Raw genomic sequence first — 221,444 nt, 5'->3', positions numbered from 1 at the left:
GGGCGTGTGCTCCGGGTGGACCGCGGTCAGTGCGACGTGATCACCGCCGACGGCGTCCTGCGGGCCGACACCGCTTTCGTCACCCCGCACGACCCCCTGCGCGTCGTGTGCACCGGCGACTGGGTCGCCGTCGAACCCGCGGGCAACCCCCGCTACGTACGGACGTGTCTGCCACGCCGTACCGCCTTCGTGCGCTCCACCTCCTCCAAGCGGTCCGAGGGGCAGATCCTCGCGGCCAACGTCGACCACGCGATCGTCGCCGTGTCGCTCGCCGTCGACCTCGACCTCGGCCGTATCGAACGCTTCCTCGCGCTCGCCTGGGAATCCGGGGCGCAGCCGGTCGTCGTCCTGACCAAGGCCGACTTGGTGCCGGACGCGGCGACGCTCGCGCATCTCGTCCAGGACGTGGAGACGACGGCGCCGGGCGTGCCGGTGCTCGCGGTCAGCGCGGTCGACGGGGACGGGCTCGAGGTCCTCGCGGCGGTCGTCTCCGGTGGTACGTCCGTACTGCTCGGGCAGTCCGGCGCGGGCAAGTCGACGCTCGCGAACGCGCTGCTCGGCGAGGACGCGATGGACGTGCAGGCCACGCGGGACGTGGACGGCAAGGGCCGGCACACCACCACCACGCGCAATCTGCTTCTGCTCCCGGCCGGCGGTGTGCTGATCGACACCCCGGGGCTCAGGGGTGTGGGCCTCTGGGACGCCGAGACCGGGGTCGGGCAGGTGTTCTCCGAGATCGAGGAGCTCGCCGAACGCTGCCGCTTCCACGACTGCGCCCACGAGTCCGAGCCCGGCTGCGCGGTGCTGGCCGCCATCGACTCCGGGGAACTGCCCGTGCGACGGCTGGAGAGCTACCGCAAGCTCCTGCGGGAGAACCAGCGGATCGTGGCCAAGACCGACGCGCGGTTGCGTGCGGAGATCCGCAAGGACTGGAAACGGAAGGGGGCGCAGGGCCGCGCGGCGATGGAGGCGAAGCGGGGGCGCTGGATGTAGACCGATGTCACGTCCGATTTCCGCCAGCAGCTGCGCTCCCCACGGCGGAGACTGGACAGCGTGATGGACGAAGACAGCAGGTACGAGGCCGTGCGCAGCAGGGACGGGCGATTCGACGGGGCGTTCTTCTTCGCCGTCGAGACGACCGGCATCTACTGCCGGCCGAGCTGTCCCGCCGTGACGCCCAAACGGCACAACGTGCGGTTCTTCGCGACGGCCGCCGCCGCGCAGGGCTCGGGATTCCGGGCCTGCCGGCGGTGCCGGCCGGACGCGGTGCCGGGCTCGGCCGACTGGAACGCGCGGGCCGACGTCGTGGGGCGGGCCATGCGGCTGATCGGCGACGGCGTCGTCGACCGGGAAGGCGTCGCCGGCCTCGCCGCGCGGCTCGGCTACAGCGCCCGGCAGGTGCAGCGCCAGCTCACCGCCGAGCTCGGCGCCGGCCCCGTCGCACTGGCCCGGGCCCAGCGGGCGCACACCGCCCGGGTGCTGCTCCAGACCACCGGCCTGCCCATCACCCGGATCGCGTTCGCGGCCGGGTTCGCCAGCGTGCGCCAGTTCAACGACACGATCCGGGCCGTGTACGCGTCGACCCCGAGCGAACTGCGCGCCGCTGCGCCCAGGCGCCGTCCGGCCCGGCGGGCGGACACCCCGAGCGCCGGGATTCCGCTACGGCTCGCCCACCGGGGCCCGTACCACGCCGGTGCCGTCTTCGACCTGCTGGCCCGCGAGGCGGTGCCCGGCATCGAGGAGGTGAGCGGGGCGCCCGGCGGCCGCACCTACCGCCGTACGCTCCGCCTGCCCTACGGCACGGGAATCGCCGCGGTCGACGAGCGGCCGGTCAGCTCCGGCTCGGCCCGCCACCGGGGCGGCTGGCTCGACGCGCGGCTGCACCTCACCGACCTGCGCGACCTCACCACCGCCGTGCAGCGGCTGCGGCGGCTGTTCGACCTCGACGCCGATCCGTACGCCGTCGACGAGCGGCTCGGCGCCGACCCACGGCTCGCCCCGCTGGTCGCCGCGCGGCCCGGACTGCGTTCGCCGGGCGCCGCCGACCCGGCGGAGCTGGCGATCCGCGCGCTGGTGGGACCGGCGGCGGAGCAGCTCGTACGGCGGTACGGCAAGACCCTCGACGCCCCGTGCGGCACCCTCACCCATGTCTTCCCCGAACCGGCCGTCCTCGCGGAGGCCGAGCCCGGCGGCACCCTGGGCGCGCTCACCGCCGCCCTCGCCGACGGCGCCGTCCGGCTCGACCCGGGCGCCGACCGGGACGACGCACAGGCGGCACTGCTCGCCGTGCCCGGCCTGGACGGCGCCACCGTCGCCGCCATCCGCACCCGCGCCCTGGGCGACCCCGACGTGGCGCCGCCCGACACGGACGTTCCCGACAACTGCCGCCCCTGGCGCTCGTACGCCGTACAACACCTGTGCACAGCAGGGGAGTTGGAGTACCGATGACCACCCCGACCCACTGGACCACCGTCGCCGGCCCGCTCGGCGAGCTGCTCCTCACCGCCGACCCGAGCGGCACACTGACGTCCCTGTCCGTGCCCGGCCAGAAGGGCGGCCGCACCGTTCAGGACGGCTGGCTGCACGACCCCGGGCTGTTTCGCGAGGCCGAGGAACAGCTCGCCGCGTACTTCGCCGGCGAGCTCAAGGAGTTCCGCCTGCCGTCGCGTACCGAGGGCACGGCGTTCCGGCAGCGGGTGTGGGCCGCCCTGGACTCACTGCCGTACGGCGCCACCACCACGTACGGCGAGATCGCGGCCCGGATCGGCGCCCCCAGGGCCGCCGTACGGGCCGTCGGCGGCGCGATCGGCGCCAACCCGTTGCTGATCCTCCGCCCCTGCCACCGAGTGATCGGCGCCGACGGCGCACTGACCGGCTACGCGGGCGGCCTCGACCGGAAGGTGCAGCTGCTCACGCTGGAGGGCGTGCTCTGACCCAGGGACCCGGTGGGGGCCGGTCAGGCCCAGATCACCACGCCCAGCCATGCGCCCATGATCAGCAGGCAGGTGAACAGCTCCGCCAGCACACTGGAGCCGCCCGAGCGCATCGCCGTGCGCAGGGCCGCGCGCGCCTCGCCGTGCCGGCCCAGGCGGAGCCGTTCGCAGACGTAGATGCCGGCCATGAAGCCGGGGATCGCCCCGACCACGGGGACGAGGAAGAAACCGAGAAACGCCCCGACTCCGGCGTACACAGCCATCCGTGGGGTGGCGCCGCTCGCCCGCAGCCGACGGGGCGGCAGCACCCAGCGCACCACCTGCGACAGCAGCAGCGCGACGGTGGCGCCGACGAGCATGAACCAGGCGACCGGCCGCGGATCCAGCAACGCCCACCACATGACCGCGGCCCACACCAGCCACGACCCGGGCACGCCGGGCACCAGCACTCCGCACAGGCCGAGCAGCATGACCAGTCCGGCCAGCAGGAGCTCCCACACTCCCATCTGCCCAGCGTGCCGGAGCCCGCCCGAACTCGCAGGTCCCCGGACAGGACCTTTACCGGTCCCGCGCCACCCAGCCCCGCTCGTACGCATGCCAGCCCAGCTGCAGCCGGGTCGTCACCCCGGTCAGCTCCATCAGCCGCTTCACCCGGCGCTGCACGGTCCGCAGGCCCAGGTCGAGCTGCTTCGCGACGCTCGCGTCGGTCAGCCCGGCGAGCAGCAGCGACAGGATCTCCAGATCGGTGCCGTCGGGACCGTCCGGGCCCTCCACGGTGACGCCGGAGTCGCCCATCCGCAGCGGCAGCGCGTCCCGCCACACCGACTCGAACAGCCCGGACAGCAGCTCCAGCAGCCCGCTGGCGTGCACCACCAGCGCGGCCGGTTCCACGACCGGCGAGGTGAGCGGCACCAGCGCGAGCGCCCGGTCGGCGACCACCAGCTTCGTCGGCACCTGGTCCACCACCCGCACCTGCTCGTCCCGGCCGAGCGCCGCGCCCAACTCGGTGAGTCCGTGCGGCTGGTCGAGTACCGAGCGCTCGACCACGACCCGGTAGCGCACCCCCCGGCCGGCCGCCTGCTCCTCGGCGTGGTTCTCCATCCCGGTCACGGCCACCGGGTTGCCGGTGACCAGCGCGCACACCTCGTCACTCGCACCGAGCTGCAACTGCAGGAACCGCTGCGTGACCGCGGCCGCGCCGATCACCACCTCGACCAGGTCGTGCACGGCCGGCTCGGCCGCCGCCGCCCGGTACTCCTCGGCGAGCAGGGCGGCGGCCAGTTCCGCCTTCTCCAGTTCGTGCCGCTGCTGGGCGAGCAGCGCCCCGAGCGCCACCCCCGGCGGGGCCGCCACCCAGCGTCCGGGCCGCCCGGAGGACTGAGCCGCCAGCCCGTGCCGCTCCAGCCGGCGCAGCGCCCGCTCGGTGTCGTACTCGCCGAGCGTCAGCCGCCGGGCGAGATCGGGTACGTCGGCGGCGCCCACGGCCACCAGTGCCCGGTACGCCCCCTCGTGCGTCTCGTCCAGCCCTATCGCCGCCAGCATCAGCCGTCGTCCCTCCCCGGACACCAGACCCCGCGGTGCGGGCCGTGGCGGAAACCGGCCACGGCGCAAAACCGCCTGGGCACATCATCGCCGTACCTCCCGCAACTCTGCCAAGGTGGGGCCACCGGCGCAGGCGGGGGGCCGGGTCTCCCGACGTCGCCGGGCGGCTCTCCTGTGGGGGGTGGAGCCGCCCGGCGACGTCTCTCGCGTGTCCGTTCGACAGCTCACCCGACACGTGGTTCGGTGCGGAGTGTCGCGCCGCATTTTCCGGATGCCCCGTTTTCATACGGCCCGTGCGGTGGACAATTGGGGGCATGAGCCAGCAGGGGGGAAGGCCCACCGGTCACTCCGACGACTGGTGGGGGCAGCTGTACGACGACTCCACCGAGGACACGGGCCCCACACGCACACCGGACTCGCTGGACGACCGCTTCGCCTCCGCGGCCGGAGCGGTGGGCGACACCGACGGCAACCGCACCCACCACCCGGACACCCGCGTCCCGGAACCGAGGGACGGCTCGGGCGTACGCCGTGCCCCCTCGCAGCCGCCGACCGCCGCACCGCCGGGTCCGGACACCTTCCCGTCCCCGCCCCAGGGCCCCACCGCCGCGGCGACCGGGAGCGGTACCTCGGCAGACCCCCGTCCACGACCACCGCCGCACCCGCACCCCGCGAACCCTCCGGCACGCCCCCGGACAGCCCCCGCAGCCGACCGCCCCGCCCGGCACGTCACCCCGGCCCTGCATCACGTCGGCTCCGGCCCACCCACCTACGAGGCCGAGCCCACCGCCCTCCCTCCCGCCGATCCCGACGACCTCGGCGACCTGGTGGCCGACACCGTGCTGGACGGCGCCCGGTACGGGGCCTGCACCCTGCGCGCGGCCTCGGTGCGGGGGGACTCCGCGCGCTACCGGGGCGAACCACGCCGCGACTCGCTGCTCACCGCGCGCTTCGGCAGCGGCGACGAGGCGCTGGTGCTGGTGGCGATGGCGACCGGCGCGCGGGCCACGGCCGGGGCACACCGCGCGGCCGCCGAGCTGTGCCGGTGGATCGGCCGGGCGGTCGGCCGCAGCCACCCGCGGCTCACCGAGGACATCCGGGCCGGCCGGCGCGGCGACCTGAAGTCCGGACTGCACCGGCTGACCGACCGCAGCCTCGGCAGACTCCGGGCCGGTGCCGCCGAACAGGGCCTGAAGCCCGACGAGTACGCCGCCACCCTGCGCTGTCTGCTCCTGCCCGCCGACCCCGAGTGCCGTACCCGCGTCTTCTTCGGCGTCGGCGCGGGCGGACTGTTCCGGCTGCGTGACGGTGCCTGGCAGGACATGGAACCCAAGGTCACCGAGGTGACCGGCGAGCCCGTCGTGGGCTTCGGATCGCTGCCGTCCGAGACACCGGAGGGCGACCGGCTCACCATGGACCTCGGCATCCCGACACCGCCGACCCGTACGACCCGCCCCCGAGCCACCCCGCGAACCCTTCCGCTTCCGCGCCTCCGTCGCCCGGCCGGGCGACACGCTCCTGATGTGCACCGGCGGCCTCGCCGACCCGCTGCGCGGCGAGCCGGAGCTGCCCGCCCATCTCACCCAGCGGTGGTCCCACCCGGAGCCGCCGGGCCTCGCCGCCTTCCTCGCCGACACCCAGGTGAGAGTCAAGGGCTACGCCGACGACCGTACGGCGGCGGCCGTCTGGGAGGCGCCTTAGGGCCGCTTCAGGAGGCTGTCCGGCGGCGTCACGGCGTACGAAATCGGCCAGTCTCCCCGAACACCCGGTCGTTGACGATTGCGCATGACTGGCCCGTTGTCGACGGGGCATGGATCTCCGTGAACGTGTTCGAGCAGGAGGGGAACCGACATCGGCACGCGGGCGGGGGACATGGAGAGGCAGGCACGAGGGGGCGCCGCCAAGGAGCGGGCACAGGCGCCCCAACTGAGGCGCAGACTCGGCCGGGCGGACCTGCGGGCGGTCCCACAGGCCCGCAGGGAACTGCGTGAGCTGTTGCGACACTGGGGAGGGCCCGGCAGGTCCGAGACGGCGGAGCTGCTCACCAGCGAGCTCGTCACCAACGCGATCGTCCACACCGACCACGACGCGGTCCTGACGGCCACCGTCGGACCCGGTGGACTGCGGGTGGAGGTACGGGACTTCGTGGCCCGCCGGCCCCGGCTGTGCGCACCGAAGGCCGACGAGGGGACGCACGGAAGGGGCCTGGTGCTGGTGCAGTCCCTCGCGGACGCGTGGGGCGTACGGCCGCACGCGGTGGGCAAGTCGGTGTGGTTCGAGCTCGACGCGGAGGCCGCATGACGAACGGGACGGGGGCGCGGCCACATCGCGTGCGCCGCGCCCCCGTCCCGACGCCCCGGGGCGCGTTCTAGCCGAACTGCTGCTCGAGGTCCTTGAGCTTGCGCTCCAGGGAGTCCAGGCGTGGCAGGGCCATGGTGTCGTCCTCCGCGGTGAGGTCCACGGTGACTGGCTCAGAACCGCTGCGCACGGGCTGGAGCGAGGGCCGTGCGCGCACGGGCAGTTGCTCCGGCGCCGATATGGCAGGCTCCGCGGAGAGCCGCTCGGCGCCCTGCTCCACGGCGGGCAGTTCCACCTGCCGGCCACCGCCGCGGCCGACGAAACCCCGGCCGTGGCCCCGGCTGATCGCCTTGAGCCGGGCCCGCTCCAGCCGCTGCTGCTCGCGCCGCCGCAGCCGGGCCTCCTCCTTCTGCCGCCTGTCCTCGCGCACCTCGTCGACCGCCTCGTCGAGGGTGCGCACGCCTTCCAGAAGCATCAGCGACCAGGCCCTGTACGTCTCGCGGGGCGCCCGCAGCCAGCGGACCACCCGGATCTGCGGCAGCGGACGCGGGACCAGTCCCTGTTCGCGCAGGGCGGCCCGGCGGGTCTGCTTCAGCGCCCGGTCGAAGAGCACGGCGGCCGACAGGGACATGCCGGCGAAGAAGTGCGGGGCACCCGCGTGGCCGGCGCCCCGGGGCGCGTGCACCCAGTTGAACCAGGCCGCGGCGCCCGCGAACGTCCATACGAGTATCCGGGAGCCGAGCGCCGCGTCACCGTGGCTGGCCTCGCGCACCGCGAGCACGGAGCAGAACATCGCCGCGCCGTCCAGGCCGAACGGCACCAGATACTCCCAGCCGCCGGTCAGGCCGAGGTTCTGCTGGCCGAAGCCGACGAGGCCGTGGAAGGACAGGGCCGCAGCGACCGCGGCGCAGCAGAACAGCAGCACATAGGAGGCCGTGCCGTAGATGGCCTCCTTGCGCCTGCGGCGCTCTTCGGCACGCTCCCACGAGTCGTCCGCGCTCGTGTCCTTCCCCGCGGCCGTCCTGCCGCGCCGGAGCACCGCCACCGCCGCCAGCATGCCCAGGAGCAGCACGGCGCCCGGGAGCAGCCAGTTCAGCGATATGTCGGTCAATCTCATCTGGGGGTCCCTTGCATTGGGATAGGGCGTAACGCCCGCCATGGTGGCCCAGACCCGCCGGTCCTCAGGGGGTTTCGGGGCAAGCGGCCGCCAACGAAGTGCAAGGGGATGCCTGCGGCGGCGTTCAGCTCGAACTGCCGCTTGAGATATGGGAGTTGAGTTCGATTAGAGAGTTGTGGGCGCGGCGTCAGCCGGCCGCGGCCGCCGCCAGTCTGACGACCCGTTCCGCGTCGCAGGTGCGCGGGCAGGTGGTGCACGTGTCCTCGGGGCGGAGGGTGTAGAACATGCAGCAGCTCGCCCGGTCCCGGGTGGGCAGCGACTCGCCGTTCGGCCCGGTCAGCTCGCGGAACGCCGCCGAACCGACGTACGGCTTGGTGGCGCCCGGCAGCAGCAGCTCCAGCTCGCGCTTCGCCCGCTCCCGCTCGCCGAGGAGATCGGCGACGTACCAGAGCCCCTCCACGATCTCGTCGGTCGCGGTGGCCCACAGCGCGCGTCCGCGTCGCCGCATGCGCGGGCCGAAGGCGGCGAGGACCGGTCCGAAGTGCTCGGCGACCGCCGCCCGCAGCTCGGCTCGCAGCGCCTCCTCGTCGGCGACCACGGTGGCGCCGGGCAGGGCGGCGGCCGGGTCGCCGGGCAGACAGGCGAAGCCGTCCGGGCGGACCGCCAGGCGGCCCATGGAGAGGCCGGGGACGGTCCGGTTGTACGAGACATGCGTCACGGGAAAGCGGGGGACGCGTCGGTGCAGGAACCATGGCACGGTGATCAGCAGGCAGACCGGCCAGGCGTACCGGTGCAGGCCGAAACTTGCGACCACATCCGGGCGGGCCTGCTGTCCGTAGTCCCTCCGTACCTGTGCGTCGTCCCAGGCCAGAAAGGTGTCGAGGCCGGTCCCGCCTGCTGCGAGCGAGGCGGCGGTGATCCATCCGGCACCGCTCGGGAGGGGATCACCGGTGGCCGGCTCCGTGATGGCGAGCCCGGGGAGGACCTCGGTCAGACGGGCGTACGCGTCCGCGATGGCCGAACGGGACACAGGCATACGGGATCACCGATTCCCAGTGGGTTGAAGGTAAGCCTTACCTTACCGAACCCCAGTCCGGGTTTGAACCGGTGGCTTCTGCGCCTAAGGTGCTTGACGGACGAGTAACAAGCCGCCGTAATGACCCAAGTACCCGAAACAAGTACGGAAACGTCCGGAGGAGGACCCGTGAAGCAGGACACGCAGGGCTTCGCCGAGACGGGCGTTCCGGAGTTTCCGGCCCCGGCGGTGCGAGTGCCGTCGCAGCCCCGGGCTGCGGACGTCGACCGGGAACGGGCCGACTCGGCCGGTGCGGTGCGCGGTGAACACACGCACAGTGAGCAGCCCGTCCCGCGGCCCTTCGCCGAGCGGGCCCGGCCCGTGGTCCAGCGGGCCTCCGTGCGCGGGCAGATCCTCGACGCCCTGCGGACCGCGCTGGTGACGGCGGAGCTGCGGCCCGGCGAGGTGTACTCGGCGCCGGCGCTCGGCGAACGGTTCGGGGTGTCCGCGACACCCGTCCGGGAGGCGATGCAGCAGCTCGCCCTGGAGGGCGCCGTCGAGGTCGTGCCCAACCGCGGCTTCCGGGTGGTCCAGCGGGACGCCCGGGAACTGGCCGAACTGGCCGAGGTCCGGGGGCTGATCGAGGTTCCCGTCATCCTGCGGCTGGCGCGTACGGTTCCCGCGGAACGCTGGGCGGAGCTCAGGCCGTCGGCCGAGGCGACGGTCCGCGCGGCGTCGTCCGGCTGCCGGGCGACGTACGCGGAGGCCGACCGGGCCTTTCACCGGGCCGTGCTGTCGCTCGCGGGGAACGAGCAGTTGGTGCGCATCGCCGACGACCTGCACCGCCGGACGCAGTGGCCGCCGGCGGGAGCCGCGGCCTCCTCCGGCCGTTCGGACCTGATCGCCGATGCGGCCGAGCACGCGGCCGTGCTGGACGCCCTGATCGCACGGGACCTGGATGCCGTACGGGCACTGGTGCGGGTGCACTTCGCCGGTACGCGGTGAGAGCGCGGCGGCACCGGACCGCGCGGCCCACCCACGTCCGGCGCCCCGCCTCCGTCTACGCCGTCGCCGCCGGCGGCGCCAACCGGGGCTCCAGCCACGTCGGTACGCCGCCGAGCAGCCGGAACAGCCGACGGGCCTCCTCCCGCAGCCGGGACGCCTCCGGCTCCGTCTCCGCGTCGGCCAGGGACACCAGCGCCGGTGCCGTACCGACCAGGTAGCCCAACTCCTCCCGGATCCGCAGGGACTCGGCGAAGCCGTTCCGGGCCTCGGCCAACTCCCCGTCCCGCAGGGCGAGTCCGGCAAGGTGCCGCCAGGTGAAGGAGAGCAGCAACGTGTCGGCATGCGCCGCCGCCCCCGCATGCGCCCGCCGGTACGCCGCCCGCGCGGCCTGCGGCGCGTGCGCCAGGTTCTCGGCGAGCAGCCCGCGCCGGAAGTCCAGCAGCGCCCGCCCCGCGGCCCCCGGAGGGATCAGCGCCGCCGCCCGCCCCAGCGCGGCCCGCGCCTCGTCGGCCCGGTCCCGCACCCCGTGCAGCGTGGCCGCGTAGGCAAGTTGCCCGCGTTCACAAGCGGCCGCCCCCCGCTCCTCGTCGGTGTGGGCCAGCGCCTCCGCCGTCCGCAGCGCGTCCTCGGCGTCCTCCCAGCCCTGCTCGGTGTACAGGCATCGTTCGACCAGCAGCGCGGCCCGCTGGAGCGCTGCGGCCGGGGTGGTCGGCGGCAGCAGGGCCGCCGCGTCGGCCCAGCACGCCCGCGAGCGCAACCGCCATACCGCGGTCTGGAGGGGATCGTCGTCTGAGGTCGTTCCGGTACCAGACATGGCGGTATGCGCCACGTTGCCCTCCCCGAGCACGCCATTGAGCTGTTGAGTGGTGGCCGCATTTCAGCACCAATTCAGCTGCCCGGCCAAGGGGGCGGGTGAAGGATTTCACAAACTCGTGGGCTCTTCGGGCCCTTCGGGTTTCAGCTCATCCGCAACGCCAGGAAGAAATCCAGCTTGTCCTCCAGGCGGGACAGGTCGCGGCTCGTCAACTGCTCGATTCGTCCGACCCGGTAGCGCAGTGTGTTGACGTGCAGGTGCAGGCGGGACGCGCAGCGCGTCCAGGAGCCGTCGCACTCCAGGAACGCCTCCAAGGTCGGGATCAGTTCGGCGCGGTGCCGGCGGTCGTAGTCACGCAGCGGGTCCAGGAGACGGGCGGTGAAGGCGCGGCGTACGTCGTCGGGGACGAAGGGGAGCAGCAGGACGTGCGAGGCCAGCTCGTGGTGGCCGGCCGCGCAGACCCGGCCGGGGCGGGCCGCCGCCACCCGGCGGGCGTGCCGGGCTTCTTCCAGTGCCCCGTGCAGGCCCTCGGCCGAGTGGACCGCCGCGCTGACGCCGAGCGTGACCCGGCCGTCGTCGTCCAGGCCCGCCGACAGGGGGTCACGTACGGAGGCCAGGAGCGCGTCCGCCAGGATGCCGGTCTCGGAGCCGTCGTGCTCCGTCGACACCGCCGGGAGGGGGACGAGTGCGATCGCCTCGTCGCCCGTGTGCGCCACGGCTATGCGGTCGGACGGCTCGGGGCCGGTGGCGAGCGGGTCGACCAGGATCTCCTCCAGGAGGGACTGAGCCACCGGACCGGCCTCGATCCCGCCCACCCGTCGCCCGCCACCATCCTCAGCCGAGGGTCCTGCGGGCCCGCTGCCTGCTTCGTCCCACTCGACCCGTGCGACGACCACCTGCCAGTGCGGGGCGGTGCCGAGGCCGGGCAGCAGGACCGGGGCGGCGACGCGCAGACGGGCGGCGATCTCGGCGGGTGCGGCGCCCGTCTGGACCAGTTCCAGCACCTCCTGGGCCAGCCGTCGCCGTACCGTGCGGGCCGCGTCCCGGCGGTCCCGTTCGACCGCGATCAGCTGGGTGACGCCGTGCAGCAGGTCGAGCCGCTCCTCCGCCCAGTCACCGGCGTCCGCCTCCACGGCGAGCAGCCAGTCGGAGAGCACCGTCTCGCGCACGTCCCGGGAGTCCTGCGGGGAACGGCCGCTGCTGCGGATGGGGAAGAGGGAGTACGTCGTACTGCCGAGGATCATCCGGTGCGGGCCGCGGCGGCCGGTGCGGGCGGCCGCCAGGTGCTCGGCCGCCAGCTTCGCGCACGCCTCCGCGGGCAGCCCGGGCCCTCCGGCCTTCGGGCCGGCGATCAGCCGTCCCGTCGGCGACAGCACCCAGGCACGCAGGTCCAGGTCCGAGCCGAGCAGGTCCAGGACCACGTCCGGGCCGCCACCCGCCGGGCCCGAGGTCATCATCCGCCGGTGCCGGTCCACCACGGCCGCCAGGTCCCCGGCACGCTCGCCGGAGACCTGCCGTACGACGTGCTCGGTGATCGTCGCGAAGGCCACCGACTCGTGCACGGCGAAGAGGGGGAGCCGGTGCCGGGCGCAGGCCTGGACGAGGTCCTCGGGCACATCGCCCAGCTCGGCCTCACCGGCCGCGAGGGCGGCCACGCCGGCCTGCACCAGGATCCGTACGAAAGGCTCCGAGTCGGTGGCCCCCCGGCGCCAGGCCAGACCCGTCAGCACCAGCTCACCACCGGAGAGGTAACGGCTGGGGTCCCGCAGGTCGGTGGTCATCACGCCCCGCACGGTGCGGTCCAGCTCGTCCTCGCCGCCGAGCAGCTTGAGGCCCAGCGCGTCGGTGTCCAGCAGTGCGCGCAGCCGCATTTCTCGTCGCCGCCGTTCTTTGTCTCGAAAACTACGATGGATCTTGACGGGTCCGCCGGTGAGAGGCCCGTTCGGTGGGCGGTTGAGCGGTGCTCGCCGTCTCCCGTGCTGTGTCCCTGGTCACGTGACTGTTCCTGCACGTTTCCACAGGAAAACCAGGAGGTTACTGATGACCTCCATTCATACGAATCTACAAGATGACCGCCTTGGCCAGCCAACTCCTTCATGGTTTCGGTGACTGACCCTGCCGGAGCACGGCGCTGTGTACTGACGTCGATCCGCGTTAAGAGCACATGAACGAGCCGGGCCCGCCGCACACGGATTGGCTCAATCTGTACGACTCACGAGACGAAGAAGAGAGCCGGTCATGGACTTCCTTCGCCCCGCCAGCTGGGAGGAGGCGCTCGCCGCGAAGGCCGAGCACCCCACCGCTGTGCCGATTGCGGGCGGCACCGATGTGATGGTCGAGATCAACTTCGACCATCGCCGGCCCGAGTACCTCATGGACCTCAACCGCATCGGCGACCTCTCCGAGTGGGAGGTCGGCGAGGACTCCGTGCGCCTGGGTGCCTCCGTCCCGTACTCCCAGATCATGGAGAGCCTGCGCGCCGAGCTGCCGGGCCTCGCCCTCGCCTCGCACACGGTCGCCTCCCCGCAGATCCGCAACCGCGGTGGCGTCGGCGGCAACCTCGGCACCGCCTCCCCGGCCGGCGACGCCCACCCCGCCCTCCTCGCGGCCGGCGCCGAGGTCGAGGCCGAGTCGGTGCGCGGCACCCGCCTGATCCCCATCGACGAGTTCTACCAGGGCGTCAAGCGGAACGCCCTGGCGCCCGACGAGCTGATCCGCGCCGTGCACATCAAGAAGGCCGACGGGCCGCAGCAGTTCTCGAAGGTGGGCACGCGCAACGCGATGGTCATCGCCGTGTGCGCCTTCGGGCTCGCGCTGCATCCGCAGACACGGACCGTCCGTACGGGGATCGGATCGGCCGCCCCGACGCCCATCCGGGCCAGGGCCGCCGAGGAGTTCCTGAACGCGGCGCTCGAAGAGGGCGGCTTCTGGGACAACGGAAAGATCATCACCCCGTCGGTCGCCAGGCAGTTCGCGGACCTGTGTTCCGCCGCCTGCAACCCGATCGACGACGTCCGGGGCACCGCGAGCTACCGCCGGCACGCGGTGGGCGTGATGGCCCGCCGGACGCTCACCTGGACCTGGGAGTCGTACCGCGGCACCGCCGCACGCACAGAGGGAGTCGCGTGATGCGCGTCAGTTTCACGGTCAACGGCCGCCCGCAGGAAGCCGACGACGTGTGGGAGGGCGAGTCCCTGCTGTACGTGCTGCGTGAGCGGCTCGGACTGCCGGGTTCGAAGAACGCCTGCGAGCAGGGCGAGTGCGGGTCGTGCACGGTCCGGCTGGACGGCGTGCCGGTGTGTTCGTGTCTGGTCGCCGCCGGTCAGGTGGAGGGCCGGGAGGTCGTCACCGTCGAGGGGCTCGCGGACTACGCCAAGCAGCGGTCCTGCGGCGACTCCTGTGGGACCTCGCTCGACGAGGCCAAGGGATGGCAGGCCGAGGGCACCGACTCGCAGACCGGCGAGGGCACCGAACTCTCCCCGATCCAGCAGGCGTTCATCGACGCCGGCGCCGTCCAGTGCGGCTTCTGCACCCCGGGCCTGCTGGTCGCCGCCGACGAGATGCTGGAGCGCAACCCGAACCCGACCGACGCGGACATCCGCGAGGCGCTCTCGGGCAACCTGTGCCGCTGCACCGGCTACGAGAAGATCATGGACGCGGTCCGCCTGGCGGCCGCCCGGCAGGGAGAGGCGGTCTGACGATGCCGACCAACGGCGCACCCACAAAGATCACCCAGGGCTCCCGGACCAAGGGCGGCATCGGCGAGTCCACGCTCCGCCCGGACGGCACCCTCAAGGTCACCGGCGAGTTCGCGTACTCGTCCGACATGTGGCACGAGGACATGCTCTGGGGCCAGATCCTGCGCTCCACCGTCGCCCACGCCGAGATCGTCTCCATCGACACGAGCGAGGCCCTCGCGACGCCGGGCGTCTACGCCGTCATGACGTACGACGACCTGCCGACCGAGGTGAAGAACTACGGCCTGGAGATCCAGGACACCCCGGTGCTCGCCCACGGCAAGGTACGGCACCACGGCGAGCCGGTCGCGATCGTCGCCGCCGACCACCCGGAGACCGCCCGCCGCGCCGCCGCCAAGATCAAGGTCGACTACCGCGAACTGCCCGTCATCACCGACGAGGCCTCCGCGACCGCGCCGGACGCGATCCTCGTCCACGAGAACCGCGACGACCACCACATCGGCCACGTCCCGCACCCGAACATCGTGCACCGCCAGCCGATCGTCCGAGGGGACGTCGGGGCGGCCCGGGAGCGCGCCGACGTCATCGTCGAGGGCGAGTACACCTTCGGCATGCAGGACCAGGCCTTCCTCGGCCCCGAGTCCGGCCTCGCGGTCCCCGACGAGGACGGCGGCGTCCACCTCTACATCGCCACCCAGTGGCTGCACTCCGACCTGCGCCAGATCGCGCCCGTGCTCGGCCTGCCCGAGAGCAAGGTGCGTATGACGCTGGCCGGCGTCGGCGGTGCGTTCGGCGGACGCGAGGACCTGTCGATGCAGATCCACGCCTGTCTGCTCGCCCTGCGCACCGGCAAGCCCGTCAAGATCGTCTACAACCGCTTCGAGTCCTTCTTCGGGCACGTCCACCGCCACCCGGCGAAGCTCCACTACGAGCACGGGGCGACGAAGGACGGCAAGCTCACCCATGTGAAGTGCCGCATCGTGCTCGACGGCGGTGCGTACGCCTCCGCCTCCCCGGCGGTCGTCGGCAACGCCGCCTCCCTCGGCATCGGGCCGTACGTCGTCGACGACGTCGAGATCGAGGCCCTCGCCCTCTACACCAACAACCCGCCGTGCGGGGCGATGCGCGGCTTCGGCGCGGTCCAGGCGTGCTTCGCCTACGAGGCGCAGATGGACAAGGTGGCCGGGCAACTCGGCCTGGACCCGGTGGAGTTCCGGCGGCTCAACGCCATGGAGCAGGGCACGATCATGCCGACCGGGCAGCCGGTCGACTCCCCGGCCCCCGTCGCCGAACTCCTGCGCCGCGTCAAGGCGATGCCGATGCCGCCGGAGCGCGAGTGGGAGAGCTCCGAGGGCGTGGACGTACGGCAGCTGCCCGGCGGTCTGTCCAACACCACGCACGGTGAAGGCGTCGTACGCGGCGTCGGCTACGCGGTCGGCATCAAGAACGTCGGCTTCTCCGAGGGCTTCGACGACTACTCCACCGCCAGGGTGCGCATGGAGGTGGTGGGCGGAGAGCCCGTCGCCACCGTGCACACGGCGATGGCGGAGGTCGGCCAGGGCGGCGTCACCGTCCACGCGCAGATCGCCCGCACCGAGCTGGGCGTCACCCAGGTGACCATCCACCCGGCGGACACGCAGGTGGGCAGCGCCGGTTCGACGTCGGCCTCGCGGCAGACGTACGTCACGGGTGGCGCGGTGAAGAACGCCTGCGAGCTCGTCCGCGAGAAGGTCCTGGACCTCGGCCGCCGCAAGTTCGGTCCGTACCACCCGGCCTGGGCGACGGCGGAGCTGTTGCTCGAGGGCGGCAAGGTCGTCACCGACGGCGGCGAGGTACTGGCCGGCCTGGTGGACGTCCTCGAGGACGAGGCCGTGGAGGTCGAGGAGGAGTGGCGGCACCGGCCGACCGAGGCCTTCGACCTGCGCACCGGCCAGGGCAACGGCCACGTCCAGTACTCCTTCGCCGCGCACCGCGCCGTCGTCGAGGTCGACACCGAGCTCGGCCTGGTCAAGGTGATCGAGCTGGCCTGCGCCCAGGACGTCGGCAAGGCACTCAACCCGCTGTCCGTCATCGGCCAGATCCAGGGCGGTACGACCCAGGGCCTGGGCGTGGCGGTGATGGAGGAGATCGTCGTCGACCCGAAGACCGCGAAGGTGAAGAACCCCTCCTTCACGGACTACCTGATCCCCACCATCCTCGACACCCCGACCATCCCGGTCGACGTCCTCGAACTCGCCGACGACCACGCCCCGTACGGTCTGCGAGGCGTCGGCGAGGCCCCCACCTTGTCCTCGACTCCGGCGGTCCTCGCGGCGATCCGCAAGGCGACCGGCCTGGAGCTGAACAGGACGCCGGTACGCCCGGAGCACCTGACGGGAACGTGACCCCTCCGGGGGTTCAGCAGGTGAATTCTTCTGGGGGACTCCGTCCCCCAGACCCCCATGTTCGTCTCGGGCCGTCCCCCGGGTCGTGAATATCCCAACCCCCTTTGAAACTTGGGAGACGGCACCATGGCCCAGCAGTCACTCGAGCCCAGGACCACCGCCGAAGATGCGGGCGAAGGAACCCGCACCGCGGCCGGCAGGTCCTGGCTCGACCGGTACTTTCACATATCCCACCGAGGATCCACGCTCGCGCGCGAAGTCCGCGGCGGCATCACCACCTTCATGGCGATGGCGTACATCCTCCTCCTCAACCCCCTGATCCTGTCCGGCAAGGACGCCGCCGGGGACACGCTCGCCCAGCAGGCCCTGATCACCGCGACCGCGTTCGCGGCGGCCCTCACCACGCTGCTGATGGGCCTCTTCGGCAAGGTCCCTCTCGCACTCGCCGCCGGCCTCTCCGTCTCCGGTGTCCTCGCCTCCCAGGTCGCCCCCCAGATGACCTGGCCGCAGGCGATGGGCATGTGCGTGATGTACGGCGTGGTCATCATGCTGCTGGTCGTCACCGGCCTACGCGAGATGATCATGAATGCGATCCCGCTGCCGCTGAAGCACGCGATCACCATGGGCATCGGTCTCTTCGTCGCCCTGATCGGCTTCTACAAGGCCGGTTTCGTGCACCAGGGCGAGGCGACCCCGGTCACCCTCGGCCCGGCCGGTGAACTTGCCGGCTGGCCGGTCCTGCTCTTCGCCGTGACCCTGCTCGCGATCTTCATGCTCCAGGCGCGCGGCATCCCCGGCGCGATCCTGATCGGCATCGTCGGCGGCACCCTGCTCGCCGTACTCCTCAACACACTGGACGTCATCGATCCCGGGCAGTGGGCGAGCGGTGCCCCCGAACTGCACGGCAGCGCGGTCTCGATGCCGGACTTCTCGATCTTCGGCAACGTCGAGTTCGGCGGCTGGGGCGAGGTCGGCGCGATGACCGTCGGCATGATCGTGTTCACGCTCGTGCTGGCCGGTTTCTTCGACGCCATGGCGACGATCATCGGCGTCGGCACCGAGGCCAGGCTGGCGGACGCGCAGGGCCGGATGCCGGGTCTGTCGAAGGCGCTGTTCATCGACGGTGCGGGCGGCGCGATCGGCGGTGTCTCGGGCGCCTCGGGTCAGACGGTGTTCGTGGAGTCGGCGACCGGTGTCGGCGAGGGCGCCCGTACGGGCCTGTCGTCCGTGGTGACCGGTCTGTTCTTCGCGGCCTGCCTGTTCTTCACCCCGCTGACGGCGATCGTGCCGGGTGAGGTCGCGGCCGCCGCCCTGGTGGTGATCGGCGCCATGATGATGATGAACGCCCGGCATGTGGACTGGTCCGACCGCGCCACCGCGGTCCCGGTCTTCCTGACCGTCGTGATCATGCCGTTCACGTACTCGATCACCGCGGGTGTCGCCGCCGGTGTCATCTCGTACGTCGCCATCAAGGTCGCCCAGGGCAAGGCGCGCGAGATCGGCGCCTTCATGTGGGCGCTGACCGTGATCTTCGTCGTCTACTTCGCCCTCAACCCGATCGAGAGCTGGCTGGGCGTCCACTAGCCGCTCATCCAAGTGCCCTCCACACACCCGCCGTTAAGGAGACCGAGAGATGCTGGACATCGCCGAAGAGCTGCACCGGTGGGTCGAGCAGGGACGCGACTTCGCGGTGGCCACCGTGGTGGCCGTCGCCGGCAGCGCCCCGCGCCAGCCAGGCGCCGCCCTCGCGGTGGACGCCGACGGCACGGCGATCGGTTCGGTCTCCGGCGGGTGTGTGGAGGGCGCGGTCTACGAGCTGTGCGGGCAGGCGCTGCAGGACGGTGAGCCGGTCCTGGAGCGCTTCGGCTACAGCGACGAGGACGCCTTCGCCGTCGGGCTGACCTGCGGCGGCATCATCGACATCCTGGTCACACCGGTACGGGCGGACGATCCCGTCCGGTCGGTGTTCGCCTCCGCACTGTCCGCCGCCGCGCGAGGGGAGGCGGCGGCGGTGGCGCGGATCGTGGCCGGCCCGGCGGAGCTGACGGGCCGTGCGCTGCTGGTCCGCCCCGACGGCTCGTACGACGGCGGCTTCGGCGCCCACCCGGAACTGGACCGCACGGTCGCGGCCGAGGCGGGCGCCTTCCTGGAGGCCGGCCGCACCGGCACCCTGGAGATCGGAGAGCGGGGCTCTCGCTGTGGAGCACCGCTCACGGTTCTGGTCGAGTCGTCGGTCCCCGCCCCCCGGATGATCGTCTTCGGGGCGATCGACTTCGCGTCGGCACTGGTCCGCGTCGGCAAGTTCCTCGGCTACCACGTCACGGTGTGTGACGCCCGCCCCGTCTTCGCGACCCGCACCCGCTTCCCCGAGGCCGACGAGATCGTCGTCGAGTGGCCCCACACGTACCTGGAGCGCACCGACGTGGACGCCCGCACGGTCCTGTGCGTCCTCACCCACGACGCCAAGTTCGACGTACCCCTGCTCAAGCTCGCACTGCGCCTGCCGGTCGCGTACATCGGCGCGATGGGCTCCCGCCGCACCCATCTGGACCGCACCGCACGCCTGCGCGAAGTCGGCGTCACCGAGCCGGAGTTGGCGCGTCTGCGCTCACCCATCGGCCTCGACCTGGGCGCCCGTACACCGGAGGAGACGGCCCTGTCCATCGCGTCGGAGATCGTCGCCGACCGGCGCGGCGGCAGCGGGATGTCACTGACCGGCGCGCACACCCCGATCCACCACGAGATGCCGGCGGCGTCGGCGGGGCGGATCGAGTCGGTGGCCTGAGCGGCCGTCCGGCCGACGCCCTGACCGGCCGTCGGACACCGTCACGGCCGCCGCAGCAGCCGGTTCACCGCCCGGCCGAACACCGCACGTGCCGCCCGCTCCAGGACCGGGTCGAACATGCCGGGCAGGAGGCGGAGCCGGAGTTCCTCCCGCCAGAGCACGCGCGTACGGCCGCCGGGGCCCGGACGGACCTCGATCTCCGCCCAGCCCCGCACGACCCGGCCGCGTTTCTCCAGACGGCACAGGCCGGGGGTGTCGTCGGCCGGCGGCTGCCAGACGGTGACCTCCATCCGGTCGGCGAAGGCGAACGGGCCGATGCCGGAGCGGGCGACGAGGACCGTGCCCTCGTGTGTCGGTGGGGGCGTCGTCACGGTGACGCGGGTCATCGGGACCACCTCGCCGTGGCGGGGCCAGTCGGTGAGCCGGTGCCACGCTTCGGGCAGGGGGAGAGGTGCTGTGCGTTCGAGGAGGAAGGTGGCCACGGGAAGATCCTAGGCAGACCGACCCGGGAACCTTTCCGACGCTTCGGCGCAGGTGATTGACGAGCTGTGGCTCACGAACGGGCCGTCGGCGGTGAAGGCGAGCTCCGCGAACCGTTCGCCCATGCGGAGATGGGTGGCGGCGTCCGGGTGGAGTTCGTCCGGCAGGGGGAGTTCGGCGTGGTCGGCCTCGCCGTAGAGTGCGCGCCCGTCGAGGTGGTGCAGGTTCGGGTCGTCGGCCGCTCGCTGCTCCACGATCCGGGCCAGCTCGTCCCGGATGACACCCAGCGTGAGTTTCCCGCTCGCGCGCTCCGCCGGGTCGCCCGCGGCCCGGAACCGCAGTCGCCCGGCGCTGAGGGCGGTGAAGTCCGGGACACTGGGGCCGGGCGTGTCCTCGTGGATGGGGCACAGGATGGGCGAGACGACCAGCAGCGGCGTGCTGGGGTGGCCTTCGCGGACGGTGTCGAGGAAGCCGTGGACGGCCGGGGTGAAGGCACGCAGGCGCATCAGGTCGGTGTTGACCAGGTTGATGCCGATCTTGATGCTGATCAGGTCGGCGGGGGTGTCCCGCAGGGTGCGCGCGGTGAACGGGTCGAGCAGGGCGCTGCCGCCGAGACCGAGGTTGATCAGCTCCACGCCGGCGAGTGCGGCGGCGCGGGCCGGCCAGGTGGCGGTGGGGCTTGCAGCGTCGGAGCCGTGGCTGATCGAACTGCCGTGGTGCAGCCACACCTTGCGGCCACGGGCCGGTACCGGCTCGACGGGTGCGTCGGTGCGCAGGGCGACGAGTTCGGTGGTCTCGTTGTGCGGCAGCCAGATCTCGACGTCCTTCATCCCGTCGGGCAGGCCGGTGAAGCGGAGGGTGCCGGGCGGGCCGGGCCGGCTCCTGGTGGTTGCCGGTGGTCATGTCGATGGTCAGGGTGTTGCCGCCGGTCACGCTGCCCTGGCCGGCCAGACGGCCGTCGACGAGCAGGTCGTAGATGCCGTCCGGGCGTGGCGGGGCGCCCGCGTAGACCCGTTTGGTGGGCAGTGTGTCCAGTTCGACGGCGGTGGCCTCGGTGCGCAGGGCCAGCCGTACGCCGGAGGGCTGGGACTCCGCCATGGCGAGCTGTCCGTCGGCGCACTGGGCGCGGGCCCGGGCGGGCAGCCGGTGCGGCAGCACACCGTGCGCGGTGTGTTCCAGTTCGAGGGCACCGCGCAGGAGGTCCGCGGTGATGGGCGTGGTGATCCAGGTGGGGTGGGGGTGCATGGCCTCGGCCTGTTGATGGAGAGGGGCGCTCGGATCGAGGGTCTTCTGCTCGGATCGAGGTTTTCGGGAGGTTCCGGGTCAGGGCGTGGGCGGCCAGTTGCGCAGAAGGGCGTCGAGGGCGTCCAGGATTCGTGTCCAGGACTCCTGCGCGTCGGGGGCGCTGTGACTGAATCCGCCTGCCGTCTCCAGGCTGACGTAGCCGTGGAAGACGCTGCCCAGCAGCCGGACCGCATGGGTCTGGTCCGGCTCCGCCAGGTCGTAGCCGCGCAGGATCGCCCGCGTCATCTGTGCGTGTCTGACGCCGGCGCCGGCCGCGGCCGTCTCGGGGTCGAGCCTGAGTTGCGCCGCGGCATAGCGCCCGGGGTGCTCCCGGGCGTAGTCGCGGTAGACGTCGGCGAAGGCGATCAGTGCGTCCTTGCCGGCCCGCCCGGCGAGGGCGTCGGCGGCCCGGTCGGCGAGTTCCTCCAGGGCGAGCAGGGCGATCCTGGTCCTGAGGTCCTGGGAGTTCTTCAGATGCGAGTACAGACTCGCGACCTTGACATCGAACCGTCGGGCCAGCGCCGAGACGGTCACCTGGTCGAAGCCGACCTCGTCGGCCAGTTCCGCCCCGGCCAGGGCCAGGCGTTCCGGGGTCAGTCCTACACGTGCCATAGCCTTCCCATCATTCGACAGGCTTGATTATGCAACTGCCTAATACTTTTAGGCAAGCTGCTCTGCCGGTTCGCGGCAGGGCGCCACATCCGGTCCGTAACTCTGGGTAATGCTTTAGGTGACGTACAGTTGAGCCCTGGACGGGGCGACCGGAGGGGGGATGACGTGCCGTTGGAGTCGGTGCGGTTCGCGATCCTGGGGCCGGTCCGCGTCTGGCGTGCGGGGCAGGAGCTGAGCCTCGGGCGCCCTCAGGAACGGGCTCTGCTGGCCCTGCTGCTGGTTCGGGCAGGTCAGCCCGCCGCCATCCACGACATCGTCACCGCACTGTGGGGTCCGAACCCACCGCGCAGCGCGGTCAATGTGGTCCGCCGCCATGTCGGAACGCTGCGCCGCCTGCTGGAGCCGGGGCTACCGACCCGCTCGGAGGGCCGCTGGCTGCACCGGGACGCCGGCGGCTACCGACTCGTCACCGACAGCGACTCACTGGACCTCCTCCACTTCCGCAGGCTGCGCGAAGAGGCCCGGCAGGCCGCCGCGGACGGGGCGTACCCAGGGGCCGTGGAGCTCCTGACGGAGGCACTGGCCCTCTGGCAGGGACCGGTCGCCTCCGGAATCCCCCCGGAGACCCGTGCGCACCTGGCGCTCGACGCACTGGAACACGAGTACCTCACGGCCGTGCGGGAGGCCGCCGACGCCGCCCTGCACGCCGGTGTGCCGGACGCGGTCCTGCCCGTACTGCGCAGTGCCGCGGCCGGCCACCCGCTGGACGAACCCCTGCTGGCCAGGCTGATCCTCGTCCTGGCCGGCACCGGTCTGCGGCCGGAGGCACTGAGCACCTACCAGACCGTCAGGGCACGGCTCGCGGACGAGCTGGGGATCGACCCCGGTCCGGAACTGAGCGACGCCCACCGGGCGGTCCTGGCCGGCCCACCCGCCCCGGCCGCCGGGGCCGGGCCTCGCCCCGCCACACGGACGGCCGCCCATCCCGTCCCCGTACAACTGCCGCACGAACTGCCGGTCTTCACCGGTCGGCGGGCCGAGCTGGATCAGGCGCTCGCGCTGTTCGCCGACGATGCGCGGACGGCCGGGACGGTGGTGATCGGTGCGATCGGCGGGATGGCGGGCGTCGGCAAGACCACGCTCGCCGTGCATCTCGCCCACCGGATCGCCGACCGGTTTCCCGACGGTCAGCTCTACGTCAACCTGCGGGGCTTCGACCCCTCCGGGGCGATCATGGAACCGAGCGAGGCGGTACGCGGCTTCCTGGACGCCCTGGGCGTGCCGCCCGAACGCATTCCCCGCCACGTGGACGCACAGAGCGCGCTCTACCGCAGCGTGCTGGCCGGACGCCGGGTCCTCGTCCTGCTGGACAACGCGCGCGACACCGACCAGGTACGGCCGCTGCTGCCCGGCACCCCCGGCTGTCTCACCATCGTCACCAGCCGCAACGAACTGTCCGGCCTGGTGGCCGCGCACGCGGCCCATCGGCTGACCCTGCGTCCGTTCGACGCCGACCAGGCACGGGCCTTCCTCGTCCGCCGGCTGGGATCCGAACGCGTCACGGCCGAGCCCGGGGCGGTGGACGAGATCACCCGGCTGTGCGCCGGACTGCCGCTCGCGCTGGCCTGCGTCGCCGCGCGCGCCGCCGCCCACCCGCACTTCCCGCTGTCCGCCGTCGCCGCCGAACTGCGCGAGGCCCACGGCAGCCTCGACGCCTTCGCCAGAACCGACACCTCCGCGGACGTCGGCACGGTGTTCTCCTGGTCCTCCCGTGTCCTGACGCCGGAAGCCGCCCGGCTCTTCCGGCTGCTCGCCCTGCACCCCGGCCCGGACTTCACGGCACCGGCCGCGGCCGCCCTGGCCGGCCTTCCGGTACGGCGGGCACGGCTGCTGCTGGCCGAGCTCTCCGGTGCCCACCTCATCAGCGAGCACGCCCCCGGCCGCCACACCTTCCACGACCTGCTGCGCGCCCACGCCGCCGAACTCGTGCACGCCGAGCACCCGGAGGCCGAGCGCCGCACGGCCGCGCACCGCCTCTACCAGCACTACGCGCACACCGCCCACGCCGCCGGTGCGCTGCTCGCGCCGAACGGGGATCCCGTGCCCCGGCCGACCCCGGCAGACGTGCAGGACGTACCCCCCGAGCCGCTCGCCGACGACCATCACGCCCTGGCCTGGCTCACCGCCGAACACCCCGTGCTGCTCGCCGTCCTCGACGCGGCCGCCGGCTCCGGTCACGACCGGCTCGCCTGCCTGCTGGCCTGGTCGCTCGAGCCGTACTTCGACCGGCGCGGCCACTGGCACGACGGGCTGGCCGCGCAGCGCACCGCGCTCGACGCCGCCCTCCGGCCGGCCGACCGTGCCCTGGAGACCCGGGGGATGCGCGGACTGGCCCGGGCCGAGGGCCGACTGGGCCTGCACGAGCTGTGCCGCCCCCGCCTCGACCGTGCCCTGGCCATGGCCACCGAACTGGGCGACGCCGTCGGCCGCGCGCACACCCACCGCAGCCTGGGCTGGGAGAGCGAGCAGCAGGGCGATCTCGCCGGTGCCCTCCGGCACAACCAGCTGGCCCTGGACCTCTTCCGGGCCACCGGCCACCAGGCCGCGGAAGCCGGTGTCCTCAACTCCGTCGGCTGGTACCACTCCCAGCTCGGAGAGCACCGTGAGGCGCTGCGCCACTGCTTCCGGGCCCTGACCCTCCTGCAGGAACTGGGCGACCGCTACGGACAGGCCGCCACCTGGGACAGCATCGCCTACGCCTACCACCACCTGGGCCGCCACCCGCAGGCCCTCCTCGGCTACCGCAACGCGCTCGCGCTCTACCGGGAACTCGGGGTGCCGTACATGGAGGCCGAGACGCTCAGTCACATGGGCGACACCCATCTCGCGACCGGCAACCTCCCGGGCGCCCGCGCCTGCTGGCAGCAGGCCCGCGACCTCTTCACCGCCCTCGGACACTCCGGCGCCGACCGGGTCGCTGCCCGGCTGGCCGGGCAGCAGGGCCACGAGCAGGAGGAACATGTCGGCCCTGCGTGACGGCGGGCGCTTCTACGCTGTGCGGGGGCGCGGCCGGTCCGGCGTCCGACGGTGCGCGGCGGCAAGACGGAGCTCAGAACGATGATGCGGTTCGAGGTGCTGGGGCCCCTACGGGTGTGGCAGGGGGAGCGGGAGCTGGATCTCGGGTATCCCCAACAGCGCGCTCTGCTCGGTCTGTTGCTGGTGCAGGTCGGCCGTCCGGTGCAGTTGAGCGAGATCGTCGACGCGCTGTGGGCGGGCAGGCCGCCGGCCACCGCGCGGAACGTGGTGCGCCGTTACGCCGGTTCGCTGCGGCGGCTGCTCGAACCGGGACTGCCGCCGCGGGCGCCCGGACGACGCCTGCTGCGCCGCACCGGCGGCTATGTGCTGGAGGCGGAGACCGAGGAGGTCGATCTGCTGCGGTTCCGCGACCTCACCAGGCGGGGCAAGCGGGCCGCCGTCACCGGACGGCCCGAGGTGGCGGTGCGGCACTTCGCCGACGCGCTGAGCCTGTGGCAGGGGCGGGTGGCGATGGGCGTGCCCGCGGCCACGCGCGAGCACGCGCCGTTCGCCGACGTGGAGCGCGAGCTGGCGCACACCACGCAGATGGCGGCCGACGCGGCACTGCTGTGCGGCCGCACGGAGCGCGTTCTGGCCAGCCTCCGCCAGGCCGTCGAACTCGACCCGCTCAACGAGTCGTTGCACGCCAGGCTGGTCCTGTCGCTGGCGGCATGCGGACTGCAGGCGGAGGCACTGGCGGCGTACGACGACGTCCGCCGCCGGCTGGACAAGGAACTCGGCGTCTCTCCCGGTCCCGAGCTCGGCGCGGCCCACACCCGGGTGCTCCGTCAGCAGGTACGGCCGCTCGACCGGCCGACGCGGACGGCAGGCCCAGTGCCCGGCACGGCGCGGCCGGACCCCGTCGAGCCGTACGCCCGGCCCGCTCAATTGCCGCCCGACCTCACCGTGTTCGCCGGCCGACGAGCCGAACTCGCCGCCCTCACCGACGTTGCGGCGACCTCCGCCGGAGCACCCGCGACAATCCTGATCACCGGAATGGCAGGCATCGGCAAGACCACGCTGGCGGTGCACTGGGCCCACCAGATCGCCGAGCGGTTCCCGGACGGCCAACTCCACATCGAGCTGCGCGGCTTCGACCCCGCCCGGCCGGCGCTGCACCCCCCGCAGGCGCTGCGCATGATGCTCGGAGCGCTGGGCGTGCCCCCGGACCGCGTCCCGGAGGAGGACTGCGTGGACGCGCTCGGCGGCCTGTACCGCAGTGTGCTGGCGGACCGGCGGATCCTCATCGTCCTCGACGACGCCGCCGACGCCGAACAGATACGCCCGCTGCTGCCCGCCTCGCCGGGCTGCCTGGCCGTGGTCACCAGCCGTAACGCACTCGCCGGCCTGATCGCCTCCGGCGCCCACCCCCTGCGCCTGGAACCGCCGTCCCCGGCGGACGCCCGCTGCACGCTGGGCCTGCGGATCGGACCCGCCCGCCTGGCCGCCGAGCCCGAGGCGGCCGACGAGATCGTCGCCCGGTGCGGCCGCCTGCCCCTGGCGCTGGCCGTGGTCGCCGCACGCGCCGCCGGCCGCCCGGACTTCCCGCTGTCCGCCATCGCCGCCGAACTCCGTGCCTCCCACGGCAGCCTCGACGCCTTCTCCGCCGTCGACGGCGCCACCGACCTCAGGGCCGCCTTCCTGTGCTCCTACCGGCTGCTGCCGCCCGAGAGCGCCCAGCTGTTCCGGCTGCTGTCGCTGCACCCCGGCCCCGACATCGCCCCGGCCGCCGCCGCCACCCTGGCCGGCCTTCCCGCCCGCCGGGCCCGGCTGGTCCTCGGCGAACTCGCCGACGCCCACCTCGTCACCGAGCATCTGCCCGGCCGCTACGCCCTGCACGACCTGGTGCGCGACTTCGCCGCCGAACTCACCGAGGCGTACGACGACGCCGGTCGCGCGCCGAACCCGGGGCAAGTCCGGAAGAGTCCGCCGAAAGAGGCCGTGTCACTTCCTTGTCACTTCTTTTGCACACCGGCCGACCTACGCTCCGAACCGAGCGGATGACGGCCTGACCAGGGGCGCCGGGCAACCCGGCCCGCGACGCCGTCACTGCTTCACGCACAGACGGTTTCGGCTGGCCTCGGAGGCGACGGCGGATGATGTCCCATACCAGCACCATCGAGGCTCGGGACGAGGAGACGGGCGCGCCACGGCGGACGCCGCTGCGGCAGGACAGGCAGGCCAGGCAGGACATGATGTGCCGGATGCCCGGGGGCCTCGACATCGTCGTCACCGACGCGTCGGCCACGGACCTGCCCAGGGAGAAGCGACCGCACCCGTCGCCCGGCCCGGCAGGCGACGATCCCCGCCCGGCCCGGCGGCCGCTCCGGCTGACCGCCCGGGCCGGCGGCGAGTATCTCTTCGTGGGCATTCGCGGCGGCCACGGCACACCCACCCCGCAGGAACCTGTGGACGTCTCCCTCAGCCCGGGAGACATCTGCTTCTACGACCTCCACCACCCGACGACGCTGGACTTCCCGGAGCGGTTCCGCACCAAGGTGTTCCTCGTGTCGCGCGAATCGCTCGGGCTGGAGGAGTCCGACGTACACCGGCTCACGAGCACGCCGGTGGCCCGCACCTCCCGCCTGGGCGCCCTGCTGTCGCCGTTCCTGTCCGACCTCGCCGACACCGCCGCCGCGTCCCGCCCTCCGGTCGGCGAGATGCTCGCCCGGAACGCCGTGAACCTCCTGGCCGTCCTCGCCGTGGAGCAGCTGGGCGGGGACGGGCCGGGCACACCCGACGCCCCGTCACCGCTGATGACGCGGATCCGGGAGTACGTGGAGCTGCATCTGGCGGACCCCGATCTGGCACCGGAGACGATCGCCGGCGCCCACTACATATCCGTCCGGTACCTGCACAAGCTGTTCAAGGACGAGGGCACGACGGTCGGCCGGTGGATCCAGCGCCGCCGACTCGAGGAGTGCCGACGTGAACTCATGCTGCACACCCGGGGACACCGGACCATCGCGGCGATCGCCAACCGCTGGGGCTTCCTGAGCGCCGCGCACTTCAGCAGGGTCTTCCGCGCCGCCTACGGCATGTCTCCCAGCGAGTGGCGGGACACAGCAGGCCGGGCCGCGCGGGCCGACCGGCGCTGATCCGCCGGGCCGGGTACGACGGAGCCGTCACGGCCGAGCGGATCGACCGTGACGGACGGGACATCGCGGACCGGTGCGCCCCGCAACCGGCGGCGCCCGCGCCTCAGGACGGAGGCCGGGTCCAGGCGGGACCGGAGGCCGAGAGGCGGTAGGCGATCACCGAGGTGACCGCGATCAGCAGCAGCGTCAGACCCAGCGCGAGGACCAGATGGTCGTGCACCACGAGCAGGCCGCCGACCAGCGCCCCGAGGAACATGGCCAGCACGGACACGATCCGGCGCCCGGGCCGGGGTGCCGCGCCGCCGGCCGGGTGGGAGTCCGCGGCCAGCCCCGTCAGGGTCAGCGTCAGGACGGTGGTGGTGAGGTCCGGGACGCCCAGGCGCCGGGCGACCGCGTTCTGCAGGCCCATGGCGATGCCCAGAAACACGATCAGGGTGTACTGGACGCCGGTACCGACCCTGCCGTCCGTCACCGCGGCGACGACCAGGGTCACGGCGACCAGCACCGTCTGGAGGGCCGTGGCCGCCCCCAGCAGGTGGCCGCGGTGGGCGGCGAACCGCGTGCCCAGCCGTCCGCCCGCGAGCGCGCCGAGCAGGAACGCCACGAGCGAGACGACGGAGGCGGGTGCGGACAGACCGTCGGCGCCCGCCAGAGCGAAGCCCAGGAAGACCACATTGCCGGTCATGTTGGCCACGAAGACGTGCCCGAGGGCCAGGTAGCTCACCGCGTCGACCACGCCGGTCACCACGGTCAGGGCCAGCATCAGCGGAGGCAGCGGTCCGTGCCGGTCGCCCGCGCGCGGCACGATCGTGCGGAAGGCGTCAGTCAGCAGCGCGCGCATACCGGTTCCCTTCCAGTGCGGCGGCCGGACGGTGCAGCACCGCGCGGGTGAGCAGGCCGCTCAGCGGTCCTACCAGGATCGCGGCCACCGCGAGCCACACCGGCCAGGGCATCAGGCCGAGCGCGTCGTCCATGGACCAGCGGCCCGGCCCGGTCAGGGCCAGAGCGGCGCAGACGACGACGAGGACCAGGGGGTACTCGTAACCGTCGTTCTGCACCCACAGCCCCTTGGGCCACTTGACGGTGCCGGCGACCGTCATCACGCCCATCGCGGCCATCGCCGCCAGGGGTGTCAGCAGCCCGGCCGTCAGAAACAGGCCGGCGCCGATCTGACTGCCGCCCGCGGCGATCGCGGTCAGCAGGCCGCCGCGGAATCCGTCGCGGCGGAACTCCTCGGTCCCGCCCGCCAGTCCGTTGCCTCCAAGGAGGTGACTCACCTTCTGCACGCCGTGACCGGCGATGAGCAGCCCCACCACCAGCCGGAGGACCAGCAGTCCAGCATCCATCGTGTTCCTGCCTGTTCCTGACGTTCCGTCGTGTGCCGTGCGTCAGCCGGCGGCGTGGGCGCCGATGACGGCCTGGGCGTAGACGATGCCGAGGCCGTACGCCCCGCCGTGCTCCTTCACCACGTCGGTGACGGGCCCGTAAGTCTCCGTACGGGCCCAGTCCCGCTGGAGCTCCAGCAGCACCTGCACCCACGTCACCGGTATCGCACCGCCCTGGATCATGCGCTGCACGGCGTGCTCGTGGGCCTGCGGGCTGACACCGCCGGACGCGTCGGTGACCACGTACACCTCGTAGCCCTGGGCGATCGCGGACAGCGTGGGCAGGACGACGCAGACCTCGGTCCACAGGCCGGCGATGACGAGCTTCTTGCGCCCGGTCGCCTTGACGGCCTCGACGAAGGCGACGTCCTCCCAGGCGTTCATGGTGGAACGGTCGATGATCTTCTGGTCGGGGAAGACCGCGGCCAGCTGGGGCATGATCGGGCCGGAGAAGGACTCGGCGGCCACGGTGCTCAGCACGACCGGGACGTCGAACGTCCTGGCGGCCTTGGCCAGGCCCACGGTGGAGTTGATGATCGCGGAGCGGTCGCCGCTGCCGGTGCCGAAGAACATCTGCGGCTGGTGGTCCACGAACAGCACCGCGCAGTTGTCGGGGGTCAGCAGGTCGGGGCTGGGAGCCGCGGTGACCTCGGCGATGTCGACCATGAGAAGTGAGCCTTTCGGTGTGAGTGCCGGTGCGGACGGCTGCCCGCGCCGCGTTGAAGAACCGTCCGGTGGACGGAGCTCGGGGTGGTGTCCCGGCCGGGGCGGCCCAAGTGCCCGGCCCCTGCCGGGAGTTCGCAGGAGTCAGAGAACGAAGCAGGGATCCGTCGGCGGGACGGCGGTCTCGGGGGTGAGGCCGCGCCGGGCGCGCCACTGACGGTGCCGCTCCGACTCGGCGATCGCCTCGCCGAGCAGTTCGGCCTGGCGGGCGCCGGTCGTCCCCGTCCCGGGGGTGGCCTGGTAGCCGCCGAAGTGGGCCACGGGGCTCCACTCGGGGCTGACGGGAGGCAGTTCCTCGTCGAGGCCCTCGTACTCGGCGGCGGCGTACACGATCCGCCCGCCGGTGACCGTCAGCAGGGACTCGATGTGCGCGATGTCCGGCTCCGCGACCGTGAAGTAGTCGTCCGACAGGACCGCCAGGTCGGCGTAGCAGCCGGGGCGCAGGACGCCCTTGACGTCCTCCTCGCCGGTCAGCGCGGCGCCCGCGCGGGTGAACATCGCCAGTGCGGTCTGCCGGTCGACGCGGTTCTCCGGCGGACGCAGGGCGAGATCGCCGGCGGTGCGGCCGCTGACCAGCCAGTGCAGGGCCACCCACGGGTTGTACGTGGAGACCCGGGTGGCGTCCGTGCCGCCGCCGACGGTCAGTCCGCGCTCCAGCATGGCCCGGATCGGCGGGGCGTCCGCGGCGGCGCCGGGTCCGTAGCGGCGCAGGAACGCCTCGCCCTGGAAGGACAGCCGGTTCTGCACGGACATCGCCCCGCCGAGCGCGGCGATACGGTCGAGGCTGTCCGCGGACACGGTTTCCGCGTGGTCGAAGAGCCAGCGGTTTCCGGCCGGGAAAAGCCCTTCCGCGGCGAGCTTCTCGAAGACCGCGAGATCGCGGCGAATGGTCTCGTCATACGTGGCGTGCAGCCGGAATCCCCAGCCGTTCTCCATGAGGAGGCGTACCGCCTTCTCGAACTCCGCCTCGTAGTCGGGGGTGAGTTCCGGACGGGGCTGCGTGAAGTTCTCGAAATCCGCTGCCGCCCAGGTGAGGTTCTCGCCCGCGCCGTTGAGGCGCAGCCATGCGTCCCCGTCCTCGGGGCGGGCCATTTCGATCCAGCGGGCGAGGTCGTCGATCTCCTGGCCGGGCGTCTGCGGGAAAAGGTGATAGGCGATACGCAGCGACAACTCGCCGGCCTCGGCCAGTTCGATGACGGTGCTGTAGTTGTCGGGGAAGTTCTGGAATCCGCCGGCGGCGTCGATGGCCGAGGTCAGTCCGAACCGGTTGAGTTCGCGCAGGAAATGCCGGGTCGAGGTCTTCCGGTGCTCGCCGTCCAGCACCGGCGCCTTGGCCAGCGTCGAGTACAGGATGAGCGCGCTGGGCGCGGCCAGCAGCATGCCCGTCGGCTCCCCGTCCCGGCCGCGCACGATCTGGCCGCCCTTGGGATCGGGGGTGTCCTTCGTGAATCCGGCCGCCTTGAGCGCCGCCCGGTTGAGCACGGCCGACTGGTACAGGTGCAGGACGAACACGGGCGTGTCCGGGGCTGCGGCGTTCAGTTCGGCGACGGTCGGCAGCCGCCGTTCGGTGAACTGCTCGGCCGACCAGCCGCCCACCACCCGCACCCACTGGCCCTTCGGGGTCCGGGCCGCCTGCTCACGCAGCATCGCCAGGCCCTGCCGCAGCGTGGGAACGCCGTCCCAGCGCAGTTCCAGTACGTAGTTCAGGCCGCCCCGGATCACATGCAGGTGGGCGTCGTTGAGGCCGGGCACCATCCGGCGGCCGAGTGCGTCGACCACCTTCGTGGCCGGGCCGATGTGCGGGGCCATGTCCTTGTCGTCCCCGACGACCGTGATGACGCCGGCGCGCACGGCGAGCGCCTCGGCCTGCGGGCGGTGCGGGTCACCGGTGTGGATCTTCGCGTTGCGGACCACGAGTTCCGCGGCATCGTCGACGGCTCGGGGAACCAGCCCGCCGACGGGTATGGGTGACACCTTTCGCAACTCCCTTGGGAATGTAAGAACTTGGGGACGTAGGAATTCGGTTTCCCACCGGCACTCAGCCTGCCCCGGAAAAAGGGACTTCTGTGTCCTGTCCGTGCACTCGATTCGTCCTCAGAGCGCACAGGCCGTCCCCCTCAAGTCCCCCTCACCGCCGTTACCCGGACCGGCGGAAGGATTTCCGTGCGTTGTGGGACCAGCCGTGGTGCGCTGGCGGACAATTCCCCACCGCCCGGCGGATTTAGCGTGGCGAGCGGCGGCACCGGGGTGCTCTGCGCACGGCCCGGGGTCGTTTCCCGCCGGAAAGCCCGGCGTAGCGCACGAGACACCAGGAGACACACACATGTCCGATGCCGTCGAGCCGGTCCAGCCGGTACTGGAACCCGCGGCAGCCGCCTTCGCGGAGGCCACAGCCAACCCCCCGTACCTGTTCGACCTGCCCCCGGCGGAGGGGCGCAAGGCCGTCGACGAGGTGCAGTCCGGCCCGATCGAGAAGCCGGAGACCGACGAGGAGTGGATCACCGTCGAGGGCGGTCCGACGGGCAGCGTCCGGGCCCGCATCGTCAAGCCCGCCGGCGCCGCGGACACCCTGCCGGTGATCCTCTACATCCACGGCGCGGGCTGGGTGTTCGGCAACGCCCACACCCATGACCGCCTGGTCCGGGAACTCGCCGTCGGCGCCGACGCCGCCGTGGTCTTCCCCGAATACGACCTCTCTCCCGAGGCCCGCTACCCCGTCGCCATCGAGCAGAACTACGCCGTCGCCCAGTGGGTCGTCCGGCAGGGTGCGAGCAAGGGGCTCGACGGCTCCCGGCTGGCCGTCGCCGGCGACTCCGTGGGCGGCAACATGACCGCCGCGCTGACCCTGATGGCCAAGGAGCGCGGTGACGTCCCGCTGGTGCAGCAGGTGCTGTTCTACCCGGTCACGGACGCCGCCTTCGACACCGGTTCGTACCACCAGTTCGCAGAAGGCTACTTCCTGCGCCGCGACGGCATGCAGTGGTTCTGGGACCAGTACACGACCGACGAGAGCGAGCGCGCCCAGATCACCGCGTCGCCGCTGCGCGCCACCACCGACCAGCTCACGGGCCTGCCCCCGGCCCTGGTCATCACCGGCGAGGCGGACGTGCTGCGGGACGAGGGCGAGGCGTACGCGAACAAGCTGCGCGAGGCCGGCGTCCCGGTCACCGCGGTGCGCTTCCAGGGCATCATCCACGACTTCGTGATGCTCAACGCCCTGCGCGGGACCCACGCCGCCGAAGCCGCCATCACCATGGCCGTCACCACCCTGCGCGCCGCGCTGCACACGGCCTGAAGCCGGCCGTTCCGAGCATCCGAGGAGACACAGACATGAGCACGTCCACACCCACGGTGGTCCTCGTCCACGGCGCGTTCGCCGACGCGGCGAGCTGGACCGGGGTCATCGAGGAACTGCAGAAGGAGGGCGTTCCCGTGGTGGCTCCGCCCAACCCGCTGCGGGGCCTGGCGTCCGACGCCGCCTATATCGCCTCCGTCGCCGCCCAGATCGACGGGCCCGTCGTCCTGGTCGGCCACTCCTACGGCGGTGCGCTGATCACCGTGGCCGGTGTCACGGAGAACGTCGTCGGGCTGGTCTACGTCGCGGCCTACGTCCTGGAGGAGGACGAGAGCCTCGGCGAGCTGCAGGGCCGGTTCCCCGACTCACCGCTGGTCAGCAACCTCAAGCAGGCCACGTACCCCGTCGAGGGCGCGGACCCGGCCGTCGAGGTCACCATCACCCCCGAGGCGTTCCCCGGCATCTTCGCGGCCGACGTCCCCGAGGCGGTCACCAAGGTGCTCGCGGTGGCGCAGCGTCCGCTCGCCGCCTCGGCCTTCACCGAGACGGCGGCTGCGGCGGCGTGGAAGACCAAGCCGTCCTGGGCGGTCGTGGCCGGTGCCGACCAGGCCATCGACGCCGAGGTCCAGCGCTTCGGCGCGAAGCGGGCCGGGGCCACCGTCGTCGAGATCGAGGGCGCCTCGCACGCCGTCGCGGTCTCCCAGCCGAAGAAGACCGCCGACGTGATCCTCGACGCGGTGCGCGCGACGAGCTGACCGCGCGCCACCCCTGGCCGTGCGGACGCGATCGCCGATCACGTCCGCACGGCCACCGACGTACGACGAATCCCCGAACCGCAGGAGGCGGACCCATGACCACCAGCTCCCCGCACGTGAGCAGCCAGCCGTGGCTGCATCAGAAGGGCGAGATCATCCAGGAGTTCGGAACCGTCAAGCAGTTCCCGCTCGGCCTGTCCTACGAGACACGCATGTACTCCTGCCAGCGGCTGAACAAGGTCCTGGCGGACACGCAGATCCTCTACGGCCTGTACAAGAAGCACCACTGGCTGATGCGCGGGGCGACCTTCTACCAACTGCACCTGGTGCTGGACAAGCACGCGGGGGAACAGCTCGCCCTCGTCGACGCCCTCGCCGAGCGGGTCCAGACCCTCGGCGGTGTCGCGGTGGGAGATCCCCGGCACGTCGCGGAGATCACGTCGATTCCGCGCCCGCCGGACGGCGTGGAGGAGGTGCCCGCCATGCTGTCCCGGCTGCTGGAGGCCCACGAGACGATCCTCGCGGACGTCCATGACGCGGCGTCCCGCACCGGCGAGCTGGGCGACGACGGCACCAACGACCTGCTGGTCTCCCAGGTGATCCGGACCGGCGAACTGCAGGCGTGGTTCCTGGCCGAGCACCTGGTCGACACACCCCTGGTCCGTGCCTGACCGGCCGCCCCTCCTCCCTTGAGGAGCCCCTAGGAACGGAGCTCCGGGGGCTCCTTGTCGGTGCCGAGGTCTGCTTCGATGTCGTAGCCCACGGGGCCGTGCCCCGCCGTGGGCAGCGCGATGTCGGCGCCGAGATCGAAAGCGGCGCTCCCGGCGGCCTCGGCGAGGGCCTCCTCCTCGCGGCGCCTTACGGCCTGCTCGTGGTGCTCGGTGATCCGCTCGACGATGCCGCGGGCGCCGTGATGGTGGTGGGGCTGCTCGGATTCGCTCATGGCGCCATTCTTCGACTTAGTCAGTACATGTCACAACAAAGGTCGTATGAACGGAGGATGACGGCAGGTCCCCCGGAGAGGGCATCCATGTGCCGCACGACCGCGCATGGAGTGCGATGTTGTGATCGACTCGATGTGACGTCCCCGTGCCCGAGCGAGTGACGTGACGTCGAGGAGGCAGAGATGACGGTGAGCCGGCTCGGCCTGGTCGTGCACGGTGGGCGTGCGGAGGCCGTGGAGGCGGCCCGGGCGGTCCGGGCGTGGTGCGAGGAGCACGCCGTACGGTGCACGGACATCGATGTCTGGGACGAGGGACGGCGGCGCAGTGCCCAGGAGGAGGTCGAAGCCGCGGGCGATCCCGACCTCATCGTCACCCTGGGCGGCGACGGCACTTTTCTGCGCGGCGCCCGGCTGGCCGCCGAGCACGACGCCCTGGTCCTCGGGGTCGACCTGGGCAGGGTCGGTTTCCTGACGGAGGTCTCCGCCGCCACGGTGCGCTCGGCGCTGGACGCGGTGCGGGAAGACCGGTTCCAGATCGACAGCCGTATGCTGCTCACCCTGCGCGCCTCCTGCCGTCTGCAAGTGCCGGCGAGCATGGAGGCCCTGATGCAGTACGGCCGCGGGCCGCTCCTGCCGTCTCCGCAGGTGCTCCCCGACTGCCAGGTCGACGCCGAGTGGGGCATCCCCCTGAACGTCACCGCGCTCAACGACGTCGTACTGGAGAAGCTCTCCAGGGACCGCCAGGTGTCGGTCGGTGTCTACGTCTCCGGTCGGCTCCTGGCGTCCTACTCCGCCGACGCCCTGCTGGTCGCCACGCCCACGGGCTCGACCGCCTACAGCTTCGCCGCCGGCGGACCCGTCGTCTCGCCCCGGGCGGACGCCCTGGTCTTCACACCGGTCGCCCCGCACATGGCGTTCAACCGCTCGGTCGTCACGGCCCCCGACGAGCCGATCGGCCTGCGCGTGCTCGAACGGTCGGGACAGGCCGCGGTCAGCATCGACGGTCAGGTGCGGGGGGTACTCAACCCTGGGGACTGGATCGGCGTGTACGCCGCCCCGCACCGACTGCGGGCCGTCCGGCTGGGGCGGATGGACTTCTACGGCCGGCTGCGCGAGCGGATGAGGCTGACCGACGCCCCTGCCGCGGTCGCCGACGGAACCCCCGCCCCGCTGTGGTCGGTGACGACGCCTCCACCGGGAGATCTGGCCCATCTGACGCTGCTCACGGCCCCGGGGGAACAGCCCCCCACGGGCTGACGTACGCGTTCTCCGTAAGAACGCCATGACCGGTGTGTGTCACGGGTGTTGACGCCACGCCCGGAGTGAAGCCATCCTCGCCGAGGCGAAATCCCGCATGGCGTTCGCTATTTCGAACGTCGGCGGCGTCGCGTATCACCATGGCGCCACACAGCAAGGAGAGTGACGGCGGCCTCGTTGTCGAACCGGTTCGAAAGAGGGCGGCAGCGAGCGGCGTCGAACCGGTTCGACAGACCACGTATCGACTCACAGGAGCTGCAACCGATGGTGCAATCGAGAGCAAGACGGGCGCGCCCGGGCCCACGCGCGCTGGTCGTCACCGCACTGGGCGCCGGCCTGCTGGCCACGGGCCTGACGGTGCCGGCCGCGACCGCCGCCGAACTGCCGGCGCCGAAGCTGCACTACACCTTCGACGCCGACGACCTGAGCTCGGGGAAGGTCACCGACAGCTCCGGCAACGGGCTCGACGGCTCTCTCGTCAACGGCTCCACCGCCGCCCTGGTCGGCGGCGCGGACGGCGGCTCGGCGCTGGACCTGCCCGGCGGGGCGCCCACCTCCGACGGCGCGTACGTCCGTCTGCCCCGCGAAGCGGTCGGCTCCGCAACCGACCTGACGGTCTCCGCGCGCGTGAAGTGGAGCGGCGACAAGTCGTCCTGGCAGCGGATCTTCGACCTGGGCACCGACACCACCAAGTACCTCTTCACCACCCCCTACAGCGGAAACGGGGTGCTGCGCACCGCCGCGACCACCGGCGGAGGGAACGCGGAGGCACAGGTCAACGGCTACGCGATGCTTCCCGCGAACGAGTGGCGGACCGTCACCGTCACCCTCGACAGCTCCGCCCGCCGGCTCACCACCTACCTCGACGGCGTGCCGGTCTCCTCCGCCGAGACCGGCATCAAGGCCCGGGATCTGCTGGCCAGTTCGGCCACGGCCGCCGGCTACATCGGCAAGTCGTTCTGGCCGGATCCGCTGCTCAAGGGCGCGGTCGACGACTTCACCGTGTGGCATTCGGCGCTCAGCTCAGAACAGGTGGCCGACATGGCCGGGAACGTTCCCACCCTCCAGCAGCTCTCGCGGACGTCCTTCGAGGCCCGCACCACGACCGGAACCGCCCCGTCCCTCCCCGCCGCCGTCCGCTCCTCCTTCTCCGACGGCTACGACCGCGACACTCCGATCACCTGGGACGCCGTACCGCCCGAGAAATATGCCCGGACGGGCACGTTCACCGTGGCGGGAACAGCGGCCGGGCGTGCCGTGCAGGCGACGGTCACCGTGGTCCGCGAGGGGCAGCTCAACGTCGACCTCGGCTCGGACACCGGCAAGTTCCACGGCGGCGCCTCCGGCACCCTGTACGGCGTGTACGGGCCGGACGTCCCCACCAACAACCTCATCGAGGGCATGGGCCTGCGCACGGTCTCCACCAAGGCGCAGGACGGCCCGCAGCACCCCGGTGCCGACGCGCTGGAGGTGGTCAAGCCGCTGGCCGACTCCACCAACGGTGACGTGTACATCTACATGACGGACATCCACCGCGGCTTCCCGTACCAGTGGCCGGGCGACACTCCCGAGGAGAAGCTCAAGCTCTACCGGGAGAAGATCGACAAGCAGGTCGACCAGGTCCTGAAGCTGCCGAAGGAGTACCAGGACAACATCGTCTTCGTGCCGTTCAACGAGCCCGAGGGCAACATGTTCGGCACCGGCGAGTGGAGCTACAACAAGGTCAGCTGGCTCAACGACCCGGACGACTACTTCGCCGCCTGGGACGACTTCTACCAGCTCATCAAGAGCAAGATGCCCGAGGCCCGCATCGCCGGCCCCAACACCAGCATCCTCTACGACCAGGTCAAGGGCTTCCTCATCCACACCCTGGCCGCCGGCACCCTCCCGGACGTCATCACCTGGCACGAGCTGAGCCACCCGGAGGCGGTGCGCGAGAGCGTCGCCACGTACCGGGCGTGGGAGAAGGACCTGTTCAAGGGCACCGACCGTGAGGGCACCCAACTCCCCGTCAATATCAACGAGTACGCCTTCAACTACCACACCTCGGTCCCCGGCCAGATGATCCAGTGGGTGTCCGCGATCGAGGAGTCCAAGGTGGACGCCGACATCGCGTACTGGAACATCGACGGCAACCTCTCCGACTCCGCGGTGCAGTCGGGCCGCGGCAACGGCCAGTGGTGGCTGCTGAATTCGTACGCCTCGATGAGCGGGCACACGGTGAAGGTGACCCCGCCGTTCCCCGGCGAGAACTACACCATGCAGGGCGTCGCCACGCTCGACGAGAAGAAGAAGCAGTCACGGCTGATCTTCGGCGGCTCCACCGGCAAGGGTCACATCACCTTCGACAACGTCCCGAAGAACCTTTTCGGGGACCGCGTGCACGCCTGGATGAGGGAGATCGAGTGGAGCGGGCAGGTCGGCGACAACTCCGGCCCGAAGCTGCTCTCGGAGCAGAACCTGAAGGTCGGTGACGACGGCAAGGTCGTCGTCGACTTCGGTGACGGCGCGCTGCCGAAGCTGAAGGAGTCCTCGGCGTACGAGATCGTCCTCAGCCCGGCCGGAAAGGCGGCGGGCACGCAGTCCCCGCCCGTGCGGTGGCAGGGCTCGTACGAGGCGGAGGATGCCGCCCACACCGGGGCCGGCTACTCGAAGAACGGTCCGGAGGGCTCGCCCCGCGACGTGTCGAAGTTCTACACCTCCGGCGGCTACGACGTGGGCGGCCTGCGCACCGGCTCGGACGTCGAGCTCGACTTCACCGTGGACGTGCCCGAGGACGGCACGTACGACCTGAGCGTCTTCGCCAACTCCCTCAACACCTTCGACAAGGTGAAGGAGCAGGGCCCGGCCAACGTCTTCCTGAGTGTGGACGGCAAGGCGGACAGCGAGCAGGAGTTGTACCTGCCGCTCGGCTACAAGTGGGTGGTGTGGGACCACACCGACACCAAGGTGAAGCTCACCAAGGGCAAGCACACCCTCACGCTCGCCGCGAAGAGCCTCGACGGCAAGCGTGCCACCAAGGGTGACGCCATCGTCGACCGCCTGACCCTCTCCCTGCCGGAGGCGTCGGCCGGCACCCAGGTGTACGAAGGTGAACTGGCCTGGCTGGGCGGCGGGGCGCGCCCCGTCTACGACCTGCCGAAGCCGGCGACCACCGGATCGGGCGCGGCTCGGCTCGCGAAGGGCCAGACCGCCACGTTCTGGGTCTACTCGCCCGCCGACCGCGAGGCCACCCTCAAGGTCGACGCCCTCGCCGGCTCGGGCGCCCGGCTCTCCGTCAACGGCCACGACGTCCTGCGCCTGGCCAAGGGCAGGAGCAGCGCGGCGGTCTCCCTCTCGGGCGGCGTCAACAAGGTGACCATGACCGGAGGTTCGTCCACCACCCTCGTCGACCGCCTCACGGTCACACCGACCGAGGGCGCGCTGCCGGAGCGCACGTACGAAGCTCAGGACGCCGAGCTCGCAGGCTCGGCCAAGCTCAGCCCGCTCTCCCTGGCCACCGACGGCACGGCCGTCACCGGCATCGGCGGCGCCCCCGGCAACGGCAACACCGCGACGTTCCACGTCACGGCCGACCGGGCCGGCCTGTACGCGCTGCGCATCCGCTACTCCAACCCGGAGCAGTCGGAGGCCACGCACTACAACCCCGACCCCCTCGTCCGGCACGCGGACATCACGGTGGGCGGTGGCAAGCCGCAGCGTGTGACGTTCCCGCACTCGTTCCACGAGAACAACTTCTGGGAACTCACCGTCCCCGTCCGCCTGGAGAAGGGTGACAACGCCATCACCTTCAGGTCCGAGGAACTGCCCAACTTCGACGGCGAGACGTACGCGTCGGACACGTTCCCGGGCGTCCTGCTGCGCTCGAAGTACGCGCCCCTGATCGACAGGATCACGGTCGCCAGGTTCTCGGCCCCACGGCCGTGAGGTTGAACGGCCCCACGGCCGTGAGGTGAACGCCCTCACGGCCGTGAAGTGAAAGGACAAGGGAGTCAGAGTGGTCACGATCGGCGACATCGCGCGCGCCGCCGGGGTTTCCCGCAGCACCGCCTCGTACGCACTGTCGGGCAAGCGGTCCATCTCCGCGGAAGTGCGGCAGCGGGTGGCGGACGCGGCGCGGGAGCTGGGCTACACCCCCAACGCCGGCGCCCGCGCCCTCGCCACCGCGGAGACGATGGTCCTCGGCCTGCTCGCCCAGTTCCACGAGGACGAGTTCGCCCCGGCCATGCTCCAGTACATGCTGGGCGTCTCCGACACCGCGCGCGAGCTGGGGTACGACACCCTGCTCGTCACGGAGACCGACGGCGCCCGCGCGTTGCGCCGGATCACCAGCTCCCGGATGGTCGACGGCGTCGTCCTGCTGAACGTCGCGCAGGACGACGCCCGGCTCCCGCTCCTCAGGTCGGCGCCCCAGCCAGGGGCGCTGGTCGGGCTGCCGGGGGACTGCTCCGGCGTGGACGTCTTCGACCTCGACTTCGAGGCGGCCGGCCGGCTGATGGTCGACCACATGCACCAGCTGCGGCACCGCGAGCTGATCCTGGTCTCCCAGCCCGAGCACGTCGTCGAGCGCGGCGGCGCCTATGTGTGGCGGCTGCAGAACGCGGTGGTGCAGCAGGCGCGGGCCCGCGGCATCGAACTCCACGCGGTCTTCGGCGAGTCGCGGCAGCCGGAGGTCGGACGGACGCTGCACGCGCTGCTGGACGCCCACCCGGCCGCGACCGGCCTGCTGCTCAACAACGAGGCGGCCGCCGCGGCGCTGCCGTCCGTCCTGCACGCCCGCGGTCTTCAGACACCACGGGACCTGTCGGTCATCGGCCGCTACTCCGACGAGTTCGCCCGCACCTTCTCGCTGCCCTTCACCTCCATCGAGAGCGCACCCGACCTCCTCGGGGAGATGGCCGTACGACAGCTCGTGCGCCGGATCGTCACCCCGCAGGCCAGGGACGAGCCGCACGTTCTGCGGCTCCTCACGCCCGAGTTCGTCGACCGCGGGAGCACCGGCGTGCCCTGCGCACCACCCAGCACCTCATGAGTTCAAGGAGAAAGACAGTGAGAGACCTCCCGAAGCCCTTCCGTGCCGCGGGCGTGCTCGGCGCCGCCCTCGTCCTCATGACCGGCGCGGTCGCCTGCTCGTCGAACACCGGCAGCGGCGGCGGCGACCAGGCCGACGACACCTACACCTGGTGGGACCCGTACCCGCAGCACAACAAGTCGTCCGACTGGGCCAAGCGGGTCACGAAGTGCGGTGACGAGGCGGGCGTCACCATCAAGCGCACCGCCTACGACACCACGGCGCTGACCAACCAGGCCCTGCTCGCCGCCCAGGAGGGCACGTCGCCCGACATCATCCTGCTGGACAACCCCGCCGTCTCGACGCTCGCCGACACCGGCATGCTGACCACGATGGAGGAGTTCGGTCTCGACACCTCCGAGATCGACGAGAACCTGCTCGCGGCCGGTGTGGCGGACGGCAAGGAGTACGGCATCCCCATCGGCGCCAACACGCTTGCCATCTACTACAACAAGACCGTCCTGGACGACGCCGGCGTCGACCCCGGCTCGGTCAAGGACTGGGCGTCGCTCACCGCCGCCCTGAAGAAGGTGAAGGACGCCGGGCACAAGGGCATCACGTTCGCCGGCATCGGCACCGAGGAGGGCTCCTTCCAGTTCCTGCCGTGGTTCTGGGGCGCCGGGGCGGACCTGCGCGACCTCGACTCGGCCGAGGCCGCCGAGGCCCTCGACCTGTGGACCGGCTGGCTGAAGAACGGCTACGCACCCAACTCCGTGATCAACAACTCCCAGAACACGACCTGGGAGGAGTTCCTGACCGGCGACTTCGCCTTCGGTGTGAACGGCACCTGGCAGGTCAACAGCGCCGCGGAGGCCGACTTCCCGACCGGCGTGATCCAGATACCCGGCAAGGACGGCGGGGTGGCACCGACCCCGACCGGCGGCGAGTTCCTCACGACTCCCGTGCAGGACGACACGGGCCGGTACGAGGCCACCAAGAAGATCGTGGAGTGCATGACCACGCCGGAGGGCATGGTGGAGACGGCCACGACCTTCGCGTACTACATCCCGCCGACGAAGGCCGGACAGGACAAGCTCCTCGCCGACCAGGCCGAACTCGAGCCGTGGGTCGAGGCCGTACGCACCGCCAAGGGACGCACCAGCGACGACCTCGGGACCGACTACCCGAAGATCTCCGAGCCCCTGTGGACCGCCGTGCAGCAGGCCCTCAGCGGAAGCAAGAGCACCAAGGACGCGCTCGGCGAAGCACAGGCGACCGCCGAGGACGAGGTCGGCTGACCGCCGCCCGAGGAGCCGTTTCATGAACATGTCCACGAAGTCCGCCCCGCAGGCCCGGGAGGCCGGCGGGGCGGCCGGCGAGCCACCCTCCGCCCCGCGCCCGCGGATCCGCGTGCGCGGACGCTCCACCCAGTGGGCCGCGTTCGCGTTCCTGGCCCCGCTCGTCGCCTACCTGCTGGCCTTCTACGCCTACCCGCTCTACCGGAACATCGACCTCAGCCTGCACGACTACACCGTCAGGTCGTTCGTGCAGGGCGGCGCCGAGTTCACCGGTCTGGCCAACTACCGCGACATCATGGGATCCGAGGCGTTCGGCCCCGCGCTGCGGAACACCCTTGTCTTCACGCTCGTCTCGATCGTCGCGCAGTACGCCATCGGCCTCGCGCTCGCCGTGTTCTTCCGCGACAACTTCCGCCTGTCCGGGGTGCTGCGCGGTATGTTCCTCGTCCCCTGGCTGCTGCCGCTGATCGTCTCCGGCTCCACCTGGTCGTGGATGATGAACAGCGACAACGGGATCGTCAACGCGGCCCTCGAGGCGTTCGGCATCGGTCAGATCAACTGGCTCACCGACCCGGGCTGGGCGCTGACCTCCGTGATCATCGCGAACATCTGGCTCGGTATCCCGTTCAACCTCGTCATCCTCTACTCGGGCCTGCAGAACATCCCGCGCGAGCTGTACGAGGCGGCGGCGCTGGACGGGGCGAACGCCTGGCAGCAGTTCTGGCGGGTGACCTTCCCGCTGCTCCGCCCCGTCTCGGCGATCACCCTGCTGCTCGGTCTGGTCTACACGCTCAAGGTCGTCGACGTGATCTGGATCATGACCACCGGCGGGCCGGGCAGCACCTCCACCACGCTGGCCGTGTGGTCCTACCGGGAGGCCTTCGGCACCGGGCTGCCCGACTTCTCGCCCGCGGCCACGATCGGCAACCTGCTCATCCTCATCGCCCTGGCCTTCGGCTTCCTCTACCTCCACCTCCAGCGTCGACAGGAGCGGTCATGACAGCGCCGACGCCCTCGGTCACGCCCCGGCACCCCCGGCGCAGGCCCTGGTGGAAGACGGCCCTGGGGGTCTTCCTCACCGCGGTCATGCTCTTCCCGGTCTACTGGATCTTCAACGTGTCCCTGACCAGGACCGAGGACATGCGGTCCGACCCGCCGCACTGGTTCCCGTGGGACCCGACGCTCGAGGGCTACGCGAACGTCGTACGCGACCAGTTGCCGGCCCTGACCACCAGCCTCGGCATCGGCCTCGGCTGTGTGCTGCTCACCCTGGCGATCTCCGCGCCCGCCGCGTTCTCGCTGGCCAAGCTGCGCCCACGGGGCGCGGGCACGGTCAACTTCCTGCTGCTGGTCGCGCAGATGGTCCCCAGCGTGGTCATGGCGGTGGGCTTCTACGCCATCTATGTGCGGCTCGGCTGGCTCAACTCGGTCTGGGGCCTGATCATCGCCGACTCCACGATCGCCGTGCCCTTCGGCGTCATGGTGCTGACGGCGTTCATGTCCGGCATCCCCGGCGAGCTGATGCAGGCCGCGAAGATCGACGGGGCGAACACCTGGCGGATCTTCCGTTCCGTGATCCTGCCGCTCAGCCGCAACGCCGTGCTGACGGTGTCGCTGTTCGCGTTCCTGTGGGCGTGGTCGGACTTCATCTTCGCCTCCACGCTCGACCGCAACGGCGACGCGATCCCGATCACCCTCGGGATCTACGCCTACATCGGCAACAACACCACCGAGTGGAACTCGATCATGGCGACCGCCGCTGTCGCCTCCGTCCCCGCGGCCGTCCTGCTGGTCGTCGCCCAGCGCTTCGTCGCCGGCGGCGTCACCGCGGGCGCCGTCAAGGACTGACCGTGGGGAAACCGACTGTGAGGAACAAGAGTTCATGGTGAGCTTCCGACCGTCCCCGACCGCCCTCGAGGTACGGCACCGCCACGAGGTCCTGACCATCGAGGCCTGGGGCGCCGACAGTGTCCGCGTCCGCGCGGCGCAGCACCGGATCCCGGCCGAGAGCCACGGCGCCCTGGACAACCAGCCCCCGCCGTGCGACCTCCCGCAGATCACCGCCGAGAAGGACCGGGCCACGTTCGTCCACGGCGACCTCACCGTGCAGGTGGACTTCGACCGGCGAGCCGCCTACCCCGAGCCGCTGCTGACCTTCACGCGCACGAGCACGGGAGACGAGCTGCTGGCCGAGAGCCGCGAGCACTTCTGGCTGCCGGGGGCCCGGGTCTTCACCGGAAACCAGTGGGGCACCCACGAGGTGCACCAGCAGTTCGCCGCGTACGACGGCGAGCGGTTGTACGGCATGGGGCAGCGCACCCACGGCCGGCTCGACCTCAAAGGGCTCGCCCTGGACCTCGTCCAGCGCAATGGCGAGGTGAGCATTCCGTTCGTGCTGTCGAACCGGGGCTACGGGCTGCTGTGGAACCTCCCGGCCGTCGGCCGCGCCGAGTTCGCGCAGAACGCCACGCGCTGGCAGGCCGGCCAGGCACGCGAGATCGACTACTGGTTCACCGCCGCCCCGACACCCGCCGCCATCCTCGCCCGCTACGCCGACGCGACCGGGCACACACCCGAACTACCCGAGTGGGCCAGCGGTTTCTGGCAGTCCAAGCTGCGCTACCGCGACCAGGACGAGCTCCTCGCCGTCGCCCGCGAGCACCGGCGCCGAGGCCTGCCGCTGTCCGTCATCGTCGCCGACTACTTCCACTGGCCGGCCATGGGCGACCACCGCTTCGACCAGAGCGAGTGGCCCGACCCCAAGGCGATGGTCGACGAGCTGGCCGACCTGGGCGTCGAGCTCATGGTGTCGATCTGGCCGACGGTCTCGCCGCTGTCGGAGCACTTCGCGGACTACCGCGACGGCGGTCTCCTGGTCGGCACCCACCAGGGCGTCGAGTTCCACCAGACCATCCAGGACAAAGGCATGGCCACGCCGATGCCGGTGGCGTTCTACGACCCCACCAACCCCCGGACCCGGCAGTTCGTATGGGACCTGGTCCGCCGCAACTACCGCGACCTGGGCGTCCGCGTGTTCTGGCTGGACGCCTGCGAACCCGAGCTGAACCCGGCGCACCCCGGACACCTGTCCCTGTACGCCGGGCCCGGCGCCGAGGTCGCCGGCATCTACCCGCGGGACAACGCCCGTCTGTTCGCCGAGGGCATGGCGGCGGACGGGGAGCCGACGGTGCTGCTGTGCCGCTCGGTCTGGGCGGGCGCGCAGAAGTACGGGGCGGCGCTCTGGTCGGGCGACATCCCCGCCACCTGGCAGTCCCTGCGGCAGCAGATACGGGCCGGGCTGAGCACCGCCGTGTCCGGCATCCCGTGGTGGACCACCGACATCGGCGGCTTCCACGGCGGCGACGCGCGCGATGCGGCCTACCGGGAACTGATGATCCGCTGGTTCCAGTTCGGCGTGTTCTGCCCGCTGTTCCGGCTGCACGGCGACCGCGAGCCGCGCAACCCCACCTCCTTCGCGCAGACCGGCGGCCCCAACGAGGTGTGGTCGTACGGAGAAGAGGCGTACGACATCATCTCGGCCCTGCTGCATCTGCGGGAGCGGCTGCGCCCGTACATCCACGAGCAGATGCGCACGGCCGCGCGTACCGGACTGCCGCCGATGCGGCCGCTGTTCGTGGACCATCCGGAGGATCCGCACGCCTGGGCGGTGGACGACGCGTTCCTGTTCGGCCCGGACCTCCTCGTCGCGCCGGTGACACAGCCCGGGCAACGGTCGCGGGAGGTGTACCTCCCGGCCGGCACCCGTTGGGTCTGTGCCGGGAGCGGCGAGGTCCACGAGGGCGGCCGCACCGTGACGGCGCCCGCGCCCATCGACCACATCCCCGTCTTCACCCGCGAGGGTGCGGACCTCCCACTGACCGCATGAGGAGAACCACCAACGTGACCGTGCAGGAGAGCACGACCGGCGCCGATCCGAAGGGCGGCCGCCCGGTACTCCCCTCCCGGGGCCGGCAGCGACCGCTCGGCATGGGCGAGACGACGCTCACCGGCGGATTCTGGGCGACGCTGCAGCAGACCAACGCCACGGCGAGCCTCGAGCACTGCGAGCAGTGGATGGAACGCCTGGGCTGGCTCGCCAACTTCGACCGGGTCGCCGACGGCACGACAGGACCCGACCGGGCCGGCTGGTCCTTCGCCGACTCCGAGGTCTACAAGCTCATCGAGGCCCTGGCGTGGGAGTACGGCCGTTCCGGCGATCAGGTCCACGACGACGCCGTGCGCCGGCTCACCGCACGCATCGCCCGCGCCCAGGACGCCGACGGCTACCTCAACACCTGCTTCGGGCACGCCGGCCGGCAGCCCCGCTACAGCGATCTGGAGTTCGGCCACGAGCTGTACTGCACGGGGCACCTGCTGCAGGCCGCCGTCGCCCGGCTCCGCACGACCGGCGCCGACGAACTCGTGGCCGTCGCCCGCCGGGCCGCCGACCACGTCTGCGACACCTTCGGCCCCGACGGGCTGCAGGGCATCTGCGGCCATCCCGAGATCGAGGTCGGACTGGCCGAGCTGGGGCGCGCGCTGGGCGAGAGCCGCTACGTCGAGCAGGCACGGCTGTTCCTGGACCGCCGCGGGCACGGCGCCCTGAAGGACATCCCGCTCGGCCGCGCCTACTTCCAGGACGACGTGCCGATCCGCGAGGCCGACACCTGGCGCGGCCACGCCGTGCGCGCGCTGTACCTGTCGGCCGCGGCCGTCGACGTCGCCGTGGAGCAGGACGACCAGGAGCTCCTCGCCGCCATCGAGCGCCAGTGGGCGAACGCGGTGGCGCGGCGGACCCATCTGACCGGCGGCATGGGATCCCGGCACCAGGACGAGGGGTTCGGCGAGGACTGGGAGCTGCCCCCGGACCGCGCCTACTGCGAGACCTGCGCCGGCGTGGCCTCGGTCATGGTGTCGTGGCGGCTGTACCTCGCCACCGGAGACGTCCGGTACGCCGACCTCGTCGAGCGCACCTTCTTCAACATCATCGCCACCTCGCCGCGTTCGGACGGGCGGGCGTTCTTCTACGCCAACCCGCTCCAACAGCGGGTGGCCGGCGAGACCTCCGACGACGACGCCGTGAGCCCCCGCGCCGAGGGCGGTTCCCGCGCCGCCTGGTTCGACGTGTCGTGCTGCCCCACCAACGTCGCCCGCACGCTGGCCACCTGGCACACCTACCTCGCCACGGCGGGGCGGCACGAACTGACGCTGCTGCAGTACGCCGGCGCCCGGATCGAGGCCGAGCTGGGGGACGGGCGGACCGCGTCGCTCGAGGTCGAGACGGACTACCCGCGGGACGGCCTCGTGACCGTGCGGGTGGTGCGGGCGCCCGAGGGGCCGGTGACCCTCCGGCTGCGCGTGCCCGCCTGGGCCCGGGGGGCCGAACTCGACGAGGGCGGGCGCCGGCGCTCCGTCTCCACGGGCCTGGCCGTCGTGGACCGGGAACTCACCACCGGGGAGGAGATCCGCCTCCACCTCCCGATGACCCCGCGCTTCACCTGGCCGGACCACCGCATCGACGCCCTCCGCGGCTGCGTCGCCGTCGAACGCGGCCCGCTCGTGTACTGCGCGGAATCCGTCGACCTCCCGGCCGGCACCGAGCGCGACGATCTGACAGTGGACACCGGCGCAGCGCCCCTGTACCACGAGGGCCGCGTCACGGTCAGGGCCGCCACGAACCACCGGAACGATCCCGAGCCGGCCTGGCCGTACGGGACACCGGCCGACGTAGGCGGAACGGGCAGTACCGCATCCATGGACCTCGCCCTCGTCCCGTACCACCGGTGGGCCGAGCGGGGACCGACGGGCATGCGCATCTGGCTGCCCGTCGCCCGCCCGTCCTGAACCACCGGCATTCCGGCCGGCAGGCGGCGCGCCGCAACGGCCCCACCTGCCGGTCCGGTCGTCAGTGGTGGGCGTGGGCGTGGACGACGGCGTGGCCCTTGCCGCGGCCGATCATCCACTTGTTGACCGGCGTGGTGATCACGAAGGCGACCGCGAACCCGCCCAGCAGGGCCGACCAGAACAGTCCGTCGGACAGGTGGGCGTCCATCGCGCCCGGGGTGAGGGCGATGATGGCGTTGTCGACGAACTCCATCACGGCGATCGAGACGGTGTCGGCGGCCAGCGCGATCTTGATCGCGCTCCGGAGGTTCAGGCCGGCCCGGAGTACCGCGAACAGCGTGAACGAGTAACCGAAGAGGAACGCCAGCGCGATCGCCAGGACCATGGTGGGCACGTTGCCCCACAGCAGCGCCGTGCCGATGACCATGCCGAGGATCTCACCGATGGCGCAGCCGGTCAGGCAGTGCAGCGTCGCCTTCACCGCCATGCTCCAGGACGCTCCCGCGTGCCCTGCGTGGTGCGAGCTGTGGTCCATGACCCTCATCCCGTTCCCGTCCAGCGTGAACCGTCTCCTGAGCTCCACACCTCCTCAACGTATACCCCCCAGGGGTATTCCTTCAAGCGGCTACGTGTGCGGGGCCCGGGGGTTGCGACTACGTTGGTGGCTGCTTGACCAGGTCAAGGAGGGGTGGTCATGCCCCTGGGGCCGCATGCCTACGAGTTCTGCGGTGCCGTCCTCTTCGCGGGCCGGCGACACCGTGCCTTCACCCGCCTCGCCGAGCTCAGCGGAGCCGAGGCCGGAGACCGCGTTCTGGACGTGGGGTGCGGCACCGGCTGCCTCACGCGGCACATGGCCGCCCGGGTCGGGCCCGAAGGTGCGGTGACCGGGGTGGATCCGGCACCGCCCGTACTCGCCTACGCCCGACGCAAGAGCCACAACGGCCGGGATCGCCGTAGTGCCCCCTGCGTCTATCAGGAGGGCATCGCCGAGGCCCTCGATCTGCCCGACGCGTCCTTCGACACCGTCGTCACCAGCCTGATGCTGCACCACCTGCCGGGGGAGCTTCGGCCGGTGGCGCTGCGCGAGATGCTGCGGGTGCTGCGGCCGGGCGGTCGGCTGCTGGTCGTCGAGTTCCGGCCGCCGAAAGGCCGCCTCGGCTGCCGTCCGGTGCACCCCACGGGTGGGCACGCCATGGCGGACCTCCGCGTCGACCTGCTGGCCGGACTCGTCGCCGACACGGGCTTCGAGGTGCGGGGGAGCGGTGAGGTCCGGCCCTGGCTCGGTTATGTGCAGGCTGTGCGGCCCGGGGGTGGGGAGTCCGGCCATTGAGGGTAGGTGGGGGGAGGACGCGTACACCCACTCGGTGAGGACGGGTGCCATGAGTGGAATTCCGCGCTGGGTCGTGCAGGCCGTCGGTGTGCTCGCGGCCCTGGCCATCCTGTTCTGGCTGGGGACCGAGGTGGTCAGGAACTTCTGAGCGAAGGCCGGCCTGTGGTCGCTCAGGGGCGGCTGGTCAGGTAGCCGCCCATGGAGGTGAAGTACTCCGTCGCGCCCAGCTCCCGGCCGTCCTCGGTCCGTACGCGCGTGATGGCCAGGCCGTGGTTGCGGCCGGTGCGCGCGTCGGCCCCGGCGACGATCACCACGCCGTCGCCCTCGCGATAGAAGATCCGGCCGGGCGTACCGCCGTAGCGGCCCTGGGACACCACGGCGGCCAGGATCTCGAGTCGCTTGCCCTTGTGGAAGGTGAAGGCGCTGGGGTACGGCTCGGACTGGGCGCGGACGAGGCGCTCGAGGTCCTCCGCCGGCCAGGTCCAGTCGATGCGGATGTCCTCGGCGGACCGCTTGTGGAAGAAGCTCGCCCGGGACCGGTCCTGCTTGGTGAACTCCGTCTGCCCGGCGGCGATGAGGTCGAGCGCGCCGATCGTGACCGGGGCGATCAGGTCGACGGTCTTGTGGAAGAGGTCCGTGGCGGTGTCCGTCGGTCCGACCGGCACCGCCTCCTGCCGGACGATGTCGCCGGCGTCGAGTTCGTCGTTCATCATGTGCGCCGTGACGCCCACTTCGGGCTCGCCGTTGATCAGTGCCCAGATCAGCGGGGAGAAGCCGGCGTACTTCGGCAGCAGCGAGTCGTGCACGTTCAGCGTGCCGTGGCGCGGCAGGTCGAAGATGCGCGGGGGGATCCATGTCCGCCAGTTGTTCGCCACGATGATGTCCGGGTCGGCCTCCTTGAGACGCTCGAACAGCTCGTCGTCGTCAGGGCGGTTGCGGATCAGCACCGGGACGCCGTGCTCCTCGGCGAGGTCGGCGACGGAGTCGCTCCAGATCTTCTCGTACGCGTGCTCGCTCTTGGGGTGCGTCACGACCAGTACCACGTCGTGTTCGGAGTCCAGGAGGGCTTGCAGGGTGCGGTGCCCCCAGGTCTGGTAACCGAACATGACGACCCGCATGGGTTCCTCCTCAGGACAGGGGCTGACCGGGGACAAGTGAAGCAAGGCTTACCTTAGTTTGCAACGGCTGTGTATAAAGCCCCAGTTGACGGGTGTCGATGTTCCGGCTGTCCGGTTTGCCCTATCGACAGCTTCACAGGATTAGCTTAGGCTCACCTAAGTTCGCGGGCCGCTCCGTCGGCGTGCCCACCTTTCGACTTCCCCACGCTCGACAGGCGACTGCCCCGCACGATGGGAGTGACATGTCACAGGTTCTTCCTGCTGACGCACCACTGGTCCACGACCTCATTGGCATCGGCTTCGGGCCGTCCAATGTGGCCATGGCGATCGCACTCAGCGAGCACAACGCACGCGTCGGCCGGCACGAGGCGATCACCGCTCACTTCTTCGAGCAGCAGCCGCGCTTCGGCTGGCACCGCGGCATGCTGATCGACGACGCGACCATGCAGGTGTCCTTTCTCAAGGACCTGGTGACGCTCCGGAACCCGGCCTCCCAGTTCAGCTTCCTCTGCTACCTGAAGAGCAGGGGACGGCTGATCGACTTCATCAACCACAAGAACCTCTTCCCGCTGCGGGTGGAGTTCCACGACTACTTCGAGTGGGCCGCGGCCCAGGTCGACGACATGGTCTCCTACGGTCACGAGGTCGTCGGCGTTGCGCCCGTCGTCCGTGACGGGGCCGTGGAGTACCTGGAAGTGACGGTCCGTTCGGGGGAGGGACTCGTGGTCCACCGGGCCCGCAACCTCGTCATCGGCACCGGGCTGCGTCCCCTCATGCCGGAGGGCGTGGAGCGCGGCGAGCGCGTCTGGCACAACTCCGAACTGCTGGCGAAGGTCGATGCGTTGGAGGACACCTCGCCCTCCCGGTTCATCGTCGTGGGCGCCGGGCAGAGCGCCGCCGAGAACGTCGCCTATCTGCACCGCCGCTTCCCCCGGGCCGAGGTCTGCGCGGTCTTCTCCCGCTACGGCTACAGCCCCGCCGACGACAGCAGCTTCGCCAACCGGATCTTCGACCCCGCGGCGGTCGACGAGTACTTCGCCGCACCCGAGAACGTCAAGCGCCGCCTGATGGACTACCACGGCAACACCAACTACTCCGTGGTGGACATCGATCTGATCGACGACCTGTACCGGCAGATGTACCAGGAGAAGGTCCTCGGCACCGAGCGGCTGCGCTTCCTCAACGTCTCCCGGCTCACCGACGTCAAGGAGACGCAGGGCCTGGTCCGTGCCACCGTGAAGTCCCTCGTCACCGGCGAGGAGACGCTCCTCGACGCGGACGTCGTGGTCTTCGCCACCGGCTACAGCCCGGCCGACCCCCTCGGCCTCCTCGGCGAGGTCGCGGACCGCTGCCTCCGTGACGACGAGGGCCGGGTCCGCGTCGAGCGTGACTACCGCATCGCGACGGACCCCGGCCTGCGCTGCGGCATCTATCTGCAGGGCGGCACGGAGCACACGCACGGCATCACGTCGTCCCTGTTGTCCAACACCGCGATCAGGGTCGGTGAGATCCTGGACTCGCTCCTCGACCGGGGTCTCAAGTCCGCCTCGGACGAGGCCCGGGCGGTTGCCGACGGAACCGGCGGCACGGCCCGTTAGTCCGCCCACAGGTTCGCCCCCACACCGCCACGCCCCGCCGGGTGGCATCGCACCCGGCAGGCGCGGCAGCCCTGTGCAACCCCGTGAAACCAAAGGGATAACGTACGTCGACATGGGCACGACTGCAGTGGAGCGCCCCGCGTCCAAGGCCACAACAGAGGCCCGTCGGCGGCGGGTTGTGGGTTTGGGCACGCTGGTGGTGATCCTCGTGGTCGCGGGGGCGGTGTCGTTGGCCGTCGGTGCGCGCGCGTTGAGTCCTGCCGAGGTGTGGCACGGGTTGTTCGCGGCGCCGGACCCCGACCAGCGGCTCACCGAGATCAGGCTCATCGTGCAGACCGTGCGGGTCCCCCGGACGGTGCTCGCGATCGTGGCGGGCATCGCCCTCGGGGTCGGCGGGGCGTTGATCCAGGGGTACACGCGCAACCCGATCGCCGACACCGGCCTGCTCGGGGTGAACTCCGGTGCCTCGTTCGCCGTGGTCTCGGTGATCGCCGTGTTCGGGTTCGACAACCCGTTCCAGTACGTCTGGTTCGCCTTCCTGGGGGCGGCAGTTGCCGGTGTCGTCGTGTTCGGGCTTGCGAGCATCGGCCGGGGCGCCGGCAATCCGTTGACGCTCGCACTGGCCGGGCAAGGGGTCACGGTGTTTCTCGCGGCGATGACCACGGCGGTCGCGCTGTCGGACAAGGAGTCGCTGAACGCGCTGCGGTTCTGGAACGCGGGCTCCGTGGCCGGTGTCGGATTCGACGTCATCTGGCCGGTGACCGCGTTCATCGCGGTCGGCCTGGTGCTGGCCCTGACCACGCTGCCCGCCATCAACCTGCTCAACCTGGGCGACGACGTGGCACGGGGGCTGGGCGTGAACATCACGCTGAGCCGGACCATCGGCATCGCCGCCATCACCCTCCTTGCGGGCGCGGCGACGGCGGCGTGCGGCCCCATCGCGTTCCTCGGACTCATGGTGGCCCACGTGGCCCGGTATCTCACCGGGCCGGACTATCGCTGGCTGGTGCCGTACGCGGGTCTGCTCGGCGCCGTCGTCCTGCTGGTCTGCGACATCGTGGGCCGCCTGGTGGTGCGGCCGGGCGAGTTGGACGCGGGTGTCCTCGTCGCTCTCCTCGGCGCCCCGTTCTTCGCGGGTCTGGTGTGGCGCGGAAAGTTCAAGAACGCATGAACGGGACAGAGTTGAAGCCATCGGTGGCGCCGGGCGTGCGGCTCGGTCACGTGTCGTTCGTCTGGCGGCCCTGGATCGTCCTCGTCACGCTGCTGCTGGCGGGGGCGAGTTTCCTGGTGTTCTGCCTGTCCATCGGCATCGGGGACTTCCCCATCAGTCTGCCCCGGGTGATCGCCACGATCACCGGCGGGGGCGAACAGGTCGACGAGTTCGTGATTATGGACCTGCGGATGCCGCGTGCCCTGGCCGGGCTCGTCGTGGGGATCGCGCTGGGCGTGTCCGGGGCGATCACCCAGTCCGTCGCGCGTAACCCGCTGGCCAGCCCGGACATCCTGGGGATCACCAGCGGCGCCGGCGCGGTCGCGGTGTTCGGGGTGACGGTGTCGGGCGGGGCCGCCGCGGCGGTCGTCGACTCCGTGGGCCTGTCCGCGGCGGCGCTCGCCGGCGGTCTGGGCACGGGGCTGCTGGTGTACTTCCTGGCGTGGCGGCGCGGGATCGACGGCTTCCGGCTCATCCTCATCGGCATCTCGGTGAGTGCCGTGATGCAGGCGATCACCACCTGGCTGCTGGTGACGGCCGACATCAGGGACGTGGCCCGGGCCCAGGCGTGGCTGGTCGGCTCGCTGGACGACCGGTCGTGGGGCGAGGTCCGGATCGCGCTCTGGTGCACACTCGTCCTCCTGATCGTCGTGGCGTGTGTCGCGTTCCAGTTCAAGCCGCTGCACTTCGGCGACGAGGTCGCCGCGGGCCTGGGCGTCCGCTACTCGATGGTGCGGGCGATCCTGCTGCTGTGCGCGGTCCTGCTGGCCGGTGTGGCGGTGAGCGCGGCGGGCCCGGTCCCGTTCGTCGCGCTGGTGGCGCCGCAGGTGGCGATGCGTCTGGCGAGGTGCCCCACACCGCCGATGGTGGCCTCCGGCATGGTCGGAGCGCTGCTGCTGATCGGCTCGGACCTGGTCGCGCGCACGGCACTGCCGATCACTCTCCCGGTCGGCGTGGTCACCGCCGCGATCGGCGGCCCCTTCCTCGTCTATCTGCTCGTACGGGCGAACCGCAGATAGCTGATACAAAGTTAGGCAAGCCTGAATAAGGGGGCCTTGTGGTCGCTCAGTCCATCACCAAGACCGAGTCCGGGGTCGAGGACGCCGCACGGCTGGCAGCCAGGGGTGTCACGGTCGGGTACGGCGCCCGGACCGTCATCGACGAACTCGACGTGGCGATCCCGCCAGGGGTGATCACCACGATCATCGGCCCCAACGGCTGCGGCAAGTCGACCCTGTTGCGGACCCTGTCGCGGCTGCTCAAGCCGGCCAAGGGGACGGTCGTGCTGGACGGCGATGACATCGGCAGGCTCAGGACCAGGGACGTGGCGAAGAAGCTCGGCCTGCTGCCCCAGGCACCGGTCGCGCCCGAGGGGCTGACGGTGTCCGACCTGGTCGCCAGGGGCCGCCATCCGCACCAGAGCTGGCTGCGGCAGTGGTCGTCGGACGACGCCGCCGTCGTGGAGCGCGCGCTGGCCATGACCGGGGTGTCCGACCTGGCCGACCGCCCGGTCGACTCACTGTCCGGCGGGCAGCGCCAGCGCGTCTGGATCTCGATGACCCTGGCCCAGGGCACCGACCTGCTCCTGCTGGACGAGCCGACCACCTACCTGGACCTGGCGCACGCGATCGACGTGCTCGACCTGGTGGACGACCTGCACGAGTCGGGGTGCACCGTGGTCATGGTGCTGCACGACCTCAATCTGGCCACCCGCTACAGCGACAACCTCATCGTGATGAGGGAGGGGTCGATCCTGGCGCAGGGGCACCCCCGTGACGTGATCACCGCCGAGTTGCTGCACGAGGCGTTCGGACTGCGCGCCAAGGTGATCGACGACCCGGTGGGCGACCGGCCGCTGATCGTGCCGATCGGCCGTACCCACGTCCAACTCGACTGAAGCGCTCCGAAGTTACATAAGTTAGGCTAGGCTAACCTCACTCGCTCACGGTACGGTTTGCCTGCCCTCAGGCGGGGCGTAGTGGACAGCGCGACAGCAAGGGGATTCCGGATGCTCCTCACAAGAACGACGCGTACGAAGCCGTTGCGGCGGTTGGCGGCCGTACTGTCCGCCGCGACTCTCGGCGTCGGCCTTCTCGCGGGATGCGGTTCCGACTCGTCCGACTCGGCGGACAACGCCGGCGACAACACCTCGACCGCCGCCGGCGCATTCCCGGTCACCGTGGAGCACGCGTTCGGATCCACGAAGGTCGCCAAGGCTCCCGAGCGGGTGGTCACCGTCGGTTACACGGACGACCAGAGCGTCCTGGCATTCGGCATCAAGCCGGTCGGCATGACCGACCAGTACCCGAACCCGGCGGGCCAGAGCCCCGACATCAACACCCAGTGGCCCTGGGTGAAGGACAAGTGGGGCGACACCAAGCCCGAGGTCATCATGAAGAACGGTGACTCCGGCCCCAACTACGAGAAGATCGCCGCCCTGCGCCCGGACCTGATCATCGCGGTCTACTCCGAGATCGACCAGGCCGCCTACGACAAGCTCTCCAAGATCGCCCCGACGGTGGGTCGTACCAAGGCCGAGAAGGAGCCCTTCAGCGCGCCCTGGCAGGACAACGCGCTCCACATCGCCAAGGCACTCGGCAAGGCCGAGGAGGGCGAGAAGATGGTCGCGGACATCCAGGGGCAGCTCGACGAGGCCAAGAAGGCGCACCCCGAGTTCGCGGACCAGACCGCCGTCGCGCTGTCCTGGTACGAGGACTCGGTGGCGCCGTTCACCTCCACCGACGTGCGCGGCCGGCTGGTGTCGGGCATCGGCTTCAAATACCAGACCGAGATCGACAAGGTCGCGGACGGCAGCTTCTACACCAAGCTCTCACCCGAGCGCATCGACCTGGTCGACGTCGACCGCATCTTCGTCATCAACGACAAGGCGGACACGGACGCGCTGAAGAAGTTCGAGCTGTTCGCCAACCTCGACGCGGTGAAGAACGGCAAGGTGTCGTACCTGCTGGACAGTGAGGGCCCGGCGGTCGGCGCGGCCATCTCCCAGGGCACCATGCTCTCCATGCCGTACGCGATCGACGAACTCGTCAAGTCGGTCGAGTAGGTGTGAGCACCACCGTCACACGCGTCGCCCCGGCGACCCTGCGCACGGCGACCGGACGCGAGGCCACCCGATGGGCCGCGGCACACTGCCGCGAAGTGCCCTGGCTGACGGTCGCCACCGTGCTCACCACGGTGGCCGGGGCGGCGCTCCAGGTGCTCCCGGTGCTCCTGCTCGGCCGAGTGGTCGACGGGGTGGTCGAGGGCGCATCGCAGTCGGTCCTGGTCACGATCGGGGCCCTGATGGCGGCCGCCGCGCTGCTCGGCGCGGCGGCCACCGCGGTGTCGACGTACCTGATCGGGCGGCTGGGCGCGGATCTGCTCGCGCGGCTGCGTGAAGGCGCCGTCCGGGCGGTGCTGGGGATGCCGAGCGCACGGATCGAGCAGGTCGGCCGCGGAGACGTGCTCTCCCGGGTCGGTGACGATGTGGCCGTCATCTCCAAGGGCATCCGCACGGCCGTTCCCACGGTGTTCTCGGCGGGAGTGCTGGTTGCCATCGCCACGGTCGGCATGTTCGGACTGGACTGGCGGCTCGGCCTGGCGGGCGCCGCCGCGCTGCCCGCGTACGCGCTGGCCCTGCGCTGGTATCTCCCCCGGTCCGCCCCGCTCTACCGGAAGCAGCGGCTGGCCCAGGCCGACCGTGCGCAGGCGTTGATCAGCGGTCTGGACGGGATCGACACGGTCCGGGCGTACCGCCTCGAGGAGGCCTTCCGCGAGAAGGTCACGGCTGAGTCGTGGCGGGTGCGCAACCTCGGTATCGAGGTGTTCCGGTTCTTCGGCCGGTTCGTCGGCAGGGAGAACCGCGCCGAGTTCATCGGGCTGGTCCTCATCCTCGTGGTGGGGTACGCCCTGTTGGAGGCCGATGCCGCCAGCCTGGGCGAGGTGTCGGCGGCCCCGCTGCTGTTCCACCGGCTGTTCACCCCGCTGGGCCTCATCATGTTCACCTTCGACGAGGCGCAGAAGTCGGGCGCGAGCCTGACCCGGCTGGTCGGGGTCCTGGGGGAGGACGCGGAGGACCGGCTGGTGGGCGACGCGTCCGTCGCGTCGGCGCACGCAGGGCCGTTCCCGGTGACGGTGGAGGGGCTGACGTTCCGTTACCCCGGCACCGACGAGCCGGTCCTGAAGGACGTCGACCTGACGATCCCGGCCGGTGGTTCGCTCGCCCTGGTGGGGGCGACGGGCGCGGGCAAGACGACCCTGGCCGCGCTGATCGCGGGCATCGGAACCCCGCAGGCCGGATCGGTGCGTGTCGGGTCGACCGACCTCGCCGGTCTGGACGAGGCCGGGGCGCGGGCCTTGGTGAGCATCCTGACGCAGGAGACGCATGTGTTCTCCGGTCCGCTCGCCGACGACCTGCGGCTGGCCGCGCCGGAAGCGACCGACGCCGAGCTGATGGGTGCGCTGCGCACGGTCGGCGCCGACGAGTGGGTCGACGCGCTGCCCGAGGGGCTGAACACCCTGGTCGGCGAGGGCGGTGAGCGCCTGGACGTCACCAAGGTCGCCCAGATCGCCCTGGCCAGGCTGGTGTTGGGTCGTTCGCCGGTGGTGGTGCTCGACGAGTCGACGGCGGAGGCGGGCAGCGAGGGCGCCGCCGAGCTGGAGCGGGCCGTGCTGGCCGCGTGCCAGGGCCGGACCACGTTGTTCGTGGCGCACCGGCTGACCCAGGCGATGGCGGCGGACCGGATCGCCGTGCTGGACGCGGGGCGCGTCGTGGAGCAGGGAACGCACGAGGAGTTGGTGGCTCTGGGCGGCCGGTATGCGCGACTGTGGCGGGCCTGGCGAGAAGGCAGTTAGGTAACCCTAATTCAGGTGAGAGCTTACTTTCATTCCTTGGAAGGGATGCTGAGGCTTCGATGATGGAACCGAGCACTCGTCTCGTACGGCTTACTCCCGCGCGCCTGGCCGACGTACGCCGGCGGACCGGCGACTTCTCCGACCGGACCATCACCGAAGCATGCGCCGTCGGGCTGTCGTACTGGGCGACGGGCCGGAGTCCCGACGGCATCGACCTCACCCCCGGCACGCTGTTCGCCGACGTCCTCGCGTGGGTCGACAACGGCGGTGCCGGGCTCGGCGGTTGGGAGGTCGGCGCTAACGGCCGGAGCATCACCGTCCCGGAAGGTGTGGTGGCTGCCGAGGCGCAGCTCGCGCTGGACGACCTTTCCGACTTCCCGGACCGGCCCATCGGCACCATCGGCCCGTCCGGGGTGGCGGCGAGGCTCGAGGCCCTGGCCGAGTGGAACGACACCCGGGCCGACCGGGTCCGCCCGACCATTGTGGAGATGTTCCGCGAGCAGGCGCGGACCAGGCCGGACGCCGTCGCCGTCGTCGACGAGCACCGGACACTGACCTATCGTCAGGCGGCCGAACTCTCCAGCCAGTTGGCCCACCATCTGCTCGAACGCGGGCTCACCGCCGAACAGGTCGTCGGTATCTCACTGAGCCGCTCCGCCGACATGGTGATCGGGCTGCTCGCCGTGCTCCAGGCGGGGTGCGCGTTCGTGCCGCTCGATCCGCAGTGGCCCGCCGCGCGCCGAGCCGTCGTCATCGAGGACGCCCGGGTCGTGGTGCAGCTCAACGCCTCGGGCGAGCACGACCCGGCTGAACCGGAAGCCGTGGCCGTCGACCTGGGCGACTGGCGGTTCGGCTCCTACCCGACCGAGGGGACCGAGGCCACCGTCCTCGGCGACGCCCTGGCCTACGTGATCTTCACATCCGGTTCGACCGGGCGGCCCAAGGGCGCGATGATCCGGCACGAGGCGATCAGCGAGCGCCTGCTGTGGCAGGTGGGCGAGATCCTGGGCTTCGGTCACCACGACGCGTCGCTGTTCAAGGCGCCGCTGTCCTTCGACATCTCCATCAACGAGATCTTCCTGCCGCTGGTGTCCGGCGCCCGGCTGGTGGTCCTGCGGCCCGGCGGCGAACGCGACCCGCACCACCTGCTCAGCGTGATCGCCGAACAGCGCGTCACCTTCACGTACCTGGTGTCGTCCATGCTGGACGTGCTGCTGGAGATCGCGGGCGACTCCGGACGGCTGGGCAGCCTGCGGCACGTGTGGTGCGGCGGCGAGGTGCTGACCCCCGAGCTGTACGAGCGGTTCCGCACCAAGCTCGACATCCCCATGTACCACGGCTACGGCCCGGCCGAGACGACGATCGGCGTCTCGCACGTCATCTACCGGGGGGCGGCGGAACGCCTGTCGACATCGATCGGCAAGGCCAATCCCAACACCCAGCTGTACGTGCTCGACGACGAGCTGCGCCCGGTCCCCGTCGGGGTCGGCGGCGAGCTGTACGTGGGCGGCTTCCTCCTGGGGCGGGGGTACGTGGGTGCGCCCGGCCTGACGGCGTCCCGCTTCGTCGCGAACCCCTTCGCGAACGACGGTTCCCGGCTGTACCGGACCGGTGACCTCGCCCGGTTCGATCCGGACGGGTCGCTGGACTTCCTCGGCCGGGCCGACAACCAGATCAAGATCCGCGGTATGCGGCTGGAGATCGAGGACGTCGAGGTCGGTCTCGCGGAGCACCCCGGGGTACGCCACACCTGCGTCGTCGCGAAGAAGAACGCGGCCGGGGGCACCTACCTCGTGGGATACGTGATCCCGGCCGCAGGCAGCGAGGACCTGCGGGCGGACGAGGTCAGGACGTGGGCCGCCGAGCACATGGTCGAGTACATGGTGCCCGCCCACATCGTCGTGATGACGGAGTTCCCGCTCACCGCGAACGGCAAGCTCGACCGGAACGCGCTGCCCGAGCCTGCCGTCGGGACGGGCTCGCTCGTCCGGCCCACCACCGAGAACGAGCGCGCGGTGTGCGCGGCGGTCGCGTCCGTGCTGCGGCTCGAAGAGGTCGGCGTCGACCAGGACTTCTTCCAGCTCGGCGGAGACAGCATTCTGGCGATCTCGCTGCTGAGCGCGCTGCGCGACGCCGGCCTCTACGTCACGGCACGGCAGGTCTTCGCCCACAGCACCGTGGGGGCGCTGGCGGCGGTGGCGAGCCGTGAGGACGTCTCCACCGTGGACCACGGCGATGTTGCGACCGGTTCCGTCGTGGGCTCGCCCATCGTGCAGTGGCTCGGCGAGACCACGGACGCGATCGACGGCTTCGTGCAGTCGGTGGTGCTGAACACCCCGGCGGACCTGACCACCGACGCGCTCGACGCGATTCTCGCCGCCGTGGTCCGGCGGCACGACATGCTGCGCGCCACGCTGGTGCGCGGTGACCACTGGAGCTTCGACATCCCGGAGGCGGACCAGGCCGTCGCGGGGTGGCAGGAGAGCGACGGCCCGGTCGAGGAGTGCGTCGCGCTCGCCACCGAAGGGCTGGACCCGGCGGGCGGCGTGATGCTGCGGGCCGTATGGCGCCGTGAGGCACGGCAGCTGGTCCTGGCCGCCCATCACGTGGTGATCGACGGTGTGTCCTGGCGGGTCCTGATGGAGGACCTGGCCACGGCATGGCGGCAGTTCGCCTCAGGCGCGCCGATCGAGCTGCCCCTGGTGGGCACGTCGTTCCGGCGCTGGACGCAGCTGCTGGAACGTGCGGCGTTCGACGCGGACAGCGCCTACTACTGGCGTCCCCTGCCGGGAGCGGACGGGCCGGTGGGCAGGCGCGCGCTGTCCGAAGCCGACACCGTCGCGCGGGAGCGGCTGCGGACCGTCTCGGTCGGTCCCGAGGTCACGGCCGCGCTGCTGGGTGAGATCCCCGCGAAGTTCCACGCGGGCGTCAACGACGTCCTGCTCACCGCGCTCGCCGTCACCCTCGCCCGATGGCGCCGTGACCTCGGGCAGGACCAGACGTTCGCGCACATCGAACTCGAGGGCCACGGCCGCGAAGGACGGTTCGTGGCGGGCACCGCCGGCTTCGAGCCGGAACTGTCGCGGACCGTGGGCTGGTTCACCACCTTGTTCCCGGTGACCGTGGACCCCGGCGCAGCGGCCGACTTCACGGCTCCCGAGTATCTGGCCGCCGCGCTCAAGGCGGTCAAGGAGGACCTCGCCCGAGTTCCGGACAACGGCGTCTCCTACGGTGCCCTGCGGTACCTGACCCACACCGAGTTCGACGCGCCCGCACCGCAGGTGCTGTTCAACTACCTCGGCCGCTTCGATGCGGGCGCCTCCGGGGACTGGCAACTTGCGGGTACCACAGGTCAGTTGGGCGAGAAGCGCGACCCGAGGATGCGCCTGCCGCGTCCCCTGGAGTTCAACGCGATCGCCGAACCCGCGGCGAGTGGCGAGTACGAGCTGGTCACCACCATCTCCTGGCCCGACGGGATGTTCACCGACGAGGACATCGCGACCCTCGGCGAGTACTTCCGGGTGGCTCTGGCCGGGCTTGCCGCGCTCGACCAAGGCGGCCACTCTCCCAGCGACTTCGGCCTGGTGCCGCTCACTCAGGCCGATGTCGACGCCCTGGACGGCCCCCGGCTTCGGGACATCCTGCCGCTGACCCCGCTGCAGGAGGGCCTGTACTTCCACTCCGTCTTCGACGACGACTCGGCGGGCGCCTACGTCGAGCAGCAACTGCTGACGCTGGACGGAGAGGTGGACCCCGACCGGCTCGCGGCGGCGGCCACCCGGTTGCTCACGCTGTACCCGAACCTGGCCGCGCGGTTCGTGGCCCTCGCCGACGGCCGTGTGGTCTCCGTACTGGAGAACGGTGTGGAGGCGCCGTTCACCACGCTGGACCGCCCCGGCATCACCGACGACGAGATACGCGACTACGCCGAGCGGGACCGCCGCGCCGGGTTCGACCTGGCCACCGGCCCGCTGATGCGGTACACGCTCCTTCGCGCAGGCTCCGGCCGGAACGTCCTGGTGCAGACCGTGCACCACATCATCGCCGACGGCTGGTCGGTGCCACCGATGCTCCACGCGCTGCTGGCCGAGTACCACGCGCCGGGGAGCATCTACCCCGTCGGCGGCTTCCCCGACTACGTACGCTGGCTGGCCGGCCGCGACGAGGACGAGAGCGCCCGGGTGTGGCGCGAGCAACTCGCTGACCTGCCGGGCCCTTCGCTGGTCGCCGAGGGACACACCCCGTCCGACCGGTTCGCCGACACCGCCGTGGAGCCGGCGGACGACATCGACGCGGCCGCCCGGTCGGCCGGCGTGCCGCTGAGCGTGGCCGTGCACAGCGCCTGGGCGGTGACGCTGGGCGGCATCCTGCACAGCAGGGACGTGGTGTTCGGCTCCACGGTGTCCGGGCGCGACGCGGAGGTGCCCGGTATCGAGGACATGGTGGGTCTGTTCATCAACACGATCCCCGTACGAGCTCGTTGGACCGGTACGACCACTTCCAGTGACCTGCTTGCCTCGGTACGGGAGCACCAGAGCGCGGTACTGTCGCACCAGCATGTCTCGCTGGCCAGGATCGGCCGCCAGGCCGGCGCCGGTGGCCCCCTGTTCGACACCCTGGTGGTGTTTGACGTCGCGACCGATGTGGACGGTCTGCGGGGGTCCGGCGATGAGCTGGTCATCACCGACATCGTGAACGAGGGCGCTCCGCACTACCCGTTGACGCTGGTGGTGGAGCGGGCGGTCGACGGTCGTCCGCGCTTCAACCTGATCTACGACGGTGAGCTGTTGGGGGAGACAAGCGTCCGGGAGATCCTGCGTACGTTCACCTCGACCCTCACCGGCCTGCTCACCCGGCCGGACGTCCAGGTCGACGACCTGGGGCCCGGGAACGCCGGGCGACCCGCGCGGATCCTCCCGACGACCTTGGGCGGACTGTTCGACGCCGCCGCGCACCGCGACCCGGCCGCCACCGCCGTCACACAGTGCGGTCTCGACGGCGGGACCCGGTCCCTGACCTACGGCGAACTGGCAGACGCGAAGAAGGAGTTGGCCTCGGCCCTGCGCGCGGCCGGTGTCGGGCCCGGCAAGCGGGTCGCCGTCGCCGTCCCGCGCTCCGTCGAGCAGGTGGTCGCCCTGGTCGCGATCGTCAGCGCGGGCGGCGCGTACGTGCCGCTGGACCTGGCCTACCCGGACGAACGGCTGGAGTACATCCTCGCCGACGCCGCTCCGCAGGTCGTTCTGGTGGAGCGTGAGCAGCGGGACCGCTTCACGGAACTGCTGGCCCGGGCGGGCGTGTCGGCCCGCGTGCTCGTGCAGGGAGACGAACTGCCGGTGGGGGACACCACCGAGCCCGAGGTCAGCTGGCACGACCCCGCGTACGTGATCTACACGTCCGGATCGACCGGCCGGCCCAAGGGTGTCGTCGTCCCGCACTCCAGCGTGGTGACGCTGCTCGCGAACACCCGGTCCGACATGGACTTCGGCCCGCACGACGTGTGGGTCCAGTTCCACTCCTTCTCCTTCGACTTCGCGGTCTGGGAGCTGTGGGGCGCGCTGGCGTACGGCGGTGAGCTGCTGGTGCCGGAGTACGGGCTGACCCGTTCCCCGGTCGACTTCCACCGGCTGGTCCGCGAGCGCTCAGTGACCGTGCTCAACCAGACCCCGTCGGCGTTCTACCAGTTCATCGAGGCCGACCGGCATGCCGGTGAGCCGGTCACCGCACTGCGCCGGATCATCTTCGGCGGCGAGGCGCTGGATCTGGGGCGGCTGCGCGGCTGGGTCGAGCGGTACGGCACCGGTTCGCCCGAGCTGGTCAACATGTACGGCATCACCGAGACCACCGTCCATGTCACCCACCGGGTGCTGACCGACGAGGACTTCGCCTCCGGCGACGACGTCAGCCCGATCGGCGGTCCGATACCCGGCCTGGTCACCTACCTGCTCGACGACCGGCTCCGGCCGGTGCCGCCGGGCCGGGTGGGCGCCATCTACGTCGCCGGCGACCAGGTGTCGCTCGGCTACCTGGGCAGGCCCGGGCTCACCGCGGGACGGTTCGTGGCGAACCCGTTCGCGGGCGACGGCTCCCGCATGTACCACACGGGCGACCTCGCCCGCCGCACGCTCGACGGCGAGCTGGAGTTCGTCGGCCGTGCCGACGACCAGGTGCAGCTCAAGGGATTCCGCATCGAGCTCGGCGAGGTGGAGTCCGCGATCAGGGAACTCGACGGCGTGGTCGATGTGGCCGTCACCGTGGCGGACAGCGGCGACCACCTGGTCGCGCACGTCGTGGGCCGGGTGCCCCGTGACGTCACCGAGCAGCTGTCCACGAAGCTGCCCGTGCACATGGTGCCGGGCCGGGTGCTGCCGGTCGACGCGCTGCCGCTGACGGTCAACGGCAAGCTGGACCGGAAGGCCCTGGCCGAGCGCGCAGCCGCGCCCCAAAGGGGCGCGGGGCTGTATCGATATGCGGCTCCGCCGGGGGACGCGACAAGCCACGACGCACCCGCAGGCGAAGACGCTGCTGTCGTGGCACTTCCTTCCGCGCTCGCCACACTCGTCGACATCTTCGGCGAAACGTTGCCCGGCAACGATGTGGCCCCCGACACCGACTTCTTCCGCGCCGGAGGCGACAGCATCCTCGCCATCACCGTGATCAACCGGGCCAGGGCGCTCGGCCTGCCGATCGCGCCCCGGGACGTGTTCCTGCTCAGGACGCCGCGTGCGCTCGCCGAGCACCTGGGGACCCTCGGGACGAGCACACCGCCCGCGGCCCCTGCCCGCCGCGAGGACGGCCCGCTGACGCCGACGCCGATCATCCTGCGCCAGCGCGAACTGGGCGGATCACTCGCCCGGTTCGCCCAGGCCAGGACGCTGGTGGCGCCCGAGGGCGCCGGGCTCGCCGACGCCGAGCGTGCCGCGAACGCCGTCGTGGCCGCACACCCGGCCCTCCGGCTGCGGCTGCGCGTCGAGCACGGGGTGTGGGCACTGCGCACCGAACCCGCCCGCCAGGTCACCGTCGTACGACCGGACACGACCGATGCCACCACGGCGGCGAACGAAGCCGCCGGACGGCTCGACCCCGAGTCCGGGGACGTCATCGCGTTCTCATGGCTGGAGGCGAGCCGGACCCTGGTCGTCACGGTGCACCACCTCGCCGTCGACTCGGTGTCCTGGCTGATCCTGCTGGACGACCTGGCCACTGCCCTGCGCGGAGAGACCCTGGCGCCGCCGACCACGTCGTACGCCGAGTACGCCGAAGCACTGACGCTCCGGTCCGCCCACGCCGTCGACGACCTCGGGCACTGGGTCACCACGCTCCAGGCACCCACGCTGCTGCCCACGGTCGAGCGGCTGCGGGAGACCACGGTCGTGCTCGCGCCCGAAGTGAGCCACCGCGTGACGCGTACCGCGCCCGCCGCACTCGGCGTCGGTCTCACCGAGTTGCTGTGCGGTGCGCTGCGCACCGCGCTGACCCACATCCAGCCGTCGCCCACCGATCTCGCGATCGAGCTGGAGCGGCACGGCCGGGTCCCGGTCCTCGAACACCACGACTACACCCGCACGGTCGGCTGGTTCACCTCCATCGCGCCCGTACGGCTCACCGCGCACACCGACCCCGTCGCCGCGGCGCGCGAGGTCACCGAACGCCAGCCGGACGAGCGCGCGCACGTCGCCTACGGCCGGCTCAGGTACCTCAACCCACAGACGGCCCCCCTGCTGAACGCCCGCCCGCAGGTGCTGTTCAACTACCTCGGCCGGGGCAGCGAGTCCCAGGCCCTGCACATCACCGGCGGCGACCAGGGCAGCCCGTACGCCGTCGAGGTCAACGCGTGGCTCGACGAGGCCACCGGCAGCCTGCACGCGGCCTTCACCCTCGCCGAGGGCATCCCCGACGAGCTCACCGAACACTGGCGGAGCGCACTGGAACGCATCGCGGACGCCTCCGCGACAGCCGAGCGCACCGCACCGGTCACCCCGCTCCAACGCGGCCTGTACTTCCAGGCCCAGATGGCCGGCACGGCCGGACCCTACGTCGCACAGAGCTGGTTCACCTTCGACCGGCGCCTGGACACCGACGCGCTGGCCGAGGCGATGGCGTACGTGATCGCGCGGCACCCGGTCGTGGGCGCCGGCTTCACGACCGACGACGACGGAAATCCGGTCCAGATCCTCAGCGCGGGGCGGCAAGTCGCCGCCCGTACCGTCGAGTTGGCGACGGACGCGGAAGTCGAAGCCCTGCGCGTCCGGGACCGCGACACGGGATTCGACCCCGGTGAGCCGCCGCTGATCCGGCTGACCGTGGTGCGGCTGCCCGACGACCGCGACGGTCTGCTGCTGAGCTACCACCTGCTGCTGTGGGACGGCTGGTCCCGCGAGATCGTGCTGCGGGACCTGTTCGACGCCTATCAGGCCGTCGTAGCGGGCGAGCCGTGGGACACGACCCCGGCCACGCCGGGCTTCGAGGACCACGCCCGGGCGCTCGACGCCAAGGACCCCGCCGTAGCGGAACGCTTCTGGGCGGATCACCTGGCCGGCCTCCCCGGCCCGACGCTGCTCGCCGGACCGGCGCCGTCCCTCTCGGACGACCTGCCGCGCGCACTCGTGCACACGCTGTCCGCCGAACAGTCGGACCTGCTGCGGGAAGCGGCCAGGGCGCACGGCGTCACGCTGAACTCGGTGCTGACCGGCGCGTTCGGCCTCCTCCTCGGCGCCCGCACGGGCCGCAGTGACGCCGTGTTCGGCGTGACCGTCTCGGGCCGGGAGGGCGAAGGCCTGGACGGCATCGTCGGTGTGCTGCTCAACACCGTGCCGATGTGGACGCGGGCCCGGCCGGACGACACGGTCCGCGCGTACCTGTCGGCCGTGCAGGCGGCCAGGGTCGAGGCGATGGAGCACGAGCACCTCGGCCTCGGCGAGATCCAGCGGGCCAGTGGGCACGACACCCTGTTCGACAACCTGTTCGTGCTCCAGAACTTCCTGGACATGGACGCGTTCGCCGAGATGAACGCCCGGCACGGCATCACCTCGGTGAAGGCCGATGACTCCACGCACTACCCGTTCACGTGGGTCGTCACGCCCGGCGACCGGCTCACGGTCAAGCTGGAGTACCGCGACGAGGACACCGAGAACGCCCGTCGTCTCCTCGACGACTATCTGCGCGTCCTCGAGGACCTGGCCCGGTCGACCGGACCGGTCGGCGCGCTGCCGGGTCTGGGGCCGGAGCCTGAACCCGCCGAACGCACGGACGTCGGCACGGACACCGTCGTTGACCGGTTCGACCAGGCGGCGGACCGTGATCCGGAGCGGGTGGCGCTCGTCGCGCACGGCTCGACCATGACCTTCGCCCAACTCCGGGACCGCAGCCGCGCGGTGGCGGGTGTGCTCGCCGGGCGCGGTATCGGCCCCGAGAGGACCGTGGGTCTCGCGATCCCGCGTTCCCTCGACTCGATCGTGGCGCTGTTCGCCGTGCTGCGCGTCGGCGCCGCGTACGTACCGCTGGAGCTGGACCACCCGGACGAGCGGATCGCCGCGATCGTCGCGGACGCCCGCCCGGACGTGATCCTCACCGTGAGCGCCGTGTCGCCCCGGCTGACCCCGCTGACCGGCGACCTGATCGAGCTGGACCGCCCCCTGCCCGCCGCCGAGCCGTATCTGACGTTCGCGCCGGACGACCCGGGCCGACTGCGGCACCCCGCGTACACGATCTACACCTCCGGCTCGACCGGGAAGCCCAAGGGCGTGGTGACCGAGTACGCCGGGCTCACCAACATGCTGATCAACCACCAGCGCCGGATATTCGAGCCGGTGCTGGCGGAGCACGGCCACCGGGTCTTCCGGATCGCGCACACTGTGTCGTTCGCGTTCGACATGTCGTGGGAGGAGTTGCTGTGGCTCGCCGACGGTCATGAAGTGCACATCTGTGACGAGGAGTTGCGCCGTGACGCGCCCCGGTTGGTCGAGTACTGCCTCGAGCACGGCATCGACGTCATCAACGTGACCCCGACCTACGCGCAGCAGCTGGTGGCCGAGGGGCTGCTCGACAATCCGGCACGACGGCCGGCGCTGGTGCTGCTGGGCGGCGAGGCCGTCACCCCGACGCTGTGGCAGCGGCTCGCGGAGACCGAGGGGACGGTCGGCTACAACCTGTACGGACCCACCGAGTACACCATCAACACCCTCGGCGTCGGCACCTTCGAGTGCCAGGACCCGGTGGTGGGAGTCGCGATCGACAACACGGACGTGTACGTGCTGGACCCATGGCTGCGGCCGCTGCCGGACGGCGTTCCCGGCGAGCTGTACGTGTCCGGCATCGGCATCGCGCGCGGCTATCTCGGGCAGCCCGCCCAGACCGCGCACCGCTTCGTCGCCTGCCCGTTCGGCGAACCCGGCGAGCGCATGTACCGCACCGGGGACCTGGTGGTCCGCCGGTCCGACGGGAACCTGATGTACCTGGGCCGCACCGACCAGCAGGTCAAGATCCGGGGGCACCGGGTCGAACTCGGCGAGGTCGAGGCCGTGTTCGCGGCGCACCCCGCGGTGCGGTTCGTCGCCGCGGTCGCCCAGCCCGACCCGCAGGTCGACGGCGCGTACCGGCTGGCCGCCTATCTCGTCCTCGACGGCTCCGACCTGGCGGCGATCGCCGCCGAGGTGGGCGCCGGGCTGCCGGACTTCCTGCGCCCGACGCACTACGCCCAGGTCGACAGCATCCCGCTGACGGTGAACGGGAAGGCTGACACCAAGGCGCTGCCGGAGGCCAAGCCGCTCGGCGCGCTGACCACGGCGGGGGAGCGCGGCCCGGAAACCGAGACCGAGACCACGGTCTGCGAGTTCTTCGCCGAGGCACTGGACCTGGACGACGACGAGGTGAGCGCGGTGAGCGACTTCGTGTCCCTCGGAGGTCACTCCATGCTGGCGGTGCGGCTGATCGGGCTGCTCCGCCGGGAGTACGGTCCTGTGATCACGATCCGCGATCTGTTCACCCTGCGCACCCCGGAAGCGATTGCCCGCCACCTCGATGACCACTCCTGACACGCAGCGGCCCCGCCCGGGGTCCGACATCCTCCGGACCGCACTGCGCCGCAACATCGGCGCCATGGCCTGGGGCACCCTCCTCATGGGCCTGTACCAGGCGGGGGAGACCGCCTTCCCCATCGCACTCGGCCTGATCGTCGAGCACACGATGCGGGACCGGAGCCTCGGCGCGCTCGGCCTGTCGATCGGCGCGCTGGCCGTGATCATCACGACGGTGTCGCTGTCGTGGCGGTTCGGGATGCGCATCCTGCAGAAGGCCAACACGACCGAGGCGCACCGCTGGCGGGTGAAGGTCGCGGCCTGCGGCCTTCAACCGGTGGCCAGGGACGTCGACCTGAAGTCCGGCGAGGTGCTGACCATCGCCACCGAGGACGCCGACCAGACCGCCGACATCATCGAGGTGGTGCCGCTGCTGATCAGCTCGCTGGTCGCGGTGCTGGTCGCGGCGGTCGCGCTGGGCCTGGCCGACATCCGGCTCGGTCTGCTGGTGATCGTGGGAACCGTCGCGATCCTGTCGATCCTGAGCGTGCTGTCCCAGCGGATCGGCTCCAGTACCCAGGAACAGCAGGCCCGGGTGGCGCGGGCGGGCGCGAAGGTCGCCGACCTGATCACCGGCCTGCGCCCGCTGCACGGCTTCGGCGGCAACCACGCGGCGTTCCGGTCCTACCGGAAGGTCAGTACGGAGGCGAAGCTCCAGGCGATCACCGTCGCCAAGGTGAACGGCGCGTACGCGGGCACCGCGCTGGCCCTCAACGCGGTCCTCGCCGCCGCCGTGACCCTGACGGCCGGCTGGCTGGCGTTCAACGGCCGGATCAACATCGGGGAACTCGTCATGGCCGTGGGGCTGGCGCAGTTCATCATGGAACCGCTCAAGCTGTTCTCCGAGATGCCCAAGTACGTGATGATCGCGCGCGCTTCCGCCGAGCGGATGGCGCTGGTGCTGACCGCGCCGCCGGTCACGACCCCAGGGCCTCAGCGCCCGGCCACGGGCGGAGACCTCGAGATCGACTGCGTCCGCTACGGGACCCTGCGGAATCTGAAGTTCCAGGTGACCGCCGGCGAGTTCGTGGCGATCGCCCCCTACCAGCCGCGCGCGGCGGCCGACCTCGCGTCCGTCCTGGCTGTGAACGTCCCGCCCGACGCGTACGAGGGAGTGGTGCGGGTCAGCGGGCAGGAGCTCGCGGACCTGTCGATCGAGGCGGTCCGCGCACACATGCTGGTGAACCCCTACGACGGGGAGATCTTCGCGGGCACCCTCCGCACGAACATCGACCCCTCGGGCACCAGCCGAACGGTCCCCGAGGCCGTCGAGGCGTCCATGCTGACCGACGTCGTCGCCCTGCACCGCGAAGGGCTCGACTACGCCGTCCGCGACCGCGGCGCGAACCTCTCCGGGGGACAGCGCCAACGGCTGTCCCTGGCCCGCGCTTTGGCCGCCGACACCGAGGTCCTCGTCCTCCACGACCCGACGACAGCCGTCGACGCGGTCACCGAACAGCTCATCGCGCGCAACGTCGCAAAGCTGCGCCGCGGCCGCACCACCATCGTGATCACCAGCAGCCCGGCCCTCCTGGACGCCGCGGACCGGGTCCTCGTCCTGGACGACGGCGTCATCACGGCAGAGGACACGCATAGGAACCTCCTCGCCAAGGACGAGGCCTACTGCCTGGCGGTGGCGCGGTGACGCGCCCCGAAAGGGGCGCGGGGCTGTATCAATATGCGGCTCCGCCGCGATGGGGGTCCCCCCCGCTCGAGCGAAGCCGAGAGTGGGGGAGCGACCAGCCCCCACCGGCCTGCAGGTCTATTCACCGCCCTGCCCGCGGAGCGCCCAGCGCCCATGCGACATCCCTGAGCAGCGCGTGCCGCCAGCCCGCACGGTCGTGGTCCGATGCCGACCGCGAGACCCGAACAGTCGCACCGGCCTGCTCGGCCAGGGTCTCCACCAGCTCGCAGTGCGGCAGCATCCCCCTCTCGTGTTCCCCCACGTCGAACGCGATCCGCAGCCCGGACAGGTCGGGGCGCTCCCGCAGCCGCGCGGCGATGGCGCCGCCGACCGGGCCACCCAAGGGATCCGCCAGATCCATGGAATCAGGTGTCCACCAGAACGAGCCGGACTGGCAGGCGACGCGAGACACCAACTCCGGGTACTCCAGCGCCGCGTACATCGCGCTCAGCCCGCCGAGGCTCTGCCCGGCGACCACCAGCCGGTCCCGGTCGGCGGGTACGCCGCTCTCCGCCACCAACGGCAGCAGTTCGTCCCGGACCGCCTCCCACAGCTCGGGCCTGCACGCGAACTCGGCCGCCCTGTCCTTGGCCGGAAGGAAGACGAGGGTGACCGGGGGCAGCTCGCCACTGGCGACGGCCGAGTCGAACGCGGTCATGGCCGGGTGCAGGTACAGCCAGTCGTCCCCGTCGAGCAGCAGGACCACCGGTCCACCGCCGCCCGCCGGATGGACGCGGACGGTACGCCGCCCGCCGAGCCGTTCGCTGCTCCAGCGGAGCCGGGTACGCGGCAGGGGAAGGACGTCGGCCGCGCCGACGACGGGCCAGTGCGGCTGGGCCGGGGCGTCCGGGGTCGCGGCGATGGACCGGTCACCGCCCGCACCGACCGGGTTGAACGGGTCGGCGTACGCCTCGTCGCCCACGAGGAACTGGTAGGTCACCCACAGCCGCGCAGGCATGCGCACCTCGGCGTACCAGCAGTCCGTGTCGCCCCATCGGCGCAGGGGGGCCGGCTCCGACCAGCTCTCGAAGCCGATGCTCGCCGCTTTGGACCCGCGCCGCAGGAACAGGGTCACCCAACCGTCGCCGTCGGGTATCGACGCCGGTGTCCTCGCAGTCGCCCAGAACTCGTCGGTGCCGGGTGCGCCGGACAGTCCGAACGCGACGAAGGCGTCTTCCCCCACCAACCTCATGAACGTCTCCTTGTGGAGCGGAAACCGAGAAGGCTAAGCTCATTTTTGATTAGGCGAGCCTAACCTAATTCTCCAGGAGGCCACCGCACATGAGCACCAACCCCTTCGACGACGCCGACGGCCGTTTCCTCGTCCTCGTGAACGACGAGGGCCAGCACTCGCTCTGGCCGTCCTTCGCGGACGTACCCGGGGGGTGGACGATCGCCTTCGAGGAGAACACCCGGGACGCCTGCCTGGAGTTCGTCGAGGCCAACTGGACGGACCTGCGCCCCCGTTCGCTCGCTGAGTCCATGGACGCCTGACGCCCGATGCTCAGCACCAGATTGACGAACGCCCGCTTCCTCACCATGGACCCCGGCCACCCTGTCGCCCACGACCTGGGCATCTGGCGGGGCCGGATCGTCGGCCTGGACGAGGCCGTGACCTCCCTGCCCGCCCGCGAGGTGGTCGACCTGCAGGGCGCCACCGTGCTGCCCGGGTTCATCGACGCCCATGTCCACCTGGCCTGGACCGGGTTCAAGCAGAACACCCCGAGCATCGCGGGGTGCACGCGGATCGACGACGTGCTCGCCGTCGTGGAGGAGGCCGTCATCCGGAAGGGCTCGCCCGGCACCTGGGTGAGCATCGCCGGCTACGACCAGCGGGCCCTGGGCCGTCATCTGACCGCCGCCGAACTGGACAAGGTCAGCCACGGGCACAAGGTGTTCATGCTGCACGACTCCGGGCACGGCTGCGTCGTCAACTCCGCCGTACTCGACCTGCTCCCCGCCGGCATCCCGCACGAGAACGGCTTCCTCGCCGAGGGTGCCATGGGCGCCGCCCGCGCACTGCGCCTGCCCCACTCCCAGGAGGAACTGGCCGAGGCGATCGGGCGCGCCGCCCGGACCTGCCTGGCCGAGGGCGTCACGGCCTGCGCCGAGGCCGGAATCGGCGGCACCCTCCTGGGCCACAGCCCGGTCGAGCTGGGCGCCTACCAACTCGCCTGCGAGAAGAGCTTGTTGCCGCTGCGTGTGCAGCTCATGGTGTCTGCCGACCGGCTGCACCCGGTCGCCGCCCACGAAGCCGACGGGATTCCCCGGGCCCTCGACCTCGGCCTGCGCACCGGCTTCGGCAACGACCGGCTCTCCGTGGGCGCGCTGAAGATCTTCACCGACGGCGGCATGATGGCCCGGACCGCCGCGCTCAGCAGCCCGTACGAAGGGCTGGACCACACGGGCCAGTTGCAGGACGACCCGGACGTGCTCGCGGACACGATCGTGGACGGCCACCTCGCCGGGTGGCAGCTCGCCGTCCACGCGATCGGCGACCACGCGGCCGACGTCGCCCTGGACGCCCTGGAGCGGGCCCAGCGCCTCCGGCCGCGCCCCGGCGCCCGGCACCGCATCGAGCACGCCGGCCTGATCCGCCCCGACCAGCTCCCGCGCTTCGCGCAGCTCGGCATCAGTGCGGTCGTCCAGCCCAACTTTCTGCGCTACTTCGGCGACGACTACGCGGCGATCATGGGCGAGGAGCGGGCCCCGTGGCTCTATCGCGGCAGGGCGTTCCTGGACCACGGCATCACGCTGGTGGGCAGCTCCGACCGCCCCGTCACGGACGGATCCCCGCTGCGGGCCATCCAGTTCATGGTCGAGCGCGCCTCCGAGTCCGGCCAGGTGATCGGCCCGGACGAGGGCATCACCGTCGACGAGGCCCTGCGCGCCTACACGGTCGCCGGCGCCTTCGCCTGCCACTGGGAGGACAACCTCGGAAGCCTCACCCCGGGCAAGTTCGCCGACCTGGTCGTACTCGGCGACGACCCCCGGCGCGTCGACACGTCCCGCATCGGAGACATCGAGGTGGTGGCGACGTACGTCGACGGCCGTGAAACCGACAGGTCGGTGTCATGAGCAGGAAGGCGGCGGTTGTGGAGAGCTACGCGCACCTCTGGGAGGAACAGGGGTTACGGCGTCGCTGGGTCGTCTGGAACACGGCCGGCGAGACCCTGGTCTTCGACCGGGAGACCAACTGCCCCGTGGACATCGGCGACGAGTCGGTCCTGCACGAGGTTCTGCGCAGGATGCGCGCAGCGGGCGTACCCGAGACCGACGACTATCCGGGCCGCCCGTGCGCGGAGGGGTGACCGGGCCGCATACGCTCCTCGCGCCGACGTTCTCCGTGCGCGTCGCCCGTGCGGAGGACGCTGCCGCACTCGCCGACCTGTCCCGGCCCTTCGTTCGCTCGGGGGCGCTGCGGGAGCGGCCCGTATCGCTCTACGCCACCCATGCGGCCGACTTCCTCGTGACGGAGACCCCCGCAGGCACCCTCGAAGGCTGCGTGGGCCTGCGCGTGCACCCGGCCGGCCCGGGGGAGGGCCGCAGGGCCGCGGGCGTCGTGTACAACTTCTGCGTAGCCGGGCAGAGGCAGGGAAGCGGAGTGGGGGCCGGGCTCCTGCACGCCGTGCTGGCCAGGGCGCGCGCCCTGTCGCTCGGTGGCCTGTTCACGGCGACGACCGGCAGTGGCGGCCTGTTCCTCCGGTGCGGCTTCACGCCCACGACTGCGCGCCTGGCGCCTCAGTCCTGGGCAGAGTCCCTGGACCCACGGCGCAATGCGCGGATCCTCAGAAGGATCCTGTGACCGGGCTGCTGTCGGGAACTACGGTGGTGCCGGGCCCGTCCTCGTCGAGGACGCCTCGCAGTACCGCGTGCGGCACGCGGCCGTCGAGTACGTGCGCCCTGCGCACGCCGCCGCGGACGGCCCGCAGGCAGCCCTCCATCTTCGGCCACGAGCGGTGCCTGGACCTTCTCACCGGCTATGGCGGTCAGGTCGAACTCCTTGAACTTGTCCACGTCGGCGCCGGAGCAGTTGCCGATGTCGACCACGGTGGTGGCCATGTCCGCCGTCGGGACCGAGATGACGCACTCACCGGTTTCGACGAGGGCCTGGTAGCTGTGGTCCCAGGGGCCGATGGTGCACGCAATCAGCGGTGGGGCGTGGCGCACCATCATGTTGAACCCGTTGGTCATCACGTTGGGGATGCCGCGGTGCTGGGTGGTGACCAGGATGACGGGGCCGGGTTCGATCAGACGGTGAACCTGGTCCAGGGGGTGGGGCTGAAGGTCCTTCACGGTGATCATGTCTGCTCCTGGCGCCGTGCGATCTGCGCGCCGGCATCCCGGCCGGCGCATTGCTTGTCGCATCGAGTGTCGGCAGATGGGCGCACCGCGATGAAGGCTGCGTTGTTCCTAGGTGCGGCAGGACCGGCCTCCACCAGGGCTCACGTGCTCATTCGTCGACGGCGACGTCGGCCACGGGCACGGCCGTCCGGGCGTCCTTCGGCTGGGTGGCCATGGCCCTCAGCGTCTCGAAGGCGGCTGCCGTCGGGCTGGCCGGCTCGGCTTGATAGACCACCAGTTGCTGGTGCGGAGCCCCGTTGACGGTGAACGCCGCGAAATTGATGTGCAGGTCTCCGACCTGTGGGTGCTTGAGATGCTTGCCCTCTTGGGACTTGCTCTTGACGTCGTGCAGCTGCCAGATTTCGGCGAACTCCTCGCTCTGGGCGGACAGTTCCGCTACGACTTCGGCGATGCGGGCCGATTCGGGGTCGTGTCCGTAGGCGGCCCTGATTTCGGCGACGCAGGAATGCGCGGCTCGCTCCCATTCCTGGTAGAACTCACGCCCGGCGGGGTCGACGAACACCATGCGGGCGAGGTTGTCGAACTTCTCGAACCCGCTGTGGAGGGTCGTGGCGAGGGAGTTGGCCGCCATGATGTCGAGGGCCGGGCCGACGACGAAGGCCGGAGTGTGCTCCCATCCGTCCATCAGCTGCAACAACTGCTGGCTCACGTCCGTCTCGCCCCAGTCGCGCGGGCGTTGTGACGCGGTGAGGCAGAGGCGGTTGAGATGGTCGGTGGCCTCCGCGTCCAGTTTCAGCGCCTGCGCCACGGCGTCGAGGACCTGTGGCGAGGGGCTGTTCTCGCGCCCCTGTTCCAGCCTGATGTAGTAGTCGGAACTGACTCCGGCGAGCAGCGCCACTTCCTCTCTGCGTAGCCCGGGAACCCTGCGTCGCCCGTGTTCGGGCAGACCGACGTCGTGTGGCTTCAGGGCTTCTCGGCGGGCTCGGAGGAAATCACCCAAAGGTGTCCCATTGCTCATGCGGCAAGAGTAGATGCATTTCAGCCGATGAGAACTATCGGCCGCACACCATGGCACCACGTAGTACGGCATTCACGAAGGGTAGTCATCCGCCTTGTTTGACGGGCTTCTCCGGTCCCTGGGGTCGCTGCGGAGACTGGGCTGTCGGCAAGAGGGCATCTGAGGGGCGCCGACGACTCGAACATCACGCTCGCGAGGCGCCCATCATGATGTGCCACGGCTCGTCACGTGCTTTCCCTCGGGGGACCCGCATTCCTGGGTGTAATGCACCCACCGTCGGCAGAACCGTGCCCGGCGTTTTCCGCCTACCTTGGCAGCATGGACAACGACACGCACCCTGACCCGGTTGGAGGGCTGGGCCAGTTCCTCCGCTCCCGCAGGGAACGCCTCGGACCTGCCGCGGCAGGACTGTCCGCCGCGAGTCGGCGAAAGGTGCCCGGCCTGCGGCGCGACGAGGTCGCGACACTCTCAGGTGTCAGCCTCAGCTACTACAGCCGACTCGAACAAGGCCGTGAACTCAGCCCCTCACCCCGGGTGCTGGAGGCCCTTGCCCGGGCGCTGCAACTCGGGGACGAGGACAAGGGGGAGCTCTTCCGGCTGGCCCGGCCGACAGCCCGCCGCACGAAGTCCCCCTCCCGGGTCGAGCGGGTCCGCCCGCACCTGCGGCAACTGATCGAGAGCTGGACCAGGACGCCGGCCTTCATCATCGGGCACGCCCAGGACCTCCTGGCCACCAACGCGTTGGCCGACGCTCTCTACCGTGACTTCGCGCAGCACGACAACGTGCTGCGCATGCTCTTCCTGGACCCCGCGGCGAAGTCTTTCCACCGGAATCCGGAGCGAGCCCGGCATCGTGCGGTCGCCGACCTTCAGCAGACCGCAGCCAGTACCCCGGAGGATCCCCGCATCCTGGAGCTCGTCGGCGAACTGTCGGTGCGCAGCGGCGAGTTCCGCTCCCTGTGGGCACGTGAGTACACCCAAGTCCCGCCCTACGACGTCAAGCAGGTGTACCACTCCGTCGTCGGAGACCTGGAACTGCGGCACGAGGCCCTCAACATCCGCAGCGTCCCAGGGCAGCAGCTCATCATCCTGCAGGCCGAGCCGGGCTCCCCCTCCGCCGACGGACTGGCCCTGCTGGGCTCCCTGAGCGCACCCGAAGTACCTCACCAGTAAAATCCCGCACACGGCGCCTGAACCAGGAGACCGCCAGGAAATTGTCTCCGCCGGGACGCGCATGTGCCCGGCGGGGCTGGCGTGTTTCACACCCTTGGGGTGTTTTGCGTATTCCTATCGGTGACATCGGGAATTCCGACAGGGAAATCAATGGAAAGACACACCTCGCTCGATGCCGACGGATCGAAAACCAGCCGTCCCGCGTTTTCCGCGTGCTTGGATGCGGCAGCCTCGATCGCTTCCCGGCCCTTCCGTGAACGCGCTGGTGCGAGGGCATCAGCGGCACGCGCATCGCGTGCGATGATCCCCGGTTTCTCCCTGCGGTTGATCGAGAGGGGCAGTCGGCTGCGCTCCGCGGGCCTCTGCTTTCAGGGACGCCTTTGCCGCAGCAGGCTGCCTGCGGACTCCAGTCAAGGCTCCTGGCAGGCGCACCCCATGGCCGAAGGGGCCGGTGGTGCCGCGACCGAGGACCCTGGGCTCGTTGGAGCCGCTGCTCAGCCTTCGGTGCTTCGCCCGGACGTACGCCTCGTCTTCCTGGGTGTGGAACTCCCAGGAAAAGCGCAGCCTTCATAGCCCCGTAGCCGACGGGCACACTCGAACACGTCAACAGGAAATCCCCGAAAAGGGGAAGCGACGAAAGAGGTTTTCCCCATGGCTACGTGGTTCGTCACCGGCGCCTCCCGCGGAATAGGTGCGGAAATCGCCCGCGCCGCTCTGGCAGGCGGAAACAATGTCGTGGTCGCCGTACGGAACCCGGAGCGTGTGCCGGACGATCTGAAGAACTCGGACAAGGTCTTCGCGGTCGCCCTGGACGTCACGGACAACGACAGCATCCCGAAGGCGGTCGAGGCCGCCGTGGAGCGGTTCGGCGGCATCGACGTGCTGGTGAACAACGCCGGCCGCGGCCTGCTCGGCGCGCTGGAGGAGATCACCGACGCGGAGGCCCGGTCGCTGTTCGACCTCAACGTGTTCGGCCTGATCAATGTGACCCGCGCCGTGCTGCCCGTCATGCGCAAACAGGGCTCGGGCCGGCTGGTGCACATCGGTTCCCGCTCCGGTTTCGAGGGCGAGCCCGGTGTCAGCCTGTACTGCGCGTCGAAGTTCGCCGTCGCGGGCATCAGCGAGGCGCTCTCCGTCGAGATGGCCCCGTTCGGGATCCAGTCGATGGTCGTCGAGCCGGGTGTGTTCCGCACCGACTTCCTCGACGGCAGCTCCCTGTCGGTCGCCGTGGACCGCATCGCCGACTACGACGACACCCCCGCGCACGTGACGCTGGACTGGATCGACCGGGCCAACCACGCCCAGCTCGGCGACCCCGTCAAGGGCGCTGCGCTCATCGTCGAGGTCGCCTCCACCGAGAAGCTGCCCACCCACCTCTACCTCGGGCGCGACACCCTGGAGCGGTTGGACGTCAAGTACCGGCAGGTGCAGGACGACCTCGCCCCGTGGCGCGAGAAGTCCGCCGCCACCGCCCACGACGACGCCGCCTGACACACCGCCGGGCCCTCGCCTTCGGTGCCCGCGGCCCTCTCCAGCAGCCCGGCCGGGCAGAACGATCTGGCCGGCCGGGCGCCTCACCACCCCGGCTCTCCCCACCTCCGGGCCTTCCGATCAAAGAGATTGAGGTTTTGTGATGTCTGCTGCTCTGCTCACCGGCACTCCCCTGGACGGCCGTGTCGCCGTCGTCTCCGGCGCCTCCAGCGGCATGGGCGCCGTCACCGCTCAGCGCCTCGCCGAACTCGGCGCCACCGTGGTCGTACTGGCCCGGCGCAAGGAGCGCCTCGACAGCCTGGTCAAGGACATCGAGGCCGCCGGCGGCACCGCGCTCGCCCTGGCCGTCGACGTCACCGACCGCGACGCCGTCCAGAGCGCCGCCGACCAGGTCGCCGCCCGCTTCGGCAAGGCCGACCTCGTGTTCAACAACGCGGGCGTCCAGCTCATCTCCGGCATCGAGGAACTCAAGGTCGACGACTGGCAGCGCCAGATCGACCTCAACATCAGCGGCCTGATGAACGTCATCGCCGCGTTCCTCCCCCACCTGACGGACTCCGCCGCCCAGGGCAGGCCCGCCGACCTGATCAACACCTCCTCCATCGCGGCCACCCGCATCCTGGCGAAGTTCTCCATCTACTCCGGCACCAAGGCATACATCAGTCACCTCACCCGGCTGCTCCGTGTCGAACTCGGCCCGAAGATGGTCCGCGTGGCCACCATCGAGCCCGGCATGGTCGACACCGAACTCCCCGACCACGTCACCGACCCCGACGCCTCGAAGCTGATGGCCGACCTCATCCACGACATCGACGTCCTTCAGAGCGCGGACATCGCGGAAACCGTCGCCTTCATGGCCGCCGTCCCGCGCCACGTCAACCTCACCGAAATCACCATCCTGCCCACCGCCCAGGTCGTCTGAAGTCCGTCCCGTCATGGCGGGGGAGGAACAGCGTCACGCTGTTCCTCCCCCGCCATGACGCGTTGGCTCAAGACGGGAGACTGGACAGCTGCCGGTACTCTCCGAGGCTCAGCGGTCCGGCACAGGTGTGGTCACGGCTGTCTGCCAGGCGCGCGCGAGGGCCGGGCAGAGACGGGGAAGGGTGTCCGAGAAGCATGCCGGCCAGCCCAGGGATCGAGACGCTGTCGCGCCTCCTCACGTCGTCCTGCCCGATACCTGGCAGGCGGGCCCTGCCGGATTCTCCAGCCGGAAAGCAACCCGTGCGGGCGCAAGGGGCCACGCCGGGTCCGTGTGCCGGGAAGGGACGGGGTGCACGGGGTGCGAGCAGGGGTTATGCGGCGCGGTGGTGGCGTAGCGCGGGCAGGGCCAGCAGGACGCCCAGGACGAGCGCGGCGGCGACGACACGGAGGATGCCGCCGAAGCCCAGGCCGGTCAGGGCGCCGGTGAGCTGCGGGCCCAGGCTGGCGCCGATGAACATGCTGCATCCGTAGAGGGCGACGGCCGCACCGCGAGCGTGCGGGGCGGCGGCGTTGATGGTCTCGACGACGGCGGGCGCCGCTGCGGCGACGGCTGCCACGAACAGCAGGAGGACGATGGCCAGTGGCACGGCGTGAGGGCCGAGGGAGGAGCCGCCCGCGACGGTGAGGGCGGCCAGTGCGAAGGCGAGGACCGTGCGCAGGGGTGCGGCCAGGCGCTGGAGCACGGGGGCGAGCACGGGGACGGCGACCAGAGCGGGCAGCGCGCCGGCCCGGAGCGCGAGGATCGCGGAGGAGTTCCCGGCGATGCCGGCCGGTCCGGCGATGGCCACCGCCGTATAGACGGCGACGAAGGCGGACATCAGGGCCACGGTCGACAGGTACAGGGCGACCAGGCGCGGCCGGCGCAGCAGCCGTGGCATCGCCGCGAACGCCTGCCCCAGCCCGCCCCCGGTGCCCTGGCGCAGGGTGGGCCGCAGCACACGGCGCACCGGTATCAGGCTGAGGGCCATCAGGGCGGCACTGATCCAGAAGACCGCGCGCCAGCCGAGCCCGGCCTCGACGGCCTGGGCGCCGATCTGCAGGAGCACGGCGGCGGCGAACATGCCGCTGGTGATGCAGGTCAGGGCGGTACCGCGGCGCTGTGGCGCGATGTGGCGGACGGCGTAGGAGAGCGCGGCGGGCGCGAAGCTCGCGGTGGCGAGTCCCTGCACGCTGCGCAGGGCGATGGCGGTGGGAAGGTCGGGAGCGGCGCTGACCGCCAGGGTGGCTGCCGTGGCGGCCACGAGCCCGGCGGTGATCACGGCACGCGATCCGTAGCGGTCGGAGAGGGGACCGGCGAGGAGGAATCCGGCGGCGTAGGCGAAGCCGAACGCCGTCGCGGTCCAGGTGACCTGCTCCGGTGTGGTGCCGAGGGCGGTGGCCATGGGGTGCAGCAGGGCCAGGACGGTGTACATCTGGCCGACCATCAGGACGCCGAGTGCGGTGAGCAGGGCGATGGCCGGCGCGGCGGGGGCCCAGGAAGCCGGCTGGCCCTCAGTGCTGGGCGCGGTCGCTGTGAGCCGGGGGGAAGTGGCGAGCGGGGCGGGACATGGGAACTCCAGAAGGGGGGCGTCTGGTTGCCGCCCCGTGTATGTGCGCGCGGCCCGATCGGCCGAGGGGCGCCACCGGGATGCGGTGGGTGCCCCCGGCCGTGGAGGGACGGCCGGGGGACGAGGGTGGGAACCGGTCAGGCGACCGGGGTGTTCAGCACGTACGCGCGCGAGGCGTGCACCTCGCTGCGCAGGGCGGCCAAGTCGACGTCGAGAACCTGTCCGTCCCACTTGCGGGGTTCGCCGTTGATGAGGACGGCGCTGATGTTGCGGGCGTCGGAGCCCAGCACGATCGTGCCGATCGGGTCGTTGAGCGGCATGTTGTTGAGGTCCTCGGCCTGGATGACCAGCAGGTCGGCCTTCTTGCCCGGGGTGAGTGAGCCGGTGACGCCGGCCAGGCCGTTGGTGCGGGCGCCCTGGAGGGTGGCGAAGTCGAGGACGTCGTGGGTGGTGATGCGGGACGGCTGCTGGTCGGTTCCGTGGACGGCGTTGACCGCGCGCATTCGCTGGATGGCGTGCAGGGCCCGCATCTGCGTGAACATGTCGCTGGCCAGGGCGACTTCGACGTCGATGCTCAGTCCGGGGCGGATGCCGACGGCGAGCGCCTCGTCGACGGCGGGGATCGCGCTCTCCAGGCCGATCTGCGCGTCGGAGGTGGGGGCGAGGGCCACGGTGGTGCCGGTCTCTCCCATCGCCTTCCACGCGTCGGAGGTCAGTCCGGTGGAGTGGATGAGGGTGACGTCGGGGCTGAGGATGCCGTCCTTGGCCCAGCGAAGGACCGCCTCGGAGCCGGACGTGCCGAACACGGCGTCCACACTCACTCCGATGCCCAAGTCTGCGGCGACGCGGGCGAGTTCGGGGCCGTAGGCGAGCGCGGGTCCGGCGATCTCGTCGGTGGCCAGGGTCGCCAGGCGCAGGGTCAGCAGTTGGTCGTCGCTGCTGAAGTACTGGCTCTTGATACGGGTCAGGTCGCCGGGCCACTGCCGGTCCCACTCGCCGAAGTGCGGGCCCATGGAAGCGTGCACGCCACGGATGCCGGTGTCGACGAGGGCCTTGATCGCGGCGTCGGAGTGCTCGCGGGTGCGGGAGTTGTGGGAGAAGTCGAGCATGGTCGTGATGCCGCTGTCGATCGCGGTCAGCGCGGCCAGTCTGGTGCCGGTGTACATGTCCTCGGGCCGGTAGACCGTGGCGTAGCCGGCCAGGGTGGCCATGACATAGCCGCCGAGGTCGTCGACATCCGGCATGATCCGGCGCAGCTGGGCCTCCCAGGCGTGCCGGTGGGTGTCGACGAAGCCGGGGGTGAGGACCGTGCCGGTGGCGTCGACGACCACGGCGTCGCCCGCGTCCAGCTCACGGCCGACCGCGCTGATCGTGTCGCCCTCGACGAGGACGTCGCCGCGCTCGATGATCCCGAGGCCGGGGTCCATGGTGACGACGGTCGCGCCGGTGAAGAGGATGCGCCGCCGGCCGGCGGCAAGACGCCGGAGCTGTTCGAGCACGGCGGGGCTGGTGGTGTCGTTGACGTTCATGAGAGGTCTTCTTTCCGTACGCCGGAGAGGGAGGTGGTGGGCTGCCGGGGGGCCGAGGCTGCTCGAACACCAGCCTCGGCCGCGGCCGCTACGGCAACCAGGTCGCCGTTTCCCCAGGTGTGGCACACCCAGGGTCGGGACAGCCGTCGTGCTGGTCGGTGTGTGGGTCAGCCGAGCTTCATGACGTAGCCGGCGTGGTGGAGTTCGTCGCCGGTGAATGCGCCGTAGGCCCAGAAGCCGAGGTCGTCGAGGTAGTCGATGCGGTCGCCGTCGATCCAGTAGCGGCCTTGGTAGGCGTGGGGGCGTCCGCCGCGGGTCTCGTCGTAGCGGCCGTCGGCGGTGAGCTCCTGGTGGAGGAAGTTCTTGACGTCGATCCAGACGCCGACGCGGGGGCTGCCGGTGAGGTCGGGGGAGGCGGGTATGCCGGCCTGGGGGGCGGTGGCCCGGCCGGGGGCGTCGGCGCCGGCCCACAGTACGGGGCGGCCGGCCGCGATCAGGGCGCGGATCTGCTGGGGCCGGGAGAAGAGGGTGGCCAGGGCGGCGGGCACGTCGGTGGCGTCCTCGTCGGGGACGACGAGGAAGTCGGTGCTGTTGCCGGGGGTGAGGGTGGCGACGTATTCGGAGCGGTGTCCGCGGCCGCCGGTCAGTGCGGCGGTGTCGACGACGGCGGGGGCGATGGTCATGCCGGTGCAGTCGACGACGATGGCGTTGTCGTCGCCGGCCGCGGTGATGATGGCGGGGCCGACCCCTACGACCAGGGAGCCGACGAACAGGAGGTCGGCGCCGGTCATGGTCCCGATCAGCGGGTCCATCGTCAGGATGCGGGCGTTGGTGAACAGGACGGGACGTCCCTCGCCGTTCGAGAGGATCTCGTCGAGGGCCTCGGGGTTCCAGCTCACGGTGCCGGTGTCGGTGATGCTCATTGCATGCTCCTCAGTGGAGTCGCCTCATCGGTGTCCCTACTTGAGCGTCGTGAGTGCCGGTGCGGGTCCGAGGCGAGAGTTCGGCAGCTACAGCGGCTGCCTGACCACCAGGTTCGTCGCGCGGTGGAATCGGAACCAGGCCGCCGTTGTCCCAGGTGTCCGGCACCCACGATCCGTCCCGCCGCGTACGACGAAGGAGCCATGGGAAGGTCCCGGACGGCCCGCGCCGCCGGCGCACCGCACGAAGGGCTTCGTCGCTCGCGATGCTGGGTGCACGGCACCCAGGAAGCCCTCACCTGGGGAGACGGCGGCCTGGTCACCACCGGCCGCCGGGACGATCGTAGAGCCATGACCAGCAACGACACGCCCCGCGACCCGCACCCCTACGTTGGCATGTGGGTGACCGCGGACGGCTTCATCCGCCAGGAACTGCTGCCCGACGGCCGCTACGACGAGGCCCGCGGCAACCGCCGCAGCGCCTACACCGGCAGCTACACCGTCACCGGCGACCACATCGACTACGTCGACGACACCGGCTTCACCGCCACCGGCGACGTCCGCGACGGCGTTCTCTTCCACGAGCACCTGACGGCATCTACGGCATCGGCGGCGGCTCTCTCCTCGGCCCTGTCCTCGTCGGGCGCGGCCTGCCCGTCGCGCGCGTCGCCCCGGCCGCGCTCGCCGCCACGTTCACCACCTACCTCGTCGGCGCTGCTGCCTACGCGCTGCTCTCCCTCGTGAGCACCGGAGACGTCGCCCCCGACTGGTGGCCCGGGCCCGCCTGCGGCACCGGCGGACTGATCGGCGGCTACCTCGGCGCACGCCTCCGACCCCGCCTGCCCGAACGAGCCCTACGACTCCTGATCGGGGCCCTCGCCGCAGCCCTCGGTGCCCCGTACGCCGTCCAGATCCTGAACTGAAAGACCGTCAAGGGCAAGAGCGAGAAGCCTTGCCGGCACCGGGGACCCAAGCTGATGAGGCGTGTTGGAAATCCGCCCTGCGCTGAGGCTGTTTCCCCCGACCTGTTTTTGTTGCCCACCCCGCACCGAATCGCCCTGCGACTCTCAAGGCGCTGCACGGCGGCCGTGTTCGGACCGCTTCATGGACAACGGACAGAACCAAGCCCCTGTCGATGACGTGATGTCGTCTGCCACCCTCAGAAGTCCACTGCCCTCCGTGCTGACCACCGCTCCCAGCCGGCGCCGCAGCGGCGACGCCCTCGCAGGTCAACGCCCACGATCGCCGCAGTCCGCCCGGATCGGTGCGCGGCTCATTCTCCCCAGATTCTCCCCAGCGGTCTCCAGCGGCCTCAATCGCGCCGTCGGCACCTCCGATCGCGGCCGCACCGCCCCGCCGCAACGCCTCTCACCCCGAATACTCAGAGCCAGTCCTTCCGCTTGAAGATGATGTACAAACTGGTGCAAACCCCCGCCATAAGCAACACTGCGAACGGGTACCCGAACACCCAGTGCAACTCCGGCATGTGGTCGAAGTTCATGCCGTAAATAGTTCCGACCAGCGTCGGAGCGAACAGAATCGCCGCCCACGCTGAAATCTTCTTGATCTCCTCGTTCTGCTCGAACCCCGCCTCCGCCAACGCCCGCATCTCCGCGTTCTGTTGCTGGTTCACCAGGGTCGCGTTCACCGTGAGGATGTCCGCCAGGGCCTGGCGGAAGCCGTCGACCCGCTCGCTGGTGTGGGTGACGTGGTCGGCGACGTCGCGCAGATAGCGCTGAAGTTCCTCTTCCGTGCCGTACTTGGCGAAGCCGGCCATCAGGCCGTGCAGCATGCCGACGAGGGGACGGGTGGCGCGCTGGAACTCGACTATTTCGCGGGAGAGTTCGTAGATGCGACGGGAGACCTCGGGGTCGCCGAGGAAGACCTCGGTCTCGATCTCGTCGATGTCGTTCTGGACGCCGGCGACGACCGGCACGTAGCCGTCGACCACCGCGTCCAGTATCGCGTACAGCACCGCCTCCGGCCCCAGCTTCAGCAGCTCGGGCGTCTCCTCCATGCGGTGGCGCACCGCCGACAGGTCGGGGGCCGCACCGTGGCGGACGGTGATCACGAAGTCGGAGCCCACGAAGACATGCAGTTCGTCGAACTCGACCTCCTCCGGCGCGTCGAGATACCGGGCCGCCCGCAGCACGACGAACAGTGTGTCGCCGTAACGTTCCAGCTTCGGGCGCTGATGGGCCTCCATCGCGTCCTCCACGGCCAGCGGGTGCAGATCGAACTCGTCGGCGAGGGAGAGCAGTTCTCCCTCGGTGGGGCGGGCCAGGCCGATCCACGCCATGCCCGACGGCTGCTCGCGCAGTTCGCGGTAGGTGTCGGCGAGGCCGGCGGGGGAGGAGACGCGGACGCCGTCCTGGTAGACGACGGCCTGGACCACGCTGGGGATCTCCGTGGGCAGCGGCTCCGGGGCCTCGGGGGCGGGGTCCGGGGTCTTCGGCGGCTGGTCGGGGGGAGGGTGCGGCGCCAGCCGGACCTTCTGGAGTTCTTCGCGGCGGGTCGGGCGCGTCGCTCGGACATCGCGCTGCCTCCCGGGTCTGGCCTGCGGCTGTGTGGTCGTTCAGCAGAATCGTTCAGCAGGATATACGGGGCAAACGGTATCGGCGGGGCGGTCGGCCGGGGGTCCGGTGAGAGTTGCGGACAGAAGCTGTCCGCAGGTCGCGTTAGCGTGCGCTGCATGACCAGGACGAAGCCCGTCGTGACCGCCCCCGTGCTCGGGACCCGCGCCCTGAACCGCGCGACCCTCGACCGGCAGCTGCTGCTGCGCCGCTCCCCGCTGTCCGCGGCGGCGGCCGTGGAGCACCTCGTCGGCCTCCAGGCCCAGGAGGTCAAACCCCCGTACCACGCGCTCGCCGCCCGCCTCGACGGCTTCACCCCCGAGGAGCTGTCCGGGCTGCTGGCCCGCCGCGAGGCCGTCCGTATCGTCACCCTGCGCTCGACCATCCACCTGCACACCGCCGACGACTGCCTCACCCTGCGGCCGCTGGTGCAGCCCGCCCGCACCCGGGAGCTCAACCTCTTCCGCAAGGGTCTCGTCGGCGTCGACCTGGACCGGCTCGCCGCGCTCGCCCGTGACCTGGTCGAGGCCGAGCCGCGCACGATGCGGCAGCTGCGCGAGGCCCTGCTCGTCGAGTGGCCGGACGCCGATCCGCAGGCCCTGGCCGTGGCCGCCCGCTGCACCCTCCCCCTCGTCCAGGTCACCCCGCGGGGGCTGTGGGGCCGCAGCGCCCAGGTCGCCCTCACCACCGCCGAGCACTGGCTGGGCCGCCCCGCCGAGCCCGCCGCCGGACCCGACACCGCCGTGCTGCGCTACCTCGCCGCCTTCGGACCCGCCTCCGTGAAGGACATGCAGACCTGGTCCGGCCTGACCCGGATGCACCCCGTCTTCGAACGGCTCCGCCCCCGGCTGGTCACGTTCCGCGACGAGCACGGCGTCGAGCTCTTCGACCTCCCCGACGCGCCCCGCCCCGACCCGGACACCCCGGCCCCGCCGCGCTTCCTGCCCGAGTTCGACAACCTGCTGCTGTCCCACGCCGACCGCACCCGGGTGGTGCCGCCCGCGAACCGGGGCCGCACCTGGCAGGCGAACACCGTCTACTGTCCGCTCCTCGTCGACGGCTTCCTGGCCGGTGTGTGGCGGCTGCTCGGCGACACCCTCGTCATCGAGCCCTTCGGCAGGCTCACCGAGGCCCAGCGCGCCGAGGTGACCGAGGAGGGCGCGCGCATGCTCCGGGTGCTGCACAAGGAGACGTCGTACGACATCCGCTTCGGGACCGTCATCCCCTGAACGGCATGGAACCTGTACGGCATGGAAAGGGGGCGTTGCGGGCCGCTCGTGGAGGCCCGCAACGCCCCCTGGTCACTCACCTGAGGGGTACTCAGGAGTCCTTGTTCTGCCTAGGAGTTGACCTGCGCGGTCACCAGGCTCGAGAAGGTGGTGAGGCGGGTGTATATGCCCGGGTAACCGGCCGCCGCGCAGCCCTCGCCCCAGGAAGTGATTCCTGCCAGGCGGCCCCCGATGAGCAGCGGACCGCCGCTGTCGCCCTGGCAGGTGTCCACGCCGCCGGAGGTGTATCCGGCGCACACCATGTCGCTCGCGACGAAGTCCGAGCCGTACGAGCCGGCGCAGCTGGAGTCGGAGACCGTCGGGACCGTCGCGGTGCGCAGCTGGTTGGAGGAGCTGCCCCCCGAGGAGGTGGTGCCCCAGCCGAGGATGCGGGCGGTGGTGCCGGCCGCGTAGACGGAGGTCTGCGAGGAGGAGACGTACGGCGCCGTCGTGTACGGCATGGACGTCGACAGGGTCAGGACGGCCACGTCGTCGCCGTTGGTGACGTCCGTGTAGCTCGGGTGGATCCAGATCTTGCTGACCCGGCTCACCGTGCCGTTCGTGCCGTTCAGGTAGGTGCGGCCGCCGACCACACGGACGCTGCTGGTGGTCTCGCCGACCATGCAGTGGGCGGCGGTGACGACCTTGGTGGGGGAGACCAGCGTGCCGCCGCAGAACTGGTCCTGCGAGGCGTCCGTGATCTGCATCATGAACGGGTACGCGGTCGTGGTGGTCGTCGTGCCGCCGACGATGGGCTGCGGGGCGGCGACCGCGGCGGGAGCGGTCAGCAGCGCGGTCGCGGCGGCGGCAGCGGCCGCCGTGAGGACGGCGGCGGTCTTTCTGAGACGGGTGAGCCCGAGCATGAGTCTCCTCAAGGGGTTGCCGGTGGGGGGGGTCGCGCGGGTGTGGGGGTTGAGCACGAGGGTCTCGGGACCGACCCCCGTGTGCCCGGCGAGCGGCACGCCCTTACGCTAGAACCCGGAACGCTTCTCTCCCAATGAGGGAACCCCCTAAGGGAGTTGGGAAGGGAAATCCCTCGGTTCCCCGCAACAGACCCCGTGCGGGCCTCACTTGGTGTACGACTTCACTTCGCGTACGGCCCTCACCTGGCGTGGCGCCCCGCCGCCAGTCTGACGATGTCCACCCGCGATCGGATCCCCAGCTTGCGGTAGACCCGCGTGAGCGTGGCCTCGACCGTCTTGACGCTGATGAACAGACGCCCGGCTATCTCCCGGTTGGTAGCGCCCTCCATGACGAGCGCGGCGACCTGACGCTCCATCGAGGCCAGCCCCTCCAGCGCGTCGAGCGCGGCGGGCGCGGCCGCCGGGACGGACGGGCCCGCGGCGGCCGCCGCGTCCACCTGGCACAGCCAGGGCAGCGCCCGGCACCGTCTGAACAGCCGCGCCGCCTCGTCGTACGACGTCGGGCCCGGCATGGGGATCCCCCCGCCCGAGCGAAGTCGAGAGTGGGAGAGGGTGCGCAGCCGCGCCGACTCGAAGGCGGCCCGCGCCTCCTCGAGCCCGTAGCCCAGCTTGGCCAGCCGGTCCTGAACGGACGTCAACCGGGCCAGTGCCGCCTCGTGTTCGCCGTGCGCCGCCCGCACCAGCGCCTCGGCCCGGTCGAGGACGGCCAGCACGCTCTCCCGGCCGAGCCGCATCGCCTGCTCCCGTGTCACGTCGATGACGTCCTGCGCCTCGGCCGGCTCACCGATGCGCACCAGCGCCTCCGCGAGGTCACCGTGCCAGCGCCCGCGCGCCGGAGCCCCTGCTCCAGCTCCCGCACCCGGCGCAGCGACACGACCGTGCTCTGGGCGTCCCCGGCGACCAACTGGACGTAGCCGAGGGCGGCCAGGGCCCGGGACATGTAGATCTGGTCGCCGTCCTCCTCGGCGTGCTGCACCGCCTCCCGCGCCAGCGCCAGCGCCCGGTCCACATCCCCGCCCGAGGCCTCCGCGATGGAGGTGAGCACGGCGGAGGCGACCTCGCCGATGCCGGAGTCGCGGGCCAGGCGCAGGCTCTCGCGGGCCAGGTCGAGAGCCCGGCCGCAGTGGCCCGAGCGCAGTTCGGTCTCGGCGAGCAGGCGCAGGAAGTGCACCTCGCTCTCGACCATCCCGCGCCGCTGCACCTCGCGCAGCAGCGCGGTCACCGTGCTACGGGCCTCGGGCAACTGGTCGCTCATCAGCAGCCAGCGCAGGCGCGTCGAACCCGCGCCGTTGTGATGACACGCCACCTGCGGGTCCTGCGGTTCCTTCAGGGCCCGCTTGATGGTCGCGGGTGCGCCCGGGTGGCCCATCAAGGTCTCGGCCTGCGCCTGGAAGGCGAGCGCCAGCAACTCGGTTCGCCGGTCGCCGGCCCGGGCGGCCAGGTCCGCCGCGTGCGCGGCCTCCTCCCGGCCCTCCGCGAAGTCGCCCTCGACCACCAGGGCCCGCCACGCCAGCTGGTAGTGCACCAGGGCCAGCAGCCGCGGATCGTCGCCGGCGTCGGCCAGTACCTGCGGGAAGACGGCGTCGACCTCCCCGAGGGCCTGCCCGGCCGCCTCGATCACCACCATCCAGGCCCGCACCCGCTCCGCGGGCACGGTGGCCCGGGTCAGCACCTCGCGGGCGATGTCCCGGGCGAGGTCCACCTCACCGGCGGTGATGGCGTCCTCGGCGGCCTGCAAGCGCCGGTCGTCGGGGCCGGGCACGCTGTCGGCCGGGGTGTGCCGGGCGGCCAGCAGCCCGAGGGACGCGGCGACCGACGGTGCCCCGCGGTCCCGGGCGAGCGCGGCGGCCTGAGCGAGCCGCGCCGCCACCTCCGGGTCCGTGCCGGTGGTCGCCAGGGCCAGATGACGGGCCCGCTCGATCGGATCGGAGGCCGCCGTGGACAGCGCCGCGTGCGCGGCCCGCCGCTCCTGCGCGGATGCCTCCGCGTACAGCGCGGCCGAGATCAGCGGATGCGCGAAGCGTACGGCGGGCCCCTCCGGCTCGGTGGCCAGCAGTCCGAGTTCGGCTGCCCGGGCGGTCTCCGCCTCGGCGCTCTCCCGGCCGGCCGCGTGCAGCAGGGCAAGCGTGGGGCGGGCGCCCGCGCTGGCCACGAGGAGGGTGTGCCGGGCCTCGCAGGACAGCATCCCCAGCCGGTTGAGGACGAGGGCCCGCAGCGAGGTCGGCACCGGCAGCGGCTCGCCGGGCCGCGGCGGGGTCGGGTTCTCGGCGAGGGCGCGGCCGAGTTCCAGTGCGAAGAGCGGGTTGCCGCCGCTGGTGCGGTGGATGTCCCGGACGGTGGAGCGCGGCAGGCCGGTGTAGCCGCGGTCGTCGAGCAGCGCGGAGACCTGGGCGCGGGAGAGCGGGCCCAGACGGACGGGGAGGGTGTCCGGAGGAGAGGCGAGCAGATGGCGGTCGTACTCCTGGCCCTCGGTCCGTACCGCGTACAGCACCTGGACCGGCGTGTCGCCGAGACGGCGGGCGGCGAAGCCGAGGAGTTCGGCGCTGGCCGAGTCCAGCCACTGCACGTCGTCGGCGACGACCAGGACGGGTCCCTCGGCGGCGAGCGCGCGCAGCGCGGACAACACCGCCAGGCGCAGCGCGAGGCCGTCGCGCTGCAGGGTGGACTCGCCGCGGCCGGTGAGCGCCGACTCCAGGGCGGTGCGCTGGGCGACGGGCAGCTTCTCGGACACCTCGTCGAGGACCAGACCGAGGAGGTCGGCCAGGGCCAGGAAGGGCAGATGGGATTCGGACTCCGTGGCGGAGCAGCGCAACACGGTCCGGGCCGCTCGGGCGTAATCCGCGGCCAAAGACCGCAGGACGGTCGACTTTCCTATTCCTGCGGGCCCGTGGAGCAGCACACTGCCCCCTCGGCCGAGCTGCTCACGCGCCGCCGTGAACGGTTCCTCCCGGCCGATGACCAGGTCGGGGCGGCTTCGGGCAGGCTCCTTGAAGTCCCGTCGCACGGTCACCGCTCCCTCCGTGTGTCGTGTTCGGGCCAAATTCTAGGCAACGAGTCGTTGAAATTCGGAGAGGCGACGTGGTGAGGGAACTAACAACCGGGATGTATAGGCAAATTCAGGTGAGCGTTGAATGACTGGGAGGGCTCCTACGCTGCAGCAGTGCCCCTGCTCCCGTTCGGGGTAGTGAGACCTGCGTCATGGATGACACGTCGGCAGCGAGCCGCCCGGCAATGGTCCGGTAACGAGGAGGACAGATGACGACGGCGACACAGCAGTTCCGCACGGCGCGGGACTTCCTGCTGGAACACCGCGAGGATTACGCCACCGCCTACCAGGGCTTCGCCTGGCCTCGCCCCGAGTACTTCAACTGGGCGCTCGACTGGTTCGACGTGGTCGCGGACGGGAACGACCGCACCGCGCTGCACATCGTCGAGGAGGACGGCCGTGAGACCCGCCTGTCCTTCGCGGAGCTGGCCGAGCGCTCCGACCGGACGGCCAACTGGCTGCGCGAACGCGGCGTCCGCGCCGAGGACCGGATCCTGGTCATGCTCGGCAACCAGGCGGAGCTGTGGGAGACCGCGCTCGCCGCGATGAAGGTGCGCGCGGTCGTCATCCCGGCCACCCCGCTGCTCGGCCCCGCCGACCTGCGTGACCGCGTCGACCGGGGCCGCGTCCGGCACGTCGTCGTCCGCTCCGAGGACACCGGCAAGTTCGCCGAGGTGCCCGGCGACTACACGCGCATCGCGGTCGGCGGGGCGCCGGCGGGCTGGCAGTCGTACGAGGACGCGTACGCCGCCCCCGCGGGCTTCACGCCCGACGGCCCCACCCGGGCCGACGACCCGCTGATGCTGTACTTCACCTCGGGGACGACCGCCCGCCCCAAGCTGGTCGAGCACACCCACACCTCGTACCCGATCGGGCACCTGGCGACCATGTACTGGATCGGCCTGAAGCCCGGCGACGTGCACCTGAACATCTCCTCGCCGGGCTGGGCCAAGCACGCCTGGTCCAATCTCTTCGCCCCCTGGAACGCGGAGGCGACCGTGTTCATCCACAACTACGGCCGGTTCGACGCGGCCCGGCTGATGGCCGAGATGGACCGGGCGGGGGTGACGACCTTCTGCGCCCCGCCCACCGTCTGGCGCATGCTCATCCAGGCCGACCTCACCCAGCTGCGCACCCCGCCGCGCGAGGCGGTGGCCGCCGGAGAGCCGCTCAACCCCGAGGTCATCGAACAGGTCCGCAGGGCCTGGGGCGTGACCATCCGCGACGGTTTCGGACAGACGGAGACCGCCGTGCAGGTCTCCAACAGCCCAGGCCAGCCGCTGAAGACCGGGTCCATGGGCCGCCCCAGCCCCGGCTACCGCGTCGAACTCCTCGACCCGGTGACGGGCGAACGGGGCGCGGCCGAGGGCGAGATCGCGCTCGACCTGTCCGTGCGGCCGGTCGGCCTGATGACCGGCTACCACGGCGACGCGGACCGTACGGCGGAGGCGATGGCCGGCGGCTACTACCGGACCGGCGACATCGGCGCCCGGGACGAGGACGGGCACATCACGTACGTCGGACGGGCGGACGACGTCTTCAAGGCCTCCGACTACAAGATCTCCCCCTTCGAGCTGGAGAGCGCCCTGCTGGAACACGAGGCGGTGGCAGAGGCGGCCGTCGTACCGGCCCCCGACGAGCTGCGCCTCGCCGTGCCGAAGGCGTACGTTGTCCTCGCCGACGGGTGGGAACCCGGCCCCGACACGGCGAAGGTGCTGTTCGAGCACTCGCGCACCGTCCTCGCCCCCTACAAGCGCATCCGGCGCCTGGAGTTCGGCGAACTGCCCAAGACCGTCTCCGGCAAGATCCGCCGCATCGAGCTGCGCGAGGCCACGGCCGCGGGCTCGCAGAACGAGTACCGCGAGGAGGACTTCCGGTGACGTCGGAGTTGCCGTAGATCCACAGGACCGGTGAAATCCCGTTCGTAAAGGCGGCGTTGCCATCTGGGCGATCAACCGCCCCGAGTGGATGCTCGTCCAGGTACGCCACCATCTGCGTCGACGGGATCATGGTGAACATCGACCAGGCCCACCGCGCGCATGACCGGCGCGTTTTTCCTCCCTGTCCAACTGCCCGGCGCACACCGATCGTTGCGCGCCGGTGTCGTAGGCCGTGCTGGCGTCGCGCGCGGCTTGTGCGCTCGTCTGTTCGGGGGAATTGCTGTCGCGCATCTGGCGTGGCGGAGCCGGTCGGGCGCGTACTTGTGAGACCGACCGGGGCCGCCCATCTCACTGTCGGGGGATGGCGGTCTGTGGTGCCCAACATCGATCACCGGCGGTAGCAGCCCCCAGCAGTGCGGCGACAAGAGGCGGCCTCGACCAGCCTCGATCACTGGAGGGCCGTATTCATGCCTGGCACTGTAACCCTGGTCACCACCTCGCCGAATCCAGCGGTCTTCGGTCAGCCGGTGACGCTGACCGCGACCATCATCCCGCTCGGGGCGGGGACTCCCACGGGGACGGTCACCTTCACCGTGACGGGCGGGCCGACCGTGACGGCGCCCGTCGTGGGCGGCACCGCGACAGCGACGGTCACCAACCTGCCCGTCGGAAGCCTCCCGGTCACCGCCACCTACAGCGGTGACGCCAACTTCACCTCGTCGACGGGGGCCACTGTCCAGGCGGTCATCAAGGCGTCCACCCAGACGACGGTGACCTCCTCGCCGGACCCGTCGGTCTTCGGCCAGCCGGTGACGATCACGGCGACGGTGGCACCGGTCGCGCCGGGGGCGGGCACGCCGACGGGCACCGTCACCTTCCACATCAGCGCGGGGCCGACGCTGACGGCGCCGCTGGTGGGGGGAACGGCGACGGTCACCACCAACACGCTGAGCGTCGGCCCGCACACGATCACCGCGGTCTACGGCGGGGATGCCAACTTCCTGCCGTCGACAGGCTCGGACACGCACACGGTCCAGGGCAAGGCGGCCACCACGACGACCGTGACCTCTTCGCCGGATCCGTCGGTGGTGGGGCAGCCGGTGAGCTTCACCGCCACCGTGGCGCCGGTACCCACCGGGCTGGGGACGCCCACAGGCACGGTGACCTTCACCTTCGGCGACGGGTCGCCGCCGGCGACGGTTCCCCTGGTGGGAGGTACGGCCACGGTCAACCACACCTACACCAGCGCCACCGGCAGCCCGTACACGGTCACCGCGACCTACAGCGGGAACGCCAACCTCGACCCCTCCACGGGCACCGACACCCAGACCGTGCTGCCGGCCACGACGACCACGACGGTGGCCTCTTCGCCGGATCCGTCGGTGGTGGGGCAGCCGGTGAGCTTCACCGCGACGGTGGCGCCGGTGGCGCCCGGTGCGGGGACGCCGACAGGGACGGTCACCTTCACCTTCGGGGACGGGTCGCCGCCGGTGACCGTGCCGCTGGCCGGTGGCACGGCCACGACCACGCACGCCTACACCAGCACCACGGGCAGCCCGTTCGCGGTGACGGCCACCTACAGCGGCAGCGGGAGCTTCACCCCGTCGTCGGGCACGGACACCCACCTCGTGGGTGCCTCGGACACCACCACGACCGTGACCTCTTCGCCGGATCCGTCGGTGGTGGGCCAGCCGGTGAGCTTCACCGCGACGGTGGCGCCGGTTGCGCCGGGCGCCGGCACGCCGACGGGCACGGTCACCTTCGACTTCGGTGACGGCAGCCCGGCCGGGACGGGAACCCTGGTGGGCGGCACGGTGACGGTGTCCCACACCTACACCTCCACGAGCGGCAGCCCGTTCACGGTGACGGCCACCTACAGCGGCGACGCCAACTTCACCGGCTCGACGGACACGGACACCCACGCCGTCATCCCCTCGGCCACGACCACGACGGTCACGTCCACGCCGGATCCGTCGACGGTCGGCGAGGAGGTGACCATCACCACGACCGTGGCACCAGCGGCACCGGGGACGGGCACGCCCACGGGTGCCGTCACCATCAACTTCGGTGACGGCAGCCCGGCCGAGACGGTCACCCTGGTGGGCGGCACGGTGACGGTGTCCCACACCTACACCTCCACGAGCGGCAGTCCGTTCACCATCACCGCCTCCTACGGCGGGGACGCCAACTTCACGGGCTCGGCCGGTACCGACACGCAGACGGTGACCGCGGCGGAGACGGAGGTCACCGTGGTCTCGGATCCGGATCCGTCGGCGGTGGGGCAGCAGGTGTCGTTCACTGCGACGGTTGTTCCCGTCGCGCCGGGTGCGGGGTCTCCGACGGGGACGGTCACGTTCGACTTCGGTGACGGCAGCGCACCGGTGACGGTGCCGGTCGCCGGCGGTACCGCGACGGTGACGCACACCTACACCACCACAACCGGCAGCCCGTTCACCGTCACCGCGGACTACAGCGGCGACGCCGACTTCCAGTCCGCCACCGGTACCGACACGCACACGGTGACCGCGGCCGGGACGGAGGTCACCGTGGTCTCGGATCCGGATCCGTCGGTGGTGGGGGAGCAGGTGTCGTTCACTGCGACGGTTGTTCCCGTCGCGCCGGGTGCGGGGTCTCCGACGGGGACGGTCACGTTCGACTTCGGTGACGGCAGCCCCACTGAGACGGTGGCGGTGGCCGGTGGTACGGCGACGGTGACGCACACCTACCAGTACGTCGGCAGTCCGTACGCGGTGTCGGCGGTCTACAGCGGTGACGGCAACTTCACCGGCTCGACGGGTACCGACACGCACACGGTGACCGCGGCCGGGACGGAGGTCACCGTGGTCTCGGATCCGGATCCGTCGGTGGTGGGGGAGCAGGTGTCGTTCACTGCGACGGTCGCTGCCGTCGCGCCGGGTGCGGGGTCTCCGACGGGGACGGTCACGTTCGACTTCGGTGACGGCAGCCCCACTGAGACGGTGGCGGTGGCCGGTGGTACGGCGACGGTGACGCACACCTACACCAGTACGTCCGGCAGTCCGTACGCGGTGTCGGCGGTCTACAGCGGTGACGGCAACTTCACCGGCTCGACGGGTACCGACACGCACACGGTGACCGCGGCCGGGACGGAGGTCACCGTGGTCTCGGATCCGGATCCGTCGGTGGTGGGGGAGCAGGTGTCGTTCACTGCGACGGTCGCTGCCGTCGCGCCGGGTGCGGGGTCTCCGACGGGGACGGTCACGTTCGACTTCGGTGACGGCAGCCCCACTCAGACGGTGCCGCTCGTCGGTGCTACGGCCACCTCCACCCACACCTACACCAGCACCTCCGGCAGCCCCTACTCCGTCACCGTCACCTACAGCGGCGACGCCAACTTCAGCACCTCCACCGGCACCGACACCCAGACCGTCGAAGCGGCGGCAACCTCCACCGAGGTCACCACCAGCCCCGATCCCTCGGTGGTCGGACAACCGGTCGACATCACCGTGGTGGTGTCCACCGAGGCACCCGGCACCGGAACACCGACCGGTAACGTGACCGTCAGCTTCGGCGACGGCTCACCCACCGAGACCGTGACACTCGTGGGCGGGACGGCGACGGTCACCCACACCTACACCAGCGCCGTGGGCAGCCCGTACACCGTCACCGCCACCTATGCCGGGAACGCCGACTTCGGCACCTCCACCGGCACCGACACCCAGACCGTCGGCGTCGCCGGGACGACCACCACCGTCACGTCGACTCCCGATCCGTCGGTCTTCGGCGAGCAGGTGACGATCACCGCCACGGTGACACCCACCCCGCCCGGAGCCGGTACGCCCGGCGGGACGGTGTTCTTCGTCATCAGCGGCGGACCGGTGCTCAGCGCTCCCGTCACGGGCGGCACCGCCACCGTCACCACTGCCGCCATGACGACAGGCCCCCACACCATCACCGCCATCTACACCGGCAACAGCAACTTCGGCCCGTCGGTGGGCACTGACACCCACACGGTGAACCAGTCGCCCACGACGACCGCGGTGACGTCGGCGCCCGACCCGTCCTCGGTCGGTGAGCAGGTGACGGCCACGGCGACGGTGACTGCGGACGCCCCGGGTGCGGGGACGCCGACGGGCACGGTCACCTTCGACTTCGGCGACGGCTCCACGCCGGTCATCGGAGTCGTCGTGGGCGGGACGGCCACGGCCACCCACAGCTACACCACGGCGACCGGCAGCCCGTTCACCATCACGGCCACCTACAGCGGAGACACCAGCTTCGCAGGCTCCTCGGACACCGACGCCCACACCGTCGGCGCGGCGGACACCACGACCACAGTGGTCTCCGCGCCGGATCCGTCGGTGGTCGGCGAGGAGGTGACGGTGACGGCGACGGTGACCGCGGATGCTCCGGGTGCGGGGACGCCGACGGGGACGGTCACCTTCGACTTCGGTGACGGCAGCCCTGCCGGGACGGGAACCCTGGTGGGCGGCGTGGCCACGGTCACGCACCCGTACGCCACCACGTCGGGCAGCCCGTACACCATCACCGCCACCTATGCCGGGACCGGCGACTTCAACTCGTCCACCGGAACCGACACCCAGACGGTGAACCAGGCTGCGACCACGGCGTCGGTGACGTCGGCGCCGGATCCGTCGGTGGTCGGCGAGGAGGTGACGGTGACGGCGACGGTGACCGCGGATGCTCCGGGTGCGGGGACGCCGACGGGGACGGTCACCTTCGACTTCGGTGACGGCAGCCCTGCCGGGACGGGAACCCTGGTGGGCGGCGTGGCCACGGTCACGCACCCGTACGCCACCACGTCGGGCAGCCCGTACACCATCACCGCGACCTACGGTGGGGATGCGAACTTCGCCGGGACCACCGCGACGGACACCCAGACGGTGAACCAGGCCGCGACCACGGCGTCGGTGACGTCGGCGCCGGATCCGTCGGTGGTCGGCGAGGAGGTGACGGTGACGGCGACGGTGACCGCGGATGCTCCGGGTGCGGGGACGCCGACAGGCACGGTCACCGTCGACTTCGGCGACGGGTCGCCGGCCGTCACCGAAACCCTCGCAGGAGGAACCGTGACGACCACGCACGTCTACACGGACCTGTCTGGGAGCCCGTACACCATCAGCGTCTCGTACGGCGGGGACGCGAACTTCGCCGGGACCACCGCGACGGACACCCACACGGTGAACCAGGCCGCGACCACGGCGTCGGTGACGTCCGCACCGGATCCGTCGGTGGTCGGCGAGTCCGTGACGGTGACGGCGATGGTGGCTGTGGACGCTCCGGGTGCGGGGACGCCGACGGGGACGGTCATCTTCGACTTCGGCGACGGGACGGGGACGACCTCCGCGACGGTGGCAGGCGGGGTGGCCACGGCCACGCACATCTACACGGAGGCCTCGGGCAGCCCGTACACCATCACGGCGACCTACGGCGGGGATGCGAACTTCGCCGGGGACACCGCGACGGACACTCAGACGGTGAACCAGGCCGCGACCACGGCGTCGGTGACGTCGGCGCCGGATCCGTCGGTGGTCGGCGAGGAGGTCACTGTGATGGCGACGGTGACCGCGGATGCTCCGGGTGCGGGGACGCCGACGGGGACGGTCATCTTCGACTTCGGCGACGGGACGGGGACGACCTCCGCGACGCTGACAGGCGGGGTGGCCACGGCCACGCACATCTACACGGATTCGGCGGGGAGCCCGTACACCATCACGGCGACCTACGGCGGGGATGCGAACTTCGCCGGGGACACCGCGACGGACACCCAGGTGGTCGACGCCGCCTAGCAACCCACGCCGGGCCGACGTCGCCGTGGGCGGTCAGCCGCCCGCGGCGGCGTTCAGCTCGTCGGCGACGGCGTTGACCGGCCGTGGGGTGCCCGTCAGGTCGAGGACGAACAGTGCGATCCCGAGGGCGTCCGCGCGTGCGCGGGCGTCCTCGGCGTATCCGCAGACGGAGAAGTACACACAGTCCGCCGACTCCGTCATGGCCGTGAGCCACAGGCACTCCACGTCGCGGAGGGTGGCCGGGCGCGCCGACGGATCGACCTGGGCCAGCAGGCCGGGGGCGGCGAGCCCGATGCCGGACGGGGGTCGCTGGTCGGCGCGGCGGAGGTCCCGGTGGCCGAGCCGGCGGAGGTGGAGGGCGGCGGCGGTGACGGCGTCGAGGGCGGTACGGATGGTCACCGAGCCCTCGGCGGGGCGTGGGGCGGTGCCCGCCCTCGCGACCGGGATCCGCAGCACCGTCCCGCAGGGGCAGCCCAGTTCCGGGCGCGGCCACTGACCGGCGCGGTCACAGGCGGGACAGCGTACGGTGACCCACTCGTCGTCCCAGGAGCGGTGGGTGACGGGCGTCGGGGTGCCGTCCCGGTCGAGCGGAGCCGTCACGGACGCACCGCACGGGCACGGATAGGACGGCGCCGAGTAGAGATGCGCACTCCGACAGGCCGGACAGCGCACCGACACGCTCACGGACATGAACCCATCGTCCTTCAGCACACCCTTGCCTGTCCGCCGCTTCGTCCGTCTCTTGACGGGCCGCGGCCACCGACCTACATTACTTCCAGATAGTAGAAGTTTAATTCCGAGATACGGAAAAATCTGGAAGTGCTCACCGCGGGGCGCGACGGGAGTGCGAATCCGACAGCCGAAGCTGGAGTACGAGATGGCTCGAATGACCGCTGCCCGCGCGGCAGTTGAGATCCTCAAACGTGAGGGCGTCGCCGACGCGTTCGGTGTCCCCGGTGCGGCGATCAACCCCTTCTACGCCGCGCTCAAGGCCTCCGGCGGCATCACCCACACCCTCGCCCGGCATGTCGAGGGCGCCTCGCACATGGCCGAGGGCTACACCCGCACCCACCCCGGCAACATCGGCGTCTGCATCGGCACGTCCGGCCCTGCCGGCACCGACATGATCACCGGCCTGTACTCCGCGACCGGCGACTCCATCCCGATCCTGTGCATCACCGGTCAGGCCCCCACTGCCGTGATCCACAAGGAGGACTTCCAGGCCGTCGACATCGCCTCCATCGCGGGGCCGGTGACCAAGATGGCGGTCACCGTGCTGGAGGCCGCGCAGGTTCCCGGCGTCTTCCAGCAGGCCTTCCATCTGATGCGCTCCGGCCGCCCCGGCCCGGTCCTGATCGACCTGCCGATCGACGTCCAGCTCACCGAGATCGAGTTCGACCCGGAGACGTACGAACCGCTCCCGGTCTACAAGCCCGCCGCGACCCGCGCCCAGATCGAGAAAGCGATCGGGATGCTGAACGCCGCCGAGCGGCCGCTGATCGTCGCCGGCGGCGGCATCATCAACGCCGACGCCGCCGAACTCCTCGTGGAGTTGGCCGAACTGACGGGCACTCCGGTGATCCCGACCCTGATGGGCTGGGGCGTCATCCCCGACGACCATGAGCTGAACGCCGGCATGGTCGGCCTGCAGACCTCGCACCGCTACGGCAACGCGACCTTCCTGGAGTCCGACTTCGTCCTCGGCATCGGCAACCGCTGGGCCAACCGCCACACCGGCAAGCTGGACGTCTACACGGCCGGGCGGAAGTTCGTCCACGTGGACATCGAGCCGACCCAGATCGGCAGGATCTTCGCCCCCGACTACGGCATCGCCTCCGACGCGAAGGCCGCACTGCGCCTCTTCGTCGAGGTGGCACGGGAGTTGAAGGCGGCGGGCGCGCTGCCCGACCGCTCCGGCTGGGCCGCCGCCGCGCAGGAGAAGAAGGCGAAGCTCCAGCGCCGTACGCACTTCGACAACATCCCGATCAAACCGCAGCGCGTCTACGAGGAGATGAACAAGGCCTTCGGCCCGGAGACCCGGTACGTCACCACCATCGGACTCTCGCAGATCGCCGGCGCCCAGATGCTGCACGTCTACCGGCCGCGGCACTGGATCAACTGCGGACAGGCCGGCCCGCTCGGCTGGACCGTCCCGGCCGCACTCGGCGTCGCCAAGGCCGACCCGGAGGCGTCCGTCGTTGCGCTGTCCGGGGACTACGACTTCCAGTTCATGCTCGAGGAGCTGGCGGTCGGGGCGCAGCACAAGATCCCGTATGTTCATGTCCTCGTCAACAACTCCTACCTCGGCCTGATCCGCCAGGCGCAGCGGGCGTTCGAGATCGACTTCCAGGTCAACCTGGAGTTCGAGAACGTCAACTCGCCCGAGCTGGGCGGCTACGGCGTCGACCACGTCAAGGTGGCCGAGGGCCTGGGCTGCAAGGCGATCCGGGTGACCGACCCGAACGAGCTGGGCGCGGCCTTCGAACAGGCCAAGAAGCTCGCCGCCGAGTTCCAGGTCCCGGTCGTCGTGGAGGCGATTCTGGAGCGGGTCACCAACATCTCGATGTCCACGACCAACGACATCGGCAACGTCGTGGAGTTCGAGGAGATCGCGACCGAGCCGGGGCACGCCCCGACGGCGATCAGGACGCTGAAGGCCTGACACGGCACGTCAGCCAGAGGGGGCGGCCCGTCGGGGGAGGGGCCGCCCCCTCTCGCGCGGTCAGTCCGAGCCGCCGCCCCCGCTGCCGCAGTAGTGGTGTCCGACGCCGCCCGTGCCGCCGCCCCGGGGGGATCCGTGGAACCCCTTGTCCGCCACCTTCGCCCGGGCGAGCAGGCCCGCCCGCAGGGCGAAGCGCGGGACGAGCGCCCGCAGGGCCGCCTCGCCGTGCAGCGCGACGAGGAGCAGTATGTCGTCGTCCGTCAGGCCGCGCCTGCCCGTGGGCAGGGCGTGCCGCTCCCGCAGGGCCCGCACATGGCGGCGGGCGGCGCGGGTCGGGCCGAGCAGGGGGTAGCGCAGCAGACCGGCCTCGGCCAGGGGGACGCGCATCAGGGCCACCGCCAGGCGCACGTCCGACCGTTTCACCAGCTTCCGCAGCCCGCAGGGTTCGTGGAGGGACGCGCGCACCGCGCTCTCCAGCGGTGGGAGCGGGGACGGCGGCTGCCCCGGGACCGCGTCGGCGATGACCGCCTCCCGCGCCCGTATCGTCCCCGGCCGGCCGGCCTCCGCCGCACCCCGCAGATGAAGGCCCACCACGGCCACCGTGACGGCGGCGCGAGGGCCGCCCCGCAGCAGTGCGACCTCGTGCGGCTGGAGCCGGATCGTCGTGTCCGCGTTCATGTCACACCCCCGATCCACGGGGCCCGCCACCCCCGTGCCGGCGGGTCCCGTGTGAGGGGTATCTGCCCGCGTCGGTGCGGGGGTGAAGCATTCCGGGGCGGGTTCAGAGGTTGATTTGAGGGTGCCGTAGCCGGTGTACGTCCCCTGACGTACACGCGTCATTCGGTGCCGGGCTGCTCGTGATGCTCCGACAGTCCGGGCCAGTCGTCCGGGCCGCCGCCCTGCCATTCGACGAGGTCGCTCTCCTCGACCTCGATCGTGTCCAGATCGGCCAGACGCAGGATCTCGACGACGTCGTCCAGGTGGGTGGCGATGCCGAGGGTCTCGTCGCCCGAGGTGACCCGGCGAGAGCCGTCGAGGGCAGGGGGGTGCACGACGACGTGCGGGGGCTGTGTGGGGTGTGCCATGCCTCCAGGTTGCTGCGGGCGGGGGGAATCCGCACGTCAGCCGGAGGGCGCCGGGGTGTGAGGTTGTGGCCGTCCGGCGGCGCGAGGCTGGGCGCGACAGGACATTCGCGCCGCCGGACGGGGTCGGTGGGGCTGGGACCGCGGCGGTGCGACGGAACCGGGGCTCCTTCCCTCAGGTCGAGAAGGGAACCTCGGGACCTTCACCACCGCACTGGCTCGCACGCCGCCGCGGTCCTCGCCTTGCCCGCCTCGTCCGAGCGGCCACCCCTCATTCGGGTCGCTCGGCCTGGGCGGGCTGTGCGTCCGCTCCTGACTTACTGTCAGGTGCTGGACGCTGTCCAGAGATCCGGGCGGCGCCGTCGCCTGGGCGCGACAGGACAGGTGTCGGCGGCGGCGCCGCCCGGAGGTCTCAAATCTGGGCCCCGGAGAGGCGCTCGACGGCGCGCAGCAGCGCGGAGTGGTCCAGGCCGCCGTCGCCCTGCGTGCGCAGGGAGGCCACCAGCTGGGCGACCACCGCACCGACCGGCAGGGCCGCGCCGACGGTGCGGGCCGCGTCCGTGACGATCCCCATGTCCTTGTGGTGCAGGTCGATACGGAAGCCCGGCTTGAAGTCCCGGTTGAGGAAGTTGTCCTTCTTGCGGGTCAGTACGGTCGAGCCCGCGAGGCCGCCGTTCAGGACGTCCAGTGCCGCCTTCAGGTCCACGCCCGACTTCTCCAGGAAGACCACGGCCTCCGCGCACGCCTGGATGTTCACGGCGACGATCAGCTGGTTGGCGGCCTTCACGGTCTGGCCGGAGCCGTGCGGACCGCACAGCACGATGGTCCTGCCGAGCGCCTCGAAGATCGGCTTCGCCTGGTCGAAGTCGGCCTGCTCGCCGCCGACCATGATGGACAGCACGGCCTCGATGGCGCCGGCCTCACCGCCGGACACGGGGGCGTCCAGGACGCGGATGCCCTTGTCCTTCGCCGCGGTGGCCAGGTCGACCGACGTCCGGGGCGTGATCGAGGACATGTCGATCAGCAGGGCGCCGGACCGTGCGTTCTCGAGGATGCCGTCCGGGCCGTAAGCGATGGCCTCGACCTGCGGGGACGCGGGCACCATCGTGATGATCACGTCGACGTCCCGGACCGCCTCGGCAATGGAGGCGGCGGCGGTACCGCCGGCGGCGGCCAGCCGGTCCAGCTTCTCCTGCTCCAGGGTGTAGCCGGTGACGTCGTAGCCCGCCTTGATCAGGTTCTCGGACATGGGGGAGCCCATGATGCCGAGGCCGATCCAGGCAATCGCCGGGCGGGTCGGTGGGAAGAATCTGCAAGTGTGCTGCTCATAAGTAGGTGCCTCTCAGTACGGGGTCAGCGGGACAGCCAGTCGAAGGCCTCGGCGCTCGGACGGTCGCCCGGCTTGTACTCGAGGCCGACCCAGCCGTCGTAACCCGCCTTCGTCAGCTGGCCGAGGAGGTCATCGAGGGGCAGCGAGCCCGTGCCGGGCGCTCCGCGTCCCGGGTTGTCCGCGATCTGGACGTGGCCGGTCTTCGCCGCGTACTCCTCGATCACCGACGGCAGGTCCTCGCCGTTCATGGACAGGTGGTAGAGGTCCATGAGGAAGCGGGCGTTGCCCAGCCCCGTCGCGTCGTTGACCTTGTCGACGATCCCGACGGCGGCCGACGCCGACACCAGCGGATACAGCGGCGACTCGGGCTTGTTCAGGGCCTCGATCAGCAGGATCGCGCCGGTCCGGTCGGCGGCGCGGGCCGCGAGGACCAGGTTCTCCAACGCGAGGGCGTCCTGCTCGGCGGGGTCGACGCCCTCGACCCGGTTGCCGTAGAGCGCGTTGAGCGCCCTGCAGTCCAGGGAGGCGGCGAAGCCGGCGGCCACGTCGATGTTCGCGCGGAACCTCTCCGACTCCTCGCCGGGCAGGGACAGGGCGCCGCGGTCCGGGCCGGGGAGCTGTCCGGCGTAGAAGTTCAGGCCGGTGAGCTGGACGCCCGCGTCCTCGATCGCCTTCTTCAGGGCGTCGAGCTCGGACTGCTCGGGGGTGGGGGAGTCGACCCAGGGCCACCACAGCTCGACCGCGGTGAAACCGGCCGCGGCGGCCGCCGCCGGGCGCTCCAGGAGCGGGAGTTCCGTGAAGAGGATCGACAGGTTGACGGTGAAGCGCTGCTCTGTGAATCCCATGGGGTCGGCGCTCCCTTTCCTGTTATTTCGCATTGCGGAAGTTTGTTTCTGCTTAATGGAAAGCCTGCCCGGGATGGCTGAGGGCTGTCAAGAGCGACCAGCCAAAAAAGGCGCCCCCGCGCGGAGGGCGCGGGGGCGTTGCGGAGGCGGTGGCTCAGAGGGCGTCGACGGCGCTCACCTTCCACCCCTCGGACGTGCGGGTCATCGTCATCCGCACCCGGTTCAGGTCCACCCGGGAACCGGTCACCTGGGTGCTTCTGGTCACCTGGTTGACGAAGAGCAGGACCACCGCCTCGTCCGCCGAGGCCGACACCACGGAGGCCGCCGCGGCGCCGCCGGCCGGCTCCGCGACCGTTGCCTTCACCACCCCGTCGTACTTCTTCGCCGTCGGCCCGACCACCGTCCGCGTCGTCTTCCCGTACTCGTCGCGGAACTTGCCGGTGAGGTGGGCGCGCGCCGCGGCGAAGTCACGGTCCAGATGCCGGTGGTCGTACGAGAGCACGACGGGTGCCGCCTTCCGCGCGGCCGAGAGCGCCTGCGCGCGTGCCTGCTCGGCCTGCACGCCCTCCCGGTAGTGCACGCCGAGTACGGCGACGGCGACCAGTCCCGCCACCAGCAGCACGCACAGGATCGCGGTGAGCAGCCCCCGCCGGGAGCCGCGCACGGCCGCCGTCTCCTCCGGGGCGTCCTCGTCGAAGTCCTCCGGTGACGGCTCCGGCGGATCGTCCCAGCCGTCCGGGGGGTCGATGACGACGGTGCGTCCGGCGAGCGGCCTCAGCTCTGCGACGGCGGTCGCCGGGCCCCCCTCCGCACGTTCCGCGCGCTTGGCTGCGGCGCGGGCCGCGGCCGTCATCGTGTGCCGGGTCGGGGAACCGGAGCCGCGGCCTCGGGTGGTGGTTTTCGCCACGGTCTTACTCCTCACTGGGTGATACGGGGAGGGGGTCAGCCCACGAAATCGACGTCGGAGGTCAGCCAGCGGCCGCCCTCGTGGACGAGGTCGAGCTGCAGCCGGTAGGTGCGCGCCTCCCCCTTGGGCACGGCCGTGTTGGTCACCTTGCTGTCGGCGACCACGAGCACCCGGGCCGAGCGCTCGTCGGAGCGGACGATGCCCGCGTCGAGGACCTGGCCCTCGGACACGGACTTGTTCTGCGCGACGAGTTCGGTCAGCTCCTCGGTCTGCGCGGCGAACTCCTTCCTGAAGTCGCCGGTGGCCCCCTTGAGCACATTGGCGCTGTCCCGGTCGTAGCGCCGGTAGTCGAGCGAGGTGAAGTTCAGCGCCGACTGCCGGGCCGCCGCCAGGATGTCCTGCCGGCGCTGCTCCGCCGCGCGCTGGTCGTGGAGCCGGCTGCTCAGCCAGAGCGCCGACGCCGTGCAGAAGACGGTCGCCACGACGAGCCCCACGGACAGGGCCCTGGAGCGTCCGGCTCGGGTGAAAAAGCTCCGGGTCGCCTGGATCACGAGCCCCCTCATGCCATCGGTCCGACGAGCAGCCATTGCCACGACTCCTTTCCGAAGACGGTCTGCTGGCCGCCCGTCGAGCCGATCTCGACGGGCGTTCCGTCCGGGCCGGTGAACGTTCCGGTCTCCGGGTCGTACGGCGTGACGTACGCCGCCTGGTCGGTGGCCCCGCCCGGGGACGAGGCGCCCGGGGCGTTCTGCGCGCCGCGCACCGAGGTGGCGCTGCCGCGCGGGGCCGTGCAGCGCGCGTCGGTGTTCGCCTCACGTGTGCTGGTGTCCGCCGGGTCGCGCCGGGTGGTGCCGTATCCCTGGGTGCAGGGCGGCGGGTCGTCGGCGTTCACCACCAGGCCGAAGTGGGTGGTGCCGTCGCCGGGGATGACGGTGTAGCTGCCCGCGACGACCACCGGGAAGGTGACCAGGGCCTGCTCCACGCCGGGCAGCCGGGCGAGCGTGACCTGCCCGCCGCTGATCAGGTTGGCCAGCAGGACCGACAGCCGCGGCTCGATCGACTTCAGCAGCGAGTTGAGCTCGACCGCCGCGGGTTGCGCGTTGCCGATGAGTTTGCGCAGGTCCCCGTCGCTCGACTTCAACTCCTCGGTGAGCAACGCCAGATCGCGTGAGAACGCCTTGATGGACGAGCCCTGGTCGGCCTGCGTCTTCAGCACCTTCCGGGAGTCCTCGATCAGCGAGATCGTCTCGGGCAGCGATTCCGACGCGGACTCGACGAGCGCGTTGCCGGAATCGACCAGCCTGCGCAGGTGCGGTCCGGTGCCGGAGAAGGCCTTGCCCAGCTCGTCGACGGTGACCCGCAGATCGTCCTTGCCGACCGAGTTGACCAGCCGGTCGAGGCTGAGCACGAGGTCCGTCGTGGGCAGCGGCACGCGCGTGCGGCCGCGGGGGATCGTGCTGCCCTGAAGCAGATACGGCCCGCCGGAGGTACGCGGCTGGAGGTCGACGTACTGCTCGCCCACCGCCGAGCGGTTCGCGACCACGGCGAGGGTGTCCGCCGGGATGCGCGGCGCCCCGTCCTCGATGTCGAGCGAGACCGAGACCCCGCGGGCGCCGGTCAGCCGCAGCGCGCCGACCCGCCCCACCGGGACGCCGCGGTAGGTGACCTCGGCGCCGGTGAAGATGCCCCCGGAGTCGGCGAAGTCGGCCTGCACGGTGTAGCCGCGGCCGAGGACGCTGTCCACCAGGCCCGTGTACTCGGCGCCGACATAGGACACGCCGACGGCGGTGACCGTGGCGAAGGCGAGCAGTTGGGCCTTGACCGTACGTGTGATCACGGCTGTATCCCCTTCAGCATCAGCTCCGCGAGCTCGAGGTCGATCCCCGGGGGCAGACCCTGGTGGGTGCCGTATCCGGCGGTGCACACCGGCGGGCACAGCAGGTCACCGCCGGACGGTGCGGAGGGGGTGGCGGGCGCGTCGGGCAGGCCGGGTGAGGGCGTGGGCAGGCTCGGCAGGTCGGGGAGATCGGGGACGTCGGGAAGGTCCGGAGTATCTGGAAGGTCCGGTGCGCTGGGGGTGTCGCCCTTGTCATCCGGCTCCTCCGTGAGGTTGCCGTAGAGGCCCGCCAGATCGAGGTCCGCGGTGATGCTGAGGTTGACGTAGTCGCCCTTGATGGCGTCGACCGCGTTGCGCGGGAAGGGGTAAGTGGTGAGCAGTTCGAGGGAGTTGGGCAGGTCGTCACCCGCCTTGTTCAGCTGTTGCAGGATCGGCCGCAGCTGCTTCAGGTTGGCGACCGTGTCGTCCCGGGATGCGTTGACCACCTTCGTGCCCGTCTTGCCCAGCTTCGACAGAGCGGTAAGCATCCTGGTCAGGTCGCGCCGCTGGTCCGCGAGCACCTTGAGCGCGGGCGGCATCGTCTCGACGGCCTTGGCGATCGTCTTCTTCTCCTTCCCGAGCCGCTTGGCGAGCCGGTCGACGGCCTTGAGCGCGCGGACGATGTCCCCCCGTTGGTCGTCCAGGCCGCCGAGGAACGTGTCCAGCTCCTTGAGCAGGGACCTGACCCGGTTCTCGCGGCCCTCCAGGGCCTTGTTCAGCTCCACGGTGATCGTCTTGAGCTGGGCCACCCCGCCGCCGTTGAGCAGTGCGGACAGGGCCGACAGCACCTCCTCGATCTCCGGGTTGCGGCCGCTGCGGCTGAGCGGGATGCGGTCGCCGTCGCGGAGCCGGCCCACGGGGGCGGTGCCGGGCGGGGCCGACAGCGCCACGTACTTCTCGCCGAGCATGCTGGTCTGCCTCAGCTCGGCGACCGCGTTGCCGGGCAGTTTCACCGAGTCGGCGACCCGCAGCCGTACGCGCGCATGCCAGCCCTCCAGCTCCACCTTCTCGACGGCGCCGACGGTCACGTTGTCGACTTTGACGGCCGACTGCGGCACCAGGTCGAGGACGTCGCGGAACTCGACGGTGACGCGGTACGCGCGTCCGTCCGAGGCCGCCCCGCCGGGCAGCTCGACGTCGTACCAGCCGTTGAACTCACAGCCGGACAGCAGCAGCGAACCGACCGCCACCCACGCACATCTGCGCAGCCCGCTCATGCCTCGCCCTCCAGGATTCCGCCGAGGGTCCGGTCGACCGTGCCCGACACCGCGGGCTCGCTCGGCACCTCGGGCAGCGAGTCGAAGAGCTTCTGCAGCTCCGCGCAGTCGGGGTTCGCGCCGCCCTCGTCGCCGGTCGTCCGCAGCACGGAGCACAGCAGGGCGGCCGGATCCTGCGGGTGCTGGGCGTTGTTGCGGGTGTCGAGGGTGCCGGAGGAGGCGTTGTAGGCGTTCTGCAGGTTCGACAGACCCGTCGGGGCGACCTCCAACAGCTCCTCCAGCGCGGCGCGTTGGGTGACGAGCACCTTCGTCACCTTGCTGAGGCCCTTTACGTTCGAGGTCAGCGATTTCTTGTTCTTCTTCACGAACGCGGACACGTCGCCGAGTGCCGTGCCGAGGTTGCGCAGCGCCGCCGCGAGGTCCTTGCGCTCCCCGGCGAGCTGTTCCGCCACCTTGGCGAGGCTGGTGTTGAACGACCGCACGCTCTTGTCGTCGGCCGCCAGCGCCGCCGTGAACACCTGCAGGTTCCGCACGGTGCCGAACAGGTCCCCGCGCCCGTCGGACAGCGTGGTGACCGCCTCCGAGAGGTCCTTCACCGTCTGGTGGATGTTCCCGCCCTGGCCCTGAAGGTTGTCCGCGCTCACCCCGAGCAGCCGCGACAGGGAGCCCTCCTTGTTGGCGCCGTCGGGACCGAGCGCCTCGGCCGTGGTGTGCAGGCTGTCGAAGATCCGGTCCAGCTCGACCGGTACGGCCGTACGCGACTCGGGGATGACGGCGCCGTCCCGCAGCACCGGACCACTCCGGTACACGGGCAGCAGTTGCACGTAACGGTCGCTGACCACCGAGGAGTTGATGATCGCGGCCTGCGCGTCGGCCGGCACCCTGCGCCCCTCGTCGTACTCCAGCTCCACCCGCACCCGGCCGCCCTCCGGCGTGATCTTCCGGACCTCGCCGATCCGGACCCCGAGGACGCGGACGTCCGAGCCGGGGTAGATACCGACGGTGCGCGGGAAGTAGGCGGTGACCTGCACCTTCTCGGAGCGGGGCCACAGCACGAAGGCGAGCCCGGCGACCAGGGCCAGGGTGAGCAGCAGCGCCAGACGTTTCCTCATCGCGAGCCTCCCGTGCGCGGCACCACCGGGGCGGCGACCAGGTTCTGGACGTAGGAGTCGAACCAGCGGCCGTTGCCGAGGGTGTTGGTGAAGACCCGGACGTAGGGCGCGAGCAGCTGGACGCTGCGGTCCAGGCTCGACTGGTTGCGTTCGAGCATCTCGACCACCCGGTTCAGGCCCTTGAGCGCGGGCCCGATCTCCTTGTCGTTGTCCTCGACCAGGCCGGAGAGCTCGACGCCGAGCGCGGCGGAGGACTTCAGCAGCTTGCTGATGGCCTTGCGCCGCTTGCTGATCTCCTTGAACAGCTTGTCGCCGTCGTCGACCAGGGCGGTGAAGTCATCGGAGCGTTCGGCCAGTACGCCGGTGACCCCGTTGGCGTGGTCGAGGAGCTCGCGCAGCGCCTTGTCGCGCGAGGCGACCGTCCGGGAGATCTTCGACAGGCCCTTGATGGACGCCCGCACTTCGGCGGGCGAGTCCTGGAACGTGGTGGAGATGGTGTCCAGGGCCGTCGCCAGCCGGTCGGTGTCGACCTCCTCGGTCGTGGTGGTCAGATCGCTGAACGCCTGCACCACGTCGTACGCCGGGACGGTCCGCGTCAGCGGGATCTCACTGCCGGGCTCCAGCTGACCCGGCCCCTTGGGGTGCAGCGCGAGGTACTTGGCGCCGAGGATGGTCTGCACCCGGATCGAGGCCCCGGTCGCGGTGCCGAAGTCCGGGTCGCCCTTGACCTTGAAGGTGACCTTGACATGGTCGCCGTCCAGGTCGACCTCCTCGACCTTGCCGACCTTGACGCCGGCGATCCGTACCTCGTCGCCGGGCTTGAGACCGCCCGCCTCCGCGAACGCCGCGCTGTATGTCTCGCCGCCGCCGATCACCGGAAGGGAGTCGGCGTTGAACGCCGCCACGGTGAGCAGCGCGAGAGTGGTCAGACCGACGGCGCCGATCGTCACGGGGTTGCGCTCTCGGAAGGGAGGCAGGTGCGGAAGCCGGATGCGCGGCAGCCGCGGCGGGTCGATGCGCACCTTGACCAGCGGCTGGGGCCTTTGTTTCCTGCGCAGGAGGACGGTCATCCGGCGCACCTCGCCCTCGCCACATGCAGCTCCGGAGTGAGCACCTCACGTGTCTTCGGCAGCACGATCCGGCCGTCGAAGTCGCAGAGGTAGAAGTTGAACCACGAGCCGTAGGACGCCGTCCCGGTCAGCTCGCCCAGCTTGTTCGGCAGCCGCTTCAGCACGCCCTCCACGGTCTTCTCGTTCCTGTTCAGCGTTCCGGTGAGCTCGGTCAGCTCGGCGATGTCGTCCTTGAGCGGCGGGCGGGCGTCCGCGAGGAGCCCCGACGTCGCCTCCGTCAGGTCGCCGATGCTCACCAGCGACTTCCCGATGGGCTTGCGGTCGGCGGACAGCCCCGAGATCACCCGGCGCAACTGTTTGAGCAGCCCGGAGAAGCGGGCGCCGCGCTTGTCGAGCGTCTCCAGCACGGTGTTGAGGTTGTCGATCACGGAACCGATCAGCTGGTCGCGGCCGGCGAGTGTGGTGGTGAGCGACGCCGTGTGCGCGAGCAGGCTGTTGACCGTGCCGCCCTCGCCCTGCAGCGTTTTGATGATCTCGGTGGCGAGCTGGTTGACGTCCTGGGGGCTGAGCGCGGCGAACAGCGGCTTGAAGCCGTTCAGCAGCGCGTTCAGATCCAGCGCGGGCTGCGTCCGCGACAGCGGGATCGTGGCGCCGGGCCGCAGCCGGGTGCCGTCGCCCGCACCCTCCGTCAGCGCGACGTACCGCTGCCCGACGAGGTTCCGGTAGCGGATGACCGCGCCGGTGCCGGTCAGCAGCGGGCGCTTCTCGGTCACCGTGAAGGTGACCTCCGCCCGGGTCCGGTCCTTGATCCGGATGCCCTCGACCTCACCGACCCGCACCCCGGCCACCCGGATGTCGTCGCCCTCCTCCAGGCCGGTGACGTCGCTGAACACCGCGCGGTACGTGTCCTTGGGCGTGAAGGAGAGGTTGCCGATGGTGGCGGCCAGCAGGGCCGTCGCCAGGATCGTCACCAGCGCGAAGAGGCTGAACCTGATCAGCGGTCCGGCGGTCCGGCGCGCCTTCGTCGTGCTGCTGCTCATGCGACGCTCACCGCCGTCCCGCGTGCCATCGGCCCGAACAGCAGCGTCGCGACCGGCGGCACCTCGTCGGCGGGCACGCCGAGCACGGGTGCCACGAGCGAGCCGACGGCGCGCTGCTCGGCCCGGGTACCGGACACCCCGGACGAACTCGCCGCGGCCGTACCGTCGTTGAGGTGGGGCTTGGGCCCGGGCACCGGAGGGTGGGGCATGTCGCGGCAGTTGGGCCCCGACCGTTCGCCGTAGCGGGGCTCCTCACCGGGTTCGTACGCCCCTTGCTGCCGCACCACTTCGAGCGTGATGCGCATCTTCCCGCCTCGGAACGCCTCCTCGGAGGCCTCCTCCTGCCGGACCAGGCCGTCCAGGAGGCAGGGGTACTCGGGTGAGTAGCGGGCGAACAGCTCCAGCGTGGGCCGGGAGACCCGGCCCAGGGTGATCAGCCGGTCGCCGTTCGTGGCGAGGAAGTCGTCCGCCGTGCGGGCGGTGGTCGTGGTCGAGGTGAGCGCTGCGGCCAACTGTTCCTTCTTCTCCACCAGAGTGCGGCTGGTCGTGACCGTGTTGCGGAGGATCTTCATCAGGTCGGGCGCCGCGTCGCCGTACACCTCGGCGACGTCCGCGAACCGCGCGATGTCCTCCTTCAGGGACGGCAGATGCGGATTGAGCTTGCGCAGATAGGCCTCCACGCGCGTGAGGTTGTCGCCGATCCGGTCGCCGCGCCCTTCGAGGGCCGTGGCGAACGCGGAGAGTGTGGCGTTGAGTTCGCCCGGCTTCACGGTCCGCAGCAGCGGCAGCAGGTCGTTCATCAGCTGCTGGAGCTCGATGCCGACGCGGGTGCGGTCCTGAGTGATGACGTCCCCGGCGCGGATCGCCCGGGCGGACGAGCCGGCGGGCACGACCAGGTCGACGTACTTCTCGCCGAACAGCGTCTTGGGCAGCAGCCGGGCGTGCACATCGGCGGGGATGTACGCGACGTGCTCCGGCTTGAGCGCGATGTCGAGGGTCGCCTTCGTCCCGTCCGCGCGCACCTCACGCACCTCGCCGACCAGCAGCCCGCGCAGCTTGACGTCGGCACGCCGGTCGAGCTGGTTGCCCAGGCTGTCCGCCTCCAGCGTGATCCGCACGACCGGCGTGAACGCCTGCCGGTAGACGGCGACGGACAGGGACAGCAGCAGGGCCAGCACGGCGAGGAACACCAGCCCGTACACCCGCAGTCTCATCACTCTCACTCGGCTCACCGCGCTCACCCCGCTATCCGTACGGTCGTGTTGGCGCCCCAGATCGCGAGGCTCAGGAAGAAGTCCAGGACGTTGATCGCCACGATCGAGGTCCGCACGGCCTGTCCGACCGCGACGCCGACGCCCGCCGGGCCGCCGCTCGCGTAGTAGCCGTAGAAGCAGTGCACAAGGATGATCACGACGGCGAACACCAGTACCTTGCCGAAGGACCAGAGCACGTCGACCGGGGGCAGGTACTGCTGGAAGTAGTGGTCGTAGGTGCCCGCCGACTGCCCGTAGTAGCCGGTGGTGATGGTGCGGGCGGCGAGGTACGAGGACAGCAGCCCGACCACGTACAGCGGGATCACGGCGACGAACCCGGCGATCATCCGGGTGGTCACCAGGAACGGCAGCGACGGCACGCCCATGACCTCCAGGGCGTCGGTCTCCTCGCTGATCCGCATCGCGCCGAGCTGCGCGGTGAACCCGGCGCCGACCGTCGCGGACAGCGCGAGCCCGGCCACCAGCGGGGCGATCTCCCGGGTGTTGAAGTACGCCGACAGGAACGCCACGAAGTTGGAGGTGCCGAGCTGGTTGAGCGCGGCGTACCCCTGCAGTCCCACCTCGGTGCCGGTGAAGAACGACAGGAAGGCGATCACGCCGACCGTGCCGCCCACCACGGCGAGCGCGCCCCGGCCGAAGCTGACCTCGGCGAGCAGCCGCAGGATCTCCTTCTTGTAGCGGCGCAGGGTCCGGCCCGTCCAGGCGAGCGAGCGGCCGTAGAAGGAGAGTTGAGCGCCCAGGTCCTCGAGGGACTTCAGGGGGCGGTCGAGAAGTCTCATCGGCTAGCCCCTCTGCGGAACGACCTGGAAGTACACCGCGGTCATCACGAAGTTCGTCACGAACAGCAACATGAAGGTGATCACCACCGACTGGTTCACCGCGTCGCCCACGCCCTTCGGGCCGCCCTTCGCGGTGAGTCCCTTGTACGAGGCGACGATCGCCGCGATCGCGCCGAAGACGAGTGCCTTGATCTCGGCCGCCCACAGGTCGGACAGCTGGGCGAGGGTGGTGAAGGAGGCCAGATACGCGCCCGGAGTGCCGTCCTGCAGGACGACGTTGAAGAAGTAGCCGCCCGCCACCCCGACCACCGACACCAGGCCGTTGAGCAGCACCGCCACCAGCATCGAGGCCAGCACCCGCGGCACGACCAGCCGGTGGATGGGGTCGATGCCCAGCACCTGCATCGCGTCGATCTCCTCGCGGATCTTCCGCGCCCCGAGGTCCGCGCAGATCGCCGTCCCGCCGGCGCCCGCGATCAGCAGCGCCGTGACGATCGGCGAGGCCTCGCGCAGCACCGCGAGGACGGAGGCCGCACCCGAGAACGACTGCGCGCCCAACTGCCGGGTCAGGCTGCCGATCTGCAGGGCGATGACCGCACCGAAGGGGATGGAGACCAGGGCGGTCGGCAGGATCGTGACGCTGGCGATGAACCAGGCCTGCTGGATGAACTCCCGCACCTGGAACGGCCGCTTGGGGACGGTCCGCACGACGTCCAGGGCCATCGCGAAGAGGCTGCCGGAGTGGCGCAGCGCGCCGACGGGGTTGAGGCTCATGCGCGTGCCACCTTCTCCTCCCGCTTGGCGATGGCCTGCCAGCGGGGTGGCCGGGAGATGCCGGGGCTGGGCAGCAGTCGGGGAGTGAGGTGCTCGGGGTCGGTGGTCTCGCCGATCTGGGCCAGTTCCTGCTCGACCTGGGCGGCGTCCTTCTCCTCCGCCATACCGATGGGCCCCTGCATCCGGCCGTTCAGGAACTGCCGTACGACGGGTTCGTCGCTGGTCAGCAGTTGGTCGCGGGGTCCGAACATCACCAGCTCGCGGCGGAACAGCAGCCCGATGTTGTCCGGGACCTGGCGGGCCGAGGCGATGTCATGGGTGACGATCAGGAAGGTTGCGTCGATCTGGGCGTTGAGGTCGACGATCAGCTGGTTGAGATACGCGACGCGCACCGGATCGAGCCCCGAGTCCGGCTCGTCGAACAGGATGATCTCCGGGTCGAGGACCAGCGCCCGCGCCAGCCCGGCACGTTTGCGCATACCGCCGGAGATCTCTCCGGGCAGCTTCTCCTCGGCCCCGATCAGACCGACCATGTCCATCTTCTCGAGGACGATCCGCCGGATCTCGCTCTCCGGCTTGCGGGTGTGCTCGCGCAGCGGAAAGGCGATGTTGTCGTACAGGTTCATCGAGCCGAACAGCGCGCCGTCCTGGAACAGCACGCCGAACAGCTTCCGCACCTCGTACAGCTCGTGCTCACGGAGCTTGGTGATGTCCCGGCCGGCCACCAGGACCGAGCCGCGGTCCGGCCTGAGCAGTCCGACGAGCGTCTTGAGGAACACCGACTTGCCCGTGCCCGACGGGCCGAGCATGACCGAGACCTCCCCGGCGGGCAGGGTCAGCGAGACGTCCTGCCAGATGACCTGGTGACCGAAGGACTTGGTCAGCCCTTCCACACAGATCTCGACACCCATCCGGTCCACCCTTCGCCCGTGAAGTCACCCGTGGAGCAGCTCCGACATCTGCTCTACGGGGAGGGGCGGGGCGTCCGTCGCGGCGGAGGCGATTTTTTTTGCGGACGGGTTTGAGAGGGGGTTACGGCAGGGGGCTCACGGGTGCTTCGAGCGTGTCGGAAGCCGCGGGGTGGTCCGGCACCTCTGGAAGATCCGGCACGTCCGGGGCCGCCGAGATGCCTGGCAGCTCGGGTACGTCGGGCACTGCGGGCACCTCAGGCACCGCGGGCACCTCAGGCACCGCGGGCACGTCGGGAGCCGGCAGTGCCGGCCCCGAGGAGAGGGGGACCTCCGGCAGGGACGGCACGGACAGCGGCAGCAGCGGCCGGTCGCCGGGGGTCCGCCTTGCCTCAGGGGCGCCGGTCCTTGATGCGGTCGGCACTTCACGCGCGTCCGGGGACGTCTCCCCGCCCTCGCTGTCCGCCCGCTGCCACGCCTCCGGGACCGGGGAGACGGAGGGCCGCGGCGCCGTGCCCTGCCCGTCCCAGTCGTGGGCGTACGGCAGGACGAACCCCGCCACCGCCAGTGTCGCCGCCGTCCCGGCCACGGCCACGGCCTGCGCGTGCGAGGCCCCGCGCGGTCTGCCCCGGCCCCACAGGAACAGGGCGAGACCGAGCGTGCCGGCCAGCGAGTTGCGCAGTGTCCGGCGGGCCCGGGCCAGCAGCGACTCGACCGTCCGGTAGCTCAGGCCCATCCGTACGGCGACCTGGCCGACATCCAGGTCCTCGGACTTCAGCCGGAGTGCCTCCGCCTGGCGCGTGGGCAGCTCACTGCTGCGCACGGCCAGCCACCTGGCCTCGGCCCGGTCGCACACCGCCTCCTCGACCGGCACCGGGCCGGGGGCGATCAGCATCGGGCTGGTGCGCACCTCGGCCTCGCGGTTGACCTGCCGGTACCGGTCCACGCACAGCCGGATCGTCACCGTCGTCAGCCAGCCGGCCAGCCGCTCGTCGTCCAGGTCGGGGCGCTCGGCCGCGCGCAGCATCGCCTCGTGCACGGCGTCCTCGGCGTCCTCCAGGGACATCGACCTGCGGCGGGCCACCTTGAGCAGGTGCTCGCGGTGGCTCCACATACGTTCCCACCGGTCGTGGGCCGCCTGTATCTCCGCGGGCATGTCCGTCGTCGCCATCAGGGCCCCTTTGCGCTCACCCGCCGGTCATGTGCGCCCGGCGAGGGGCGACATTACCGCCCGGTAGTCGCGGTTGTGGAGGGGGCGGCGACCATGGGGTTCTTCTCGTTGCCGGGGAGCGGAGCCGTGCTGGGCAGCATGTCCTCGGCGGCGGGGCGAGTTCGGGGTCGGGGAGCGGTACCAAGGGAGCCGCCGACGGTTCGGCGGACGGGTACTGTGCGTCGGCCGTGGCTCGGACGGGGTCGGGGAGGGGGACGGCGTACCGGAACCATCGCCCGCCGGGCGGGCACTCGGCGTCGGCGACGGCTCGCGCCGCACCGGCCGGTCGGCCTCGGGCTCCGGGCGCGCGCCGCCCGCCGCCACCGCGTCCGGCACCACCCGGTGTCCCTCCAGGAAGTACGCGAACCACGCCCGCACCGTCCGCAGATAGGCCCTGGAGTGGTTGTAGCCGAGGATCGCCGCGTCCAGGTCGCCCGGCACGGACAGGTCGCGTCCGCCGGCGCACAGGTAGCGCCCGGCGGCGAGCGCCGCGTCGAAGACGTTGTGCGGGTCGGCCCGGCCGTCCCCGTTGCCGTCGACGCCCCAGACCGCCCAGGTCGACGGGATGAACTGCATCGGGCCGACCGCGCGGTCGTACACCGTGTCCCCGTCGTACGCCCCGCCGTCGCTGTCCCGGATGAGGGCGAAGCCGACGCCGTCCAGCCGGGGGCCGCGAATCGGCGTCAGGGTCGTACCCTCCGCGTCCACCCGTCCGCCGCCCGCCTGCCCGGACTCCACCTGCCCGATGGCGGCCAGCAGCTGCCATCGCAGCCGGCAGCCTGGCGCAGAGTGCGCGAGCCGTGTCTCGGCCCGCCGGTAGGCGGCGAACATGCTCGCCGGGAGCGTGCCACCCGCCGGTGACGTCTTCGCCTTCCGCTCCCGCGCCGTTCGCAGCGGCGGCAGCTCGGTGCGGTACGGGGTGTCCCCGGACACGCTCGGCCCGCGCCCGGCGGCCGGTTCCGCAGGCGCCGCCGCCCGCGCCGATGTCGTCCCAGGCGCCTGGGACGCGGTCAGCGCCGCCATGGCCGCCGCCGCGAGTGCCGTACCCCTGATACCTCTGACCCTGTGCCCTGCCACGTCGCGGTCCCCTCCCTGCGGTTTCTTCTCGTCTGTTCTACGGGGCAGGAAGCAGGGTCCGTCGCGGAGATCCGGCGCCAGCGAGGGCTGCCCGAAAATCCGTGCAGGGCGTTAGGTCGAGCGCGTGCGAGGAGGCGAGTTCTGCGTGGTCTGTGCGGTCGGCGGAGCCGGGGTCCGACTCGGGGCACCTCAGGGAAACCGACGGCTGCTTCTTGGCGTCTTGCTTCCTGGGACGGAGGCCTTATGACGCAGGAGCCGAGTAACAGCAATGATCGTATGTCGAAGAATCTGGACGACGCGTTAGCCACACTCATGAGCGAACTCGTTCGAGCGGATGCCAAGGCCAACACCGTTCTCGCGCTGACCAGCTTAGGCCTGGTCTTCCTCGCCACACGTGGTGGCTACGACGCCCAACCGCCCGCCGTCTTGGCAGTGGGCGCTGCTGGGACCGCCTGCCTGTTGATCGCCACCGTGCTTCTGCTGATGACTGTCCGTCCCGTGCAGATCGACAACCCTGACCTGGAGGACTGGACGCGCTGGGCCACGTTGGAACCGGATGCGCTGGGTGAGCACATGCGGGCGGATCTGCGGGCCAAGAGAGTCGCAGCTCTGGCTCGCCTGGTGAGGGACAAGTTCCGGCGACTGCAGCATGGGGTCAACTTCATTCAGGCCGGAGTCGGCTTGCTGTTTACGGCCGCAGTCCTGTCCCTGCTCCTGTAGGAGCGCAGCCCCACATGGTCCGTTCACGGAGCCACTGATGGGAGCTGAACCCGGCGCCATACACCCGTCCGGCAACACCACTGCCTCCCGCTCGACGGCCTGCGCGCCTTTCGCCATCACGTGCCCGACCCCCGCGACCGCCGTCGCATGCGTCCTCGGCGCCCTCGGCTTCGTCCTTCCGCTGGTCGGCCCGCGCATAGCCGAGACCACCCGCGCCGTCCGGCACGCTCCCCCACTGCCCTAAGGGGCTGGTCACGTGTAGGGCGGAGGGAGGCCATGGTCGGTTAGGGTCGCCTCGTGGCGGACGAAGCGGCTCCGTCCCGGTGAAATTGATTGGCCTGGGGTGCGTCGCGGCTGTGAAGGAGTCGACTGATGCATCCTCCTTGTGCCCTGATGTGCCCTCACGGTGGGTGATCTGGGTAAAAGTGCAGGTCAGAGGTATTTTCTGGGGGCACAGTGCGACTGAGAGTGGAATTCACGACCGAGCCCTTCGACCTCGACGAGGCACCCGCGCACGCGCTGGTGGCCCGTGAGGTGGTGGAGGCGGCGGAGCTGGACGCGGTGGACGTCGGTCCGTTCGGCAACACCGCGGAGGGCGGGGCCGACGCCGTGCTCACCGCCGTGGACGCGCTGCTGCGCAAGACTCTGGAGGCGGGCGCCACCCGGGTCTCGCTCCAGGTCAACGTGATCGCGGAGGACGAGAAGTGAGCGGGGACGAGCCCTTCATCACGGCCGTGAAACCGCTGGTCGACGCGATGGGCGGCGAGATGCTCCCGCCGGACGAGGCCGGCCCCGACGACGTCGTGCTCTCCTGGGAGGGTGCCGATGTCGTCGCCGTACGCCTCCCGCAGCTCGCCGACTCCCTCGATCACATCCTTGCCGCCATGGAGCGCAAGAAGGGCAAGCCGCTGGCCGAGCTGGACCGCAAGTCCAAGCAGGAGGTCGTACGGATACTGGAGGCGCGGGGCGCCTTCTCCGTGCGGCACGGTGTGGAGACCGTGGCGAGCGCGCTCGGGGTGAGCCGCTTCACGGTCTACAACTACCTGAACCGCGAGAAGAACGTCTGAGGCAGCCTGCGCGGGTTCCGTTACCGCGAATTTTCAACAAACCGTTGACGTCTCGTCGTCGCAGGGCGTTAGCTGTCGGCACGCCCGTTCAGTACGAAGGCCCTGCGCGGCCACGGAGGCTCCCGTGACGTCGAATTCCACGCCCCCGGGCCTGGCCCGGTTCAATGCCCTGGAGGAGCACGCGGCCTACGCCGTTCTCCACGAGGCGTGCGCCTCCACCACATGGGCCAAGCGGCTGCTCGCCGCCCGCCCCTACGCCACCTCCGACGACCTCTACGCCGCCAGCGACGCCGCGATGGCCGAGCTGACCGCCGTGGACCTGGAAGAGGCGATGGCCGGGCACCCGCCGATCGGCCGCCCCAAGCCGGGCGACCCGACCTCGGCCCGGGAGCAGCGCGGCATGGCCGGCGCCTCCGACGAGCTCAAGGCGGAGATGCTCGAACTGAACCTGGCCTACCAGGAGAAGTTCGGCCATGTCTTCCTGATCTGCGCGACCGGCCGGACCGGTGAGCAGATGCGGGACGCGGTCAAGGAGCGGACCGGCAACTCGCCGGAGCAGGAGCGGGAGATCGTCCGCACCGAGCTGGGGAAGATCAACCGCATCCGACTGGCCGACCTCGTAGAGGAAGATCAGACATGAGCACGAGCACCACCGCCTCCGTGTCCACCCACATCCTGGACACCAGCATCGGCCGCCCCGCCGAGGGCGTCGCCGTCCACCTCTCCGCCCGCGGCGGGCGCGATGCGGACTGGCAGGCGCTCGGCGGCTCGGCGACCGACGCGGACGGGCGGTGCAAGGACCTGCCGGCGCTGCCGGAAGGGACGACCCATGTACGGCTCGACTTCTTTGTGGAGCCGTACTTCGAGAAGAAGCAAGCCGATGCGCAGCAGGACGCCCCCGCGAATCGGGACAGCGGTGCCGTTTTCTTTCCGGAGGTGGCCATCACCTTCGCCGTGAAGGCCGGTGAGCACTACCACGTACCGCTGCTGCTCAACCCGTTCGGCTACTCCGTATACCGAGGGAGCTAGCAGACACCATGCCCACGATCCTGGGACAGAACCAGTACGGCAAGGCCGAGAACCGAGTCGTCAAGATCACGCGGGACGGCGCCACCCACCACATCAAGGACCTGAACGTATCCGTGTCGCTCTCCGGCGACATGGACGAGGTCCACTACTCCGGCTCGAACGCCAACGTCCTGCCGACCGACACCACCAAGAACACGGTGTACGCGTTCGCCAAGGAGCACGGCATCGAGTCCGCCGAGCAGTTCGGCATCCACCTGGCCCGGCACTTCGTGACCTCGCAGGAGCCGATCAGGACGGCCCGTATCCGCATCGAGGAGTACTCCTGGGAGCGGATCGAGACCTCAGGCGAGGCCGGGCACTCCTTCGTACGCAAGGGCCAGGAGACCCGCCTCGCCCAGATCACCTTCGACGGCGAGCGGTGGGAGGTCGTCTCCGGCCTCAAGGACCTCGTCGTGATGAACTCGACCGACTCCGAGTTCTGGGGCTACGTCAAGGACAAGTACACGACGCTCCAGGAAGCCCACGACCGCATCCTGGCCACCCAGGTCTCCGGCCGCTGGCGGTTCAACTGGACCGACGACGAGCAGGAGATGCCCCACTGGGACGAGTCCTACGAGCAGACCAAGAAGCACATGCTCCAGGCCTTCGCCGAGACGTACTCGCTGTCGCTCCAGCAGACCCTGTACCAGATGGGCGCGCGCATCATCGACAACCGCAGCGAGATCGACGAGGTCCGCTTCTCCCTTCCGAACAAGCACCACTTCCTCGTCGACCTGGAGCCGTTCGGGCTGAAGAACGACAACGAGGTGTACTTCGCCGCCGACCGTCCGTACGGCCTGATCGAGGGCACGATCCTGCGGGACGGCTGTGAGGCGAGGATCCCGGTGGACCTCACCAACCTCTGATCAACTCCATATTTCGGCACCCGCGGCCGGGGACACGGATTTCAGAAGGCTCCCGGCCGCGGCACTCAAAACTCCCGGGGTCCTGCCGTGCCCTCTCCACATCAGCGCAAAGGACGAACCATGGCAGCAGACCGGCGCATCGTCATCGAGAACTGTGCGATCGCGACCGTCGACGCGAACGACACCGAGTACGCGAACGGTTACGTCGTCGTCGCCGGCAACCGCATCGAGGCGGTCGGCGCGGGCAAGGCCCCCGAGGGCCTGGAGAACGTCGTACGCCGTATCGACGCCACCGGGCACCTGGTCACCCCCGGCCTGGTCAACACCCACCACCACTTCTACCAGTGGATCACCCGGGGCCTGGCCACGGACCACAACCTCTTCAACTGGCTCGTCGCCCTCTACCCGACCTGGGCACGCATCGACGAGCAGATGGTGTACGCGGCGGCCCAGGGCTCGCTCGCGATGATGGCCCGCGGCGGCGTCACCACCGCCATGGACCACCACTACGTCTACCCGCACGACTCCGGCGACCTGTCCGGCGCGATCATCCGCGCCGCCCGCGAGACGGGCGTCCGCTTCACCCTGGCCCGCGGCTCCATGGACCGCAGCGAGAAGGACGGCGGGCTGCCGCCGGACTTCGCCGTCGAGACCCTCGAGGGCGCGCTGGCCGCGACCGAGGAGACCGTCGACAAGCACCACGACGCCTCCTTCGACGCCATGACCCAGGTGGCCGTCGCGCCCTGCTCACCGTTCTCCGTCTCCACCGAACTCCTCCGGGAGGGCGCCGAGCTGGCCCGCCGTCTCGGCGTACGGCTGCACACCCACGGTTCGGAGACGGTCGAGGAGGAGAAGTTCTGCCACGAGCTGTTCGGCATGGGGCCGACCGAGTACTTCGAGTCCACCGGCTGGCTCGGCGAGGACGTGTGGATGGCGCACTGCGTCCATATGAACGACTCCGACATCGCCGCCTTCGCCCGCACGAAGACGGGTGTCGCTCACTGCCCGTCGTCCAACGCACGCCTCGCGGCCGGCATCGCCCGCGTCCCCGACATGCTCGCGGCCGGCGTCCCGGTGGGCCTCGGCGTCGACGGTACGGCGTCCAACGAGTCCGGCGAGCTGCACACCGAGCTGCGCAACGCCCTGCTCATCAACCGCCTCGGCGCCCATCGCGAGGCCGCCCTGAACGCACGGCAGGCGCTGCGGCTCGGGACGTACGGCGGCGCCCAAGTCCTGGGCCGTGCCGCGGAGATCGGCTCGCTGGAGCCGGGCAAGCTGGCCGACCTGGTGCTGTGGAAGCTGGACACGCTGGCCCACGCCTCGATCGCCGACCCGGTGACGGCGCTGGTCTTCGGTGCTGCCGCCCCGGTCACGGCCTCCTTCGTCAACGGCCGTCAGATCGTCGAGGACAACCGCCTGTTGCACGTCGACGAGGACGCGATCGCGCGCTCGACGCGGGCGGAAGCGCAGCGCCTGGCGCGGATCTCGGCGCAGGCCTGATCGCCGTACTGAATCTCCTTACTGCATACGGCACTTGATCTCCGGCCGGGAGGGACGGCTCCCGGTCGGCAGCCGTGGACCCGAGCGGGGTCCATGGCGGCCGTCTCCGGGGCGCGCGTCGGACGCGTGCGCCCCGGAACGGTCACCGTTCCCCTCCCTGAGAACGGGTCCGTCCCGGTCCCGCACGACCACACGCATCACCTCCATGAAACCCACGTCAACGCCGACGTGTCAGCCGCTCGGAGGAGCCGCCGTGTCCGATCAGCCAGTCGACGCGACCCACCCCGTCGACGAGAAACTCCCCGCCCTGAAAATGGCGACCACCGGCCTGCAGCACGTGGCCGCCATGTACGCGGGCGTCGTCGCCCCACCCCTGATCGTCGGCGCGGCCATAGGCCTGACCGCCACCGACCTGACCTTCCTCACCGGCGCCTGCCTGTTCACCGCGGGCCTGGCCACCTTCCTCCAAACCCTGGGCATCTGGAACATCGGCGCCCGGCTGCCGTTCGTCAACGGCGTCACCTTCGCGGGTGTCGCCCCCATGACCGCGATCGTCGCCTCCACCGAGGACAAGTCGGATGCGTTGCCGATCATCTTCGGCGCGGTGATCGTGGCGGGTCTCCTCGGTTTCCTGGCCGCTCCCTTTTTCAGCAAGGCGGTCCGCTTCTTCCCACCGGTGGTGACGGGTACGGTCATCACCCTGATCGGCATCTCCCTTCTCCCGGTCGCCTTCGGCTGGGCGCAGGGTCCCAACCCGGCGGCGGACGACTACGGTTCGGCGACGAACCTGGGCCTGGCGGCCGGGACCCTGCTGATCGTGCTGCTCCTGCGCCGCTTCACCCGGGGCTTCGTCAAACAGATCGCCGTGCTGCTCGGCCTGGTCGCCGGCACGCTGGTCGCGATCCCGTTCGGCGTCACGGACTTCGGCCCGGTGGCGGACGCGGACGTCATCGGCTTCCCGACCCCGTTCCACTTCGGAGCCCCGCAGTTCCAGCTCGCCGCGATCATCTCGCTGTGCGTGGTGATGGTGGTGTCGATGACCGAATCGACCGCCGACATGCTGGCGCTGGGTGAGATCGTCCAGCGCCCGGCCGACGAGAAGACCATCGCGGCGGGCCTGCGCGCCGACACACTCGGATCGGCGATCAGCCCCCTCTTCAACGGCTTCATGTGCAGCGCCTTCGCCCAGAACATCGGCCTGGTCGCGATGACGAAGATCCGCAGCAGGTACGTCGTCGCCACGGGCGGCGCCTTCCTGGTGCTGATGGGCCTGTGCCCGATGGCCGCGTCGCTCATCGCGGTCGTACCGCGCCCGGTGCTCGGCGGCGCGGGCGTGGTCCTGTTCGGCTCGGTCGCGGCCAGCGGCATCCAGACCTTGGTCCGGGCCGGCCTGGAGAAGGACAACAACGTCCTGATCGTCGCCGTGTCACTGGCCGTCGGCATCATCCCGATCGCGGCGCCGGAGTTCTACCACGCCTTCCCGGAGACGGCGAGGATCGTCCTGGACTCGGGCATCTCGACGGGGTGTGTGGTGGCGGTCCTGCTGAACCTGGTCTTCAACCACCTCGGCAAAGGCCGGGACGCGCAGGACGTGACCCATCCGATGGAGGCGGGGGAGGAGATCACCAGGGCGGCGACGACCCGGGCCCCGGCCACTTCATGAGGTTGGCGAACAGCTCGGCCTGCTCGACGGCGTCGTCCAGTGCATGGTGGGTGTGGCGACGCCTCGACAGCAGCTCGCGCGGCATCGTGCCCTTGGCGACAGCCCGCAGCGGCAGCCCTGCCTTCGTCGCGTACAGCGTCTTCATGTCGATGCAGCCGGAGTGGCCGAAGGGGCTCGAACCGGTGAAGCGGATCAGGTACCAGTACAGGAACGTCCAGTCGTACGAAGCCGGATAGCCGCACATCACCGGCTGGGCCCCCGCGCTCACCTCGCGGACCCAGTCGGTGAACTCGGCGAGTGCGAGGGCCGGTTCGCTGCCCTCCCGCTCCAGACGCTCCCGATCCAGGCCGCTCACGGCCAGGGCCTCCGGCACGAACTCCCCGCTGATCGGCCGCAGTTCGCGGTAGAAGGTGTGCTCCTCCGGGTCGGCCGCGGTGAATCCGTCGGCGTCCTGGATCCCGGCGACCGCCGCGCCGAAGCTCAGCATGGAGTACGGCCCTGGGATCGGGCCGTCGGCCTCGATGTCGACGGAGATGTAGAGGCTGGGTTTGATGCGTCGTGCGGCCATGGAGGGGGAGCATCCCAGGTGGCCGGGGCTTCCCGCATCCGAATTCCGCTCCGGCCGGGTCTACCTGTCGCACACATAGATCAGAGGCTCCGATAGAGGAGGGCCCCGCGATGCGCGAACCGTTACCCTGACCCACGGTCACCCTCGTTGATCACTGGCCCCAGAAGGGAACCCCATGCACTTCCGCCGTCGCGTCCTGGTCTTGCTCACCACCTTGGCCACTCTCATAGGCGCCAACCTGCTCGCTTCCACCCCCGCACAGGCCGCCACCTCCTGCTCCGGAACCGTTACCCACCGTCAGCCCATCCGGATTCCCGGCCGCGACACCATCATCGGCGAGCTGACCATCTACTACAACAGCAGCAACGGCGGTACCAACAGCGCCTGCTTCTACCACCGCGGCCCCTCCTACGGTGTCGCCGCCCATACCGAGGTCATGATCATGCGATGCGCGCAGAAATCGGGCGAGGGACAGGGATGTACCAGCACCACCGCTCCCGATAGTGACAGCGGCAACTTCGCCTACCACGCTGGTCCCGTTGGTGTGACCGGCACGGCGAACTACTGCGTCGCGGCGATAGGCTGGATCACTTGGGAGCACCCCAACCCCGATGTGGGGAAGATGAACATGGGGGTGTTTGAGCCCATCACGCAGGGCTGCTGAGCACCACGCTCACGGTAGCCAGCACGGATGTTACGGCCGGGAGTCGGTTCGGTCGGGGACCGGCATCATGGCCCAGGCCTTCTGGCGTGCGCCCAGGCAGGCCCACGAGCGGCTGTCCTGAGCAGATGCGATGCACGAAATTGTGACAGCCGCCGACAACGGAGGAGCGCACAACTACCGACGCATTGAGACCAGTTAATAGACGGCCAAGGCGATCAGCGCCCTGCTGCGCCTAGGACTGAGCCCCTGACAATCCGGCAGGGGCTCAGTGCTGCTTGGTCCCAGGTCATTCGGGCGCCTTGTTGTACTTGGCGATGGTGGCCTTGCTGGTGTCGGCGTCCATGAACCGTAGCTCCCACGGACCCGTGTTCACGTCGAACTCCTTGCCGAACCCGACCCACTTGCCCGCCATGCGGCGGCCGGTCGGCTCCACCAGCATCTGGATGGCACCGAAGTACCGCGCACCCCGGTAGTAGCCCTCGCTCGCGGTCTGCTCGGTCCATGTGCCGGTGATGATGCCGCCGTCCACCTGGAGGTCCAGCGTCAGCGGGCTGTCCGGGTTCAGTGAGCCCTGGGGCAGGCTGCGGCCCGTCAGCCGGTTGCCGTGCTGGAGCAGCACCACGTAGTGCTTGCCCGTGAAGGTCGAGTCCCGGCCGCTGGAGAAGTACTCATAGGTGCTCAGCCAGATGCCGGAGTAGTTACCCCGGGGTGCGGCTTGGGCCGTGGACTGGCCGCCGGCAGCCGGGATGCCCACCGGGGAGTCCTGTAGGTCGTGCCCGCCGTGGCCGTCGTCGGTCACGCGGACCTGCGGCACCGGGGCCGCGAAGCCCAGGGACTCGATCGGCAGGCCAGTCACCATCTCCAGCGCCCGGGCGTACACCGGCCGGGGCGCCGCCGTCTCACCGCTCTCCCAGCGCTGCACCAGCCGCTTCGTAGCTTCGTTCGGCTGGCCCGAGCGCTGTCCGGCGTCACGTACCGCCCTGGCGAACTCGTCCTGGCTCATCAGTAAACCGAGCCGTACGGCCCGGAGCGTTGCGTTCGGTGTGCTCATACGGATCACGCTACCCACCAAGGCTGGCTGACGACACCGAAATGACGCCCCCTCTGCCGCCGGAATGACGCCACCCTCGCCGCCGCGCACCGGGTCCGGTGAGCCCGATGGTAAGTCACATGCCAACTACAGACAGTGAGTCCACACATCCCGGTCTGACCATCGAGGTGTACCGCATCAACCCGGAAACCCTGGAGCGGACGCCCGTACGGTCCGTCAGGTTCGCCCCTTCCGATGCGCCGGTGTACTCCCTGGAGTTTCCCCCATGCGAGTGCCCGCGCTGCGGGACCCGCCCCTGGGGAACCCGGTGAGCCCGCCGTGCTGGGACATGGTCAGTCCGCGAGCCTCCGGCCACTGTGCCCACTGCGGTCGCTGGACGGATGACGGCGTCGCCCACTGGATCCCCCGAGCGTCGGCGGCCGACGTGCGCATCGTCGTCTGCGCCGACCCCGCCGCCTGCGCTCCGCCAAGGGGAGGAACACGCCGCCGGCTCGCCCAGCGGAACTGACACCCACAGACGAGCCCCTGGTCCTCCCGCCCGGGGCTCTTCGTTGCGCGGGACGGGCCGGATCGTCCTCGCCGGCGGTTTGGCTCAATCGTCGGCCCGCCCAGCTCAAGTTGGGTTCTGTACGGGCTCGCACACCACCGCCCCGGAGGCAGACCGATGAAGATCGAGCAGGAGATCCGCACCTGCACGGTGCTCAAGGTCCTCCACGGCAAGGCGCACGACGTGCAGGAGACGTACACCGTCGAGCCGGCCGTACCCTGCCGGACCGGGACACCCAGGCACTCAAGGCGGTGACCGCTCTCGTGCTGGGGGCGGTGGTGTGGTCCACGGTGGCCATTGGCGGACTGCTGGCCATGCCCTCGCCGTCACGGAGGTTGGTTGACGCGGCCGTACCGGGAAAGGACCGAGGACCACGTAACGGCGTTCGCGTGGACGGGCGTACGGCGGCGGGGAGCGGATCCCGCCGCCGTACGCCCCCATCGAGATCATCTAGGACCTGTCCTTGCGAGTATGCAGGTCTCTTGACGCCAGGGTGAGCCCTTCGCTCCCCGCTGGCTGCCGTTGAATCGCGGAAGCCCGAGAGCCGGTCCGGGCCCGTTCAGTCGGCGTGGGGTTCCTGCTCCGCCGCGGTGTCGTAGGCGGCCCGGGCCTCGGCGATGGCGGACCGGTGACGCTCGGCCCAGCCCACCAGCCCGGTCAGCGAGGCGTGGAGTTCTCGGGCCATAGGCGTGAGGCTGTACTCGACCTTGGGCGGCACGGTCGGATACACCGTGCGAACGAGCAGTCCGTCCCGCTCCAGCCTGCGCAGGTTGAGGGTGAGCATTCGTCGGCTGATGCCGTTGATGGAGCGTTCGAGTTCGGTGAAGCGGACCGGGCCATGGGCGGCGGCGATCAGGATCCCGATGCTCCATTTGCCCGCCACGCGGTCGAGCACCTCGGTGACCGGGCAGGCTTCCTCCCTGAGCGCTTCGGTAACACGGGTGTGACTGCGTGACATGAAAGTGCCTCCTTCCGATGAGCAGCAACGTTATTGATGATTACTGCTGTTACAAGTCGTGAACCAAGGGGGAAGACATGCCTGTTCGGGCTCTCGTCGTCGATCCGTCCGCACCCGCCGCCGTCCGTCTCGCCGAGGTGCCTGACCCCGTGCCCGGGCCGAACCAGGTCCTGGTGGACGTCTCCCACGCCTCGTTGAACTACGGCGACCTCAACGACGCCCGCTCCGGTCGGGTCCCCGTGGGCGCGGTGCTCGGTTCGGACGCTGCCGGGGTGGTGGTTCAAGCCGCCGCCGACGGAACCGGCCCGGTGGTGGGCACCCGGGTGGTGGCCCTGACCTCGGGGGCGTTCGCCGAGCGCGTCGCGATCGACGTGGGTGCGCTTGCGAAGGTGCCGAAGGGATTGGACTTGGCGCAGGCGGTGGCCCTGCCGGTCGCCGGAGTGGCCGCACTGCGCTCGCTGCGGGCCGCCGGGATCGGACCCGACAAGAGGGTGTTGGTCACCGGTGCCTCCGGGGGAGTCGGCCGGTTCGCCGTCCAGTTGGCGGCGCGGGCCGGTGCCCACGTGATCGCGTCCGTGGGCTCGACAGCCCGTGGAGAGGGGCTGGCCGAGACCGGCGCCGACGAGGTGCTGATCGGACTGGAGGGACTCCAGCGACCGGTCGACGTGGTCATCGACAGCGTCGGCGGCCCCCAGCTGGTCGCGGCCTGGGACCTGCTCGCTCCCGGGGGCAGCGTGCAGAGCGTCGGCTGGACATCCGGGGAACCGGCGGTCTTTCCGCCGTATGCGACCGTCGGCCCGGCCAAGTCGCTGACCTCTTTCGTCATCGAGGGCGACACCGGCGCTGACCTGGCCATTCTTGCCGAGTTGGCCGCTGAGGGGGCCCTCACCGTCGAGATCGGCTGGCAAGGATCCTGGGACCGCTTCGACGAGGCGGCCGAGGCGCTTCGCGGACGTCGGATCTCCGGAAAAGCGGTCCTGGAGACGGCATCCGGTGAGCTGCACGCCCCGGGACCTTCTCCGCAGGACTAACCCGGCCAACCGATCAACGCCCTCAAGAACTTCCGGGCAGTGGCGACGTGGTTCGACAAACGCGCCTACATCTTACACGGCACCGTCACCGTGGCCTCGATCCGACTCTGGCTCCGGTCTCGAGATGCCGGACAGAGCTAAGTGGTGTTCCGTATTTACGCGTAGTCAATCTTGAGGTTGTGGAGCACAGCGACGGCGCGGGCGGTGTCGTTGATGGTGTCGCCGCGCCTGCGGTGCTGCCGTAGGACCTTGAAGTCCTTGAGGCGGGCGATGGCGTGTTCGGCCCGTGCACGCCGCTTGGCGAACGGCTTGCTCTTGGCCTTGCTGGTGATGACCTCCGGCGCGGCGCGGTATGCGCCGTCATCGATCAGCAGCCGGTGTCCGGCGACCTGATCGGCCATGGTGGCGCGGAAGACGACGATGTCGTTGCGGTTGCCGGGCCAGGAGTCGCCCACGGCGATCACGCGCCGGTTCTTGGCGCGGATGGTGATCTGGATGTTCACCGAGCGCCGGTAGTTCTTGGAACAGGCCGTCACCTTGTGCTCCTCCACGGGGATCAAGGTCCCGTCCACCACCCATAGATCGGCCCGGCTTTTTTCGGTTGGTCCGAGGAGCCGGGCGATTACGGGGGTGAGGCGGTCGATGACGCGATGGACGGTGGCGACGCCGACGCCGAAGAAGTCGGCAAGCTGGCGGTGGGTCAGGTTCGTGCGCCATGCGATGGCGGCCAGCAGAACGCGGTTGCCCAGCAGGAGCGTTCACGGGCGCTCGCGCCCCGGCCCCGGCAGGAGGGCGGCGACGCGGGCGACCAGCACGAGGAACGCCTTGACGGGCAGTCCGGTCCAGCGCAGCAGGGAGCGAAGCCGCAGGCTGGCGACGTTGATCTTTGACACGAACGGACAGAACGGCACATTAGGTCAATTACTTCCCGAATATGGGATAGGTGGCTTACCGCTTCCCTGGCTTGGGGTGGGCCTGCCTCCAGGCGTCCAGCCGGTCTACCGGCCACAAGGGGGTGCGGCCGACGTAGATGGGGGCCGGGAAGTCGGTGCGGCTGCTGTTGAGGTTGTAGACGTGCTGCGCGGTGACGTCGAGTCGTTCCGCTGCCTGCCGAGCGTCTGCATATCCGGGAATCTGAGCGCTCATAAACACTATTCTATCTCGATTGTCATAGGTGAACTACTCATGCAATATGTAGTAAGTCAACTAATTTCGAAGGGAGGTGACGGTCATACAGCATGTCCAGCCCGCAAAGGAAGTTCCGGGGGAAGAACAAGGCCCCGAAGTGGACCAAGCCCGACGAGGGGACGGTGTCGGTGATGGTGCTGCCGCTGGCCGTCACCGACCCCGCCGACCTGGCCCGGCTGGAGAAGCTGTTCGGCGCGATGTGGTCGATCAAGCGGGCCGTCCAGCGCGATGCCCGCGCCAAGGTCGACGCGTACTGGGCCGCGAAGCACGAGCGGGACCGCGATGGGGCGAAGGCCGTACGACAGCGCCTCGACCTGAGCCGTGAGGCCCTGGAGCGCTGCGCGTACAAGCACTTGGAGGACGCCGGGCACCTCAAGCACCACGCCACCAAGGCCCTCGCCATGCACATCGCGGACGAGGCGTGGAACGGCGTCTCCCGACACCTGTTCGCCGACTCAACTGGCAAGCGCCACGGTCGCCCCCGCGTCGGCCGGCGGCACGACTTCACCCGGATTCCGGGCCGCGCCCGCTCCCACACGACCGAGAACAAGTGGGAGACCTTCCGCCTCGTCGGCACCCTCCACGGCCATGTCATGCCCTTCACCGACGGCGGCCAGCACACCCTGATGCAGCCGCACCGGATGCCGAAGCCGCAGATGCCCACGGGCAAGGTGGCCACTGGCAAGGTCGCCGCCTCGGGCAAGCCCTCGATGCGGAAGGCGAACTGGTGGGACTACACCGGGCCGCTCGCCGTGGTGTTCACCGGAGGCCCGGACAGCAAACGCGGTGACCTCGTGCTCCCCGTCCGCATCCCGCAGGGGCCGGGGCAGGAGGAGCGTGTTCGGCACTTCCTTGCCGACCCGCGCCGCTGGCACAAGGTGGACCTCGTACGCCGCCGTAAGGCATCCGCCCCTGGAGGCTGGGTGTATGAGGCGCACCTGCTGATCCTCGGCTCCGGCTACGCCTCCCCAGCCATCCGGCAGATGCGTCAGCAGGCCGCCACGCTGGAGCGGATCGGCGGGGTGGACGGCAACGTCTCCAACCTGTCGATCGTGTCCTTCCCCGCCTCCCTGGACCCCGCCGACAGTACCCCGGCGTCTTCGGAGATCGTGTTGACCGAGGAGGAGAAGGCACGGCTGGAGAAGGAGGCGAAGAAGAAGCGGGGCCGCGCCCGCGCCCTTGAGCGCTCCCGCCGGGCCACCAACACCGCCCAGTACGGGATGTCCAAGAGGCAGCGTGAGCGGGCCGAGCGCCGAGCCGCCAACGGCCTCAAGGCCAAGACCGTGACCGTGCCGGGCGGTGCCCGCGACGCACGATCCGATGGGGTGCCGAAGCAGGCATACCGGCGCGATCGGCTGTCCGCCAACTACCGCAAGATGCGCGCCCGTCAGGCCGAAGCCGCCGCGTCCGCAGCCGAGTACCGGCGCCACCGCGCCCGCGCCGTGGCCCGCGACATCATCGCCACCCACGGACCCCACCTCACGGTGGAGGACTGCGACATCCGCACCTGGTACCGACTGTGGGGCAAACGCCTGTCGCAGACGACGCCCGGCATGCTGATCTCCGCCCTGGAGATCGAGTGCAAGGCCGCCGGGGGCAGGCTCGTGCGGGCCTCCACCTGGTCCACGGCTCTATCACAGCACTGCCTGTGCGGTGAGCGCGTACACAAGACGCTGCGGGACCGGGAGCACAAGTGCATCGCGTGCGGACTCGTCGGCAAGCGGGATCTCGTATCCGCCGCCCTGGCCGCCTTCGTGAACCTGACCGATCCCGACGACCCGAAGACCGCGGCCCTGGACTCCACCCGGTCGCGGCACGCACAAATCATCTTCGATCAAGGGCTGGAAGAAGCCCTGGGTGAGTCAACCACACCGTGCCAGAACACCCCTCGGGGTGCTGGTCGCGTGGCAGTCCCGCGACAGCACGGGGCCTCTGCTCACCGAACCGCCGGACGGCGGGACCGAGCAACCCCGGATGAGCCGCGCCTCGTGCGTGACCACGCCGGAAAGCCCGGACCCCGCCCCGCGTGCAGTCCACAGCTCACCCTTTGGTGAATTGCGGATCAAGTCTTAGTAGTACCCCTTCGCCCCGTCGAGCAGCTCCCGCACGATGTCCGCGTGTCCGGCATGCCGTCCGGTCTCCTCGATGAGGTGGATGAGCATCCATCGGAGGTTGGCCTTGCCGGAGCGGTAGCCATGGTGGCGACCGACGTCGTCCAGAGAGGCTGCGGCCACGATCTCGTTGCTTCGGGCGCACTGGGTCTCGTAATCCTCGAGCAGCTGCTTCAGCGTGACGCCGTCGGTGCGCCAGTCGGCGTCCTCGTCCGTCTCGTCGAAGGACGGGCTCTGCGTTTCGTCTCCACCAAGGAACAGCACCTCCAGCCAGGTGTGCTCGACCCACCGCATATGGCTGATGAGCCCGGCCATCGTCATCGCCGGCGAGGTCGGGATGACGGAGCGGTGCGCATCCGCCTCGCTGAGGCCCTCGCACTTCCATCGCAGGATCTGCCGCTGAAGGTCCAGCCAGCCAATGAGCGCGGTGCGCTCGTCGGCCTGAAACGGGGGACGTTCAAGTGAAGGAGACATGCCTGCGGACGCTACTGTGTCGGGTCTCCGGCTGTCGCCAGGTTTTCGGCGACGTACGGCCTGAGCTCCTCGCCCTGAACCAAGCACCGGCCTCGTATCAGTCACAAGCTCCGCCGGACAGGCCCCAGGCGCGCCGCACAGCGACACGCGCTCGCCCTGGCAGAACTCCGCGAGTCCTGCCAGGGCGAGCCGTACCCCTGTGCCGGGTCAGCGGGTGAAGGTCACCCGGTGCTCCTTCAGGGCGCCGCAGTTGGAGCCCGTCACCTGCACGTACACGTTCTTGATGTGACCGCCCCAGTCGACGCAGTGGGCCTTGCCGTAGACGTAGGTCGGTCCGGCGTACGAGGTGAACAAACCGTTGTCCTCGTGGTACTCGTCGGTGTCCGGGACGTAGATCCACGCGGACATCCCCAGGGCGGTGCCCGGGTTGTTGCGGATGGTCGCCACGCAGTTCTCGCCGTTGGTGGCGTTGTACGTCAGGTAGACGGTGCCCAGCGAGCCGACGGGTGCCGAGTTCACGGTCTTGTAGCCGCTTCCGCAGACCTTCTGCGGGGTGGTGTTGGGTGCGGCGGAGGCGGGCGCCGTCAGGGCGGCCGTGGTGCCCACCGTCAGGGCCGCCAACGCGGCAGCGGACAGGACAGAACGCGCGTATCGCATATTTCCCCCTGGTCTCCATTGGAGGTGGTTGCTCCTGCATGGTCTGACCCACGGGGTATGCGAATGGTTGTGCTCAGTTCTGCCGCTTCCGCAGCACCGCGGCCGCCAGCACCAGCGCCCCCGCCGCCATCAACGTCCCTACTTGGAAGGCCAGTTGGTAACCCTCCGCCGTGGCCGTCACCGGATCGGCGCCCCCGGCGAGCAGGTCGTCGGTGTGACTCGCCGCCAGGACCGAGAGCACCGCGAGCCCCAGCGAACCGCCCACCACCTGCGTGGTGTTGAAGAGTCCCGACGCCAGCCCGGCGTCCTCCTCGCGGGCCCCCGACATCGCGAGCCCGGTCAGCGCGGGCATCGCGGCGGCGAAGCCGGTGGCGAGCAGGAGCAGGGGTGGAAGTACGTCCGTCACGTACGAGCCGTTCACCGGGGCTCGGCTCAGCAAGGCCATGCCCGCGACGATGAGCATCAGCCCGGCCAGCAGCACCCGGTACGCCCCGAACCGGCCGACGGCACGGGCCGACAGGCCCAGCATCAGCACCCCGATCGCGACCGGCGCCGGCAGGAAGGCCGTGCCGGTGAGCAACTCGCCGTATCCCAGGACGCGTTGGATGTACAGGGCGCCGATGAACTGGAAGCCGTACATCGTCGCGATCATCAGCATCTGAACGGCGTTCGCACCGCTCAGCAGCCAGGATCCGAACAACCTGAGCCGCAGCAGCGGACGCGTGGCCCGCGCCTGGCGGAGCGTGAACGCCACGAACAGGGCGAGGGCGAGGGCCGCCAGCAGCAGGGTGGCCGTGAGGCCGCGGTCGCCGGCGCCGACGATGACGTACACCGTGAGCATCAGGGCGCTGGTCACGAACGCCGCGCCCGGGTAGTCGGCGCCCTTGCCCAGCCCCGCGCCGCGGTCCGGCTCCAGCACCCGCACGGCCGCGAGCCACGCCACGACCCCGATGGGCAGGTTGATCAGGAAGATCCAGTGCCAGTTCAGGGCCTCCGTCAGCGCTCCGCCGAGGAACGTACCGAGCGCTCCGCCCGCCGCACCGACCGCGCTGAACACCGCGAGGGCGCGGGCCTGTTCCCGCGGCTCGGGGAACAACGCGACCAGCATGCCGAGCACCACGGCCGAGGTCATCGCCCCGCCCACGCCCTGCAGGGCACGCGCCGCGATCAGCACGCCCTGGTCGATCGCCACCCCGCACAGTACCGAGGTCGCGGTGAACACGGCGAGCCCCGCCGTGAACATCCGCTTGCGGCCGATCAGATCGCCGAGTCGGCCCACCAGCAACAGCAACCCGCCGAACGGGATCAGGTAGGCGTTGACGACCCAGGCGAGGCCCGGTGCCGAGAAGCCGAGGTCGCTCTGGATGGCGGGCATGGCGACCGTGACGATGTTGCCGTCCAGGATCGTCATCAGCGTTCCCGCGCACAGGACGACGAGGGACGCCCAGCGGGAGTACGTTCGCTGCGTTCGGTGCGGTGTCCGTGTCGGGGACTCGACGATGGCCGTCATGGCGGCGCTGCCTCCGGATTCTCCATAGGTGCACGACTTGTAACGGGAAACATCGTGGGTGACCATGGAGAGCGGCGTAAGGAGGCAGTTCAATGTCCCAGAGGAACACCGGTGTTACCTCGCAGATCGTGAACGCGCACGCGTGCCCCGTCCGCGAAGTTCTTGACAGGGTCTCCGGAAAATGGAGCGTCCAGATTCTCGTCGCGGCCGCCCACGGACCCATCCGCTTCACCGAGCTGGAGCGCAGCATCGAGGGCATCAGCCGCCGCATGCTGACCCTCACCCTGCGCAATCTGGAGCGCGACGGCCTCGTCACGCGTACGGTCCATCCGACGGTGCCGCCGAAGGTGGAGTACGAACTCACGCCGGTGGCCCGGGAGTTGCACGAGACCCTGCAGCGCCTGACCGACTGGGCCGAGCAGAACAGGGTCTACATCGCCGAGTCGCGCGCGGCCTATGACGAGGATCACGCGCCGGAGTTGGTGTGACCTACAGGCCGAACAGGGCGGGGTCGGAGGCGAGTTCCTTGAAGTATTCCCGCGGATTGGCGACCAGCCTGCGCTCCTTGAGGTCCAGCAGCCCGCCGACGGCGGTGACCTCGGCCGCCACCGTGCCGTCCGTCTTGCGGATCGTCTGCTCGATGCGGAACGTCTTGCCGCTGCCCCAGTCGAAGGCGCACGTCACCTCGACCTCGTCGCCCGCGAGCAGCTCACGCTTGTAGCGGATCGTCGTCTCCAGGGCCACCGGGCCCACGCCCTTGCCGATGAGACCGGCCTGGCTGATACCGGCGGCCTGCAGCAGCGACCAGCGGGCGTGCTCCGCGTAGTTGAGGTACACGGCCTGGTTGAGGTGCCCCTGCACATCCGTTTCGTACCCACGGACGGTCACCGGAACGGAAAACGGCTCGGTCACGACTTCCCCTTTTCCTGCCGCAGTTGGTGGTTCAACCGATCCTGACATGTGCCCCTTACATCCGTCGCGGAGAAGCCAGGAGATAGCGCGCCCTCGTCCGTGGCTCCGTGTACTCGCCGACCTGCCAGCCCGCTTTCTCCAGCGTGGCCGCGCAGGCCCGCAGCCCCTCGGGATCCGGTTCGCGGACGGCCACCGCCTCCGGCTGCGGGGTCGCCCGAACCCGGTGGCCCGCGGCATCCGGCTCCGGCCCGGCCGGGAGGTGCCCGGCTGCCTCCAGGGCGAGCGCGGCGGCCTGCACCAGATGCTTACGCTCCCACCCGCACGGCCGGTCCATGGCACCGTCCGGATTGGTCATCCGGCGCAGCTCCAGCAGCCCCTGCCAGGCGCTGTGCACCTCACGGACGCGCGCCGGACCCATCTCCGGGGCGCCCTCCTCACCGCCGATACGGGCGGCGAACACACCGGAGGCGGCGGGAGCCTCCGCTGCAGGCTCGGGGGCTTCGGGCGCCGCCTCCCGTATTCGATGCCCCGCCGGCGTCAGAAAGTGATCGTGCGGCGGCCGCGGATGCCGGAAAGCGAGCCCCCGCTTCACCAGCGCCGCGAGCTGTGCCTCCGTACCGCGCAGCCGCCCGGTGACGGGATCGGCGGCGTCGATGACACGCCGCTGGGCGGCGGTCGGCGGTCGCGTCATGACGTACTCCTCCCCGGCGCTGGTCACTGTCCCCATCGCTTCGAAGGTTACGACGAGGGTCTGACATTCCACCCGGCGATCACCGGCCGCCCGTGCTCCGTGCTCAGCCGGCACAGCGTGCCCGTCGCCAGCTGGAACAGCGCGCCGGCCGCCGGCGACAGCCCGAGCCGCCGCGCCGTCAGCACCCGCAGGAAGTGCCCGTGCGACACCAGCACCACACACCCCTCGGTGTTGGCGAGCGCGGCGTCCACCTTGGCCAGCATCCGGTCGGCGCGCTCCCCGACCTGCTCCACGCTCTCCCCGGGATGCTCCGGCGGCCCGGGCGGCACCCCGTCCGCGAACAGGAACCAGCCGGGCCGCTCACGCTGGATCTCGACGGTGGTGATCCCCTCGTAGCCGCCGTAGTCCCACTCCGCGAGATCCGCGTCGACCCGTGGGCCGTGCAGCCCGATCAGCTCCGCCGTCTCCCGCGCCCGCTGCAGCGGGCTGACGAACGCGGCCCCGATCCGGTGCGAGCGGATCAGCGGCACCAGCGCGCGTGCCTCGTCCCGCCCGTGTTCGGTCAGCGGCACATCGGTCCGCCCGGTATGCCGCCCGGACCGCGACCACTCGGTCTCCCCGTGCCGGACGAGAAAGAGATCACCCATGCGGCAAGGCTAGGAGCCTGCTACTGCCGATACCCGCTCAGGAACCGCCCGATCCGCCCGATCGCCGCCTCCAGATCATCCGCGTGCGGCAACGTCAGGATCCGGAAGTGATCAGGCGTCGGCCAGTTGAAGCCAGTGCCCTGGACGACCTGGATCTTCTCCCGCAGCAGCAGGTCCAGGACGAACTTCTCGTCGTCGTGGATCTTGTGCACCTTGGGATCGATGCGCGGGAACGCGTACAGCGCACCCTTGGGTTTCACGCACGACACGCCGGGGATCTCGTTGAGCTTCTCCCAGGCCACGTCGCGTTGTTCGCGCAGCCGTCCGCCCGGCGCGGTCAGCTCGTGGATGGACTGGCGGCCGCCGAGCGCGGCCTGGATGGCGTACTGGGCGGGCGCGTTGGCGCACAGACGCATGGAGGCCAGCATCGTGAGGCCCTCCAGGTAGTCCTTCGCGTGCTGCTTCGGGCCGGTGACGACCAGCCAGCCGGAGCGGAAGCCCGCCACCCGGTACGTCTTCGACAGCCCGCAGAAGGTCAGGACCACCAGGTCGGGCGCGAGCGCGGCGGTCGAGTGGTGCACGGCGTCGTCGTAGAGGATCTGGTCGTAGATCTCGTCGGCGAACACCATCAGTCCGTGCCGGCGGGCGAGGTCGAGGATGCCCTGGATGATCTCCTTCGGGTAGACCGCGCCGGTGGGGTTGTTGGGGTTGATGATGACCACGGCCTTGGTGCGGTCCGTGATCTTTGACGCCATGTCGTCCAGGTCGGGGTACCAGTCGGCCTGCTCGTCGCACAGGTAGTGGACCGCCTTGCCGCCCGCGAGGGTCGTCACCGCCGTCCACAGCGGGAAGTCGGGGGCCGGGATGAGGACTTCGTCGCCGTCCTCCACCAGCGCCTGTACGGCCATGGAGACCAGCTCGGAGACGCCGTTGCCGAGGAAGACGTCGTCGACGCCGACGTCCAGGCCCAGGGTCTGGTAGCGCTGGGCGACGGCGCGGCGGGCGGAGAGGATGCCGCGCGAGTCGGTGTAGCCGTGCGCCTGCGGGAGCATCCGGATCATGTCCTGGAGGATCTCCTCCGGCGCCTCGAAGCCGAAGACGGCGGGGTTGCCGGTGTTGAGGCGCAGCACGCTGTGCCCCGCCTCCTCCAGCGCGTCGGCCTGCTCGATCACCGGGCCGCGGATCTCGTAACAGACCTCGCTGAGCTTGCTCGACTGCCGGAACTCCATGCGCCCCTCCGGTATCTGGTGTTGCTTGGTTTTACCAAGTTTCAGCTTGGAAAGTCCAACGACATGTCTAGACTGCGTCGTATGTCACCTCGCCGAAGCTACGACCAGTACTGTTCCGCAGCCCGCGCGCTCGACGTCGTGGGCGACCGCTGGACCCTGCTGATCGTCCGCGAACTCCTCGCCGGCCCCCGCCGCTACACGGACCTGCACGCGGATCTGCCGGGCGTCAGCACGGACGTACTCGCCTCGCGGCTGAAGGACATGGAACGGGACGGGCTGTCGACGCGCCGCCGGCTGTCGCCGCCCGGTGCGGCCTACGTGTACGAACTCACCGCACGTGGGCGTGAGTTGCTGCCGGTGCTGCAGGCGCTGGGCGGGTGGGGTCAGGCCGAGTTGGGGGAGCGGCGGCCGACGGACGCGGTGCGGGCGCACTGGTTCGCGCTGCCCCTGCTGCGGGCTCTGGAGGGTGAGGGGCTCGTCGAGGTGCGGCTGGAGGAGGGGGACTTCCACGTGTACGCCGGTGCCGTGGACGGTCCCGTCTACGGTGACGGGCCCGCCCCCGCCGAGCCCGACGTGCGGCTGGTGCTGGACACCGGCACCTGTACGGCCCTGGCGCGGGGGGAGTTGAGCGTGGCCGACGCGGTGCGGGACGGGCGTATCACCGTGACCGGCGACGGGACGCTCGCCAAGGCATTGCGCGACGTGTAGCGAAAGGCCCGCTGCACCGAGGTGGGTGCAGCGGGCCTCGACGTCATGGGTCAGACCCTCGGGGGCCGCCCCGACCCGCGCGTCAGCGCATACCCGCCGACACCCGCGAGCGCGGCCAGCGCACCGCCCACCGCCGTCCACACCCACCGGTCGGACCACCAGCCCGACGCCCAGCCGTCCTCCGGCTCGATGCTCGACAGAACGGCCGACGCCGACGCATCCTCCTCGGGCTGGGCGGCGGCCCCGGGCACCAGCGGCTCGGCCAGCGAACCGTCCACCGCCGCCGACCCGCCTATGTCCTTGGCGTCCACCCGCACCTCGGCGCTCACGGGCAGACCCAGGTCGGACGTCGGCAGGCCCACCGCGGTCAGGCGGAGGTAGTACGTGCCCGGCAGCGGGTCGTTGGCCCACGGCTCGGACCAGGCGCGGATCGTGCGCAGCGTGCACGCCAGATCGACGGAGGCCGCGCCCGATGCGGCGGTGCGCGTCTGTGGGCCGTACTGGCAGGCCTGGCGGCGGCGCAGCCCGTCGTACACGTCGATCTGCCAGGTCTCGGCGGCGTGCGTGTCCGGCAGCTTCACCGTGGCCTTGACGGTCGGGCGCTGTCCGGCGTCCGCCGGGAACGACCAGTACAGGTAGTCGCCCGCCGAGGCGTTCGCCGTGGCCGTCTGACCCTGGTCGACCTCGGTCGCGGTACGGAACGACGTGCCCGCCTCGGTCGGGGCCGAGCTGTCGCCCGAAGGGGACGGTGTGGAGTCGGCCACCGCGGGAGCCGCGGCCAGTCCGAGCGTCAGCAGGGCTGCGCCCAGCATCCTCGTAGTACGCATCAGTTGGTCCTCCAGACCGCGACCCGCCAGCGCGACAGCCAGCCCCACAGCAGACCCCCGACGAAGCCGGTCAGCACCAGGATGCCGAGCAGCCACCAGCCGCGCCCGAGGCCGAAGGCGGCCACGTCGCTCGACGGCGACGGTCCGTCCACCACGTCGATCGTCAGCTCCAGCGGCAGACCCGGCGTGGTCTTGACGCCGGCGGCCGCCGAGAAGGAGTGGGTGAGCTGGAGGCACACGGTCTCGGCGGCGGGCTTGTCGGCGTCATCGTCGTCGCCCTCCCGCTTCGGGTAGCGAAGTCCTGTCGAGATCACATCCGTACGGCCGTTGCCCGCCGCCTCGCCGCGCACGATCTCCCGGCCGTGCACCGTGACCGCACGCAACAGCACCCCGTAGCCGGGATTCACGTCCCGGTCCGCCGACGCGCTCACCGAGGCGCGCAGCTCCCGGCCCGGCAGTACGTCCACCCGGTACCAGCGCTGCTGCCCGAACTCCGCGCGGTCGGTGTACAGGCCGGACTCCAGCGTCGGCGCCTTCGCGCATTCCGGGGCGCCCTCCGTCGCCACCGGCGTCACCACCGGATCGGCGGCGCGGTCCACCAACTGGTTGACCCGGTCGGTGAGTTCGTCGGTGTGCTCCACCGAGGTGTACGTGCCGCCGGTCGCCTCGGCGATGCAGCTGAGCTGCTGCCGCATCTTGGTGTTGGGCACCAGGCCCAGGGTGTCGATGGTGAGACCGATGCCCTTGGCCGCGATCTCGCGGGCCACCTCGCACGGGTCGAGCGGGGCGCAGGTGTCCTCGCCGTCGCTGATCAGCACGATGCGCTTGGAGCCGGTGCCGCCGTCGAGGTCGTCGGCCGCCTTCAGCAGCGCCGGCCCGATCGGGGTCCAGCCGGTCGGCGCCAGGGTGGCCACGGCCGCCTTGGCCTCGGTGCGGTCCAGCGGGCCGACCGGGTAGAGCTGCGCGGTGTCCTTGCAGCCCGTCTTCTGGTCGTCGCCCGGATAATTGGCGCCGAGGGTGCGGATGCCGAGCTGTACGTCCTCGGGCGTGGCGTCCAGCACCTCGTTGAACGCCTGCTTCGCCGCGGCCATCCGCGACTGCCCGTCGATGTCCCGCTCCCGCATCGAACCGCTGACGTCCAGTACCAGGTTGACCTTCGGCGCGGCGGCCGTGGTCTCGTCGGCGAGCGCCGCGGACGGGAGAGCGATCCCGGCCGTCAGCGCGGCGAGCAGGACGCAGACTCCTGCCGCCCGCCGTTGTCTTGTGATCATCGGCGGATCTTATGGAGCAGTGGTGTCCCGCACCAAAACGGAAGGTCACAGAAGGGGATTGGGCAGCTCCGCCCACTGGTCCCCGGGCCGGCCCGGCGACAGCCGCATCAGCGTCAACGCCTTCGCCGGCAGGGGTTCCTCGCACAGTGCGACGAGATCCGGGGTGCGCGGCAGATCCCGTACGGCGGTCTCCAGCGCGGCCCGCAGGGCCGGCCCGGACCCCGCCGTCCCGGCCAGTGCGCCCGCCACCAGCGACCCGAACAGTTTGCGGCGCAGGGCCGGCACGTCGTCCGTGAGGATGCGGGCGGGCAGCTCCGGGACCGGGATGCCGTGCCGGGCCAGCCGGGCCGGGCTGACCCGGATGTCGGCGAGGTCGCGGTACACCAGCCGCAGCGGGGCGCCCGTCGCGGACAGCACGACCAGGAGGTTCTGGCCGTGCGCCTCCAGGGCCACGCCCAGCTCCAGCAGCCGCAGCCCGACCGTGACGGCCAGTCGGGTGAACTCGCCGAGCCAGGCGGCGGATTCCGGCAGCTCGGTGGTCGCCAGGGCGGCCACCGGCAGCACCTGCTCGCCCGGCCCGGCATACTCCTGCGGCGACTCGCGCAGGACGGCCGCGAGATCGGTTGACCCGTCCGTGACCGCGCCGAGCGTGCGGGTGACGTGCAGCAGGCCGTCCGCGTGCGCCGCCATGTCCTTGGCGAACGCGGACAGCGTCATGGAGGCGGCGATCGACCCGACCGAGATGTCCCGCACCGAGGACGTCAGGCGGGCGCTCAGCGCGGTCTTGACGTGCGGTCCGCCGTCCAGGGCGAGCGTGCGCAGCGACATCAGCGGGTGTCCGGTGAGCCGTGCCTCGCACGGCCGCTTCAGCACATGTGCCGCCTGCCACGGGTGCACCGGGACCAGCACCCGTCGCCCCTCCCGCAGGGCGTGCGGCCACTCACCGGTGACCAGGCACGCCTGAGCCGGGACCGGCACCAGACCCAGCCCCACGTGCGGCCCGTGCTCGGGCGCGTAGGCGAGCTGCTCGGCCACCGAGAAACCCGGCCGGGAACGGCAGTTGGGGTGGAACGGATGACCGTCCACCACCCGCTGCTCCCACTCCCAGTCACTCGCGGGCCACTCTTTAGGGTGCGACGGCCGCCCGGCCCGCGACAGCGCCAACGACGCGACACTGTGGTCGAGTTCGGCCACGAGGTCGGCTCCGTGCGGTACCGCGAGGTCCGTCATCAGCCGTGCCGGACGCTCGTACGTCACGTCGTCCAGCCGTACGGCGGTGACGTACGCGGCGGTCGCGTACGGATCCGGGGCCGGTCCGTGCAGCCGGCGGCCGTCCCGGAGGCGCAGGGTGAGGCCGTCCCGGTCGGGGGTGCGGTCCTCGACCCAGGTCAGCGGCTCATGGGTGAGCGCCCGCCACAGCCGGGTCAGCACGGCCGCCCGGGCGCCGGGCAGCTCGGCCGCGTACCGCGCGGCGAGGTCCGGGCGCAGGACGGACAGCTCGTCGGCGACCTCGGCCTCGGCGGTGGGGGAACGGTGCACGGGCGGGCTCCTCGAAACGGGTCGGGCGCGGACAGGGCGGTCACGGCGGGCTGTGACGACAGCGATACTGATCGTCTCCGCACATATGAACCGTAGGGAACGAGTGGAACGCGTGGACCCCATCCTCCCGCCCGTCGGCGCAGCCGCCCCAGCACGTGACGACGTCGCCGACCGGGCCGACGCGTATGCGGCGGCGCCGCTGCTCAACTGCCTGCTGCGCGAGGTGGCGCTGCCGCTTCCGGGCCGGCCGGGGGTCCACCGGCTGCCCGGCGTGGACCGGCTGCTGCGAGTGCGTGGCGGGCGGCGGCCCGTGGAACCGGAGCTGTACGCGGCCGGCCGCTGGCATCGCCTCGACCACACGGAACTCGTCAAGCTCGTGGCCGAGGAACTGCGCCGCCACACGGGTCTGCCCAACCACGAGCTGCCCGCGGAAATGCTCGACAGCCGCAACGCCCTCGCCGCCCTGCTCGCCGCCCGCGCCCGCGCCCCCCGCCCGACGACCCCTACCTGCGCTCCGAACAGTCCCTCGTCACCGGCCACCCCCACCACCCCGCCCCCAAGGCCCGCGGCGGCGGCCGGTGGCCGGCTGGCTGCCGTACGCGCCCGAGGCCCACGCCTGTTTTCCGCTGGTCCTGCTCGGGCTGCGCGAGGACACCGTCGTCGAGGAGGGCGACACCTCGGCGCTCGACGCACTCGGGCAGGCCCGCCCGGCTACCGGCTGCTGCCCGCCCACCCCTGGCAGCTCGACCTGACCGCCCGCGACCTCGCCCCGGCCTTCGCCGACGGCCGTCTGATCCGCCTCGGCACCACCGAGTGGCCCGCCTGGCCGACGGCCGCGATCCGCACGGTGTACGCCCCCGAGCGCGACCTGTTCCTGAAGTTCAGCCTCGATGTGCGGATCACCAACGACGTACGGCGGCTGTGGCGGCACGACCTGCTGAAGCTGCGCCGCATCGACACCGCGGTGACCAGGGCCTTCGCGGGCGGCCCGGCGGCCTGGCTGACCGACCGCGGCTACCGCACCGCCGGCTTCGCCTTCGAGGAACTCGCGGTCCTCGTCCGTGACGGAGTGCGCGGCCATGTCCTGCCCGGTGCGACCCCGTTCCTGGCCGCCGGGCTCGTGGAGGGCTTCGCGGGCAGCCCGCTGGACGGTCCGGTCGACCCGGCGGGCTGGTGGGAGGCGTATCTGCGCCAGGTCGTGCCCCCGGTCCTGTCGGCCTTCGCCGACCATGGCGTCGTACTGGAGGCGCACCTGCAGAACTCGCTGGTCGCCTGCGCCGCCGACGGCACCCCGGTGCAGGCGCTGTTCCGGGACGCCGAGGGCGTGAAGCTGCTGCCGGACGTGTCACGGGCAGCCGGCTGGGAGCGGCTGGTGTACTGCCTGGTCGTCAACCATCTGGTGGAGCTCGCCGAGGCCCTCGCCGAGCGTCACGCCGGCCTCGACCCGTGGCCGGCCGCCCGCCGCGAACTGTCCCGGCACGAGCTCCCGGAGGTCAGCAGCCTGCTCACCTCGCCCACGCTCCCCGCCAAGACCAACCTCCTGCTGCGCTGGACCGGCGCGGACGGCGCCGCCGCCCGCTACCGGCCGCTGCCCAACCCGCTGGTCAGCGCGTAATCACCGATCGGCACGGAAGTCACCTGCCGTACGCTGGCCGGTGTGCTGCGCGACGTGACTGCCGTTCGATACGTGACCCCGCTGAGGTCCGGCGGCTCCGTGCCCGGAGTCGTCGAGGCCGACGACCTGGGGACGTACGTCGTGAAGTTCACCGGCTCCGCACAGGGCCGCAAGGCGCTGGTCGCCGAGGTGATCGTCGGTGAACTGGCCCGCGCCCTCGGCCTGCGCTTCCCCGAACTGGTCCTGGTGCACTTCGACCCGGCCATCGCCGATCACGAGCCGCACCAGGAGGTGCGCAACCTGCACTCGGCCAGCGCCGGCGTCAACCTGGGCATGGACTACCTGCCGGGCGCGAAGGACTTCACGCCGGAGCTCGCCGGGACCTTCCCGGTCGACCCGCTGGAGGCCGGCCGGATCGTCTGGCTCGACGCGCTCACCGTGAACGTCGACCGCACGGTGCACAGCTCCAACCTGATGGTCTGGCCCACGCTCGGCATCGCACCCCCACGTCTGTGGCTGATCGACCACGGCGCCGCCCTCGTCTTCCACCACCGCTGGGACACCTCCGCGCCCGACAAGGCGTACGACTTCCGCCATCACGCCCTCGGCCACTACGGGCCCGACGTACGGGCCGCCGATGCCGAACTGGCGCCCCGGGTGACCGAGGAGCTGCTGCGCGAGGTGCTGGCGGAGGTGCCGGACGCCTGGCTGGCGGAGGAGCCCGGCTTCGCGACGCCCGACGAGGCGCGGCGCGCGTACGTCGACTACCTGCACGCGCGCGTGGCGGCGTCCGAGGCCTGGCTGCCCACGGACTTCCCCACCCGGGAGGAACTCGCCGCCGAGCAGGCGCTGCGCGCGGCGAGGACACAGCAGGGCCGCCCGAAGTGGCTCAAGCGGGTTCCCGACCTGCACGGCAAACCGGCGGCGGAACAGGATTGGTCGGTGCACCTGGGATGACCCACCGAGTCCAGATCGAGTACTGCACCCAGTGCCGGTGGCTGCCCCGCGCCGCCTGGCTGGCGCAGGAGCTGCTGACGACGTTCGAGGCCGAGCTGACCGAGCTGTCGCTGAAGCCGGGCACCGGCGGGGTCTTCGTCGTGCGGGTGAACGACGAGGTGGTGTGGGACCGCCGTGAGCAGGGCTTCCCCGAGCCGACGGCGGTCAAGCGGCTCGTACGCGACCGAGTGGCCCCGGAGAAGTCCCTGGGCCACTCGGACAAAACGGCGTGACGCGTGAGGCTCAGCCCTTGAGCTGCTCGTACGCGGGCAGCGTCAGGAAGTCCGCGTAGTCCTCGTCGAGGGAGACAGTCAGCAGCAGGTCGTGGGCCTGCTGCCAGGTGCCGGCCGCGAAGGCTTCCTCGCCGATCTCCGCGCGGATTTTCGCGAGTTCCTCGGCGGCGATCTTGCGGGCGAGGCCGGCGGTGACCTGCTCGCCGTTGTCGAGGACGACGCCCGCGTTGATCCACTGCCAGATCTGCGAGCGGGAGATCTCCGCGGTGGCCGCGTCCTCCATGAGGTTGAAGATCGCGACCGCGCCGAGGCCGCGCAGCCAGGCCTCGATGTAGCGGATGCCGACCTGCACGGCGTTGACCAGTCCCGCGTAGCTGGGCTTGGCGTCGAGGGAGTCGATGGCGATGAGGTCTTCCGCCTTGATGTCGACGTCCTCGCGCAGGCGGTCCTTCTGGTGGGGCTTGTCGCCCAGTACCCGGTCGAAGGACTCCATGGCGAGGGGGACCAGGTCGGGGTGGGCGACCCAGGAGCCGTCGAAGCCGTCGCCCGCCTCGCGGTCCTTGTCGGCGCGGACCTTCTCGAAGGCGACCTTGTTGACCTCGGGGTCCCGGCGGGACGGGATGAACGCCGCCATGCCGCCGATCGCGTGCGCACCGCGCTTGTGGCAGGTGCGGACGAGGAGTTCGGTGTACGCGCGCATGAAGGGGGCGGTCATCGTCACCGCGTTGCGGTCCGGCAGGACGAACCTGGGGCCGCCGTCCCGGAAGTTCTTGACGATGGAGAACAGGTAGTCCCAGCGGCCGGCGTTCAACCCGGAGGCGTGGTCGCGGAGTTCGTAGAGGATCTCCTCCATCTCGTACGCCGCTGTGATCGTCTCGATCAGGACGGTCGCGCGGACGGTGCCCTGGGGGATGCCGACGTAGTCCTGCGCGAAGACGAAGACGTCGTTCCAGAGGCGGGCCTCCAGGTGCGACTCCGTCTTCGGGAGGTAGAAGTACGGGCCCTTGCCGAGGTCGAGCAGGCGCTGGGCGTTGTGGAAGAAGTACAGGCCGAAGTCGACGAGGGCGCCGGGGACGGGACGGCCGTCCGGGTCGGTGAGGTGCCGCTCGTTCAGGTGCCAGCCGCGGGGCCGCATGACGACGGTCGCCAGCTCCTCATCGGCCTTGAGTGCATACGACTTGCCCGAGGCGGGGTCCGTGAAGTCGATGCTGCGGGTGTAGGCGTCGATCAGGTTGAGCTGGCCGAGGACGACGTTCTCCCAGGTCGGGGCGGATGCGTCCTCGAAGTCCGCGAGCCAGACCCTGGCGCCCGAGTTCAGGGCGTTGATGGTCATCTTGCGGTCGGTGGGGCCGGTGATCTCGACCCGGCGGTCGTTCAGCGCGGCCGGGGCGGGCGCGACGCGCCAGGTGGGGTCCTCGCGGATCTGTGCGGTCTCCGGGAGGAAGTCGAGCGTGGAGGTGCGGGCGATCTCGGCGCGGCGTTCCGCGCGGCGGGCGAGGAGTTCGTCACGCCGGGGCGTGAACCGGCGGTGCAGCTCGGCCACGAAGGCGAGCGCCGCGTCGGTGAGGACCTCCTCCTGCCGGGGCAGGGGCTCGGCGTCGACGATGGCCAGCGGAGACGGCGCTGGTGCGGACATGAGCTGTCACTTCCTTCAGCGGGCTACTTCAGCGAACCAGGTGCATCACCGCCGTGCCGTGGCACCGGGTGTCAGGGGCACGAAGGGGGGCGGTGGACGCCCGTAGAACGGGTCGGGCGCTTCTGGTCAGTGGATACTAGTTTCCTCATGGTGGAAGTTCAATGGTTTGTTGATGTCGAGATTCTCCGGATCGAGGCAAGGTGGCGCTCGGTGCCACCCCGCTCACTCAAGGTGGACCAGGTCGGCCTCGGTGTCGATGTCGAAGGCACGGGCCACGTCCCCGCACTCGACGAGCGTGATCTCCTGCTCATGGGCCTCCAGATAGGCGCGTGCCCCCCGGTCGCCGGTCGCAGTCGCGGCGATGCCCGCCCAGTGGGCGGCGCCCAGGAGGACGGGGTGACCGCGCACCCCGTCGTATGCGGCCGACACCAGCGACGACTCGCCCCGGTGGGCGGCGAGCACCCGGGCCACCGCTTCCGGGCCGATGCCGGGCTGGTCGACCAGCGAGACCAGCGCGGCCCGCGCCGTCGTCCCGGCGAGCGAGTCCAGCCCGGCGCACAGTGAGGTGCCCATGCCCTGCTCCCAGCGCGGGTTGTCCACGAGCACACAGCCGGGCAGCTCCGCCCGCTCCCGTACGGCGTCCGCGCCGGCCCCCAGGACCACATGAACGCGGGTGCACCCGGCCGCGCGCAGCACCGCCACCGCGTGTTCGACCAGCGGCCGGCCCCGGTGTTCGAGCAGTGCCTTGGGCCGTCCGCCGAGCCGGCGTCCGCCGCCCGCGGCGAGGAGCAGTCCCGCGACAGGCTGTTCGTTGCGATCCGTCATGGGTCCTGCATACCTGACCCCAGGTGGACTCGGCGGTCTCCACGGACTGAATTTCGGTCCCCGCGGTGGCGCATCCGTACCGGGTGGCGTTTACTGGCCCGCGTCCCCCGGCGCCCGACCAACGCCACGGGGCCGCACGGCGGGATCGGACATCACTGCGCACAACGGCGTGCCAGGGGGAGAGCTGTGTTGCGGAGCTTGGGGCAGAGGTCAGTGACCGGCAGCGACGAGGATCCGAGGGTGGCGGAACTGCGGACCGCCGTGTCCCGGCTGCGTCGCGAACTCGCCGCGCACCCTGCCGAGTTCCCCGACCGGGCCGTTGCCGAGGACGAGCTTGCGGCGCTCGCCGCGATGACCTCCGACGGCACCCCCGAGATCCCCCGGTTGCGCCGCTCCCTGCTGCTGATCGCCGGCGCGATCGGCTCCGTGAGCGCGCTGTCGCGAGGGCTGTCGGACGTACGCAGCGCGGTGGAGCTGTTCGGCCCGCCGCCGCGCCGCTGATCCTCACTGGGTGCCGGAACTCGCCAACGCCTGGGACAGTTCCGTCGCCACCTGCTGGAGCACCGGCACGATCCGGTCCGTGGCCGCCTCCGTCACCCGTCCCGCCGGGCCCGAGATCGAGATCGCGGCGGCGGTGGGGGAGTCGGGCACCGACACCGCCAGGCAGCGCACACCGATCTCCTGCTCGTTGTCGTCGACGGCATAACCGAGGCGGCGCACATCGTCGAGGGCGGCGAGGAAACCGTCCGGCGTGATGATCGTCTTCTCCGTCGCGGCGGGCATCCCGGTGCGCGAGAGCAGGGAGCGCACCTCGTCGTCCGGGAAGCCGGCGAGCAGCGCCTTGCCGACGCCCGTGGAGTGCGGCAGGACGCGCCGGCCGACCTCGGTGAACATGCGCATCGAGTGCTTGGACGGCACCTGGGCCACGTAGACGATCTCGTCGCCGTCGAGCAGTGCCATGTTGGCCGTCTCGCCGGTCTCCTCGACCAGTCGGGCGAGGTAGGGGCGGGCCCAGGTGCCGAGCAGCCGGGAGGCGGACTCGCCGAGGCGGATCAGCCGTGGGCCGAGCGCGTAGCGGCGGTTGGGCTGCTGGCGGACGTAACCGCACGCCACCAGGGTGCGCATCAGGCGGTGGATGGTGGGCAGCGGCAGCCCGCTGCTCGCGGAGAGCTCGCTCAGGCCGACCTCACCGCCCGCGTCCGCCATCCGCTCCAGCAGATCGAAGGCGCGCTCGAGGGACTGGACACCGCCGCCGCCTGCGGGCTTGGCGGAGTCGGTGGTGCTGGCGCTGGACGTCGGCACGGCGCGTTCCTTTCGGCACAGGCAGAACGGGCGGGAAAGGCAGCAGCCTACCCGGCAGTCGGTTGACTCCCCGCTTGTGCGTAGCTACGTTCTGCGTGTTGGAATACTAATTCCGCTTTGTGGAAACGTCCAGAGAGTGGGCGTCGGGTGCACCGTGGAGAAGTGGGCCCTTGACGGTGCGGGAACGGAGGTGAAGACTCCTTCAACAGAAAGTTGAATTCCGTTGCGCGGAAGTCAACGGCGGCAGAGAGGGGTCCGGGTGTCCGACGCTGAACTGGTGCTGCGCTCGACGCGCGTCATCACACCCGAGGGAACGCGCGCCGCGTCGGTCGCGGTCGCCGGGGGCAGGATCGCAGCCGTACTGCCGTACGACGCTCCCGTCGGGGGCGTCCGCGTGGAGGACGTCGGCGACCACGTCCTGCTGCCCGGCCTGGTCGACACCCACGTGCACGTCAACGACCCCGGCCGCACCGAGTGGGAGGGCTTCTGGACCGCCACGCGCGCAGCGGCGGCCGGCGGCATCACCACCCTCGTCGACATGCCGCTCAACTCCCTCCCGCCGACGACCACGGTCGAGAACCTCCGTACGAAACAGAAGGCCGCCGCCGACAAGGCCCACATAGACGTCGGCTTCTGGGGCGGCGCCCTGCCCGGCAACGTCAAGGACCTCCGCCCGCTGCACGACGCCGGCGTCTTCGGCTTCAAGGCCTTCCTGTCGCCGTCCGGTGTGGACGAGTTCCCCCACCTCGACCATGAGCAACTCGCCCGGTCCCTGGCCGAGATCGCCGCCTTCGACGGCCTGCTGATCGTGCACGCCGAGGACCCGCACCATCTCGCCGCCGCCCCGCAGCAGGGCGGACCGAAGTACGCCCACTTCCTCGCCTCGCGGCCCCGCGACGCCGAGGACACCGCGATCGCCCACCTCATCGCGCAGGCGGGGCGCCTCCACGCGCGCGTGCACGTGCTGCACCTCTCCTCCAGTGACGCCCTGCCGCTGATCGCCGAGGCCCGCGCCGAGGGCGTCCGGCTCACCGTCGAGACGTGTCCCCACTACCTGACCCTGACGGCCGAGGAAGTCCCGGACGGGGCCAGCGAGTTCAAGTGCTGTCCGCCCATCCGCGAGGCCGCCAACCAGGACCTGCTCTGGCAGGCGCTGGCCGACGGCACCATCGACTGCGTGGTCACCGACCACTCGCCGTCGACCGCCGACCTCAAGACCGACGACTTCGCCACCGCCTGGGGCGGCATCTCCGGCCTCCAGCTCAGCCTGGCGGCGGTGTGGACCGAGGCCCGCACACGCGGGCACACCCTGGAGGACGTCGTCCGCTGGATGTCCACGCGGACGGCGGAACTGGTCGGACTGGGGCACAAGGGCGCCATCGAGGCCGGCCGGGACGCCGACTTCGCCGTCCTCGCACCCGACGAGACCTTCACCGTGGACCCCGCGGCCCTCCAGCACCGCAACCGCGTCACGGCGTACGCCGGCAAGACCCTCAGCGGCGTCGTGAAGTCCACCTGGCTGCGCGGCGAACGCATCGTGGCGGACGGCGAGTTCACCGCACCGAAGGGGCGCCTGCTCACCCGCACCCCCTGAATCCCGACTCCCGAAAGGAAGCCCTGATCCCCGTGACGGCGCAGCATCAATTCCCTTTGGCGACCTTCACCGGCGACGCCAACCCCTACGCAGGCGGCGACCCCTACGCGGACTACCGCACCGCCGACTTCCCCTTCACCCAGTACGCCAACCTCGCCGACCGCCGACTCGGTGCCGGAGTCATCGCCGCCAACGACGAGTTCTTCGCCCAGCGCGAGAACCTGCTGGTGCCCGAGCGCGCCGAGTTCGACCCCGAGCACTTCGGGCACAAGGGCAAGATCATGGACGGCTGGGAGACCCGACGCCGCCGCGGCGTCTCCGCCGAGCACCCCTGGCCCGCGCCCGACGACCACGACTGGGCGCTGGTCCGGCTCGGCGCGCCAGGCATCGTCCGGGGCATCGTGGTCGACACGGCCCACTTCCGCGGCAACTACCCCCAGGCGGTCTCGATCGAGGGCGCCTCGGTGCCCGGCTCCCCGTCCCCGCAGGAACTGCTGGCCGACGATGTGAAGTGGACGACGCTTCTCCCGCGCACCCCGGTCGGCGGCCACGCGGCGAACGGTTTCCCCGTGTCGGTGGAGCAGCGCTTCACCCACCTGCGCGTCAATCAGCACCCCGACGGCGGAATCGCCCGCCTGCGGGTGTACGGCGAGGTGGTCCCGGACCCCGAGTGGCTGTCGGTGCTGGGCACCTTCGACGTGGTGGCCCTGGAGAACGGCGGCCAGGCCGAGGACGCCTCCAACCTGTTCTACTCGCCGGCCACCAACACCATCCAGCCGGGCCGCTCCCGCAAGATGGACGACGGCTGGGAGACGCGCCGCCGCCGCGACCGGGGCAACGACTGGATCCGCTACCGGCTCGTCGACCGGTCCCGGATCCGTGCGATCGAGATCGACACCGCGTACCTGAAGGGCAACAGCGCGGGCTGGGCGTCGGTGTCGGTACGGGACGGCGAGGACGGCGAGTGGACGCAGATCCTGCCGCGCACCCGGCTCCAGCCCGACACCAACCACCGCTTCGTCCTGCCCACGCCCGCCGTCGGCACGCACGCGCGCGTGGACATCTTCCCGGACGGAGGCATTTCCCGCCTGCGCCTGTTCGGCTCCCTGACGCAGGAGGGCGCGACGCGGCTCGCGGCCCGGTACCAGGAACTGGGCGGCTGACCTCACCCGACCCGCGGAGCGCACCGGGCCGCACCGGTGCGCCCGCGTGGCTCACGCCGCGTGCCCGCCGTCGACGCGGAACTCGGCCCCGGTGACGTACGACGCCCCCGCCAGGTGGGCGACCGTCGACGCCACCTCCTCGGCCGTCCCGAAGCGTCCCAACGCGGTCATCGCCGCCTGGCCGGCCGCGTACGGGCCGTCGGCCGGGTTCATGTCGGTGTCGATCGGTCCGGGATGGACGATGTTCGCGGTGATCCCGCGTCCGCCCAGCTCCCTCGCCAGGGCCTTCGTCAGACCGATCAGCGCCGACTTGCTGGTCGCGTAGAGCGTCCCGCCGGGTCCCGGCACCCGCTGGGTCATGCAGGTGCCGATGGTGATGATCCGTCCGCCGTCCGTCATGCGCGCCGCGGCCGCCTGGGAGGCCAGGAACACGCCGCGTACGTTCACGGACAGCACTCGGTCCACATCGGCGAGCGCGATGCTGTCCAGTGGCCCGAGCAGCCCGACGCCCACGTTGTTCACCAGTACGTCGAGGCCGCCGAGCGCCTCCGCCGTCCGCTGCACCGCTCCCGCCGCCTCGTCCGCGTCGGCGGAGTCCGCCCGCAGAGCCACGGCCCGGCGCCCCAGCGCCTCGACGGCCCGTACGACGTCGTCCGCCGCCTCCTTGCCGTTCACGTAGGTGATCGCCACATCGGCGCCCTCCCGCGCCAGCCGCACCGCCGTCGCCGCTCCGATACCGCGGCTGCCCCCGGTCACCAGGGCCACCTTGCCGTTGAGCATTCCTCGAGAAGTCATGCGTCCATTCCAGCGACGGCCCCACGAGCGTGCTGGCGGCGAACGGACACCGAGGTCGCACGGCCGGAACTTCCCACTCACCGATGAGTTGCGGGCGCCGGTGGGGTCCGACCTGATGACAGCAGGGTCCGCCCACGCAGACCCAGGAAGAAGGCACCCGTCATGGGCAAGCTCGTCCTCACCTCCTTCGTCACCCTCGACGGCGTCCACCAGGCCCCCGGCGGCCCCCAGGAAGACACCCGCGACGGCTTCGAGCAGGGCGGCTGGACCGTTCCGTACGCCGACGAGGACTTCGGCCGGTTCGTCAACGAGGTCTTCGAACGCGTCGGCGCGTTCCTCCTCGGCCGCCGTACCTACGACATCTTCGCCGCGTACTGGCCGAAGGTGACCGACCCCGACGACCCGATCGCCGCCCCGCTGAACGCCCTGCCGAAGTACGTCGCCTCCAGCACCCTCACCGACCCCGACTGGGCCGGCACGACCGTGATCGGCGGTGACCTCGCCAAGGAGGTCGCCGACCTCAAGGAGCGCACCGACGGCGAGCTTCAGGTGCACGGCAGCGGAGCGCTGGCCCGGTCGCTGCTCGCGCTCGGCCTGATCGACACGGTCCACCTGCTGACCTTCCCGGTCGTGCTCGGCGCCGGCCGCCGCCTGTTCGCGGAGGGAACCGTCCCGACCGCCTTCCGGCACACCGGCGGCCGGATCACCGCGGCAGGCGTGTCCATCCAGACGTACGACCTGGCGGGTCGCCCGGAGTACGGCTCGTACGAACTCCCGGAAAACGCCTAGTCGGACGGCAGACGCGCCGGTGCGGCGATCAACCCCGTGCGAGCCACCGCCGGACTCCACGCCCGCCCGCGGCGATCATCCGCGCCGAGCCGGACCCCGACGGCTCATTCCGCGGGTTCTTCGTGGAGGGCGGCCAGCGCGGTGGCGAGCTTGCCCCGGCTGGTGATGCCCAGGCGTGGATAGATCCGGTACAGATGGGCCCCGACGGTGCGGTGCGAGATGAACAGGCGCTGGCCGATCTCCCGGTTGCTCAGCCCCTGCGACGCCAGCACGGCTATCTGCATCTCCTGAGCCGACAACTGCTCGCTCTCGTACGGGTGACGCCGACCGCTCGACTCACCGGCGGCGCGCAGCTGCTCGAGGGCCATCTCCGCCCAGGGCTTCGCGCCGGCCCGTTCGAACTCGTCGCGGGCCAGTCGCAGCGGGTGCCGGGCGTCCACGTTGCGGCGTTGCCGGCGCAGTCGGCGGCCGTGGTGCAGATGCAGCCGGGCACGCGCCGGCGTCCAGTCCGCCGGCAGCGCGGTGAGCGCCGCGGCGTATCGCTCCTCAGCTGTGTCGTCGGGTGCCAGCACCGCGTCGGTGTAGGCCCGCGCGACCACCATCATTTCCGAGGGCAACCGGTCGGCCAGCTCCGGAAGTTCGGTGAGCAGGCCCCGGGCCTGCTCGACGGTGCCCGCGGCCACCGCTGCGTCCGCCAGGTCCGGCGCGAGCAGCCAGCGGCTCACGGAGTGGTAGTGCGGGTCGGCCGGATCGAAGGCGCGCGCGAGAATGTCGTACGCCTCGGTGGCGCGACTGTCGAAAAGAGCGAGCAGACCGTCGATCTGCTGCGCTACCACCGTGACGAACGGCATCCCGGGGAACAGGCTGTGAGTGCGCAGTTCGCGGACCATCCGCGCCGCGGCCTCGGTCTCCCCGCGCAGCACTGCCACCAGGCCGGCTGTCGCCTTCACCCCCAGCCAGACGATCTGTTCGCCGGTCTCCTCCGCCAGGGCGATCCCCTCGCCGGACTCCTCTCGAGCCCGGTCCAGCTGACCGAGGTACACCCGCGACCAGCTGCCGGCCAGAGAGCGGGCGAGCAGCCCGAGCCTGCCCTGCGACCGCCATGATGCAGCCGCCAGCGACAGGTACCGGGCGGCGTGGCTCATCTCGCCCACGACCATTGCGCCGCTGCCGAGGAAGTGCAGGATCCGGCCGTCCTGGCGGTTCGGCTCGATGCTGCGGAGCCGCGCGATCACGTCGGCCCCGTGTCGGTACGGTTCGGTGTATGCCCGCACCACCAGCACGTGGGGGGCGTTCGGATCGGGGTTCCAGCGATCGAGTTCGGCTGCGGTCTGAGCGCGCACCTGTGCGTCGCCGTCCTGGAAGAAGCATCGTGCGGCGGCCCGCCACAGCAGGTTCTCGGCGATGCCCGCGGCTCCCGCATCCATCGCTCCGCCCGCTGCGGTGACCATGTCGTGGATCCGTCGGTGCGGCTCGTCCGGTTCGAATGCGGCCCGGTCGGACACCACCATGAGGCGGGCCTGCTCCACCGGGCCGAGCACGCTCAGGTCGGCACGGTCCAGCAGCATCTGGGCGTTGAAGCGGTCGTTGATCTCGGCGGACAGCTCGGCTGCCCGGACCAGGATGCCGGTGCGGCGGCGCGCGTCCTGGACGAGCTCGGCCGCCTGGCGCAGGGCGGGGACGGCCGCCGCCACCTTGCCCCGGGCCTGCGACGCGTCGGCGAACTGCTCGAGCCGGACGGCCAGTTCCTCGTCCGGGCCGAGCGTGGCAGCTGCCTCGTGGGCGAGTTGGAGCCCGGGCGTGTCCGCCAACGCCGCTGCGAGGGCGCGGTGGGTGGCCAGCCGGTCGGCGACCGTGGCGCGGGTGTAGATCGCCGAGCGCATCAGCGGATGCCGGAACTCGGCGGTACGGCCGACCAGGGTGACCAGGCCCGCGTCGACCGCCTCCTGCAGCGAGTCCACGGAAACGGTGGAGCCGCAGAGACGACTCGACACCTCCAGCAGTCGGCTCAGCGGTGCGGTCGGCTCGGCAGCCAGGGCCAGGAGGAAGGTGCGGCACTCCAGGCTCGCAGAGTCGGTACGCGCGGCGAACGTGGCCTCCAGTCGCTGGGTCAGCGGCAGGTCGTCCCACTGCGCGGACATGCCCTGCACCGCCTTGGGCAGCTCGATCAGGGCCAGCGGATTACCTGCGGCACGCTCCAGGACGAGCGCTCGCAGCGGCGCGGCCAGGCCGGGCGCGCCGGCATCGAGCAGCTCGGCGGCCGCCGTCCGGCTGAGCGGTTCCAGATGGAGGTCCGGGTGCATGCCCGGGCTGAACTCGTCGATGGAGGGGATCCGGACGGCAGCGATGAACAGGATGGGAAGGTCGCCGGTGCGCCGGGAGACAAACCTCAGCACGTCCCGGCTGGACGAATCGAACCACTGCAGATCGTCGAGCAGCAGCAGGAGTGGCTGCTGGTCGGCTGCGTCGGCGAGCAGTTCGAGTACGGCCAGTCCGGCCCGGAATGTCTGGGGCTCGGTCTCCGTGGCGCTGAACGCGTCGGTCAGCGTCTCCCGCTGTGGGTCCGGCAGGTTCTCGATACCGTCGGCGACCGGTTGCAGCAGCAGCTGCAGTGCGGCGAACGGCAGCCACTGCTCGGTCTCCACCCCGGATGTGCGCAGCACCCTGAAACCGCTGTCGGCCGCCTCGGTGCCGACCGTGCGCAACAGAGCCGACTTTCCGACACCGGCGGTGCCGTGGACCAACAGCGCGCCGCCCTGTCCGGCCGCCGCGTCCGTCAGCAGCCTGCGCAGGCTGCGCAGCTCCTCGTCACGGCCGATCATCGTGCGCGTGCGGGTATCGCCGGGTGTCCGGTCGTCGGCACGACGGGCAGTGGGCTGAGCATGTGGAGATTCCTCCGCAACGGCTTACGCGCCACATGCTACCCGTCCGGCGACTTCTCGCCGCAGAGGGGTGTTCACCCTCGGTTTGAGTGGTGCACGACGACTCGTCGCATGGTGAGTGATCGTGCACGACACGAAGTCACGCAGATGGTCTCGTCATATTTCGTCCAGCAGCTGACTGACGGGGCTGTCGATACCCAAGTGACGTTCTTCTTCACCCAGAGGTACAACTTTCAGAGTGCGCTCGAGGAATACGTCGATCATCTTTGCCGGCGCGGCCGCAACTTCCATTTCTGCACCCGAGCGCAACGAGATGAAAACCACGCCGAAACCGTAGATTTCGGAAGGCCAGATCTGGACGTCGCCGGCACCGCTGAGCCCCTTCTGGCCGGACAGCAGGAGCTCGCGTCCAAATGTCCACTCGACGGTCATGTCGGTGTGCGCATTGAATATCACGCACACTGAATACGGATCGGTACCGTCGTAGTGGAATTCTGTTACGACCGGCAGATACTCCTGCCCTCTGAGGAGATGCACGATCGTCCGGCACGTCACAGGCTCGGGTTGATTGTCCACCCACCCCGCCCGGACAGCCTGTGGGTATCTGTGCTCCATGTGAGCAAACCCACGCTCGTCATCGGTGTCGGAGGCCTTGCCGGTCATCGATTTACCCCTTTCCACTTCCTGCCCCGAGGATTACTGATCGGTATCCGACCGGTACACCGGGTCGCTATAAGTCTGGGGGCCTGTTGAGACCTGAAGCATCAGTCAAGTGACTATGGGCGCCAGCGCGTAGCCGGAGTGCTGCCCGTGTCCGATGATCGGGGGATGCACCACCCCGAGTACTGCCACGCACTCGGCCACTTCTTCCGGGCCTACGGCGGGGAGGTGCCGCCCTGGCCGGTCCGCAGGGCCGCCATGCTGACCAGATGCGAGGTGCTGCGGCAGTTCTGCGACCGGTGGGAGCCGAACGGTCCGGGTGTGCGGCAGTGGCAGAAGCGCGCTACTGCGACAGCGGACTGGCAGGCGTAGCCCTGCATGGGTGTGAAGGTCGTGTGACCACAGCTCGTGATCAGACGCCGGGCACTGTGGTGTGGCGGGAACGCGAGTCGATGAACGCAGCGATCTTGCTCGGGTTGAACACCCACATCACCTGGTGAATGCCTTCCTGCGAGGCCGCTGTCGTCATGAAGGCCGCGGGCCTGCTGTCCCGGTAGAGCAGCACGCCGCTGCGTCCGTTGGCCTCCACGGGGCGGATGTCCACGGCCCAGAACCGCCGAGTGGCCGTCGCCAGGTTCGCCACACGTGCGCGGCCCAGAACGGGGACGCGAGCGGCGCCCCGGATGCCGTTGCCGTCGGACAGGCTGACGGCATCCGGAGTGAGGAGGGCCTCCAGTGAGGCGACATTCCCCGTCTGCGCTGCCGAGACGAAGGCTTCGAGAAGCTGTCGGTGCACCGCCGTGTCCACGGTCTCCCGCTGGTCGGCCGCGAGATGCTTGCGGGCCCGGCTCACGATCTTCCGGACGTTGACGAGACTGAGCTGGAGCATTTCCGCGATCTCGGCATAGGTGTAGTCGAACGCCTCTCGTAGAACGTATGCGGCCCGTTCCGCGGGAGTCAGCTTCTCCAGGACGAGGAGCAGAGCAAAATCCAGGGCTTCGGCCCGCTGGGCGCCCAGCTCGGGATCGGTGGTCGTGTCCACAGGTTCGGGAAGCCACGGGCCGACATAGATTTCGCGGCGCAGACGGGCCGACTGAGCCACGTTGATGGCCAGCCTGGTGGTTGTACTCGACAGAAAGGCCGCGGGGCTGACCACCACCGAGCGGTCGGTTTTCTGCCAGCGCAGCCAGACTTCCTGAACCACGTCTTCAGCCTCAACCGCACTTCCCAGCACACGGTATGCGATGCCGAAGAGCCGTGGACGGAGCTCCACGAAGACAGCAACGGCATCGTCCAGGGTGCTTCCCGCGGGGGATGGCTCGAGATCCATGATCCTGCTGTCTCCGTTCCTCCGAGTAACAGCTGTTCCGATCGCGTCCGCTTCATTGACCGGGTGGATCCCCGCTCTGTGACAGGTTTGCCGTACTGGATTGCCGCCCCGCGTCCGGTCGGCCCGTTCATGGCGGAAGCGCCGCTGCCGGTGGCCTCAGTCCTCGGGTTGCCCAGGCAAGTTGTTGTGCGGCCTCGGCGGGTCGGGAGGAGCGCTGGATTGGTTCCAGGTGCGGAGTTTGTCGGGGTTGAGGATGATCCAGACTCGGACGATGTGGAGGCCCGCGATGTCGAGGCTGATGATGGCGACGACTTGGTGGTCGTACCGTACGAGGAGGCCGGTGCGCCCGTTGACGGAGTGGGTGTCGAGGGCGGTGCGGGGATGGCAGGTGAGGAGGGTGAGCAGGCTGCGGGCGACGTGGACGTTGCCGTGGACGGGCTTGACCAGGGCCCTGACCTTGCCGCCGCCGTCGAAGAAGGCCGTGGCGTCGGGGGCGAGCAGTGAGGCCAGAAGGGCTTCGTCCTGGGTGGTGCAGGCCTGGCGGAGGGCGCGGGCCAGGGCGTCGTGCTGCTGGGGTGGGGTGGGCAGTGCGCGGCGGGCGCGCAGACTGTGGCGGGCGCGGTCGGCCGGTTCGGCACCTTCCGGTTCGCTCTGGCGCACGATGTCGGTGACCGCGCCCGGGGCCATGCCGAAGACGTCGTTGAGGACGAACGCCGCCCGTTCGGCGGGGGGCAGGGCATCCAGCGCGTCCAGCAATACCCCGCTGATCTGCTGCTCCAGCGTCCCGGGGGTTTCGGCGGCCGGCGGTGCGGCGTGGGTTGTGTGGTCCTGGCCGGTGCGGCTTGTGGTGCGGTCGGGCAGGGCCAGGCGGGCCAGGCAGATACTGCCGGCGACTTTCGCCAGCCAGGAACGCGGCGTCGTGATCCGGGCGCGTACCGGGTCGGACAGGGCGTACCAGTGCCGGTAGGTTGCGTCTATGACACTCTCGGCCTCCACCCTGTTTCCCAGCATCCAGTAGGCGACATCGAGCAGGTGCCGCCGCTCATCGAGCAGCTCGGCGAGTGGTACTGCGTCATCGCCACGGTCCATACGGCATCCTCCCTCTCCCACACCACCCACGACACAACCACCAGGGCGATCGGCCTCATCGAAGCTCGAGAGGGGCCTCAGCAGACCTGGTGCCGCGGCTCTCCTTTATTCGTCCGCTCGACAACACAGACCGGACAGACATGGATCGTGTGACATCAGACCGACCAGGACCGCGGCAGCGGCCTGCTGGGCCACGACCCCGCGCGGCACGGCCGCACCTCGCCATGGAAGTCGCGTACCCGGCGGATGCGGCAGGCGTCACGCAGTCGACACACCGTGTGCAGCTTCAGCTCGGCCACAGGTGGCCATGCAACGCAGCGTGTCACATCTTCACGATCGGCTGGTCATAAGAGGGACGGCAGTTCCCGACCCCTGTCCAGGCGTACAGCCGAATCACAACCCGGGCGCCGGCGCGTACCAGCGGCAGGGCCATGTGCTGCCGACGCGAGGTCACTTCGGCAGCACATGGCCCTGAAGTGGGGGCTAGGAAGCCAACATGATGGTTGTCGGCGTTCCCTGCCCGGCCATCTTGGCGTAGGGGCACAGTGATTCGGCCTTCTTCAGGAGGGGAGCGGCGATCTCCGAAGTGACGCCCGGCCACCTGACCACCAGGTCGACGTGCAGCAGATAGCCGCCGTCTTCCGGATCCCGCCCGAACGCCACGGTCGCCTCCACGGAGATTGCGGCAGGATCAAGTGCCTCCCGCCGCGCCACCAGACTCAGGGCCCCGTGGTAGCAGGCCGCGAAGCCGGCGGCGAACAACTGCTCGGGGTTGTTTCCCTGACCGTCCCCGCCGAGCTCGGCGGGCATGCGCAGGTCGAGGTCCAGAGCCCCGTCGGCCGACCGGGCTCTCCCTGTGGCTCGCCCGTGCGCGGTAGTGCCGCCGCTGACGGTCACGGTCGTGGAGTAGATGGGGGAGAAGGACTCCCCGTCGAAGTCCTTGTCGGTGGACAGATCGGGCAACTTGATCTGGTCGTTCACAGCATGACTCCGATGTCGTCGCGGTGCCCGCCCGGGCAGGACCTCCCCGGCCCGCACAGAGCGGGCAAGGCGGTGGAAGGGGAGGAGTCGGCCTCTGCGGGAGTTCTTGCCTGGCGCGGGGGGCAGCACACCCGTCCGCGGGCAAGGGCCACCCTGCCGCTCATGACCATCGTCATGTCGTGTGTCCTTCGAGTCTGGGAGAACCCTGGGTTCCGGGTAACCGGTAGACCGACAAGTCACCCCTCTTGTGACACGGCCAGGACCCACTCCACCGACTGCTGCGGGGGGTCTCAGGCGCTCAGGGACGCCACGTAGGGCAGCAGCTTGGCCGGATTCATCACCCACATGATCCGGTCGATCCCCTCAGCGGACGCGTCGACGGACAGCAGGGCCACGGCGTTCCCGTCGGCGGAGACAAGGACGGCCGGCCGTCCATTGGCCTCGACCCACCGAATGTCCGCCTGGGGCCAGAACCGGGGCGCGAACGCCGCGAGGTACTTGGAGACGTGCGGACGTCCGACGACCGGGATCTTCGACGCGCCGCGCATCCCGCCGCCGTCGGCCCAGCTGACGACGTCCGCGGCGAGGACGTCCTCGAGCACCGCCAGATTGCCCGTCTGCGCGGCGGTGAGGAACACCTCCAGCAGCCGTTTGTGATCAGCCGGGCTGACGCGTTCCTTGCGCTCGGAGGCCAGGCGCTTGCGTGCACGGCTCACCAGCTGGCGGGTGTTGGCCTCACTCGTTTCCAGCATGTCCGCGACCTGCTTGTAGGGGTAGTCGAAGGCCTCTCGCAGGACATAGGCCGCCCGTTCCACCGGGTTCAGCTTCTCGAGGAGGAAGAGAACCGCCAGCTCGAGCGCCTCGGCCCGTTCCGCCCCCAGCTGAGGGTCCTCAGTGGTGTCGACCGGCTCGGGAAGCCACGGCCCGATGTACGACTCCCGCCGCACCCGGGCGGACTGGGCGAAGTTGATGGCCAGCCGTGCGGTGACGGTGGTCAGGAAGGCCGCCGGCTCGAGGACGTCCGTGCGGTCCGTGTTCTGCCACCGCAGCCATGCCTCCTGGACGATGTCCTCGGCTTCCACCGCGCTGCCGAGGATGCGGTACGCGATGCCGAAGAGCTGCGGGCGCGCCGCCAGGAATTCCCTCGTCGCCTGCTCAAGGGAGTCAGCGTCATCGCCAGCGTGCACGGTCGTCCCTTCCGGCTTACTGGTCACCATGCTACAAGCCGCCGCAGCAGCGTGTGCATGCGCAGCAGCGTGTGCATGCGGCCGTGGCAGGACACACAACGATGTCAGTATTTGTGGAATTTCAGTGTTACTCATTGTGTTCCTGCGGACTGTCCGGGCACCCGTGGCTCCCGCGTCACCCATCCGGTGCCTCTCCTGTCCGACGGACGATGCCCTGGTTGCGGGCGCTGCGTGAAGGGGTGGTCACCACTGGGTGAGGGTCATCGCGAGCAGGGCCGGTTCGTCCCGTCCGGGCAGCGGAACGAACCCGTGCTCTGCCAGGTCGCCGGCGATCTCGGCGCGAGAGGCCGGCCACATCCAGAATGTCTCGGTGTACTCCTGCAGCACACCTTCCGCCCCGCGCACCCAGTAGTCGAAACGTGTGTGGATCCGGCCACCGTCGGCCGACAGCGCCATGCGTCCTCCGTACTCGTGCTGCCCGACGCGCTGACCTGGCAGGGCACGCACGGTTTCCTCATCCGGAAGGTGAGCGGGCGGGAGCTGAAGGAGCAGTGAACCGCCGGGAACGAGCGCCTGTGCGAGGGCCGGCCAAAGGGCACGCCGTGCGGCGGGTGCCAGACAGGCGATCGTGTTGTGGCAGACGGCCACGTCCGCGACCCCCTGCAGTCCCGCCTCGTCAAGCGTATGAGGGTGAACAGTGACCCGCTCCCTCAGCCTGGCGGGGAGGGAGGCGAGGCGCGTCATCAGCGGTGTGCGCATGGCGCGTGCAGGCTCGACGGCGTGCACGCCGACCCGGGATGCCAGCAGACTCATCAACGTGACACGCCCGGTGCCGGCACCGACATCCAGCACTCCGAGACGGGCGTTCGCGACATCGCGGCTGTAGAGGCGATGGACCTCTATGGCGTCCTGCCGGCCCTGCAGGATGTCGTAGAACTCGGCGCTGACCGCATAGTCGTCCCGCAGCCTGCGCACGGTAGATTCTCTGGATATAACAAGCTGCATATCAGCAAGACAGGCCATGCGGTGTATTTGTGACATCTCGCGCGGAGCCGGTTCGTGGATGCCGGTGGTCGGTGGCCGGTGCGGTACACAGTGATACGTGCGGTGACGAGTGCGGTGAAGGCGCGCATCACGCGGGGTGGGTCACCGGCGGGCGAGCCACTGGGCGAACGTTTCGTGCCCCGAGTGGGCGTCCGGCGCGGGAAGCAGTGCCCGTTCCCCGATCTCCGCACCGAAGAAGGGGGCATGCACATCTGCGACGACATCACGCATGTCACCCCGCGCGGCCAGCAGCTTCGCGGCGAGGTCGTCGAGACGGTGTTCCTCCGGGCCGGCGACCTGGAGAATGCCGGCCGGCGGCACTCCCACGGCGACATGAGCAACCGCAGCGGCGACATCGTTCGCCGACACGGGACGCAGTAGGACGGGCGCGACGTGCACACCGTCCGTATACGTGTTCATCAGCGCCGTGGTCTCGACGGATTCGAAGAACGGCGTGGCGCGCACGATCGAGGAGAAGGGAACCGGCGAACGCCGCACCTGGTCCTCCTGCAGCAGCTTCGCTCGGAAGTACCCCGACTTCAGCTGCTCGGCGCCCACGACGGACAGAACCACGTGATGCTCGACACCTGCCACCGCCGCGGCCTTTGCAAGGGTGGCCGTGGCGGTGCCGAAGAAGTCCATGCTCGCCTTCTCCGTACGTGCGGGTGCGTCGGTGACGTCCACCACGACCTCGGCGCCCCGCAGGGCCTCGGCGAGACCTTCTCCGGTGGTGATGTCGACGCCCTCCCCGCGCGATACGGACACCACCTCCATGCCGTGGTCCCGGAGCCTGGCAACAGTCCTGGAACCGATCAGCCCGGTGCCTCCCGCAACAACGACTCTCATTCGGGTCTCTTTCCGTCGGGGCCGGTGACCCCACCGGTGCCTTCATGGTGACGGGGACGGTGAAGTCAGCCGTTCACCACACTAGGACAGGAATCACACTGTTGTTGTGACACTGCTCGATGTAATCGGCCACCGTGTCACAGATCCACAGCGCACTCGGTCATCATCGGAAACCGTTATGGGGCCAAGACACGCGATCACACCGAGAGCCGAGGCCGCTGACGTGTGGGCGCCGCCACTCCCGAGCATTTCGAGGACACCCGTGAACGACAGACCCGCCCGCCGGCCGAGCAGCTCACAGGTGACCGGCAGCACGCAACGGCGACGGCAGCAAGGCCGCCTGTTCTTGGGCGTGTTGGGGGGCTCAGCCGTACTCGCCGTGGCGGCCGCCGGCCTGGCCGTCCGCCATGATGCGGAACCGGACCAGAGCGACCGCGTAGGCGTCGGTCACACCTGCCGCTCCACGCTCGGGCAGGATCTGGAGCTCTCCTGTGGAACGTACGGATTCGGAGATTTGCGCCATGTCTGCCCCACCGCAGCGGCCGGAGGCGGCCGGTGCGTGCCGACGAAGGCCGTGACGGTACGCAACACCGGTCCCTCCATGGCGTACGTGACGGTCATCAACGGGCCCAGGCAGGGCATCCGCGTCCAGGGCGGGGAACGGGAGATCACTCCCGGGCACTCGGCCACCCTGCGTCCCCGTGAAGGACAGCTGTTGTTCGACATCACCCTGCGCGGCGCAGGCGGGGACCCGAAGAGCCTGGCCGTGACCCGCGTGCAGTGAGGCCGCCGAGCCACGTTCCGACGGCGGGTCGTCGACGATCCCCTTCCCGCCCAGCAGGTGTACGGCGACGGCCTCGGCGAGAGGTGCCGGATCCGCGTTGCGGGTCACGGAGCCGGCGGCCGTCCCCGGCTCAGCCGGCCGCAGCGCCTACCGCATTGCCCAGCGGGAGAAGGCAGGACGCGCCTTGCCCCGCGTCCACAGACGAGGTGGGGGGTACGCGGGGCAAGGGGTTCTGCGGTCAGGGGCCCGGCCCTTCCGTGGCGGGTTGCACCGTTCCTCGGACTGAGTCGTGGGGGACTCAGCAGTCGTAGTCGATCAGGTCGAACGAGGCGTAGTGGTCCGCCGTGTAGTAGTCCTCCTGGTACTCCTCACCGGTGACGATGCGGCGCGCACCGCGCGTGGAGGAGCCCGGCGTGATCACGGTGTACTCGTGGTAGTAGCCGGAGGACTGACTGGGCAGGATGCCTTCCCGGTTCTGGAAGACGGTGCCGTCCTGTTCGTAGGGGAAGGGGCCGCCGGCCTCGATCAGCTCGAGGGTGTCGTACGCCTGCGAGGGCAGGTCGCTGTGGCAGATGCTGCCGACCGCGGCGGCCGCCGGCGTGGCGGTGACGGTGCCGCCCACCAACAGGGCGGACAGGAGAGCGGCTGCGGCGCCGATCCGAGTGGCGCGTGGGGGGAATCTCATGTCCCCATGGTGACGCGCGTAGAGCATGGCATGTCAATGACAACCCCGAGATTTTTCCGTCAAGTCCGATGAGTTTTCGGGAAGTTAACCTCGCGCGCCGAGGCGCTGCCCGGCCCTCAGCCGGACTTCCGGCTCTCCGCGGCGGCGAACAGGGCGAACGCCAGCACCACCAGGGCGACGCTCGCGTAGATCTCGTAACCCTCGAGGAAACCGAGCCGCTGCACGAGACCGATGTGCCAGTCGGTGAACTCGTGCAGCAGACCCATGACGCCCTGCACCAGAGCGAGGAAACCGAGGAGTTCCAGCAGCTGTTTCATGGCCACGACCCTCGCCCCGCGGACCCCCCGCGCACATCGGCCGCGGGGCGAGCCTCTCGGTCCGGAAGTCGGTGATCTCGCCCGTCCACCGCGCCGAAAGTCGTCGGTGCCGCGACTTTGGTCGACGATCCGGCCTGCGGGGAGGTGCCGCGGTCCGTCCCTGCGTAGATTTGTCGACCGTGAAAGACGACGGGATCCTGCAGCCTCCGTCGGCGTTCGAGGGACGCCGGTGGTTGTTCCCGTCCGCCCTGGTCCACGCCCTCGATCCGGACGCCGGACGGCCCGGACGCCGGCCCCGGCGCACGCTGCGTGACTGGCTCGTCGACTTCAGCCTCTTCCTGGTGGCCGTCGTCTTCGGTCTGGCGGCAGCGGACTCCATGACCCCCGAGAACACCCCGCAGACCCTTCTCGTAGTCGACCAGTGGGTCGGGGCCCTGGCCTGCGCCGCGGTGTGGCTGCGCCGTCGTTGGCCGGTCGGGCTCGCCCTCGCGATGATCCCCGTCGGCTTCCTCTCGAACACCGCGGGCGGCGCCGGCCTGGTCGCCTTCTTCACCCTCGCCGTGCACCGGCCCTTCCGGTACGTGGGCTGGATCGGCGGCATCTCCATGGCGCTGGTCCCGCTCTTCTTCTGGCTGCGCCCGGAACCGACCCTGCCGTACGTCGCGGCAGTCGCGTTCACCGTCCTGCTCGGCGCCAACGTCATCGGCTGGGGCATGCTCGTCCGGTCCAAACGCCAGCTCATGCTCAGCCTGCGCGACCGCGCCCAGCGGGCCGAGACGGAGGCGCGGCTGCGTGCCGAGCAGGCCCAGCAGCTCGCCCGCGAGGCGATCGCCCGGGAGATGCACGATGTGCTCGCCCACCGGCTGACCCTGCTCAGCGTGCACGCCGGAGCGCTGGAGTTCCGGCCCGACGCACCCCGCGAAGAGGTGGCGCGGGCGGCCGGTGTCATCCGGGAGAGCGCGCACGAGGCCCTGCAGGACCTGCGGGAGATCATCGGCGTCCTGCGGGCGGGCGAGCCCGACGAGGCGGGTCGCCCCCAGCCGACGCTCGCCGCCCTCGACGCGCTGGTCGCCGAGTCCCGCGAGGCCGGCACGAAGGTCACCCTCCTCATGCGGGTCACGGAGCCGGCGGCCGTCCCTGCATCCGTCGGCCGCACCGCCTACCGCATCGCCCAGGAGGGCCTGACCAACGCCCGCAAGCACGCCCCCGGCACCGAGGTCACCGTGTCCGTGACGGGCGCGCCGGGCGAGGGCCTCACCGTCTGCGTACGCAACCCGGCCCCCGAGGGGGAGGTCCCGCCCGTCCCCGGCTCCGGACAGGGCCTGATCGGCCTGACCGAACGCGCCACGCTGGCCGGTGGCCGCCTGGAGCACGGGCCGCGCGAGGACGGCGGCTTCGGGGTGCGGGCGTGGCTGCCCTGGGGGTGAGCCGAGCTCTGCCCATGTCTCTTCGGTGCGCAGCAAGTTGACTTGTGTGACGCGATGGGCTGACGTATGTCCAGCCGTCAGCAGCACACGCACCGGAAGGAAAACAGCACAGTGAGTTTCGGGGGACCCAACCCGTACCAGCCGCAGTGGCCACCGAACGGCGGACCGTATCCGCCGCCCCCGAACCAGGGACCCTACGTCCCGCCCCCGAACCCGGGACCGTATCCGCCGCCGTACGTCCCGCCGCAGCCCGGTCAGCCGCCGTACAATCCCTACGCTCCGCACCCGCCGGGCTTCCCGCCGCACCCGCAGCCGTACGTCCCGCCGCGCCGCAACGACTCCCTCTGGTCGCTGCTGGTCGGTCTGCGGGGCGCCGAATGGCCGCCCCTGCGTGAGTTGTTGCGGGCCGGGCGGACTCGGATCCACGGCTGTGTGTGGGCGCTTCTGGTGTTCCCGTGCAGCTGGTTCGCGATCGTGCCCCTCATGGTGGGCTACTCCTTCGCCCGCTCGGCCCGCATCCGGGCGCACCGGCTCTTCCCGGTGCGCGGTCACCGGCACTTCGACGATCCCCATGTGTGGCGCATCCAGAAGGCGCGGGCCTGGACCGCGGCCGTCATGTCCCTTCTGCTGCTTGCCGTGTACGGAAAACCGGAGGACATCAGTGAGGCCCAGCAGCAGTACATGATGCGGCTGGCCGTCACCCCGCCGCTGCTGCTGGTGAGCGCCCCCGTGGTCATCGCCCTGCTGTTCCGCATGGCGTCGGCGGCGGCGCGGGCCCAGATGCGACCGCGGCTGCGCGCGGCGGGGCGGTCGGCGCTGTGGTACGTCGGCGCTGTGACAGGGGTGCCGCTGTGCCTGGTGGGGATCTCTCTGACCGCGAACGAGTCGGACATCCCCGGCGGTGCCTGGTACGGCTCGCCCTGGGTCGTACTGGCGGTCTTCCTGCCGTTCGTCTGGCTGCTGTTCTTCCTCGGCTTCGCCACCGGCCCCGCGATCCGCAGCGGGTTCAACGCCGCCGCGGTGCACCCCGCCCTGCCCGCCCTGCTCACCGGCACCCTGGTGTGGGAGTTCGCCGCGATCAGCATGCTCGCGGGCGGACTGCCCCCCGGCCCGCCCGTGATCCAGATCCTCGCCCTGTTCGGCGGCCCGGCCTCGGTCACCGCCGTGGCCTGGTGGGAGATCCGGCGACTGCGCGCCCTGCACGGCGTGACCCTGAGGCGCTGAGACCTGCACCGCTGCGCGGTACCCCTTGCGCGACCGTGATTACGTATGGCCCATGACTGCGATCAGACTGCTCCTCGTCGACGACGATCCACTGGTGCGGGCGGGACTGTCCTTCATGATGGGGGGTGCGGACGACATCGAGATCGTCGGCGAGGCTGCCGACGGCGGCGAGGTCGAGGCGCTCGTCGACCGCACCCGCCCAGATGTCGTCCTGATGGACATCCGGATGCCGACGGTGGACGGCCTCACCGCCACCGAGCGGTTGCACGGACGCGAGGACGCCCCGCAGGTCGTGGTCCTGACCACCTTTCACGCCGACGACCAGGTGCTGCGGGCGCTGCGCGCGGGCGCGGCCGGATTCGTCCTCAAGGACACCCTGCCCGCCGAGATACTCGACGCCGTGCGCAGGGTCGCCGCCGGGGACCCCGTCCTGTCGCCCACCGTCACCCGTCAGTTGATGGAGCACGCGGTCGGCACCGCCGCCGACAACCGCCGCACCCGCGCGCGGGAGCGCATCGCGGCCCTCAACGAGCGCGAGCGGGAGGTCGCCGTCGCGGTCGGCCGGGGTCTGGCCAATGCCGGGATCGCCGCGGAACTCTTCATGAGCGTCGCCACGGTCAAGACCCACGTCTCCCGCATCCTCGCCAAGCTCGACCTGAACAACCGGGTGCAGATCGCCCTGCTGGCATACGACGCGGGACTCGTCGGGGACGGCGATCAGGACGGGCGGTAGGCGTGCCGGCCTGATGCCCCCACCCCGCGTCCGTTCACCTCAGCACCGGCTCGGCCCCGCCCGGGATCTCCGCGAGCCGGACGGGTCTGTGCTCCCGGCGCGACAGTTCGCAGGCCTCGGCGATCCTGAGCGCCTGCAACGCCTCGCGCCCGTCGCAGGGGTTGGCCCGCTCGCCCCGCACCACCTCCACGAACGCGCACAGTTCGGCCTCGTAGGCGGGGCCGAACCGCTCCAGGAAGGTGGTCCACGGCTTGCTGGCGGCCGGTGGCCCGGTCGGCTCGGTCGACGCGATCGGCGTACGGTCGTCCAGCCCGACCACGACCTGGTCCAGCTCCCCGGCGAGCTCCATGCGCACGTCGTAGCCCGCGCCGTTCAGCCGTGTCGCGGTGGCCGTGGTCAGCGTGCCGTCGTCGAGGGTGAGGAGCACGGCCGCCGTGTCGACGTCGCCCGCCTCGCGGAACACCGGGGGACCGGCGTCGGACCCGGCGGCGTACACGTCGACGACCTCGTGCCCGGTCACCCAGCGCACCATGTCGAAGTCATGGATCAACGTGTCCCGGAAGAGCCCCCCGGACAGCGGCAGATACGCGACCGGCGGCGGCTCCTGGTCGGAGGTCAGCGCCCGTACGGTGTGCAGCCGCCCGAGCCGGCCCGAGCGGACCGCCTCGCGCGCGCCCGTGTAGCCCGCGTCGAAGCGGCGCTGGAAGCCCATCTGGAGGATCGTTCCGGCGGCCTCGACCTCGGCGATCGCATGCAGGGAGCCGGGCAGGTCGAGCGCGATCGGCTTCTCGCAGAACACCGGCAGCCCCGAGCGTGCCGCCCGGCCGATCAGATCGGCGTGGGCCGATGTCGCCGTCGTGATCACCACGGCGTCCACACCCCACCGGAAGATCTCGTCCACGCCCGGCGCGGCCGTCTCCCCGAGCCGGTGCGCCAGCTCCTGCGCCCGCGCGGGGTCCACGTCCGTGAGGATCAAGGAGCCCACGTCCCGGTGGCGGCTGAGCGTGTTCGCATGAATGGTGCCGATGCGGCCCGTCCCGATGACCCCGATGCGCATGGAAACAAAGTGGGGTCGCACCCACCGCACTGTCAATGCTTATGTCCGGACAATCGGACTACACAACTTCCCGTCATCCCGTCACGGAGCTACGCTCGGCCCGTGCCGAAACCAGATGTGGACCCGACCGTACAGCTCGACCTCAGCGTGGACCGGAGTTCCCCGGTGCCGCTGTACTTCCAGCTGTCCCAGCAGCTCGAGGCCGCGATCGAGCGGGGAACGCTCACCCCCGGCAGCCTGCTGGGCAACGAGATCGAGCTCGCCGCCCGGCTCGGCCTGTCCCGCCCCACCGTCCGCCAGGCCATCCAGTCCCTGGTCGACAAGGGCCTGCTCGTGCGCCGCCGCGGTGTCGGCACCCAGGTCGTGCACAGCCAGGTCAAGCGGCCGCTGGAGCTCAGCAGCCTCTACGACGACCTGGAGGCGGCCGGGCAGCGCCCGGCGACCAGGGTCCTGGTCAACACCGTCGTCCCGGCGTCGGCCGAGGTGGCGGCAGCGCTCGGGGTCGGTGAGGACAGCGAGGTGCACCGGGTGGAACGGCTGCGGCTGGCGCACGGGGAGCCGATGGCGTACCTGTGCAACTTCCTGCCGCCCGGCCTGATCGAACTGGACACCGCACAACTGGAGGCCACCGGCCTGTACCGGCTGATGCGTGCCGCCGGGATCACCCTGCACAGCGCCCGGCAGTCCATCGGCGCCCGCGCCGCCACCGCCGCCGAGGCCGAACGGCTCGGCGAGAGCGAGGGTGCCCCGCTGCTGACCATGCAGCGCACGACCTTCGACGACACCGGCCGGGCCGTCGAGTACGGCACGCACACCTACCGTCCGACCCGCTACTCCTTCGAGTTCCAGCTGCTCGTACGGCCCTGACGACCCCGCGCGGAGCCGGCCCCGTTCGTCGCAATGTCCGGACAAGGCGACCGACTCGCGCTCCCCGGTCACGAGACACACGATCCCCGTGTTCATACTGGGGCGTTTGGGGTCGGCGGGATGACCGGCCCCTTGCGTACCTGAAACACAGCAAGAAGGGCACGGCCTCGTGGCACGGTTTCGGACCTGGGTAGGCATCGCGGTGGCAGGGGTGCTGTGCGCCTCCCTCGCGGGTTGCAGCAGCACCGGCGGCAAACGCGCCGAGGACGCCCGCAAGGCCGCGGCCGCCCAGGGCAAGGCAGCGGTGAACACGCCCCGCTGGACCTTCGCCATGATCACTCACTCGGGCGACGGCGACACCTTCTGGGACATCGTCCAGAGCGGCGCCGAGCAGGCCGCCGTCAAGGACAACATCAACTTCCTGTACTCCCACGACGACGAGGCCCAGCAGCAGGCGCAGCTCGTGGACGCGGCCGTCGACAAGGGCGTCGACGGCATCATCGTCACCCTCGCCAAGCCCGATGCGATGAAGGCCGCCGTCGCCCGCGCCGTCAAGGCCGGCATCCCGGTGATCACCGTGAACTCCGGCTCCGCGGAGTCCAAGGAGTTCGGCGCCCTCACCCACATCGGCCAGGACGAGACGATCGCGGGCCAGGCCGTCGGCGAGGAGCTGAACGAGCGCGGGAAGAAGAAGGCGGTCTGCGTCCTGCACGAGCAGGGCAACGTCGGCCACGAGCAGCGCTGCGCCGGCGTGCAGGAGACCTTCGACGGCACCGTGCAGAACCTCTACGTCACCGGTACCAACATGCCCGACGCGCAGTCCGCCCTCGAGGCCAAGCTGCAGTCCGACACCGCGGTCGACGCCGTCGTCACTCTCGGCGCCCCGTACGCCGACACCGCCGTCAAGGCAAGGGAGAGCGCCGGCAGCGACGCCGAGATCGACACCTTCGACCTCAACGCCAAGGTGGCCGCCGCACTGAAGGGCGGCACCCTCGGCTTCGCGGTCGACCAGCAGCCCTACCTGCAGGGCTATCAGGCGGTCGACCTGCTGTGGCTGTACAAGTACAACGCCGACGTCCTCGGCGGCGGCAAGCCCGTGCTCACCGGCCCGCAGATCATCACCAAGGACCAGGCGGGCGCGCTCGCGGAGTACACCGAGCGGGGCACCCGATGAGCGCGATCACTGACGAAAGGATTCTGCACGCCTCACCGCTGCGTAAGCTGCTCGGCCGCCCGGAACTGGGCTCGGTCGTCGGCGCGATCGCGGTCTTCCTCTTCTTCGCGGTCGCCGCCGACAGCTTTCTGAAGGCATCCAGCCTGAGCACCGTCCTCTACGCGTCCTCCACGATCGGCATCATGGCCGTCCCGGTCGCCCTGCTGATGATCGGCGGCGAGTTCGACCTGTCCGCGGGCGTCCTCGTGACGTCCTCGGCGCTGGTCTCGTCGATGTTCAGCTACCAGATGACGGCGAACGTCTGGGCCGGCGTCGGCGTCTCCCTGCTGGTCACGCTCGCGATCGGCGCCTTCAACGGCTTCATGCTCACCCGTACCAAGCTGCCGAGCTTCATCATCACGCTCGGCACCTTCCTGATGCTGACCGGCATGAACCTCGGCTTCACCAAGCTGATCTCCGACACCGTCTCCACCAAGACGATCGCCGACATGGAGGGCTTCCCCACCGCCCACGACGTCTTCGCCTCGACCCTGACCGTCGGCGGCGTCGACTTCAAGATCACCATCCTGTGGTGGTTCGCCCTGATCGCCCTCGCCAGCTGGATCCTGCTGCGTACCCGCGCCGGCAACTGGATCTTCGCGGTCGGCGGCAACCAGGACGCGGCCCGCGCGGTCGGCGTCCCGGTCGCCAGGACCAAGATCGGCCTCTACATGGGTGTCGCCTTCGGCGCCTGGATCTCCGGCCAGCACCTGCTCTTCTCCTACGACGTCGTCCAGTCCGGCGAGGGCGTGGGCAACGAGCTGATCTACATCATCGCCGCCGTCATCGGCGGCTGCCTGATCACCGGCGGCTACGGCAGCGCGGTCGGCTCGGCGGTCGGCGCGTTCATCTTCGGCATGACCAGCAAGGGCATCGTCTTCGCCGAGTGGAACCCCGACTGGTTCAAGTTCTTCCTCGGAGCGATGCTGCTCCTCGCGACCCTGCTCAACGCCTGGGTCCGCAAGCGCGCGGAGGCCACCAAGTGACTAAAACCCCTCGGCGTACGGCGCTCGTGGAGCTGTCCGACGTCAGCAAGCACTACGGCAACGTCCGCGCCCTCGAAGGTGTCTCCCTGGAGGTCCATGCCGGGGAGATCACCTGCGTCCTCGGCGACAACGGGGCGGGCAAGTCGACCCTGATCAAGATCATCGCCGGTCTGCACCAGCACGACGGCGGCACCTTGCGCATCGACGGCGAGGAGACTCGCCTCGCCTCCCCCCGGGAGGCCCTGGACCGCGGTATCGCCACGGTCTACCAGGACCTGGCCGTCGTCCCTTTGATGCCGGTCTGGCGGAACTTCTTCCTGGGCTCCGAACCCCGCAAGGGCACCGGCCCCTTCAAGCGCATGGACGTCGACCTCATGCGCCGCACCACCCACTCCGAACTCCTGCGCATGGGCATCGACCTGCGCGATGTGGACCAGCCGATCGGCACCCTCTCGGGCGGCGAGCGCCAATGCGTGGCCATCGCCCGGGCGGTGCACTTCGGCGCCAAGGTCCTCGTCCTGGACGAGCCGACGGCGGCACTGGGCGTGAAGCAGTCAGGGGTGGTTCTGAAGTATGTGGCGGCGGCCAGGGACCAGGGGCTGGGTGTTGTGTTGATCACCCACAACCCGCATCACGCCTATCTGGTCGGCGACCGTTTCGTGCTGCTGAAGCGCGGCAGCATGGTGGCGAACCACACACGTGACTCGGTGACATTGGACGAGCTGACACGCCAGATGGCAGGCGGAAACGACCTGGACGATCTACGCCATGAACTGCAGCGCACCTGAGGGGCGCGGGGAACTGCGCGACCAGCCACAATGACCCGCAGACGGCGTACGTCATGAACCACCCCATGCCGCCCCTGTTCGGCACCCGGCGTGAGCGTGCGGCAGAATCGGCGGCGATGAGCACCTACCGTGACCTCCCGATCTCCCGGGCGCTGAGTTCCGCCCGCGCAGGCGGCGCCCCCATCGGCTCCCGCCGCGCCCCAGTGCTGCGCACGGTCGGTACCCGGGAACGCCGCTCCCACCTGACGGCACCCCGGGTGCCGACGGTGGGCATCGACATCGGCGGCACAAAGGTGATGGCCGGAGTCGTCGACGCCGACGGCAACATCCTGGAGAAGCTCCGCACGGAGACCCCGGACAAGTCCAAGAGCCCGAAGGTCGTCGAGGACACCATCGTCGAACTGGTCCTGGACCTGTCCGACCGCCACGACGTGCACGCGGTCGGCATCGGCGCGGCCGGCTGGGTCGACGCCGACCGCAACCGCGTCCTGTTCGCCCCCCACCTGTCCTGGCGCAACGAACCCCTGCGGGACCGCCTCGCCGGCCGGCTGTCCGTCCCGGTCCTGGTGGACAACGACGCCAACACCGCCGCCTGGGCCGAGTGGCGCTTCGGCGCCGGCCGCGGCGAGGACCACCTGGTGATGATCACGCTGGGTACCGGCATCGGCGGCGCGATCCTGGAGGACGGCCAGGTCAAGCGGGGCAAGTTCGGTGTCGCGGGCGAGTTCGGGCACATGCAGGTGGTGCCCGGCGGCCACCGCTGCCCGTGCGGCAACCGCGGCTGCTGGGAGCAGTACAGCTCCGGGAACGCGCTGGTCCGGGAGGCCAGGGAACTGGCCGCCGCCGACTCGCCGGTGGCGTACGGAATCATCGAGCACGTCAAGGGCAACGTCGCGGACATCACCGGCCCGATGATCACCGAGCTGGCCCGCGAGGGCGACGCGATGTGCATCGAGCTGCTTCAGGACATAGGGCAGTGGCTCGGCGTCGGCATCGCCAACCTGGCGGCCGCCCTGGATCCGTCCTGCTTCGTGATCGGGGGCGGCGTCAGCGCGGCCGACGACCTGCTGATCGGCCCCGCCCGGGACGCCTTCCGACGTCATCTCACCGGCCGCGGCTACCGCCCCGAGGCCCGTATCACCCGCGCCCAGCTCGGCCCCGAGGCCGGCATGGTCGGCGCCGCCGACCTCGCCCGGCTGGTCGCCCGCCGCTTCCGCCGCGCCAAGCGCCGCCGGGTGGAGCGGTACGAGCGCTACGAGCGGTACGCGGAGGCCCGCCGTACCGGGGAGTGGACGTGACCGGTTCGCTGCCCCAGCAGGGCGGTCCCGCGGACGAGCCGGATGTCCGGGCCGAGGACCGTGCTCACGTGATCCGCCGGAGAGCGTTCACCCTGCTCATCATCGTGCTGCTCATCGGCATCCCGGCCGGCTACCTGGTGATCTCCGCCAACCAGAGCCGCAGCAGCGGCAAGGAGAAGGAGGAGAAGTACTCGGCCCGGGGCCTGACCGAGGGCTGGCCGTCCAAGGTGCAGCGCCGCCTCTACCAGGTGCCGATACCGCATCCGGCCAACCAGGTGGCGTGGTACGAGACGAACAACTGGCGGACCAGCCGCCTCTACGTGCAGTTCCAGACCACGCATGCCGGACTGGACGCCTTCCTGAAGGAGATCGGTGTCAGCCGTGGGCAGCTGAACAAGGGCAGCATCACCATCGGTGCCCGCGACCGGAACGCCACCGGCTGGAAGTTCGCCGGCCCCGGCGCCCGGCCCGGCACCTACTGGGGCCTGGTCCACGAGCAGAAGGACCCCAGGCCGACGCAGCAAGTGGTCGTGAACACGGGCAACCCGACCTACCCGATGGTGTACGTCGTCTCCCGCGTGGTTCCCTGACCGCGCCCGGCTGCGCGCCGCCGGCCGCCGGGGCCGATTGTCAGATCCCGCCCGTAGAGTCGAAGACGTCTGATCCGGCGAGCGGGCGGGAGGTGACCATGCGTACGGGCGAGCAGACCGGGGCGGACCGGCGGGCGGACGGTTCTGCCGTGCCTGTGGGACCAGCAGCCGTCTTCCTCCCGGCACCACTTCCGCGCGCGGGCCGGGTCGCCTTCTGGGATCCGCAGGACGGTTCGCCGGCCTTCCCTGCTCCCGCAGCGGCACCCTCATGGGGTGCCGAGCGCATGGACCTGACCGTCGTACGACCCCATGGTGCCGGCGTGCGCCGCAGGCAGACGCCGGCACTGACCCTGCCGGTCGGCGAGGCCCTGCCGCTGCTCGTGCGCGCGCGGCACGACCCCGCCGCCCACCCCGCCACGGCCTGCTGGGGCGCGGCCGCCCTGCACGCGCTGCGGCTCGCCGCCCGCGGCCGCCTGCTGCCCGGCCTGACGCCCACCGGCCACGACGCCTGGCGGGCCGGCCCCCTCGACCCCGATGACATCGCCCACCTGCGCGCGGTGGCCGCCGCCCTGCCGTACGAGGGCCATGCGGTGCCCCTGCCCGGCCCGGGCCCGCTTCTGCTGCCCGAGCCGGAAGCCCTGATGCGCTCCTTCCTGGACGCGGTCGCCGACACCCTGCCCCGCACCCCGGCCGCCGCGCACGCCTGCGGCAGGCCCTTCGCGGCGCAGAAACCGCAGCACCTGCCCGCCGCGCACGACTGGGCCGCCGAGGTCGCCGCCGGGATGGACGCGGGTGTGCGGATCTCGCTCCGCCTGGACCTGTCGGCGCACGACCTGTTCGACGTGGGGGAGAGCGACGACCGGGTGCGCCGGGCGGGGGCCGCGATCGTGCAGGTGCACAGCCTCGCCGACCCCACACTCGTCGTCGACGCGGCCGCGCTGTGGGCGGGCGACACGGACGCCGAGTTCGGTCCCCGCGCGCGGGTGGACGCCGCGCTCGCCATCCGCCGGGCGGCCCGCGTCTGGCCCCCGCTGGACCGGCTCGCCGAGCAGGACGTGCCCGACGTGCTCGCCCTGTCCGAGCCGGAGCTCGGCGACCTGCTGGGCGCGGCGGCCGGCCGGCTCGCGGCGGCCGGGGTCGCCGTGCACTGGCCCCGCGACCTGGCCAGGGACCTCACAGCGGCCGCGGTGGTACGGCCCGCGCCGGGCTCGGCGACCGACGGCACCGGCTTCTTCGAGAGCGAGGAACTGCTCCAGTTCCGCTGGCAGATGGCGCTCGGCGGCGAGCCGCTCACCGAGTCCGAGATGGACGCGCTGGCCGAGGCCCACCGTCCCGTCGTACGGCTGCGGGACCAGTGGGTGCTCGTCGACCCGGCCCTGGTCCGCAAGGCCCGCAAGCGCGAACTGGGCCTGCTCGACCCGGTCGACGCGCTGTCCGTCGCCCTCACCGGCACCGCGGAGGTCGACGGCGAGCAGGTCGAGGCGGTGCCGGTCGGCGCACTCGCGGCGCTGCGGGAGCGGCTGACCGCCGGCGTACGGCCCGCCGAACCACCCGTCGGCCTCCGGGCGACCCTGCGTGACTACCAACTCCGGGGCCTGGCCTGGCTCGACCTCATGACCTCCCTCGGCCTCGGCGGCTGCCTCGCCGACGACATGGGACTGGGCAAGACGGTCACCGTCATCGCCCTCCACCTCAAGCGGGCCCGCACCGAACCGACCCTCGTGGTCTGCCCGGCCTCCCTGCTCGGCAACTGGCAGCGGGAGATCCACCGGTTCGCCCCCGGAGTTCCCGTCCGCCGCCACCACGGCGCCGAGCGCACCCTGGACGACCTCGACGGCGGATTCGTCCTCACCACGTACGCCACGATGCGATCGGCCGCCCCGACACTGGCACAGCAGAAGTGGGGCATGGTCGTCGCGGACGAGGCACAGCATGTCAAGAACCCCTACTCGGCGACGGCGAAGGCCCTGCGCACCATCCCGACGCCCGCGCGCGTGGCCCTGACCGGCACACCGGTGGAGAACAACCTCTCCGAGCTGTGGGCGCTGCTGGACTGGACGACCCCAGGCCTCCTCGGCCCCCTGAAGTCCTTCCGCGCCCGGCACGCGCGCGCCGTCGAGAACGGCGAGGACGAGGAGGCGGTGACCAGACTGGCCCGCCTCGTCCGGCCCTTCCTGCTGCGCCGCAAGAAGTCCGACCCCGGCATCGTCCCCGAGCTGCCGCCCAAGACGGAGACCGACCACCCCGTCCCGCTCACCCGCGAACAGGCCGCGCTGTACGAGGCGGTGGTGCGGGAGTCCCTGCTGGCCATCGAGACGGCTCAGGGCATGGCGCGCCGCGGGCTGGTGCTGAAGCTGCTGACCTCGCTGAAGCAGATCTGCAACCACCCGGCGCTGTATCTGAAGGAGGAGCACGGGCCGGGCGGCGGCGACCGGCTCGCCGCCCGCTCCGGCAAACTCGCCCTGCTGGACGAACTGTTGGACACACTCCTCGCCGAGGACGGCTCGGCGCTCGTCTTCACGCAGTACGTCGGCATGGCCCGACTGATCAGCACCCACCTGGCCGCCCGCGCCGTCCCGGTGGACCTCCTGCACGGCGGCACGCCGGTCCCGGAACGCGAACGCATGGTGGACCGCTTCCAGAGCGGCGCCACACCGGTCCTGGTGCTGTCCCTGAAGGCCGCCGGCACGGGCCTGAACCTGACCCGCGCGGGCCACGTCGTCCACTTCGACCGCTGGTGGAACCCGGCAGTCGAGGAACAGGCCACCGACCGCGCCTACCGCATCGGCCAGACCCAGCCCGTCCAGGTCCACCGTCTCATCACCGAGGGCACGGTCGAGGACCGCATCGCCCAGATGCTGGAGTCCAAGCGGGCCCTTGCCGACGCGATCCTCGGCTCCGGCGAGTCCGCCCTCACCGAACTGACGGACCGTGAGCTGTCCGACCTGGTGTCGTTGCGGAGGGCATCGTGACGGGCGCGAGCGAAGAACACCCGACGGTCCCGAACGGTCCCGCCGCGCCGGACGCCGCCATCCCGACCGACCGCACGCCACAGCCACGCCCCGCCGACGCGGCCCGCCGGGCCCTGCGGGCCGCGCGGGAACAGGGGAGCCGGGATCCCGAGGAGGCCGCCGACCGGTCCACGGACGAGCCACCGGCCCCGCCGCCGGACCGGCCTCCCGCGGCAAAGGACTCCGCGGCTCGAACGCCCAGGCCCGGCGACGCAGCCCGCGCGGCACTACGCCGGGCGGCATCGACGCGACGCGGTGAGGGCGAAGCCGAGGGCGCGGCGGAGGACGTCGAGCCGGCCGACCGGACGAACGCCCGCCCCGCAGACGCCGCGCGTGACGCACTCCGTGCAGCCCTGCGCGAGCGCGCGGCGGCCTCGGAGACGGAGCCGGGCACGGACCCCGCCGGTGGTTCGGGGTTGGGTGCTCGTCCTGACGTGTCTGCTGCTGGTTCGGGGTTGGATGCCCGGTTCGGCGTGGCTACCGCTGGTCCAGGGCTGGGTGCCCGTTTCGGCATGCCTGCCGCCGGCCCGGAGCCGGGCGCCCACCCTGACGGGTCCGCCACCGGCCGGCCGGGAACTCACCTTGGCGGGTCCGCCGCCGGCCCGGAGCCGGGCGCCCATCCCGGCGTCCCCGCCGCAACCCCCCGCGCCCCCGCTCCATGGGCTCGCCGCACCGCGACGGTGAGCTGCGTCGCACCTTCCCCGCCTTCCCGGCCCGGCCGTCCGACGACGCGCCCTTCGCCGCGACCTGGTGGGGCAACGCCTGGATCACCGCGCTGGAGGAGGGCGCGCTGGACGTCAAGCGGCTGGCGCGTGGGCGTGGTTACGCCGACCGCGGTCACGTGGACGCCATCACGGTCACGCCCGGACTCGTCCTCGCCTACGTGCGCGGCAGCCGCCCCCGGCCGTACCGCGTGCAGGTCCGGCTGCGCACCCTGGACGACGCCGACTGGGAGCGGTTTCTGGACGCCGCCGCCGACCGGCCCGCGCACATCGCCGCGCTCCTCGACAAGGAGATGCCCGAGGCACTGGCCGAGGGGGACGTACCGCTGCTGCCCGGCCCCCGTGACCTCGACCCGCACTGCAGCTGCCCCGACCGCGGCCACCCCTGCAAGCACGCCGCCGCCCTCTGCTACCAGACCGCACGCCTGCTCGACGCCGACCCCTTCGTCCTGCTCCTGCTGCGCGGCCGGGGCGAACGCGAGCTGCTCGACGCGCTCTCCCGGCTGAGCGCCGCCCGCGCGGCCCGTGCCGCCCAGGACCGGGAACCGTCCCCGCTGCCCGGCAGGCGGGCCACCGACGCCCTCCGTCGCGAACTCCCGCCCCTTCCACCCCCGTTGCCTCTTCCTCCGCACCCGAACAGCCCCCGGCATACCCGGCCGCCCGGGCGGCCCGGACCCTTCGCGCTGGACCAGCTGGCCACCGACGCCGCCGCCCGCGCCCACGCCCTGCTCGCCACCGGCAGGGACCCGGTGGCCGAGCTGACCCTGTGGCAGGACGCGGTACGGCTCGCCGCGGCCCGCCCCGGCTCCGGTCTCACCGCCGGTACCCGCGCCCTGTACTCCTCGCTCGCTTCCGCCGCCGACCGCACCCCGGCCGAGCTGGCCCGGGCGGTCGCCGCCTGGCGGCAGGGCGGCTTCGACGGCCTCAGCGTCCTGGAGGAACCCTGGGACCCGCCGGCCGGCCGCTTCGACCGGGCCCGCCCGCTCCTCCTCGCCGCCGATCTTCCCGCCTTCCGCCCCTGGCGCAACCGCCTCACCCACCCGCACGGCCATGTCCAGCTCCGCCTCGGCCGCGACAACCTGTGGTACGCCTACGAGTCGGAACCGGGCCACGACGACTGGTGGCCCCGCGGCACCCCGGACCCCGACCCGGTCGGCGCCCTCACGGGCCTCGGCGCCACCGAGGAAACCTGACCGCACCTCACGGGGACGGCTCCCGCATCCGCCGACGAGGCGACCGCCGCGGCGACGGCGACCCGTGCGTACGTGTTCGCCGGGCTCCGCCTGCTGACCGGCTTCGTCTTCCTGTAGGCGTTCCTCGACAAGACCTTCGGCTTCGGCTACGCCACGCAGTCCGGCAAGGGCTGGATCGACGGCGGGTCGCGACACAGGGCTTCCTCAGCGGCGTGGCGGTCGGCCCGATGGAGTCCACCTTCCACGACTGGGCCGGCGAGGCGTGGGCGGAGTGGCTGTTCATGCTCGGTCTGCTGCGGCGCCGCGCTGATGAACCTGCGCGTCGCGGCCGTGCACGGCGGGTGGCATCCGGGGACTCGGCGCGTTGCCCGCGGCACGGCTGCCCGCCCTGCGCTTCGAACGCCATGCTCAGGTGGCCCTGCTGTGGACGTCCCACGACGGACGGGACGACTGGCTGCGAGCGGGGCAGGCTCTGGAGCGCGTGCTGCTGACGGCGACCGTGCACGGCGTGCGGACCTCGATGCTGCACCAGGCGATGGAGTGGCCGGACCTGCGGGAGGCGATGGCCGGATCGAGGCAGCGCTGCAGCCCACAGCTGCTGATCCGTTTCGGGTACGGTCCGGACGGCGCGCGTACGCCCCGCGCCTCCGCAAACGTGGAGTCGGGGGACCAAGGGGTTATCGGGCGGGCGGAGTGACTCCGCGCCCTCGGCCCCGGCCCCTGTCTGCGCCGGAGGTGTCAAGACTCCGCGGTGACCGGGGCGGAGCCTCACTGCGTGCCGAGCGCTCCCTTGAGTTCGCGTCCGGTGACCATCTCGGACTCGATCCGTACGAACACCGGGTCCCGCAGGGGCATCCAGGAACTCGGGCCGGTCTGCGTGAGCCGCTCGTGCTCGGCGGGATCGGTCACCACGGTGGCCCGTCCGGTGACGACCACGCTCCAGCCGGACCGGGTCGCCGCGTCGAACTCGTCCGTCTCGAAGGCGACCACGACGCCGTCGATGGCATGGACGAGATCCGAGGCCGGCGAGGTGCACAGCAGGACGGAGGCGTCCGTGCCCAGGGAGAAGTTGATGGGGAGGACCGCGGGCAGTGCCTGTCGGGTGTACACCACACGACCGACCGGCACCTTGGCCAGCAGGCGCAAGCACTCCTGTCGGTCGAGTGCGCGAAAGCCGTCTGTCTGGAACATCCGTCCATCGTCCTCCGTCGGCGATGGGTGGGGTAGGGCCGACCGGCCCTACCCCCTCCGTGACAGCGTCTGCATGCGGCGGTCTCGGGTACACGCGGCCGTGGGAGGGACGGACGGGTCCGCACCCGGGGGCCTGTCCAGCCCCCGGCAGGGACTGATGGACCATGCCGCCGACGAGTCCCGGTGCGGACAGTGGTCACGGGACGCCGTCGGGCAGGCAAGGGGCCTGCCGTGCGTATGCGATCCCGGTGGCGCGGTCCACCATGCGGAGGAGGGGACGGACAACATGGTCCAGCCGTTGAAGTCGAAGGGTGGCAGCTCACCGTCAGGTGCTCCGGTGACCGGCCAGGCATGGCTGATGCTGGCCCTGACCACGATCGGTTTCGCCGTCAACTTCTGGGCGTGGGCACTGCTCAGCCCGCTCGGACCCCGCTTCAAGGACAGCCTCGACCTGACCTCCTTCGAGCAGTCGCTGCTGGTCGCGGTGCCGGTGGTGGTCGGCTCGCTGGGCCGGATCCCAGCCGGCGCCCTGACCGACCGGTACGGCGGCCGGGTCATGTTCCCGATCGTGTCGGCGGCCACCATCGTGCCGGTGCTCTACCTCGGTCTGGCCGGACACTCCTCCCTCACCGCCCTCCTGATCGGCGGCTTCTTCCTCGGCATCGGCGGCACCGCGTTCGCCGTCGGTGTGCCGCTCGTCAGCGCCTGGTTCCCGCCCGAGCGGCGCGGACTTGCCATCGGCGTCTTCGGCGCGGGCATGGGCGGCACCGCGATCAGCGCGCTGACCACGGTGAAGCTGGTGGACGCGAACACCATGGCGACCCCGTTCCTGATCACCGCCGCGGTACTGGCCGTGTACGCCGTGGTGGCCGCGCCGGCTGCCTGACCGCTCCCTCACGGCCCACCGCCGGACAGACCCGGCGGTGGGCCGCCCGTGCGCCGTACATCGGCCGACCGGACTGCCCCATTGGTCGGCTTCGACTCCGAAGACGCCGGCCCCAGCGCCCTGACTGCCCCACCATGGGGCTCAGGCTTCGTCCTGTGCGGGGAGGGGCACCGTCCATTCCACGATGGTGCCGGTGGGCTCGTTCGGCGTGAGGGTGAAGCTGCCGCCCAGGTCGGTGGCGCGCAGGCGGAGGTTGTCCAGGCCGCTGCGGCGGGTGACGGCCGGATCGATGCCCCTGCCGTTGTCGGCGACGCGCAGGTGGAGCCGACTGCCGTCCGTCTCGGCGGTGACCTCGACGGAGGTGGCGTGTGCGTGCCGGGCGGCGTTCGATAGCGTCTCGCGCACCACCGCCAGCAGGTGCTCGGCGTGGCCGGCGGGGACGTCGGTGTCCAGCAGGCCGGTCATGCGCAGGGCGGGAGTGAAGCCGAGTACGGCGGCCGCCTGGTCGGTCTCGGCCAGCAGTTTCCCGCGCAGACCGCCGCGGCCGTCGGCACGGTCGCGCTCGCGCAGTGCGTAGATCGTGCCGCGCACGGTCTTGATGGTGTCGTCGAGGTCGTCGACGACCCGCTGCACACGCTCGGCCACCTGGGGTCGATCGGCGATGCGGCCCAGTACCGAGTTCAGCGTCAGCCCGGAGGCGAACAGCCGCTGGATGGCCAGATCGTGCAGGTCGCGGGCGATGCGGTCGCGATCGGACAGGACCATGAGGTGCTCGGCCTCGCGCCGGTGCTCGGCGATCTCCAGCGCGAGTGCGGCCTGGTCGGCGAACCCGCTGATCATGCTCATGGTGGCCTCGGAGAACTCCGTGCCGCCGGCCAGGTTGGCGACCTGCAGAACCCCGCGCACGTCCTCGCCACCGCCCAGCGGGAGCAGGAATCCCGGCCCCAGGTCGATCTTGGCCGCGGAGCCGCCCCCGGCCTGTGGCTCCTCTGACAGGGCAGTGCTCGTGATCCGCTCGTTGGACTGGTAGACCTTCGCGGCCAGCGTGGCCGTCGGCAGGACCAGCCCGCGCACCAGCTCGGCGCCTTCACCCTCGGCAGCCTCGATCACCAGTTCGTCGCCGCCGTCGAGCGGTACCGCCAGTGTCACCAGATCGGCGCCCGACAGTGCCCTGACGGTGGCGGCGATCTGGTGCAGGACCCGGTCCGGGTCGGTGCCCGACAGCAGGCTGCGGGTCAGTTCGCTGCTCGCCGCCAGCCACTGCTCGCGGCGCCGGGAGTCCTCGTACAGGCGGGCGTTGTCGATCGCGACGCCGGCCGCCGCCGCGAGCGTGCGCAGCACCGCCTCGTCATCGTCGTCGAACTCCGCCCCGCCCCGCTTGTCGGTCAGGTAAAGGTTGCCGAAGACCTGGTCGCGCACGCGCACCGGCGCCCCGAGGAACGTGGTCATCGGCGGATGCCCCTCGGGGAAGCCCACCGAGTCGGGATGACGGCCCAGGGCGGACAGGCGCAGCGGCTCCGGTTCGCGGATCAGCAGCCCGAGGATGCCCTTGCCCTCGGGATAGTGACCGATCGCCTCGATGGTGCTCTCATCCACGCCGACCGTGATGAACTGCCGGATCTTCCCCTCTTCGCCGAGCACTCCCAGGGCCCCGTACCGGGCGTCCACCAGGGTGACGGCGGACTCGGTGATCCGGCGCAGCACCACGTCGAGATCCAGCTCGGTGCCTATGGAGAGGACCGCGTCCAGCAGCGTGTGTACGCGGTCCCGGGTCGCGCGGACCTGCTCCACCTGGGCCTGCAGGCCCTCCAGCAGCTCGTCCAGCCGCAGCTGGGGTGCCGCCGGGACGCCCTTCCGCCCCTGTGCCGGACTCTCCGCCATCCCCACTCCCTCCGGAAAAGGTGCCATCCCATCATGCCCGAATGACCCCGTCATCGCCCGAACGTATGTGTGACATGCGGCCGTCGCGGCAGCCAAGATCCTACGGTCCCCCTGACGCCCGTGCTGAAGCCGACGACCACCAGGAGGCACGGTCACGAGTACAGGCCGGAGAACACGTACCTGGATTCTCGGGGCTTCCGGCAATGCCGGGCCTGTCGCGGCGAGAGGGACAAGAGCCGCTAGGTTCGACCCGGCGATGTGAGATTTCGTGAGAGATGAGAGGGTCGGACGGGTGAGCGAGACATCACCGAACACCCTGCAATACCGCTTTGACGGGCCAGAAGACGCACCTGTCCTGATCTTGGGTCCCTCACTGGGTACCACATGGCACAGGTCGTAACGACCGTCCAGGGGCGTCCAGCTGATCCAGGGCAGGCGCGTAATGCCAGGTCAGGGCCCCACAGTCCGGGTGAGTCCGCACAGTTGGTGAGACCTGTGTGATAGCTGGTGATACGGCGAATCCCCGTCGGGAACCATCCCTACGGGGATTCCGCACGGAGCGGGCTCCGACGGAGTGCGGCGTCCGCCATGGGCACCACTGTCCTCGGACTCTTCGCGCTCGAGCGTCCGGAGCCAAGTTGCGGGGCGCAATCAGGCCCAGCCCGAACCTACGGTTCGTTCGCTCCAGCTCGCAAAACTGCTTTGCCTGAGCAACGAACTGGACGAGTCGCTCGACAGAATCCGCACAGTGATCGCCTGTGCGACGGCCTTCTCGGCGTCGATATGAGCCCGCACAGTGACACCCTCTGTTGCGTCGTGGCTCAGGCCCGGTTGGAGGACGTGTACGCCATCGGGACCGTGGGACTCACAGCCGGTACGAGAAGCGCAGCGCGCCGCCTTCCTCCCGGTAGCGTCCGCGTTTTCCCAACTCGAAGCGCCCGCCCTCGCTCTGGGTCGCCTTTACTTCGAACATGTAGGGCGCCGGCCGGAGCCGATCCGGAAGTCGTAGCCGAAGCCGTCGTCGCCGGATGAGCCGGGGAAAGCCTTGCGGCGATTCGTCGACACCCAGCTGGTCTCGTCCATGCTGTCGGGGTAATGCGCGCACAGCCAGTGGTAGGCGTACCACTCTCCTAGGTATCCGATGGCCTCCCGTTGAGCCGTGTCAGTCCGCTGTCCGCGCTGCCGCCACTGGACGACCCTCAACGAGCCCTCCTGCTCGGCCTGGATCGGCCACCTGGAAGGCAAGATGGCCCCCGGCCGGACCGACCTGACCGCCGCCGTACGCGCCTCTTACCACCTGCTCCTCGGACACGGCCTCGCCACGCAGGCGGTCCGCGCCGCCCCCGGCGCCGAGGTCGGCATCGTCAACAACCTCTCCACGGTGTTCGCCGCCACGGACCGCCCCCAGGACCGGGCGGCGGCTCACCGCCACGACGGGCACGTCAACCGCTGGTGGCTCGACCCGGTGCACGGCCGTGGCTTCCCCGCCGACATGGTCGAGACCTACGGCGTCGAACTCCCTGTTGTCCAGGGTGACCTGGAGACGATCGCCGCGCCGCTGGACTGGCTGGGCCTGAACTATTACTTCCCGGCGTACGTCGCCGACGACCCCGCCGGCCCGGCCCCGCGCGTCCGCTCCGTGCGCCGCGAGGGCGTCCCGCGCACCGGCATGGACTGAGAGATCGACGCGAGCGGCATCGAGACGCTGCTGCTCCGGCTCACCGAGAAGTACGGCGCCCGGAAGAGCTACGTCACAGAGAACGGCTCCGCCTTCCCGGACGTGATCCGCCCCGACGGCAGTATCGACGACCCCGAGCGCCAGGACTACCTGGAGGCGCGCCTCGCCGCCTGCGCCTCGGCCACCCGCAAGGGCCCCCTGGCCGGCTACTTCGCCTGGCCCCTCCTGGACAACTTCGAGTGGGCGTACGGCTACGACAAGCGCTTCGGCCTCGTCCACGTCGACTACCGCACCCAGGCACGCACGATCAAGGGCAGCGGACACCGATACGCGGAAATCGTCCGCGTCCACCGGGGGCAGACACGGCGAGCGGCGTGACCCGCCACCGCCGGGCCGCCCGAGCCCAATGTCTCCGGGCCGCCTGAGCCGGGCCCAGCCGGCCGGTGGACGCAGGGTGGGGGAGCCCGCGTCCACCGGCCGGCAGGACGTTGTGGACTCCACGCGTCCGTCTGTCGGGGCGACCATGTGGTTTAGCTGTTAACGACGTCAACGATATGCTTCGTTGAGGATCGGATACGCTGCTGTGTACGGTGGCGGCCATGGCAGACAAACCCGCGGCACCGGTCGGTTCTCTGGTCACCGGTTCCGAAATCGCCCGGATAGCAGGCGTCACTCGTGCCGCGGTCTCCAACTGGAGGCGGCGGTACGACGATTTTCCTGTGCCCGCCGGCGGTGGGGTGCACAGCCCGCTCTACGACCTGGCCGAGGTGCAGGCCTGGCTGGACAAGCAGCGCAAGGGCCAGGAAGTCTCGCTGGAGGTCCAGCTGTGGCAGACGCTGCGCGGAGCCTATGGTGACGACATGCTCGGCGGCATCGCCGATGTGGCGCAGCTACTCGCGAACGCCACAGGAGATGCGCCCGCCGCGTTGCCTGCGGATGCAGTGCGGTTGGCGCGATCCCTGGCTGAGAGTGAATCCGAGGGCGAGGTGGTGAACGCCCTCGCGGAGCGCTTCACCGACTCCGTGCGCCGGGCCGGATCGGATCAGGTCACCTCCCCGCGCATCGTCCGGGCCGTGCGGCACTTCGCCGGTGAGGTGGCGCCCGACGCCACCATCTTCGACCCGGCGTGCGGCATCGGCACCTTGCTGCTCGCCATCGGACCAGGGCAGGGCCCAAGGCGATGCGGCCAGGAGTCCGACGAACGCAGCGCGCGAATCGCCCAATTGCGGGCCGACCTCACGCATCGCGCAGATGCGCACGTCGTCGCCGGAGACTCCCTGCGGTGCGACCAGTGGGCAGAACTGAGGGCCGATCTCGTCGTCAGCGATCCCCCAGTCGGTGTCACCGACTGGGGGCGTGAGGACCTGCTTCTCGACTCGCGATGGGAGCTCGGGACACCCTCACGCGCCGAAAGTGAGCTCGCCTGGCTGCAACACGCCTATGCGCATACAGCGCCCGGCGGCCGGGTGATCATGGTCATGCCCGCCTCAGTCGCCTACCGTAAGGCAGGCCGCCGCATCCGCGCCGAACTCGTACGGCGAGGGATCCTGACGCAGATCATCGCTCTTCCGCCGGGCGTCGCCGCATCGCACGCGCTCCCTGTGCACCTTTGGCAGCTGCGACGCCCGCCCGCTCTCGGCGACGCGGCCACCAGCGTCCGTATGGTCGATCTGACAGCGAACGACCCGGACGGCTCACTGGAAGCACAGCCCGACCAGGTGGCGGAGGTCTCGCTGATCGAATTGCTCGACGATGCCGTGGACCTCACCCCAGGGCGCCGTGTCGCCGAGTCGCACCGCGACTACGCGGCGGAGTACCAATCGTTGAAACAGGAGCTGACGGCGCGGGTGCGGCTATTGACTGAGCTGCTACCCGCGCTGACCGCGGGAGCGAGCGCGAGTGTGCTGGACGGGCCGTCCGTCAGTGTCGCCGACCTTGCACGCGCCGGACTGGTCCAGTACGGCGATCCTGACCCGGTCTCGGTCAGCGACCAGCTCGACACCGACTTTCTCCAGGGGTTTCTGCGTAGTTCGGCGAATACACGCAGGTCCACGAGTGACAGCGGAACGTTTCGCCTTGACGGCAAGGGTGCCCGGATCCCGCAGATGGACATCACCGAACAGCGCCGGTACGGAGCGGCTTTTCGAGCACTCCAGGAGTTCGAGGAACTGGCCCGGCGCGTTGCCGAGCTGAGCAAGCAGGCATCCCATGTGGCGCGGGACGGCCTGGGCAACGGAGCACTGGCCCCCAGCGAGTGAGGGGTGCCACGCCACTGCGCTCACCGAATCAGTTCTCCTGCGGCACGAATGGACTGACCGCCCCGCTCCAGGACACCGCCAGTGCCTCCCGCGCACGCGTGCACGCCACGAACAGCAGACAGCGTTCGCGCAGCAGGTCCGACTCGTGCTGAAGCGCGTCCACAGTGGTCGGCGTGACCTCGCGCGCGAACGGCACCGCACTCGCCGTTACCCCGAGGACAACCACGCAGCGGAATTCCAATCCCTTCATGGCGTGCATGGTGGCCAGCCGTACCCCCTCCACGTCCGGCCCCGGATGATCCTTGACCCTGGCCACCGGGACGCCGGCAGCGACCAGCTTGTCGTGGGCCTTGTCCAGAAGCACATTGAAACGGGCGCAGACACCGATCTCGGCCGGCCGTACGCCCTGGGCGATCCACTCCTGGACGCGTTCGACGAGCGACGCCACTTCTGCCTGCTCCGAACCGTGTCCGTCAACATGCGGTCTGCGCCCGTGCAGAAGCGAGCGGTAGCCCGCCAGGGTGTCATTACCCTCACCGCCGAGATCCTCCACGGAGACGGGGGTGAGTATGCGAGTCGACCAGGCCAGGATCTCCTCTGTACTGCGGTAGTTGACCCTCAGCCGGTGGGTCCGGCCGGTCACCGGTATGCCCAGGGAACCGAGCGAGACCTTCGAGTCATAGATCCGCTGGTGCGGGTCGCCCGTGATGAACAGATCGTCGCTGCCGGGCGCCACCGCGCGACGCAGCACCCTCCACTGAGCGGGGTGCAGGTCCTGTGCCTCGTCGACCACGATGTGGTCGTGTGTCGGCGACGAGGCTGCGAGGAGGTCGGCGGCACGCGCGCAGACTCTGAGATGTGTGGTGGCCTTCCGCTCAAGCAGCAGGGACTCGAACAGCTCGACGGACGACCAGAGTTCCTCTCGCCTGGCGGGCGACAGCGCGCTGCCGCGGCCACGCCGGGACGCGGCGCGATAGGAGTCCAGGGTGCGCAGGTCCTGGGCGAGGATCACGTGCCGGTACTCCTGCGCCAGGAACTGGTCGGTCCAGGGCAGCCGGAGCTGCTTCGCCACCTTCTGCCACAGCTGCCGTTCGTCACGGTCGTTGACGGGGGAGAGAACCTTGCCGTCGTGGCGGGCGACGACGGCGTGCGCGTAGGCGTTGACCGTCGTCACATCGACTCGGTCCAGCAGTGACGGGTCACCGTCCAGCAGCACGGACAGGTTCTCGCGCAGTGAGGCAGCAAGGGCATTGGTGTACGTGGTCAGCAGCACCCGGGCGTCGGCCGAGCGCGCGAGGAGATGCTTGACGCGATGCAGAGCCGCGACCGTCTTCCCCGTGCCCGGCCCACCGGTCACCTGGACCGGGCCGCCGTACGACACGCGGTAGGCGACCCGGCGCTGCGAGGGATGCAGGAAGATCCGCCAGGCCGCGAACGGCTTCTCCAGGACGTCCGCGAGCTCCTCCGGGCCGGTGACCAGCGTGATACGGCTTGCCGTGTTGGCGATGGCGACGGCCAGGCTCTCCTCGGGTCCGGGTCCCGCGTCGAGGGGGCGGCGCACGGCGACCACGTCCCGGTACACGTCCTCGGGCTTGAATCCCTCGGCGAGGTACTGGAGAACCTCGCACTGGTCCTCGGGCAGGAGCGTCTCGAAGGCCTGCAACTGCGGCTTGTCGACGATGGTGCGCACCGCTCGGAGCACCTGGTCGTCGATGCCCAGTTCGCGCAGCACGGTGTCCGAGTACTCGGCGAACAGCAGCGAGTCGGCCGTCGCGGCCGCCTTCTCCAGAGCCGGCGTCAGCTGCTCGATGGCGACGACGTTGCGCACCTCGAGGCCTCGGGTGGCGGAGTTGGTGGTATACAGCCGCTTGGCCGCCCAGGTGTAGGCGTCATCGTGCGGCACGACATTGACCAGCAGGAAGACACCGCTGCCGTCGTCGGGAGCCAGCACGACACCCCGCCAGAAGGCGTTGATGCGGATGGTGCGCATCCGCGGATCGCGCGCCTTGTCGACGGACTCCAGGTGCAGCCCCTTGTCCGCGTACAAATCGGCTACGGTCAGCCGCTGGAACTTCTCCATGGCCTTGCGCACGCCTGCTTTGACGTGCTTGTCCAGGACGTCGTAGCTCTCCCAGAAACTGCTGGCGAACGCGAGCTGTGGCACGTGACGCTCTCCCACCCCAGAAAGGACCCCTCCGCGCCGATCATACGCGCAGGTCGGGAACCATATGCCGGGCCACTGCGGCGATGTCCGCGAGCAGCCCGGCGGGCTGCTGGTCCAGGTCGAGTGCGTGCTGGTGGATGAGGATGCCGGCGTGCCGCACGCGGTGCGCGTCGTAAGAGGCGTTGCCCTTTGCATACACCAGGTGGCCCTCCGGCAGCCCGAGCGCCGTGCAATAGGCCAGCATCTGGTAAAGGTCGGCCTCGGGGAAGCCGCCGCGCTTCTCCGCCTTGTACTTGGCGTCCACCACGGCGGCCGGAGCGCCGTCCGCTCCGTACAGGACGAAGTCGGGACGCATACGGACCGCGGCGGCCTCGTCGAGGTAGTGCGCATCCTGAAGACGCGCGGCCCGCCCTGAGCCGGTCAGGGTTTCCCGCAGCGCGACCGTCACGAAGTCCTCGAAGAGCTTGTTCATGTCGAAGAGGAACCCGTCGATGCGGAGCCCGCCGCAGGCATGTTCCGCGGACGCGTTCTCCAGCACGACACGCGCGAGACTCAGGGCCGTGTGATAGCGGGCGTTGAGACGCGTGAGCCGCCAGTCGGGCAGAGGCTGTCCGCGCACGACGACGGCCACGTCGGCCAGCCGTGCCCGCTGGTGCAGCAGCCTGCGGCGCACGTCGCGCGGTACGCCGGGCAACCGCAGCAGACGCTCGACAGCCGCCCGCAGAAGACGGTTCTCCGCGATGTCGGTGGTGAACTCGTCGTACGTCACCTCCACCGGCAATGTGGCACCGAAGCGACGGCGGATCTGCTCGGCCTCACGGACCCGGCCTCGGACAACGAGGGCGGACTCCTCCGTGGCCCGGTACCCCTGCAACAGACCTCGGCGCAGAGCCTGGTCCACCTGCCGTTCCACGGCGTGGGCGAGCGCGGGCAGCAGATCGCGGTGCTCGGCCACTTCGACTTCGCCGTCTCGCCAAGGACCCTTCGGGTCGAGGCTGTAGCCGAGGAGGAAGAAGAGCCGGGTGATGGGAGTCTTGGGGATGATTCGCACGGTGAACGTCTCGTCCGCACCTGGCACGCCGACGGCCACCGCGCCCACCTTGCTTCCGGCCCGCAACGACCAGCGTCCCGGAGCGTATGGATCGGGCGCCGCCTCAAGGACGCCTGCGGCGGCCAGCGCGCGGCCGACCGCGTCCGGCAGGGCTACGCCGACCGCCGGCGCGTGCTCGACGATCTCGATGACTGACGTCACCCGAGCGACTCCCGCAGTGCGGCCAGCCCGTACCGCTTCTCGACGTCCACGCCCTCGCCGTAGTGATGCTCCTCCAGGAGCGGCAGGATCTTGGTCCGCCAGGTGCGCTCGAGGCCCCCCTCCCGATAGACCCCCTTCTTCATCAGGTACGAGGGCCCGATGTGGAAGTCGGGGTCGTCGATACGTGAGTTGAGCGCGTCGAGCAGATCAGCGGGCTCGGTGTCCCTGCCCTCCCTCACCAGCCAGCGGCGCAGCAACCCGCTCGTCGGCTCCGTGCGGGGCGACAGCTCGACGAACGCGAAACGACGGCGCATGGCCGCGTCGACGAGCGCGATGGACCGGTCGGCGGTGTTCATGGTGCCGATCACGAACAGGTTCGGCGGCAGCGCGAAGTCGTCACTGGAGTAGGTCAGGCGCACCGACTTGTTCCGGTACTCCAGCAGGAAGTACAGCTCGCCGAAGACCTTCGCCAGGTTGGCGCGGTTGATCTCGTCGATGATCAGGAAGTGCGGGATGTGCCGGTTGCCCTCGCGGGAGGCGAGGTCGGCGAGTTCGCGCAGCGGCCCGGCGGTGAGCCGGAAGGCGACCTCCCGGGTCTCCGGGTCCTCCTGCGGCCGGAAGCCCTCGAAGAAGTCCTCGTAGGAGTAAGAGGGATGGAACTGCACGAGCTTGACCTGCTCGGGGCCGCCGCCCAGGAACTCCGCGAGCTTCAACGCGAGGTACGTCTTTCCGGTGCCCGGCGGCCCGTACAGCACCAGCTGCCGGTCGTCCCACAACAGATCCCGGATCTCGCCCAGCCATCCCACGTCGTGCACGAGGAGTTCGGCGGCCAGCTCTTCCGTCGGCTCGGGCAGTTCGAGCTCGCGACGGGCGGTGAGCGCGGCGATCTCGATACTCGGATCGCGTTCTACGGCCTCGGCTTCCTCGGCCAGCTCCTGATCGCTCAGGCCCAGCCCTTCGACGAGGGCCTGGACGGACGAAAGGTCGACGACGTCGTGCTGGACGGACAGCCTCTGCTGCAGTTCCTCGGGCAGTTCGTCGTACGGGTGGCCTTCGGGCTGCCACTCCACGGGACGCCGCAGATTGGACCGCCGGTCCTCGGACTCCGTCTGCTCCGCCTCACCGGTGATCTCGCCGATATACAGCCGGCCACCGGAGATGGCGCAGACCGTGTCGCCGGGCTTCATGCGTGACAGAAACGCGTGGAACTCCTCCACCAGCTGCTGCTTCTGGCTGTAGGTGGCCGTGGACTCGTAATCCTCCTGGACCAGTGCGCGCAGCTGGTCCTTGCTGATGCCCTGCTCGACACCCTGCCGCAGCCGCGACGCGGCAAGGGTGACCCGCCCCTCGGGCAGCCACAGCCGCTGGACGAGGTCCAGCCCGCTCACGTTGGAGCCGCGCACGAGCCACGGGCGGTTCGGGCCGGGCCACGTACCGGGCATGAAGTCGGCGAGGGGCCGGCCGTCCTCGGCCTTCCAGTCGACCCAGCCGTTCGGATTGCGGCCCGTCAGCACCGCTGCGGCCCTCGACGGGGAACCGAATGTGATCGTTTCCGTCGTCTCCAGCCAACCGGGCCACTTCTCCGACGGCCCTATCCGCCCCTGCCGAATCAGCTCCTCGCGCTGCCGATGGGCGGCCGCCGCGCGGGCGGCGAACGACGGCACGACGTCAGGCCGCACGGGCTGGCCGGCGTCTACGACGAAACTGCGGCTCCCGTTGTCGCCCACCTCATGGGTAGGGCGCCCCTGGGCGACCGGCCCGCCGTTCGGCAGCCGCAGATAGAACTCCGGGTACGGCAGGCCGTCGTCGGCCATGGTCACCACTCCCCCCACACCGCGCAGAAGATCCACCGAGAACGATAGGGCCCTCCTCTGACAATGAGGCTTCAAGGGAGGCAGACCCGGAAGCTCTGCGGAGGGCATCCACGACCTGCACCGGCTGAGCTGCGTTATGCAGGCAATGCAGCTAAAATGCCTGCATGACCGCTTTGACGATCCGCGATGTCCCGGACGACACGCTCGCCATACTGAAGGCCCGCGCTGCACAGATGGGCAAGTCTCTCCAGGCCTACGCGCTGGATCTGCTGGTCGGTGAGGCAGCCAGGCCCACGCTGGCCGAGGCCGCCGCCCGTGCCGAAGCCGAGGCAGCTGCGGACCTGAGCTCCTCGGACGTACTCGGAGCGATCGACGACGCGAGGTCAGGCCGTTGATCGTCGCTGACTGCTCCGCACTGGTCTTCTTCCTGACCGACGCGGGGCCGACCGGGCGTCGGGTCCGTGAGCGGATCGCGAAGGAGGACCGGATCGCCGCGCCCCACCTGATCGACTACGAGATCATGTCCGCCCTGCTCGGCCTGGCGCGCGGTAGGCGCGGTGGCGAACCGAAGCTGAACGAGACCCAACTCCGCAAGGCCCTGGCCACGTACCGCGACCTGATGATCGACCGGCACGAAACGCTGATTTTGTGGGAGCGCGTCAAGAGCCTCTCGAGCAATGTGTCCGCCTATGACGCACAGTACGTCGCCCTGGCCGAAGCCCTAGGGGTGCCGCTGCTCACTTGTGACGCAAGGATCCGCAGGAGTGGTGCGGCCCGCTGCGAGATCGAGACCGTCGAGGCGGGCGCCTGACCGTCGCATGGAGGTCGGGGGGCCACGGGCACGGGTGCCGACGATCACCGTGCCCACCACGCCATGGGCCGCCTTTACTGCCGGGGCGCGCACAGGTTGATCGGCGTTCGGGTGCGCAACCCGTCGGTGCGCAGTGGATCGAGGCGTACCGTCACTGGGCCGGTTCAGGCCGGGTATGTCGCACCCACACGGAACCCGTTGTGTGAAAGGACTGAACGTGGCTGACGCCGAACAAGGCACGCATCAGGAAGGCGGCGAACGTTCGCTGACCGACCTCATCGAGCGCAGTGCCGAGTTGAAAGGGCAGCTGGTCGCCTTCGGGCAGAGCTCCCGCTTCGACCGGTGGTTGACGCCCCTCCTGCTGGAGGCCGCAGGGCCCGAGCGGCAGCTGGACGAGGGCGAGGCGATCCGGATCGTCGACCACTTCCTCCTGCGGTACCGCCTGCCGGACGGTTCGACGGTGGTGGACCGGTTCGTCGGCGGACGGAAGGACTTGACCGCGGTCGACCGGGAGATGCTGCTCGGCTGGCGTGACCCGGTCGAGGGCATCTTCGAGATCCAGCGCAAGGAAAAGGATGCCGTCGTTCTGCTGAACCTGGTCGACGACCTGGAGTACCGCACGTACTCGAACGTGGGGCGGGCGGCGTTCCGCGGAGTGTCCAAGGGTGGCTTCCTCCACACCTGCCTGGTACCCGTCCACTCGGCCGGCGAGGCGTGGCTGGTGTCCGGGGCGATGTCGAGTTACCCCCAGTCCAGCGCGACCGAGATCGCCCAGGCCGCTCTCCAACTGGCCACCAGCCGACCCGAACTGGTCTTCCGCAACCCCCGGAAGGTCGAGCAGGGGTGGCAGGCGATGCGGGAGGACCGGGCGGCGTTCGTCGAGTTCTGCGGCGGCGACGAACTGGCCCTTCCGCCTGCCGAAGCCGAGGACCTCCTCAACGCCTACTACCGCCACCGCCAAGAGGCCGCCGTCGCCGGACAGCCCGACCGCGCCCGAGGCAGGCGGCTACCCGGCCTGGACCTGCCCTTCTTCGAGCTACCGGGAGAACTGGCGGACTCGGACACCATCGGCGTCATCTACGACCAGGTCGACGGGCTCAACTTCTACGCGGACTACGGAAAGCTGCGAGACCTCTTCGCAGACCCGGCGCTCGCGGGCCGCAGGCAGTACCAGGACCTGCTGCGCACGTACCTGCGCGAAGAGTCGATCGGGCCGCTGCCGATCCGCCGGCTGGCTGCCGCTCACCCGGAGACAGCCGACACCGTGTTCCGAAAGCTGCTGCGGAAGCCCGGATTCACCTGGAACGAGCACGGCGAGGCGCTGCTGCGCCGACGCAAGCCCTGGTACTACGCGAACGAGCCCAGCCCTGGCGTCTCCGTCATCGGCGACCGCCTCCGTGCGCTTGCCGCCGGCCGTCGATAGTCACCGTTCACACGACGGTGAATGCCGCGCAACACCGGTCGGTGCAGAGGGTGAGGCCGGAGGCGCTGCCGGTCCTGCCGGCGCGGACCGGTCTGCGAGACGGCTGCCGGTGCGGGCTTCCGCCCGGCCCGGGGCCCCGGCTGCGATCAGCACCACCAGGTGAGCGCGCGTGATACGACGGCGTGCAGCCGCAGACGCGCCCGGCGACCCGCCTCCGGCTATCGTGATCGGCATGCCGTCCACGCACCTGCTGATCATCGGAGACCGTGCCGCCTTGAGCTGGGTGGTGACCGAGCAGCGGATGGCGTTCCCGGTGGGGCGGTCCACGGCGGCCCGTGCCCTGGAGGAGGGCGACGAGGTCTTCCTCTACACCACGCGAGGCTGCTTCAGGAACCCTACGCGCGACCTGGGACGTGTCATCGGCCGGGCTGTGGTTGCCAGTCCCGTGCGGGTCCTGGACGAGCCGGTCGTCTTCGGGGAGCGGACGTTTACCGAGGGCTGCCGCCTGGAGGTGTCCGGCCTGGCCGGCTTCCGCGAGGGACTGGTCCTGCGCGACCTGGTCCCGCGGCTGTCGGTCTTCCCCGACCCGGCCACGTGGAGCGTCCGCATGCGGCGCGCGTCGCTGACGCTTCCCGTGGCTGACGCCGGCCTGGTGCGTGCGGAGCTGGAGCCGTCGCTGCTCCCCTACGACGAGGCGGCCGAGGGCTACCGCTGGAAGGCACCTGTGTCGGGCTAGTCCGGAGCACGGGAGACCGGCCTCCCCAGGTGGGTGGAGCGCGGAGAGCCGGCCTTTCGCCTACTCCGGGGGCGTGGGAGTCTCGGGGGTGCGGTACATCGCCTGGACATCCAGCTCCAGCTGTACGGTCGGCCCGACGACCGCGATGCCGCGGGCCAGCATCGAGCGCCAGTTGAGGGTGAAGTCCTCGCGGTGCAGCTCCGCCTTCGCCAGTGCCGCGCACCGCAGTTCCTGCTCGTAGCCGCCGTTCACCGTACCGAGGTACGTCGTGTCCAGGCCCACGGAGCGGCTGATGCCATGCATGGTGAGCGTGCCGTGCAGCGTCCACTTGGAGCCGCCGCGGTAGACGAATCGGGTGCTGGTGAAGTCGATGTACGGATGACGCTCGACGGCGAGGAAGTCCGCGGAACGCAAGTGGTTGTCACGGGTCTTGTTGCCCGTGGTGATGCTGGAGGCGTCGATGCGTACCGAGACCTGGGAGTCGGCCATCTCCGGTGCGATGCGGATGCCGCCGTCAAAACGGGTGAAGCGGCCGTGAACGTGCGCCATGCCCACGTGCTTGGCGATGAACCGGATCGCGGTGTGCGGCGGGTCGAACAACCAGGTGCCGGGCGGTGGGAGCTCCAGCTGGCGGGCGGGAAGCAGCGCGATGCGTGCCGGAGCGAGGACGACTCCGGCGGCGATGTCGACGGGCTCGCGGGCGGGTGTGAGACCCTCCGCCGCGGCCATCACGCTGTAGGAGCCCGGCGGCAGGGTCACCATGAACAGGCCGTACGGGTCGGTGGTGCCGCAGGTGACGACGCGGTGGCTGTCCAGCGCCGTCACCGTGACCTCGGCACCCCCCAGAGGTTGCCCCATGGGATCGACGACCTCGCAGGCGTATGCGCCCGCGCCGGCCGGCAGGGGTACCGAGAGGCCCGGCGCGGCACCGAGAGCGGTACGGGAACGCCGACGCCGGAGCAGTCCGAGGGCCATGCTCTTCGCCTTCCTTGAGCCGTGTCACCACCGCGAGCCTCGCGAACGTGGGGACGTCCACGGTTGCCACGAGTCTTCGGAACTGGTTGCAGGCGCGATGAGATCAACTTTTCAACGATCATAGAGCAGAAGGTGCAGAGCAGTTCCTCACGGATGTCGGCGTGCGGCAACACACTCCAACGTGCCCGACCGTCGCAGACGGCCGTATTCAGCGGGCCATACCGCGACTCCTAGGCCTCGCGCTTTGCACGGCTGCTGTGGCGAATGGCACCCAAAGTTCGCCGAGCTTTTCGCGGTTCTCGCCGCTCTATCACGCGGCCCGCACATTCCCTGCACGTAGGGACGACTCAGAGGCGGGGCCGGGAACCCGTTGGGCGAGTCCGGGCGCCCGGCACTGTCCAGCCGCAGGCGCCGCATGGGCCGCACGCCGCGTGCGTCCGCGACGCCCGCGCCGACGTCAGTCGACTCCATGCATCCGCCGGGACCCCTGGGCGGTGGAGAGCTCGATTTCCGCCCAGACGGTCTTGCCGCCCGGCGGGTACGGTTCCGTGTCCCAGCGGTCGGCCAGGGCAGTGACGAGGAGGAGGCCACGGCCTGTCTCACTGTCGGGCCGTGTCCCGAAGTCCGCGACGGCTGATGGGATGTGGTCACCCCGAGCATCGGTGACCGCGATCCGCAGCAGGCCGGCCGCAGGGTCGAGCCGGAGCGCCAGGCGGAAGTCGCGGCCCTGAACCCGGCCGTGCAGCGCCGCGTTGGCCGCCAGCTCCGCCACGATCTGCTCCGCGCGTTCGCCCACGGACGGTGACACCTGCCAGGCCCGCAACTCCGCAGCCGCGAGCAACCGGGCGAGCCTTGCGCCGCGACGGGTGGAGGACAGCTGCTGCGCGAAAGTCCTGACGGCGGTGGATGCATGGGGCGTGGTCACGTTCATGAGAGCCACCGTGGGGGGCACGCGGGGGCGCACGCCAGGGGAAGGGCCCGTACGCTGCGTGAGGGTACGGGCGCATTCCCTGGACGGTACGTCGGTCAGCCGCCACTGAGCCCGGTGCGGCAACGCCAACCTTGCGGCTCGGCCAACCGGGCCGTCGGGTACGGCCGGAACAGCCACCTACCGACCATCTCGCCCACTGCGCGAGTGGTCTTCCGGCCAGGACGACGTCCCCCATGCGCGCGCCGAACTACTGCCCCGCTGCGACAGGGTGGTGGCCGGTCCGCCTGCCCAGCGGATCAATGCCGACGGCTTCCCGGCGGAGGTGACCTACGAGACCGACCCGGTGTGCGGCGCGCGCTGGCACGTGTGGGACAAGACGTCCCCGCTGCGCCGCTTGGCCCGCCCCCATGTGGAGGGCGCGGGCTGACGCGGGCTGGATCCGTACGGTGAGTCAGCGTACGGACACGTTCGGTGGACAGTACGAATTCGAGTTGGCCACGCTGAGGTGTCGATGCGGGGTTTGGCACGTGTGGACCTGGAGGTGGGCCTCGAATGACGACCGACAACGTCGAAACGGCGGCGGGAGCGGAGTGCGTACGGGAACCGGACCCGTCGGACAGCCTGCGGACGTTCGGGGCGGTCGTGCAGGCGCTGCGCGAGCACGCGGGGTTGAGCCGGGTGGAGTTCGGTGAGATCGTCCGTTTCTCCAAGCACACGGTGGAGTCGGTGGAGTTGGGGAGGCGGATGCCGGATGCGTCCTTCGTCGAGCGGGCGGAGGAGGCGCTGGGCAACACGGGGGCGTTGCGGCACTCGGCCAGGTTCCTGACTCGGGGGGAGGCGGGGCTGGCGGCTTGGTTCCGGCAGTGGGCTCGGCTGGAGCGGGTGGCGGTGAGCCTGTGTACGTATGAGTGCCGGTTGGTACCGGGGTTGTTGCAGTCGGAGGGGTACGTGCGGGCGGTGTTCGACAACAGCATTCCCCCGCTTTCCGATCAGCAGTTGGAGGCGCAGGTCGTCGCTCGACTGGAGCGGCAACGGATGCTCACTGAGCGGCCCAACGTCCCGTTCAGCTTCATCGTGGAGGAGCACGTCTTACGGCGGCGGCTTGGGGGTGCGGAGGTGATGCGAGACTTGCTGGATCATGTGCTGGCAGTCACTGCCCCCAGGAACGTGACGTTTCAGATCATGCCGTTGGACGCCGAGTATCACGCCTGCCTCGACGGTCCCGTGCGCTTGCTGGAAACCCCAGAGCGTCGACGGATTGCCTATTCGGAGGGCCAGCAGAACGGCCGTCTGATCACCGACGCGAAAGAGGTGAGCCTGCTCTGCCAGTGCTATGACACACTGCGGTCGCAGGCCCTGCACCCCAAAGACTCACGGGGTCTGCTGGAGCGACTGCGAGGAGAGCTATGAGCATGACGGAACTCGCCTGGTTCAAGTCCAGCTACAGCGGCACTCAGGGCGACGACTGCGTCGAGGTCGCCGTCACCGAACAGGTCATTCACGTAAGGGACTCCAAGGACGTGACCCGCCCCCACTTCACCATCCGCCGGGACGGCTGGTCGCGGTTCGTGGGGTTCGCGGCGGGGGCTTGAGTAGAGCGGCATGCGCGGTGGCGCTCAGAGGATCTTGCAGAGCGTCATCGCGCGCATATCGACGTCGCCCGGTGACCCGAGGACGGAGTTGCGGCCCACGTAGATGGTGTCCCACTGAGAGGTTCCTACCGGGCACGTGCCGGAGCTGATGAGCAGGCCACCGGAGAGATCGGGGCCCGTTGTGCTGGCGTCCGGTATGCCGAGGGTGGCTGGTTCAGCGGTTGCGCCGGGCTCTCCCCGGTCACCCTTGGGGCCGCGCTCACCTTGCAGCCCCTGCTCACCCTGAGGCCCTAGCGGTCCCCGTGCTCCTTCCGGTCCCGCCGGGCCCCGCGCGCCGGTCGGGCCAGTCGCGACGAAGTAGGCGCCGGCGACTGCTCCTGCCGCGCCGGACAGGGTGACGACGGCTGCGGTGGCGGCTATGCCGATGGCGACGCGACGACGGTTCGGTCTCATGTTCTTTCCTTCGGGTCATCGGCGGTGTCGGCGGCAGCGCTGTAGGCCGCGAACGCTCGGGCCTGCTCCGTCTTTCGGAGCTGGCCCAGTTCGATGGGGCGCAGGCCGTGGGGACGTCCGAGCCGCTTGAGGATGGCGTCGAAGTACGGCACAGGCGTGTGTTCTGAGGCGACCACGAGGGAGGAAAGCAACACCCCGTAGGTGGGCGGGCTGTCGACCGATACGAGGATCGCTTCCCTGGCCCGGTCGGTGAGGTCCTTCGGCTTGAGTCCGGCGGCAGCGGCGAGCGTGTGCCAGCCCACGCAGACCTGACGCCGGGCGGCGTCGATCAGTGCCCGCCGAACGGCTACGACTACGGCTGCCTTGGTGGTTCCGAGCTTGCCCCAGCGCACGCGGTCCTCCTCGGCTGGAGCGGTTGGGGTCACGGTTACGGCTTGTGCGCCCCGTGCGTAGGCACGGTCCACGGCGGCCCGCCATGCTGCCTCCACGGTCGGGGTGGCAGCGTCGGGGGTCCAGCCCAACTCCGTCAGCACGTCGCCGAAGAACGGGGCCGGACCTGGGGTCTGCCCGTCCACCTTTACCAGGGCCGACAACATCCGGCGTCCGGGAACGTAGGACCTGTCGACTGCGGCCAGCAGCCGAACGCGGTCGTCATCGGACAACGTGGACGGCAAGATGTGCTGCTTCTTGAGCAAGGTCGACCACTTGATGACGCCCTGTCCTTTCGCAACGAATTCCAGGTGCTCACACCGGGCCACGAGCCGCGCCTCGTTCAGCCCAGGGGCGCTACCGGCCCTCGCTTCCAACAGTCCGGCTGAGGGCTGTTGTCGTGCGAGTGTCGACTCGGCGAGGGCGTAGGCGGTCCTTCGCTGGCGCTCCCAAATTTCCACCACCTTCGCCTCGGACAGGTCGGATCTCCAGCCGAGGCCGGCGAGGACGTCGGCGAAGTACGGGGCGGGCGCGTCCGGGGCAAGGGCTGGGTTGACCAGTGCAGAGAGCACGGGCTTGCCGTCGGCTCTGGGGTGGTCCACCGCGATGAGCAGGCGAACGCGTTCCTCTGGTGTGATGTCGGCAGGTGTCGCTCCCGCGTGGCTAACCAGTGTCTCCCAGTTGACGATGCCCCGGGCGCGGGCGACGAGTTCGAGCTTTGAGCGGAAGACGCGGAGCGTCTCGGCCTCACCGAGGGGGAGCGTACGGGGTGTTGAGGTGGGGAGTTCGGTCGTCGTGGGGGTTGGTGGGGATGACTCGGATGGCTGAGATGCGGGGCATAGGTCCGGCCAGCGGGTGTCGGTCTGCTGGGTAGGGCGAGGCGCCGTCGGCGCGTATGAGCCATGCAGGCTCGGAGGTGGACGCTTCGGTGAGCGGCAGCAGGTGGGCTGAGGAGTAGATGACGTGCAGTTGGTGAGGGGGAGGCGCGGGTGGGCGTGCGGCAGGGTGATCCGGGCCCGGACTACGGTCGAGCCGATCGGCTGGAGGTCGGCCTCGTAGAGGCGTACGGGGGTGCCGTCCGGGTCAGGGTGTGGCGCCGGGAGTTCGGTCGCCGCGGTGAAGGCGATGGTGCCAGGAGCCAGCGGGAAGGCCACGGACCTAGAAGCGGGAACGGGTGTGCTGCTCGCGGGCGGTTCGGCGTCGAGGCGGGGCGTGATGATCCCCTCGTTAGACAGGCGGCACTCGGTGAGGGCCGACCACGCGAGGCTGTTGTCCGAGTACTGCGTGCCGACGTACACCGCGCGGGTCTCGCCCTCGGTGCGGCACGAGATGCGGATGGCATGCCCGGCGGCGTCCACCTCGTTGTGCGAGAGCCCGCAGTAGGGTCCGTACGCCCAGTGGACGTGGGTGTGCCGGTCGGCGAGGCGTTCGCGGGTCTCCTGCCAATCGCGAAGGGAGAGGCGGGCCAACTGGACCCGGATGAGCCGGGACCGGCCCTGGCCGAAGCGGACCTCGACGGCTCCACCGTGGACCAAGCCAGGGTCCAGATAGGTGCCCTCGGCGTCCTGGTGTCCCTGCCGCAGCAGCCAGCGCCGCAGCGCCTGCCCGATGTAGAGGTGGTCGGCGCTGGCCTCACCGGTCTCCGTGCGGCGGCAGTGCACGGGCGGCCGATGCGCGAAGTGGCACTTCTTCTCCGTGTACCGCTTCGGAGTCAGCTTCTTGCCGCAGCCGCCGAGCAGAACGCCGCAGTAGAAGTCGTCGCGGGTCCGGCTCCGCATGAACCGGTCGAAGTGGTCGTGGTCGTACGGCAGGAACACCGGCCAGTCCGACTCGGCCTGACCGATGACCGCGGTCTGAACCTTGCGGGTGTCCTCTTCGGAGGCGGGCGAGACCATCCTGGCTCCTGGCTCGGGCAGTGGTGGTGGTTGGGGCAGGCGGGTGGCGGGGGTCGTGGCCTTTGGGCGAGGTGCGAGCGGGGGCGAATTTTAAGCCTCCAGGCCCTCTTCGGGGCTGTCTTTGCTTTCAGCCATTATCCTGCCGCCGACAAAAGCCACACCCAAGGCGAGTGCAGCACCACCGACCATCACAACTTTCTTGAGTGCCCCGTCCAAGAAGCGTTTATTCTCGCGGTCCATCTGGGACTCCTCCTTTACCGCTTCCTGTATTTTCTCGATGAGCTCTTTCCTTTGTTCCCATGTCAAGTCGCCCTTGCCGAGTTCATTCTTGATGGTGTCTCTGAGATCCTGAAAGGCTCGATGGACGTGTTCCTGGCTTTGCTGGTTGGCCGAGAGCGTGGACTCATGCGATTTCTTTATCGCATCCACAACATTCAGGGCGAAATCCTTGAATGTGGGAAACTGTTCAACGATTTTGAGGGCCACCTCGGTACTCATGTCGGGCATCATGGCCACGAACCTGATCATCTTGTCTTTGGAGAGGTTTCTCCAGGAGTCGATTCCAAGCGCGCGCTTGATTTCATCCTCGTCTTTGTATTTCATGTCGCGGTTCCGTCCGAAGTTTTTTCCGGGTGGCGAGGGCCGTGGCCCGGGGGCGGGGTGAGGGTGGAGGTGTAGTTCTCACCGTCAACCAAGGGGATTTCGAGGCTGACGTCGGCTGCGGCCATGCGGTCGTACTCGGTGAGGATCAGTTCCTTGGTGCGGTAGGTGCCGTACTTGGCCTCGTCCTTGCGCTTGACGATGGGGAAGGTGTCGAGGATGTAGTCCGCGTCCTCTCGGGCAATGTCGTAGAGGTGGAAGAAGAGCGCGTCCAGCTCGGCACGGATGTGTCGGCGGCGGTCCGAATCCCAACGAAAGGGAGCACCGTTGTCCCCGAGATGGGCGGCAAATTCCTTCATGTCAGCGGCTGTGTAGGTGAGTTCGAGTATGCGAGGGGTTATGAATGGCACATGAACCGAGAGCTGGGCAGGGGTGGGGACGGGTAGCTGCTTCACGATGAAGAAGCTCATGGACGTTCCGCCGATACTCTGCCGTGCCGCATAGTCGAAGGCGAACGAAGACCAGACGGCACCAAGTAGTTCGGGCGCCTGAGACAGAGCCAACAGGAACTTATGCCCCACGCCCGCCCTTGGCATGAAGGAACTGATCATGCTTCGTTCGTCGGTCGCGCGGCAGATGTCCCTCCAGCCCAACAGGAAGCCGTGAGGCCAATCCTTCTCGGCGAGACGCTTGCGGATTCCGGGAGTGCGGATGTAGGCGCCCTTATCGGCGACCTTGCCCGAAAGGATGTCATCCTCCGCTACCCAGTACCGAGGCAACACGAAGGCCTCACAGTCGTCCTTCTCCTCCTGCGTTAGCGGCCGTGTGTCGCCGTCAGCGCCATAGGTCGCCCACCGGTGATCGTAGTGGTGGAGCATCTTCGCCTCATACAAGGGGAGCATCCGCTTCTCCTCCTTCGCGAAGACGTTGCCGTTGAGTGTCCAGCCGGAGGCTTCCAGTTCTTCGCCAGTGTTAAGGAGTGCCGAGTCATGGCCCATGTTGAGCAGGCCCTGCGAGAACGTCACCCCCCAGGGGTTACCACCAGGACCACCTTCTTTCCAGAGCACCGGAAGTCGCTGGTACATCCGCAGGGTAATCTCGGCATCCCTGCGGGACCTGAAGATCGGCAGCGTTCCAGTGTTGGGATTGAGAAGCTTAATTTCGTCCGGTGTGAGCGTGAACTTCTTGTCCGCTTCGTTCAGTTCCGCGGGGTCGTGCAGGAAGAAAGCAAATCGAGCCGCCGGTTCGCGCAGGGAGCGGCCGACTAGAGACAGGACACTGAATTTCATGCGAGAGTCCACAGCCGGGAAAAGATTGGCGCGGTTCTCGAAGTCGTACAGCGCAGCAATAGCCGCACTCTGTACCAGGTCCCCGGAGAAGTGCTGCGTGCGCGCGTCCGTTGCGATTCCTGTAGGGACGAGGACGCCTGCTCGCCCTTTTGGGTCAAGCAGGATGCGGGCGGTCTCGGCGAAGACTGCGTATGTGTTGAGGTTCCCTTGCCCCGTCAGTGGAACGCGCCCCGACTGCCGAAGGAAGTGGCTCTCGGCATACACCTTTCGCTTGCCTGCCTCGAACTCCTGATGCAGAGGCAGTGTGTCCGGAGAGTCCTTGAGCGCCTCGATCATGTTTTTCCGTACGACGGTACGGGACGCCTCTGCGATCTCCGGTGCGCGCTGGGCGAAGAACTCCTGCTCGCGGAAGTCCACACTGTCCCACGGCGGGTTCCCCACGACGCAGTCGAAGCCGGCCGCCCAGCCGGTCGCTGGCGACACGCCCTTGCTGTCCTCCGGAACGGAGAACACATCGGAAAACTCCAGGTGCCAGTGGAAGAACTTGTACTGTTGGGCGAGGCGGATGATCTCTTCGTTCGTGCTTACCGGGATGCCCGCGCCCGCGCTCTGGAGGTCCCTGAAGACCCCTTCTGTCACCGGCGTCGGCGCGCCCTGGACCTTGGGCCAGACGAAGGCGGCGCACCAGGCGTCGGCGATATGCAGGGCCCGGAGATAGTCCGCCGACTGCTCCAGTTCGCGGAAGCGGCTCGACTGGAGTCGGACGTCGCGCAAGGTGTCTGCGGAGGCGGCAGTGATGTCGCGCAGGCTGGCCGCGAAAGCAGCGTTCGACACCCAGATACGTTCCTCGGTGTGGAAGCTCAGCTGACCGCCGCGCTCCGCCGCGTTCCGCTTCCTGATGGCCGTCGCGACCTTCTTGTCGTCGCCCTCGATCGGCTTGAAGGCGTCGTCAGAGATGCCCTTGGCCAGCAGTGCTGGCGTAGCCCCGATTAGCGCGTTCCCGCGCTTGATGTGGGCGTCCAGGAAGCCCAGCGGCTTGCCCGGTTCCAGGGCCTCCAGCCACAGCGACACCTTGGCCAGCTCGACCGCCATCGGGTTGAGGTCCACGCCGTAGATGCAGCGCGCGACCACCTCGTGCAGCGCGTGCCGTACCGCGTCGATCGTCGGCTCCGGGTTCTGCTCCCGTACCGCGGCCACCCGCTTGGCGATGCGCCGCGCCGCGGCCACCAGGAAGTGGCCGGAGCCGCAGGCCGGGTCGCAGACCGTCAGGTTCAGCAGTTCCTCGACGATGGCCGGGCCCGGGTCCGGCTGGCCCGAGCGCGTTGCCCGGATCTCCCCCCGCTTCACCGCGTCGTCGATCACCGGGTCCAGCGTCGAGTCCAGCAGGCAGTCGATCAGCGAGGACGGGGTGTAGTACGAGCCCGTCGTCTTGCGCGCGTTGCCCGCCAGCTCGACCAGCTCGAAAGTGCGCTCGGTCGCGTTGTGCTTCGGGACCAGCTCCAGCAGCGACTCGTAGATCGAGCCCAGCTCCTCCGCGTCCAGGTGGCGGTAGTCGACCACCCGGTTGCGCTTGCTGCTGGTGTCGCGGACGATCGACAGCGCCCGGACCGCCTCCAGCAGCGGCTCGTTCGACAGGGACAGGGCGTGCAGGACCTTGTCCGCCTCCGTGTCGTCGAAGATGCCGCCGAGGCCGGGCAGGCCCAGCTCCGGGAGACCGTCGTCGTTGCCGAGGCCGGCCAGCACGAAGCGCAGCGCCTGGTACAGGTCACCGTGCGCCGTGCCCCGGCGCCGCTGCGCGTGCCGGCGCAGGCGAGCCGACGAGAAGTACGCGGCGTACCGCTCCCTCGCCGTCTCGTCCGCCGACGGGGACAGCAGCACCTCCCGGTCCTCGGCGACGAACAAGAACAGCAGCCGGTAAACCAGGCGCAGCAGCGCATAATGGAATGTCTTGACCTCCAGCGCCTCCCTCAACTCCCGGTTGTCCGGGTGCTTCAGGAAGCCTGTGCCGAGCGTCGTGATCGCCCGCTGGACGCCCTTCCTGAGCTGGTCCAGGGCACGCGTGCCCTGGGCGATCGCCTCCGTGCGCCACTTCTCCAACCAGCACGTCGACGGCGCCGCGTCCTCCGCGACCTCGAACCGCGACACGTGCAGCAGCCGGTACAGCAGCACGAACTCGCTGAACAGCTCGCCGTCGAAGATCGCCTCCATGTCGAACTCGACGTACGACGCCGTGGCCAGCGCGCTGGAGTCGCGCAGCAGACGTATCTGGCGGCCGTTGGTCAGGACGCCCCACAGGTGGGCCTCGGTCCGGTTCAGGCACTCCTGGAGCATCGACTGCGGCGGCACCGTGCCCGCGCCGCCCGGTCGCTTGTCCAGGTTGGCGTTCCATGCCACCTGGTGGATGAGCGCGTGCTGCCAGCGGTGCGAGACCTCGAACCGCTTCTCCGTGTCCGAGTCGGCCGCGACGCCGTCCGTGCCGATCGGCGTCAGGCGGCCGAAGCCCAGCTCCCGCCACAGCGGCGAAAGCCAGTCGGCAGCCGCACGGCCGGTCGGGTCACTCGCGGGCAACCCCGTGTCCCGGTCCTCGGGGAGGTGCTTGCGCACGTCGCGCCAGAGCGGCTTCAGGTACTCCCAGCTGCGCTCCGCCTCGTCCCGTACCGAACGGGACGACGGCAGGCCGTAGTCGGCAGGCTTTGAGCCCGGGACGTCCTTGCCCTCGGTGATGCGCAGCAGCATGTCGGCCGGCAGCAGACCTCCGACCGTGTGGACGGCGGTGAACACCTGGTGGCGAGTCGTAGCGGACATCAGGCGGACGCTCCAGAGACAGCAGCAGGGGCAGGGGAGGAAGCAGCGGGGTTCGCGGGCAGGTAGAGGTACGCGCCCAGGACGTCGGCCGGCTTCTGCGCCGTCACCGACAGGCCGCGGACGATCTCGCCGGAGGCTTGGCGCACCCGGCGGTGCGAGGTGTCCAGCTCGGCGGCCAGTTCCTCGCCGTACGACTCCAGGTAGCCGTATACCTCGGGGAGTTGGTCGAGGACCCGCTGCATCATGCGCTCGCCGAAGTGCGGGTCCGTGTTCGCGGACGCCGTCGCGTCCAGCAGCGCCGCCGCCCGCTCCTGCGACAGCCACACCGCGTTCTTCGGGGAGCCCTCGAAGGCCAGCAGCCGCGCGTCCTCCGCGACGAGCTGCTTCTCGCCGCTGCGCGACGGCAGGGTCAGGTGGAACCGGTAGCGGACCAGCAGCAGCGTCGTACGCGTCGATACCGCGTCCGTCGTCACCACACCGCAGCGGCGCGCCGGGCGGGCGCCGTCCGCCTGCGCGTCCAATGCCGCGTTCAGGACATGCGACGCCAGCGCGCCCACCACCGGGTCCGTACGTACCAGCGCCGCCTCGCCCCGCGCCACCGCCGGATCGCTCCGGAACGGGATCGGGCGGTCCTGCTCGATCACCTCCGCGCCTACGGCTGTGGCCAGGGCGTCCCGAAGGCCCGCCGGTGTGCCACCCACCTGTGCCGTGAAGTCCTCCGTCTGACCGGCGCCGCGCAGTACGGCACCCAGCGCGCCCAGGGACTCTCGTACGAAGGTCTCCACCTCGCCCGTACCGCCCAACGCCTCCCGAATAGCCGCGACCTCCCGGGCCACCTCCTCCGGGTGGATCGAGCGCTGCGCGAACCGTGAACGCGACGCCTTCTCCCGCTCCGCCGCCGAGTTCCAGTCGCTGTCCAGCTTTGCTGTGCTCACCTTGAACGCATCCGCGCTGAACAGGGCGTCCTCGTTCTCACGGCCGCGCATCAGCAGCCACTCCACGATCGCGTCCGTCACGCCCGTGGACAGCTCGTCCGGGACCGACACCGAGATGCCCAGGTCCTTCTTGATCTGGCGGTGCTTCTTGATGAGGACTTCGAGGACCTTGCCGTCGATGCCGTTGTCGTCGCCGTACAGGGTGATGACTCGGACCTCGTCGCGGCGCTGGCCGTAGCGGTCGACGCGGCCCTCGCGCTGGTCGTGGCGGGTGGGGTTCCACGCCAGGTCGTAGTGGACCACCGCGTCGAAGTAGTGCTGGAGGTTCACGCCCTCCGACAGGCAGTCGGTGGCGATCAGGACGCGGCGCGCGGCGGCGTCCTCGCCGGCCTCCGTCGCCAGCGCCTCGATGTTGTCGATGCGCTGCTGCGGCGACAGCTCGCCCGTGACCGCCTTGACGACCGTCTTTGCGCCCAGCGGGCCGCGCTTCTTCGTCTCCGGGTCGTTCGACAGCTGCTCGGCCAGGTACTTGGCCGTGGGGATGTAGCGGCAGAAGACGATCGGGTTGTAGCCGTCGGCGAGTAGCGACTTGAGGTGCTTGATCAGCGCCTTCAGCTTGAGGTCCTGGGCCGGACCCTCCAACTCCGATGCTCGATCTGCCAGTTCCGCCAACCGGGAGCGCGGGTCGTCCTCCGCGATCTCCGCACCCGGCGCTACGTCCATGCCCTCCATCGAGTCGCTGTCAGCCGCGTCGCTGTTCAGCGGGGCGCCCAGCTTGTCGGCCTCCTCCGCCGACGACGCGATCGCCGCCGCCGACCGCGTCCGCAGCGTCTGCGCCGCCGCGCGCGGCGAGGACACCAGCGAGCGCAGCAGCGCGATCGCCGACCACCATGCTATTCGCGCCTCGCGCCGGCCCCGGTTGTCCGCTTCCTCCACCCGCTCGCTCGCGTAGGCGATCGCGTCGTCCAGCAGGGCCCGGTACTCCGGGGACAGCTTGTACGTCTCGTCCTTGAAGTAGCGGTCCGAGGGGAAGGCCGTCCGCTCGGCGAGAGAGTCGTCGGCCAGACCGTCCTCCTTGGTGAGGTACTGGCGTACGTCCGCCCGCTTGCGGGCCACGAAGTGCTGGGCCAGCAGCTTCCTGCCCGCGTCCGACTCCAGGTTCACGTGGGCCAGTTCGGGCTTGACCAGGCCCAGCAGGTTGCGGAACGCGGACTCCTTGCCGCTGTGCGGGGTCGCCGTCACCAGGAGCAGGTGCCGCTCCGCGTCCTCGGCCACCCGCCGCAGCAGCTCGTAACGCAGCTGGTTCTGCGTGCCGGTCTTGGTGTCGTCGGCGGCCACGCATGTGTGGGCCTCGTCGACGATCACCAGGTCGGGACAGTGCCGTACGAAGTCGTCGCGGTGCCGCGTGGACTTGATGAAGTCCGTGGAGACGATGACGTTCGGGTAGCGGTCGAAGAGGGACTGGCCGAGGTCCAGGCCTCGCTCCAGGCGGGTGACCGTCGATGACAGCACCAGTTCCGCGTCGATGCCGAACTTGCTGCGCAGCTCCTGCTGCCACTGTTCCGCCAGTGCCGGGGAACACAGCACGGCCAGGCCCGACGCCTCGCCCTGCGCGAGCAGTTCGCTCGCGATCAGGCCCGCCTCCACGGTCTTGCCGATGCCGACGTCGTCGGAGATCAGCATGCGGACCGTCTTCTGGCGCAGCGCCATCAGCATCGGGACGAGCTGGTATGCGCGCGGCTCCACCGCGATGCCGGCGAGCGAGCGGAACGGGCCCGCGCCCGAGCGGAAGCCGATCCGCAGGGCCGTGCGGAGCAGGCCGGCCGCCCGCTGGTCTCCGAGGTCGCTCGCCTCCGGAGCGGCGAACCGGGCCTCCTCGACCGTCTCGAACGCCGGGAACACGGCGGCGATATCGTCGTCCGAGCCACCGAGCGGGCGCAGGACGAGCAGGTCGGCCTTGCTCTCGGGGAGTACCACCCATTCGCGGCCGCGGGCCTTCACCAGGGAACCGGTGGAGTACGTGAGTGCCATGTCTGTCTTCAAGTCCTCAAGCAGAAGGTGGTCAGTTGGCGGCCGGGATACCGAAGTAACGGGCGTTGGCTGCGGCGACGGCATCCCAGTCGCCGCCGTGCGGGAAGCGGACGACGTCCCAACTGGCGTTGAAGAGGCGGTCCTCGGCGTCCTCGTCCCGGAAGGTGTCCTGTTCCTTGTCGGGTGTGTCCACGAAGACGGCCACGTTTCCGCCGGGGAGCCGGTACACGAAGTCGGGCTGCGCGTTCGCCTCGGTGAGGAACGGCCCCGCCTCATCCGGGAGGTTCAGTCCCCGCGCCTTCGCCCAGCCCAGGAAGTCACCGCGCGCGGCCAGGTCGGCGGCGGCCGACGCCTCGACCGCCGTCGGTGCCGCCGGGACCTGGTCGAGCAGCCGCCGGTACTGCTCAGAGCGCGACTCACCCCGCGACTCGCGCTCCGCCGTTCCCGAGGCGAACCGCACCAGCAGGTGCCTTGCCGCATGGCGGTTGATCAGCGCGTGGTCGAGCTGGTTGCCGTACGTGAGCAGGCACTCGTAGCAGCCCAGGGCGCACGGGCGGTCCGGGTGCGGGCCGCCGAGATCGGTGCCGTCCTTGTCGAAGTGGCAGATCGAGAGGGCGTACTGGGCCGCCTTGGCCAGGGCGTCCGGCTCCGCCTGGAGGCGGCGCAGTACGCCCGCGCCGCCCTCGGCCGCCTCCATGAACAGGAACCTGCCCCAAGGTCCGCCGTCCGGCGGCAGCAGCTCGCTGGAGAGCTCGGCGTCCTCCAGCTCGAACGCGGCCTCGATGCCCCGCTCCAGCGCGTACATCAGGGACAGCGCCTCGGGCTCCGGCAGGGCCTCGTCGAGGGTGACGACGAGGATGTTGCGGCGGTCCTCCACGTACGGGATGACCCGCTTCTTGCGGCGCCGCTCCTTGCCGTCCTCGTCGACCACCGGCAGCTCGCTGGAGTCGCCGGAGGCCTCGGCGGCGTCTTTGTCGTTCATCCAGCGGCCGTCGGCGAGGTCGAGCCAGTAGCCCGCCGGTTCGTCCTTCTTGGCCCGTACCCGGCCCAGGTTGGTGATGCGGACGGTCGCCGAGTCGCCGTACGCCAGGTCGGCCAGAGCCGCGCCCGAGGCGTCGGCGACGGAGGCATTGAGGCGGCCCTTGCGGGCACCGTGGTCCTGGAAGCGGTACGACATCTCCAGCCGGAAGCCGGCCCGGCGGCGCTCCTCCTCGTCGGAGGAGATCCGCTCCCGGCGCGTGGTGTAGACGGTGTGGAGCTGGAGCAGGCCGTGGGTTGCCGCGCCCAGCGGTTCGTCGCACATGTGGCAGCGGTCCTGCCGCTCGGCCGGGTCGTGGTGGTAGCCGCAGTGGGCGCACCGACGGGCCTCGCTGGTCGCCAGGTCGCCGGAGGAGTCCGGCGGGAGCTGGATGCGGGTCACCTGGTAGCGGGCGCCCTCGTGGTAGATGAGCGCGCCGGGACCGAACTCGCGAATGGCGAGGAAGCGGGGGCGCTGGAGGTAGTCGCCGTCGCCCCGGCGGCGGCCGATGGTGGGGATGTAGGCGGCCAGGGGCAGGCGCGGGAAACTGTAGCCGGGCAGGAAGCCCTCGGAGGCGAGGTAGCGGTAGGGATTGAAGTCGGAGAGGACCGACTTGCTGTCGACGCTCTCGTTCATCAGCAGGTTGAGCTGCGTCTCCGCCTCCCGGCGGCGGGCGTTGGCCCGGTTGCGGTCGGTCTCGGTGAGGCTGTAGTCCAGCCGGCGCTTGTTCTGGATGTACTGGTCGTCGAGCGCGGCGCGGAACAGCTGCCGCCAGCGGTCGAAGGCCCGGTCGAAGCGCTCGGGCACCGTGCGCACCCGGTCCTGGATCCAGTCGTCGTGCCACCACGTGGTGTCGGCGAAGTCCGGCAGCAGCGGGCCGAGCACCCTGAGGGCCGCGTCCACCGTGCGGTGCTGTGCGGTCTCGTCGAGGGAGGCTTCGAGGATGTCGGGGAGCAGCTCCAGGGCGGGGTCCGGGCGGTCGCCGGTGTCCGGGTACGACACGTCCAGGACCTCGGGTATCGCGCGGCCCAGCTTCAGACCGGCCTCCGCTATCCATATGCCCTGCAGGTGCGAGAGGACGAGGTCCTCGTTGGCCAGGTCCAGGCGCGGCGGAGCCACCGCGCCGGCCACCATCCGCTCCGAGCGGCGGAAGTAGTACTGGTCGTGGCTGTTGCCCGTCGCGCAGTACGTCGTCACCAGGGCGGGCTGGCCGCTGCGGCCGGCGCGGCCGGAGCGCTGGGCGTAGTTGGCGGGCGTGGGCGGCACATTGCGCATCATCACCGCGTTGAGAGAGGAGATGTCGACGCCCAGCTCCATCGTGGGGGAGCAGTACAGCAGCTTCAGCTCCGCCTTGCGGAAGGCCTCCTCGCGCCGCTCCCGCTCCTCCGGGGCGACCTGGGCGGTGTGCTCGCGGGCGAGCAGCCCGGACAGCGCGCCCGCCGCCTCCTGGTACAGGTCCCGGAAGAAGGTGTTGACCCGAGGGCCGTCGCCGCTGGGGTAGGTACGGGTCAGCGGGTCGTGCGTGCCCGTCTCGCCCTTCCCGGCGCGCCAGATCAGCGACTGGGCCGCCACCCGGTAGCCGGTCGTGGCCGCCGTCGTCGGCCTGCGGTAGCGGCCCGCGTGCTGCGGCGCCTCCGCCACCTCCTTCACCAGGCCGTCGGCGGCCAGCACCTTCAGCAGTTCCGCGATGACGAGCTGCAGGTCGTCGGGGGAGAGTTTCTTGAAGGAGGCGTCGGCGCGCTTGAGGTACTTGCCGAACTTGGCACGCGCCGAGAGGAACAGACCGGAGCGGTCCATCCCCCGGCCCGACGGGTGCGGGTAGGCGGTGCCCACGCGCGGCCGGTCGGAGGCCGACAGCACCCACGGGTCCACCAGCCGCTCCTCGCTCGCCCGCTGCAACGCGTCGAAGTCGTCGCGGAAGTACGACACGTCGATGGCGAGCGAACGGCGCATCTCGTTGAGCAGCACCTTCATGACCTCGGCCCGCAGAGCAGGATCGGCGTCCCGCAGCGCCGCGTGTGTGTGCGTCCAACGGTCCTGCTTGTCCGCGACCCAGCGCAGGTCCGCGTAGTCGATCTCCAGCAGGCCCGTCTGCTCCAGGTTGGGCATGGTGATGCGCCAGCCGCGCTCCAGGTCGAGGTAGAGCCGGAAGGCGACCACGTCGCGCAGCGTCTTGGCCGCGGCACGGGCGAGCGACGGGGGCTGGTCGGCGTCGCCGGTGTAGTCCGCGGGGCCGATCCCGAGGGCGTTCGTCACCGCCGAGGCCAGCTCCTCATGGGTGAGGCCGTCCTCGCCCGCGTCCAGGGCCGCCCGGTACAGCGCCCCGCGCAACTGGGTGATCTGCACGAAGTCGTTGAAGTGACCGGCCTGGAGGGAGGCGTCCTGACGGTTGTCGACGAAGGTCAGGAGCTTGCGGGCCTCCTTGTCCAGCGCCTCCTCGGGCACCGACTTCAGGGACCGCACCACCGACGCCGAGATGAGGGAGGTCGCCGAGGAACGGCCCTCCTGGTCCAGCGTGGCCAGCTTGGCGAAGTCCCGGCCGCGCGTCTGCTCGTAGGCCACACCGCAGTGCAGGCAGAACAGGAACGGCGACGGGATGAACGCGGCCTGCAGCTCGCCCCGGCCCTCGTAGCCGAGCGGGTCCACGGTGATCGCCCGCGGCACCCGGTCGCGGTACGTCTTCCTGACCACCTCCTGGCCCCTGTCGTCCAACTCCAGCCAGGACTCGGGCAGCCGGCGGTCGTCCACGGCGTACTGGACGCTGGAGGGCCAGGGCCGCTCCTGGTCGATGAAGAGGTAGCCGTCGCCCTGGCGTCCGCCCGTGGCGGAGGTGTCGCGGCGGGCTTCGTAGCGGACCTCGCCGTCCTTCTCGGTGCGCCAGACGGTCAGGTACTCCTCGGCAGAACGCCAGCGGCATCAGCAGCTTGCCGCCGCTGCCCGGCTGTTCCAGCTGGTAGGAGCGGGTCAGGTGGCGGGAGAGCTTGTCCTCCAGGGTGACGTACACGGTGTCGCCCTTGGAGAGGAACTGGTGCAGCCGGAACGCGAACAGGGGACGGTCGGTCACCGGGTGTCGGGCCTGTGAGCCGGCTTCCAGGGTCGCCTCGATGGCAGTCGCGCAGTCACCCTTCGACGCCCCTGACTGCTTGGCCAGTTCGCGTGCCGCGACCTCAATCTTCGTGGGCCGGCGACGGATCAGACGGCCCGTCGCCTCGTCCGTGGCGAGGCCGAAGCGGGTCTCTATCCAGCGGGCCAGCGGGTCGCGTACCAGATCGGCGTACGCGCGCGGTGCGGCCGGTGAGGTGAGACGCTCGACGGGCACGGTGTCGGGGGCCTCGTCGGTGGCGCGTACGAGCGTCTCGCCGATGACGTGCCCGGGGCTGACGGGTGTGCCGAACAGCCTGCTCGCGACGTCGGCGACCACCTTCTTCTGGTCCTCGACCGTGCCCTCGGTCGACATGGTGGCCGAGGTGCCGATGCACTGCACTTCGGGTGCCTGGCAGGCCTCGCGGACCCGGCGGATGAGCAGGGCCACGTCGGCGCCCTGCCGGCCGCGGTAGGTGTGCAGTTCGTCGAAGACCAGGAACTCCAGGCCCTTGGCCATCTTGATGAGGCTGGCCCGGTCGGCGGGCCGGGTCAGCATCAGCTCCAGCATCACGTAGTTGGTGAGCAGGATGTCCGGCGGGTTGTCCCGGATCTCCTTGCGCTTCTCGTCGTCCTCCTGGCCCGTGTACCGGGCGAAGGTGACCGGCTCGTGGCTCTGGCCGTAGCCGTCGCGCAGGTACTTCTCCAGCTCCTTCAGCTGACTGTTCGCCAGCGCGTTCATCGGGTACACGATGACTGCGCGCACCCGCTTGACCGCCTTCGGACCCTCGGAGTCCCGCTCATGAAGGACGCGGTTCACGATCGGAACGATGTACGAGAGCGACTTGCCGGAACCGGTGCCGGTCGTCAGCACGTACGAGGCTCCGCGCGCGGCAGCGTCGATGGCCTCGCGCTGGTGGCGGTGGAGGGTGAGCGGGCGCCCGTCGGGGACCGTGCCGCCCTCCGTCTTGCCGGCCTGGAAGATGCGGGCGCACTCCGGGTGGAGGACCTTCTCCCCGACCAGTTCCGCGACGGTACCGCCGCTCTGGAAGAACGGGTTGAGCGACAGCCAGGGGTCCGGCCACTGCGACTTGTCGTCGAGGTCCTTCTCCACGAACGCCGCGATGCGGTCGTCGCGGATGACGGTGCCGCCCGCGGTGAAGTCGCGGTAGTCCTTGATGAGGGCGCGGTGCACGCCGAAGACGTCCATCGCCGTGCCGGAGGCGGTGACCGGCGCCGGCCGAGGCGCGGGCGCGGACGGGGCGGTGACGGTGCGGGCGGTGTGGGCGGCGAGGAGCCGTGTCGGATCGAGAGCGGTCCAGTGGGGGAGTTGGGGCGTGTCCCCGTCCCGTACGCCCAGTGGAGACAGGGCGTCGCGGACGTCGGCCGCGCTCGCCGGACGGTCGGCGGGGTCCTTGGCGAGCAGCCGGCCGACGAGGCGTATCAGCTCGGCGGGGATGTCACCGCGGATGACGCCGAGGGGCGTCGGATCGGCCTCGAGGTGCTTGCGGGCGAGATCGAAGGGCGACTCGCTGACGAAGGGTGGTACGCCGACGAGCATTTCGTACAGCACACAGCCCAGCGCGTACAGGTCGGCTGCCTGGGTGACCTGGCGGGCCTCGAACTGCTCGGGCGCCATGTAGCGGGCGGTGCCGACGCTCACGCCGGTGCTGGTCAGCCGCGCCTCGTCCGGGTCGTCGACGATGCGGCCCATGCCGAAGTCGAGGACCTTGACGGTTCCGCCACGGGTCAGCATGACGTTCGCGGGCTTCAGGTCGCGGTGTACCACGTCGGCCGCGTGGGCGGCGGAGAGGCCATCGGCGATCTGGGCGCCGACGGCGGCTACCCAGGAGATGGGCAGCTGGCCCTCCTCCTCGATGAGGTCGCGCAGCGTCTCGCCGTCCAGGAACTCCATGGCCAGGTACGGCATTCCGCCGTCCGCGCTGATGCCTCCTGCGACGAGCCGTGTCAGGTTCGGGTGCTCGAGGCGGCGCATGATGCGCACCTCACGGGCGAAGCGGTCCACGGCCTTGTTGTCCGCGCCGGTGTCGATGAGACCCCCCGTACGACGGCGAAGGATCGTCTTCACGGCGACCAGGCGTTCGGTGCTCCCCTCGGGAGCCTGGAGATCCTCTGCCCGGTGGACCTCCCCCATGCTGCCCTTGCCGATGACCTGTCCGACGCGGAACCTGCCATCGATCAGCTCGTGGCCCACGGCTGCTCCCCTGCCCTCTTTTTCCCCGTCCCACATCGGGACTTGCCCCTGTGCCCGACACGTCGCCACATGGCTCCCATGCGGAGAGTGCGGACGCCGTCACGGTACACGAGCCGTGTCAACTTTCCTAGATATGCGATCCGTTGACAGTGTCAACGAGGGCCCCTTACGGTCTGGCGTGTAACCGGGTGTGGGGGTGGGTGGCATGGCGGGGCATCAGGAACCCGGGTCGCGGGGCGTGCCGGTGACGAAGGCCGCGCTGGCTGAACTGATGGCGCAACTCCGTCGGGCCGCGGTGGGCGGAGTCGTGCCCGAGGAGGTGTTCTTCGCTCAGGCGCGCAAGCTCGGGTTGCGTGAGCACGAGCGGGAGCGGCTGCGGGACGAGCTGGCCAGGCTGCACGTGCCTGTCCAGAGGGGCGTGGCGCATGCACACATCGACATTCCAGATGTGCCGAAGGTTGCGCGGAAGCGTGTAGAAATTGTGTTCCCTCAACTCGATCGAGTGCTGAGCCTGCTGGAGCGGTACGCGGACGCCGAGGGACGTGTGACGTCCCGGGCCCTGGACGGGGTTGTACGGCTCTGTGGGCTCAATGCGCGCGAGGCGGCGGCCCTGCGGGATGCGGCCAATGTGCGGCCCGAGAAGACTCCGACGGAGTCGACGGCCGAGGCCGCACCCGAAGAGGACCGCGCAGACGTGGACGAGGAGCCGGCGCCGGTCGGCGACGTGAAAGTCGGCGGCGTAGGCTCCTCCGCTCAGGAACCGGCGGTCAGCGAAGGTTCCAGGATGGAGGGGCTGGAGGTCGCATCGGAGGAGGACTTCCCCTCCGGGTCATCCGAAACGGTCGTACCGACGGACGCGGACCTGGCGGCATCGGTCGCCGCGGCCGAGCGCGTCATGCGCGAGGACCGCTACCGGCGTCGGCCGGAGAAGCACCTGCTCACCGCGCGGGAGGAAGTCGGGCTCGCCATTCTCGTGCGGGGTGGCCTCGACAAGGAAGCCGATCAGGAGACGCTGAGCGCCCTGTCGTCGGACGACATCAGAATCCGCGCGCGGGACTGCTTGGTCGTACACAATCAAGGGCTCGTGCACAGCCTGGTTCCTCGCTACTTGGAACAGGGACTGGACTACGAGGACCTGTTCCAGCACGGAGCGCTGGGGCTCATGCGGGCGGCGCGGAAGTTCGACCCGACCAAGGGCTTCAAGTTCTCGACATACGCGATGTGGTGGATCCGTCAGTCCATCACACGGGGCATCGCGGACGAAGGTTCCGTCATCCGCGTACCCGTTCATATGCACGAGACAATCCGTAAGGTGGCGAACGCGGAACGCTCCTTGATCGAACGCGAGCGTCCGGCGACCGCGGCCGATGTAGCGGTGCTTTGCGACCTTAGTCTGAGCAAGGTCGAGGAGGTCCGACGACTGAGCCGGCGCACCGACTCGCTCGATCGTGTCGTGGGGGACGGAGCGACGCTCGGAGACTTCGTCGCTCAGACCCACACCCTGCCGCCATTCGAGGAACGGGTGCACAGTGCGCTGCTCATGGATGACGCCATGGCCGTGGTGAACACCTTCTCCGGCCGCGACCACCGGATTCTCGTTCGGCGCCTGGGACTCGACGGCGAGGAGGCCTCGACTCTGGACCAGTTGGGCAGCGAGTTCGGCGTGACGCGGGAACGCATCCGGCAGCTCGAAACCAAGCTGGTGCCCGCCCTCCGGTCACGGCTGCGGACGGCGCGCCTGTTCGGTGTCCGTGCTGTGGTGGCGGCTGAGGACCCGGACAGCGCGGAGAGCGTCCGTACCGCTGCCATCGCTCACCGTGCGGCGCGCACGGCCCGCGCCGTTCGTCCGGTTCCGGGCAGGAAGGTGGCGGTTGTCGCGGCGGCCCCGCCGTCCGGCGGCCCTGACGCAACGGTGGCTCCCGTGACTCCGCAGGACGCCGTACAACCCGCAGTCGTGGCGTCCGCGGATGTGCAGGACTGGGAGCGGGCACGGCGGTTGGCCAAGTCGCCGTCCGGGCAGGCGTGGCTCGCGGACTACGCGATCGCCGCCGTGGGAGGTCCAGGGCTCGCCGAGATGCTCGGGCAACCGGCGGCCGACGCTGTGCTGCGTATCGCGCGCGAGCGGGAGCCGGCCGATCACGCGGTGCTTGCAGCGCTCGAGGTGCTGCGCCGTGTGTGCGACGCCGTCGCGCAGGCCGGAATGCGGCCGGAAGGCTTCTTCGACCGTCCCTCCGAGGCGCTGTGCGGGGTGACGCCCCGGGCCTACCTGGCCCGCAAACCGCTGGTGCACGGCGAGCCTCGGCTGGCGATGCGCGACGCCCTCCGGGAGTACCTGGCGTCTACGAAGGCGCTCCCGGAGGCATCGGCAGCGGAGAGCGCGGAGGACGCACCGGCCCGTCCGGAGCCGAGGGAACAGCAGCCGTCCCGTCATGAGCCGGCCGAACCGGCGCCGACCGAAACACCGTCGGCCGAATCCGAGCCGGTGCCTGTCCCGCCGCGGTGCGAGGAGCCTGTGAACATCACCGACGATTCCGACGGGGAGGCGGTGGCCGAGTCCGGGACGAATGAGTCGACGTCGAGCGATGCAGCAGCCGCTGAGCTCCCAGCGCCGCTGCCCCAGTACACCGCCGACTGGGACCGGGCTCGGGA

General features: G+C 70.6%; 170 protein-coding genes and 14 pseudogenes. 95 read left to right on the top strand and 89 right to left on the bottom strand.

Annotated features, from left to right (window positions below; genetic code table 11):
• From rsgA to StrepF001_RS31050, 3 genes are all read left to right on the top strand, one after another.
• On the top strand, positions 1-993 hold a 993-nt coding region (gene rsgA, locus StrepF001_RS31060; RefSeq protein ID WP_240797757.1), incomplete at its 5' end, for a ribosome small subunit-dependent GTPase A.
• 63 nt (positions 994-1,056) lie between these two features.
• Complete coding sequence (locus tag StrepF001_RS31055; RefSeq protein WP_129801536.1) at positions 1,057-2,448, top strand: AlkA N-terminal domain-containing protein; 1,392 nt, start codon at positions 1,057-1,059, stop codon at positions 2,446-2,448.
• Entirely contained in the window at positions 2,445-2,933 is a 489-nt protein-coding gene (locus StrepF001_RS31050; RefSeq protein ID WP_129801521.1) for a methylated-DNA--[protein]-cysteine S-methyltransferase, read from the top strand. Before StrepF001_RS31055 ends, StrepF001_RS31050 begins: the two co-directional genes overlap by 4 nt.
• A 23-nt stretch (positions 2,934-2,956) precedes the next feature.
• Here StrepF001_RS31050 and StrepF001_RS31045 read toward each other — a convergent pair whose 3' ends face one another.
• Positions 2,957-3,439 carry a DUF456 domain-containing protein gene (locus tag StrepF001_RS31045; RefSeq protein WP_129801520.1) on the bottom strand — a complete coding sequence of 161 codons (483 nt, stop codon included), beginning with the start codon at positions 3,437-3,439 and terminating at the stop codon, positions 2,957-2,959.
• Between the two features lie 52 nt (positions 3,440-3,491).
• Positions 3,492-4,475, bottom strand: a complete 984-nt coding sequence (locus tag StrepF001_RS31040) for a TrmB family transcriptional regulator (RefSeq protein WP_129801519.1) — start codon at positions 4,473-4,475, stop codon at positions 3,492-3,494.
• Positions 4,476-4,789: 314 nt separating this feature from the next.
• Here StrepF001_RS31040 and StrepF001_RS31035 point away from each other — a divergent pair.
• Together StrepF001_RS31035 and StrepF001_RS31030 are read left to right on the top strand one after the other, a co-directional pair.
• Positions 4,790-6,176, top strand: a pseudogene (locus StrepF001_RS31035) (protein phosphatase 2C domain-containing protein).
• A 171-nt stretch (positions 6,177-6,347) separates the two neighbouring features.
• Positions 6,348-6,776, top strand: a complete 429-nt coding sequence (locus StrepF001_RS31030; RefSeq protein ID WP_129801518.1) for an ATP-binding protein — start codon at positions 6,348-6,350, stop codon at positions 6,774-6,776.
• A gap of 67 nt (positions 6,777-6,843) precedes the next feature.
• Here the strand turns inward: StrepF001_RS31030 and StrepF001_RS31025 are convergent, their stop codons facing one another.
• On the bottom strand, positions 6,844-7,890 hold the full coding sequence (locus StrepF001_RS31025) for a DUF2637 domain-containing protein (protein WP_129801517.1): 1,047 nt from the start codon (positions 7,888-7,890) through the stop codon (positions 6,844-6,846).
• Between the two features lie 187 nt (positions 7,891-8,077).
• Complete coding sequence (locus StrepF001_RS31020) at positions 8,078-8,926, bottom strand: (2Fe-2S)-binding protein (protein ID WP_129801516.1); 849 nt, start codon at positions 8,924-8,926, stop codon at positions 8,078-8,080.
• Between the two features lie 168 nt (positions 8,927-9,094).
• Between StrepF001_RS31020 and StrepF001_RS31015 the strand changes: the two genes are divergently transcribed.
• Positions 9,095-9,910 (top strand): GntR family transcriptional regulator, encoded by an 816-nt coding sequence (locus tag StrepF001_RS31015; protein WP_240797756.1) that lies wholly within the window; start codon positions 9,095-9,097, stop codon positions 9,908-9,910.
• Between the two features lie 55 nt (positions 9,911-9,965).
• On the opposite strand, the gene StrepF001_RS31010 is transcribed toward StrepF001_RS31015, so the two are convergent.
• Positions 9,966-10,739 (bottom strand): hypothetical protein, encoded by a 774-nt coding sequence (locus StrepF001_RS31010; protein WP_129801514.1) that lies wholly within the window; start codon positions 10,737-10,739, stop codon positions 9,966-9,968.
• A 128-nt stretch (positions 10,740-10,867) separates the two neighbouring features.
• Positions 10,868-12,595, bottom strand: coding sequence for a PucR family transcriptional regulator ligand-binding domain-containing protein (locus StrepF001_RS31005; RefSeq protein WP_129801513.1), 1,728 nt, complete (start codon positions 12,593-12,595; stop codon positions 10,868-10,870).
• Positions 12,596-12,962: 367 nt separating this feature from the next.
• Here StrepF001_RS31005 and StrepF001_RS30995 point away from each other — a divergent pair, with 367 nt between their 5' ends.
• The 5 genes from StrepF001_RS30995 to StrepF001_RS30975 all read left to right on the top strand — a co-directional run bounded on the left by StrepF001_RS30995 (position 12,963) and on the right by StrepF001_RS30975 (position 19,591).
• Positions 12,963-13,853 carry a xanthine dehydrogenase family protein subunit M gene (locus tag StrepF001_RS30995; protein WP_129801512.1) on the top strand — a complete coding sequence of 297 codons (891 nt, stop codon included), beginning with the start codon at positions 12,963-12,965 and terminating at the stop codon, positions 13,851-13,853.
• The gene (locus StrepF001_RS30990; protein WP_129801511.1) at positions 13,853-14,422 is read left to right on the top strand and encodes a (2Fe-2S)-binding protein; all 570 of its coding nucleotides are present in this window, start codon (positions 13,853-13,855) and stop codon (positions 14,420-14,422) included. Before StrepF001_RS30995 ends, StrepF001_RS30990 begins: the two co-directional genes overlap by 1 nt.
• A 2-nt stretch (positions 14,423-14,424) precedes the next feature.
• Positions 14,425-16,806 (top strand): molybdopterin cofactor-binding domain-containing protein, encoded by a 2,382-nt coding sequence (locus StrepF001_RS30985; RefSeq protein ID WP_129801510.1) that lies wholly within the window; start codon positions 14,425-14,427, stop codon positions 16,804-16,806.
• A gap of 126 nt (positions 16,807-16,932) precedes the next feature.
• Positions 16,933-18,390 (top strand): NCS2 family permease, encoded by a 1,458-nt coding sequence (locus tag StrepF001_RS30980; RefSeq protein WP_129801509.1) that lies wholly within the window; start codon positions 16,933-16,935, stop codon positions 18,388-18,390.
• Between the two features lie 49 nt (positions 18,391-18,439).
• Positions 18,440-19,591, top strand: coding sequence for an XdhC/CoxI family protein (locus StrepF001_RS30975; protein ID WP_129801508.1), 1,152 nt, complete (start codon positions 18,440-18,442; stop codon positions 19,589-19,591).
• Between the two features lie 41 nt (positions 19,592-19,632).
• Here StrepF001_RS30975 and StrepF001_RS30970 read toward each other — a convergent pair whose 3' ends face one another.
• The 3 genes and pseudogenes from StrepF001_RS30970 to StrepF001_RS30960 all read right to left on the bottom strand — a co-directional run bounded on the left by StrepF001_RS30970 (position 19,633) and on the right by StrepF001_RS30960 (position 21,967).
• A complete protein-coding gene (locus tag StrepF001_RS30970) occupies positions 19,633-20,073 on the bottom strand; it encodes an SRPBCC family protein (protein ID WP_129801507.1) in 441 nt (146 codons plus the stop codon).
• A gap of 9 nt (positions 20,074-20,082) precedes the next feature.
• Positions 20,083-21,316: pseudogene (locus tag StrepF001_RS30965) on the bottom strand (GDSL-type esterase/lipase family protein).
• Positions 21,317-21,394: 78 nt separating this feature from the next.
• Positions 21,395-21,967 (bottom strand): TetR/AcrR family transcriptional regulator, encoded by a 573-nt coding sequence (locus tag StrepF001_RS30960; RefSeq protein ID WP_129801506.1) that lies wholly within the window; start codon positions 21,965-21,967, stop codon positions 21,395-21,397.
• 165 nt (positions 21,968-22,132) lie between these two features.
• On the opposite strand from StrepF001_RS30960, the gene StrepF001_RS30955 reads away from it, so the two are divergent.
• From StrepF001_RS30955 to StrepF001_RS30945, 3 genes are all read left to right on the top strand, one after another.
• Entirely contained in the window at positions 22,133-25,003 is a 2,871-nt protein-coding gene (locus tag StrepF001_RS30955; protein ID WP_129801505.1) for a BTAD domain-containing putative transcriptional regulator, read from the top strand.
• An 81-nt stretch (positions 25,004-25,084) separates the two neighbouring features.
• Complete coding sequence (locus StrepF001_RS30950) at positions 25,085-27,046, top strand: BTAD domain-containing putative transcriptional regulator (RefSeq protein ID WP_240797755.1); 1,962 nt, start codon at positions 25,085-25,087, stop codon at positions 27,044-27,046.
• Between the two features lie 92 nt (positions 27,047-27,138).
• Positions 27,139-28,140: a helix-turn-helix domain-containing protein gene (locus tag StrepF001_RS30945; RefSeq protein ID WP_240797754.1), complete on the top strand. Its 1,002-nt coding sequence runs from the start codon at positions 27,139-27,141 to the stop codon at positions 28,138-28,140.
• A 103-nt stretch (positions 28,141-28,243) separates the two neighbouring features.
• On the opposite strand, the gene StrepF001_RS30940 is transcribed toward StrepF001_RS30945, so the two are convergent.
• The 4 genes from StrepF001_RS30940 to StrepF001_RS30925 form a co-directional block, all read right to left on the bottom strand.
• Positions 28,244-28,981, bottom strand: coding sequence for a YoaK family protein (locus StrepF001_RS30940; RefSeq protein ID WP_129801504.1), 738 nt, complete (start codon positions 28,979-28,981; stop codon positions 28,244-28,246).
• Positions 28,962-29,486, bottom strand: coding sequence for a DoxX family protein (locus StrepF001_RS30935; RefSeq protein ID WP_129801503.1), 525 nt, complete (start codon positions 29,484-29,486; stop codon positions 28,962-28,964). Before StrepF001_RS30935 ends, StrepF001_RS30940 begins: the two co-directional genes overlap by 20 nt.
• Positions 29,487-29,528: 42 nt before the next feature.
• Positions 29,529-30,191 carry a hydrolase gene (locus StrepF001_RS30930; RefSeq protein WP_129801502.1) on the bottom strand — a complete coding sequence of 221 codons (663 nt, stop codon included), beginning with the start codon at positions 30,189-30,191 and terminating at the stop codon, positions 29,529-29,531.
• 141 nt (positions 30,192-30,332) lie between these two features.
• Complete coding sequence (locus StrepF001_RS30925; protein ID WP_129801501.1) at positions 30,333-32,222, bottom strand: amidohydrolase; 1,890 nt, start codon at positions 32,220-32,222, stop codon at positions 30,333-30,335.
• Positions 32,223-32,571: 349 nt separating this feature from the next.
• Here StrepF001_RS30925 and StrepF001_RS30920 point away from each other — a divergent pair, with 349 nt between their 5' ends.
• The 3 genes from StrepF001_RS30920 (at position 32,572) to StrepF001_RS30910 (ending at position 34,969) form a co-directional block, all read left to right on the top strand.
• Positions 32,572-33,543: an alpha/beta hydrolase gene (locus tag StrepF001_RS30920; RefSeq protein ID WP_129801500.1), complete on the top strand. Its 972-nt coding sequence runs from the start codon at positions 32,572-32,574 to the stop codon at positions 33,541-33,543.
• Between the two features lie 35 nt (positions 33,544-33,578).
• A complete protein-coding gene (locus StrepF001_RS30915) occupies positions 33,579-34,298 on the top strand; it encodes an alpha/beta hydrolase (protein WP_129801499.1) in 720 nt (239 codons plus the stop codon).
• 95 nt (positions 34,299-34,393) lie between these two features.
• Complete coding sequence (locus tag StrepF001_RS30910; protein ID WP_129801498.1) at positions 34,394-34,969, top strand: DNA starvation/stationary phase protection protein; 576 nt, start codon at positions 34,394-34,396, stop codon at positions 34,967-34,969.
• 29 nt (positions 34,970-34,998) lie between these two features.
• On the opposite strand, the gene StrepF001_RS30905 is transcribed toward StrepF001_RS30910, so the two are convergent.
• Positions 34,999-35,241, bottom strand: a complete 243-nt coding sequence (locus StrepF001_RS30905) for a hypothetical protein (protein ID WP_129801497.1) — start codon at positions 35,239-35,241, stop codon at positions 34,999-35,001.
• Between the two features lie 183 nt (positions 35,242-35,424).
• On the opposite strand from StrepF001_RS30905, the gene StrepF001_RS30900 reads away from it, so the two are divergent.
• The 8 genes from StrepF001_RS30900 to StrepF001_RS30865 all read left to right on the top strand — a co-directional run bounded on the left by StrepF001_RS30900 (position 35,425) and on the right by StrepF001_RS30865 (position 48,651).
• Positions 35,425-36,498: an NAD(+)/NADH kinase gene (locus StrepF001_RS30900; RefSeq protein ID WP_129801496.1), complete on the top strand. Its 1,074-nt coding sequence runs from the start codon at positions 35,425-35,427 to the stop codon at positions 36,496-36,498.
• Positions 36,499-36,762: 264 nt separating this feature from the next.
• Positions 36,763-40,425 (top strand): LamG-like jellyroll fold domain-containing protein, encoded by a 3,663-nt coding sequence (locus tag StrepF001_RS30895; RefSeq protein ID WP_129801495.1) that lies wholly within the window; start codon positions 36,763-36,765, stop codon positions 40,423-40,425.
• Positions 40,426-40,495: 70 nt separating this feature from the next.
• Entirely contained in the window at positions 40,496-41,530 is a 1,035-nt protein-coding gene (locus tag StrepF001_RS30890) for a LacI family DNA-binding transcriptional regulator (RefSeq protein ID WP_129801494.1), read from the top strand.
• A 77-nt stretch (positions 41,531-41,607) separates the two neighbouring features.
• Complete coding sequence (locus StrepF001_RS30885) at positions 41,608-42,807, top strand: extracellular solute-binding protein (RefSeq protein WP_240797759.1); 1,200 nt, start codon at positions 41,608-41,610, stop codon at positions 42,805-42,807.
• 28 nt (positions 42,808-42,835) lie between these two features.
• Positions 42,836-43,807 carry a sugar ABC transporter permease gene (locus StrepF001_RS30880; protein ID WP_240797758.1) on the top strand — a complete coding sequence of 324 codons (972 nt, stop codon included), beginning with the start codon at positions 42,836-42,838 and terminating at the stop codon, positions 43,805-43,807.
• Positions 43,804-44,655: a carbohydrate ABC transporter permease gene (locus StrepF001_RS30875; RefSeq protein WP_129801491.1), complete on the top strand. Its 852-nt coding sequence runs from the start codon at positions 43,804-43,806 to the stop codon at positions 44,653-44,655. Before StrepF001_RS30880 ends, StrepF001_RS30875 begins: the two co-directional genes overlap by 4 nt.
• Before the next feature lie 34 nt (positions 44,656-44,689).
• Positions 44,690-46,693, top strand: coding sequence for a TIM-barrel domain-containing protein (locus tag StrepF001_RS30870; RefSeq protein ID WP_129801490.1), 2,004 nt, complete (start codon positions 44,690-44,692; stop codon positions 46,691-46,693).
• A complete protein-coding gene (locus tag StrepF001_RS30865) occupies positions 46,690-48,651 on the top strand; it encodes a beta-L-arabinofuranosidase domain-containing protein (protein ID WP_129801489.1) in 1,962 nt (653 codons plus the stop codon). Before StrepF001_RS30870 ends, StrepF001_RS30865 begins: the two co-directional genes overlap by 4 nt.
• Before the next feature lie 61 nt (positions 48,652-48,712).
• Here the strand turns inward: StrepF001_RS30865 and StrepF001_RS30860 are convergent, their stop codons facing one another.
• Positions 48,713-49,186 (bottom strand): DUF4396 domain-containing protein, encoded by a 474-nt coding sequence (locus tag StrepF001_RS30860; RefSeq protein ID WP_129801488.1) that lies wholly within the window; start codon positions 49,184-49,186, stop codon positions 48,713-48,715.
• Between the two features lie 159 nt (positions 49,187-49,345).
• Between StrepF001_RS30860 and StrepF001_RS30855 the strand changes: the two genes are divergently transcribed.
• Positions 49,346-49,981 carry a methyltransferase domain-containing protein gene (locus StrepF001_RS30855; RefSeq protein WP_129801487.1) on the top strand — a complete coding sequence of 212 codons (636 nt, stop codon included), beginning with the start codon at positions 49,346-49,348 and terminating at the stop codon, positions 49,979-49,981.
• A 170-nt stretch (positions 49,982-50,151) separates the two neighbouring features.
• Here the strand turns inward: StrepF001_RS30855 and StrepF001_RS30850 are convergent, their stop codons facing one another.
• Complete coding sequence (locus tag StrepF001_RS30850) at positions 50,152-51,099, bottom strand: methionyl-tRNA formyltransferase (RefSeq protein WP_129801486.1); 948 nt, start codon at positions 51,097-51,099, stop codon at positions 50,152-50,154.
• Between the two features lie 242 nt (positions 51,100-51,341).
• Here StrepF001_RS30850 and StrepF001_RS30845 point away from each other — a divergent pair, with 242 nt between their 5' ends.
• From StrepF001_RS30845 to StrepF001_RS30810, 8 genes are all read left to right on the top strand, one after another.
• Complete coding sequence (locus tag StrepF001_RS30845) at positions 51,342-52,697, top strand: lysine N(6)-hydroxylase/L-ornithine N(5)-oxygenase family protein (protein WP_129801485.1); 1,356 nt, start codon at positions 51,342-51,344, stop codon at positions 52,695-52,697.
• Positions 52,698-52,809: 112 nt separating this feature from the next.
• Complete coding sequence (locus StrepF001_RS30840; protein WP_129801484.1) at positions 52,810-53,868, top strand: iron ABC transporter permease; 1,059 nt, start codon at positions 52,810-52,812, stop codon at positions 53,866-53,868.
• Entirely contained in the window at positions 53,865-54,926 is a 1,062-nt protein-coding gene (locus StrepF001_RS30835; RefSeq protein WP_129801483.1) for an iron chelate uptake ABC transporter family permease subunit, read from the top strand. The genes StrepF001_RS30840 and StrepF001_RS30835 overlap by 4 nt, the downstream gene beginning before the upstream one ends.
• Positions 54,927-54,964: 38 nt before the next feature.
• Positions 54,965-55,804 carry an ABC transporter ATP-binding protein gene (locus StrepF001_RS30830; RefSeq protein ID WP_129801482.1) on the top strand — a complete coding sequence of 280 codons (840 nt, stop codon included), beginning with the start codon at positions 54,965-54,967 and terminating at the stop codon, positions 55,802-55,804.
• A 111-nt stretch (positions 55,805-55,915) separates the two neighbouring features.
• The gene (locus tag StrepF001_RS30825) at positions 55,916-56,971 is read left to right on the top strand and encodes an iron-siderophore ABC transporter substrate-binding protein (RefSeq protein ID WP_129801481.1); all 1,056 of its coding nucleotides are present in this window, start codon (positions 55,916-55,918) and stop codon (positions 56,969-56,971) included.
• Between the two features lie 2 nt (positions 56,972-56,973).
• Positions 56,974-58,761, top strand: a complete 1,788-nt coding sequence (locus StrepF001_RS30820) for an ABC transporter ATP-binding protein (RefSeq protein WP_129801480.1) — start codon at positions 56,974-56,976, stop codon at positions 58,759-58,761.
• A 59-nt stretch (positions 58,762-58,820) separates the two neighbouring features.
• Positions 58,821-69,791, top strand: a complete 10,971-nt coding sequence (locus StrepF001_RS30815) for a non-ribosomal peptide synthetase (RefSeq protein ID WP_129801479.1) — start codon at positions 58,821-58,823, stop codon at positions 69,789-69,791.
• On the top strand, positions 69,778-71,478 hold the full coding sequence (locus tag StrepF001_RS30810) for an ABC transporter ATP-binding protein (RefSeq protein WP_129801478.1): 1,701 nt from the start codon (positions 69,778-69,780) through the stop codon (positions 71,476-71,478). The genes StrepF001_RS30815 and StrepF001_RS30810 overlap by 14 nt, the downstream gene beginning before the upstream one ends.
• A gap of 121 nt (positions 71,479-71,599) precedes the next feature.
• Here StrepF001_RS30810 and StrepF001_RS30805 read toward each other — a convergent pair whose 3' ends face one another.
• Complete coding sequence (locus StrepF001_RS30805) at positions 71,600-72,709, bottom strand: alpha/beta hydrolase-fold protein (protein ID WP_129801477.1); 1,110 nt, start codon at positions 72,707-72,709, stop codon at positions 71,600-71,602.
• An 89-nt stretch (positions 72,710-72,798) separates the two neighbouring features.
• On the opposite strand from StrepF001_RS30805, the gene StrepF001_RS30800 reads away from it, so the two are divergent.
• Genes StrepF001_RS30800 through StrepF001_RS30785 form a run of 4 tightly spaced genes read left to right on the top strand, consistent with a single transcriptional unit; the run spans position 72,799 to position 75,322 of the window.
• Positions 72,799-73,011: an MbtH family protein gene (locus StrepF001_RS30800; RefSeq protein WP_129801476.1), complete on the top strand. Its 213-nt coding sequence runs from the start codon at positions 72,799-72,801 to the stop codon at positions 73,009-73,011.
• Positions 73,012-73,017: 6 nt separating this feature from the next.
• A complete protein-coding gene (locus StrepF001_RS30795; RefSeq protein WP_129801475.1) occupies positions 73,018-74,595 on the top strand; it encodes an amidohydrolase in 1,578 nt (525 codons plus the stop codon).
• Positions 74,592-74,828 carry a hypothetical protein gene (locus tag StrepF001_RS30790; RefSeq protein ID WP_129801474.1) on the top strand — a complete coding sequence of 79 codons (237 nt, stop codon included), beginning with the start codon at positions 74,592-74,594 and terminating at the stop codon, positions 74,826-74,828. The genes StrepF001_RS30795 and StrepF001_RS30790 overlap by 4 nt, the downstream gene beginning before the upstream one ends.
• The gene (locus StrepF001_RS30785) at positions 74,825-75,322 is read left to right on the top strand and encodes a GNAT family N-acetyltransferase (protein ID WP_206306993.1); all 498 of its coding nucleotides are present in this window, start codon (positions 74,825-74,827) and stop codon (positions 75,320-75,322) included. The genes StrepF001_RS30790 and StrepF001_RS30785 overlap by 4 nt, the downstream gene beginning before the upstream one ends.
• Here the strand turns inward: StrepF001_RS30785 and StrepF001_RS48505 are convergent.
• The 3 genes and pseudogenes from StrepF001_RS48505 to StrepF001_RS30770 form a co-directional block, all read right to left on the bottom strand.
• Positions 75,306-75,467: pseudogene (locus StrepF001_RS48505) on the bottom strand (acetylglutamate kinase); the annotation flags it as partial. The gene StrepF001_RS30785 and the pseudogene StrepF001_RS48505 overlap by 17 nt on opposite strands.
• A gap of 55 nt (positions 75,468-75,522) precedes the next feature.
• Positions 75,523-75,711, bottom strand: a pseudogene (locus StrepF001_RS48500) (flavin reductase); the annotation flags it as partial.
• Positions 75,712-75,970: 259 nt separating this feature from the next.
• Positions 75,971-76,840 carry a helix-turn-helix transcriptional regulator gene (locus StrepF001_RS30770; RefSeq protein WP_129801472.1) on the bottom strand — a complete coding sequence of 290 codons (870 nt, stop codon included), beginning with the start codon at positions 76,838-76,840 and terminating at the stop codon, positions 75,971-75,973.
• A 318-nt stretch (positions 76,841-77,158) separates the two neighbouring features.
• Between StrepF001_RS30770 and StrepF001_RS30765 the strand changes: the two genes are divergently transcribed.
• The 3 genes from StrepF001_RS30765 (at position 77,159) to StrepF001_RS30755 (ending at position 80,426) form a co-directional block, all read left to right on the top strand.
• The gene (locus StrepF001_RS30765; RefSeq protein ID WP_129801471.1) at positions 77,159-78,013 is read left to right on the top strand and encodes a helix-turn-helix transcriptional regulator; all 855 of its coding nucleotides are present in this window, start codon (positions 77,159-77,161) and stop codon (positions 78,011-78,013) included.
• Between the two features lie 651 nt (positions 78,014-78,664).
• Positions 78,665-79,504 (top strand): SDR family NAD(P)-dependent oxidoreductase, encoded by an 840-nt coding sequence (locus tag StrepF001_RS30760; protein WP_129801470.1) that lies wholly within the window; start codon positions 78,665-78,667, stop codon positions 79,502-79,504.
• Between the two features lie 139 nt (positions 79,505-79,643).
• The gene (locus StrepF001_RS30755) at positions 79,644-80,426 is read left to right on the top strand and encodes an SDR family oxidoreductase (protein WP_206306992.1); all 783 of its coding nucleotides are present in this window, start codon (positions 79,644-79,646) and stop codon (positions 80,424-80,426) included.
• Between the two features lie 370 nt (positions 80,427-80,796).
• Here StrepF001_RS30755 and StrepF001_RS30750 read toward each other — a convergent pair whose 3' ends face one another.
• The 3 genes from StrepF001_RS30750 to StrepF001_RS30740 all read right to left on the bottom strand — a co-directional run bounded on the left by StrepF001_RS30750 (position 80,797) and on the right by StrepF001_RS30740 (position 84,484).
• Positions 80,797-82,044: an MFS transporter gene (locus StrepF001_RS30750; protein WP_129801533.1), complete on the bottom strand. Its 1,248-nt coding sequence runs from the start codon at positions 82,042-82,044 to the stop codon at positions 80,797-80,799.
• Between the two features lie 125 nt (positions 82,045-82,169).
• Complete coding sequence (locus StrepF001_RS30745) at positions 82,170-83,561, bottom strand: amidohydrolase family protein (protein WP_129801468.1); 1,392 nt, start codon at positions 83,559-83,561, stop codon at positions 82,170-82,172.
• Positions 83,562-83,728: 167 nt separating this feature from the next.
• Entirely contained in the window at positions 83,729-84,484 is a 756-nt protein-coding gene (locus tag StrepF001_RS30740; protein ID WP_129801467.1) for an Atu4866 domain-containing protein, read from the bottom strand.
• A gap of 348 nt (positions 84,485-84,832) precedes the next feature.
• Here StrepF001_RS30740 and StrepF001_RS30735 point away from each other — a divergent pair.
• Positions 84,833-85,072 (top strand): annotated as a pseudogene (locus StrepF001_RS30735) (Atu4866 domain-containing protein); the annotation flags it as partial.
• A 2-nt stretch (positions 85,073-85,074) separates the two neighbouring features.
• Positions 85,075-85,404 (top strand): annotated as a pseudogene (locus StrepF001_RS30730) (TSUP family transporter); the annotation flags it as partial.
• Between the two features lie 458 nt (positions 85,405-85,862).
• Here the strand turns inward: StrepF001_RS30730 and StrepF001_RS30725 are convergent.
• Positions 85,863-87,016: pseudogene (locus StrepF001_RS30725) on the bottom strand (magnesium and cobalt transport protein CorA).
• 157 nt (positions 87,017-87,173) lie between these two features.
• Here StrepF001_RS30725 and StrepF001_RS30720 point away from each other — a divergent pair.
• Positions 87,174-88,283, top strand: a complete 1,110-nt coding sequence (locus tag StrepF001_RS30720) for a winged helix DNA-binding domain-containing protein (RefSeq protein ID WP_129801465.1) — start codon at positions 87,174-87,176, stop codon at positions 88,281-88,283.
• 110 nt (positions 88,284-88,393) lie between these two features.
• On the opposite strand, the gene StrepF001_RS30715 is transcribed toward StrepF001_RS30720, so the two are convergent.
• On the bottom strand, positions 88,394-89,185 hold the full coding sequence (locus StrepF001_RS30715) for a serine protease (RefSeq protein ID WP_129801464.1): 792 nt from the start codon (positions 89,183-89,185) through the stop codon (positions 88,394-88,396).
• A gap of 239 nt (positions 89,186-89,424) precedes the next feature.
• Positions 89,425-92,255 (bottom strand): annotated as a pseudogene (locus StrepF001_RS30710) (LuxR family transcriptional regulator).
• A 245-nt stretch (positions 92,256-92,500) separates the two neighbouring features.
• Between StrepF001_RS30710 and StrepF001_RS30705 the strand changes: the two are divergent.
• Positions 92,501-94,171, top strand: coding sequence for an AMP-binding protein (locus StrepF001_RS30705; RefSeq protein ID WP_129801463.1), 1,671 nt, complete (start codon positions 92,501-92,503; stop codon positions 94,169-94,171).
• A gap of 467 nt (positions 94,172-94,638) precedes the next feature.
• Positions 94,639-99,960 carry an Ig-like domain repeat protein gene (locus StrepF001_RS30700; RefSeq protein WP_129801462.1) on the top strand — a complete coding sequence of 1,774 codons (5,322 nt, stop codon included), beginning with the start codon at positions 94,639-94,641 and terminating at the stop codon, positions 99,958-99,960.
• A 33-nt stretch (positions 99,961-99,993) separates the two neighbouring features.
• Here the strand turns inward: StrepF001_RS30700 and StrepF001_RS30695 are convergent, their stop codons facing one another.
• Positions 99,994-100,650 carry a hypothetical protein gene (locus StrepF001_RS30695; protein WP_129801461.1) on the bottom strand — a complete coding sequence of 219 codons (657 nt, stop codon included), beginning with the start codon at positions 100,648-100,650 and terminating at the stop codon, positions 99,994-99,996.
• A 187-nt stretch (positions 100,651-100,837) separates the two neighbouring features.
• Between StrepF001_RS30695 and gcl the strand changes: the two genes are divergently transcribed.
• Entirely contained in the window at positions 100,838-102,622 is a 1,785-nt protein-coding gene (gene gcl, locus StrepF001_RS30690; protein WP_129801460.1) for a glyoxylate carboligase, read from the top strand.
• Positions 102,623-102,682: 60 nt separating this feature from the next.
• Here gcl and StrepF001_RS30685 read toward each other — a convergent pair whose 3' ends face one another.
• From StrepF001_RS30685 to StrepF001_RS30605, 17 genes are all read right to left on the bottom strand, one after another.
• The gene (locus tag StrepF001_RS30685) at positions 102,683-103,300 is read right to left on the bottom strand and encodes a TIGR04222 domain-containing membrane protein (RefSeq protein ID WP_129801459.1); all 618 of its coding nucleotides are present in this window, start codon (positions 103,298-103,300) and stop codon (positions 102,683-102,685) included.
• A gap of 158 nt (positions 103,301-103,458) precedes the next feature.
• Entirely contained in the window at positions 103,459-103,707 is a 249-nt protein-coding gene (locus tag StrepF001_RS30680; protein ID WP_129801458.1) for a hypothetical protein, read from the bottom strand.
• A 409-nt stretch (positions 103,708-104,116) separates the two neighbouring features.
• Complete coding sequence (locus StrepF001_RS30675; RefSeq protein WP_240797752.1) at positions 104,117-104,953, bottom strand: 2-hydroxy-3-oxopropionate reductase; 837 nt, start codon at positions 104,951-104,953, stop codon at positions 104,117-104,119.
• Positions 104,954-105,057: 104 nt separating this feature from the next.
• The gene (locus StrepF001_RS30670; protein ID WP_129801456.1) at positions 105,058-105,879 is read right to left on the bottom strand and encodes a TIM barrel protein; all 822 of its coding nucleotides are present in this window, start codon (positions 105,877-105,879) and stop codon (positions 105,058-105,060) included.
• A gap of 154 nt (positions 105,880-106,033) precedes the next feature.
• Entirely contained in the window at positions 106,034-106,786 is a 753-nt protein-coding gene (locus tag StrepF001_RS30665; RefSeq protein ID WP_129801455.1) for a hypothetical protein, read from the bottom strand.
• 35 nt (positions 106,787-106,821) lie between these two features.
• Complete coding sequence (locus tag StrepF001_RS30660) at positions 106,822-107,349, bottom strand: hypothetical protein (protein WP_240797751.1); 528 nt, start codon at positions 107,347-107,349, stop codon at positions 106,822-106,824.
• A complete protein-coding gene (locus tag StrepF001_RS30655; protein WP_129801453.1) occupies positions 107,346-108,623 on the bottom strand; it encodes an MlaD family protein in 1,278 nt (425 codons plus the stop codon). Before StrepF001_RS30655 ends, StrepF001_RS30660 begins: the two co-directional genes overlap by 4 nt.
• On the bottom strand, positions 108,620-109,879 hold the full coding sequence (locus StrepF001_RS30650; protein ID WP_129801452.1) for an MCE family protein: 1,260 nt from the start codon (positions 109,877-109,879) through the stop codon (positions 108,620-108,622). Before StrepF001_RS30650 ends, StrepF001_RS30655 begins: the two co-directional genes overlap by 4 nt.
• Entirely contained in the window at positions 109,876-110,991 is a 1,116-nt protein-coding gene (locus StrepF001_RS30645; RefSeq protein ID WP_206306991.1) for an MCE family protein, read from the bottom strand. The genes StrepF001_RS30650 and StrepF001_RS30645 overlap by 4 nt, the downstream gene beginning before the upstream one ends.
• Positions 110,988-111,968, bottom strand: coding sequence for an MCE family protein (locus StrepF001_RS30640; RefSeq protein WP_129801531.1), 981 nt, complete (start codon positions 111,966-111,968; stop codon positions 110,988-110,990). The genes StrepF001_RS30645 and StrepF001_RS30640 overlap by 4 nt, the downstream gene beginning before the upstream one ends.
• 89 nt (positions 111,969-112,057) lie before the next feature.
• Positions 112,058-113,101, bottom strand: coding sequence for an MlaD family protein (locus tag StrepF001_RS30635; RefSeq protein ID WP_129801451.1), 1,044 nt, complete (start codon positions 113,099-113,101; stop codon positions 112,058-112,060).
• Positions 113,098-114,315, bottom strand: a complete 1,218-nt coding sequence (locus StrepF001_RS30630) for an MCE family protein (RefSeq protein ID WP_129801530.1) — start codon at positions 114,313-114,315, stop codon at positions 113,098-113,100. Before StrepF001_RS30630 ends, StrepF001_RS30635 begins: the two co-directional genes overlap by 4 nt.
• 23 nt (positions 114,316-114,338) lie before the next feature.
• Positions 114,339-115,154: an ABC transporter permease gene (locus StrepF001_RS30625; RefSeq protein ID WP_129801450.1), complete on the bottom strand. Its 816-nt coding sequence runs from the start codon at positions 115,152-115,154 to the stop codon at positions 114,339-114,341.
• A 3-nt stretch (positions 115,155-115,157) separates the two neighbouring features.
• Positions 115,158-115,928 (bottom strand): ABC transporter permease, encoded by a 771-nt coding sequence (locus StrepF001_RS30620; protein ID WP_129801449.1) that lies wholly within the window; start codon positions 115,926-115,928, stop codon positions 115,158-115,160.
• Positions 115,925-116,839 (bottom strand): ABC transporter ATP-binding protein, encoded by a 915-nt coding sequence (locus StrepF001_RS30615; RefSeq protein ID WP_129801448.1) that lies wholly within the window; start codon positions 116,837-116,839, stop codon positions 115,925-115,927. Before StrepF001_RS30615 ends, StrepF001_RS30620 begins: the two co-directional genes overlap by 4 nt.
• Positions 116,840-116,960: 121 nt before the next feature.
• Positions 116,961-118,007, bottom strand: coding sequence for a sigma-70 family RNA polymerase sigma factor (locus StrepF001_RS30610; RefSeq protein ID WP_129801447.1), 1,047 nt, complete (start codon positions 118,005-118,007; stop codon positions 116,961-116,963).
• Between the two features lie 27 nt (positions 118,008-118,034).
• On the bottom strand, positions 118,035-119,123 hold the full coding sequence (locus tag StrepF001_RS30605) for a lytic transglycosylase domain-containing protein (protein WP_240797750.1): 1,089 nt from the start codon (positions 119,121-119,123) through the stop codon (positions 118,035-118,037).
• Between the two features lie 276 nt (positions 119,124-119,399).
• On the opposite strand from StrepF001_RS30605, the gene StrepF001_RS30600 reads away from it, so the two are divergent.
• The 9 genes from StrepF001_RS30600 (at position 119,400) to StrepF001_RS30560 (ending at position 126,007) form a co-directional block, all read left to right on the top strand.
• Positions 119,400-119,843, top strand: coding sequence for a Pycsar system effector family protein (locus StrepF001_RS30600; protein ID WP_129801446.1), 444 nt, complete (start codon positions 119,400-119,402; stop codon positions 119,841-119,843).
• Between the two features lie 37 nt (positions 119,844-119,880).
• Positions 119,881-120,087, top strand: coding sequence for a hypothetical protein (locus StrepF001_RS30595; RefSeq protein WP_129801445.1), 207 nt, complete (start codon positions 119,881-119,883; stop codon positions 120,085-120,087).
• Positions 120,088-120,299: 212 nt separating this feature from the next.
• Positions 120,300-120,551, top strand: coding sequence for a hypothetical protein (locus tag StrepF001_RS30590; RefSeq protein ID WP_129801444.1), 252 nt, complete (start codon positions 120,300-120,302; stop codon positions 120,549-120,551).
• Positions 120,552-120,598: 47 nt separating this feature from the next.
• Positions 120,599-120,910, top strand: coding sequence for a helix-turn-helix domain-containing protein (locus tag StrepF001_RS30585; RefSeq protein ID WP_129801528.1), 312 nt, complete (start codon positions 120,599-120,601; stop codon positions 120,908-120,910).
• 124 nt (positions 120,911-121,034) lie between these two features.
• Positions 121,035-121,550 carry a 2-oxo-4-hydroxy-4-carboxy-5-ureidoimidazoline decarboxylase gene (gene uraD, locus StrepF001_RS30580; RefSeq protein WP_129801443.1) on the top strand — a complete coding sequence of 172 codons (516 nt, stop codon included), beginning with the start codon at positions 121,035-121,037 and terminating at the stop codon, positions 121,548-121,550.
• Complete coding sequence (uraH, locus tag StrepF001_RS30575; RefSeq protein ID WP_129801442.1) at positions 121,547-121,939, top strand: hydroxyisourate hydrolase; 393 nt, start codon at positions 121,547-121,549, stop codon at positions 121,937-121,939. Before uraD ends, uraH begins: the two co-directional genes overlap by 4 nt.
• Before the next feature lie 8 nt (positions 121,940-121,947).
• Positions 121,948-122,844, top strand: coding sequence for a factor-independent urate hydroxylase (pucL, locus tag StrepF001_RS30570; protein ID WP_129801441.1), 897 nt, complete (start codon positions 121,948-121,950; stop codon positions 122,842-122,844).
• A gap of 120 nt (positions 122,845-122,964) precedes the next feature.
• Positions 122,965-124,344: an 8-oxoguanine deaminase gene (locus StrepF001_RS30565; protein ID WP_129801440.1), complete on the top strand. Its 1,380-nt coding sequence runs from the start codon at positions 122,965-122,967 to the stop codon at positions 124,342-124,344.
• 253 nt (positions 124,345-124,597) lie between these two features.
• A complete protein-coding gene (locus StrepF001_RS30560) occupies positions 124,598-126,007 on the top strand; it encodes a nucleobase:cation symporter-2 family protein (protein ID WP_276322855.1) in 1,410 nt (469 codons plus the stop codon).
• On the opposite strand, the gene StrepF001_RS30555 is transcribed toward StrepF001_RS30560, so the two are convergent.
• Entirely contained in the window at positions 125,967-126,575 is a 609-nt protein-coding gene (locus StrepF001_RS30555; RefSeq protein ID WP_129801439.1) for a 3'-5' exoribonuclease, read from the bottom strand. The genes StrepF001_RS30560 and StrepF001_RS30555 overlap by 41 nt on opposite strands.
• A gap of 175 nt (positions 126,576-126,750) precedes the next feature.
• Here StrepF001_RS30555 and StrepF001_RS30550 point away from each other — a divergent pair, with 175 nt between their 5' ends.
• Positions 126,751-127,239, top strand: a complete 489-nt coding sequence (locus tag StrepF001_RS30550; protein WP_206306989.1) for a hypothetical protein — start codon at positions 126,751-126,753, stop codon at positions 127,237-127,239.
• A gap of 286 nt (positions 127,240-127,525) precedes the next feature.
• Here the strand turns inward: StrepF001_RS30550 and StrepF001_RS30545 are convergent, their stop codons facing one another.
• Positions 127,526-128,290 (bottom strand): XRE family transcriptional regulator, encoded by a 765-nt coding sequence (locus StrepF001_RS30545; protein WP_129801438.1) that lies wholly within the window; start codon positions 128,288-128,290, stop codon positions 127,526-127,528.
• Between the two features lie 664 nt (positions 128,291-128,954).
• On the opposite strand from StrepF001_RS30545, the gene StrepF001_RS45835 reads away from it, so the two are divergent.
• Entirely contained in the window at positions 128,955-129,092 is a 138-nt protein-coding gene (locus StrepF001_RS45835) for a hypothetical protein (RefSeq protein WP_165396417.1), read from the top strand.
• Positions 129,093-129,396: 304 nt separating this feature from the next.
• Here StrepF001_RS45835 and StrepF001_RS30535 read toward each other — a convergent pair whose 3' ends face one another.
• Positions 129,397-129,795: a helix-turn-helix domain-containing protein gene (locus StrepF001_RS30535; RefSeq protein WP_129801436.1), complete on the bottom strand. Its 399-nt coding sequence runs from the start codon at positions 129,793-129,795 to the stop codon at positions 129,397-129,399.
• A 77-nt stretch (positions 129,796-129,872) separates the two neighbouring features.
• Here StrepF001_RS30535 and StrepF001_RS30530 point away from each other — a divergent pair, with 77 nt between their 5' ends.
• Entirely contained in the window at positions 129,873-130,826 is a 954-nt protein-coding gene (locus tag StrepF001_RS30530; protein ID WP_129801435.1) for a zinc-binding dehydrogenase, read from the top strand.
• Positions 130,827-130,981: 155 nt separating this feature from the next.
• On the opposite strand, the gene StrepF001_RS30525 is transcribed toward StrepF001_RS30530, so the two are convergent.
• From StrepF001_RS30525 to StrepF001_RS30515, 3 genes are all read right to left on the bottom strand, one after another.
• Positions 130,982-131,398 carry a transposase gene (locus StrepF001_RS30525; RefSeq protein ID WP_276322854.1) on the bottom strand — a complete coding sequence of 139 codons (417 nt, stop codon included), beginning with the start codon at positions 131,396-131,398 and terminating at the stop codon, positions 130,982-130,984.
• Positions 131,399-131,584: 186 nt separating this feature from the next.
• Positions 131,585-131,719, bottom strand: coding sequence for a hypothetical protein (locus StrepF001_RS49660; RefSeq protein WP_276322853.1), 135 nt, complete (start codon positions 131,717-131,719; stop codon positions 131,585-131,587).
• A 55-nt stretch (positions 131,720-131,774) separates the two neighbouring features.
• The gene (locus StrepF001_RS30515) at positions 131,775-131,972 is read right to left on the bottom strand and encodes a DNA-binding protein (RefSeq protein ID WP_129801433.1); all 198 of its coding nucleotides are present in this window, start codon (positions 131,970-131,972) and stop codon (positions 131,775-131,777) included.
• A 92-nt stretch (positions 131,973-132,064) separates the two neighbouring features.
• Here StrepF001_RS30515 and StrepF001_RS30510 point away from each other — a divergent pair, with 92 nt between their 5' ends.
• Positions 132,065-134,068 (top strand): transposase, encoded by a 2,004-nt coding sequence (locus StrepF001_RS30510; RefSeq protein WP_129801432.1) that lies wholly within the window; start codon positions 132,065-132,067, stop codon positions 134,066-134,068.
• Between the two features lie 15 nt (positions 134,069-134,083).
• Here StrepF001_RS30510 and StrepF001_RS30505 read toward each other — a convergent pair whose 3' ends face one another.
• The 3 genes from StrepF001_RS30505 to StrepF001_RS30495 all read right to left on the bottom strand — a co-directional run bounded on the left by StrepF001_RS30505 (position 134,084) and on the right by StrepF001_RS30495 (position 136,766).
• On the bottom strand, positions 134,084-134,599 hold the full coding sequence (locus StrepF001_RS30505; RefSeq protein ID WP_129801431.1) for a DinB family protein: 516 nt from the start codon (positions 134,597-134,599) through the stop codon (positions 134,084-134,086).
• 207 nt (positions 134,600-134,806) lie between these two features.
• Positions 134,807-135,256 (bottom strand): spore-associated protein, encoded by a 450-nt coding sequence (locus tag StrepF001_RS30500; protein WP_129801430.1) that lies wholly within the window; start codon positions 135,254-135,256, stop codon positions 134,807-134,809.
• A gap of 73 nt (positions 135,257-135,329) precedes the next feature.
• Positions 135,330-136,766 (bottom strand): MFS transporter, encoded by a 1,437-nt coding sequence (locus StrepF001_RS30495; RefSeq protein WP_129801526.1) that lies wholly within the window; start codon positions 136,764-136,766, stop codon positions 135,330-135,332.
• Positions 136,767-136,858: 92 nt separating this feature from the next.
• Between StrepF001_RS30495 and StrepF001_RS30490 the strand changes: the two genes are divergently transcribed.
• The gene (locus StrepF001_RS30490) at positions 136,859-137,254 is read left to right on the top strand and encodes a helix-turn-helix domain-containing protein (RefSeq protein ID WP_129801429.1); all 396 of its coding nucleotides are present in this window, start codon (positions 136,859-136,861) and stop codon (positions 137,252-137,254) included.
• Between the two features lies 1 nt (position 137,255).
• Here StrepF001_RS30490 and StrepF001_RS30485 read toward each other — a convergent pair whose 3' ends face one another.
• From StrepF001_RS30485 to StrepF001_RS30470, 4 genes are read right to left on the bottom strand one after another with little or no spacing between them, the layout of a single operon-like run.
• A complete protein-coding gene (locus StrepF001_RS30485) occupies positions 137,256-137,678 on the bottom strand; it encodes an acyl-CoA thioesterase (protein ID WP_129801428.1) in 423 nt (140 codons plus the stop codon).
• 55 nt (positions 137,679-137,733) lie between these two features.
• A complete protein-coding gene (locus StrepF001_RS30480; RefSeq protein WP_129801427.1) occupies positions 137,734-138,369 on the bottom strand; it encodes a hypothetical protein in 636 nt (211 codons plus the stop codon).
• Positions 138,370-138,416: 47 nt separating this feature from the next.
• Positions 138,417-139,016, bottom strand: a complete 600-nt coding sequence (locus StrepF001_RS30475; RefSeq protein ID WP_129801426.1) for a histidine phosphatase family protein — start codon at positions 139,014-139,016, stop codon at positions 138,417-138,419.
• 20 nt (positions 139,017-139,036) lie between these two features.
• Positions 139,037-140,245 (bottom strand): pyridoxal phosphate-dependent aminotransferase, encoded by a 1,209-nt coding sequence (locus StrepF001_RS30470; RefSeq protein WP_129801425.1) that lies wholly within the window; start codon positions 140,243-140,245, stop codon positions 139,037-139,039.
• Between the two features lie 81 nt (positions 140,246-140,326).
• On the opposite strand from StrepF001_RS30470, the gene StrepF001_RS30465 reads away from it, so the two are divergent.
• A complete protein-coding gene (locus tag StrepF001_RS30465; RefSeq protein ID WP_129801424.1) occupies positions 140,327-140,953 on the top strand; it encodes a helix-turn-helix domain-containing protein in 627 nt (208 codons plus the stop codon).
• Between the two features lie 50 nt (positions 140,954-141,003).
• On the opposite strand, the gene StrepF001_RS30460 is transcribed toward StrepF001_RS30465, so the two are convergent.
• Genes StrepF001_RS30460 through StrepF001_RS30450 form a run of 3 tightly spaced genes read right to left on the bottom strand, consistent with a single transcriptional unit; the run spans position 141,004 to position 144,590 of the window.
• Positions 141,004-141,780 carry a hypothetical protein gene (locus tag StrepF001_RS30460; protein ID WP_129801423.1) on the bottom strand — a complete coding sequence of 259 codons (777 nt, stop codon included), beginning with the start codon at positions 141,778-141,780 and terminating at the stop codon, positions 141,004-141,006.
• Complete coding sequence (locus StrepF001_RS30455; protein WP_129801422.1) at positions 141,780-143,051, bottom strand: VWA domain-containing protein; 1,272 nt, start codon at positions 143,049-143,051, stop codon at positions 141,780-141,782. The genes StrepF001_RS30460 and StrepF001_RS30455 overlap by 1 nt, the downstream gene beginning before the upstream one ends.
• 45 nt (positions 143,052-143,096) lie before the next feature.
• The gene (locus StrepF001_RS30450; RefSeq protein WP_129801421.1) at positions 143,097-144,590 is read right to left on the bottom strand and encodes an IucA/IucC family siderophore biosynthesis protein; all 1,494 of its coding nucleotides are present in this window, start codon (positions 144,588-144,590) and stop codon (positions 143,097-143,099) included.
• 85 nt (positions 144,591-144,675) lie between these two features.
• Here StrepF001_RS30450 and StrepF001_RS30445 point away from each other — a divergent pair.
• The 3 genes and pseudogenes from StrepF001_RS30445 (at position 144,676) to StrepF001_RS30435 (ending at position 147,434) form a co-directional block, all read left to right on the top strand.
• A pseudogene (locus StrepF001_RS30445) lies at positions 144,676-146,205 on the top strand (IucA/IucC family protein).
• A gap of 42 nt (positions 146,206-146,247) precedes the next feature.
• A complete protein-coding gene (locus StrepF001_RS30440) occupies positions 146,248-147,162 on the top strand; it encodes a HipA family kinase (RefSeq protein ID WP_129801420.1) in 915 nt (304 codons plus the stop codon).
• Positions 147,159-147,434, top strand: coding sequence for a SelT/SelW/SelH family protein (locus StrepF001_RS30435; RefSeq protein WP_129801419.1), 276 nt, complete (start codon positions 147,159-147,161; stop codon positions 147,432-147,434). The genes StrepF001_RS30440 and StrepF001_RS30435 overlap by 4 nt, the downstream gene beginning before the upstream one ends.
• A gap of 10 nt (positions 147,435-147,444) precedes the next feature.
• Here the strand turns inward: StrepF001_RS30435 and aceB are convergent, their stop codons facing one another.
• Positions 147,445-149,070 carry a malate synthase A gene (aceB, locus tag StrepF001_RS30430; protein ID WP_129801418.1) on the bottom strand — a complete coding sequence of 542 codons (1,626 nt, stop codon included), beginning with the start codon at positions 149,068-149,070 and terminating at the stop codon, positions 147,445-147,447.
• 222 nt (positions 149,071-149,292) lie between these two features.
• Complete coding sequence (locus StrepF001_RS30425; protein ID WP_129801417.1) at positions 149,293-149,895, bottom strand: nucleotidyltransferase family protein; 603 nt, start codon at positions 149,893-149,895, stop codon at positions 149,293-149,295.
• A gap of 186 nt (positions 149,896-150,081) precedes the next feature.
• Here StrepF001_RS30425 and StrepF001_RS30420 point away from each other — a divergent pair, with 186 nt between their 5' ends.
• Positions 150,082-150,396, top strand: coding sequence for a DUF5955 family protein (locus StrepF001_RS30420; RefSeq protein WP_129801416.1), 315 nt, complete (start codon positions 150,082-150,084; stop codon positions 150,394-150,396).
• 3 nt (positions 150,397-150,399) lie between these two features.
• On the opposite strand, the gene StrepF001_RS30415 is transcribed toward StrepF001_RS30420, so the two are convergent.
• Positions 150,400-151,197, bottom strand: a complete 798-nt coding sequence (locus tag StrepF001_RS30415; RefSeq protein ID WP_129801415.1) for an IclR family transcriptional regulator — start codon at positions 151,195-151,197, stop codon at positions 150,400-150,402.
• Between the two features lie 259 nt (positions 151,198-151,456).
• Between StrepF001_RS30415 and allB the strand changes: the two genes are divergently transcribed.
• Together allB and alc are read left to right on the top strand one after the other, a co-directional pair.
• Entirely contained in the window at positions 151,457-152,791 is a 1,335-nt protein-coding gene (gene allB / locus StrepF001_RS30410) for an allantoinase AllB (RefSeq protein ID WP_129801414.1), read from the top strand.
• Between the two features lie 32 nt (positions 152,792-152,823).
• Positions 152,824-153,954 carry an allantoicase gene (alc, locus tag StrepF001_RS30405; RefSeq protein ID WP_129801413.1) on the top strand — a complete coding sequence of 377 codons (1,131 nt, stop codon included), beginning with the start codon at positions 152,824-152,826 and terminating at the stop codon, positions 153,952-153,954.
• Between the two features lie 51 nt (positions 153,955-154,005).
• Here alc and StrepF001_RS30400 read toward each other — a convergent pair whose 3' ends face one another.
• Entirely contained in the window at positions 154,006-154,749 is a 744-nt protein-coding gene (locus StrepF001_RS30400; RefSeq protein ID WP_129801412.1) for an SDR family oxidoreductase, read from the bottom strand.
• A 162-nt stretch (positions 154,750-154,911) separates the two neighbouring features.
• On the opposite strand from StrepF001_RS30400, the gene StrepF001_RS30395 reads away from it, so the two are divergent.
• A complete protein-coding gene (locus StrepF001_RS30395; protein WP_129801411.1) occupies positions 154,912-155,538 on the top strand; it encodes a dihydrofolate reductase family protein in 627 nt (208 codons plus the stop codon).
• 104 nt (positions 155,539-155,642) lie between these two features.
• Here StrepF001_RS30395 and StrepF001_RS30390 read toward each other — a convergent pair whose 3' ends face one another.
• Complete coding sequence (locus StrepF001_RS30390) at positions 155,643-158,360, bottom strand: helix-turn-helix transcriptional regulator (RefSeq protein WP_129801410.1); 2,718 nt, start codon at positions 158,358-158,360, stop codon at positions 155,643-155,645.
• 216 nt (positions 158,361-158,576) lie between these two features.
• Positions 158,577-159,083, bottom strand: a complete 507-nt coding sequence (locus tag StrepF001_RS30385; protein ID WP_129801409.1) for an SsgA family sporulation/cell division regulator — start codon at positions 159,081-159,083, stop codon at positions 158,577-158,579.
• Between the two features lie 165 nt (positions 159,084-159,248).
• Between StrepF001_RS30385 and StrepF001_RS30380 the strand changes: the two genes are divergently transcribed.
• Positions 159,249-159,452 (top strand): hypothetical protein, encoded by a 204-nt coding sequence (locus StrepF001_RS30380; protein ID WP_206306988.1) that lies wholly within the window; start codon positions 159,249-159,251, stop codon positions 159,450-159,452.
• 40 nt (positions 159,453-159,492) lie between these two features.
• Here the strand turns inward: StrepF001_RS30380 and StrepF001_RS30375 are convergent, their stop codons facing one another.
• The 7 genes from StrepF001_RS30375 to StrepF001_RS45830 form a co-directional block, all read right to left on the bottom strand.
• Positions 159,493-160,410, bottom strand: coding sequence for an RNA polymerase sigma-70 factor (locus StrepF001_RS30375; RefSeq protein WP_129801408.1), 918 nt, complete (start codon positions 160,408-160,410; stop codon positions 159,493-159,495).
• Between the two features lie 156 nt (positions 160,411-160,566).
• Positions 160,567-161,499, bottom strand: coding sequence for an RNA polymerase subunit sigma (locus tag StrepF001_RS30370; RefSeq protein WP_129801407.1), 933 nt, complete (start codon positions 161,497-161,499; stop codon positions 160,567-160,569).
• Positions 161,500-161,982: 483 nt separating this feature from the next.
• A complete protein-coding gene (locus StrepF001_RS30365; protein WP_129801406.1) occupies positions 161,983-162,480 on the bottom strand; it encodes an Ohr family peroxiredoxin in 498 nt (165 codons plus the stop codon).
• A gap of 290 nt (positions 162,481-162,770) precedes the next feature.
• Positions 162,771-163,667, bottom strand: a complete 897-nt coding sequence (locus StrepF001_RS30360; RefSeq protein WP_129801405.1) for an RNA polymerase sigma-70 factor — start codon at positions 163,665-163,667, stop codon at positions 162,771-162,773.
• A 243-nt stretch (positions 163,668-163,910) separates the two neighbouring features.
• On the bottom strand, positions 163,911-164,690 hold the full coding sequence (locus StrepF001_RS30355; protein ID WP_240797749.1) for a class I SAM-dependent methyltransferase: 780 nt from the start codon (positions 164,688-164,690) through the stop codon (positions 163,911-163,913).
• A 123-nt stretch (positions 164,691-164,813) separates the two neighbouring features.
• A complete protein-coding gene (locus StrepF001_RS30350) occupies positions 164,814-165,557 on the bottom strand; it encodes an NAD-dependent epimerase/dehydratase family protein (protein ID WP_129801404.1) in 744 nt (247 codons plus the stop codon).
• 364 nt (positions 165,558-165,921) lie between these two features.
• The gene (locus StrepF001_RS45830; protein ID WP_165396416.1) at positions 165,922-166,080 is read right to left on the bottom strand and encodes a hypothetical protein; all 159 of its coding nucleotides are present in this window, start codon (positions 166,078-166,080) and stop codon (positions 165,922-165,924) included.
• Between the two features lie 36 nt (positions 166,081-166,116).
• Between StrepF001_RS45830 and StrepF001_RS30345 the strand changes: the two genes are divergently transcribed.
• Positions 166,117-166,341: a hypothetical protein gene (locus StrepF001_RS30345; RefSeq protein WP_129801403.1), complete on the top strand. Its 225-nt coding sequence runs from the start codon at positions 166,117-166,119 to the stop codon at positions 166,339-166,341.
• 298 nt (positions 166,342-166,639) lie between these two features.
• Here StrepF001_RS30345 and StrepF001_RS30340 read toward each other — a convergent pair whose 3' ends face one another.
• Together StrepF001_RS30340 and StrepF001_RS30335 are read right to left on the bottom strand one after the other, a co-directional pair.
• On the bottom strand, positions 166,640-167,026 hold the full coding sequence (locus StrepF001_RS30340) for a ribonuclease domain-containing protein (protein ID WP_129801402.1): 387 nt from the start codon (positions 167,024-167,026) through the stop codon (positions 166,640-166,642).
• A gap of 116 nt (positions 167,027-167,142) precedes the next feature.
• Positions 167,143-167,343: a hypothetical protein gene (locus StrepF001_RS30335; protein WP_129801401.1), complete on the bottom strand. Its 201-nt coding sequence runs from the start codon at positions 167,341-167,343 to the stop codon at positions 167,143-167,145.
• Positions 167,344-167,513: 170 nt separating this feature from the next.
• Between StrepF001_RS30335 and StrepF001_RS30330 the strand changes: the two genes are divergently transcribed.
• The 3 genes from StrepF001_RS30330 to StrepF001_RS30320 all read left to right on the top strand — a co-directional run bounded on the left by StrepF001_RS30330 (position 167,514) and on the right by StrepF001_RS30320 (position 170,727).
• Positions 167,514-168,770 (top strand): histidine kinase, encoded by a 1,257-nt coding sequence (locus StrepF001_RS30330; protein WP_129801400.1) that lies wholly within the window; start codon positions 167,514-167,516, stop codon positions 168,768-168,770.
• A 111-nt stretch (positions 168,771-168,881) separates the two neighbouring features.
• Positions 168,882-169,994 (top strand): hypothetical protein, encoded by a 1,113-nt coding sequence (locus StrepF001_RS30325; protein ID WP_240797748.1) that lies wholly within the window; start codon positions 168,882-168,884, stop codon positions 169,992-169,994.
• A gap of 52 nt (positions 169,995-170,046) precedes the next feature.
• A complete protein-coding gene (locus tag StrepF001_RS30320; RefSeq protein ID WP_129801399.1) occupies positions 170,047-170,727 on the top strand; it encodes a response regulator transcription factor in 681 nt (226 codons plus the stop codon).
• Positions 170,728-170,761: 34 nt separating this feature from the next.
• On the opposite strand, the gene StrepF001_RS30315 is transcribed toward StrepF001_RS30320, so the two are convergent.
• Positions 170,762-171,784: a Gfo/Idh/MocA family oxidoreductase gene (locus StrepF001_RS30315; protein WP_129801398.1), complete on the bottom strand. Its 1,023-nt coding sequence runs from the start codon at positions 171,782-171,784 to the stop codon at positions 170,762-170,764.
• A gap of 117 nt (positions 171,785-171,901) precedes the next feature.
• On the opposite strand from StrepF001_RS30315, the gene StrepF001_RS30310 reads away from it, so the two are divergent.
• The 10 genes and pseudogenes from StrepF001_RS30310 to StrepF001_RS30265 form a co-directional block, all read left to right on the top strand.
• On the top strand, positions 171,902-172,651 hold the full coding sequence (locus StrepF001_RS30310) for a GntR family transcriptional regulator (protein WP_129801523.1): 750 nt from the start codon (positions 171,902-171,904) through the stop codon (positions 172,649-172,651).
• Between the two features lie 169 nt (positions 172,652-172,820).
• Positions 172,821-173,825 carry a sugar ABC transporter substrate-binding protein gene (locus tag StrepF001_RS30305; protein ID WP_129801397.1) on the top strand — a complete coding sequence of 335 codons (1,005 nt, stop codon included), beginning with the start codon at positions 172,821-172,823 and terminating at the stop codon, positions 173,823-173,825.
• Positions 173,822-174,850, top strand: coding sequence for an ABC transporter permease (locus StrepF001_RS30300; protein ID WP_129801396.1), 1,029 nt, complete (start codon positions 173,822-173,824; stop codon positions 174,848-174,850). The genes StrepF001_RS30305 and StrepF001_RS30300 overlap by 4 nt, the downstream gene beginning before the upstream one ends.
• Positions 174,847-175,638, top strand: a complete 792-nt coding sequence (locus StrepF001_RS30295; protein WP_129801395.1) for an ATP-binding cassette domain-containing protein — start codon at positions 174,847-174,849, stop codon at positions 175,636-175,638. The genes StrepF001_RS30300 and StrepF001_RS30295 overlap by 4 nt, the downstream gene beginning before the upstream one ends.
• Before the next feature lie 116 nt (positions 175,639-175,754).
• Positions 175,755-176,936 (top strand): ROK family glucokinase, encoded by a 1,182-nt coding sequence (locus StrepF001_RS30290; RefSeq protein ID WP_129801394.1) that lies wholly within the window; start codon positions 175,755-175,757, stop codon positions 176,934-176,936.
• The gene (locus StrepF001_RS30285) at positions 176,933-177,526 is read left to right on the top strand and encodes a sugar kinase (RefSeq protein WP_129801393.1); all 594 of its coding nucleotides are present in this window, start codon (positions 176,933-176,935) and stop codon (positions 177,524-177,526) included. Before StrepF001_RS30290 ends, StrepF001_RS30285 begins: the two co-directional genes overlap by 4 nt.
• Before the next feature lie 98 nt (positions 177,527-177,624).
• The gene (locus StrepF001_RS30280) at positions 177,625-180,498 is read left to right on the top strand and encodes a DEAD/DEAH box helicase (protein WP_129801392.1); all 2,874 of its coding nucleotides are present in this window, start codon (positions 177,625-177,627) and stop codon (positions 180,496-180,498) included.
• Positions 180,499-181,195: 697 nt separating this feature from the next.
• Complete coding sequence (locus tag StrepF001_RS30275; RefSeq protein WP_129801391.1) at positions 181,196-182,452, top strand: SWIM zinc finger family protein; 1,257 nt, start codon at positions 181,196-181,198, stop codon at positions 182,450-182,452.
• Between the two features lie 72 nt (positions 182,453-182,524).
• Positions 182,525-182,791: pseudogene (locus StrepF001_RS48495) on the top strand (hypothetical protein); the annotation flags it as partial.
• A gap of 40 nt (positions 182,792-182,831) precedes the next feature.
• A pseudogene (locus StrepF001_RS30265) lies at positions 182,832-183,149 on the top strand (hypothetical protein); the annotation flags it as partial.
• A gap of 71 nt (positions 183,150-183,220) precedes the next feature.
• Here the strand turns inward: StrepF001_RS30265 and StrepF001_RS30260 are convergent.
• Positions 183,221-183,643: a pyridoxamine 5'-phosphate oxidase family protein gene (locus StrepF001_RS30260; protein WP_129801390.1), complete on the bottom strand. Its 423-nt coding sequence runs from the start codon at positions 183,641-183,643 to the stop codon at positions 183,221-183,223.
• Between the two features lie 358 nt (positions 183,644-184,001).
• Here StrepF001_RS30260 and StrepF001_RS30255 point away from each other — a divergent pair.
• A pseudogene (locus tag StrepF001_RS30255) lies at positions 184,002-184,517 on the top strand (MFS transporter); the annotation flags it as partial.
• Positions 184,518-184,670: 153 nt separating this feature from the next.
• Here StrepF001_RS30255 and StrepF001_RS30250 read toward each other — a convergent pair.
• Positions 184,671-186,410 carry a GAF domain-containing protein gene (locus StrepF001_RS30250; protein WP_165396415.1) on the bottom strand — a complete coding sequence of 580 codons (1,740 nt, stop codon included), beginning with the start codon at positions 186,408-186,410 and terminating at the stop codon, positions 184,671-184,673.
• A 1,186-nt stretch (positions 186,411-187,596) separates the two neighbouring features.
• On the opposite strand from StrepF001_RS30250, the pseudogene StrepF001_RS30245 reads away from it, so the two are divergent.
• Both StrepF001_RS30245 and StrepF001_RS30240 read left to right on the top strand, forming a co-directional pair.
• Positions 187,597-188,466 (top strand): annotated as a pseudogene (locus StrepF001_RS30245) (family 1 glycosylhydrolase); the annotation flags it as partial.
• Between the two features lie 221 nt (positions 188,467-188,687).
• Positions 188,688-190,346, top strand: a complete 1,659-nt coding sequence (locus StrepF001_RS30240; RefSeq protein WP_129801389.1) for an N-6 DNA methylase — start codon at positions 188,688-188,690, stop codon at positions 190,344-190,346.
• A gap of 28 nt (positions 190,347-190,374) precedes the next feature.
• On the opposite strand, the gene StrepF001_RS30235 is transcribed toward StrepF001_RS30240, so the two are convergent.
• Genes StrepF001_RS30235 through StrepF001_RS30225 form a run of 3 tightly spaced genes read right to left on the bottom strand, consistent with a single transcriptional unit; the run spans position 190,375 to position 195,576 of the window.
• Positions 190,375-192,510, bottom strand: coding sequence for a UvrD-helicase domain-containing protein (locus StrepF001_RS30235; protein ID WP_129801388.1), 2,136 nt, complete (start codon positions 192,508-192,510; stop codon positions 190,375-190,377).
• A gap of 40 nt (positions 192,511-192,550) precedes the next feature.
• Entirely contained in the window at positions 192,551-193,762 is a 1,212-nt protein-coding gene (locus tag StrepF001_RS30230) for a restriction endonuclease (RefSeq protein WP_129801387.1), read from the bottom strand.
• A complete protein-coding gene (locus tag StrepF001_RS30225) occupies positions 193,759-195,576 on the bottom strand; it encodes a DUF4357 domain-containing protein (protein WP_129801386.1) in 1,818 nt (605 codons plus the stop codon). The genes StrepF001_RS30230 and StrepF001_RS30225 overlap by 4 nt, the downstream gene beginning before the upstream one ends.
• A 164-nt stretch (positions 195,577-195,740) precedes the next feature.
• On the opposite strand from StrepF001_RS30225, the gene StrepF001_RS30220 reads away from it, so the two are divergent.
• The 4 genes from StrepF001_RS30220 (at position 195,741) to StrepF001_RS30205 (ending at position 198,546) form a co-directional block, all read left to right on the top strand.
• Entirely contained in the window at positions 195,741-195,971 is a 231-nt protein-coding gene (locus tag StrepF001_RS30220) for an antitoxin (RefSeq protein ID WP_129801385.1), read from the top strand.
• Positions 195,968-196,387 (top strand): type II toxin-antitoxin system VapC family toxin, encoded by a 420-nt coding sequence (locus tag StrepF001_RS30215; RefSeq protein ID WP_129801384.1) that lies wholly within the window; start codon positions 195,968-195,970, stop codon positions 196,385-196,387. Before StrepF001_RS30220 ends, StrepF001_RS30215 begins: the two co-directional genes overlap by 4 nt.
• A gap of 217 nt (positions 196,388-196,604) precedes the next feature.
• A complete protein-coding gene (locus tag StrepF001_RS30210; RefSeq protein WP_129801383.1) occupies positions 196,605-197,810 on the top strand; it encodes a hypothetical protein in 1,206 nt (401 codons plus the stop codon).
• A gap of 232 nt (positions 197,811-198,042) precedes the next feature.
• Positions 198,043-198,546: a hypothetical protein gene (locus StrepF001_RS30205; protein ID WP_129801382.1), complete on the top strand. Its 504-nt coding sequence runs from the start codon at positions 198,043-198,045 to the stop codon at positions 198,544-198,546.
• Between the two features lie 60 nt (positions 198,547-198,606).
• On the opposite strand, the gene StrepF001_RS30200 is transcribed toward StrepF001_RS30205, so the two are convergent.
• A complete protein-coding gene (locus StrepF001_RS30200) occupies positions 198,607-199,521 on the bottom strand; it encodes a YceI family protein (RefSeq protein WP_129801381.1) in 915 nt (304 codons plus the stop codon).
• A 457-nt stretch (positions 199,522-199,978) separates the two neighbouring features.
• Positions 199,979-200,452, bottom strand: coding sequence for an ATP-binding protein (locus tag StrepF001_RS30195; protein ID WP_129801380.1), 474 nt, complete (start codon positions 200,450-200,452; stop codon positions 199,979-199,981).
• A gap of 271 nt (positions 200,453-200,723) precedes the next feature.
• Between StrepF001_RS30195 and StrepF001_RS45825 the strand changes: the two genes are divergently transcribed.
• The 3 genes from StrepF001_RS45825 (at position 200,724) to StrepF001_RS30185 (ending at position 202,044) form a co-directional block, all read left to right on the top strand.
• Positions 200,724-200,879 (top strand): hypothetical protein, encoded by a 156-nt coding sequence (locus tag StrepF001_RS45825; protein ID WP_165396414.1) that lies wholly within the window; start codon positions 200,724-200,726, stop codon positions 200,877-200,879.
• A gap of 125 nt (positions 200,880-201,004) precedes the next feature.
• Positions 201,005-201,862: a helix-turn-helix transcriptional regulator gene (locus StrepF001_RS30190; protein WP_129801379.1), complete on the top strand. Its 858-nt coding sequence runs from the start codon at positions 201,005-201,007 to the stop codon at positions 201,860-201,862.
• A complete protein-coding gene (locus StrepF001_RS30185; RefSeq protein ID WP_129801378.1) occupies positions 201,859-202,044 on the top strand; it encodes a DUF397 domain-containing protein in 186 nt (61 codons plus the stop codon). The genes StrepF001_RS30190 and StrepF001_RS30185 overlap by 4 nt, the downstream gene beginning before the upstream one ends.
• Positions 202,045-202,068: 24 nt before the next feature.
• On the opposite strand, the gene StrepF001_RS49655 is transcribed toward StrepF001_RS30185, so the two are convergent.
• The 6 genes and pseudogenes from StrepF001_RS49655 to StrepF001_RS30155 form a co-directional block, all read right to left on the bottom strand.
• The gene (locus StrepF001_RS49655) at positions 202,069-202,497 is read right to left on the bottom strand and encodes a collagen-like protein (RefSeq protein WP_129801377.1); all 429 of its coding nucleotides are present in this window, start codon (positions 202,495-202,497) and stop codon (positions 202,069-202,071) included.
• The gene (locus tag StrepF001_RS30175) at positions 202,494-204,821 is read right to left on the bottom strand and encodes a competence protein CoiA family protein (RefSeq protein ID WP_129801376.1); all 2,328 of its coding nucleotides are present in this window, start codon (positions 204,819-204,821) and stop codon (positions 202,494-202,496) included. The genes StrepF001_RS49655 and StrepF001_RS30175 overlap by 4 nt, the downstream gene beginning before the upstream one ends.
• Positions 204,822-204,911: 90 nt before the next feature.
• Entirely contained in the window at positions 204,912-205,424 is a 513-nt protein-coding gene (locus StrepF001_RS30170) for a hypothetical protein (protein WP_129801375.1), read from the bottom strand.
• On the bottom strand, positions 205,421-209,515 hold the full coding sequence (locus tag StrepF001_RS30165) for a DNA methyltransferase (RefSeq protein ID WP_129801374.1): 4,095 nt from the start codon (positions 209,513-209,515) through the stop codon (positions 205,421-205,423). The genes StrepF001_RS30170 and StrepF001_RS30165 overlap by 4 nt, the downstream gene beginning before the upstream one ends.
• Positions 209,515-212,481 carry a helicase-related protein gene (locus tag StrepF001_RS30160; RefSeq protein ID WP_129801373.1) on the bottom strand — a complete coding sequence of 989 codons (2,967 nt, stop codon included), beginning with the start codon at positions 212,479-212,481 and terminating at the stop codon, positions 209,515-209,517. Before StrepF001_RS30160 ends, StrepF001_RS30165 begins: the two co-directional genes overlap by 1 nt.
• Before the next feature lie 31 nt (positions 212,482-212,512).
• Positions 212,513-218,831, bottom strand: a pseudogene (locus StrepF001_RS30155) (protein kinase).
• A 169-nt stretch (positions 218,832-219,000) separates the two neighbouring features.
• Here StrepF001_RS30155 and StrepF001_RS30150 point away from each other — a divergent pair.
• Positions 219,001-221,444, top strand: a 2,444-nt coding sequence (locus tag StrepF001_RS30150) for a sigma-70 family RNA polymerase sigma factor (protein WP_129801372.1), incomplete at its 3' end; no start/stop codon positions are given.

The sequence above is a fragment of the Streptomyces sp. F001 genome (genome assembly GCF_004187715.1).
Lineage (GTDB): Bacteria > Actinomycetota > Actinomycetes > Streptomycetales > Streptomycetaceae > Streptomyces > Streptomyces flavusporus.
The sequence above is the reverse complement of the archived record's forward strand: the minus strand, read 5'-3'. Positions and strand labels throughout refer to the sequence as shown.

Coding starts and splice junctions, on each gene's coding strand:
- StrepF001_RS31055 (WP_129801536.1), top strand. CDS start 1,057: ATGGACGAAGACAGCAGGTACGAGGCCGTGCGCAGCAGGGACGGGCGA.
- StrepF001_RS31050 (WP_129801521.1), top strand. CDS start 2,445: ATGACCACCCCGACCCACTGGACCACCGTCGCCGGCCCGCTCGGCGAG.
- StrepF001_RS31045 (WP_129801520.1), bottom strand. CDS start 3,439: ATGGGAGTGTGGGAGCTCCTGCTGGCCGGACTGGTCATGCTGCTCGGC.
- StrepF001_RS31040 (WP_129801519.1), bottom strand. CDS start 4,475: ATGCTGGCGGCGATAGGGCTGGACGAGACGCACGAGGGGGCGTACCGG.
- StrepF001_RS31030 (WP_129801518.1), top strand. CDS start 6,348: ATGGAGAGGCAGGCACGAGGGGGCGCCGCCAAGGAGCGGGCACAGGCG.
- StrepF001_RS31025 (WP_129801517.1), bottom strand. CDS start 7,890: ATGAGATTGACCGACATATCGCTGAACTGGCTGCTCCCGGGCGCCGTG.
- StrepF001_RS31020 (WP_129801516.1), bottom strand. CDS start 8,926: ATGCCTGTGTCCCGTTCGGCCATCGCGGACGCGTACGCCCGTCTGACC.
- StrepF001_RS31005 (WP_129801513.1), bottom strand. CDS start 12,595: ATGCGGCTGCGCGCACTGCTGGACACCGACGCGCTGGGCCTCAAGCTG.
- StrepF001_RS30995 (WP_129801512.1), top strand. CDS start 12,963: ATGGACTTCCTTCGCCCCGCCAGCTGGGAGGAGGCGCTCGCCGCGAAG.
- StrepF001_RS30990 (WP_129801511.1), top strand. CDS start 13,853: ATGCGCGTCAGTTTCACGGTCAACGGCCGCCCGCAGGAAGCCGACGAC.
- StrepF001_RS30985 (WP_129801510.1), top strand. CDS start 14,425: ATGCCGACCAACGGCGCACCCACAAAGATCACCCAGGGCTCCCGGACC.
- StrepF001_RS30980 (WP_129801509.1), top strand. CDS start 16,933: ATGGCCCAGCAGTCACTCGAGCCCAGGACCACCGCCGAAGATGCGGGC.
- StrepF001_RS30975 (WP_129801508.1), top strand. CDS start 18,440: ATGCTGGACATCGCCGAAGAGCTGCACCGGTGGGTCGAGCAGGGACGC.
- StrepF001_RS30960 (WP_129801506.1), bottom strand. CDS start 21,967: ATGGCACGTGTAGGACTGACCCCGGAACGCCTGGCCCTGGCCGGGGCG.
- StrepF001_RS30950 (WP_240797755.1), top strand. CDS start 25,085: ATGATGCGGTTCGAGGTGCTGGGGCCCCTACGGGTGTGGCAGGGGGAG.
- StrepF001_RS30945 (WP_240797754.1), top strand. CDS start 27,139: ATGATGTCCCATACCAGCACCATCGAGGCTCGGGACGAGGAGACGGGC.
- StrepF001_RS30940 (WP_129801504.1), bottom strand. CDS start 28,981: ATGCGCGCGCTGCTGACTGACGCCTTCCGCACGATCGTGCCGCGCGCG.
- StrepF001_RS30935 (WP_129801503.1), bottom strand. CDS start 29,486: ATGGATGCTGGACTGCTGGTCCTCCGGCTGGTGGTGGGGCTGCTCATC.
- StrepF001_RS30930 (WP_129801502.1), bottom strand. CDS start 30,191: ATGGTCGACATCGCCGAGGTCACCGCGGCTCCCAGCCCCGACCTGCTG.
- StrepF001_RS30920 (WP_129801500.1), top strand. CDS start 32,572: ATGTCCGATGCCGTCGAGCCGGTCCAGCCGGTACTGGAACCCGCGGCA.
- StrepF001_RS30915 (WP_129801499.1), top strand. CDS start 33,579: ATGAGCACGTCCACACCCACGGTGGTCCTCGTCCACGGCGCGTTCGCC.
- StrepF001_RS30910 (WP_129801498.1), top strand. CDS start 34,394: ATGACCACCAGCTCCCCGCACGTGAGCAGCCAGCCGTGGCTGCATCAG.
- StrepF001_RS30905 (WP_129801497.1), bottom strand. CDS start 35,241: ATGAGCGAATCCGAGCAGCCCCACCACCATCACGGCGCCCGCGGCATC.
- StrepF001_RS30900 (WP_129801496.1), top strand. CDS start 35,425: ATGACGGTGAGCCGGCTCGGCCTGGTCGTGCACGGTGGGCGTGCGGAG.
- StrepF001_RS30895 (WP_129801495.1), top strand. CDS start 36,763: ATGGTGCAATCGAGAGCAAGACGGGCGCGCCCGGGCCCACGCGCGCTG.
- StrepF001_RS30885 (WP_240797759.1), top strand. CDS start 41,608: ATGACCGGCGCGGTCGCCTGCTCGTCGAACACCGGCAGCGGCGGCGGC.
- StrepF001_RS30880 (WP_240797758.1), top strand. CDS start 42,836: ATGTCCACGAAGTCCGCCCCGCAGGCCCGGGAGGCCGGCGGGGCGGCC.
- StrepF001_RS30875 (WP_129801491.1), top strand. CDS start 43,804: ATGACAGCGCCGACGCCCTCGGTCACGCCCCGGCACCCCCGGCGCAGG.
- StrepF001_RS30870 (WP_129801490.1), top strand. CDS start 44,690: ATGGTGAGCTTCCGACCGTCCCCGACCGCCCTCGAGGTACGGCACCGC.
- StrepF001_RS30865 (WP_129801489.1), top strand. CDS start 46,690: ATGAGGAGAACCACCAACGTGACCGTGCAGGAGAGCACGACCGGCGCC.
- StrepF001_RS30860 (WP_129801488.1), bottom strand. CDS start 49,186: ATGGACCACAGCTCGCACCACGCAGGGCACGCGGGAGCGTCCTGGAGC.
- StrepF001_RS30855 (WP_129801487.1), top strand. CDS start 49,346: ATGCCCCTGGGGCCGCATGCCTACGAGTTCTGCGGTGCCGTCCTCTTC.
- StrepF001_RS30850 (WP_129801486.1), bottom strand. CDS start 51,099: ATGCGGGTCGTCATGTTCGGTTACCAGACCTGGGGGCACCGCACCCTG.
- StrepF001_RS30845 (WP_129801485.1), top strand. CDS start 51,342: ATGTCACAGGTTCTTCCTGCTGACGCACCACTGGTCCACGACCTCATT.
- StrepF001_RS30840 (WP_129801484.1), top strand. CDS start 52,810: ATGGGCACGACTGCAGTGGAGCGCCCCGCGTCCAAGGCCACAACAGAG.
- StrepF001_RS30835 (WP_129801483.1), top strand. CDS start 53,865: ATGAACGGGACAGAGTTGAAGCCATCGGTGGCGCCGGGCGTGCGGCTC.
- StrepF001_RS30825 (WP_129801481.1), top strand. CDS start 55,916: ATGCTCCTCACAAGAACGACGCGTACGAAGCCGTTGCGGCGGTTGGCG.
- StrepF001_RS30815 (WP_129801479.1), top strand. CDS start 58,821: ATGATGGAACCGAGCACTCGTCTCGTACGGCTTACTCCCGCGCGCCTG.
- StrepF001_RS30810 (WP_129801478.1), top strand. CDS start 69,778: ATGACCACTCCTGACACGCAGCGGCCCCGCCCGGGGTCCGACATCCTC.
- StrepF001_RS30805 (WP_129801477.1), bottom strand. CDS start 72,709: ATGAGGTTGGTGGGGGAAGACGCCTTCGTCGCGTTCGGACTGTCCGGC.
- StrepF001_RS30800 (WP_129801476.1), top strand. CDS start 72,799: ATGAGCACCAACCCCTTCGACGACGCCGACGGCCGTTTCCTCGTCCTC.
- StrepF001_RS30795 (WP_129801475.1), top strand. CDS start 73,018: ATGCTCAGCACCAGATTGACGAACGCCCGCTTCCTCACCATGGACCCC.
- StrepF001_RS30790 (WP_129801474.1), top strand. CDS start 74,592: ATGAGCAGGAAGGCGGCGGTTGTGGAGAGCTACGCGCACCTCTGGGAG.
- StrepF001_RS30770 (WP_129801472.1), bottom strand. CDS start 76,840: ATGAGCAATGGGACACCTTTGGGTGATTTCCTCCGAGCCCGCCGAGAA.
- StrepF001_RS30765 (WP_129801471.1), top strand. CDS start 77,159: ATGGACAACGACACGCACCCTGACCCGGTTGGAGGGCTGGGCCAGTTC.
- StrepF001_RS30760 (WP_129801470.1), top strand. CDS start 78,665: ATGGCTACGTGGTTCGTCACCGGCGCCTCCCGCGGAATAGGTGCGGAA.
- StrepF001_RS30745 (WP_129801468.1), bottom strand. CDS start 83,561: ATGAACGTCAACGACACCACCAGCCCCGCCGTGCTCGAACAGCTCCGG.
- StrepF001_RS30740 (WP_129801467.1), bottom strand. CDS start 84,484: ATGAGCATCACCGACACCGGCACCGTGAGCTGGAACCCCGAGGCCCTC.
- StrepF001_RS30720 (WP_129801465.1), top strand. CDS start 87,174: ATGACCAGGACGAAGCCCGTCGTGACCGCCCCCGTGCTCGGGACCCGC.
- StrepF001_RS30715 (WP_129801464.1), bottom strand. CDS start 89,185: ATGCTCGGGCTCACCCGTCTCAGAAAGACCGCCGCCGTCCTCACGGCG.
- StrepF001_RS30705 (WP_129801463.1), top strand. CDS start 92,501: ATGACGACGGCGACACAGCAGTTCCGCACGGCGCGGGACTTCCTGCTG.
- StrepF001_RS30700 (WP_129801462.1), top strand. CDS start 94,639: ATGCCTGGCACTGTAACCCTGGTCACCACCTCGCCGAATCCAGCGGTC.
- StrepF001_RS30695 (WP_129801461.1), bottom strand. CDS start 100,650: ATGTCCGTGAGCGTGTCGGTGCGCTGTCCGGCCTGTCGGAGTGCGCAT.
- gcl (WP_129801460.1), top strand. CDS start 100,838: ATGGCTCGAATGACCGCTGCCCGCGCGGCAGTTGAGATCCTCAAACGT.
- StrepF001_RS30685 (WP_129801459.1), bottom strand. CDS start 103,300: ATGAACGCGGACACGACGATCCGGCTCCAGCCGCACGAGGTCGCACTG.
- StrepF001_RS30680 (WP_129801458.1), bottom strand. CDS start 103,707: ATGGCACACCCCACACAGCCCCCGCACGTCGTCGTGCACCCCCCTGCC.
- StrepF001_RS30675 (WP_240797752.1), bottom strand. CDS start 104,953: ATGTCCGAGAACCTGATCAAGGCGGGCTACGACGTCACCGGCTACACC.
- StrepF001_RS30670 (WP_129801456.1), bottom strand. CDS start 105,879: ATGGGATTCACAGAGCAGCGCTTCACCGTCAACCTGTCGATCCTCTTC.
- StrepF001_RS30660 (WP_240797751.1), bottom strand. CDS start 107,349: ATGAGGGGGCTCGTGATCCAGGCGACCCGGAGCTTTTTCACCCGAGCC.
- StrepF001_RS30650 (WP_129801452.1), bottom strand. CDS start 109,879: ATGAGCGGGCTGCGCAGATGTGCGTGGGTGGCGGTCGGTTCGCTGCTG.
- StrepF001_RS30645 (WP_206306991.1), bottom strand. CDS start 110,991: ATGAGGAAACGTCTGGCGCTGCTGCTCACCCTGGCCCTGGTCGCCGGG.
- StrepF001_RS30635 (WP_129801451.1), bottom strand. CDS start 113,101: ATGAGCAGCAGCACGACGAAGGCGCGCCGGACCGCCGGACCGCTGATC.
- StrepF001_RS30630 (WP_129801530.1), bottom strand. CDS start 114,315: ATGAGACTGCGGGTGTACGGGCTGGTGTTCCTCGCCGTGCTGGCCCTG.
- StrepF001_RS30625 (WP_129801450.1), bottom strand. CDS start 115,154: ATGAGACTTCTCGACCGCCCCCTGAAGTCCCTCGAGGACCTGGGCGCT.
- StrepF001_RS30620 (WP_129801449.1), bottom strand. CDS start 115,928: ATGAGCCTCAACCCCGTCGGCGCGCTGCGCCACTCCGGCAGCCTCTTC.
- StrepF001_RS30615 (WP_129801448.1), bottom strand. CDS start 116,839: ATGGGTGTCGAGATCTGTGTGGAAGGGCTGACCAAGTCCTTCGGTCAC.
- StrepF001_RS30610 (WP_129801447.1), bottom strand. CDS start 118,007: ATGGCGACGACGGACATGCCCGCGGAGATACAGGCGGCCCACGACCGG.
- StrepF001_RS30600 (WP_129801446.1), top strand. CDS start 119,400: ATGTCGAAGAATCTGGACGACGCGTTAGCCACACTCATGAGCGAACTC.
- StrepF001_RS30595 (WP_129801445.1), top strand. CDS start 119,881: ATGGGAGCTGAACCCGGCGCCATACACCCGTCCGGCAACACCACTGCC.
- StrepF001_RS30585 (WP_129801528.1), top strand. CDS start 120,599: ATGGGCGGCGAGATGCTCCCGCCGGACGAGGCCGGCCCCGACGACGTC.
- uraH (WP_129801442.1), top strand. CDS start 121,547: ATGAGCACGAGCACCACCGCCTCCGTGTCCACCCACATCCTGGACACC.
- pucL (WP_129801441.1), top strand. CDS start 121,948: ATGCCCACGATCCTGGGACAGAACCAGTACGGCAAGGCCGAGAACCGA.
- StrepF001_RS30565 (WP_129801440.1), top strand. CDS start 122,965: ATGGCAGCAGACCGGCGCATCGTCATCGAGAACTGTGCGATCGCGACC.
- StrepF001_RS30555 (WP_129801439.1), bottom strand. CDS start 126,575: ATGGCCGCACGACGCATCAAACCCAGCCTCTACATCTCCGTCGACATC.
- StrepF001_RS30550 (WP_206306989.1), top strand. CDS start 126,751: ATGCACTTCCGCCGTCGCGTCCTGGTCTTGCTCACCACCTTGGCCACT.
- StrepF001_RS30545 (WP_129801438.1), bottom strand. CDS start 128,290: ATGAGCACACCGAACGCAACGCTCCGGGCCGTACGGCTCGGTTTACTG.
- StrepF001_RS45835 (WP_165396417.1), top strand. CDS start 128,955: ATGAAGATCGAGCAGGAGATCCGCACCTGCACGGTGCTCAAGGTCCTC.
- StrepF001_RS30535 (WP_129801436.1), bottom strand. CDS start 129,795: ATGTCACGCAGTCACACCCGTGTTACCGAAGCGCTCAGGGAGGAAGCC.
- StrepF001_RS30530 (WP_129801435.1), top strand. CDS start 129,873: ATGCCTGTTCGGGCTCTCGTCGTCGATCCGTCCGCACCCGCCGCCGTC.
- StrepF001_RS30515 (WP_129801433.1), bottom strand. CDS start 131,972: ATGAGCGCTCAGATTCCCGGATATGCAGACGCTCGGCAGGCAGCGGAA.
- StrepF001_RS30510 (WP_129801432.1), top strand. CDS start 132,065: ATGTCCAGCCCGCAAAGGAAGTTCCGGGGGAAGAACAAGGCCCCGAAG.
- StrepF001_RS30505 (WP_129801431.1), bottom strand. CDS start 134,599: ATGTCTCCTTCACTTGAACGTCCCCCGTTTCAGGCCGACGAGCGCACC.
- StrepF001_RS30500 (WP_129801430.1), bottom strand. CDS start 135,256: ATGCGATACGCGCGTTCTGTCCTGTCCGCTGCCGCGTTGGCGGCCCTG.
- StrepF001_RS30495 (WP_129801526.1), bottom strand. CDS start 136,766: ATGACGGCCATCGTCGAGTCCCCGACACGGACACCGCACCGAACGCAG.
- StrepF001_RS30490 (WP_129801429.1), top strand. CDS start 136,859: ATGTCCCAGAGGAACACCGGTGTTACCTCGCAGATCGTGAACGCGCAC.
- StrepF001_RS30480 (WP_129801427.1), bottom strand. CDS start 138,369: ATGACGCGACCGCCGACCGCCGCCCAGCGGCGTGTCATCGACGCCGCC.
- StrepF001_RS30475 (WP_129801426.1), bottom strand. CDS start 139,016: ATGGGTGATCTCTTTCTCGTCCGGCACGGGGAGACCGAGTGGTCGCGG.
- StrepF001_RS30470 (WP_129801425.1), bottom strand. CDS start 140,245: ATGGAGTTCCGGCAGTCGAGCAAGCTCAGCGAGGTCTGTTACGAGATC.
- StrepF001_RS30465 (WP_129801424.1), top strand. CDS start 140,327: ATGTCACCTCGCCGAAGCTACGACCAGTACTGTTCCGCAGCCCGCGCG.
- StrepF001_RS30460 (WP_129801423.1), bottom strand. CDS start 141,780: ATGCGTACTACGAGGATGCTGGGCGCAGCCCTGCTGACGCTCGGACTG.
- StrepF001_RS30455 (WP_129801422.1), bottom strand. CDS start 143,051: ATGATCACAAGACAACGGCGGGCGGCAGGAGTCTGCGTCCTGCTCGCC.
- StrepF001_RS30435 (WP_129801419.1), top strand. CDS start 147,159: ATGACCCACCGAGTCCAGATCGAGTACTGCACCCAGTGCCGGTGGCTG.
- aceB (WP_129801418.1), bottom strand. CDS start 149,070: ATGTCCGCACCAGCGCCGTCTCCGCTGGCCATCGTCGACGCCGAGCCC.
- StrepF001_RS30425 (WP_129801417.1), bottom strand. CDS start 149,895: ATGACGGATCGCAACGAACAGCCTGTCGCGGGACTGCTCCTCGCCGCG.
- StrepF001_RS30400 (WP_129801412.1), bottom strand. CDS start 154,749: ATGACTTCTCGAGGAATGCTCAACGGCAAGGTGGCCCTGGTGACCGGG.
- StrepF001_RS30395 (WP_129801411.1), top strand. CDS start 154,912: ATGGGCAAGCTCGTCCTCACCTCCTTCGTCACCCTCGACGGCGTCCAC.
- StrepF001_RS30390 (WP_129801410.1), bottom strand. CDS start 158,360: ATGATCGGCCGTGACGAGGAGCTGCGCAGCCTGCGCAGGCTGCTGACG.
- StrepF001_RS30385 (WP_129801409.1), bottom strand. CDS start 159,083: ATGACCGGCAAGGCCTCCGACACCGATGACGAGCGTGGGTTTGCTCAC.
- StrepF001_RS30380 (WP_206306988.1), top strand. CDS start 159,249: ATGCACCACCCCGAGTACTGCCACGCACTCGGCCACTTCTTCCGGGCC.
- StrepF001_RS30375 (WP_129801408.1), bottom strand. CDS start 160,410: ATGGATCTCGAGCCATCCCCCGCGGGAAGCACCCTGGACGATGCCGTT.
- StrepF001_RS30370 (WP_129801407.1), bottom strand. CDS start 161,499: ATGGACCGTGGCGATGACGCAGTACCACTCGCCGAGCTGCTCGATGAG.
- StrepF001_RS30355 (WP_240797749.1), bottom strand. CDS start 164,690: ATGGCCTGTCTTGCTGATATGCAGCTTGTTATATCCAGAGAATCTACC.
- StrepF001_RS30350 (WP_129801404.1), bottom strand. CDS start 165,557: ATGAGAGTCGTTGTTGCGGGAGGCACCGGGCTGATCGGTTCCAGGACT.
- StrepF001_RS45830 (WP_165396416.1), bottom strand. CDS start 166,080: ATGGCGCAAATCTCCGAATCCGTACGTTCCACAGGAGAGCTCCAGATC.
- StrepF001_RS30340 (WP_129801402.1), bottom strand. CDS start 167,026: ATGAGATTCCCCCCACGCGCCACTCGGATCGGCGCCGCAGCCGCTCTC.
- StrepF001_RS30335 (WP_129801401.1), bottom strand. CDS start 167,343: ATGAAACAGCTGCTGGAACTCCTCGGTTTCCTCGCTCTGGTGCAGGGC.
- StrepF001_RS30320 (WP_129801399.1), top strand. CDS start 170,047: ATGACTGCGATCAGACTGCTCCTCGTCGACGACGATCCACTGGTGCGG.
- StrepF001_RS30315 (WP_129801398.1), bottom strand. CDS start 171,784: ATGCGCATCGGGGTCATCGGGACGGGCCGCATCGGCACCATTCATGCG.
- StrepF001_RS30300 (WP_129801396.1), top strand. CDS start 173,822: ATGAGCGCGATCACTGACGAAAGGATTCTGCACGCCTCACCGCTGCGT.
- StrepF001_RS30290 (WP_129801394.1), top strand. CDS start 175,755: ATGAGCACCTACCGTGACCTCCCGATCTCCCGGGCGCTGAGTTCCGCC.
- StrepF001_RS30280 (WP_129801392.1), top strand. CDS start 177,625: ATGCGTACGGGCGAGCAGACCGGGGCGGACCGGCGGGCGGACGGTTCT.
- StrepF001_RS30275 (WP_129801391.1), top strand. CDS start 181,196: ATGGGCTCGCCGCACCGCGACGGTGAGCTGCGTCGCACCTTCCCCGCC.
- StrepF001_RS30260 (WP_129801390.1), bottom strand. CDS start 183,643: ATGTTCCAGACAGACGGCTTTCGCGCACTCGACCGACAGGAGTGCTTG.
- StrepF001_RS30250 (WP_165396415.1), bottom strand. CDS start 186,410: ATGGCGGAGAGTCCGGCACAGGGGCGGAAGGGCGTCCCGGCGGCACCC.
- StrepF001_RS30240 (WP_129801389.1), top strand. CDS start 188,688: ATGGCAGACAAACCCGCGGCACCGGTCGGTTCTCTGGTCACCGGTTCC.
- StrepF001_RS30225 (WP_129801386.1), bottom strand. CDS start 195,576: ATGGCCGACGACGGCCTGCCGTACCCGGAGTTCTATCTGCGGCTGCCG.
- StrepF001_RS30220 (WP_129801385.1), top strand. CDS start 195,741: ATGACCGCTTTGACGATCCGCGATGTCCCGGACGACACGCTCGCCATA.
- StrepF001_RS30205 (WP_129801382.1), top strand. CDS start 198,043: ATGCCGTCCACGCACCTGCTGATCATCGGAGACCGTGCCGCCTTGAGC.
- StrepF001_RS30200 (WP_129801381.1), bottom strand. CDS start 199,521: ATGGCCCTCGGACTGCTCCGGCGTCGGCGTTCCCGTACCGCTCTCGGT.
- StrepF001_RS30195 (WP_129801380.1), bottom strand. CDS start 200,452: ATGAACGTGACCACGCCCCATGCATCCACCGCCGTCAGGACTTTCGCG.
- StrepF001_RS30190 (WP_129801379.1), top strand. CDS start 201,005: ATGACGACCGACAACGTCGAAACGGCGGCGGGAGCGGAGTGCGTACGG.
- StrepF001_RS30185 (WP_129801378.1), top strand. CDS start 201,859: ATGAGCATGACGGAACTCGCCTGGTTCAAGTCCAGCTACAGCGGCACT.
- StrepF001_RS49655 (WP_129801377.1), bottom strand. CDS start 202,497: ATGAGACCGAACCGTCGTCGCGTCGCCATCGGCATAGCCGCCACCGCA.
- StrepF001_RS30175 (WP_129801376.1), bottom strand. CDS start 204,821: ATGGTCTCGCCCGCCTCCGAAGAGGACACCCGCAAGGTTCAGACCGCG.
- StrepF001_RS30170 (WP_129801375.1), bottom strand. CDS start 205,424: ATGAAATACAAAGACGAGGATGAAATCAAGCGCGCGCTTGGAATCGAC.
- StrepF001_RS30165 (WP_129801374.1), bottom strand. CDS start 209,515: ATGTCCGCTACGACTCGCCACCAGGTGTTCACCGCCGTCCACACGGTC.
- StrepF001_RS30160 (WP_129801373.1), bottom strand. CDS start 212,481: ATGGCACTCACGTACTCCACCGGTTCCCTGGTGAAGGCCCGCGGCCGC.